207 protein-coding genes and 1 riboswitch (2 of these 208 running past the window's edge) are annotated in these 224393 nt (G+C 68.6%); of the genes, 131 read left to right on the forward strand and 76 right to left on the reverse strand.

Features of this window, described 5'->3' with window-relative positions; genetic code table 11:
- From LZ009_RS17540 to LZ009_RS17555, 4 genes are all read left to right on the forward strand, one after another.
- On the forward strand, window positions 1–1068 hold the 3' portion of the coding sequence (locus LZ009_RS17540; RefSeq protein WP_275699259.1) for a DNA cytosine methyltransferase. 129 nt of this gene lie to the left of the window's left edge; only the last 1068 of its 1197 coding nucleotides appear in the window; its start codon lies off the left edge, out of view; the stop codon is at window positions 1066–1068.
- On the forward strand, window positions 1055–2206 hold the full coding sequence (locus tag LZ009_RS17545; protein ID WP_275699260.1) for a DNA cytosine methyltransferase: 1152 nt from the start codon (window positions 1055–1057) through the stop codon (window positions 2204–2206). The genes LZ009_RS17540 and LZ009_RS17545 overlap by 14 nt, the downstream gene beginning before the upstream one ends.
- A 95-nt stretch (window positions 2207–2301) precedes the next feature.
- Window positions 2302–3381, forward strand: coding sequence for a hypothetical protein (locus LZ009_RS17550; protein WP_275699261.1), 1080 nt, complete (start codon window positions 2302–2304; stop codon window positions 3379–3381).
- A gap of 611 nt (window positions 3382–3992) precedes the next feature.
- Entirely contained in the window at window positions 3993–4448 is a 456-nt protein-coding gene (locus LZ009_RS17555) for a very short patch repair endonuclease (protein ID WP_275699262.1), read from the forward strand.
- Window positions 4449–4630: 182 nt separating this feature from the next.
- On the opposite strand, the gene LZ009_RS17560 is transcribed toward LZ009_RS17555, so the two are convergent.
- The 6 genes from LZ009_RS17560 to LZ009_RS17585 are packed head-to-tail and all read right to left on the reverse strand — an operon-like array spanning window position 4631 to window position 10322.
- On the reverse strand, window positions 4631–5905 hold the full coding sequence (locus tag LZ009_RS17560) for an SAM-dependent methyltransferase (RefSeq protein ID WP_275699263.1): 1275 nt from the start codon (window positions 5903–5905) through the stop codon (window positions 4631–4633).
- Entirely contained in the window at window positions 5902–6705 is an 804-nt protein-coding gene (locus tag LZ009_RS17565) for a DUF1365 domain-containing protein (protein ID WP_275699264.1), read from the reverse strand. Before LZ009_RS17565 ends, LZ009_RS17560 begins: the two co-directional genes overlap by 4 nt.
- Window positions 6702–8054, reverse strand: a complete 1353-nt coding sequence (locus tag LZ009_RS17570; RefSeq protein ID WP_275699265.1) for an NAD(P)/FAD-dependent oxidoreductase — start codon at window positions 8052–8054, stop codon at window positions 6702–6704. The genes LZ009_RS17565 and LZ009_RS17570 overlap by 4 nt, the downstream gene beginning before the upstream one ends.
- Window positions 8051–8470, reverse strand: coding sequence for a DUF2177 family protein (locus LZ009_RS17575; protein ID WP_275699266.1), 420 nt, complete (start codon window positions 8468–8470; stop codon window positions 8051–8053). Before LZ009_RS17575 ends, LZ009_RS17570 begins: the two co-directional genes overlap by 4 nt.
- The gene (locus tag LZ009_RS17580) at window positions 8467–9267 is read right to left on the reverse strand and encodes a DUF1295 domain-containing protein (RefSeq protein WP_275699267.1); all 801 of its coding nucleotides are present in this window, start codon (window positions 9265–9267) and stop codon (window positions 8467–8469) included. The genes LZ009_RS17575 and LZ009_RS17580 overlap by 4 nt, the downstream gene beginning before the upstream one ends.
- A complete protein-coding gene (locus LZ009_RS17585; protein ID WP_275699268.1) occupies window positions 9267–10322 on the reverse strand; it encodes an SAM-dependent methyltransferase in 1056 nt (351 codons plus the stop codon). The genes LZ009_RS17580 and LZ009_RS17585 overlap by 1 nt, the downstream gene beginning before the upstream one ends.
- Before the next feature lie 140 nt (window positions 10323–10462).
- Between LZ009_RS17585 and LZ009_RS17590 the strand changes: the two genes are divergently transcribed.
- The 14 genes from LZ009_RS17590 (at window position 10463) to LZ009_RS17655 (ending at window position 23429) form a co-directional block, all read left to right on the forward strand.
- Complete coding sequence (locus LZ009_RS17590; protein WP_275699269.1) at window positions 10463–11491, forward strand: MerR family transcriptional regulator; 1029 nt, start codon at window positions 10463–10465, stop codon at window positions 11489–11491.
- Complete coding sequence (locus LZ009_RS17595) at window positions 11481–12032, forward strand: sugar O-acetyltransferase (protein WP_275699270.1); 552 nt, start codon at window positions 11481–11483, stop codon at window positions 12030–12032. Before LZ009_RS17590 ends, LZ009_RS17595 begins: the two co-directional genes overlap by 11 nt.
- 214 nt (window positions 12033–12246) lie before the next feature.
- Window positions 12247–13314 (forward strand): ABC transporter substrate-binding protein, encoded by a 1068-nt coding sequence (locus tag LZ009_RS17600; protein WP_275699271.1) that lies wholly within the window; start codon window positions 12247–12249, stop codon window positions 13312–13314.
- 11 nt (window positions 13315–13325) lie between these two features.
- Entirely contained in the window at window positions 13326–14474 is a 1149-nt protein-coding gene (locus LZ009_RS17605) for an ABC transporter ATP-binding protein (protein WP_275699272.1), read from the forward strand.
- Window positions 14471–16222: an ABC transporter permease subunit gene (locus LZ009_RS24320; RefSeq protein ID WP_275699273.1), complete on the forward strand. Its 1752-nt coding sequence runs from the start codon at window positions 14471–14473 to the stop codon at window positions 16220–16222. Before LZ009_RS17605 ends, LZ009_RS24320 begins: the two co-directional genes overlap by 4 nt.
- Before the next feature lie 16 nt (window positions 16223–16238).
- Window positions 16239–17477 (forward strand): NAD(P)/FAD-dependent oxidoreductase, encoded by a 1239-nt coding sequence (locus LZ009_RS17615; protein ID WP_275699274.1) that lies wholly within the window; start codon window positions 16239–16241, stop codon window positions 17475–17477.
- A gap of 46 nt (window positions 17478–17523) precedes the next feature.
- On the forward strand, window positions 17524–18198 hold the full coding sequence (locus LZ009_RS17620) for a GntR family transcriptional regulator (protein WP_275699275.1): 675 nt from the start codon (window positions 17524–17526) through the stop codon (window positions 18196–18198).
- 73 nt (window positions 18199–18271) lie between these two features.
- Window positions 18272–18634 carry a RidA family protein gene (locus tag LZ009_RS17625; protein WP_275699276.1) on the forward strand — a complete coding sequence of 121 codons (363 nt, stop codon included), beginning with the start codon at window positions 18272–18274 and terminating at the stop codon, window positions 18632–18634.
- A 25-nt stretch (window positions 18635–18659) separates the two neighbouring features.
- Window positions 18660–19967, forward strand: a complete 1308-nt coding sequence (hisD, locus tag LZ009_RS17630; protein WP_275699277.1) for a histidinol dehydrogenase — start codon at window positions 18660–18662, stop codon at window positions 19965–19967.
- Between the two features lie 36 nt (window positions 19968–20003).
- On the forward strand, window positions 20004–21383 hold the full coding sequence (locus LZ009_RS17635; RefSeq protein WP_275699278.1) for an aspartate ammonia-lyase: 1380 nt from the start codon (window positions 20004–20006) through the stop codon (window positions 21381–21383).
- Window positions 21384–21569: 186 nt separating this feature from the next.
- Window positions 21570–21845, forward strand: coding sequence for a sigma-70 family RNA polymerase sigma factor (locus LZ009_RS17640; RefSeq protein ID WP_275699279.1), 276 nt, complete (start codon window positions 21570–21572; stop codon window positions 21843–21845).
- 33 nt (window positions 21846–21878) lie between these two features.
- Window positions 21879–22295 carry a cupin domain-containing protein gene (locus LZ009_RS17645; RefSeq protein ID WP_275699280.1) on the forward strand — a complete coding sequence of 139 codons (417 nt, stop codon included), beginning with the start codon at window positions 21879–21881 and terminating at the stop codon, window positions 22293–22295.
- Window positions 22296–22404: 109 nt separating this feature from the next.
- The gene (locus LZ009_RS17650) at window positions 22405–23028 is read left to right on the forward strand and encodes an RNA polymerase sigma factor (RefSeq protein WP_275699281.1); all 624 of its coding nucleotides are present in this window, start codon (window positions 22405–22407) and stop codon (window positions 23026–23028) included.
- Entirely contained in the window at window positions 23025–23429 is a 405-nt protein-coding gene (locus tag LZ009_RS17655) for a cupin domain-containing protein (RefSeq protein ID WP_275699282.1), read from the forward strand. Before LZ009_RS17650 ends, LZ009_RS17655 begins: the two co-directional genes overlap by 4 nt.
- A gap of 12 nt (window positions 23430–23441) precedes the next feature.
- On the opposite strand, the gene LZ009_RS17660 is transcribed toward LZ009_RS17655, so the two are convergent.
- Genes LZ009_RS17660 through LZ009_RS17670 form a run of 3 tightly spaced genes read right to left on the reverse strand, consistent with a single transcriptional unit; the run spans window position 23442 to window position 26090 of the window.
- The gene (locus LZ009_RS17660; protein WP_275699283.1) at window positions 23442–24251 is read right to left on the reverse strand and encodes a DUF4198 domain-containing protein; all 810 of its coding nucleotides are present in this window, start codon (window positions 24249–24251) and stop codon (window positions 23442–23444) included.
- An 8-nt stretch (window positions 24252–24259) separates the two neighbouring features.
- Window positions 24260–24544: a hypothetical protein gene (locus LZ009_RS17665; RefSeq protein WP_275699284.1), complete on the reverse strand. Its 285-nt coding sequence runs from the start codon at window positions 24542–24544 to the stop codon at window positions 24260–24262.
- A 13-nt stretch (window positions 24545–24557) separates the two neighbouring features.
- Window positions 24558–26090, reverse strand: a complete 1533-nt coding sequence (locus LZ009_RS17670; protein ID WP_430300388.1) for a DUF4331 domain-containing protein — start codon at window positions 26088–26090, stop codon at window positions 24558–24560.
- A 164-nt stretch (window positions 26091–26254) separates the two neighbouring features.
- On the opposite strand from LZ009_RS17670, the gene LZ009_RS17675 reads away from it, so the two are divergent.
- Window positions 26255–28486: a hybrid sensor histidine kinase/response regulator gene (locus tag LZ009_RS17675; protein WP_275699285.1), complete on the forward strand. Its 2232-nt coding sequence runs from the start codon at window positions 26255–26257 to the stop codon at window positions 28484–28486.
- Between the two features lie 33 nt (window positions 28487–28519).
- Here LZ009_RS17675 and gyrB read toward each other — a convergent pair whose 3' ends face one another.
- The 3 genes from gyrB to dnaA form a co-directional block, all read right to left on the reverse strand.
- Window positions 28520–31144: a DNA topoisomerase (ATP-hydrolyzing) subunit B gene (gyrB, locus tag LZ009_RS17680; RefSeq protein ID WP_275699286.1), complete on the reverse strand. Its 2625-nt coding sequence runs from the start codon at window positions 31142–31144 to the stop codon at window positions 28520–28522.
- Window positions 31145–31277: 133 nt separating this feature from the next.
- A complete protein-coding gene (gene dnaN / locus LZ009_RS17685) occupies window positions 31278–32384 on the reverse strand; it encodes a DNA polymerase III subunit beta (protein ID WP_275699287.1) in 1107 nt (368 codons plus the stop codon).
- A 75-nt stretch (window positions 32385–32459) separates the two neighbouring features.
- Complete coding sequence (gene dnaA, locus LZ009_RS17690) at window positions 32460–33872, reverse strand: chromosomal replication initiator protein DnaA (protein WP_275699288.1); 1413 nt, start codon at window positions 33870–33872, stop codon at window positions 32460–32462.
- A 193-nt stretch (window positions 33873–34065) separates the two neighbouring features.
- Here dnaA and rpmH point away from each other — a divergent pair, with 193 nt between their 5' ends.
- The 8 genes from rpmH to LZ009_RS17730 all read left to right on the forward strand — a co-directional run bounded on the left by rpmH (window position 34066) and on the right by LZ009_RS17730 (window position 41055).
- Entirely contained in the window at window positions 34066–34200 is a 135-nt protein-coding gene (gene rpmH / locus LZ009_RS17695; protein WP_145893359.1) for a 50S ribosomal protein L34, read from the forward strand.
- A gap of 44 nt (window positions 34201–34244) precedes the next feature.
- On the forward strand, window positions 34245–34703 hold the full coding sequence (locus tag LZ009_RS17700; RefSeq protein WP_275699289.1) for a ribonuclease P protein component: 459 nt from the start codon (window positions 34245–34247) through the stop codon (window positions 34701–34703).
- On the forward strand, window positions 34700–34972 hold the full coding sequence (yidD, locus tag LZ009_RS17705) for a membrane protein insertion efficiency factor YidD (RefSeq protein ID WP_275699290.1): 273 nt from the start codon (window positions 34700–34702) through the stop codon (window positions 34970–34972). The genes LZ009_RS17700 and yidD overlap by 4 nt, the downstream gene beginning before the upstream one ends.
- A complete protein-coding gene (gene yidC / locus LZ009_RS17710; RefSeq protein WP_275699291.1) occupies window positions 34969–36663 on the forward strand; it encodes a membrane protein insertase YidC in 1695 nt (564 codons plus the stop codon). The genes yidD and yidC overlap by 4 nt, the downstream gene beginning before the upstream one ends.
- Window positions 36664–36799: 136 nt before the next feature.
- Window positions 36800–38167: a tRNA uridine-5-carboxymethylaminomethyl(34) synthesis GTPase MnmE gene (mnmE, locus tag LZ009_RS17715; protein ID WP_275699292.1), complete on the forward strand. Its 1368-nt coding sequence runs from the start codon at window positions 36800–36802 to the stop codon at window positions 38165–38167.
- Window positions 38168–38225: 58 nt separating this feature from the next.
- Window positions 38226–39563 (forward strand): S8 family peptidase, encoded by a 1338-nt coding sequence (locus LZ009_RS17720; RefSeq protein WP_275699293.1) that lies wholly within the window; start codon window positions 38226–38228, stop codon window positions 39561–39563.
- Between the two features lie 139 nt (window positions 39564–39702).
- The gene (locus tag LZ009_RS17725) at window positions 39703–40194 is read left to right on the forward strand and encodes a Crp/Fnr family transcriptional regulator (RefSeq protein WP_275699294.1); all 492 of its coding nucleotides are present in this window, start codon (window positions 39703–39705) and stop codon (window positions 40192–40194) included.
- Window positions 40195–40323: 129 nt separating this feature from the next.
- On the forward strand, window positions 40324–41055 hold the full coding sequence (locus LZ009_RS17730; RefSeq protein ID WP_275699295.1) for a hypothetical protein: 732 nt from the start codon (window positions 40324–40326) through the stop codon (window positions 41053–41055).
- 6 nt (window positions 41056–41061) lie between these two features.
- Here the strand turns inward: LZ009_RS17730 and LZ009_RS17735 are convergent, their stop codons facing one another.
- Both LZ009_RS17735 and LZ009_RS17740 read right to left on the reverse strand, forming a co-directional pair.
- Window positions 41062–41625 (reverse strand): adenine phosphoribosyltransferase, encoded by a 564-nt coding sequence (locus tag LZ009_RS17735; protein WP_275699296.1) that lies wholly within the window; start codon window positions 41623–41625, stop codon window positions 41062–41064.
- An 8-nt stretch (window positions 41626–41633) separates the two neighbouring features.
- Window positions 41634–43619 (reverse strand): cation:proton antiporter, encoded by a 1986-nt coding sequence (locus LZ009_RS17740; protein WP_275699297.1) that lies wholly within the window; start codon window positions 43617–43619, stop codon window positions 41634–41636.
- A gap of 69 nt (window positions 43620–43688) precedes the next feature.
- Here LZ009_RS17740 and LZ009_RS17745 point away from each other — a divergent pair, with 69 nt between their 5' ends.
- From LZ009_RS17745 to LZ009_RS17760, 4 genes are read left to right on the forward strand one after another with little or no spacing between them, the layout of a single operon-like run.
- Window positions 43689–44693, forward strand: a complete 1005-nt coding sequence (locus LZ009_RS17745) for a KpsF/GutQ family sugar-phosphate isomerase (protein WP_430300395.1) — start codon at window positions 43689–43691, stop codon at window positions 44691–44693.
- Window positions 44693–45238, forward strand: a complete 546-nt coding sequence (locus LZ009_RS17750; protein WP_275699299.1) for a KdsC family phosphatase — start codon at window positions 44693–44695, stop codon at window positions 45236–45238. Before LZ009_RS17745 ends, LZ009_RS17750 begins: the two co-directional genes overlap by 1 nt.
- Window positions 45235–45855, forward strand: a complete 621-nt coding sequence (gene lptC / locus LZ009_RS17755) for an LPS export ABC transporter periplasmic protein LptC (protein ID WP_275699300.1) — start codon at window positions 45235–45237, stop codon at window positions 45853–45855. Before LZ009_RS17750 ends, lptC begins: the two co-directional genes overlap by 4 nt.
- Window positions 45856–45857: 2 nt before the next feature.
- Window positions 45858–46631 carry an SDR family oxidoreductase gene (locus LZ009_RS17760; RefSeq protein WP_275699301.1) on the forward strand — a complete coding sequence of 258 codons (774 nt, stop codon included), beginning with the start codon at window positions 45858–45860 and terminating at the stop codon, window positions 46629–46631.
- Window positions 46632–46681: 50 nt separating this feature from the next.
- On the opposite strand, the gene rbp (LZ009_RS17765) is transcribed toward LZ009_RS17760, so the two are convergent.
- From rbp (LZ009_RS17765) to LZ009_RS17775, 3 genes are all read right to left on the reverse strand, one after another.
- Window positions 46682–47209: an RNA-binding regulator gene (gene rbp / locus LZ009_RS17765; RefSeq protein WP_275699302.1), complete on the reverse strand. Its 528-nt coding sequence runs from the start codon at window positions 47207–47209 to the stop codon at window positions 46682–46684.
- A 187-nt stretch (window positions 47210–47396) separates the two neighbouring features.
- Window positions 47397–47807, reverse strand: coding sequence for an RNA-binding regulator (gene rbp, locus LZ009_RS17770; protein ID WP_275699303.1), 411 nt, complete (start codon window positions 47805–47807; stop codon window positions 47397–47399).
- A gap of 214 nt (window positions 47808–48021) precedes the next feature.
- Entirely contained in the window at window positions 48022–49224 is a 1203-nt protein-coding gene (locus tag LZ009_RS17775) for an ammonium transporter (RefSeq protein ID WP_275699304.1), read from the reverse strand.
- A gap of 117 nt (window positions 49225–49341) precedes the next feature.
- Window positions 49342–49522, forward strand: a riboswitch (yybP-ykoY riboswitch).
- Between LZ009_RS17775 and LZ009_RS17780 the strand changes: the two genes are divergently transcribed.
- The 5 genes from LZ009_RS17780 (at window position 49523) to chrA (ending at window position 53780) form a co-directional block, all read left to right on the forward strand.
- Complete coding sequence (locus LZ009_RS17780) at window positions 49523–50098, forward strand: TMEM165/GDT1 family protein (protein ID WP_275699305.1); 576 nt, start codon at window positions 49523–49525, stop codon at window positions 50096–50098.
- Window positions 50099–50214: 116 nt separating this feature from the next.
- Complete coding sequence (gene metX / locus LZ009_RS17785; RefSeq protein WP_275699306.1) at window positions 50215–51333, forward strand: homoserine O-succinyltransferase MetX; 1119 nt, start codon at window positions 50215–50217, stop codon at window positions 51331–51333.
- Entirely contained in the window at window positions 51330–51914 is a 585-nt protein-coding gene (gene metW, locus LZ009_RS17790; protein ID WP_275699307.1) for a methionine biosynthesis protein MetW, read from the forward strand. The genes metX and metW overlap by 4 nt, the downstream gene beginning before the upstream one ends.
- A gap of 97 nt (window positions 51915–52011) precedes the next feature.
- The gene (locus LZ009_RS17795) at window positions 52012–52404 is read left to right on the forward strand and encodes a rhodanese-like domain-containing protein (protein WP_275699308.1); all 393 of its coding nucleotides are present in this window, start codon (window positions 52012–52014) and stop codon (window positions 52402–52404) included.
- Window positions 52405–52418: 14 nt separating this feature from the next.
- Complete coding sequence (gene chrA / locus LZ009_RS17800; RefSeq protein ID WP_275699643.1) at window positions 52419–53780, forward strand: chromate efflux transporter; 1362 nt, start codon at window positions 52419–52421, stop codon at window positions 53778–53780.
- Between the two features lie 9 nt (window positions 53781–53789).
- Here chrA and LZ009_RS17805 read toward each other — a convergent pair whose 3' ends face one another.
- Window positions 53790–54965, reverse strand: coding sequence for a response regulator (locus LZ009_RS17805; protein WP_275699309.1), 1176 nt, complete (start codon window positions 54963–54965; stop codon window positions 53790–53792).
- A gap of 91 nt (window positions 54966–55056) precedes the next feature.
- Here LZ009_RS17805 and denD point away from each other — a divergent pair, with 91 nt between their 5' ends.
- Together denD and otnI are read left to right on the forward strand one after the other, a co-directional pair.
- Window positions 55057–56070 (forward strand): D-erythronate dehydrogenase, encoded by a 1014-nt coding sequence (gene denD, locus LZ009_RS17810; RefSeq protein WP_275699310.1) that lies wholly within the window; start codon window positions 55057–55059, stop codon window positions 56068–56070.
- A gap of 1 nt (window position 56071) precedes the next feature.
- Window positions 56072–56887 (forward strand): 2-oxo-tetronate isomerase, encoded by an 816-nt coding sequence (gene otnI, locus LZ009_RS17815; protein ID WP_275699311.1) that lies wholly within the window; start codon window positions 56072–56074, stop codon window positions 56885–56887.
- Here the strand turns inward: otnI and LZ009_RS17820 are convergent.
- On the reverse strand, window positions 56865–57335 hold the full coding sequence (locus LZ009_RS17820) for a DUF421 domain-containing protein (protein WP_275699312.1): 471 nt from the start codon (window positions 57333–57335) through the stop codon (window positions 56865–56867). The genes otnI and LZ009_RS17820 overlap by 23 nt on opposite strands.
- A 78-nt stretch (window positions 57336–57413) precedes the next feature.
- Between LZ009_RS17820 and LZ009_RS17825 the strand changes: the two genes are divergently transcribed.
- Complete coding sequence (locus LZ009_RS17825; protein ID WP_275699313.1) at window positions 57414–57995, forward strand: IMPACT family protein; 582 nt, start codon at window positions 57414–57416, stop codon at window positions 57993–57995.
- A gap of 3 nt (window positions 57996–57998) precedes the next feature.
- Here the strand turns inward: LZ009_RS17825 and LZ009_RS17830 are convergent, their stop codons facing one another.
- Entirely contained in the window at window positions 57999–58745 is a 747-nt protein-coding gene (locus LZ009_RS17830; protein ID WP_275699314.1) for a DUF72 domain-containing protein, read from the reverse strand.
- Window positions 58742–59452 (reverse strand): hypothetical protein, encoded by a 711-nt coding sequence (locus tag LZ009_RS17835; protein ID WP_275699315.1) that lies wholly within the window; start codon window positions 59450–59452, stop codon window positions 58742–58744. The genes LZ009_RS17830 and LZ009_RS17835 overlap by 4 nt, the downstream gene beginning before the upstream one ends.
- A 96-nt stretch (window positions 59453–59548) precedes the next feature.
- Between LZ009_RS17835 and LZ009_RS17840 the strand changes: the two genes are divergently transcribed.
- Window positions 59549–61015 carry a M20 family metallopeptidase gene (locus LZ009_RS17840; RefSeq protein ID WP_275699316.1) on the forward strand — a complete coding sequence of 489 codons (1467 nt, stop codon included), beginning with the start codon at window positions 59549–59551 and terminating at the stop codon, window positions 61013–61015.
- A gap of 103 nt (window positions 61016–61118) precedes the next feature.
- On the forward strand, window positions 61119–61970 hold the full coding sequence (locus LZ009_RS17845; protein WP_275699317.1) for an alpha/beta hydrolase: 852 nt from the start codon (window positions 61119–61121) through the stop codon (window positions 61968–61970).
- Here LZ009_RS17845 and LZ009_RS17850 read toward each other — a convergent pair.
- Genes LZ009_RS17850 through LZ009_RS17860 form a run of 3 tightly spaced genes read right to left on the reverse strand, consistent with a single transcriptional unit; the run spans window position 61942 to window position 64914 of the window.
- Window positions 61942–63111, reverse strand: coding sequence for an MFS transporter (locus LZ009_RS17850; protein ID WP_275699318.1), 1170 nt, complete (start codon window positions 63109–63111; stop codon window positions 61942–61944). The genes LZ009_RS17845 and LZ009_RS17850 overlap by 29 nt on opposite strands.
- Window positions 63108–63815: a 16S rRNA (uracil(1498)-N(3))-methyltransferase gene (locus tag LZ009_RS17855; protein ID WP_275699319.1), complete on the reverse strand. Its 708-nt coding sequence runs from the start codon at window positions 63813–63815 to the stop codon at window positions 63108–63110. The genes LZ009_RS17850 and LZ009_RS17855 overlap by 4 nt, the downstream gene beginning before the upstream one ends.
- 13 nt (window positions 63816–63828) lie before the next feature.
- Window positions 63829–64914: an aminoglycoside phosphotransferase family protein gene (locus LZ009_RS17860; RefSeq protein WP_275699320.1), complete on the reverse strand. Its 1086-nt coding sequence runs from the start codon at window positions 64912–64914 to the stop codon at window positions 63829–63831.
- A gap of 68 nt (window positions 64915–64982) precedes the next feature.
- Between LZ009_RS17860 and LZ009_RS17865 the strand changes: the two genes are divergently transcribed.
- The 3 genes from LZ009_RS17865 to rsmA are packed head-to-tail and all read left to right on the forward strand — an operon-like array spanning window position 64983 to window position 69525.
- Complete coding sequence (locus LZ009_RS17865) at window positions 64983–67346, forward strand: LPS-assembly protein LptD (RefSeq protein WP_275699321.1); 2364 nt, start codon at window positions 64983–64985, stop codon at window positions 67344–67346.
- A gap of 13 nt (window positions 67347–67359) precedes the next feature.
- Window positions 67360–68730, forward strand: a complete 1371-nt coding sequence (locus tag LZ009_RS17870) for a peptidylprolyl isomerase (RefSeq protein ID WP_275699322.1) — start codon at window positions 67360–67362, stop codon at window positions 68728–68730.
- Between the two features lie 33 nt (window positions 68731–68763).
- Window positions 68764–69525 carry a 16S rRNA (adenine(1518)-N(6)/adenine(1519)-N(6))-dimethyltransferase RsmA gene (gene rsmA / locus LZ009_RS17875; protein WP_275699323.1) on the forward strand — a complete coding sequence of 254 codons (762 nt, stop codon included), beginning with the start codon at window positions 68764–68766 and terminating at the stop codon, window positions 69523–69525.
- Between the two features lie 225 nt (window positions 69526–69750).
- On the opposite strand, the gene LZ009_RS17880 is transcribed toward rsmA, so the two are convergent.
- The 3 genes from LZ009_RS17880 to LZ009_RS17890 form a co-directional block, all read right to left on the reverse strand.
- Window positions 69751–70179 carry a barstar family protein gene (locus LZ009_RS17880; protein WP_275699324.1) on the reverse strand — a complete coding sequence of 143 codons (429 nt, stop codon included), beginning with the start codon at window positions 70177–70179 and terminating at the stop codon, window positions 69751–69753.
- Between the two features lie 48 nt (window positions 70180–70227).
- Window positions 70228–70560 carry a guanyl-specific ribonuclease gene (locus LZ009_RS17885; RefSeq protein ID WP_430300396.1) on the reverse strand — a complete coding sequence of 111 codons (333 nt, stop codon included), beginning with the start codon at window positions 70558–70560 and terminating at the stop codon, window positions 70228–70230.
- A 276-nt stretch (window positions 70561–70836) separates the two neighbouring features.
- Window positions 70837–73146 (reverse strand): NADP-dependent malic enzyme, encoded by a 2310-nt coding sequence (locus LZ009_RS17890; RefSeq protein WP_275699325.1) that lies wholly within the window; start codon window positions 73144–73146, stop codon window positions 70837–70839.
- A 281-nt stretch (window positions 73147–73427) separates the two neighbouring features.
- Between LZ009_RS17890 and LZ009_RS17895 the strand changes: the two genes are divergently transcribed.
- Genes LZ009_RS17895 through LZ009_RS17975 form a run of 17 tightly spaced genes read left to right on the forward strand, consistent with a single transcriptional unit; the run spans window position 73428 to window position 87571 of the window.
- Window positions 73428–74168 (forward strand): beta-ketoacyl synthase chain length factor, encoded by a 741-nt coding sequence (locus LZ009_RS17895; protein ID WP_275699326.1) that lies wholly within the window; start codon window positions 73428–73430, stop codon window positions 74166–74168.
- Window positions 74161–74940, forward strand: a complete 780-nt coding sequence (locus LZ009_RS17900) for a lysophospholipid acyltransferase family protein (protein ID WP_275699327.1) — start codon at window positions 74161–74163, stop codon at window positions 74938–74940. Before LZ009_RS17895 ends, LZ009_RS17900 begins: the two co-directional genes overlap by 8 nt.
- Complete coding sequence (locus LZ009_RS17905; RefSeq protein WP_275699328.1) at window positions 74927–75211, forward strand: phosphopantetheine-binding protein; 285 nt, start codon at window positions 74927–74929, stop codon at window positions 75209–75211. The genes LZ009_RS17900 and LZ009_RS17905 overlap by 14 nt, the downstream gene beginning before the upstream one ends.
- A 5-nt stretch (window positions 75212–75216) precedes the next feature.
- Window positions 75217–75474: an acyl carrier protein gene (locus LZ009_RS17910; protein ID WP_275699329.1), complete on the forward strand. Its 258-nt coding sequence runs from the start codon at window positions 75217–75219 to the stop codon at window positions 75472–75474.
- A gap of 14 nt (window positions 75475–75488) precedes the next feature.
- Window positions 75489–76052 carry a COG4648 family protein gene (locus tag LZ009_RS17915; RefSeq protein ID WP_275699330.1) on the forward strand — a complete coding sequence of 188 codons (564 nt, stop codon included), beginning with the start codon at window positions 75489–75491 and terminating at the stop codon, window positions 76050–76052.
- Window positions 76045–77736 carry an ApeI family dehydratase gene (locus tag LZ009_RS17920; RefSeq protein WP_275699331.1) on the forward strand — a complete coding sequence of 564 codons (1692 nt, stop codon included), beginning with the start codon at window positions 76045–76047 and terminating at the stop codon, window positions 77734–77736. The genes LZ009_RS17915 and LZ009_RS17920 overlap by 8 nt, the downstream gene beginning before the upstream one ends.
- Window positions 77729–78472, forward strand: a complete 744-nt coding sequence (locus LZ009_RS17925; RefSeq protein ID WP_275699332.1) for a glycosyltransferase family 2 protein — start codon at window positions 77729–77731, stop codon at window positions 78470–78472. Before LZ009_RS17920 ends, LZ009_RS17925 begins: the two co-directional genes overlap by 8 nt.
- Window positions 78469–79401, forward strand: a complete 933-nt coding sequence (locus tag LZ009_RS17930; protein ID WP_275699333.1) for a lysophospholipid acyltransferase family protein — start codon at window positions 78469–78471, stop codon at window positions 79399–79401. The genes LZ009_RS17925 and LZ009_RS17930 overlap by 4 nt, the downstream gene beginning before the upstream one ends.
- Entirely contained in the window at window positions 79398–79814 is a 417-nt protein-coding gene (locus LZ009_RS17935) for an acyl-CoA thioesterase (protein ID WP_275699334.1), read from the forward strand. The genes LZ009_RS17930 and LZ009_RS17935 overlap by 4 nt, the downstream gene beginning before the upstream one ends.
- Window positions 79811–80431, forward strand: coding sequence for a LolA family protein (locus LZ009_RS17940; protein ID WP_275699335.1), 621 nt, complete (start codon window positions 79811–79813; stop codon window positions 80429–80431). The genes LZ009_RS17935 and LZ009_RS17940 overlap by 4 nt, the downstream gene beginning before the upstream one ends.
- Entirely contained in the window at window positions 80424–82796 is a 2373-nt protein-coding gene (locus tag LZ009_RS17945) for an MMPL family transporter (protein ID WP_275699336.1), read from the forward strand. Before LZ009_RS17940 ends, LZ009_RS17945 begins: the two co-directional genes overlap by 8 nt.
- Window positions 82796–83323 carry a DUF3261 domain-containing protein gene (locus tag LZ009_RS17950; protein ID WP_275699645.1) on the forward strand — a complete coding sequence of 176 codons (528 nt, stop codon included), beginning with the start codon at window positions 82796–82798 and terminating at the stop codon, window positions 83321–83323. The genes LZ009_RS17945 and LZ009_RS17950 overlap by 1 nt, the downstream gene beginning before the upstream one ends.
- Window positions 83320–84498 (forward strand): beta-ketoacyl-ACP synthase, encoded by a 1179-nt coding sequence (locus LZ009_RS17955; RefSeq protein WP_430300389.1) that lies wholly within the window; start codon window positions 83320–83322, stop codon window positions 84496–84498. Before LZ009_RS17950 ends, LZ009_RS17955 begins: the two co-directional genes overlap by 4 nt.
- A 1-nt stretch (window position 84499) precedes the next feature.
- Window positions 84500–84964, forward strand: coding sequence for a hotdog family protein (locus LZ009_RS17960; protein ID WP_275699337.1), 465 nt, complete (start codon window positions 84500–84502; stop codon window positions 84962–84964).
- The gene (locus LZ009_RS17965) at window positions 84961–85686 is read left to right on the forward strand and encodes a 3-ketoacyl-ACP reductase FabG2 (RefSeq protein ID WP_275699338.1); all 726 of its coding nucleotides are present in this window, start codon (window positions 84961–84963) and stop codon (window positions 85684–85686) included. Before LZ009_RS17960 ends, LZ009_RS17965 begins: the two co-directional genes overlap by 4 nt.
- Window positions 85683–86909 carry a beta-ketoacyl-ACP synthase gene (locus LZ009_RS17970; RefSeq protein WP_275699339.1) on the forward strand — a complete coding sequence of 409 codons (1227 nt, stop codon included), beginning with the start codon at window positions 85683–85685 and terminating at the stop codon, window positions 86907–86909. Before LZ009_RS17965 ends, LZ009_RS17970 begins: the two co-directional genes overlap by 4 nt.
- Window positions 86906–87571, forward strand: coding sequence for a 4'-phosphopantetheinyl transferase family protein (locus LZ009_RS17975; RefSeq protein WP_275699340.1), 666 nt, complete (start codon window positions 86906–86908; stop codon window positions 87569–87571). The genes LZ009_RS17970 and LZ009_RS17975 overlap by 4 nt, the downstream gene beginning before the upstream one ends.
- 130 nt (window positions 87572–87701) lie before the next feature.
- On the opposite strand, the gene LZ009_RS17980 is transcribed toward LZ009_RS17975, so the two are convergent.
- Both LZ009_RS17980 and LZ009_RS17985 read right to left on the reverse strand, forming a co-directional pair.
- On the reverse strand, window positions 87702–88412 hold the full coding sequence (locus tag LZ009_RS17980) for a class I SAM-dependent methyltransferase (RefSeq protein ID WP_275699341.1): 711 nt from the start codon (window positions 88410–88412) through the stop codon (window positions 87702–87704).
- Between the two features lie 15 nt (window positions 88413–88427).
- On the reverse strand, window positions 88428–88829 hold the full coding sequence (locus LZ009_RS17985) for a hypothetical protein (protein ID WP_275699342.1): 402 nt from the start codon (window positions 88827–88829) through the stop codon (window positions 88428–88430).
- 183 nt (window positions 88830–89012) lie between these two features.
- Here LZ009_RS17985 and LZ009_RS17990 point away from each other — a divergent pair, with 183 nt between their 5' ends.
- The 7 genes from LZ009_RS17990 (at window position 89013) to LZ009_RS18020 (ending at window position 100752) form a co-directional block, all read left to right on the forward strand.
- Entirely contained in the window at window positions 89013–89789 is a 777-nt protein-coding gene (locus LZ009_RS17990) for a response regulator transcription factor (RefSeq protein WP_275699343.1), read from the forward strand.
- A gap of 119 nt (window positions 89790–89908) precedes the next feature.
- Window positions 89909–94720, forward strand: coding sequence for an NAD-glutamate dehydrogenase (locus LZ009_RS17995; RefSeq protein ID WP_275699344.1), 4812 nt, complete (start codon window positions 89909–89911; stop codon window positions 94718–94720).
- A gap of 91 nt (window positions 94721–94811) precedes the next feature.
- Complete coding sequence (locus tag LZ009_RS18000) at window positions 94812–95840, forward strand: SPFH domain-containing protein (protein ID WP_275699345.1); 1029 nt, start codon at window positions 94812–94814, stop codon at window positions 95838–95840.
- 103 nt (window positions 95841–95943) lie between these two features.
- Window positions 95944–97452, forward strand: a complete 1509-nt coding sequence (locus LZ009_RS18005) for a DUF4178 domain-containing protein (protein ID WP_275699346.1) — start codon at window positions 95944–95946, stop codon at window positions 97450–97452.
- A 24-nt stretch (window positions 97453–97476) separates the two neighbouring features.
- Window positions 97477–97698, forward strand: a complete 222-nt coding sequence (locus LZ009_RS18010) for a DUF350 domain-containing protein (protein ID WP_275699347.1) — start codon at window positions 97477–97479, stop codon at window positions 97696–97698.
- Window positions 97691–99223, forward strand: a complete 1533-nt coding sequence (locus tag LZ009_RS18015; RefSeq protein WP_275699348.1) for a polyamine aminopropyltransferase — start codon at window positions 97691–97693, stop codon at window positions 99221–99223. The genes LZ009_RS18010 and LZ009_RS18015 overlap by 8 nt, the downstream gene beginning before the upstream one ends.
- Window positions 99202–100752, forward strand: a complete 1551-nt coding sequence (locus tag LZ009_RS18020) for an FAD-dependent oxidoreductase (RefSeq protein WP_275699349.1) — start codon at window positions 99202–99204, stop codon at window positions 100750–100752. Before LZ009_RS18015 ends, LZ009_RS18020 begins: the two co-directional genes overlap by 22 nt.
- A 3-nt stretch (window positions 100753–100755) precedes the next feature.
- Here LZ009_RS18020 and LZ009_RS18025 read toward each other — a convergent pair whose 3' ends face one another.
- The 5 genes from LZ009_RS18025 to LZ009_RS18045 form a co-directional block, all read right to left on the reverse strand.
- Window positions 100756–101259 (reverse strand): pilin, encoded by a 504-nt coding sequence (locus LZ009_RS18025; protein ID WP_275699350.1) that lies wholly within the window; start codon window positions 101257–101259, stop codon window positions 100756–100758.
- Window positions 101260–101390: 131 nt separating this feature from the next.
- Window positions 101391–102788, reverse strand: a complete 1398-nt coding sequence (locus tag LZ009_RS18030) for an aminopeptidase P N-terminal domain-containing protein (RefSeq protein ID WP_275699351.1) — start codon at window positions 102786–102788, stop codon at window positions 101391–101393.
- 61 nt (window positions 102789–102849) lie between these two features.
- The gene (locus LZ009_RS18035; protein WP_275699352.1) at window positions 102850–104793 is read right to left on the reverse strand and encodes an ankyrin repeat domain-containing protein; all 1944 of its coding nucleotides are present in this window, start codon (window positions 104791–104793) and stop codon (window positions 102850–102852) included.
- Between the two features lie 60 nt (window positions 104794–104853).
- Entirely contained in the window at window positions 104854–105543 is a 690-nt protein-coding gene (locus LZ009_RS18040; protein WP_275699647.1) for a nucleotidyltransferase family protein, read from the reverse strand.
- Window positions 105544–105557: 14 nt separating this feature from the next.
- A complete protein-coding gene (locus LZ009_RS18045) occupies window positions 105558–105938 on the reverse strand; it encodes an S-adenosylmethionine decarboxylase family protein (RefSeq protein WP_275699353.1) in 381 nt (126 codons plus the stop codon).
- 106 nt (window positions 105939–106044) lie between these two features.
- Between LZ009_RS18045 and tkt the strand changes: the two genes are divergently transcribed.
- Genes tkt through LZ009_RS18070 form a run of 5 tightly spaced genes read left to right on the forward strand, consistent with a single transcriptional unit; the run spans window position 106045 to window position 112591 of the window.
- Entirely contained in the window at window positions 106045–108075 is a 2031-nt protein-coding gene (tkt, locus tag LZ009_RS18050) for a transketolase (RefSeq protein ID WP_275699354.1), read from the forward strand.
- A gap of 15 nt (window positions 108076–108090) precedes the next feature.
- A complete protein-coding gene (locus LZ009_RS18055) occupies window positions 108091–108810 on the forward strand; it encodes a hypothetical protein (RefSeq protein WP_275699355.1) in 720 nt (239 codons plus the stop codon).
- Window positions 108811–108833: 23 nt separating this feature from the next.
- Window positions 108834–109835, forward strand: a complete 1002-nt coding sequence (gene gap, locus LZ009_RS18060; RefSeq protein ID WP_275699356.1) for a type I glyceraldehyde-3-phosphate dehydrogenase — start codon at window positions 108834–108836, stop codon at window positions 109833–109835.
- Between the two features lie 51 nt (window positions 109836–109886).
- Complete coding sequence (locus LZ009_RS18065) at window positions 109887–110891, forward strand: MBL fold metallo-hydrolase (protein WP_275699357.1); 1005 nt, start codon at window positions 109887–109889, stop codon at window positions 110889–110891.
- Between the two features lie 35 nt (window positions 110892–110926).
- Window positions 110927–112591: a tetratricopeptide repeat protein gene (locus tag LZ009_RS18070; RefSeq protein WP_275699358.1), complete on the forward strand. Its 1665-nt coding sequence runs from the start codon at window positions 110927–110929 to the stop codon at window positions 112589–112591.
- A gap of 10 nt (window positions 112592–112601) precedes the next feature.
- Here the strand turns inward: LZ009_RS18070 and LZ009_RS18075 are convergent, their stop codons facing one another.
- From LZ009_RS18075 to hydA, 13 genes are all read right to left on the reverse strand, one after another.
- A complete protein-coding gene (locus tag LZ009_RS18075) occupies window positions 112602–113624 on the reverse strand; it encodes a pirin family protein (protein WP_275699359.1) in 1023 nt (340 codons plus the stop codon).
- Window positions 113625–113769: 145 nt separating this feature from the next.
- Window positions 113770–114246: an FKBP-type peptidyl-prolyl cis-trans isomerase gene (locus tag LZ009_RS18080; RefSeq protein ID WP_275699360.1), complete on the reverse strand. Its 477-nt coding sequence runs from the start codon at window positions 114244–114246 to the stop codon at window positions 113770–113772.
- Window positions 114243–115454: an MFS transporter gene (locus LZ009_RS18085; RefSeq protein WP_275699361.1), complete on the reverse strand. Its 1212-nt coding sequence runs from the start codon at window positions 115452–115454 to the stop codon at window positions 114243–114245. The genes LZ009_RS18080 and LZ009_RS18085 overlap by 4 nt, the downstream gene beginning before the upstream one ends.
- Window positions 115455–115477: 23 nt before the next feature.
- A complete protein-coding gene (locus tag LZ009_RS18090) occupies window positions 115478–116245 on the reverse strand; it encodes a fumarylacetoacetate hydrolase family protein (RefSeq protein ID WP_275699362.1) in 768 nt (255 codons plus the stop codon).
- Between the two features lie 30 nt (window positions 116246–116275).
- Window positions 116276–117343 (reverse strand): Rossmann-fold NAD(P)-binding domain-containing protein, encoded by a 1068-nt coding sequence (locus LZ009_RS18095; RefSeq protein ID WP_275699363.1) that lies wholly within the window; start codon window positions 117341–117343, stop codon window positions 116276–116278.
- A gap of 115 nt (window positions 117344–117458) precedes the next feature.
- A complete protein-coding gene (locus LZ009_RS18100) occupies window positions 117459–118859 on the reverse strand; it encodes an amidase (protein WP_275699364.1) in 1401 nt (466 codons plus the stop codon).
- The gene (locus tag LZ009_RS18105) at window positions 118856–119893 is read right to left on the reverse strand and encodes a TRAP transporter substrate-binding protein (protein WP_275699365.1); all 1038 of its coding nucleotides are present in this window, start codon (window positions 119891–119893) and stop codon (window positions 118856–118858) included. Before LZ009_RS18105 ends, LZ009_RS18100 begins: the two co-directional genes overlap by 4 nt.
- A gap of 24 nt (window positions 119894–119917) precedes the next feature.
- Entirely contained in the window at window positions 119918–120952 is a 1035-nt protein-coding gene (locus LZ009_RS18110) for a TRAP transporter substrate-binding protein (RefSeq protein WP_275699366.1), read from the reverse strand.
- Window positions 120953–120957: 5 nt separating this feature from the next.
- Entirely contained in the window at window positions 120958–122265 is a 1308-nt protein-coding gene (locus LZ009_RS18115) for a TRAP transporter large permease (protein ID WP_275699367.1), read from the reverse strand.
- Window positions 122262–122921 (reverse strand): TRAP transporter small permease subunit, encoded by a 660-nt coding sequence (locus tag LZ009_RS18120; protein ID WP_275699368.1) that lies wholly within the window; start codon window positions 122919–122921, stop codon window positions 122262–122264. The genes LZ009_RS18115 and LZ009_RS18120 overlap by 4 nt, the downstream gene beginning before the upstream one ends.
- A 20-nt stretch (window positions 122922–122941) precedes the next feature.
- On the reverse strand, window positions 122942–124273 hold the full coding sequence (locus tag LZ009_RS18125; RefSeq protein ID WP_430300390.1) for an MFS transporter: 1332 nt from the start codon (window positions 124271–124273) through the stop codon (window positions 122942–122944).
- A 25-nt stretch (window positions 124274–124298) separates the two neighbouring features.
- A complete protein-coding gene (locus LZ009_RS18130; RefSeq protein ID WP_275699369.1) occupies window positions 124299–125051 on the reverse strand; it encodes an aspartate/glutamate racemase family protein in 753 nt (250 codons plus the stop codon).
- Window positions 125051–126466: a dihydropyrimidinase gene (gene hydA, locus LZ009_RS18135; protein ID WP_275699370.1), complete on the reverse strand. Its 1416-nt coding sequence runs from the start codon at window positions 126464–126466 to the stop codon at window positions 125051–125053. Before hydA ends, LZ009_RS18130 begins: the two co-directional genes overlap by 1 nt.
- Window positions 126467–126762: 296 nt before the next feature.
- Between hydA and LZ009_RS18140 the strand changes: the two genes are divergently transcribed.
- The 4 genes from LZ009_RS18140 (at window position 126763) to LZ009_RS18155 (ending at window position 130721) form a co-directional block, all read left to right on the forward strand.
- Window positions 126763–127488: a maleate cis-trans isomerase family protein gene (locus LZ009_RS18140; protein WP_275699371.1), complete on the forward strand. Its 726-nt coding sequence runs from the start codon at window positions 126763–126765 to the stop codon at window positions 127486–127488.
- Window positions 127489–127547: 59 nt separating this feature from the next.
- Window positions 127548–128255, forward strand: coding sequence for a GntR family transcriptional regulator (locus tag LZ009_RS18145; RefSeq protein ID WP_275699372.1), 708 nt, complete (start codon window positions 127548–127550; stop codon window positions 128253–128255).
- A 136-nt stretch (window positions 128256–128391) separates the two neighbouring features.
- A complete protein-coding gene (locus LZ009_RS18150; protein ID WP_275699373.1) occupies window positions 128392–130260 on the forward strand; it encodes a DUF6600 domain-containing protein in 1869 nt (622 codons plus the stop codon).
- 137 nt (window positions 130261–130397) lie between these two features.
- Window positions 130398–130721 carry a GIY-YIG nuclease family protein gene (locus LZ009_RS18155; RefSeq protein WP_275699374.1) on the forward strand — a complete coding sequence of 108 codons (324 nt, stop codon included), beginning with the start codon at window positions 130398–130400 and terminating at the stop codon, window positions 130719–130721.
- A gap of 7 nt (window positions 130722–130728) precedes the next feature.
- Here the strand turns inward: LZ009_RS18155 and fusA are convergent, their stop codons facing one another.
- The 4 genes from fusA to LZ009_RS18175 all read right to left on the reverse strand — a co-directional run bounded on the left by fusA (window position 130729) and on the right by LZ009_RS18175 (window position 135223).
- Entirely contained in the window at window positions 130729–132783 is a 2055-nt protein-coding gene (gene fusA / locus LZ009_RS18160; RefSeq protein ID WP_275699375.1) for an elongation factor G, read from the reverse strand.
- A 78-nt stretch (window positions 132784–132861) separates the two neighbouring features.
- Window positions 132862–133512 (reverse strand): IspD/TarI family cytidylyltransferase, encoded by a 651-nt coding sequence (locus LZ009_RS18165; protein WP_275699376.1) that lies wholly within the window; start codon window positions 133510–133512, stop codon window positions 132862–132864.
- Complete coding sequence (locus tag LZ009_RS18170; RefSeq protein WP_275699377.1) at window positions 133509–134363, reverse strand: LicD family protein; 855 nt, start codon at window positions 134361–134363, stop codon at window positions 133509–133511. The genes LZ009_RS18165 and LZ009_RS18170 overlap by 4 nt, the downstream gene beginning before the upstream one ends.
- 14 nt (window positions 134364–134377) lie before the next feature.
- Complete coding sequence (locus tag LZ009_RS18175) at window positions 134378–135223, reverse strand: EamA family transporter (RefSeq protein WP_275699378.1); 846 nt, start codon at window positions 135221–135223, stop codon at window positions 134378–134380.
- Between the two features lie 105 nt (window positions 135224–135328).
- On the opposite strand from LZ009_RS18175, the gene LZ009_RS18180 reads away from it, so the two are divergent.
- Genes LZ009_RS18180 through LZ009_RS18200 form a run of 5 tightly spaced genes read left to right on the forward strand, consistent with a single transcriptional unit; the run spans window position 135329 to window position 140469 of the window.
- Entirely contained in the window at window positions 135329–136690 is a 1362-nt protein-coding gene (locus LZ009_RS18180) for a glutamine synthetase family protein (RefSeq protein WP_275699379.1), read from the forward strand.
- Window positions 136690–137202: a GNAT family N-acetyltransferase gene (locus LZ009_RS18185; protein ID WP_275699380.1), complete on the forward strand. Its 513-nt coding sequence runs from the start codon at window positions 136690–136692 to the stop codon at window positions 137200–137202. Before LZ009_RS18180 ends, LZ009_RS18185 begins: the two co-directional genes overlap by 1 nt.
- Window positions 137199–138332 carry an iron-containing alcohol dehydrogenase gene (locus LZ009_RS18190; RefSeq protein ID WP_275699381.1) on the forward strand — a complete coding sequence of 378 codons (1134 nt, stop codon included), beginning with the start codon at window positions 137199–137201 and terminating at the stop codon, window positions 138330–138332. Before LZ009_RS18185 ends, LZ009_RS18190 begins: the two co-directional genes overlap by 4 nt.
- Window positions 138332–139099, forward strand: a complete 768-nt coding sequence (locus LZ009_RS18195; RefSeq protein WP_275699382.1) for a gamma-glutamyl-gamma-aminobutyrate hydrolase family protein — start codon at window positions 138332–138334, stop codon at window positions 139097–139099. The genes LZ009_RS18190 and LZ009_RS18195 overlap by 1 nt, the downstream gene beginning before the upstream one ends.
- The gene (locus tag LZ009_RS18200) at window positions 139096–140469 is read left to right on the forward strand and encodes an aldehyde dehydrogenase family protein (RefSeq protein WP_275699383.1); all 1374 of its coding nucleotides are present in this window, start codon (window positions 139096–139098) and stop codon (window positions 140467–140469) included. The genes LZ009_RS18195 and LZ009_RS18200 overlap by 4 nt, the downstream gene beginning before the upstream one ends.
- A 4-nt stretch (window positions 140470–140473) precedes the next feature.
- Here the strand turns inward: LZ009_RS18200 and LZ009_RS18205 are convergent, their stop codons facing one another.
- The 5 genes from LZ009_RS18205 to LZ009_RS18225 form a co-directional block, all read right to left on the reverse strand.
- Window positions 140474–140806, reverse strand: coding sequence for a hypothetical protein (locus tag LZ009_RS18205; protein WP_275699384.1), 333 nt, complete (start codon window positions 140804–140806; stop codon window positions 140474–140476).
- The gene (locus tag LZ009_RS18210; RefSeq protein WP_275699385.1) at window positions 140803–141375 is read right to left on the reverse strand and encodes a hypothetical protein; all 573 of its coding nucleotides are present in this window, start codon (window positions 141373–141375) and stop codon (window positions 140803–140805) included. Before LZ009_RS18210 ends, LZ009_RS18205 begins: the two co-directional genes overlap by 4 nt.
- Before the next feature lie 78 nt (window positions 141376–141453).
- On the reverse strand, window positions 141454–142509 hold the full coding sequence (locus tag LZ009_RS18215) for an AI-2E family transporter (RefSeq protein ID WP_275699386.1): 1056 nt from the start codon (window positions 142507–142509) through the stop codon (window positions 141454–141456).
- A 39-nt stretch (window positions 142510–142548) separates the two neighbouring features.
- Window positions 142549–143103 (reverse strand): YbhB/YbcL family Raf kinase inhibitor-like protein, encoded by a 555-nt coding sequence (locus LZ009_RS18220; protein WP_275699387.1) that lies wholly within the window; start codon window positions 143101–143103, stop codon window positions 142549–142551.
- A 69-nt stretch (window positions 143104–143172) separates the two neighbouring features.
- Window positions 143173–146142, reverse strand: coding sequence for a DNA topoisomerase III (locus LZ009_RS18225; RefSeq protein WP_275699388.1), 2970 nt, complete (start codon window positions 146140–146142; stop codon window positions 143173–143175).
- 95 nt (window positions 146143–146237) lie between these two features.
- On the opposite strand from LZ009_RS18225, the gene LZ009_RS18230 reads away from it, so the two are divergent.
- From LZ009_RS18230 to LZ009_RS18245, 4 genes are read left to right on the forward strand one after another with little or no spacing between them, the layout of a single operon-like run.
- Window positions 146238–146714, forward strand: a complete 477-nt coding sequence (locus LZ009_RS18230) for an SET domain-containing protein (protein WP_275699389.1) — start codon at window positions 146238–146240, stop codon at window positions 146712–146714.
- Between the two features lie 5 nt (window positions 146715–146719).
- Window positions 146720–147481: a biotin--[acetyl-CoA-carboxylase] ligase gene (locus LZ009_RS18235; RefSeq protein WP_275699390.1), complete on the forward strand. Its 762-nt coding sequence runs from the start codon at window positions 146720–146722 to the stop codon at window positions 147479–147481.
- 6 nt (window positions 147482–147487) lie between these two features.
- The gene (locus LZ009_RS18240; RefSeq protein WP_275699391.1) at window positions 147488–148144 is read left to right on the forward strand and encodes an SPOR domain-containing protein; all 657 of its coding nucleotides are present in this window, start codon (window positions 147488–147490) and stop codon (window positions 148142–148144) included.
- A 17-nt stretch (window positions 148145–148161) separates the two neighbouring features.
- The gene (locus LZ009_RS18245; RefSeq protein ID WP_275699392.1) at window positions 148162–148815 is read left to right on the forward strand and encodes a glutathione S-transferase family protein; all 654 of its coding nucleotides are present in this window, start codon (window positions 148162–148164) and stop codon (window positions 148813–148815) included.
- On the opposite strand, the gene LZ009_RS18250 is transcribed toward LZ009_RS18245, so the two are convergent.
- The 3 genes from LZ009_RS18250 to LZ009_RS18260 form a co-directional block, all read right to left on the reverse strand.
- On the reverse strand, window positions 148808–150241 hold the full coding sequence (locus LZ009_RS18250) for a sensor histidine kinase (RefSeq protein WP_275699393.1): 1434 nt from the start codon (window positions 150239–150241) through the stop codon (window positions 148808–148810). The two genes, LZ009_RS18245 and LZ009_RS18250, sit on opposite strands and share 8 nt — an antisense overlap.
- On the reverse strand, window positions 150238–150909 hold the full coding sequence (locus LZ009_RS18255) for a response regulator (protein WP_275699394.1): 672 nt from the start codon (window positions 150907–150909) through the stop codon (window positions 150238–150240). The genes LZ009_RS18250 and LZ009_RS18255 overlap by 4 nt, the downstream gene beginning before the upstream one ends.
- 71 nt (window positions 150910–150980) lie before the next feature.
- Window positions 150981–151457 (reverse strand): MarR family winged helix-turn-helix transcriptional regulator, encoded by a 477-nt coding sequence (locus LZ009_RS18260; RefSeq protein WP_275699395.1) that lies wholly within the window; start codon window positions 151455–151457, stop codon window positions 150981–150983.
- A 145-nt stretch (window positions 151458–151602) separates the two neighbouring features.
- Here LZ009_RS18260 and recA point away from each other — a divergent pair, with 145 nt between their 5' ends.
- The 4 genes from recA to LZ009_RS18280 all read left to right on the forward strand — a co-directional run bounded on the left by recA (window position 151603) and on the right by LZ009_RS18280 (window position 155247).
- Window positions 151603–152661, forward strand: a complete 1059-nt coding sequence (gene recA / locus LZ009_RS18265) for a recombinase RecA (RefSeq protein WP_275699396.1) — start codon at window positions 151603–151605, stop codon at window positions 152659–152661.
- Window positions 152662–152667: 6 nt separating this feature from the next.
- Window positions 152668–153114, forward strand: coding sequence for a recombination regulator RecX (gene recX / locus LZ009_RS18270; protein WP_275699397.1), 447 nt, complete (start codon window positions 152668–152670; stop codon window positions 153112–153114).
- Window positions 153115–153182: 68 nt separating this feature from the next.
- Entirely contained in the window at window positions 153183–153476 is a 294-nt protein-coding gene (locus LZ009_RS18275) for a hypothetical protein (protein WP_275699398.1), read from the forward strand.
- Between the two features lie 7 nt (window positions 153477–153483).
- Window positions 153484–155247, forward strand: a complete 1764-nt coding sequence (locus LZ009_RS18280) for a tetratricopeptide repeat protein (protein ID WP_275699399.1) — start codon at window positions 153484–153486, stop codon at window positions 155245–155247.
- An 11-nt stretch (window positions 155248–155258) separates the two neighbouring features.
- Here the strand turns inward: LZ009_RS18280 and argC are convergent, their stop codons facing one another.
- Window positions 155259–156179, reverse strand: coding sequence for an N-acetyl-gamma-glutamyl-phosphate reductase (argC, locus tag LZ009_RS18285; protein WP_275699400.1), 921 nt, complete (start codon window positions 156177–156179; stop codon window positions 155259–155261).
- 163 nt (window positions 156180–156342) lie between these two features.
- On the opposite strand from argC, the gene sucC reads away from it, so the two are divergent.
- The 15 genes from sucC (at window position 156343) to LZ009_RS18360 (ending at window position 175314) form a co-directional block, all read left to right on the forward strand.
- Window positions 156343–157509, forward strand: a complete 1167-nt coding sequence (gene sucC / locus LZ009_RS18290) for an ADP-forming succinate--CoA ligase subunit beta (RefSeq protein ID WP_275699401.1) — start codon at window positions 156343–156345, stop codon at window positions 157507–157509.
- A 9-nt stretch (window positions 157510–157518) separates the two neighbouring features.
- On the forward strand, window positions 157519–158412 hold the full coding sequence (gene sucD, locus LZ009_RS18295) for a succinate--CoA ligase subunit alpha (protein WP_275699402.1): 894 nt from the start codon (window positions 157519–157521) through the stop codon (window positions 158410–158412).
- A gap of 242 nt (window positions 158413–158654) precedes the next feature.
- Window positions 158655–161540 (forward strand): CHASE2 domain-containing serine/threonine-protein kinase, encoded by a 2886-nt coding sequence (locus tag LZ009_RS18300; protein WP_275699403.1) that lies wholly within the window; start codon window positions 158655–158657, stop codon window positions 161538–161540.
- A 10-nt stretch (window positions 161541–161550) separates the two neighbouring features.
- Window positions 161551–162336, forward strand: a complete 786-nt coding sequence (locus tag LZ009_RS18305) for a Stp1/IreP family PP2C-type Ser/Thr phosphatase (RefSeq protein WP_275699404.1) — start codon at window positions 161551–161553, stop codon at window positions 162334–162336.
- Between the two features lie 38 nt (window positions 162337–162374).
- Window positions 162375–163067, forward strand: a complete 693-nt coding sequence (locus tag LZ009_RS18310; RefSeq protein WP_275699405.1) for an FHA domain-containing protein — start codon at window positions 162375–162377, stop codon at window positions 163065–163067.
- A 25-nt stretch (window positions 163068–163092) separates the two neighbouring features.
- The gene (locus LZ009_RS18315) at window positions 163093–165342 is read left to right on the forward strand and encodes a CHASE2 domain-containing protein (RefSeq protein ID WP_275699406.1); all 2250 of its coding nucleotides are present in this window, start codon (window positions 163093–163095) and stop codon (window positions 165340–165342) included.
- 11 nt (window positions 165343–165353) lie between these two features.
- Window positions 165354–166145: an MBL fold metallo-hydrolase gene (locus LZ009_RS18320; protein ID WP_275699407.1), complete on the forward strand. Its 792-nt coding sequence runs from the start codon at window positions 165354–165356 to the stop codon at window positions 166143–166145.
- The gene (locus LZ009_RS18325) at window positions 166142–168553 is read left to right on the forward strand and encodes a GspE/PulE family protein (RefSeq protein ID WP_275699408.1); all 2412 of its coding nucleotides are present in this window, start codon (window positions 166142–166144) and stop codon (window positions 168551–168553) included. The genes LZ009_RS18320 and LZ009_RS18325 overlap by 4 nt, the downstream gene beginning before the upstream one ends.
- 145 nt (window positions 168554–168698) lie before the next feature.
- Entirely contained in the window at window positions 168699–169157 is a 459-nt protein-coding gene (locus LZ009_RS18330; RefSeq protein WP_275699409.1) for a pilin, read from the forward strand.
- Window positions 169158–169373: 216 nt separating this feature from the next.
- Window positions 169374–169832 carry a pilin gene (locus tag LZ009_RS18335; protein WP_275699410.1) on the forward strand — a complete coding sequence of 153 codons (459 nt, stop codon included), beginning with the start codon at window positions 169374–169376 and terminating at the stop codon, window positions 169830–169832.
- Window positions 169833–170066: 234 nt separating this feature from the next.
- A complete protein-coding gene (locus tag LZ009_RS18340) occupies window positions 170067–170525 on the forward strand; it encodes a pilin (protein WP_275699411.1) in 459 nt (152 codons plus the stop codon).
- 103 nt (window positions 170526–170628) lie between these two features.
- Window positions 170629–171783 carry a glycosyltransferase family 2 protein gene (locus LZ009_RS18345; protein WP_275699412.1) on the forward strand — a complete coding sequence of 385 codons (1155 nt, stop codon included), beginning with the start codon at window positions 170629–170631 and terminating at the stop codon, window positions 171781–171783.
- The gene (locus LZ009_RS18350; protein ID WP_275699413.1) at window positions 171780–172601 is read left to right on the forward strand and encodes a hypothetical protein; all 822 of its coding nucleotides are present in this window, start codon (window positions 171780–171782) and stop codon (window positions 172599–172601) included. The genes LZ009_RS18345 and LZ009_RS18350 overlap by 4 nt, the downstream gene beginning before the upstream one ends.
- Window positions 172598–173785: a hypothetical protein gene (locus LZ009_RS18355; protein ID WP_275699414.1), complete on the forward strand. Its 1188-nt coding sequence runs from the start codon at window positions 172598–172600 to the stop codon at window positions 173783–173785. The genes LZ009_RS18350 and LZ009_RS18355 overlap by 4 nt, the downstream gene beginning before the upstream one ends.
- Window positions 173786–173805: 20 nt before the next feature.
- Window positions 173806–175314 (forward strand): oligosaccharide flippase family protein, encoded by a 1509-nt coding sequence (locus tag LZ009_RS18360; RefSeq protein ID WP_275699415.1) that lies wholly within the window; start codon window positions 173806–173808, stop codon window positions 175312–175314.
- 20 nt (window positions 175315–175334) lie between these two features.
- Here the strand turns inward: LZ009_RS18360 and LZ009_RS18365 are convergent, their stop codons facing one another.
- On the reverse strand, window positions 175335–176279 hold the full coding sequence (locus LZ009_RS18365) for a glycosyltransferase family 2 protein (RefSeq protein WP_275699416.1): 945 nt from the start codon (window positions 176277–176279) through the stop codon (window positions 175335–175337).
- A 311-nt stretch (window positions 176280–176590) separates the two neighbouring features.
- On the opposite strand from LZ009_RS18365, the gene LZ009_RS18370 reads away from it, so the two are divergent.
- Complete coding sequence (locus LZ009_RS18370) at window positions 176591–178018, forward strand: PglL family O-oligosaccharyltransferase (RefSeq protein WP_275699417.1); 1428 nt, start codon at window positions 176591–176593, stop codon at window positions 178016–178018.
- Window positions 178019–178024: 6 nt separating this feature from the next.
- Here the strand turns inward: LZ009_RS18370 and moaC are convergent, their stop codons facing one another.
- Window positions 178025–178504 (reverse strand): cyclic pyranopterin monophosphate synthase MoaC, encoded by a 480-nt coding sequence (moaC, locus tag LZ009_RS18375; protein ID WP_275699418.1) that lies wholly within the window; start codon window positions 178502–178504, stop codon window positions 178025–178027.
- A 19-nt stretch (window positions 178505–178523) separates the two neighbouring features.
- Here moaC and tfpZ point away from each other — a divergent pair, with 19 nt between their 5' ends.
- Window positions 178524–179303 (forward strand): TfpX/TfpZ family type IV pilin accessory protein, encoded by a 780-nt coding sequence (gene tfpZ, locus LZ009_RS18380; RefSeq protein WP_275699419.1) that lies wholly within the window; start codon window positions 178524–178526, stop codon window positions 179301–179303.
- Window positions 179300–180808: a M48 family metalloprotease gene (locus LZ009_RS18385; RefSeq protein ID WP_275699420.1), complete on the forward strand. Its 1509-nt coding sequence runs from the start codon at window positions 179300–179302 to the stop codon at window positions 180806–180808. The genes tfpZ and LZ009_RS18385 overlap by 4 nt, the downstream gene beginning before the upstream one ends.
- Here the strand turns inward: LZ009_RS18385 and LZ009_RS18390 are convergent.
- The 3 genes from LZ009_RS18390 to LZ009_RS18400 are packed head-to-tail and all read right to left on the reverse strand — an operon-like array spanning window position 180776 to window position 182306.
- Window positions 180776–181132 (reverse strand): phage holin family protein, encoded by a 357-nt coding sequence (locus LZ009_RS18390; RefSeq protein ID WP_275699421.1) that lies wholly within the window; start codon window positions 181130–181132, stop codon window positions 180776–180778. The genes LZ009_RS18385 and LZ009_RS18390 overlap by 33 nt on opposite strands.
- A gap of 42 nt (window positions 181133–181174) precedes the next feature.
- Window positions 181175–181579, reverse strand: a complete 405-nt coding sequence (locus LZ009_RS18395) for a hypothetical protein (protein ID WP_275699422.1) — start codon at window positions 181577–181579, stop codon at window positions 181175–181177.
- Window positions 181580–181598: 19 nt separating this feature from the next.
- Window positions 181599–182306 (reverse strand): TerC family protein, encoded by a 708-nt coding sequence (locus tag LZ009_RS18400; RefSeq protein WP_275699423.1) that lies wholly within the window; start codon window positions 182304–182306, stop codon window positions 181599–181601.
- A 604-nt stretch (window positions 182307–182910) separates the two neighbouring features.
- Between LZ009_RS18400 and LZ009_RS18405 the strand changes: the two genes are divergently transcribed.
- Both LZ009_RS18405 and LZ009_RS18410 read left to right on the forward strand, forming a co-directional pair.
- Window positions 182911–183351 carry a DUF3717 domain-containing protein gene (locus LZ009_RS18405; RefSeq protein WP_275699424.1) on the forward strand — a complete coding sequence of 147 codons (441 nt, stop codon included), beginning with the start codon at window positions 182911–182913 and terminating at the stop codon, window positions 183349–183351.
- Window positions 183351–183653, forward strand: a complete 303-nt coding sequence (locus LZ009_RS18410) for a putative signal transducing protein (RefSeq protein WP_275699425.1) — start codon at window positions 183351–183353, stop codon at window positions 183651–183653. Before LZ009_RS18405 ends, LZ009_RS18410 begins: the two co-directional genes overlap by 1 nt.
- A 97-nt stretch (window positions 183654–183750) precedes the next feature.
- Here LZ009_RS18410 and LZ009_RS18415 read toward each other — a convergent pair whose 3' ends face one another.
- Both LZ009_RS18415 and purB read right to left on the reverse strand, forming a co-directional pair.
- The gene (locus LZ009_RS18415; RefSeq protein WP_275699426.1) at window positions 183751–184311 is read right to left on the reverse strand and encodes a YaeQ family protein; all 561 of its coding nucleotides are present in this window, start codon (window positions 184309–184311) and stop codon (window positions 183751–183753) included.
- A 1-nt stretch (window position 184312) separates the two neighbouring features.
- Window positions 184313–185692, reverse strand: coding sequence for an adenylosuccinate lyase (purB, locus tag LZ009_RS18420; RefSeq protein ID WP_275699427.1), 1380 nt, complete (start codon window positions 185690–185692; stop codon window positions 184313–184315).
- A 147-nt stretch (window positions 185693–185839) separates the two neighbouring features.
- On the opposite strand from purB, the gene LZ009_RS18425 reads away from it, so the two are divergent.
- On the forward strand, window positions 185840–186454 hold the full coding sequence (locus LZ009_RS18425; RefSeq protein ID WP_275699428.1) for a glutathione S-transferase family protein: 615 nt from the start codon (window positions 185840–185842) through the stop codon (window positions 186452–186454).
- A 256-nt stretch (window positions 186455–186710) separates the two neighbouring features.
- Here the strand turns inward: LZ009_RS18425 and LZ009_RS18430 are convergent, their stop codons facing one another.
- Entirely contained in the window at window positions 186711–187268 is a 558-nt protein-coding gene (locus tag LZ009_RS18430; protein WP_275699649.1) for a glutathione peroxidase, read from the reverse strand.
- Between the two features lie 116 nt (window positions 187269–187384).
- Between LZ009_RS18430 and LZ009_RS18435 the strand changes: the two genes are divergently transcribed.
- From LZ009_RS18435 to LZ009_RS18450, 4 genes are read left to right on the forward strand one after another with little or no spacing between them, the layout of a single operon-like run.
- On the forward strand, window positions 187385–188248 hold the full coding sequence (locus tag LZ009_RS18435) for a ferritin family protein (protein ID WP_275699429.1): 864 nt from the start codon (window positions 187385–187387) through the stop codon (window positions 188246–188248).
- A gap of 53 nt (window positions 188249–188301) precedes the next feature.
- Window positions 188302–188727: an adenylyltransferase/cytidyltransferase family protein gene (locus LZ009_RS18440; RefSeq protein WP_275699650.1), complete on the forward strand. Its 426-nt coding sequence runs from the start codon at window positions 188302–188304 to the stop codon at window positions 188725–188727.
- Window positions 188728–188760: 33 nt separating this feature from the next.
- Complete coding sequence (locus LZ009_RS18445; RefSeq protein ID WP_275699430.1) at window positions 188761–189642, forward strand: RNA polymerase sigma-70 factor; 882 nt, start codon at window positions 188761–188763, stop codon at window positions 189640–189642.
- A 51-nt stretch (window positions 189643–189693) separates the two neighbouring features.
- Entirely contained in the window at window positions 189694–190158 is a 465-nt protein-coding gene (locus tag LZ009_RS18450; protein WP_275699431.1) for a carboxymuconolactone decarboxylase family protein, read from the forward strand.
- Here LZ009_RS18450 and LZ009_RS18455 read toward each other — a convergent pair.
- The 5 genes from LZ009_RS18455 to LZ009_RS18475 form a co-directional block, all read right to left on the reverse strand.
- Entirely contained in the window at window positions 190155–191615 is a 1461-nt protein-coding gene (locus LZ009_RS18455; protein WP_275699432.1) for a sulfatase-like hydrolase/transferase, read from the reverse strand. The genes LZ009_RS18450 and LZ009_RS18455 overlap by 4 nt on opposite strands.
- 80 nt (window positions 191616–191695) lie before the next feature.
- The gene (locus LZ009_RS18460; RefSeq protein WP_275699651.1) at window positions 191696–194770 is read right to left on the reverse strand and encodes an efflux RND transporter permease subunit; all 3075 of its coding nucleotides are present in this window, start codon (window positions 194768–194770) and stop codon (window positions 191696–191698) included.
- 13 nt (window positions 194771–194783) lie between these two features.
- Complete coding sequence (locus tag LZ009_RS18465) at window positions 194784–195953, reverse strand: efflux RND transporter periplasmic adaptor subunit (RefSeq protein ID WP_275699433.1); 1170 nt, start codon at window positions 195951–195953, stop codon at window positions 194784–194786.
- Window positions 195953–197374, reverse strand: a complete 1422-nt coding sequence (locus tag LZ009_RS18470; RefSeq protein WP_275699434.1) for an efflux transporter outer membrane subunit — start codon at window positions 197372–197374, stop codon at window positions 195953–195955. Before LZ009_RS18470 ends, LZ009_RS18465 begins: the two co-directional genes overlap by 1 nt.
- Before the next feature lie 97 nt (window positions 197375–197471).
- Window positions 197472–198440 (reverse strand): LysR family transcriptional regulator, encoded by a 969-nt coding sequence (locus LZ009_RS18475; RefSeq protein ID WP_275699435.1) that lies wholly within the window; start codon window positions 198438–198440, stop codon window positions 197472–197474.
- Between the two features lie 170 nt (window positions 198441–198610).
- Between LZ009_RS18475 and LZ009_RS18480 the strand changes: the two genes are divergently transcribed.
- The 6 genes from LZ009_RS18480 to LZ009_RS18505 are packed head-to-tail and all read left to right on the forward strand — an operon-like array spanning window position 198611 to window position 204147.
- On the forward strand, window positions 198611–199798 hold the full coding sequence (locus LZ009_RS18480; RefSeq protein WP_275699652.1) for a pyridoxal phosphate-dependent aminotransferase: 1188 nt from the start codon (window positions 198611–198613) through the stop codon (window positions 199796–199798).
- Window positions 199791–200612, forward strand: coding sequence for an ABC transporter substrate-binding protein (locus tag LZ009_RS18485; protein ID WP_275699436.1), 822 nt, complete (start codon window positions 199791–199793; stop codon window positions 200610–200612). The genes LZ009_RS18480 and LZ009_RS18485 overlap by 8 nt, the downstream gene beginning before the upstream one ends.
- 19 nt (window positions 200613–200631) lie before the next feature.
- The gene (locus LZ009_RS18490) at window positions 200632–201327 is read left to right on the forward strand and encodes an amino acid ABC transporter permease (protein WP_275699437.1); all 696 of its coding nucleotides are present in this window, start codon (window positions 200632–200634) and stop codon (window positions 201325–201327) included.
- A gap of 2 nt (window positions 201328–201329) precedes the next feature.
- Complete coding sequence (locus LZ009_RS18495; protein WP_275699438.1) at window positions 201330–202082, forward strand: amino acid ABC transporter permease; 753 nt, start codon at window positions 201330–201332, stop codon at window positions 202080–202082.
- An 8-nt stretch (window positions 202083–202090) separates the two neighbouring features.
- Window positions 202091–202819, forward strand: a complete 729-nt coding sequence (locus LZ009_RS18500; RefSeq protein ID WP_275699439.1) for an amino acid ABC transporter ATP-binding protein — start codon at window positions 202091–202093, stop codon at window positions 202817–202819.
- 11 nt (window positions 202820–202830) lie between these two features.
- Entirely contained in the window at window positions 202831–204147 is a 1317-nt protein-coding gene (locus tag LZ009_RS18505; protein ID WP_275699440.1) for an aminotransferase class V-fold PLP-dependent enzyme, read from the forward strand.
- Window positions 204148–204161: 14 nt separating this feature from the next.
- Here LZ009_RS18505 and glnE read toward each other — a convergent pair whose 3' ends face one another.
- Window positions 204162–206930: a bifunctional [glutamate--ammonia ligase]-adenylyl-L-tyrosine phosphorylase/[glutamate--ammonia-ligase] adenylyltransferase gene (gene glnE / locus LZ009_RS18510; protein ID WP_430300391.1), complete on the reverse strand. Its 2769-nt coding sequence runs from the start codon at window positions 206928–206930 to the stop codon at window positions 204162–204164.
- 24 nt (window positions 206931–206954) lie between these two features.
- Here glnE and LZ009_RS18515 point away from each other — a divergent pair, with 24 nt between their 5' ends.
- Genes LZ009_RS18515 through LZ009_RS18530 form a run of 4 tightly spaced genes read left to right on the forward strand, consistent with a single transcriptional unit; the run spans window position 206955 to window position 214528 of the window.
- On the forward strand, window positions 206955–211067 hold the full coding sequence (locus LZ009_RS18515; RefSeq protein WP_275699441.1) for a YhdP family protein: 4113 nt from the start codon (window positions 206955–206957) through the stop codon (window positions 211065–211067).
- A 10-nt stretch (window positions 211068–211077) separates the two neighbouring features.
- Window positions 211078–211887 (forward strand): carbon-nitrogen hydrolase family protein, encoded by an 810-nt coding sequence (locus LZ009_RS18520; protein WP_275699442.1) that lies wholly within the window; start codon window positions 211078–211080, stop codon window positions 211885–211887.
- The gene (locus LZ009_RS18525) at window positions 211884–213902 is read left to right on the forward strand and encodes a sensor histidine kinase (RefSeq protein WP_275699443.1); all 2019 of its coding nucleotides are present in this window, start codon (window positions 211884–211886) and stop codon (window positions 213900–213902) included. The genes LZ009_RS18520 and LZ009_RS18525 overlap by 4 nt, the downstream gene beginning before the upstream one ends.
- Window positions 213902–214528, forward strand: coding sequence for a response regulator transcription factor (locus LZ009_RS18530; RefSeq protein WP_275699444.1), 627 nt, complete (start codon window positions 213902–213904; stop codon window positions 214526–214528). Before LZ009_RS18525 ends, LZ009_RS18530 begins: the two co-directional genes overlap by 1 nt.
- A gap of 2 nt (window positions 214529–214530) precedes the next feature.
- Here LZ009_RS18530 and LZ009_RS18535 read toward each other — a convergent pair whose 3' ends face one another.
- Window positions 214531–214665: a hypothetical protein gene (locus LZ009_RS18535; protein ID WP_275699445.1), complete on the reverse strand. Its 135-nt coding sequence runs from the start codon at window positions 214663–214665 to the stop codon at window positions 214531–214533.
- Here LZ009_RS18535 and mltA point away from each other — a divergent pair.
- Complete coding sequence (gene mltA, locus LZ009_RS18540; RefSeq protein WP_430300392.1) at window positions 214631–215809, forward strand: murein transglycosylase A; 1179 nt, start codon at window positions 214631–214633, stop codon at window positions 215807–215809. The genes LZ009_RS18535 and mltA overlap by 35 nt on opposite strands.
- A 1-nt stretch (window position 215810) precedes the next feature.
- On the opposite strand, the gene LZ009_RS18545 is transcribed toward mltA, so the two are convergent.
- Window positions 215811–216287, reverse strand: a complete 477-nt coding sequence (locus LZ009_RS18545; protein WP_275699447.1) for an Lrp/AsnC family transcriptional regulator — start codon at window positions 216285–216287, stop codon at window positions 215811–215813.
- Between the two features lie 94 nt (window positions 216288–216381).
- On the opposite strand from LZ009_RS18545, the gene LZ009_RS18550 reads away from it, so the two are divergent.
- The 5 genes from LZ009_RS18550 to LZ009_RS18570 all read left to right on the forward strand — a co-directional run.
- Window positions 216382–219948 (forward strand): indolepyruvate ferredoxin oxidoreductase family protein, encoded by a 3567-nt coding sequence (locus LZ009_RS18550; protein ID WP_275699448.1) that lies wholly within the window; start codon window positions 216382–216384, stop codon window positions 219946–219948.
- Window positions 219949–220076: 128 nt separating this feature from the next.
- Window positions 220077–220406 (forward strand): preprotein translocase subunit YajC, encoded by a 330-nt coding sequence (yajC, locus tag LZ009_RS18555; RefSeq protein WP_275699449.1) that lies wholly within the window; start codon window positions 220077–220079, stop codon window positions 220404–220406.
- A gap of 41 nt (window positions 220407–220447) precedes the next feature.
- Window positions 220448–222331, forward strand: a complete 1884-nt coding sequence (gene secD / locus LZ009_RS18560) for a protein translocase subunit SecD (RefSeq protein ID WP_275699450.1) — start codon at window positions 220448–220450, stop codon at window positions 222329–222331.
- A 64-nt stretch (window positions 222332–222395) separates the two neighbouring features.
- Window positions 222396–223352, forward strand: coding sequence for a protein translocase subunit SecF (gene secF, locus LZ009_RS18565; RefSeq protein ID WP_275699451.1), 957 nt, complete (start codon window positions 222396–222398; stop codon window positions 223350–223352).
- 10 nt (window positions 223353–223362) lie between these two features.
- Window positions 223363–224393, forward strand: the beginning of a protein-coding gene (locus LZ009_RS18570) for a DUF1631 family protein (RefSeq protein WP_275699452.1). 1564 nt of this gene lie beyond the right edge of the window; only the first 1031 of its 2595 coding nucleotides appear in the window; its start codon is at window positions 223363–223365; its stop codon lies off the right edge, out of view.

Below are 224393 nucleotides of genomic sequence, written 5' to 3' on the forward strand. Positions count from 1 at the left end.
AAGGCGAACTTTGAATCCTGCACGTCCATCTCGCAGGACATTACGACCCTAACTCCGAAAGAGTTCGCAGTGAAGGCGGGCGTGCGGCGCGGTGAAGTCGACATGATCATAGGGGGTCCGCCTTGTCAACCATTCTCCAGCATCGGCGCACCTAAAATAAAATCGCTGGCCGGAAGTCGAGTGAAGAAAGATGAACGAAAGTATCTGGTTCACCCGTTCCTTGAGTACGTTGAGTATTTCTCACCGCGCGCTGTTCTTATCGAAAACGTCCCGCAACTTCGTACTAAGGACGGCGGTAAGCTCTTCGACGCTGTGTTGGCCAAATTGAGCATGCTTGGATATAGCGTGAGCTGGAGCCAGCTAAATGCCGTGCACTATGGTGTCCCGCAAGCGAGGCGCAGACTATTCATTGCTGCGTTGAAAGGAAGGCGGGCCTACCATTTCCCGGCGGCAACTCATGCGCTAGAAACGGATGAGGTAAAGCAGTTGTCCCTCTCGCTCGCGTCGCAGTTGCCACCGGTAACGGTCAAGGATGCGCTCGAAGATTTACCCAAAATTCAGGACGGGGCTCGGCTAGACCTGCTTCCGTATTCGAAAGATAGTGCCTTGTCGCCGTACCAAATAGCGATGCGAGGCAACCAAGCTATGGTGGGAAATAACGTATGCAGAGTATCAAATGACCGTGCAAAGCAGGTCTTTCGGCACATGTTGCCTGGTATGAAGTACATGGATCTTCCTCCCAAAGTCCGAAAAATATTGCCGTTCCGCGAGGACATCTTTCACGATCGACTGAAGCGCCTCCACCCCGATCGGCCTAGTTGGACGGTCCTGGCGCACATCGGCATGGACGGCTACATGTACATCCACCCGTGGGAGAATCGCACCCTATCTGTGAGGGAGGCGGCGCGCATTCAAAGTTTCCCTGACTCCTTCCGCTTTGTTGGAAACATGCGCGAACAGTATGTTCAGGTCGGAAACGCGGTGCCTCCTCTTTTAGCGCAGACGCTCGCGGAAGGGTTCTTCGCTCAATTGGGTGCCACAAAGGTACGGCAACGTGCGCAAATTTAAGTTCGCTGATCTTTTTTGCGGATGTGGAGGGTTTTCGCAGGGATTCGCGTCGACGACCAACTTCGAAGGGGTGCTTGCCGCCGACTCCTGGGCTGCTGCCATCGATGTTTACTCTCAGAATATTCCAAGCGTTGAGGCCGTGGTGATGGATCTTGCGGCAGCGGAGTGTCAAGCACACGTCGCCGAGCGCCTTCGCGGAAACGTCGACGTACTCCTTGGTGGGCCTCCGTGTCAAGGCTTCAGTACTCTGGGAGTTCGCCGTCCAGGAGATAAGCGCAGTTCCTTAGTGGACATATTTATGGAGCTCGCTCGACAGGTAAGGCCTAAGGTGCTTTTCATGGAGAACGTGAGAGGCATCGTCTCCATGCGGCACCGTTCTGGCGAGCTGTACCCTGCGGCAATTTACCGGATGCTAAACCCAACAACAAAAACAGAATGGCACTGCGCCGAAGTTTTTGTTGATATGTTGAACTTCGGAATACCGCAAACGAGGACTCGCTATCTTTTCATCGCGGTTCGCGCGGATCTAGCGGGTGCCGAGGATGTCCTTCGCCTCATAACTGAGGGGCTGCAGTCGGAGCGCCGTCAGCGTTCCACGCTCAGGCAGGCAATTGGAGATCTGCCTCCTATATCAGCCGGAGAAGGTTCTGACGAGATTATTGTGAATGGCGGTCGCGCGGTTTACAACCACAAGGCGATGGCCCACAAGAAGCCTTTGTTGAATCGGTTGAAGTATGTGCCGCCTGGAGGTGGACTGCCAGACGTGCCGCGGCGATTGCTCACGCCACATCTGCGGAAGATGGTGGATGGCGGTTATGGTAGCGGAGGACACGTGAAGAACATCTATGGGAGGATGGTTTGGGACCAGCCCAGCGGAACGGTTGTCGCGGGCATCGATAAGATCACTTGCGGCAGGTTTATCCATCCCGAGGCGGACAGGCTACTGACCCCACGGGAATGCGCGAGGATCCAGAGCTTTCCGGACAGTTTCCGCTTTAAAGGTAGCGCCGTGTCCCAGTACTACATGATCGGAAATGCAGTGCCCCCTCGGTTTTCGTCTGCCCTCGGTCAAATTACCGCTTCAGCGCTCGATTCCTTGGAGAATGAGGCTTCATCGAGAAGACGGAAGGCCGCCTAAGAATGGATCTAATTGCGTACTATGAGGGCGGGATCGGAGTAAAGCAGTGGCTTGAAGAGCTCTTAGGGCCGGAGCATTCAATAGAGTTTCGAAGGATGCCTTTCAGCAACTTGGGTACGGACTTTGCGAAACTTCCGGCGTATGTTGCAGACATTCTGTACCTCGACAAACCGGACATCATTCTTTCTGCAAGAACGGATGAATTCCACGAGAAGCCCATCATTTCCATCGAGCTGGCGTCCTGTACACCCCAGTACCAGCACGCCCTCCAGCGGTTTTCGAGAATGATGGCTTCCGTCGTAAACGGCTGTCCCTCAGTTCTGGTGATGGCACCGCGCAAAGCCGAGAACAGCGGTGGCACCAGGATGTACCAACGTAGCAAGGCAGTGGACTATGGCGCGGTGCGTCTGATGGATATTTACAGAATTCCGGCATTCGTGTTTGATTGGCCAGAGGAAGACGGGATCCTGTGTTGCGAGGGTGCTACCAGCTTCCCCCAACTTTCAACTGCCTCGATGCAAAGCCTCAAGGCCTTTGTATCTGACGCCATCGCGAGCTTTGGAAGCTTGGATTATGTCGAAGCGTTATGGCGACTACCTTCAGCAAGAAGACACCTGGAGGAGGCCCGAACCAGAGCATATGCGTCGGGTCCGCCAACGGTAGAGCGGCCCGGAGGTGGCGTCGTCGTCGATGGTCGCGGACCCGCAGCCAATCTGGTGCTACGCCCCACTGCTGACGTACTGGAAGAGGTGCGAACCAGGATCGCGCGCGGATCTCAGTTACTCGCAAAACTACCGCCCTTCATCTCAGACAGATCTCAGAGTCTCGTATTCTCCCCCACACGATTTATGGACCACGCTGGAGATCCGTATGTCGGCATGATTGGCTATTACGACATGGCGTTCTGTCGGATCGGAAAATCCAGTCGTGAGAGGCAATACAACTTGGTGGCCGACTGTCGAACTATTAGTGCGGCAGAAGTCGAAGACTCTATGAGAGCATTTAACGATTCTTCGTGCCCATTTCAAGTTGGAATCACTCCGGCCAACGTCCTGCAATACGCTTATCACCTCAAACACGGGTGCCGCGAGACCAAGCCCAAGCCCATTCGAATCTATTCAGAGCTAGCTGACCTGGTTATTTTCTCCGACCGTATACTGTTCAATGCAGGCTAAATTTAGCGCGGAGACGCGCTTAGCAAACGCGGCGTACCTGTACCTCCAGGCCCTAGGAGCAGAAGTTGTTCAATTGGTCTCGCCGGGTGGACAAGCGAGACTTAGCGTCACCTTCACTGAAGAAGGTCGACGACGAACCGTTTTTCCTGACCTTATGGCCGTAGTAGATCGCGCCATTTGGGTCGGCGAAATGAAACCTCACTTTTCGCAAGTCGACAAGAAAAAGTTGATAGCACTGCAGTCGTCCAATGATGGTGTTGACTCGATCAGAAGTGTCATCTCAAGAAATCTTCGGGTACCCTGCGACCGTTTCGATGTGAAGTTTCTGCTCCTTCATGGCGATGTTGAAGCTAAGGAGGATCCGCAAATTGCCCAACTCTGCTTCGGGTTGGATGGAAGGGTCACTAGTAAGTAGTGGCGTTCACTGAGCTACACCAATAAGACACCCGATTCGGTCGCGGCGAGGTTAGCATTCGCTCCTCCACCGGATCGCCCTCAGGCGCGCCTCGGGACCGGTCTATCAGGTCATTACAGTGCAGAAGGGCGACGTCTAATCCGGGTAGCCGGCGGGTGCGGCCAAGTCTTTGCTTTGTTCAAGTCTGGGAGACGCGATGAGCGACATCGTTGATCCAAAGGTTCGCAGCCGAATTATGGCGAGCATCCGAGGGCGCGATACCCAGCCGGAGCTTCAAGTGCGTCGAGCACTGCATGCTAGAGGATTTAGATTTTCGTCCAGTTCCGCGCAGCGGATGCCTGGACGCCCGGACGTCGTGTTGCAGCGTTGGAAAGTCGCCGTTTTTGTTCATGGGTGTTTTTGGCACTGGCACGGTTGCTCGGGGTCAAGATTGCCAAGAACCAACCGTGTGTTCTGGGAGGACAAGTTGTCTAGAAACGTGGAACGCGATGAGCTGGCCGCAATGACTCTAGTGACTGCCGGATGGCGAGTGGTAATAGTATGGGAGTGCGCCTTGAGGAGTTCCCGCGCTCGCTCGAGCTTTGAGGCGGCAATGGATCGATTGGCAATTTGGATTCGTGCCGACCCCAGCGAGGTCTTCTTCGAGCTTTGAGTAAGCCGCATGTCAACTTCTCGCGCCGTCGCATGACTCGATTGGTTCGAGAGTAGATCGAGCACAGAAGCATCCTTCGCGATGCGCCATTTCGGCCAGGGCCTTAAAGTCTGAAGTGTGCGACGTTGGTGCGTGATCATGCTGCACGTTGTGCAATTTTGAATTCGGCCGAGATGCGCGGCTTAGCGCTGTCCCGGACCCACCCGATAGAGTCCCACATCAATCCTCCCACTCCCAAACCCCGCCTCGCAATAGCAAAGGTAGTACTCCCACAACCTCTTGAACTTCGCGTCGAACCCCAGTGCCTCGATCGCCCGCCAATTCGCTAGAAACCGCTGCCGCCATTCCGCCAGCGTGCGCGCATAGCTATCTCCGAACTGCACGCATTCCTCCAGCACCAGCCCCGCCGCCTCGGCCTGCTCCCGCAACGCCCCCCTTGTCGGCAACATCCCCCCCGGAAAAATGAACCGCTGGATGAAGTCCGCTCCCTCGCGGTACGTCTCGAACCACTCCTCCCCGATCGTGATCACCTGCAGCACCGCATGCCCGCCCGGCGCCAGGCGCTCGCGCAGCACGCGGAAGTAGTCGGGCCAGTAGCCCTCGCCCACCGCCTCCAGCATCTCGATGGACACGATGCGGTCGTACTGCCCCTGCACGTCGCGGTAGTCCTGCAGGCGCAGGTCCACACGGTCGGCCACGCCCTCGGCGGCGGCGCGCTGCTGGGCGTGTGCCAGCTGCTCCTGCGATAGCGTGAGGCCGGTGACGTGGGCGCGGCAATGTGCAATCAGCGCGGCCAGGCCGCCCCAGCCGCAGCCGATTTCCAGCACCCGGTGGCCGATCTGCACATCCAGCAGGTCCAGCACCAGGTTCAGCTTGGCCGCCTGCGCCTCTTCCAGTGACTGGGCTGTATCCCGGCTCGAGGCCGGGATGACATGCCGGTCGGTCTCGTACAGGCCGCTCGAATACTGCATGCCCGCGTCCAGCCACTGCGCATAGAAGGCATTGCCCAGGTCGTAATGGAAGGCGATGTTCTGCCGGCTGCCACGCCGCGTGTTGGCGTGCGCGCGGTGCAGCAGGCGCGCGGCCGCACGCCACGGGGCCCAGCCTTGCAGCGTGCCCTGCCAGGCGGCGTCGTTGGCGGCGCCCACGCGCAGCAGCGCCACCAGGTCCGGGGTGGACCAGTCGCCGTCGCGGTACGAGGTGGCCAGGCCCAGGTCGCCCTGCGTGAGCAGGCGCCACAAGGGACGCCAGCGATGCAGGCGCAGCGTGGCGTCCGGGCCCGGCAGCGCGCCGCGCGACAGCAGCCGCTCGCCGTCGGGCAGCTCGATCTGCAGGCTGCCGCAACGCAGGCGCTGCAGCAGGCTGCGCACCACGGCGCGCAACGGGTTCAGCCGCAAGGGCGGGAAGGACCTGGCCGGGGCCAGGACTTCGACGGAAGGTTCGGTGCGCAGCGTCATGGGTGGGGCACGATGGTGAGTTGTTCGGATGCGGCGGGCGGGCGCGGTTGCAGCGGCACGCGCTTGGCAAAGAGCCGCAGCGCCTCCCAGTGGATGGCGGCGATGACCTTCAGCGTGAGCAGCGGATGCAGCAGCAGCGCCCGCAGCAAGGCGGCGTCGCCCAGCGCTTGCCGGCGGGCCACCAGCGCGGCGCGCAGCAGCGGGCCTTGCACATCGATCACGTCCACGCCGACGTGCAGCGGCGCGCCGTCCTCTTCGCCCATCGGCGCGCGCAGGTGGAAACCGTAGTCGGCGGCCATGCCGATGAAGGGCGACACGTGGATCTTCTTGGCGCAGCGCAAGGCCAGCATGCGGCCCTCGCGCGCGTCGCTCGCCTGCTGCGGCGACACCGCCAGCAGGTAGAAGTGCCGTTCGCCGAAGGTGCTGTTCACCTCGTGCACCACGGCCTGCAACCCGCCTCCGGGCGCGTCACAGTAATAGACGCTGAGGGGATTGAAGGCATAGCCCAGGATCCGCGGCATCGTGAGCAGGCGCACGCGTCCGCCGGTCGGCAAGCCCGCGCTGCGCAGCCAGCCGTCCACCTGCGCCTTCAGGCGCGGCGCGCTGCCGTCGCCGTGGTCGGCTTCGTGGAAGCTCAACACGTTGCGGCGGTTCACCGACAGCAGCCGCAGCCGCGCATCGAGGGCGTCGAGCTCGTCCAGGTCCAGCAGCAGCGAGAACACGCGATAGCGCAGGCGATGCCGCCGCGGCCGCAGCCGCACGTGCACCACCTCGCCGCTGTACAGGGCCGATGCCGTCATGCCGTCGCCATGGCCGGATGCGGCAAGGGATGCAGGTGGATGCGCGCCGATTCGTTCTCCACGCTCCACGGCCGCCGCACCTGCCCCAGCGCCTCGGCGACGGCCAGCCCGGCCTGCAGCCCGTCTTCGTGGAAGCCGGAGCCGAACCAGGCGCCGCAGAACCAGGTGCGCTGGCGGCCCTGCAGGCTCCACAACGAGCGCTGGGCGCGGATGGCGTCCGCATCGAACAGCGGATGCTCGTAGCTCTCGGTGCGGATCACGAGTTCCGGCCGCGGCGGCGTGATCGGGTTGAGGGTGACGAAGAGCGGCGCACCGGGCAGGCCCTGCAGCCGGTTCATCCAGTAGGTCACGCAAGGCGCGCGCTCGGGATCGTTGCGGTCGGCCAGGTAGTTCCAGCTGGCCCACACGCCGCGCCGCTTGGGCATGAGCGCCGGGTCGCCATGCAGCACGGCCTGGTTGCGGCTGAAGCGAAAGGCGCCCAGCAGCCGGCGCTCGTCGTCGCTGGCATCGGGCAGCAGGCGCAGCGCCTGGTCGGCGTGCGTGGCCACCACCACCTGGTCGAAGCGCTCCGGCCACCAGCCCACGGTGGTGCGGATCGCCACGCCTTCGTCATCGCGCCGCACTTCGAGCACGCCCTGGTCCAGGTTCATGCGCGACGCGAAAGGCTGCACCAGGCGCCGCACGTATTCGCGGCTGCCGCCGGTGACGGTGCGCCAGGCCGGCCGGCCGCTCACCTGCAGCAGGTGGTGGTTCTCGCAGAAGCGCAGGAAGGCCTCGGTCGGGTACGCCGCCACCTGGCCCGGCGCTGCGGACCAGATCGCGGCGGCCATGGGCAGCAGGTGTTCGTCGCGGAAGGCATCGCTGTAGCCGCGGCTTCGCAGGTACTCGCCCAGCGGCATCAGGCCGGCGTTCTTGCCGTCGCTTGCGGCCTCGCGGTAGAAGCGCAGCAGGTCGCGCAGCATGCGCCAGAAGCGTGGTCGCAGCAGGTTGGCCGGTTGCGCGAACAGGCCGCGCAGGTCGGTGCCCGCGTATTCCAGCGCGCCGCCGTCCAGGCTGGCGGCGAAGGACATGTCGGACTCGCGCGTGGGCACGTCCAGGTGGTGGAACAGCGCGGTGAGGTTGGGGTACGCCGGCTCGTTGTAGACGATGAAGCCGGTGTCCACCGCGATGCTGCCGTCCGGGCTGGGCACGCTGACGGTGTGGCTGTGGCCGCCCGCGCGCGCGTCGGCCTCGAACACGCGCACGCGATGCTTGCGTGACAGCAGCCAGGCGCAGGACAAGCCGGAGATGCCGGATCCGATCACGGCGACGTTGAGGCCGTCGGGCGGGGAGGTGGAGTAGAGGGTCATACGTAAGGCGTGCGACGACGCAGCAGCACGGCGGCGACCACACCGCTGGCGGCGCCGGTGGCGAAAGTGCCCCACGCCAGGTCGGCCAGCGTCAGCAGCCAGGGCCAGTCGCGCAGGGTGGCCTGGTTGGTGAGGTCGTAGGTGGCGTAGGCCAGGAGGCCCAGGGCCGCGCCGCGGGCGGCGGCCGTGCGCGCGCTGCGATCGGCGACGCCGGGTGCGATGGCGAAGAAGACGACGCCGGCGAAGTACATCGCGTAGAACACCAGCGCCGGCGCGATGGCGAACTGCGGCGCCATCAGGTGCCCGATCGTGGGGCGGTAGAGGCGGTCCGCCATCGTGGACAGCCAGGCGGCGTCGAGCGCCAGGAACACCAGGGCCGTGAGGCCGTAGGCGGCGAGTAGCTTGCTGGTCTTCATGCGGCGTCTCCTGTGCGTCGCGGCGGCATCGGTACGAAAGCGCTGGTGCGGCGGATGTAGTCGCGGTAGGCCGGCCGGCGCTCGGTGATGTCCTTCTCCAGCAGCGTGACGCCCGAGACGCGCAGCAACAGCACCGTCATCAACAGCGGCGAGGCCAGCGTCCACGCGGCGGTCAGGCCACCACCGGCGAGCGCCATCGCGCCCAGTCCCCACCAGATGCAGGCTTCGCCGAAGTAATTGGGATGGCGCGAGTAGCGCCACAGGCCGTGCTGCATCACTTGGCCGCGGTTCGACGGGTCGGCGCGAAAGCGAGCGAGCTGCGCGTCGCCCACGGCCTCGAAGACGATGCCGAAGGCGGCGACGGCCGCGCCCAGCCAGTCGAGGAGCCCGAGCTCACGCGTGGATGCGGCACCGGCCAGCAGCGGCCACGAGACGATCCACGCCAGCACCGCCTGCAGCAGGAAAACGGTGAATAGGCTGCGCAGCGCGAACGACGCACCGTGCTCGGCGCGCATCGCCGCATAGCGCCGGTCTTCCCCATGGCCGCGGTTGCGCCAGGTGACGTAGGCCGCGAGCCGAAGTGCCCACGCGCCGACCAGCACCAGCATCCACGTGATGCGATCCTGCGCGCCTGCATGCGGCGCGAGCAGCAGCGCGTAAGCCACGCCCGGCAGCGCGATCATCAGCGACCAGATGCGGTCGGCCAGGCTGGCGTCGCGCAGCGGCAGGCTCGCGACCCAAGTCGCGGTTGCGAGCAGCAGTGGCGGCAGCAGCCCCCAGGCCAGTGCGTGCAGCATCAGGCGGCGCCTCCGCGGGCTTCGAACAGGTAGTGGCTCACCCACCACTGCTGCCCCTTGTTCCACCCGAAGAGTTCTTCCACCGACAGGAAGAAGAGGCGCCAGCGCGTCCACCACACGGCGGCGTCGTCGCCGTAGGTGGCGGTGAAGAGCGGCATCAGCGACTCGCGCTGGGCGTCCATGTTGGCGAGCCAGGCCGCGGCCGTGCGCTGGTAGTGCGTGCCGTCCCAGCGCCAGCGCCGCAGCAGGCGCAGGTGGTCCTGGCAATGCAGCGCCAGGTCGTCGCTGGGCATGGTGCCGCCGGCGAAGAAGTGGCGCGTCATCCAGTCGCTCGCGTCGTGCTCGACGAAGGCATAAGGCGCCTCGCGGTGCGCGAACACGTGCAGGAAGAAGCGGCCGCCGGGGGCGAGCCAGCCGGCCACGCGCTCGAAGGCCAGCGGCCAGTTGCGCAGGTGCTCGAACATCTCCACCGAGACGATGCGGTCGAAGCGCGCCCCAGCGTCGAAGTGGTTGAAGTCGCAGGTGATGACTTCGAGGTTGGTCAGTTTTCGTTCCGCGGCCCGTGCCTCGATCCAGCGGCGCTGCGTGTGCGAGTTCGACACCGCGGTGATGCGGTTGGCCGGATAGCGGGCGGCCATCCACAAGGACAGCGAGCCCCAGCCGCAACCCAGCTCCAGCACGCGCTGGCCGTCGGCGAGACCGGCGCGTTCGCAGGTGGCTTGCAGCGCTGCGTCCTCCGCATGCCCCAAGGTCGTGACGCCTTCGGGCCACCAGCAGCTGCTGTACTTGCGATGCGGCCCGAGCACGGCGGCGAAGAATTCCGCGGGCAGCTCGTAGTGCTGTTCGTTGGCTTTCTCGGGCAGCAAGGCGATCGGCGCCTGGCGGATCTCCTCCAAGAAAGCCTGCGTGGCGTCGGCGGTTGCGGTCGCGTCGCCGCTGCGCAGCGCAGCCAGGCGCAAGCCCAGCAGGCGGCGGATGCCGTAGCGGACGGCGTTGTCGGGGACGAGGCCGCGTTCGACCCAGTGGATGGCGGTGGCGGTGCTGGTTTGGGGCATGGAACTCGCGGTGCTGGCGTACGACCGATACGCAGCAAATGCGGTTCTGGATGTCACGACGCCGGGGCGAATCTGACGGAGCCCCTGCCCTGTGTCAAAGTACCCCCAGCTAAGCACGGCTGGACGGACGGGAGATTCCTATGCAAAACCTGCGCAATGAGACGCCGGCAGCGGGCGCCGAGCCCGTCCTGCACCGCATCGGCAGCGTGTCCCGGCTGGCGCAGACGCCCGTGACGACGCTGCGCGTCTGGGAGCGCCGCTACGGTGCTTTCCGGCCCGCCAAGAGCGACGGCCAGCACCGCCTGTATACCGAGGCGGACGTCATTAAGGCCCGGCTGCTGCGGCAGCTGACGCAGGCCGGCCACGGCATCGGCACCATCGCCCACCTGGACGCGGACCGACTACAGGGCTTGCTGGCGCAGGCCCGCGCAGGGTCCGGCGCCCCGGCGCCCTCACCGCGCGTGTCGGTGGTGGTGGTCGGCGCGGCGCTGGCGGCACGCCTGAATGCCGCCGACTGGCGCGCCACCTATCTCGGCAATGCGCTCGACCTGCGCCAGGTCTTCACCGATCTCGACGGGGTGGAGGCGCAGCCACCGGCCGACGAGCAGCGCGCCGACCTGCTGCTGGTGCGGCTGCACACGCTGCACGCGGGCACCGGCACGCAGCTGGCGCGCGTGATCACGCAACTGGGTGTGCGGCAGGCAATCGTGCTGTACCAGTTCGGCGCGCCGGCGGCCGTCGACGCGCTGCGCGCCGCCGGCATGATCGTGCGGCGCGAACCGGTGCCCGACGAGGAGCTGGCGGAGCTGATCCGCTCCGAGGTGGTCGTGGATACGGCCGCTGCAATCGCGTCGCTGCGCCTGGGCGCGCTGATCCCGCCGCGGCGCTTCTCCGACGCGATGTTGGCGCAAGTGGCCGCCAGCCCGACCAGCCTGCTGTGCGAATGCCCGCGCCACATCGTCGACCTGGTGCGGCAACTCTCGAGCTTCGAGGACTACAGCCTGCAGTGCCTGAACCGCAGCACCGAGGATGCGCAGGTGCATGCGTACCTGCGATCGGTGGCGGGCTCGGCGCGGGCGTTGTTCGAGCGGGCTTTGGTGGTGGTGGCGCAGCAGGATGGGGTGGCGCTGGGGGAGGCGCCTGCGCCAGAATGGAGCGATGCCGACTGAACGCGAAAAGATGGTCGCCGGGGAGCTCTACGACGCCCAGGACCCGGAACTCGTGGCCGCCCGTGGACGTGCGCGGTTCGCCACGAAGCAGCTCGACGCCCTCGCCTACGATGACCCGCTGCGCCGAAAGCAACTGAACCAGCTGTTCGGCAAGGGCGGGGAGTCGGTCTCCGTAACGCCGCCATTCTTCTGCGACTACGGTTCGCAGATCGAGCTTGGCGACAACGTGTATTTCAATTTCAACTGCGTATTGCTCGACGTGTGCCCCATCCGCATCGGTGCGCACACCTTGATCGGCCCAGCCGTGCAGATCTACACGGCGCTGCATCCCTTGAACGCGGAGCTGCGAAGAAAGCAGGAATACGGCAGGCCGGTGACCATAGGCGCTGACGTCTGGATCGGCGGAGGCGCCGTGATTCTTCCCGGTGTGTCAATCGGCGACCGTGCGGTGATCGGGGCTGGCAGTGTCGTGACGCGGGACATTCCTGCGGATGTTCTCGCTGCCGGGAATCCCTGCCGGGTTCTGCGGTCGATCTCCTGATCCATTCCAGGGCGGCCGCACCCCGTTAAACGTGCCCGATCCTTTTCGAGCACCACACCGGTGCATTCATTTGTCGATCCAGGACGTAGCCCCGGGGGTTTTCCCTGAGGCGAAGACGGTACAGACCTTTCACAATTCAATCTGACATGTCAAAAAACAGTGTGGCATGTTAGTTGCAGTGGATCCGTCACCCCTCAATTCCCTGGAGATGTCAATGAGCAATCCCTCCCTGGGCCGCAGGCGCGCCCTTCAAACCGGCACGGCTGCACTGGCGGCCCTGGCGTTTCCGGCCATCTGGACGCCCGCGCGCGCGCAGGAAAAGCGCATCGTCGTTCGTGACCCGGGTGGTCCGTACGCCGAAGGATTCAGCGAAGCTTTCTACAAGCCGTTCAAGGCAGCGACCGGGGTCGAGGTCGTTTCCGTGGTGGCCCAGGCGGACCCAACTGCGCAGATCAAGACGATGGTCGAGTCGAAGAACTACGCCTGGGATATGGCGCTGTTGAACCGCCAATCGGCGGACGTGCTCACCGATCCCAAGACCGGCGTGTTCCTGGAGGAGGTCAAGGTCGCGGCGCCCGAGATTCCCGAGAAATTCCGGTCGCCGTACATGATCGCTACGCTGGTGCTGCAAACCGTGCTGGCGGTCAGGACCGATCGCTTCAAGGACCGGCCGATGCCGAACTCCTGGGCCGACTTTTTCAACGTGAAGGACTTCCCGGGCCGCCGCGCACTTAGGCGCAATCCTGCCGATACGCTCGAGGAGGCGCTGCTGGCGGCGGGGGTGAAGCCTGGCTCGCTCTACCCGCTCGACCTGGAAAAGGGTTTTGCCACGCTCAACCATGTGAAGAAGGACGTCCAGGTCTGGTGGACCGGCGGGGCCCAGACTTCGCAACTGCTCAAGAGCGGTGAAGTGGACATGTGCCCCACCTGGAACGCCCGGGCGCAGACGGTGATCGACGAGGGCGCGCCCGTGAAGATCGTCTGGAACCAGGGGCTCTGGAGCACGGAGGGGTTCACCATCCTGAAGGGAACGCCCAAGGCCGCCATTTGCCGCGAGTTCATCAAGTTCACGTGCGACGCGAAGCGGCAGGCCGTGTACACGAAGCACCTCGCGTATGGCCCATCGAATCCCGACGCGTACCAGCACATCGAACCGGCGCGGGCCAGGACGCTGCCTGCTTTCCCGGCCAACCTGGCAACTTCCGTCCAGATCGATGGCCGCTACTGGGCCACCAACAAGGACGCAGTCAACGAACGGTTCAACACATGGCTTCTCGCCTAGGGAGCCCCCCGATGTTCAGGGACAGCACGACCCGGTCCGCCGGTGAGGTGGCTGCCGACCAGGCTGCAGCGGCGCTGCCGCAGGGCCGGCCGGTCAAGCTCCGTATCAACGGTGTCTCCAGGAAGTATGGAGACGCCTTCGCGCTGCGGCCCAGCGACCTGGACATCGAGCAGGGCGAGTTCGTTACCTTGCTTGGCCCTTCCGGGTCCGGCAAGACGACGTTGCTGATGATGATCGCCGGCCTGGTGCATCCCACGTCGGGTGAAATCTGGATCGACGGGCGCAAGGCGACTCGCCAGCAACCGTACGAGCGCGACGTCGGCATGATGTTCCAGAGCTACGCCCTGTTTCCGCACATGACGGTGGGCGAGAACATCGCCTTTCCGCTCAAGATGCGACGCGCATCCGACGCTGCGATCCGCACGGCCGTAGAGGACGTGCTGGAGCAGATCAAATTGCCGCACATCCGGAACCGGTTTCCTTCGGAGCTCTCGGGCGGGCAGCAACAGCGCGTGGCCCTGGCGCGATCGATCGTGCATCGACCGTCGGTGGTGCTGATGGACGAGCCCTTGGCGGCCCTGGACAAATCGCTGCGCGCGCACATGCAACTCGAGATCCGCCAATTGCAGCAGCAGCTCGGAATCACCGTCCTCTATGTGACGCACGACCAGGAGGAGGCGATGACGATGTCGGATCGGATCTGCCTCATGAACGAGGCGCGCATCGAGCAGGTCGCCACGCCGGCAGAGCTCTACTTCTCGCCGCGCACGGTGTTCGCCGCGGGGTTCGTGGGCGAGTCGAACAGTTTCGACGGCGAGATCGTGTCGACCGATGGCGCCCAGGCGCTGGTGCGGACGCCATTCGGCCAGATCACCGGCCGCCTCATGGGCGCTGGAAGCAAGGGCGCGCGTTGCAAGGTCATGGTCCGACCCGAAGCCGTGAGTTGCTCGAGTGTCGATGCCTCCGGGCAGAACATGATCGCGGGCGAGGTGCTGTCGCACGTTATCGCGGGCGCCATCGCCAGGACCTACGTTCGCACGCGTGACGGGCAGGCATGCGTTGCAACAGACCTTACCAGGCGCACCGGTGACGCTCCTTCGGGCCAGGTGGTCATGTCGTTCCGAATCGAAGACACCCTCGTGTATGGAGATGGATCGTGAGCCAGCCGGAAAGCTCGGGCGGGCGCTGGACGGGTGCGGCCCTGATCTCGCCGACCATGCTGTTTTTGGCGGCCACCGTGTTCATCCCGGTCGCGCTACTGCTCACCGCGTCGCTGAACGGACCTTCAGGATTCTCGTATGGCTCCTTCGAGCGACTGGTCAAGGTGCCCGTGTATGCCCAGGTCCTGGGCCATACGGCGTATCTGGCCGCAGCGGCCGCTTCCATCAGCGTCCTCGCGGCGTTCCCGGTGGCCGTCGGCATCTCGCGCGCGAGCAATGGCTGGCGTCAACTCCTCTGGATTGGCGTCCTCCTGCCCTTCTGGACCAGCTTCCTCGTGCGAACCATCGCGTGGATCGTCGTTCTGGGCCGCAACGGCCTGGTCAACGGCACGCTGCAACAGGCGGGAATCATCGACCAGCCGCTCGAACTGCTCTACACGAACATGTCGGTGGTGGTCGGACTGGTACACGTCCTGCTCCCGCTGGCCATCCTGACCATGGTTCCGGTCATCGAGGCGATGGACCGCAGGCTCGTGCCGGCGGCCTGGACCCTGGGAGCGCGACCGGGCACGTCCTTCTTCGTCATCTACTTCCCGCTGTGCGCGGCCGGCTGCACCGCCGCCTGGCTCACGACCTTCGTTTCGGCGCTCGGCTTCTTCATCACGCCTGCGCTGCTGGGGTCCCCCAAGCAGACGATGGTGGCGCAGATCATCATCCAGCAGGTGCAGGAAATGATGGACTGGGGACTCGCTGCAGCATTGGCGCTCGTGACGCTGCTCGCTACCTTGGTCGTGTACTGGGCTTATGACCGGGTGGTCGGCCTCTCCAGCCTGGCCGGCGAGGGAAGCCGGGCCGCGGAAGGTCAATCGCTGGGAGCCATCCGCAAGATCAAGACGTCGGTCACCTGGACCCTTGGTCGATGGACGGATGCCGCGCTGCGAAAGCTGCCCCAACGCGACCACACGGAGGAAAGGCGCGTGCCCCTGGGAGCGCTCCTGATCCTCGCGGCAATGACGCTGCCCGTGTTGCTTCTCGTGCCGGAGTCGTTCACGACCAGTTCCTTTATCGACTGGCCGCCGAAGGGCTTCTCGACGCGCTGGTACGAGGATCTGTTCGCGTCTCCCGTGTGGGCATCTGCGCTCTGGCGATCCTTGGGCGTCGGCATCGGGGCCGCCGTGCTCGCCAGCGCCATCGGCATTCCGGCTGCATTCGCTTTCGCGCACTACCGGATTCCCGGACGATCGCTCCTGCTCGGGGCGGTGCTGGCCCCGATCATCCTGCCGCGAATCATCGTCGCACTGGGCCTGTTCTACGTCCTCTCCAAGCTTGGCCTGGTCGGGTCGTCCGTTGCCCTGGCCGTGGGGCACGCCGCGCTGGCGCTGCCTTTCGTGGTGATCACCGTCATGGCCACCCTCAAGTCCTATGACCGGAGGCTCGACGCGGCGGCAAGCGTACTGGGAGCGCGGACGGGGGCGCGCCTGACCCGGGTGACGCTGCCGATCATCATGCCCGGTATCGTGTCGGCGTTCATCTTCGCGTTCGGCACCTCCTTCGACGACCTGACGCTGTCCCTCTTCGTCAGCGGTGGCCTCTTCACCACCCTGCCGAAACAGATGTGGGATGACGCGCTGCTGAAGGTGAGCCCTTCGCTGGCCGCCGTATCGGTGCTCCTGTTCGTCGGTGTACTCGCCGTGATGGCACTGAGCTTCGGGGCCCGGGCCCTGCTCACCAAGCGGCGATTCGCCTGAGGACACTGGAAGCAACATGACAAGAAACATCGTCGTCATTGGCGCCGGTATCGTGGGCGCGGCGTGCGCCGCGCGGCTGGTGATGGCTGGAGAACGGGTCACCATCATCGATCGGGTGGGCCCCGGGGACTCCTGCTCCTTCGGCAACGCGGGCGGCCTGAGTCCAAGCATCAGCTTTCCCCTGGCCACGCCTGGCATGTACCGGCAGATCCCCGGATGGTTGCTGGACCCCGATGGTCCCCTCGTGCTGTCATGGAAGCACTTGCCGGCTGCGGCCCCGTGGCTCGCACGCTTCCTGCGCGAAGGCCTCCCTGCACGCTCGGAGGAGGCCGCGAAAGGCGTGCGGGCCATGATGAGGGAGACTTTCGAGGACTACGAACCGCTCTTCGAGTTCGCCAGGGCGAAGTCTCTGATCCACAGGGTCGGCCAGATCTACGTCTTCAGTACCGAAGAGGGGTTCGCCAAGGAAGAAGGGGCGATCCGCGTCAGGCGCGAGCTGGGCTTTGCCCAGGAGATTCTCGACGCGGACGCGTTGCGGCAGCATGAGCCCGACCTGGCGCCCATTTTCAAGCGAGGCGTCTTGCTGCCCACGCATGGCCATTGCTCCAATCCGCAGCGGCTGGTGCAACTGCTGGTGGAGGCATGCGTTGCGGCCGGTGCGCGCTTCGAGCGCGACAGCGTCGTGGGTATCGAGATCGACGGCCAGGGCGCAAAGGTGAGCGGGACGACGAGCAGCTACCGGGCGGACCACGTGGTTCTTGCGGGAGGCATCTGGTCCAACGACCTGATCCGCCCCTTCGGCGCCTCGGTGCCGCTGGAAAGCCACCGCGGCTACCACATCCAGGTACCCTACGGAGGCGTGCGGCCGACCCGAAACGTCGCCTGGTCCGAAATGAAAACGTTGGCCACGCCCATGGACGGCGGCATCCGGATCGCGGGCACGGCCGAAATGGCCGGGGTGGAGCCTCCCCCGACTGCCAGGCGCTTCGAGCTGCTGCGCCAGCTCGGTCGCCAGATCTACCCGGCGCTGGACACGACAGCCGCTTCGGAGTGGATGGGGCACCGCCCCTGTACGCCGGACTCGCTGCCGGTGCTTGGCGCAGTAAGGGGCGCGCCCCGGATCATCTGCGCATTCGGGCACGGGCACATCGGCCTTTCCGGAGCCGCGTACACCGGGCGCGTGATCCAGCAAGTGGTCGCGGGCACCGCAGACCAGGAAGAATTGAAGCGCTTTTCGCATGACAGATTTAACTAACGGTAGGCGGGACATGTTCGAATCGTCACTCTCCCCGGGAAATGCAGTGGACGAAAGCGGCACCCTGCAGGAGCGCCTCTTCGACGACCTGAAGCGCAAGATCATCACTTGCGAGTTGCGACCCGGCGCCGACGTGTCGGAAGCCATGGTGGCCGAAACCTACGGCCTGTCGAAGGCACCGGTGCGCAGCGCACTGGCGCGGCTGAAGGAAGCGGGCTGGCTCCAGAGCCTGCCGCGCCGGCGGCACGTTGTCGCGCCGCTCACGATCAAGGACGTGGACGAGATTTACAACGCCCGTGCCTTGATCGAGCCGGAGACAGCACGCCTGGCCGCTGGCCACGTGTCGAAATCCTATTTGCAAGCCCTGAACGGTGCGTGCGTTCGTGCCTACGACCTGGACGACGAAGAGGCCAAGCGCGAATTTCTCCTCGCCAACTCGGCCTTCCACGTCGGCATCGCCAAGGCTTGCGGCAACAGCCGGCTTGCCAACATGCTGGGACAACTGCACGAAGAGTCATTGCGGGTGCTGTACCTGAGCGTCAGCGCAGTTCAGCGTTCCGAGGCGTGGCGAACCGGGCACAACTCCATCATGGAGACGCTCCTCAACGGCGACGGTGAAGCGGCCGCTCGCGAAACGCTGGAAGGCATCGAGCGCAGTCGCGCATCCGTGTTGGCAGTCCTGCAGCACAACCGGGACCAGTTCGGAATCACGGCGAAGTAGCGCGCCGACCGCAAGAAAAAATCTTCCTGGCCCCGCGGCCAGGTCAGCTTCCTCACCTCCAAATCATCTAATCATGAATCACGACATCAAGCGCATCAACGTCGGCCCCCGTTTGTCGGACGTCAGCATCTTCAACAAGGTGGCCTATCTCGCCGGACAGGTGCCCAAGGAGACCGTCGACCTGGGAATCAAGGAGCAGACCGCCGAAGTCCTGGCCACGATCGACGGACTGCTGGCGCAAGCGGGCAGCCACAAGAGCCGCATCCTGACCTGCCAGATCTTCCTGAAGGACATCGCCCAGATCGCAGAGATGAATTCCGTCTGGCTGCAATGGATTCCGGAAGGGCACACCCCGTCTCGCGCCACGGTGCAGGCCACGATGGGCAATCCGAAGTGGTCGGTCGAGATCGTGCTCGCTGCCGCCCTGGAAGACTGATCAACACCCCCGCCGAAGGAACGTCATGGCCTACTCCCTGAAATCCCCCACGACCAAGCCGTCCGGCGAGGCCGACACCACCCATGTCCGCAAGACCGTCGAAGGCATGTTGAAGGACATCTCGACGCGCGGCATGGACGCCGTGCGCGACTATTCGAAGAAGTTCGACAAGTGGGATCCGGCCAGCTTCCGCCTGACCGACGCCCAGATCCAGGAATGCCTCGCTCAACTGACGCCGAGGGAGATCGAGGACATCAAGTTCGCGCAGACACAGGTGCGCAATTTCGCCCAACACCAGCGTGAAGCGATCCGCGACATCGAAGTGGAAACCCTGCCCGGCGTCGTCCTTGGCCACAAGAACATTCCCGTGCAATCCGTCGGCTGCTACATCCCGAGCGGCAAGTATCCGCTCGTGGCCTCGGCGCACATGGGCGTGGTCACCGCCAAGGTCGCCGGCGTACCGCGCGTGATTGCCGTCTCGCCCCCTTACGAAGGCCGCCCGAGTCCGGCGGTCATCGCCGCCATCCACCTGGCGGGCGCCGACGAGATCTACTGCATCGGCGGCGTCCAGGCTGTTGCCGCCATGGCCATGGGAGTCGGCGAATTCCCGCAGGTGGACATGATCGTGGGTCCCGGCAACGCTTATGTGGCCGAGGCCAAGCGTCAACTGTTCGGCCGGATCGGCATCGACCTGGTCGCCGGGCCGACGGAAACCCTGGTCATTGCCGATGACACGGTCGACGGTGAACTGGTGGCGACCGACCTGCTGGGCCAGGCCGAACACGGACCCACGTCACCTGCCGTGCTCGTGACCACCTCGGAGAAGCTGGCGAGGGACACAATGGCCCAGATCGAAGTGCTGCTCGGGAAGCTGGACACGGCGCCCATCGCCCGCACCGCCTGGGAAAACTACGGTGAAATCATCGTCTGCAATTCCGACGAAGAGATGGTGCGCGAAGGTGACCGCATTGCCTCGGAGCATGTGCAGGTCATGACCAAGAACCCCGACTTCTTCCTGCAGAACATGCGCAACTACGGGGCGCTGTTTCTCGGGGAGCGGACCAATGTGGCGTATGGCGACAAGGTCATCGGGACGAACCATACGCTGCCGACCTCGGGTGCGGCGCGGTATACCGGCGGGCTGTGGGTCGGCAAGTTCCTGAAGACGTGCACGTACCAACGTGTCCTCACCGACGCGGCGTCGTCGATGATCGGCGAATATTGTTCCCGCCTTTGCGCGCTCGAGCATTTCACCGGCCACGGCGAGCAGGCCAACATCCGTGTGCGGCGCTATGGCCACAAGCAAGTGCCATTCGGAGCGGCGGCCACCTGACCCGAATTCCCCCGCGAGAGTCCTATGACAAGCCACATGCGAATTGAACGTGACTTCCTCGGGGAGAGGCATATTCCGGGCGACGCCTATTGGGGGATTCATACAGCCCGCGCCGTCGAGAACTTTCCGATTTCGGGGACGGCGATCTCCGCGATGCCGGAACTCATTCGGGGATTTGCCTTCGTCAAGAAGGCTGCTGCTCAAGCCAACTTCGAGTTCGGAATCCTGGATCGCGAGCGGTGTGCGGCAATTTGTGCGGCCTGCGAGCTCCTGATCGCTGGGCGGTTCCAGGACCAGTTCATCGTGGACGTCATCCAGGGAGGCGCAGGCACCTCGACCAACATGAACGTCAACGAGGTGCTCGCCAATCTCGCGCTCGAGCACCTCTGGCAGGAAAAGGGACGGTATGACCTGCTGCATCCGAACGACCACGTCAATGCCTCCCAAAGCACGAACGACACCTACCCGACTGCAGTTCGCCTGGGGCTGTGGATGGGCATCGGTCGCTTGCTCGACGCGATGCGGGTGGCGCGGCAAGCCTTCGAGCGAAAGGCGGAGGAGTTCGACAGCATCTTGAAGATCGGTCGTACCCAACTTCAAGATGCGGTTCCGATGACCTTGGGCCAGGAGTTTTCTGCGTACGCGGTGATGCTGGAAGAGGACGAAGCCAGGCTGCGGGAGGCTCGTGCACTTATCCAGGAAATCAACATGGGCGCCACGGCTGTCGGCACTGGCATCAATGCACCACCAGGTTACGCGGACCTGGTCTGCGAGCTGATTGCCAAGGAGTCCGGTGTGCCGGTGAAGAAGGCCAGGAATCTCGTCGAGGCAACGCAGGACACGGGTGCCTTCGTGCAACTCTCCGGGGTGCTGAAGCGGGTTGCGACAAAGCTTTCCAAGACCTGCAACGACCTGCGGCTGCTTTCGAGCGGACCGCAGGCGGGCTTTGGCGATATCCGTTTGCCTGCTCGACAGGCAGGCTCGTCGATCATGCCTGGCAAGGTCAATCCCGTCATACCGGAAGTGGTGAATCAAGTGGCATTCGAGGTGATAGGCAACGACTTGACTGTGACGATGGCCTCGGAGGCAGGTCAGCTCCAACTGAACGCCTTTGAACCCATCATCGGCTGGAGTTTGTTCAAGAGCATCGATCATCTAGCGAACGCCTGCCTGACCTTGGCGAGCCACTGCGTCGATGGCATCGAGGCCAACGTGGAGCTGCTTGCGCGTCGCGTGCGCGAATCCGCGACTTTCGCTACAGCACTGAATCCCCTCATCGGTTACGAGCGAGCCGCGTTGATTGCCAAGACCGCTGTGGCGAACGGTGTATCCATCGATCAAGTTGCCCTGGAGCTCGGGATTCTGACCAAGGAACAGCTCGATGCCGTCCTAATCCCCAATCGACTCAGCAACTGAAGCGCAATTTGCCGTGTCTTGGGAACGGTCTATGGCTGTCGTACTTACGGTCGGCCGCCCCTCTCCCAGCCATCAAATATTCCTGGATCTGGGGCTTGCGTGGCCCCGGCCCAAGCCTCGCCGCATCCAGCGCGGGGAGCCCCTCCGTATCCGTTGCTCCCAGGAAACCGGCAAGACGGAGTGACAGTGAACCAGGAGATGGAAGGCGAACCCAGCGCGTGGGCGGCGTTGCTGGCCCGGGCCGCGCAAGGTGACGTGGATGCATTCGAGGACTTCTACCTGCGGTCGGCGCCTTGGTCGCTGGCGCTGGCGCGGCAACTGGTGGGCGAGGGCGAAGCAGAGGAGTTCATGGCTTCCCTCTACCTCCAGGCCTGGCAGCATGCGGCCAGCTTCGATCACGCGCGCATGGCGGCCTGCGACTGGCTGGACGCGCTCGCCCGCCGCCTGGCGGCCATGCGGTGATCGGCCCGGGTTTATCATGACCCGAGCCCGACCATGAGCAACGAACCTGGCAACCCCGTCGACGACAGCCTGATCCAGCGCGTGCGCCGCAGGGTGCTGGATCGCGTCGCCCATGACGTGGTGGCGCAGCACCTGACCGTGCGCGGCGGCGCCGAAGGCTGGCAGCCGTTCCTGCCCGGCATCCGCTGCAAGGTGCTATACGAGCAGGCCGGCACCCTCTCGTACCTGCTGGAGCTCGCCCCCGGCGCGGTGCTGCCGGGGCACCGCCATTCGCAGGACGAAGAGTGCCTGGTGCTGCGCGGCCGGCTGCGCATCGGCGACCAGCTCGTGGTCGAGGAAGGCGACTTCCACGTCGGCCTGGCCGGCGTGCTGCATGCGCCCATCACCACCGACGCCGGCGCGCTGATCTTCCTGCGCGGCGCGGCGCCGGATGGCCGCGAATGCATCTAGGCGAAACAACGCGCATTCGTCTTACAGGCTGGGGTGGTGGCGCGACCTAGAGTCGGCGTCTGGCGAGGGAAGCGACATGCAGGATTGCCCGGAGACAGGTGCCTCTCCCGTGCGCGCAGCGCAGTGGGAAGAGGAGAACCGTTGCCTGGCGACGCTGATCGCCTCCGCGCGGGCCGGCAGCACGAGCGCCTTCGAAGAGCTCTACGACAAGACGGCCCGGGTGCTGCTCGCGCATGTGCGGCGGCTCGTGGTCGACGGCCAGGCCGAGGACGTGCTCACCGAGGTCTTCCTGCAGGTCTGGCACAACCTCGCCGCGTTCGATGCGAACCGCGGTCCCGTGATGGTGTGGCTGCGCGTCATCGCCACCAGCCGCGCCCTGGACCACCTGCGGCAGGACAAGCGGAACGCCGCCCGCATCACGCCGGTCGACGACACCCTCGATGACATTCCCGATCCGGCCGACGGCCCCGAGCAACTCTTTGCACGCGCGCAGGATGCACGGCTGGTGCACCTGTCGCTGGCCGGCGCTTCGCTCAGCGCGCACGAGCGCACGGTGGTCGGGCTTGCCTACTTCCGCGAGCGCACGCAGCAGGAGATTGCCAGCACCATGGGCCTTCCGCTGGGCACCGTGAAATCCATCATGCAGCGTGCCCAGGAGAAGCTGCGCGCGCGTTTCATCGCGTGTTCCGCGCCCGCCGCCAAGGCCGCCGTGGAACCGAGGGCGGCCGCATGAGGCATCCCGGCTTCCAGTCCGCGCCGCGCGACGACGATGCGGCCCTGCTCGCGCGCGTGCGGGCCCGCGTGCTCGCGACGATCCGCACCCACGCAGCGCCGAAGGAGACGGTGCGGGCCGGCCAGGGCGGCTGGGAAGTGCTGTCGCCGGGCGTAGAGCGCAAGTTGCTGGCGCGCGATGGTGACTCCGAATGCGCGCTGGTACGACTCGCGCCCGGCGCCTCCGTCGCGGCCCACCTGCACGCCATGGGAGAGGAATGCCTGGTGCTGGAAGGCAGCTTCACGATCGCGCCGGACCTGGTGCTGTGTGCCGGCGACTTCCACGTGGCGCGCAAGGGCAGCGCGCACGGCGCCGTCCACAGCGAAGCGGGCGCCCTGCTCTACCTGCGCACCTGCGCCTGACGCGCCGGGGCTTCAGTCGCCCGCGGCCGAAAAGGTCAGGTTGCCCCAGTAACTGTCCCAATCGAAGTCGTTCGTGCCCTCGGCCGGGATCATGTGGACCACGCTCGCCATCCAGGTTCCCGCATGCGGCAGCGCGAAGGCGACCCGTCCCTGCGCATCGGTGACCTGCTGCTCTCGCGCCAGCGCCGCCGCTTCGTGGTGCCAGATCTTCACCAGCGCGCCCGCGAGCGGGGCGCCGTCGAACAGCACCTGGAAGCCCATGGGCGCGGCGCCTGCGGCCAGCGACTCATTCACCGGAACGATCTCCAGCCGCTGGCCGGTGCGCCGGGTGAAGGCGGCATCGGCGACGTCGCCGATGCGCACCAGCGCCTTGACGTTGCGGCGGTAGCGCTCGCGCCCGGGCTTCGCGCTCATGCCCGTGCGCTCGCGCGCCGCCAGCACGGACAGCAGGCCCTCGTCGCGCAGGTAGGCATTGAACTTGTCGGCCTCCAGCACGATCGCGCTGGGATGCGTGTCCAGCGCGAACACGTAGCCGCCGGGACGCGCGATGCGGATGCTGTGCGCCACGATGGCGCCATCGGCCGGCACGCGCGCCAGCAGGTCGATGTTCGCCCCGGACGTCAGCATGCGAAAACGCGCGACGAGCGCGCGCGAGAAGGGCTGCGGATCGCCCTGGAAATCCACGCCCACGGCCAGCGCGAGCCGCAAGGGCGCGCCCGGCGGCGGCCGGAAGTCGTCCGGCAGCATCCAGAACTCGTGCCCTTGCGCCACGACCGCCGCGCAGCAAAGCGCAGCGGCCAGCCAGGCGCGCAACTTGCGCACCGCCCCGCTCAAGGAATGGGCTCGCTCGTCTCGCTGGTGGGCAGCACCACGTTGCCCAGCGCCACGGGCTCGCCCGTCGAGTTGGTGCCGTTGGCGATGAGGTCCTTGACGTAGGCGACCAGGCCCTCGACGCTTTGCAGCGCCGAGGAAGGAAGGTCGCTGCCGTTGCCGGTGCCGCCGTTGCCGGGCGGCGCGATGCAGCATTCGAGTCCGCCGCCGCCGCCGCCGCAGGCGGCCAGCAGTGCGCTGGCCGCGAGCACCGCCAGCGCCGATCGAAGGGATGTCTTCTTCATGGGCGCCTCGCGATCAAGGATAGGTGGTCCCGGCGGCCGCGGGAGGATTGAGGTTGCCCGGCAGCGGCGCGGTCAGGTAGGGGAAGGCCGTGCCGTAGTTGGCGGCGCTCTTGCGCACGCCGTCGGTGAAGGCCAGGCCACCCGCAGGCGCGTCGGCCGGCTTGCAGCCGACCTTGAGGCTGTCGTTCGCACCGGTCAGCACGCACAGGGCGCCCATCGCAACGCGCACCTCGACGTCGACGATGTCGTCGGCGGGACGCCGGCCGTTCGGGAAGCCTGCGTTGTCGCCGCCGGCCACGCCCAGCGGGTTCTGCGCAGCGGCCGCGGTGGGCGGCGTCGCGGTGTTCAGCCGCAGCATCTCGGAGGCCACCACGTTCTTCGGCTGGTTCAAGCCTTCCAGGCCCTTGAGGAACACCGTCACCAGGTCCGTGCGGGGGAAGTTGGTCGGCGCCTTGGCGGAGGGGAACAGGGATTCGATCAGGGCCGGCAGCGAAGGATTGGTCACGTAGTCGAGGAACTGCGCGTCGTCCTTGGGCTTGGAGGCGTTGAACTTGTCCTTGTCGGCCAGGCCGACCACCACCTCGTTCACCAGCGGCATGCCCAGGCGCGAGACCTGCGCCCAGGGGCCGCCTTCCTTGCTGGCTTTGCCGAGGCCGGTGGAGGGCTTGGCGTCCATCAGCCGCGCCTGCCGCACGCTGGCGGTGGTGAAGGCACCGATCACCGGGTCGGCGGTCGTGGTCACGCAGGCGATCGGCAGTTCCACCGCGATGGTGCTGACGTTCTTGCCTTCCAGGTCGTTGTTGTTGCCGCCGACCTCCGGGCCCAGCGGGTTCATGTTGAACAGGTCGAAGATCTTGCCGACCGCGATGTAGAAGGGCTCCTTGCGCTGGCCCACGAACACGCGGCCCGGGGCCGAGCAGCCCGGCAAGGCGACCGTGTAGATGTGCTGGTTGGCGTAGGCTGCATAGCCGCCGGGGAAGCTCTTCTCGCCGATGTTGTCCACCGGCTTGTCGAAGGCCGTGCCGCCCGTGGGCGTGACCGCGGAACGCGTGCCGGCGCGGCGGCCGCCGCGCACCAGGTCGACGGTGTAGGTCTCTCGCACGTTCAGCGTGGACGCATTGACGCCGCTGATGGGGCCGCTGTTGATGAGCGGAATCTTGGTGGCCTTGCCGCCCACCGTCAGCGCCGCGTCCTTGGACGTGTTGGTGAAGCGGAATTGCAGGCTGAGGTCTTCCTGCGCATCGCCGTTGTTGTCGATGTGGATCTCGTACAGCGCGTTCGGGTCGAACATGTAGAAGTTCGGCCCGCCTTGCGGATCCTGGAAGGGAATGTAGTTGGCGATGATGGTGACGTAGTCCTGCCGTCCCGTTTCGTAGCTGCGGAACATGTACAGGTCCGTCGCGTCGACCTGACGCTGCCCGGCGACGAAGGGCGCTTCGCGGTGGCTGGAGGCCATGACCGCCGCGCTGGAAGCGAGCCCGAGGACGAGCGAAGCCGTCCGCAGTGCCTGGCCGGCACCGCGAAGGCGGATGGGGGTGGAAAACATGACCTCTCCTGTCGCCGGCCGACGGGCGGGCGTGGAAGGGATACGAGGCGAACGCCTCTTTGGTTTGTAGGACGGGGCCGCGTGCTGTTCAAGAGCCCCCTTGCGGTCGTGGCTCAGCAGGAAGGCATGACGCTGGAGCGCATGCTCGGCTAGACTGCGCCGCCATGCCCCTCGTTCGCCCGCCCGCCAGCATCCGCTCACGCCTCGTGCTGCTGTTGCTGGCGCTCTGGGTGCCGGCGGTGATCGCCCTGGGCCTGCAGGCGCGGGCTGCCTATGAACGCGAGGAAAGCGCGGCCCGCGACGAACTGCGGCAGCAGGCCAACGCCCTCAGCTACGCCATGCAGGCGGAGCTCGATCGGCGCGTCAGCCTCGGCAAGGCGCTTGCGGCGCTGCCCTCGCTCAAGGCGCGTGACTTCGAAGCGTTCCTGCGCGAGGCCCGTCTGGCCGTCGAGGGGTCGGACGACGCGGTGCTGCTGGTCGACCGCGAACGCCAGTACGCCTACACCGCGCAGCCTGCGCCCTTGACCGTTGCGCGCCGGCCCGGCTCGCTGTTCGTCGAGCGCGGCATGGGCGTGTCCTTCGTCCTGAAAGGGCCGGTGTCCGGCAATCCCGCGATCGCGGTGCTGGTGCCCGAGGCCGGAGTGGCGACGCCGCAGTTCAACGTGGGCGTCACCTTCCTGCCCGCGCGGGTGCAGGAAGTCATCGCGCAGCAACCGTACCGCGCGAACGGCCTGGCCACGGTGCTCGACGCCCAGCTGCGCGTCATGGGCCGCAGCCGCGATGCGGAGCGCTACATGGGTGTGCAGCCCAGCAACGCGGAGCTGCGGGCGCTGGCGGCACGGCGCGGCAGCGGTTTCATGCGCACGGTCACGCTCGACGGCGTCGCCAGCCTCACCTACCTGGCGCCGCCCGGCCGCTTTGGCTGGTCGGCGGTGGTGGCCCTGCCGGAAGCGCAGCTGCAGGAGGCGGCGCAACGGCTGGCCGTGCGCGCGTCGCTGGTCTCCGCGCTGCTGCTGGCGCTCGGCCTGGGCCTGGCGGCCATGGCCGCGCGCAGCATCAGCCGGCCGGTGCGGGCCTTGAACCATGCGGCGGGCGAGCTGCTCGCGCAGCGCGTGCCGGAGCGCTTGCACACCGGCGTGGCGGAGGTGGACCAGGTGGGCGCCGTCCTGCACGGCGCCGGCGTGCGCGCACGCCACGCGGAGCAGGAGCTCGCCTTGGAAGTCGCGCGCGCGGTCGACGAAGCGCGCCAGGCCGAAGCGAGCCTGCTGGAGGCGCGCAAGCACGAAGCGATCGGCCGCCTCACCGGCGGCATCGCGCACGACTTCAACAACCTGCTGCAGACCATCAGCATGGGCTTGCAGGTCGTGTACCGGTCGGTGCCGGCAGGGCGCTATTCGCGTTCGCTGGAAGCCGCGATGGCTGCTTGCGGCAAGGCAGCCGACCAGGTCCGCCAGATGCTGGCCTTCGGGCGGACGCAGCAGCTGCGTCCGCAGGCCGTGGACCTGGCCGACCTGCTGCTGCGCACGCGCGAGCTGACCGGCAAGGCGCTGGGCGAACGCGTCGCGCTGCGCATCGACATCGACCCCGCGCTGCCTCCCTTGCATGCCGATCCGGTGCAGCTGGAACTGGCGCTGCTGAATCTCGTCTTCAATGCGCGGGACGCGATGCCGCAGGGCGGCACCGTGACCTTGCGCGCAGCGCAGGAAGCGCGAGCGTCCGACGGCGGCGGCGGCGACGGCGCGCCGCTGGTGCGCATCGACGTGGAGGACACCGGCCACGGCATGGACGCCGAGACGCTGGCGCGGGTTTTCGAGCCTTACTTCACCACCAAGCCCGTCGGCGCCGGCAGCGGGCTCGGGCTGCCGCAGGTGCAGGCCTTCGCCAGGCAGTCGGGTGGCGACGTGCGCATCACCAGCACGCTGGGGAACGGAACATGCGTCACGCTGCTGTTGCCGATGTCGCTTGCACGGGCCACGGCCGGCGAGTCGCCGGCGGTCGCGCGCGAACGCAAGCCGCGGCGCCCCTTGCGCGTGCTGATGGTGGAAGACGACGTGCTGGTCGCCTCGGTGGTGCCCGGTGCGCTGGAGCACGAAGGCCACCAGGTCACCTTGTGCCGAACTGCGGACGAAGCACGGGCGCTGCTGGAACAGCAAGACTGCGGGGCGGACGTGCTCTTCACCGACATCGTCATGCCGGGCACGATGACCGGCCTGGACCTGGTCGAATGGTGCCGCGTGCACTGCCCCAAGCTGCCGGCGCTGGTCGCGACCGGCTACAGCTCGCAGCCGCTGGGGGCGGCCAAGGTGTTGAACAAGCCGTACGCGGTCGACGATCTGCTCGATGCGCTGGAAGCCTGCGCGGCAAGCGCCGACCGCGCGCTCGATCCCTCGACTTGAGGTGGAGCATGGGTGGCGTGACGCCACCCCATCTCAGACGTCGATGTTCGCCGCCCGCAGCGCGTTCGTCTCGATGAAGTCGCGCCGCGGCTCGACCTCGTCGCCCATCAGCATGGTGAAGACGCGGTCGGCCTCGATCGCATCGTCGATCTGCACGCGCAGCAGGCGCCGCACGGTCGGGTCCATCGTCGTCTCCCACAGCTGCTGCGGGTTCATCTCGCCCAGTCCCTTGTAGCGCTGGCGGGAGGTGGCGCGCTCCCCTTCGGAGATCAGCCACTGCATCGCCTGGCGGAAGTCGCCGACCTTTTCTTCCTTCGCGCGCTCGCCCTCGCCGCGCATCACGCGCGCGCCTTCGCCGAGCAGCCCGCGGAAGGTGTTGGCCGCCTCGGCCAGCGCGGCGTAATCGGCGCCATGCACGAAGTCCTGCGTGATCACGCTCGACTTGATGTTGCCGTGATGGCGGCGCGAAATGCGCAGGATCGGCTTGTCGCTGCGGGCATCGAATTCCCCGGCAACTTCAGCCGGCGCGGCGTTGGTCAGCTTGTCGAGCTCGTGCAGCTTGGCCTGCAGCGCCAGGGCGCTCGCTTCCGCATCGGCAACGGTGTCGAGGTTCAGCGAAACGCCGTCGGCCACCGCGCGCAGCGCCTCGGCGTCCATGAAGCCGCCCAGGCGGTTGATGACGTTCTCCGCCACCTGGTGCTTGCGCGCCAGTTCGGCCAGGGTTTCGCCGGCGATCACGGTGTTGGCCGTGCCGCCCGTTTCCACCTTGGCGCCGGTCAGCGCGATGCGCAGCAGGAAGGTGTCGAGCTCGGAGCCGTCCTTCAGGTACAGCTCCTCCTTGCCGGCCTTCACCTTGTACAGCGGCGGCTGCGCGATGTAGATGTGCCCGCGCTCCACCAGCTCGGGCATCTGGCGGTAGAAGAACGTCAGCAGCAGCGTGCGGATGTGCGCGCCGTCGACGTCGGCGTCGGTCATGATGATGATGCGGTGGTAGCGCAACTTGGCGACGTCGAAGTCGTCGACGCCGCTCTTGCCGCTCTCGACCGCGGCCTTGCCGATGCCGGTGCCCAGCGCGGTGATCAGCGTGACGATTTCATTCGACGTCAGCAGCTTCTCGTAGCGCGCCTTCTCCACGTTCAGGATCTTGCCGCGCAGCGGCAGGATGGCCTGGAACTTCCGGTCGCGGCCCTGCTTGGCGCTGCCGCCGGCGGAGTCGCCCTCGACGATGTAGATCTCGCACAGGGCGGGATCCTTCTCCTGGCAGTCGGCCAGCTTGCCGGGCAGGCCCATGCCGTCCAGCACGCCCTTGCGGCGCGTCATCTCGCGGGCCTTGCGCGCGGCTTCACGGGCGCGGGCGGCTTCGATGATCTTGCCGACGATGATCTTGGCGTCGTTGGGACGCTCCTGCAGGAAGTCGTTCAGCTTGTTGGCCACCACGTCTTCGACCGGGCCGCGCACTTCGCTGGAGACCAGCTTGTCCTTGGTCTGGCTGGAGAACTTGGGCTCGGGCACCTTCACGCTCAGCACGCAGGTGAGGCCTTCGCGCATGTCGTCGCCGCTGATCTCGACCTTGGCCTTCTTGGCCAGCTCGTTCTCTTCGATGTACTTGTTGATGACGCGCGTCATCGCGGCACGCAGGCCGGTCAGGTGGGTGCCGCCGTCCCGCTGCGGGATGTTGTTGGTGAAGCAGAGCACCTGCTCGTTGTAGCCGCTGTTCCACTGCATCGCGACTTCGACGCCGATCATGGTCTGCTGGTCGCTCAGCTTCTCGCCCACCGCGTTGAAGGCGTTGGGGTGCAGCACCTGCTTGCCCTTGTTGACGAAGTCGACGAAGCCCTTCACGCCGCCGGCGCCGGCGAAGTCGTCTTCCTTGCCGGTGCGCTCGTCGAGCAGGCGGATGCGCACGCCGTTGTTCAGGAAGCTCAGCTCGCGCAGGCGCTTGGCCAGGATCTCATAGTGGAAATCGTTGTTTTCCTTGAAGATCTCGGTGTTGTCCGGCAGGAAGTGCACCTCGGTGCCGCGCTTGTCGGTGTCGCCCACGATGTGCATGGGGCGGATCAGGGCCTTCTCGCCCGTCTGCGGGTTGGCTTCCTCGTGCACTTCGCCGCTCTTCACCACGAAGCCGCGGCTGAATTCCAGCTCGTGCACCTTGCCGTCGCGGCGAACCACCACGCGCAGCATCTTGGAGAGTGCGTTGACGCAGCTCACGCCCACGCCGTGCAGGCCGCCCGAGACCTTGTAGCTGTTCTGGTTGAACTTGCCGCCGGCGTGCAGCTCGGTCAGCGCGATCTCGGTCGCCGAGCGCTTGGGCTCGTGCTTGTCGTCCCACTTGATGCCGGTGGGGATGCCGCGGCCGTTGTCGGTGACGCTGATCGAGTTGTCGGTGTGGATGGTGACGACGATGTCGTCGCAGTGGCCGGCCAGCGCCTCGTCGATCGAGTTGTCGACCACCTCGAACACCAGGTGGTGCAGGCCGGTGCCGTCGCTGGTGTCGCCGATGTACATGCCCGGGCGCTTGCGCACCGCTTCCAGGCCTTCGAGGATCTGGATGGAGCTCGCCCCGTACGCATCCCCGCTCGGCACCGGCGCGCCGGTGGCCGTGAACTTGGGGGCTTCGCCGTCGCCGAGCGGCGCGGGGGGAGTGATGTCTTGAGCCATAACCTGCTTTGTTTCAACTTGACCTTGTCATCCCGGGCTTGACCCGGGATCCATCTCCCGCGGCCGTTCCAGCAGCTGGGGATGGATTGCGGGCCAAGCCCGCAATGACATGCTGGGGGCGGGGTGCCCCCCCTCAGATGCGCATCGGCATCACGACGTACTTGAAGCTCGCGTTCTCGGGAATCGTGATCAGGGCGGAGCTGTTGGCGTCCGCCAGTTCCATCTTCACCATGTCCTGGTCCATGTTGGCCAGGGCGTCGATCAGGTACGTGACGTTGAAGCCGATCTCGATGGCGTCGCCGCCGTAGTCGATGTCGAGCTCGTCGACGGCCTCTTCCTGCTCGGCGTTGTTGCTCGCGACGCGCAAGGTGCCCGGCTCCACGTTGAGGCGCACGCCCTTGAACTTCTCGCTGGTCAGGATCGCGGTGCGCTGCAGGCTGGCCAGCAGCGGCGCGCGGCCCAGCGTGATGCTGTTCTTGTGGTTCTTGGGGATCACGCGGTTGTAGTCGGGGAACTTGCCCTCGACCAGCTTGGTGACGAACTCCATGCCGCCGAACGCGAACTTGGCCTGGTTGTTGGCGAACTGCATCTCGATGGCACCTTCGGCATCGGACAGCAGGCGCTGCAGTTCCAGCACGGTCTTGCGCGGCAGGATCACTTCCTGGCGCGGCACTTCCACGTCGAGCATGGCGCTGGCAAAGGCCAGGCGGTGGCCGTCGGTGGCCACCAGCGAGAGCTGCTTGCCTTCGGCGACGAACAGGATGCCGTTCAGGTAATAGCGGATGTCGTGCACGGCCATCGCGAAGCTCACCTGGTTCAGCAGGTCCTTCAGCGCCTTCTGCGGCACGTTGAACTTGGGGCCGAAGCTCGGGGCTTCCTGCACCAACGGGAAGTCTTCGGCCGGCAGCGTCTGCAGCGTGAACTTGCTCTTGCCGCCCTTGAGGATCAACTTGCTCTGGCTGGATTCCAGGCTCACCGTCTGGTCGCTGGGCATCGTGCGCAGGATGTCGATCAGCTTGCGAGCGCCCACGGTGGTGGTGAAGTTGCCGGCGTCCCCGTCCATGTCGGCGGTGGTGCGGATCTGGATCTCGAGGTCGCTGGTGGTGAACTGGATGTTGCCGGCCGTCTTGCGCAGCAGCACATTGGCCAGGATCGGCAGCGTGTGCCGCTTCTCGACGATGCCTGCCACCGACTGCAGGACCGAGAGCAGTTTTTCTTGCGTTGCCTTCAGGACGATCATGTCTTCCTCTTCTCTTGATTCAGGCGGTCAATCCGCCATTTTCGCTTATTTTTCAAGCACTTACCCTGGCCGGGCTCAACCCTTCAGGGTCTGTTCGAGCACGTGCAGCTGCTGGTTCAATTCGGTCACGTTCTGCCGCTCCGCCGAGATCTTGCGCACCGCGTGCAGCACCGTCGTGTGGTCGCGGCCGCCGAACAGTTCGCCGATCTCGGGCAGGCTCTTTTGCGTGAGTTCCTTGGCCAGGTACATCGCGATCTGGCGCGGGCGGGCGATCGAGGCCGGGCGCTTCTTGCTGTACATGTCGGCGACCTTGATCTTGTAGTAGTCGGCCACCGTCTTCTGGATGTTCTCCACGCTGATCTGCCGGTTCTGGATCGACAGCAGGTCGCGCAGCGCTTCGCGTGCCAGCTGGATCGAGATCTCTTTCTGGTTGAAACGCGAATACGCCAGGATCTTGCGCAGCGCGCCTTCGAGCTCGCGCACGTTGGAACGCACGTTCTTCGCCACGAAGAAGGCCACTTCCTCCGGCATCTCGGTGCCTTCGGAGCGCGCCTTGTTGATCAGGATGGCCACCCGCATTTCCAGCTCGGGCGGCTCGATGGCGACCGTGAGGCCGGAATCGAAGCGCGAGACCAGGCGCTCGTGGATGTCCGCCAGGCCCTTCGGATAGGTGTCCGAGGTCATGACGATGTGGCTCTTCTTGGCCAGCAGCGCCTCGAAGGCGTTGAAGAACTCCTCCTGCGTGCGGTCCTTGTTGGCGAAGAACTGGACGTCGTCGATCAGCAGCAGGTCGAGCGAGTGGTAGCGCTCCTTGAACTCGTCGAAGGTCTTGCGCTGGTAGGCCTTGACCACGTCCGACACGAACTGTTCGGCATGGATGTACAGGACCTTGGAGCCCGGTTTATCGGCCAGCAGCTTGTTTCCGACGGCATGCACAAGGTGGGTTTTCCCCAGGCCGACGCCACCGTAGATGAACAAGGGGTTGTACAGGTGGCCGGGCGTGCCCGACACATGCATGGCCGCGGCCCGCGCCATGCGGTTGGCGGTGCCCTCGACCAGGGTGTCGAAGGTCAGTGCCGTGTTCAACCGGGTCTTGAAGGCGGCCGGGCCGGCATCTTCTTCCACCTCGGCCGGTTCGGACAGCGGCACGTTGGCCGCGGCGGCCGGCGCCGGGTAGACGCGTGCCGTGTTGTCCCGTGGAGTGATCGCTAACTCGAGCTGCACGGGTTGCCCATAGAGCTTTTCCAGGACGGCGGCGATCTTGCCGGCGTACTGCGCGCGCACCCAATCGAGCTTGAATCGGTTGGCGACGAACAGCGTAACCCGTGAAAAATCCTCGCTCACCTGGGCCACCAGGGGCTTGATCCAGGTGCTGAATTGCTGGTCGGGCAGCTCCTGCGCTAGCTGGTCGACGCACGCCTGCCAGAGGCTGTCGCCCGCGCCCAGGCTCGCCGTGGCGGCCAGCCTGTTGTGTTGCCCCTCGCTCATGTGCCCCGTCGCTCCTGTGGATTAGTTTTGTCGCGCGAAACGGCGCATTCTAGTTGACGCACAGCATATCCACAAAGACGGTTGCGGCATGAGAACATGCTTCCTCAGGTGCCGTGCAATAGGTCCGCGAATAGACCCGTGTTTGCCCGGGAGCGGCTTTTGGCCGATAATGCCGGGTTTTCCGAGAAGCAACATGAAACGCACCTACCAACCCTCCAAAGTGCGCCGCGCGCGTACCCACGGCTTCCTGGTCCGCATGAAGACCCGTGGCGGCCGTGCCGTCATCAACGCCCGCCGCGCCAAGGGCCGCAAGCGCCTGGCTGCCTGATCGCCACGCGCCCGCCAGCGCAGCCTGCGCTTGCCTCGCGTTCCGTGCAGCGGCTCAAGACCCGGGCACAGTTCGAGGCGGCCATGGCCGGTGGCACCATCTCCAGGACGCCGCACTTCGTGCTGCATCGTTGCAGCCTCGATGCGCTCTCGGCGTCCCCCCGGCCGCCATCGGAGCAGCCCGGACCCGCAGGGTCCCTTCCTGTATCGGCCAAGGGCCGCGGGTCCGCAGGACCCACGGCCCTGTTTGTCGTTGCCGATCAACCGTGGATCGGCGCGGTGGTGCCCAAGCGCTGGGCCAAGCGGGCCGTCACCCGCAATGGCATCAAGCGGCAGATCTACAGCGTGAGCTCGGCTTTCGAAGCCCGCCTCCCCGTCGCCGCCCTCGTGGTGCGGCTGCGGACGGACTTCGCGCGCAAGGAATTCCCCAGCGCCTGGAGCGATGCGTTGAAGTCCGTCGTGCGCGCCGAGTTGCAGCAGCTGTTCGAGCGCGTGAAGGCATGAAGCAGCTGCTGATCGCCATCGTCAAGGGCTACCGCCTGGTGCTCTCGCCCTGGCTCGGCTCGGCCTGCCGCTTCACGCCCACCTGCTCGGTGTATTCGCTGGAGGCGCTGCAGCGCCATGGCGCCGCCGCCGGCGCCTATCTCACGGTGGCGCGCATCGCGCGCTGCCATCCCTGGTGCGCCGGCGGGCTCGACCCCGTGCCCGCCGTTCCGCCGCGGCTGTTCAGCCGCTGGGCCGACGTGCCCGTTCAAGAAAAGAAGCTTCCATGACCGACATCCGCCGCACCATCCTCTGGGTGATCTTCGGCTTTTCCATGGTGATGCTGTGGGACCAATGGCAGGTCTACAACGGCAAGCCGGCGACCTTCTTCCCGAGCGCCAAGCCGGCCGCCACCGCCACGGCGACCACGCCCAGCGGCGCCGCCAGCGTGCCCGCGCCGATCGCCGGCGCGCCGGGCGCCGTGCCTGCCGCCAACACCGTGCCGGGCGCCGTGCCCGCCACGGGCGCCGCGCCGGCCGTGCCGCGCGAGCGCTTCAGCGTCACCACCGACCTGATGCGCGTCACCTTCGACAGCGAAGGCGGCCAGGTCGTGAAGACCGAATTCCTCAAGATCCGCGGCGACAAGGACACCCCCACCTTCACGCTGATGGACCAGAGCGGTGGACGCATCTACGTGGCGCAAAGCGGCCTGATCGGCGGCGACTTCCCGAACCACAAGACGGTGATGACCGTGCTGCCGGGCGACCGCAACCTGAAGGACGGCGCCAACGACCTGGTGGTCAAGTTCGAGTCGCCGGTGCAAGGCGGCGTGAAGCTGGTCAAGACCTACACCCTGCATCGCGGCGTCTACGACATCGGCGTGAAGCATGAAGTGGTGAACACGGGCACGACGCCGGTGTCGCCGCAGGTCTACCTGCAACTGGTGCGCGACGGCACCGATGCCACCGGCTCCTCGTCCTTCTATTCCACCTTCACCGGCCCGGCGGTCTACACCGAGGCCAAGAAGTTCCACAAGGTGGAGTTCAAGGACATCGAGAAGGGCAAGGCCGAAGTCGACAAGAGCTCGGACAACGGCTACGTCGCGATGGTGCAGCACTACTTCGTCAGCGCCTGGATCCTGGGCCAGGGCGTGAAGCGCGACAACTTCGTGCGCAAGGTCGACGAGAACCAGTACGCCGTGGGCATGATCGCGCCGGTGACGGTGCCGCCCGGCGCCACCGTGGCCGTCGATGCCAAGCTGTACTCCGGCCCGGAAGAAGAGAAGAAGCTCGAAGCGCTGGCGCCCGGCCTGGACCTGGTGAAGGACTACGGCTGGCTGACCATCCTGGCCAAGCCCCTGTACTGGCTGCTGAACCAGCTGCACTCCTTCATCGGCAACTGGGGCTGGTCGATCATGGCGCTGGTGCTGCTGATCAAGATCGCCTTCTACTGGCTGCAGGCCAAGGGCTACGAGAGCATGGCCAAGATGAAGGCCGTGAACCCGAAGGTCATGGCCATGCGCGAGCGCTACAAGGACAACCCGCAGCAGATGCAGCAGGAGATGATGCGCATCTACAAGGAGGAGAAGGTCAACCCGCTGGGCGGCTGCCTGCCGATCTTCATCCAGATCCCGGTGTTCATCGCGCTGTACTGGGTGCTGCTGTCCTCGATCGAGATGCGCAATGCGCCCTGGATCGGCTGGATCCACGACCTGTCGACGCCCGACCCCTACTTCATCCTGCCGGCCGTGATGACGCTGTCGTCGCTGCTGCAGACCGCGCTGAACCCGGTGCCGCCGGACCCGATGCAGGCCAAGATGATGTGGATCATGCCGCTGGCGTTCTCGGTGATGTTCTTCTTCTTCCCGGCCGGCCTGGTGCTGTACTGGATCACCAACAACGTGCTGTCGATCGCGCAGCAGTGGCTGATCAACGTGCGCATGGGCGTGCCGCCGGAGTTCAACCTGCCGAAGTTCAAATGACCCTCCCACGGGCGCGCAGCGCTCATCGGAGGGTCATCCCAGCGCAGGCTGGGATCCAGAGAGGCCGCGCAAGCGGCCTTTTCTCTTTGGCGAACGCCCTGGATTCCCGCCTCCGCGGGAATGACATACTCGTTCCATGCTCGCCCGCCTCGACCAGCCCATCGCCGCCATAGCCACTGCCCCCGGCCGCGGCGCGGTGGGGATCGTGCGCGTCTCGGCGCGCGATGTGCGGCCCATCATCGCTGCGGTCTGCGGCCGTGAACTGAAGCCACGCGAGGCGACCTACCTGCCTTTTCGCGCGGCCGACGGCGGCATCCTCGACCAGGGCCTGGCCATCCACTTCCCCGCGCCGCATTCGTACACCGGCGAGGACGTGCTGGAGCTGCAGGCGCACGGCGGCACGGTGGTGCTGCAGCTGCTGCTGGCGCGCTGCCTCGAAGCCGGCGCTGCGATTTCGACCCGCGTGGCCGAACCCGGCGAGTTCACGCAACGGGCCTTCCTCAACGGCAAGCTGGACCTGGCGCAAGCCGAGGCGATCGCCGACCTGATCGATGCCAGCACCGAAGCGGCCGCGCGCAGCGCGACGCGTTCGCTCGCCGGCGAGTTCTCGCGCGAGGTGCACACGCTGCGCGATGCGCTGGTCAACCTGCGCATGCTGGTGGAGGCCACGCTCGATTTCCCCGAAGAAGAGATCGACTTCCTGCAGAAGGCCGACGCGGTCGGGCAGCTGGAACGTTTGCAACTCAGGCTGGGCGAAGTGATGCAGCGCGCGCGCCAGGGCGCCTTGCTGCGCGAGGGCCTGCACGTGGTGATCGCCGGCCAGCCCAACGCGGGCAAGAGCTCGCTGCTGAACGCCCTGGCCGGCGCCGAACTCGCGATCGTCACGCCGATCCCCGGCACCACGCGCGACGTCGTGCGGCAGACCATCCAGATCGAAGGCGTGCCGCTGCACGTGGTGGACACGGCCGGCCTGCGCGAGGGCGCGGACCAGGTGGAGCAGATCGGCATAGCGCGCGCCTGGGGGCAGATCGAGAAGGCGGATGCGGTGGTGTTCCTGCACGACCTGACGCGCGCCGAATCGCGCGAGTACCGCGAAGCGGATGATGCGATCCGCGCGAAGCTGCCGGAAGACGTGCCTGTGATCGACGTCTGGAACAAATCCGACGTGATCCCCGCGCAGGCGGGAACCCAGGGCTTCCTGAAGCTCTCCGCCAAGACCGGCGCCGGCCTCGACGAGCTGCGCAAGCAGCTGCTCGACATCGCCGGTTACCAGGCCGCGCCCGAAGGCGTCTTCATCGCCCGCGAGCGCCACCTGCATGCACTGCGCCGCGTCGGCGCGCACCTGATGGAAGCCGCGGGCCTGCTGGCGCGCCAGGCCCAGGCGCTGGACCTGCTCGCGGAAGAGCTGCGCCTCGCGCAGAACGCGCTCAGCGAAATCACCGGCGAGTTCAGCGCCGATGACCTGCTGGGCGTGATCTTCAGCCGCTTCTGCATCGGCAAATAGAGGGGTTTCCGGCCGCCGGCCGCCGTCCTATGCTGTGACCCCAGCTTCGGAGGTCGCCATGGACGCATTCAAGGTCATCCTGCCCGACAACAGAACCTTTGCCGAGTACCGCGGCAAGCTCAAGGCACTCGCGGGCGAAAGCCTCGACGTGGGCGTGGAGCAGGTGGGCGTGCGCGAAGGCATCGTCCGCGGCCACGTGGTGGATTACCTGCTGCAGCAGAACCCGGGCAAGAGCGTCGACGACCTGCTGGTGCGCAAGGCCGGCGCCAATCGCTGCGAATCCATCACCGACCTCGAGGCCGATGTCCTCTACCGCCAGCGGATCGCCGAAGACCTGGAGCCGCGCGAAGTGGTCGCCGTGCCCGCCGCCGCCGGTGGCCGCGCGTGGCACCTCGAAGCGGTCAACGTGCGCGCGGCCTGGCAGCAGGTGGGCGGCCCCGACGCCATCGACTGGGGCGGCATCCGGGTCGGCCAGATCGACACCGGCTACACGCGCCACGCCGCCTACGGCTTTCCCAACGCGAGCTGGATCGCGCAGGCCGACTGCCGCACCTTCGAACCCTTCCCCATCACCACGCCCGGCGTCGACCCCATGCCTTTCGGCGCGGTCTCCAAGGGCCACGGCACGCGCATAGGCGCCACCATCTCGGGCTGCTTCGACTTGCCCGACGGCTTCCGGTACCGCGGCATCGCGCCCAAGGTGCCGCACGTGGTGGTGCGCATCACCGACTCGGTGGCCATCAACACGCGGCAGGCGGAATTCATCCAGGCGCTCGATTACCTCGTCGCGGAAGCGAAGGTGAGCGTCATCAACATCAGCCTCGGCATGTTCCCGCCGCAAGCGTCGCCCGATGTGCGCAATGCGATGGCGCGTGCGCGCAGTGCGGGCGTGATCGTGGTCTGCGCGGCGGGCAACGGCGTCAACGAGGTCGTCGTGCCGGCCGCGCTCGACACCGCGATCGCCGTCGCGGGCACCACTTTCCAGAGCCTGCCCTGGAACGGCAGTTCCTTCGGACCGCAAGTCGCCTTCAGCGCGCCCGCGGCGGGCATCTTCCGCGCCAATCCGCAGCGCAACGGCGTCGGCAAGGATTTCGCCGATGGCGGGGACGGCACGTCGTACGCCACCGCCATCACCACCGGCGCCGCCGCCTTGTGGCTGCTGCGCTGGGGTCCGCAGATCGCCGCGATGTACGGGCCGGGCTCGGCGCGCGTCGAAGCGTTCCGGCAAGCGGCGATGGACACCGCGCGCCGGCCGCCCGGCTGGCAGCCCACGCCCTTCGGCGCCGGCATCCTCGACATCGGCGTGCTGTGCACCGATGCCGCACGCGCCTTGCCGACGATGTCGCTGGTGCCCGTGCCATGGGCCATCGCAGCCACGCCGGGCGCGATCGCATAGCAAGGCTGGCGACCGCTGATCCGCGCGGCGCGACCGCTTGTCCGCGCCGCGGGTTACACCGGCGTCGCGCCGGTATCTCGTGTAATCGGTCGCTAACAAAGCTTGTGCCCCTGCGGGCGGGCACGTACTGTTCGCTCGCATGAACGCCCCGCTTCGCACCCCCATCCACTTCGACGTCCAGGGCCTCGTGCACGCCAGCGCGCACAACCAGTCGATGGACGCGTTCCACCCGCAGCTCACCCCCAAGCAGTGGGAGCTGTTCGGCACCTACTTGCAGCCCTTCGCGCTGCAGCAGGGCCAGGTGCTGATCCAGCAGAACGCCACCGACCGCACGGTGTACTTCGTCGAGTCGGGACAGCTGACCGTGCACTACGAAGACGACAAGGGCCGCCTGCGGCTCGCGACGGTGGACGCGGGCTCCGCCGTCGGTGAAGGCGCTTTCTTCAGCCGCAACCCGCGCAGTGCGACGGTGCAGGCGGCCAGCGTGTGCAAGATCTGGACGCTGACGCCGATCCGCTTCACCGAGCTCACCAACCGGCAGCCCGCGCTGGCGGTGGAGATCGCGATGGCCCTCGGCGCGCTGGTGTCGCGCCGCCTGAGCAACAAGCCCAAGCGCATCGCGGTCACCTGAGCGCAAACGCAACACGCAGGCTCGCAGGACCCTCGTTCGTGACAAAAGCCCGCCACGCAGTACAACGCGTTTCCTACACTGGAATCGCGGCCCTCCAACTCCCAGAACCACGCCGCCGGAAAGACCAAGATGTCCCTGTTTGACTGGTTCGCTCCCAGGAAGAAGCACGAGCCCGCCGCCTCCGTGATGCCCAGCTCCGGACTTTCGCGCCTGGACTCCACGCGTCCCTTCAACGCACCGCGCCAGGCCGGCACGGCCCAGCCCGCCAACAAGAAGCAGGAACGCATGGCGCGCCGCGAGCTGCTCTATGCGGTGGTGCGCGAGGCGATGGTGCGCGCGGGTGTGCTGTCGTCGACGTACAAGTTCAAGGTGCTGTCGCTCGACACGCGCGGCCGCCAGTTCATGGTGATGGTCGACCTGGCGCAGGGCGCCAACAGCGACACCGCGCGGCTGGCCGAGATCGAGGCGATGGTCGCGCAGGGCGCCAAGCAGCGCTACGACATCCTGGTGACCGCGGTCTACTGGCGCTCGAACGAACACGTGGCGGTGGGCGACCCGGCGCCGCGCGTGCAGCAGCCGGCAGCGCCGGCGCCGCAGGCACCCCAGGCCCAGCCACGCGCGCAGCGGCCCGCTGTCTCACGGCCGGCGGAGTTGCACGCGGCAACGGGACCGGCGCCGGAAGAAGTGATTGCCTTCAAGCGCGCCCTGGCCGCCAGCACGCGCGGCGAGGCGGCGTTGGCCACCGCGAATCCGACCGGCAAGCAAAGCTACACGCTGCTGACGGGGTTCGAGGACACCGAGATGGCCAGCGGCGGCCAGGACAGCCAGTTGAGCGGCACGCAGTACGGCGAGTTGCGCTGAGCGGGCTCAGTGCCCGCCGAAGTGGACGAACGTGAAGACGTCGAGTCCACCTTCGCGCAAGCGCTGCGATCCCCCCAGCTCCGGCAGGTCGACGATCGCCACGCCTTCCATCACCGTCGCGCCCAGCTTCTCCAGCAGCTTCTTGCCGGCCATCATGGTGCCGCCGGTGGCGATCAGGTCGTCCACCAGCAGCACGCGCTGGCCCGCCTGCACCGCGTCGGTGTGCAGTTCCACCGTCGCACTGCCGTACTCCAGCTCATAGGTCTCTTCCACCGTCGTGAAGGGCAGCTTGCCCTTCTTGCGGATCGGCACGAAGCCCACCCCCAGTTCGTACGCGACCACGGAGCCGAGGATGAAGCCGCGCGCGTCGAGGCCCGCGACCACGTCGGGCCGGCGCTCCATGTAGCGATGAACGAAGGCGTCGATGAGCACGCGGAAGGTGCGCGGGTCCTGCAGCAGCGGCGTGATGTCGCGGAACTGCACGCCGGGCGAGGGCCAGTCCGGCACGGTGCGGATGCGGCTGCGCAGGAATTCGCCCACGCGGGCGTTGAAGTCGTCGTCGTTCTTCATGGGGTTCGTCATCCTTGCAGCAGCAGTTCCTCGGCCATCGCCAGCGTTTCCGGCCGGCCGGAGAGCACGAGCGTATCGCCATCCTGCAGCGCCGGGTCGCTGGCCGTGTCGACCAGGTGGCCGTTGGCGCGGCGCAGGCTGACCACGCGCACGCCCTGCTGTGGCAGCGCGAAGGTGCTCAGCACGCGGCCCACGCCCCCGGCATCGCCGGTGAGGGTGAGCGTCGATAGCCGTTCCTGCTCCACTTCCTGCGCCGTGCTGTCGTCGGCGCCGTGGAAGTAGCCGCGCAGCAGGTTGTAGCGCGCGTCGCGCTGGTCCTGCACCACGCGGATCACGCGCCGCATCGGCACGCCCACCAGCGCCAGTGCATGGCTGGCCAGCATCAAGGAGCTTTCCAATGTCTCCGGCACCACCTCGGTGGCGCCGGCGGCCATCAGCTTCTCGAGGTCGAAGTCGTCCTGCGTGCGCACGATCACCGGCACCTGCGGCGCATGCGCGCGGGCCTTGTCCAAAACCTTCATCGCTCCTGGCACGTCGAGGTAGGTGATGACGACGGCGGACGCGCGGGCCAGGCCCGCGGCCATCAGCGCCTGCAGCCGCGCGGCGTCGCCGAACACCACCGAGTCGCCGGCGGCCGCGGCCTGGCGCACGCGGTCGGGGTCCAGGTCCAGCGCCATGTAAGGAATGTTTTCCTGCTCCAGCATGCGCGCCAGGTTCTGGCCGCAGCGGCCGTAGCCGCAGATGATCACGTGCTTGCTGGTGTTGATCGACTTGCGCGCGATGTTGGTCATCTGCAGCGACTGCAGCATCCATTCGCTCGCCACCAGCTTCATCACCAGCCGGTTGCTCCACTGGATGATGAAGGGCGTAGCCAGCATCGACAGCACCATGCTGGCCAGGATCGGGTTCAGCAGGCGCGGCGGGATCAGCTGCTGCTCCTGCGCCAGCGTGAGCAGCACGAAGCCGAACTCGCCGGCCTGCGCGAGATAGAGGCCCGTGCGCAGCGACACGCCGGCGGAGGCGCCGAAGCCGCGCGCCAGCAGCGTCACCAGCACCAGCTTGAACAGCACCGGCGCCGACACCAGCAGCAGCACCAGCTGCCAGCGCTCGAACACCGGGCGCCAATCGAGCAGCATGCCCAGCGTGATGAAGAACAGGCCGAGCAGCACGTCGTGGAAAGGCCGGATGTCGGCTTCCACCTGATGCTTGTATTCGGTCTCGGAAATCAGGATGCCGGCGATGAAGGCGCCCAGCGCCAGCGAAAGTCCCGCCGCTTCGGTCATCCAGGCCAGGCCCAGCGTCACCAGCAGCAGGTTCAGCACGAACAGCTCTTCGCTCTTGCGCCGGGCCACCAGCGTCAGCCACCAGCGCATCAGGCGCTGCCCGCCCGCCAGCAGCAGCGTGATCAGCGCGGCGGCCTTCAGCAGCGCGAAGCCGATCTCCCGGAACAGCACTTCGGGCGGACTGCCCAGGGCCGGGATCAGCACCAGCAAGGGCACCACGGCCAGGTCCTGGAACAGCAGCACGCCGATCACGCGCTTGCCGTGCTCGGACTCCAGCTCCAGCCGCTCGGACATCATCTTCACCACGATGGCCGTGCTGCTCATGGCCAGCGCACCCGACAAGGCCAGCGCCGTCTGCCAGCTCAGGCGCCAGGACGGCGGCAGCCAGGGCGCCAGCAGCAGCGGGCCGAAGGTGCCGACCGCGATGGTCAGCAGCACCTGCGACATGCCCAGGCCGAACACATGGGTGCGCATGGCGCGCAGCTTGGAGAGGTTGAACTCCAGGCCGATCACGAACATCAGGAACACCACGCCGAACTCGCCCAGGTGGCGCACGCTGGCCGTGTCCTCGGCCAGGGCCAGCGCATTCGGCCCGATCAGCACCCCCACCGTCAGGTAGCCGAGCATCGGCGGCAGCTTGAGCGAGCGGAACAGCACCACCGCGGCCACGGCGGCCACCAGGTAGACGAGTGCGAGCTCCAGGGAGGACATCGACATATCCTATCCGCCCCGATCAGCAGGGCCGCCTAAAATCGCCGGATGCCCTCCGCCAGCCTGCCGATGCCCCTCGAGGCGTCCCTCCCCCCTTCCGGTTTCGACCGGGTCCGCGCGCTGCAACTGGCGCGCGAGACCTTCGACATCGAGGCCGAGGCCGTCCTGGGCCTGAAGCAGCGCGTGGGCGACAGCTTCGCCAGCGCCGTGCAGGTCATGCTGGACGTGCGCGGGCGCGTGGTCGTGATGGGCATGGGCAAGAGCGGCCACGTGGGCCGCAAGGTGGCCGCCACCCTGGCCTCCACCGGCACGCCGGCCATGTTCGTCCATCCGGCCGAGGCCAGCCACGGCGACCTGGGCATGATCAAGCCGGTCGACCTGGTGCTGCTCATCTCGAACGGTGGCGAAAGCGACGAGATCACCGCCATCCTGCCGGTGCTCAAGCGCCTGGGCACGCCCATCGTCGCCATGACCGGCAACCTCAAGTCCAGCCTCGCGCAGCACGCCGACTTCGTGCTGGACTGCGGCGTGGCCAAGGAAGCCTGTCCGCTCAACCTGGCGCCGACGGCCAGCACCACGGCGCAACTGGCCATGGGCGATGCACTGGCGGTCGCACTGCTCGACGCGCGCGGCTTCAAGGCCGAGGACTTCGCCCGTTCGCACCCGGGCGGCGCCCTGGGCCGCAAGCTGCTGACGCACCTGAGCGACCTCATGCGCAGCGGCGACGCCGTGCCGCGCGTGTTGCCCGATGCCAGCTTCCCGACGCTGATGCGCGAGATGAGCGCCAAGGGCCTGGGCGCCTCGGCGGTGGTCGACGACGCCGGCCGCGTGCTGGGCATCTTCACCGACGGCGACCTGCGCCGCCTGATCGAAAAGGGCATCGACCTGCGCGCCATGAAGGCGCGCGACGTGATGCACCCGGGGCCGCGCACCATCCGCAAGGACGCCCTGGCGGCGGAAGCGGCGCAGATGATGGAGCAGTACCGCATCACCAGCGTGCTGGTCGTCGACGCCGACGGCATCCTCTGCGGCGCCATCAACAGCAACGACCTGATGCGGGCCAAGGTCATCTGATGCCGGGACCGGTTCTCAGCTTCGCGCCCGAGCTGCTGCTCGCCGCGCAAGGGATCAAGATCGCCTTCTTCGATGTCGACGGCGTCATGACCGATGGCAGCCTGCTGTTCACCGAGCACGGCGAAACCATCAAGCGCTTCAACATCCTCGATGGCCTGGGGCTCAAGCTGCTGCAGCGCGCCGGCATCACGCCGGCCGTGATCACCGGCCGCGACTCCGCGCCGCTGCGCAAGCGGCTGGAGGCACTGGGCGTGAGCCAGGTCCACTACGGCACCGAAGACAAGCGCCCCGCCGCCGAGAAAGTGCTGGCCTCGCTGGGCCTGGACTGGTCGCAGGCGGCCGCCATGGGCGACGACTGGCCCGACCTGCCCGTGCTGCGCCGCTGCGCGCTGCCGGTGGCGCCGCCGAACGCGCATGCCGAAGTGCGCGGCATCGCGCGCTACGTCACGCAGGCGGCTGCCGGCCAAGGCGCCGCGCGCGAGTTCTGCGACCTGCTGCTGGTGGCGAGCGGGCAATACGCGAAGCTGCTGGAGGAATACCGGTGACGCCCCGCCCTTATGCGCGCGCCTTCGACCGCCTCAGCATCTACCTGCCGGTCATCCTGATGGGCGTGCTGGCGCTGGGCACCTACTGGCTGGCGCGCAGCACGCCGGCGGCGCCCAAGGCGACGGCCAAGGCGGCGCCGACGCACGAGCCCGACTATTTCCTGCGCGGCTTCTCGGTGAAGACCTTCGACCCGGCCGGCCGCATGAAGAGCGAGCTGAACGGCGCCGAAGCGCATCACTTCCCGGACACCGACACCACCGAGATCACCAAGCCGCGCATGCGCAGCTACAACGAGCATGGCGCCTTGACGCTGGCCACGGCGGACCGCGCGCTCAGCAACGCCGACGGCTCGGAAGTGCAGCTGTTCGGCCATGCGGTGGTCACGCGCGAGGGCAACGACGCGCAGGGCAAGCCGCAGCCGAAGCTGGAGATCCGCAGCGATTTCCTGCACGTCTTCGCCAACAGCGAGAAGTTGAAGACCAACAAGCCGGTCACGCTCAAGCGCGGCGACGACGTGTTCGAGGGCGACAGCCTGGACTACGACAACCTGAACCGCGTGATGCAGCTCAATGGCCGGGTGAAGGGCGTGATCACGCCCAGGCCCGGCGTGCAGTGAGCATGGACCGCCTGGCCTTCATCACCGGCGCGTCCAGCGGCATCGGCCAGGCCCTGGCCTGGCGCTACCACCAGGCCGGCTGGCGGCTCGCGCTGGTGGCGCGGCGCAGCGACGAGATCGCGGCGTGGGCCAAGGCGCAAGGCATTCCGCCCGAACGCTGGCGGGTCTACGGCGCCGATGTTGCCGACACCGACAGCATCGTCGCCGCGGGCCAGGCCTGCATCGCGCAGCAGGGCCTGCCCGACGTGGTGATCGCCAACGCCGGCATCAGCCTGGGCGTGGACACGGCGGAACGCGAGGACATCGACGTCATCGCGCGTACCTTCGCCACCAACAACGTGGGCCTGGCCGCCACGTTCCATCCTTTCGTGAAGGCGATGCGCGCGCGCGGCAGCGGCCGGCTGGTGGGCATCGCCAGCGTCGCCGCGATCCGCGGCCTGCCCGGACACGGCGCTTATTGCGCCAGCAAGGCCGCGGTGGTGAGCTATTGCGAGAGCCTGCGCGGCGAGCTGCGCGGCACCGGCGTGCAGGTGGTGACGATCGCCCCGGGCTACGTGGATACGCCGCTGACGCAGCAGAACCGCTACGGCATGCCTTTCCTGATGCAGGCGCCCGACTTCGCCGATGCGGCCTTCCGCGCCATCGAGGGCGGGGTGAGCTACCGCGTGATCCCTTGGCAGATGGGCGTGGTGGCCAAGCTGCTGCGCCTGTTGCCGAACGCGGTGTTCGACCGGGCCTTGAGCGGGCGGGCGCGCAAGCATCGCGCCAAGGGCTGACGCCAAAGCAAAAGCGGCCCGCAGGCCGCTTTCTTCTGGGGCAGGGGCGCTCAGTAGTTGTTGCCGCCGCCGCCGCCATAACCGCCGCCGCCGCCGCCACCCCCACGGCCGCCACCGCCACGTGGGCCGGCGCCATACGGGCTGCGAAAGCCGCCGTCCTGGCCGCCACCACCGCCGCCGCGGCGATCGCCGCCGCCACCGCCGCCGCCATAGCCGCCACCGCCGGAACGGCCACCGCCGCCCCCACCGCCGTAGCCGCCACCACCACCGCCGCCGCCGTAGCCGCCGCCGCCTCCACCGCCGCCGAAGCCGCCGCTGCGCGGGCGGCTTTCCATCGGGCGGGCTTCATTCACCACCACGCTGCGGCCGCCCATGGACTGGCCGTTCATGCCGCTGATCGCGGCCTGGGCTTCCGCGTCGCTGCCCATTTCGACGAAACCGAAGCCCTTGGAGCGGCCGGTTTCGCGCTCCATCATCACCTTGGCGCTGGTGACCTGGCCGAACTGGCTGAACGCTTGTTCGAGATCGCTGTCGCGCACCTGGTACGGCAGATTGCCCACGTACAGTTTGTTGCCCATCGAAGGGGACTCCTGAAGAAAAACAAGGACGACTGAGTAGCGATGGAGCCCCGGAAACGAAGACCACGCTTTTCCATTATGGAGCAGAACATTAGAAAGCTGGCAAGGGGGCGGACGCCGGGAAAGCGCCAAAAAACAAAGGGCCCGTAGGCCCTTTGTTTGAAATTGCGGAACGATTCCGCGGTGCTTAGTAGCGGTCGCGGCCACCGCCGCCGTAGCCACCACCGCCGCCGCCTTCGCGACGGCCACCGCCGCCGCCGCCGCCGTAGCCGCCGCCACCGCCGCCGAAGCCGCCGCCGCCACCGCCGCCGAAGCCACCACCGCCGCCACCGCTACGGGGGCCACGGGGTTCCATCGGGCGGGCTTCGTTGACCACGAGGCCACGGCCACCGATCTGCTGGCCGTTCATGCCGGCGATGGCAGCTTGCGCTTCCGCCGGGCTGCCCATTTCCACGAAGCCGAAGCCCTTGGAACGGCCGGTGTCGCGCTCCATCATGACCTTGGCGGACGTGACGGTACCGAACTGGGCGAAAGCCTGTTCCATGTCGCTGTCACGGAAGGAGTAGGGAAGGTTCCCCACGTAAAGTTTATTGCCCATCAAGGGACTCCTGTCAAAAACGCAAAACGCGATGGAGTCCGCAAGACGCAATCAACAACCACGCTAGACCGACTAAACACCGCAAACCTGTGGTACGTGAATACGTCCACTGTGCGCATTATGGGGCTTTTACGGAAATGGGGGGATTAGGGTGGCCCCTGAGTCATCAATCGGGGCTGGATGTGGCGTCTTCACGCCACTTGCAGCCCCTGGCTCACCAATTCGCCTCGCGTTCCGGGGTCGAGCCGATCTTGTGGATGGCCAGGTCGGCGCCGGCATATTCCTCTTCCGGCGACAGCCGCAGGCCGGTGGCGAGCTTCAGGATGCCATAGGTGGCGAAACCCGCGGCCAGCGCCCACGCCACGCCGAGCAGGCTGCCGATCGCCTGGGCGCCGAAGCTCACGCCCCCCAGGCCGCCCAGCGCCTTGCTGCCGAAGATGCCGGCGGCCAGCCCGCCCCACAGGCCGCACAGGCCGTGCAGCGGCCAGACGCCCAGCACGTCGTCGATCTTCCAGCGGTTCTGCGTCAGCGTGAACATCACCACGAAGATGGCGCCGGCACAGCCGCCCACCACCAGCGCGCCCAGCGGGTGCATCAGGTCGCTGCCGGCGCAGACAGCCACCAGCCCCGCCAGCGGCCCGTTGTGGACGAAGCCGGGGTCGTTGCGGCCGAGGGCCAGCGCCGCCAGCGTGCCGCCCACCATGGCCATCAGCGAATTCACCGCCACCAGGCCAGAGACCTTGTCGATGGTCTGCGCGCTCATCACGTTGAAGCCGAACCAGCCCACCGTGAGGATCCAGGCGCCCAGCGCCAGGAACGGGATGTTGGACGGCGGGTGGGCCGAGATCGCGCCGTCCTTGCGGTAGCGGTTGCTGCGCGCGCCCAGCAGGATCACGGCGGGCAGCGCCAGCCAGCCGCCGACCGCGTGGACCACGATGGAGCCGGCGAAGTCGTGGAACTCGGCGCCGGTCAGTCCCTGGATCCAGCCCTGGATGCCAAAGCGCTGGTTCCAGGCCACGCCTTCGAAGAGGGGATAGACGATGCCGACGATGACCGCCGTGGCCACCATCTGCGGGCCGAAGCGGGCGCGCTCGGCGATGCCGCCGGAGATGATCGCCGGGATCGCCGCGGCAAAAGTGAGCAGGAAGAAGAACTTCACCAGCTCGTAGCCGCTCTTGGCCACCAGCTGGTCGGCCCCGACCAGGAAGCTGGTGCCGTAGGCCACGGCGTAGCCGAGGAGGAAATAGACGACCGTCGAGATCGAGAAGTCGACCAGGATCTTCACCAGCGCATTGACCTGGTTCTTCTTGCGCACCGTGCCCAGCTCCAGGAAGGCGAAGCCGGAGTGCATGGCCAGGACCAGGATGGCTCCTAGCAAGATGAAGAGGACGTCCGAGCCCTGTTTTAGTGCTTCCATGGGTAGTCTTTGGATGAAATGCTTTTGTTTGGTGCGTTTTCGGCCGTCTCCTGCCGAAGGCACCAACATGAAGCAATAACCGCGCCAGAACCGTGCGAACGGTCGCGCAGGTACAATCCGGGCAGTCATTGGGGAGTAGCCTCCCTCGCGCAAGGCGAGGGGTTTGCGTCAACAGACTTGGACCTCGCGGTCCATGGCGCAAGCGGAAGTGGCGAGACCTTTGGCTGCATTGCCTCCGTTCCAGGCCGGGGAAGCAGTGCAGTCAAGGCGTGCTCGAACCACCCCGGCCGGAGATCCCATGCAAGCCTTCCTCGTTTCCACCGGTATCGTTGCGCTCGCCGAAATGGGCGACAAGACGCAGCTGCTCTCGCTCGTCCTCGCCGCCCGCTTCCGCCGGCCCTGGCCCATCGTGGCCGGAATCTTCGTCGCCACCATCGTCAACCACGCGCTGGCCGGCGCGCTTGGCGCCTGGGTCACCACCGCGCTCGGCCCGGACGTGCTGCGCTGGGTGCTGGGGCTGTCCTTCATCGCCATGGCGCTGTGGATGCTGGTGCCCGACAAGCTCGACGAAGGCGACGCCGACGCCAAGCCGCGCTTCGGCGTGTTCGGCGCGACGGTGATCGCCTTCTTCCTGGCCGAGATGGGCGACAAGACCCAGGTCGCGACCGTGATGCTGGCCGCGCGCTTCGACAGCTGGGCGCCGGTGGTGATGGGCACGACGCTGGGCATGATGCTGGCCAACGCGCCGGTGGTCTGGTTCGGCGACCGGATCGTGCGCAAGGTGCCGATCCGCGTCGTGCATGCGATCGGCGCCGCGGTGTTCCTGGTGCTGGGCGTGCTGGCACTCCTGCCCGCCTTGTCGAGCCCGCAATGACACCCGGATATACTTCTCCCAGCGCCGATTTGCCTCGCTTGCGGGCGCTCAATAAATGCCGCTAAAGATGCCCGACCCGGGCCGCTTTCGCGGCGCCGGGTTTTTCGTTTCCGCCCATGACACTGATCGCGACTCCACGGTCCATGCAGTTCGACGCGCCGCTTGCGCTGCAAAGCGGCGCCTCCATCCGCGGCTACTCGCTGGCCTATGAAACCTACGGCACGCTCAATGCCGATGCCAGCAACGCCGTCCTGATCTGCCATGCACTGAACGCCTCGCACCACGTGGCGGGCATCTATGCGGGGCAGGAGAATTCCGAAGGCTGGTGGGACACCATGATCGGCCCCGGCAAGCCGGTGGACACCGACCGCTTCTTCGTGATCGGCGTCAACAACCTGGGCTCCTGCTTCGGCTCCACCGGCCCGATGCACGTGAACCCCGACACCGGCCGGGTCTACGGCGCGGACTTCCCGGTGGTGACCGTGGAAGACTGGGTCAACGCGCAGGCGCGATTGCTCGACGGCCTCGGCGTGCAGAAGCTGGCCGCGGTGATGGGCGGCAGCCTCGGCGGCATGCAGGCGCTGTCGTGGACCTTGCAGTATCCGCAGCGGGTGCGCAACGCGGTGGTGGTGGCCAGCGCGCCCAACCTCAACGCCGAGAACATCGCCTTCAACGAAGTCGCGCGCCGGGCCATCGTCACCGACCCCGACTTCCACGGCGGCCACTTCTACCAGCATGGCGTGGTGCCCAAGCGCGGCCTGCGCATCGCCCGCATGATCGGCCACATCACGTACCTCTCGGACGACGTGATGAACGAGAAGTTCGGCCGCCAGCTGCGCGAAGGCCTGGACCTGAAGTACAGCACCCAGGACATCGAGTTCCAGATCGAGAGCTACCTGCGCTACCAGGGCGACAAGTTCAGCGAGTACTTCGACGCCAACACCTACCTGCTGATCACGCGTGCGCTCGACTACTTCGATCCGGCCAAGCGCTTCAACGGCAACCTGGCCAAGGCGCTGGCGGCGGCCGCGGCGAAGTTCCTGCTCGTGAGCTTCAGCACCGACTGGCGCTTCTCGCCCGCGCGCAGCCGCGAGATCGTCAAGGCGCTTCTCGACAACAACCGCGACGTGAGCTACGCCGAGATCGACGCGCCGCACGGCCACGACGCCTTCCTGCTGGAAGACCCGCGCTACCTCTCGGTGGTGCGTTCCTTTTTCGAGAGGATGGTGCTGTGAGCGACCGGGCCACCCTGAAGACCATCGCCGCGCTGGTGCCCGAAGGCTCGCGCGTGCTGGACCTCGGCTGCGGCGACGGCGCGCTGCTGGACTACCTGCAGCGCGAGCGCGGCTGCAGCGGCTACGGCGTGGAGATCGCCGACGACAACGTGCTCGCCTGCGTCAAGCGCGGCGTCAACGTGATCCAGCTGAACCTGGACGAAGGCCTGTCGATGTTCGACGACGCCTCCTTCGACGTGGTGCTGCAGATCGACACGCTGCAGCACCTGCGCAATGCCGAGACCATGCTGCGCGAGACGGCGCGCGTGGGCAAGCTGGGCGTGGTCGCCTTCCCCAACTTCGCGCACTGGCCCAACCGGCTGTCGATCCTGCGCGGCCGCATGCCGGTGACCAAGCGCCTGCCCTACCAGTGGTACGACACGCCCAACATCCGCGTCGGCACCTTCAAGGACTTCGAGGTGCTCGCCACCCGCAACGGCCTGGCCATCCTCGATGCCTTCGGCCTGCAGGACGGAGAGGTGAAGCGCATGCTGCCCAATCTCACCGCCAGCACCGCGGTCTTCAAGTTCGAGCGGGGCTGAGGTAGGATTTGCGCAGCCGGGAACACAGCCTCCCGGCTCCTTCCGGAAAGACGGTGTCCCGTCCAAGCGCTGGCAACCCCTGACGGGAGTCATCACCGTGGACACCGCTGCCCCTTCCCTTTCCCCCACCGAACTGGCCGCCCTGCTGCGCGGCGCCGCACCGCCCTTGCTGCTGGACGTGCGGCGGCCGCAGCGCTTCGCCGAAAGCGAATGGCTGCTGCCCGGCGCGGTCTACTGCGCGCCCGCCGATGTCGCCGCGTTCGCGCGCAGCCGGCCGCCAGCCGAGGTCGTCGTCTATTGCGTGCATGGCCACGAGGTCAGCCAGGAAGCGGCGCGCACGCTGCGCGAGGCCGGCTGGAAGGCGCGCTGGCTGCAAGGCGGCATCGACGGTCCGGAACCCGGCGTCGATGAGGCCGCGAGCGTGGCGGCCTGGCAAGCCGCGCCGCCGCCGCGCGTGCGCAAGGCCGCGCAGAGCGGGACGGCGTCGTGAGCGCGGTCGCACCCATGCCGGCAGCCGAAGAAGTGCGCGCCACCGTGCCTTTCGGCGAGGCGCTGCGCTTCTGGCTGCGCCTGGGCTTCATCAGCTTCGGCGGGCCGGCGGGGCAGATCGCGATCATGCACCGCGAGCTGGTGGAGCAGAAGCGCTGGATCTCCGAGCGCCGCTTCCTGCACGCGCTGAACTACTGCATGCTGCTGCCCGGCCCTGAGGCCCAGCAGCTCGCCACCTACATCGGCTGGCTCCTGCACCGCACCTGGGGCGGGATTGCCGCGGGCGGGCTGTTCGTGCTGCCCTCGCTGCTGATCCTGATCGGCCTGAGCTGGGTCTACGTGGTGTTCGGCAACGTGGGCTGGGTCAACGGCCTGTTCTACGGGATCAAGCCGGCCGTCGCGGCCATCGTGCTGCATGCGGTGTGGCGCATCGGCAGCCGCACGCTCAAGCATCCGGCCCGCACGCCGCTGCTGTGGGCGGTGGCGGTGGCGAGCTTCGTGGCGATCGCGGTGTTGAAGCTGCCCTTTCCCCTCGTCGTGCTGGGCGCCGCCTTGATCGGCGTCGCCGGCGGCCGCTACGTGCCGGAGCAGTTCGCGCTGGCGGGTGCGCATGCCGCGGCGGGCGGCGCGCAGGTCAAGCTGCGCGCCGTCATCGACGACGACACGCCGACGCCCGAGCACGCGCGCTTCACGCCGGGACGGCTGGGTCGCGTGCTGGCCGTGGCTGCGGTGCTGTGGCTGCTGCCCATGGTGCTGCTGGTGGCGGCGCACCGGTGGGGCACGCTGGCGCAGATGGGCTGGTTCTTCACCAAGGCGGCGCTGCTCACCTTCGGCGGCGCCTACGCGGTGCTGCCCTATGTTTACCAGGGCGCGGTCGAGCAGTTCCACTGGCTCACCGGCCTGCAGATGATCGACGGGCTGGCGCTGGGCGAAACCACGCCGGGGCCGCTGATCATGGTGGTGGCCTTCGTCGGCTTCGTCGGCGGCTGGACCCACCAGGTGCTGGGCCCCGACGCCTTGTTCGCGGGCGCTGCCTTGGCGGCGGCGGTGGTGACCTGGTTTACCTTCCTGCCATCCTTCCTCTTCATCCTGGCCGGCGGGCCGCTGGTGGAGGCCACGCATGGTCAGATGCGCTTCACCGCGCCGCTGACGGCGATCACGGCGGCGGTGGTCGGCGTGATCGCGACGCTGGCGCTGTTCTTCCTGCAGCACATCGCGCTGGCCGCGCCGAAGTGGGGGACGCCTGTCGACGTCGTCGCGCTCGCCATCGCGGCCGCCGCGGCGGTGGCATTGTTCCGCTTCAAGGTCGGCGTGATCCCGGTGATCGCTGCCTGCGCTCTGGCGGGGATGCTGCTGCGGCTGGCGGGCGTCGCCTGATGCGAAGGGTTAACGCGCGCCCTGCGCCTTGCTCCGCAGCATGGCCAGCAGCGCGGTGCCGGAGTCGGTGACCAGGTCGGCGCCGAGCCGGCGCGCGTCCTCGCCGTGGCGCTGCATGGCGAAGCGGCTGCAGAACACCAGTGCCGCCAGCTGCGGCTGCCGCTCCTTGGCCGTGCGCAGCAACTCGAGCCCGGCGACGGGATTCTCCTTGCCGCCTTCGATGCGGTGCATGTCGGTGATCAGCACGTCGTAGTGCGTGGCCTGCAGCGCGGCCAGCGCCTGCGCGGTGTCCAGCACCGTGTCGACGCGGTGGCCGTCCTTCTCCAGCATGTTCACCTGCAGCGTGTTGTTCTGCGGCCGGTCGTCCGCCCACAGGATGCGCAGCGCGGGGCGTGCCTCCGACGGCGCGGCAGCCGCCGCCGGCTGGCCTTCGATGGCGTGCCGCTCGAACAGCGCCGCCACTTGCTGCTGCAGGTCCTCGATGACCGGCTGCTGCAGGCGCGTGAGCTCGTCGACGTCCATCACGCGGCCGCTTTCCAGCTGCACCTGGCCGCGCGTCTGCTCGTCGGCCCAGCGGAACCACTGGCTGATGTAGATGCGCGTGAGGAGATAGCCGCCCAGGAAACCCAGCACGCTGAAGTACAGCATGATCGCGCCGGCCAGCGGCACGCCCAGCGTGTCGTGCAGGCTGGGCGCCATGAAGCGGGCCAGGCTCTCGGCATGCGTGGGCAGCTCCTTCAATTCGACCAGGCCGACGCCGACGATGATCTTGGTGAGCCAGTCGGAGATCTCCATCAGGTTGGTGTTGATCTCCAGGCCTGCGTTCACGGCCGCCGCTGCGCTGGACGAAGCCGCCGCGGTCGGCCCCCGCGCGGACGCCGTCGCGGGCTGGTTGGCCATTGGCCCTTCGTTGCCGTTGGCGACCGCGGCGGGCACGGGTGGCGCCGGCATCATCACGGGCACGCGCGAGGGCCGCGGCACCGCGAACAGGAATCCGAGCAGCACGCCGGCGGCCGAGAAGCCCAGGCTCCAGAGCAACGCCCCGACGGTGCGGTAGGTGCTGCCGTGGAACACCACCACCAGGCAGCCGAACAGCAGGGCCGCGAAGAGGGTGAGCGTGAGGGCGTTGCCGCGCGCGAATTCCCAGGCGCTGTTGCGGCGGCCGGTGGTGGAAGAGCGGGCCATGGTGCCTCCCTGGAGTGCCGCGCCATGCTAGGCCTCGCTTGCACGCAGGGCAACCGTCATCGGGTGGACGCCGACGCGCTATCCTGCAGCCATGAACATCCTGATCACCGGCGGCGCCGGCTTCCTGGGCGCCCGCCTGGCGCGCGCCCTGCTGGCCAAGGGCCAGCTCTCGCTGCGCGGCGCGCCCGCGCGCAAGATCGAATCGATCGTCTTGGCCGACCTCGGCCCGGCACCCGCCGACCTGGCGGCCGACCCGCGCGTGCATTCCGTGCAAGGCGACCTGCTGGAGCTCGTGCAGAAGCGCGCGATTCCCGCCGCCGGCACCGATGCCGTGTTCCACCTGGCGGCCGCGGTCAGCGCCGAGTGCGAGGCCAACTTCGACCTCGGCATGCGCAGCAACCTCGATACCACGCGCTCGCTGCTGGACGCCTGCCGCGCGCTCGGCACGCGGCCGGTGTTCGTCTATGCGAGCTCGCTGGCGGTGTTCGGCCAGCAGCCCGGCCAGCCGCCCATGGGCCGCGTGCGCGACGACAGCCTGCCCACGCCGCAAGGCAGCTACGGCATCCAGAAATTCATCGGCGAGCAGCTGGTGGCCGACTACGCGCGCAAGGGCTTCGTCACCGGACGCAGCGTGCGGCCCATGACCGTGAGCGTGCGGCCGGGCCGCCCCAACGGCGCCGCCTCCGGCTTCTTCAGCGGCATGATCCGCGAGCCGCTCGCCGGCGAGCGCGCCCGCGTGCCGGTGCCGCCCGAGACCGTGGTGGCGCTGGCCTCGCCGAGCAGCACCATCGCCGGCTTCGTGCGGGCCGCCGAAGCGAGCGACGCCGACTGGGGACCGCTGACCGCGATCAACCTGCCTTCGCTGCAGACCACGGTGGGCGCGATGGCCGCGGCGCTGGAACGGGCCGGCGGCGCCGGCGCCACCGGGCTGCTCGACTGGAATCCGGACCCGGCCGTGGAACGGCTGGTGCGCAGCTGGCCCGGCGACATCGCCTGGGACCGCGCCCGCGCACTCGGCCTGCAGGCCGATGCCGACTTCGACGCGGTGGTGCGCCAGTACATCGCCGAGAACCCGCAGGCCGTGCGCCTGAAGAAGGGACAGTGACATGCCGCGCTTCGCCGCCAATCTCTCGATGCTCTATCCGGAGCTGCCTTTCCTGGACCGTTTCGAGGCCGCCGCGAAAGACGGCTTCGAGGCCGTGGAGTACCTGTTCCCCTACGAGCACGAGCCGCGCGAGCTGGCGGCACGGCTGAAGGCCAACGGCCTGCAGCAGGTGCTGTTCAACGCGCCGCCGGGCAACTGGGAAGGCGGCGAGCGCGGCATGGCCTGCCTGCCGGGGCGCGAGGACGAGTTCCGCGCCGGCATCGTGAATGCCTTGCGCTACGCCGAGGCGCTGGCCTGCCCGCGCGTGCACGTGATGGCGGGGCTGGTGCCGGATGGCCAGGAGCGCGCCGAGCTGCGCCCGAACTACGTCGCCAACCTGCGCTGGGCGGCGGTGGAGGCGGCGAAGCAGGGCGTGAACCTGCTGCTGGAGCCGATCAACACGCGCGACATCCCGCGCTTCTTCCTGAACCGGCAGGACCATGCGCACGAACTGGTGGGCGAGATCGGCGCCGTGAACGTGCAGGTGCAGATGGATCTGTACCACTGCCAGATCGTCGAGGGCGACGTTGCGATGAAGATCCGCCAGTACCTGCCGACGGGGCGCGTCGGCCACTTCCAGATTGCCGGCGTGCCGCTGCGGCACGAGCCCGACCTGGGCGAGCTGAACTACGACTACCTGTTCGGCGTGATCGACGAAGTCTCCGCGGCCTGTGGCTGGCAGGGCTGGGTCGGCTGCGAGTACCGGCCCGCGCGCGGCGCGCAGCCGGGCGGCACCTCGCAGGGCCTAGGCTGGTTCAAGCGGCTGTCGGCTGCTTGATGATGTTGATGTTGCCGTCCGCCTCGAGGATGGCCATGCGCATGTCCTCGATCTCGCAGTCGGCTTCGCGCAGCGCCTTGTGCAGGTCGCTTTCGGGGACGCGCTCGCGCCGCAGCACTTCCTGGTAGATCTGGCCGTCGCGGCCGATCAGCACCGGGCAGCCCTGCACGATCGCGTCGACCTTGCGGCTGCGCGAGCTGACCAGGGCGATCAGCACGTCGAGCGTGAGCAGCGTCGCCGCCGCGATCAGGCCGCCGGGCAGCGATTCGTCCTGGCCGTTGATGGAGCCGCTCACCGCTTCCGACAGCAGCATCACCACGACCAGGTCGAAAGGCGTGAACTGGCCCACCGTGCGCTTTCCGCTCAGTCGGACCATCGCCAGCAGCAGCAGGTAGACCACGCTGGCGCGCAGGATGAATTCCCACCAGGGAAGTTGCATGGTGAACATGGACGGCAGTGGAGCACTGCTGAGCCCGGCGCCCTGTCGGACGCCTTCCCGAACCGCCGTGCATGGCATGCTTGTCCGATGGCCTCGACCGTTGCGCATCCCGTCCACAGCGAACTGCTGGTGAAGAAAAGCCGCTTCCTCGGCTGCGTGCAGGCCGTGGCCGGCCGCGCCGAAGCGCTGGACGTGGTGGCCGGCCTGCGGGCGCAGCATCCGGGCGCCGCGCACGTGTGCTGGGCCTTGCTGGCCGGCGGACAGTCGGCCGCCAACGACGACGGCGAGCCCGGCGGGACGGCCGGGCGGCCGATGCTGGAGGTGCTGCGGCACCAGGACCTGGAGGGCGTGCTGGCGACGGTGGTGCGCTACTTTGGCGGCGTGAAGCTGGGCGCGGGTGGGCTGGTGCGGGCCTACACCGATGCGGTCGCGCAGGCGCTGCTGGGCGCGCAGAAGGTGCCGCTGCGCCGGATGGTGCGGCTGGCGTGCAGCGTGCCCTATGCGTTGGAGGGCGCGCTGCGGCGGGAGCTAGCCGCGGCCGGGGCGGGCTTGGAGGAGGCGCGGCATGGCGCGGTGGTCGACGTGGTGTTCACGGTGGCGGACGATGCCGTGCCGGCGCTGCGCGCGCGTTTGAACGAGCTGGGGCAAGGTGCGCTGCTCTGGGCGTGACGCTCAAACCATCTTCAGGAAAGCCTGCGCCGCCGCCGGAGCGCGCTCCTTCGCACCGCTGATGAAGAACACGAAGGCCTCGTTCTTCGCATCCTGCGCCACCCATTCCCGCGCGCCCTGCGCCCAGCGCTCCAGCGCTTCGGACTGGTAGCCGGTCGCCTCCTCGCTCACGGTGCGCATCAGGCGCAGGTAGGCGAGCGGACTGCGCGCATGCGGGATCGCCGGGTACTTCTCCGAATCGGCATACACAGTGGTGCAGTCGTACTTCGCGAGCAGGTCGAGGTATTCCTCGGTGGCGAAGCTCGGGTGCCGCGCATCGAGCACGTGCCGCAGCGGCCGACCCTTCAGCTCGCGTGGCAGCAGCTTCAGGAAGGCCTCGACGTCGCCGGCATCGAACTGCTTGGTCGGCATGAACTGCCAGACGATGGGGCCCAGCTTGTCGCCCAGTTCGACCAGGCCGCTTTGCGTGAAGCGCTCGATGCTCTCGCCCGCGGTCGCGAGCTCGCGCCTGTGGGTCGCGAAGCGGTGCGCCTTCAGCGAGAACATGAAGCCATCCGGCGTCTCGTCGCGCCACTTGGCGAAGGTCGGCGGCTTGAAGGTGCTGTAGAACGTGCCGTTCACTTCGATCGCCGTCAGGTGCCGGCTCGCGTAGTGCAGCTCCTGCGCCTGCGGCAGTCCCTTGGGATAGAAGTTGTCGCGCCAGGGCTCGTAGGTCCAGCCGCCGACGCCGACGTAGATGCGTTCGCTCATGATCCTCCCCAGAGTTGCCAGGCCTCGCCATGCGGCGCTTCCGTCACGCCGCGCCGTTGCGCGGCCGACTCGCGCAGCTGCGCGTCGGCATTGATCGCCAGCCCGGCGCGGAACTGTTCCGGCGCCAGGCCCTGCTGCTGCAGCAGCGCGCCCAGCGTCAGGTCGCCGCCGCCATGCAGCATGCCGGGCGGCGGATAGTCGAAGCGCCGCATCAACGCCAGCGGCACCACCTTCCAGCCGCCGGTGTTGAATTCGATTTCCTCCGGCAGCGGGCGGGCGCCGGCCCACGGCTGGCGCAGCAGCCATTGGCGCTGCGCCGGCGTCACGCGCTGCCTGTAGATCGAGCCCAGGCTGCCCTTCACCTGCGCCGTGCGCTGCGTGACCGCGGCAAGCCACGCGCGGGCGTCCACGCCGGGCAGCAGGCACGAATCGTCGTCGAACCACATCATGTGCGTGGCGTCGCCGGCGTAGGTGGCGATGAGCTTGCGCATCATCGGGTACTTGTAGATCTGCGGGTCGGCGGCAATCGCATCGACGCCAGGCAGCAGGCGATCGAGCACGGCCCGCGTGCGCGGCGAAACTTCGTTCAAGCCGATGCGCAGGTCCACACGGCCCGTGTTCCACAGCGCGCGCAGCGTCGCGCCGCAGCGCTGCGCCAGCTCGGGGTGATCGCCGTAAAAAAGTGCGAGAACCAGAAACTTGACCACGAGTCGCGACCGGGCAAAGGGAGGCCATCCTAGCCCAGCTTCCCGCGGGCGCGTAAAGTTCAGGGTTCCGCCGTTTCCAAGCCCACAAGGCCCACCATGAACGCTCCCCGCGAAATCCCCACCGCCCTCCTCGACAGCGCCGCCGTCCTCGACCAGGTCAGCCGCCAGTGGGACGGCGACATCGTCCGCCAGATCACCGACTACATCGCGATTCCCGCCAAGTCGCCGGGCTTCGACGAGGACTGGGCCCAGCACGGCTACATCGACACGGTGCTGCGCAACGCGGCGGCCTGGGTCGAAGCGCAGAAGGTCGAGGGCCTCAAGCTGGAAGTGGTGCGCCTGCCGGGACGCACGCCGGTGATCTTCTTCGAGGTCGCGGCCACCAAGCCGGGCGCGCAGCAGACGATCCTGATGTACGGCCACCTGGACAAGCAGCCGGAGTTCACCGGCTGGCGCGCCGACCTCGGCCCGTGGACGCCCAAGTACGAGGACGGCAAGCTCTATGGCCGCGGCGGCGCCGACGACGGCTACGCGGTGTACGCGAGCGTCGCCGCCGTGCAGGCGCTGAAGGCGCAGAAGACGCCGCATCCGCGCATCGTCGGCCTGATCGAGACCTGCGAGGAATCGGGCTCCTACGACCTGCTGCCTTACGTCGATGCGCTGCGCACGCGCCTGGGCGACGTCGGCCTGGTGATCTGCCTCGACTCGGGCGCCGGCAACTACGACCAGCTGTGGCTCACCACCTCGCTGCGCGGCATGGCCTCGGGCACGCTGAAGGTCCAGATCCTGACCGAGGGCGTGCACTCGGGCGACGCCTCCGGCCTCGTGCCTTCCAGCTTCCGCATCATGCGGCAGGTGCTCGATCGGCTCGAAGACAGCAAGACCGGCCGCCTGCTGCCCGCCAACTTCCACTGCGAAGTGCCGGCCGAGCGCCTGGCGCAGGCGCAGGCCACCGCCGCCATCCTGGGCGAAGAGGTCTACAAGCGCTTCCCCTGGGCGCATGCCGATTGCGGCGGCTCCACCGCCTTTGCGCTGCCCACCACCACCGACCCGGTGCAGGCGCTGATCAACCGCACCTGGACGCCGACGCTGTCGGTCACCGGCGCCGAGGGCTTCCCGGCGCTGCAGGACGCGGGCAACGTGCTGCGGCCCTATACAGCCTTCAAGCTGTCGCTGCGTCTGCCTCCCCTGGTGGACGCGGCGCAGGCGGTGCAGGACCTGAAGGCGCTGCTGGAAGACAACGCGCCTTACCAGGCCGTCGTCACCTTCGAGCCGAACGGCGGCGCGTCCGGCTGGAACGCCCCGACCACCGCGCCCTGGTTCGAGCGCGCGCTGAACGCGGCGTCGCTGGCCCACTTTGGTGCGCCGGTCGGCTACATCGGGCAAGGCGGGACGATCCCGCTGATGAACATGCTGAGCCAGGGCTTCCCCAAGGCGCAGATGATGGTCTGCGGCGTGCTGGGCCCGCGCAGCAACGCGCACGGCCCGAACGAGTTCCTGCACGTTCCGTATGCGAAGCGCCTGACCGCGGCCGTCGCCGAGGTGATGGCGGAGATGCCCTGAGCGGGCACTGATTGACGCCTCGGCGTCAATCACGGCGAAAAAACCGCCAAATCCTCCCAAGGGTGCATTGACAGCGGCTCATCGGCAGCGATGATCGCTGCCGATGAGCCAGCAGTCGTCCGATTCGACCCTCTCGACCTTCACGGCCAGTGACGGCGAGAACATCGCGGTCCAGGATTGGCCGTGGCCGCTGGACGGCCAGCCGCGCGGCATGGTGCTCATCGTCCATGGCCTGGGCGAACATGCCGGCCGCTACGACCCTCTCGCCAAGCGCCTCAACCAGTGGGGCTTTGCCGTGCGCAGCTACGACCAGTACGGGCACGGCGAGTCCGACGGCGTGCGCGGCGGCCTGCCCACCACCAACCGCCTGCTCGACGACCTGACCGACCTGGTCGAGAGCTCCTACCGCCGCGCCGGCCCCGGCGTGCCGCTGATCCTGTTCGGCCACAGCATGGGCGGCCTGGTCGCTGCCAGCTTCGTGTCGCGCGGCCGCCAGCCCGTGGATGCGCTGGTGCTGTCCTCGCCGCTGCTGGCCATGCACCTGAACCCGGTGCAGAAGCTGATGATGAAGGTGGTGCCCAAGCTCGCACCCAACCTCACCGTGGGCAACGGCATCGAGCCCGCCCACCTGACGCACGACCACGCGGTGGTGGCGGAATACCGCATCGATCCGCGCGTGCACGACCGCATCTCCGGCCGCATGGCGCGCTTCCTCGCCGACGAGGGCGCCGCGGTGATCTCACGCGCGCCGCAATGGCAGGTGCCCACGCTGCTGATGTACGCCGGGCAGGACAAGCTGGCGGATCCGCAGGGCAGCCGCCGCTTCGCCGCCGCGGCGCCGGCCCAGGCCGTGAGCGCGCAGTGCTTCGACAACCTGTACCACGAGATCTTCAACGAGGTCGACCGCGAGACGGTCTACGGCCGCCTCAAGCAGTGGCTGGACGTGCGCTTCTGAGCGCGAGCCAGGCCAGTCCCATCGCCACCAGCGCCACCGGCAGCAGCGAGCCGAGGTTCAGCCAGGTCCAGCCGCGCGTGGTGACCAGCACGCCGGAAGCCAGCGAGGTCAGGGCCAGCGTGGCGAACACGAACAGGTTCAGCACCGCCTGCGCGCGGTCCTTCTCCTCCGGCGCATAGGCCGTGAGCGACAAGGTGGTGGCGCCGGTGAAGACGAAGTTCCAGCCCACGCCCAGCACCAGCAGCGCCGCCAGGAACTGCGGCAGCTCCACGCCGCTGAGCGCGATCGCGATGCAGGTTGCCAGCAGCGCGACGCCCACGCCCATCACCGGCAGCGTGCCGAAGCGCTTGATCAGGTGGCCGGTGAAGAAGCCGGGCGCGAACATGCCGATCACGTGCCACTCGAGCACCAGGGCCGCGTCGGAGAACGGCAGGCCGCATTGCTGCATGGCCAGCGGCGTTGCCGCCATCAGCAGGTTCATCACGCCGAAGCCGAGGCCGCCGGCCAGCGCGGCCACCAGGAACACGGGCTGGCGCAGCAGCTCGCGCACCGAGCGGCCACTGCGCACGGCGCTGCGCGGCGGCGCCGGCGGGAAGTCGATGGCCCACAGCAGCAGCAGCGCGATCGCGGCCACGACGGCCAGCGCGAGATAGGCGCCGACGAAGGGCGCCTGCGCCATGTCGCGCGTGCGCGCGGCCAGGTTGGGTCCGATCACCGCGCCGATCAGGCCGCCGGCCATCACCAGCGACACGGCCTTTTCCTTCATGCCGGCGGGCGCCAGTTCCGCCGACGTGAAGCGATAGAGGTTGGCGTTCGCCGCGTAGAAGCCGGCCAGCACGGTGCCGGCGCAGATGCCCCAGAAGTGCCGCTGCGCGGCCGCATAGGCGCACAGCAGCACCGAAGCGATCGCCACCAGCAGGCCGAGCTGGAAGGAGCGGCGCCGGCCCAGGCGCGCCTGCGCCATCGCCACCGGCCCCGTGAAGAGCGCGCCGCCGACCACGTAGCCCATCACCGGCACCGTCGCCATCCAGCCATAAGGCGCCAGCGAGAGGCCCACGAGTCCGTTGATCGCGATGAAGGTGACGTTGTTGGTGAGGAAGAGGCCCTGCAGGACCGCGAGCAGCCACAGGTTGCGGTTCACGGCGACCCCAGCGTCAACACGGCCAGCGCCGCCAGCGGCGCCGTCTCCGCCCGCAGCACCCGCTTGCCGAGGTGCACCGGCTGCCAGCCCCGCGCCACGGCGGCATCTTCCTCGGCGGCGGTGAGCCCGCCCTCCGGCCCGCTCAGCAAAGTGAGTTCGCCCTGGGCGCGCGCGGCCAGCGGCTGCGTGCCGGCACGCAAGGAGAGGATCAGGCCGGCGCGCTGCTGCGCCGCCAGCCATGCCTGCAAAGGCTGCACCGCCCGCACTTCCGGCACCCGGTTGCGCCCGCATTGCTCGCAGGCGGCGATCGCCACGCCCTGCCAATGCACCTGCTTCTTCTGCGCCCGCTCGCCCGCCAGCCGCAGCACGCTGCGCTCGGCCAGCAGCGGCTGGATCGAAGCGACGCCGAGTTCGGCCGCCTTCTCCACCAGCCAGTCCATGCGTTCGTTGGCCGGCATGCCGACCGCCAGGTGGACCTGCAGGCTCGCTTCGCGTTCGACCGGGTCGTGCGCTTCCACCGCGACGCGCACCTCGCTGCGGCCCATGTGCGTCACGCGCGCCGCGTATTCGCCGCCGCGGCCGTCGAACAGGGTCAGTGCGTCGCCCGGCTGCAGCCGCAGCACCTGCACGTGGCGCGCGGGGCCGGGCGGCAGCGCGAGCTCCAGCCCGGTGGCCAGCGGATCGGGGCAGTGGAAGCGCGGCACCGTTGGCGCCGCGTCAGAGCCGGCCGAAGGCGTAGCCGCTGACGGCCTGCGAGCCTTCGATCTCGTCGATCAGGCGCGCCAGCGGCGCGAGCTCGCGGTAACGCTGGGTCGTCGCGCGGATGTAAGCGATGAAACGCGGCGCATCCGCCAGGTACTTCGGCTTGCCGTCGCGCAAGGTGAGGCGCGCGAAGATGCCGGCCACCTTCAGGTGGCGCTGCAGCCCCATCCACTCCACCGCGCGGTAGAACTCGCCGAAGTCGGTGTCGACCGGCAGGCCGGCCTTTTGCGCCTGCTGCCAGTAGCGCACGGTCACGTCCAGCACGAACTCCTCGTCCCAGCTCAGGAAGGCATCGCGCATCAGGCAGGCGATGTCGTAGGTGATGGGGCCGTAGACCGCGTCCTGGAAGTCCAGCACGCCCAGCCGCGGCTCGGCGGGGTCGCGCGGGATCATCAGGTTGCGCGGCATGAAGTCGCGGTGCACGTAGACGGCGGGCGCGGCGAGGTTGCGCTCGACGATCAGGCGGAACTGGCTGTCCAGGGTGGCCTGCTGCGCGGGGGTGAGCGTCGCGCCCCTGTGCTGTTTCAGGTACCAGTCGGGGAAGAGCGCGAGTTCGCGCTGCAGCAGGGCCTCGTCATAAGCGGGCAGCACGCCCGGCCGGGAAGCCTTCTGCCAGTCGACCAGGGCGTCGATCGCCCGTGTGTAAAGCGGCAGGTTGGCGCGCGGCTGTTGCGCGTCCACCACTTCGATCATGGTCTGGGTGCCCAGGTCGTCCAGCAGCATGAAGCCCTGGGCTTCATCCCATTCCAGCACCCGAGGCACCAGCAGGCCGGCCTCCTGCATGAGGGCGGCCACCTGCACGAAGGGCCGGCAGTTCTCCTTGTCCGGCGGGGCGTCCATGACGATCTTCGAGCCATCCGCGGCGTCCACCCTGAGGTAGCGCCGGAAGCTGGCGTCGGCCGACGCGGGGCGCAGGCTGGCCGGCTGAAGGCCGTGGCGCGGGGCGATCGCGGCCAGCCAGGCGTGGAATGCGGCCTCGCGGCCGGGATCGGCCCAGCTGACGGCGGGGGGCTGGGCGGGGAAAGACACGGAATCGCTCATGGATAATCGATTCTACAAATCCACCCTGGCGAGCCGGCCTGCCGGCCGCCCGGGGAATCCCACCCTCGATGCACAACAAGACAACCCAGGCGTCGCGCGCCCGATTTGCCCTGAGCCCGGTGGCCCTGGTCGTCGCCTCGCTGCTGCAGCCGGTGGCCGGCCAGGCGCAGACCGGCGAGCCCTCGCCGCAGCTGCGGGCCAGCCCGAAGCTGCGCGAAGACATTCCGCAGGCCGTGCGGGACCAGCTGCCCACCTTCGTGGAAGGCGACCGCATCAGCGGCCAGACCGACGTCAACACCACGATCGAAGGCAAGGCGGCGCTGCGCAAGGGCGACACCATCATCCGCGCCGACAAGCTGGAATACAACCAGCCGCGCGACCTGGCGACCGCCACCGGCAACGTGCGCATCAACAAGGCCGGCAACGTCTACGAAGGGCCCTTGCTCGAGCTCGAGGTCGACGCCTTCCACGGCTTCTTCAACGAGCCGCGCTACCGCTTCCTGCGCAACGACGCCTACGGCGAGGCCGAGCGCGTGGACTTCATCGACGACAAGCACTCGATCGTCAAGAACGGCACGTACACGACCTGCAGGCGCAAGCCCGGACCGAGCTGGATGCCCGAGTGGATCCTGAAGGCGGCTTCGCTCAGCATCGACGAGGAGGAAGAAACCGGCTACGCCGAAGGCGCGGTCCTGAGCTTCTACTCGGTGCCCATCCTGCCGGTGCCGGCCATGAGCTTCCCGCTGTCGGACAAGCGCAAGTCGGGCGTGCTGCCGCCCACCATCGGCCTGGACAACAAGAGCGGCCTCGAGCTGATGCTGCCCTACTACTGGAACATCGCGCCCAACCGCGACGCGACGTTCTATCCGACGCTGATGACCAAGCGGGGCATCGACCTCGGCGGCGAATTCCGCTACCTCGAGTCCTCCTACAACGGCACCGTCCGCGGCGACTACCTGCCCAACGACCGCCTGCGCGACCGCGACCGCTGGGGCCTGAGCTACCAGCATGCGCAGGCCCTGAGCTCCGGCGGCCGCTTCGGCGCGGGCTCGTTCAACCTCGACATCAACCGCGTCAGCGACGACAACTACTGGAGCGACTTCTCGCGCAGCGGCACCTCGCTCACGCAGCGCCTGCTCAATGGCGAAGGCGTGCTGAACTGGGGCTGGCGCGACTTCACTTTCATGGCGCGCGAGCAGAAGTGGCAGACGCTGCAGGACGTCACCTCGCCCATCACGCCGCCCTACGACCGCGCGCCGCAGCTGCAGGCCCGCTACGTCAAGGGCCAGCCCGGCGAGCTGGAGGCGGTGGTGGAGACGGACTTCACCCGCTTCGTTTCCGACCCCGTGGTCACGGGCCAGCCGAACGGCAAGCGCACCTACGCGCTGGCCCAGTTGAGCCGCCAGTGGGGCGCGCCCGGCTGGTTCTTCACGCCCAAGGCGCAGGTCCACGCCACCCATTACGAGCTGGACCCGTTCGCCACGACGAATCGCCGCACGGCCGACCGCGTCGTGCCCACCGGCAGCCTGGACGGCGGCCTGATCTTCGAGCGCGACACCAGCTATTTCGGCCGCGCCTTCCTGCAGACGCTGGAGCCGCGCGCCTTCTACGTCTACACGCCGTTCCGCGACCAGAGCACGCTGCCGGTCTACGACTCGGCGCCGCAGGATTTCAACTTCGCGTCGATCTGGACCGAGAACGCCTTTGCCGGCAACGACCGCATCTCCGACAACAACCTGCTGACGCTGGGCCTCACCACGCGGCTGCTGGACCCCGCCACCGGCGCCGAGGCCGCCAAGTTCGGCGTGGCGCAGCGCATCCGCTTCGAGGACCAGAAGGTCACGATGCCCGGCGCCGCGCCGGTCAGCGAGCGCTGGTCGGACATCCTGTTCGGCGCCTCGGTCAGCCTGGTGCCGCAGTGGAATTTCGACACCACGGTGCAATACAACCCGAAGGACAACCGCTCGATCCGGTCGACCGTCGGCTTCCGCTACGCGCCCAGCAACTACCACGTGGTGAGCGCCGCCTACCGCCTGCAGCGCGGCTACAGCGAGTCGGTCGACATCGGCTGGCAGTGGCCGCTGAACGACCTGTGGGGCGACAAGGGGCGCGACCTCGGCCCGGGCCTGGGCCAGGGCGACGGCCGCTGGTACAGCGTGGGCCGCCTGAACTACAGCATCAAGGACCAGCGCCTGGTGGATGCGGTGGTGGGCTTGGAATACGATGGCGGCTGCTGGCTGGGCCGGGTGGTGTTCGAGCGCCTGCAGGCAGGCACCGACCACGCCAACAAGCGCGTGCTGTTCCAGCTGGAATTCGTCGGCTTGAGCCGGCTGGGCTCCAACGCGCTGCAGACGCTCAAGGAAAATGTCCCCCGCTACCAGTTCCTGCGTGAACAGGTCCTGCCGCCCAGCCGGTTCACCAATTACGACTGACTCCATGCCTTCGATGACGAACTTCCGACCCCTGGCCCTCGCGCTGGCCTGCGCTGCGCTGCTCGCCACCCTGGTCGCGCCGGCCCAAGCCCAGGGCCTGCGGCCCAGCCAGCAGCTGCGTCCCGGCGCGGCGCCCCAGTCCGGCCCGCGGGCCGCCGACTACATCGTGGCGGTGGTCAACTCGGAGCCGATCACCAACAACGAAGTGCGCGTGCGCATGCTGCGCTACGAGCAGCAGCTGGCGCAGCAGGGCTCGCCCATGCCGCCGCGGCCGCAGCTCGCGCGCGAAGTGCTGGAGCGCCTGATCACGGAGAAGGCGCAGCTGCAGATGGCCAAGGAAAACGGCGTGCGCGCCGACGACTCGATGGTCGACCTGGCCGAGCAGAACGTCGCGCGCAGCAACAACGTCGAAGTGGCCGAACTGCGCCGCCGGCTGGTGGCCGACGGCCTGAACGTCGCCCAGTTCCGCGAGGATCTGCGCAACCAGATCCTGCTGCAGCGCCTGCGCGAGCGCGAACTGGCCCCGATGGCCCGGGTGACCGAGCTGGACATCGACAACTTCCTGCGCGAGCAGGAACAGTCGGTCGGCAGCGCCGCCAACACCGAGATCAACCTCGCGCACATCCTGGTGGCGGTGCCCGAGAACGCCCCGGCCGGCCAGGTCGCCATCCTGCAGGCCAAGGCGCAGCAGCTGCTGCAGCGGGCCAAGGCCGGCGAGGACTTCGGCAAGCTCGCCCGCGAGTTCTCCGACGCCTCGGGTGCGGCCTCCAACGCCGGCCAGATCGGCCTGCGAACCGCCGACCGGCTGCCGCCCTTGTTCGTCGAGGTGACGCGCGACCTCAAGGAAGGCCAGGTCAGCGACGTGGTGCGTTCCTCGGCCGGCTTCCACATCGTCAAGGTGCTGGAGAAGCGCCAGTCCAGCCGCGCCGGCATCAGCGTCACCCAGAGCCATGCCCGCCACATCCTGCTGCGCGCCACGCCGCAGATGACGGAAGCGCAGGCCGTGCAGAAGCTGCAGGACTTCAAGCGCCGCGTGCAGGCCGGCCAGGCCGACTTCGCCCAGCTGGCCCGCGAGAATTCGCAGGACGCAAGCGGCAAGAACGGCGGCGACCTCGGCTGGGCCAGCCCCGGCATGTTCGTGCCCGAATTCGAGGACGTGCTGAACGCCCTGGCGCCCGGCCAGATCTCGGAGCCGGTGATCAGCCGCTTCGGCGTCCACCTGATCCAGCTGCTGGAGCGCCGCCAGAGCACCCTGGGCCAGCGCGAGCAGCGCGAAGTCGCCCGCAACCTGCTGCGCGAGAAGAAGCTCGACGACGCCTACCTCAGCTGGTCGCAGGAAGTGCGCGGCCGGGCGTATGTCGACTACCGCGAGCCGCCCCAGTAATTGGGGTCAGAACCCAATTAACCGGCGGCAGCGATGAAGCACCAGGCGCGCAAGCGCTTCGGCCAGCATTTCCTGGCCGACCACGGGATCATCGACGCCATCGTGCGCGAGATCGACCCGCGCGCGGGCCAGGCGATGGTGGAGATCGGCCCGGGCCTCGCCGCGCTCACGCAGCCGCTGGTGGAGCGGGTCGGCCGCCTCGCCGTGATCGAGCTCGATCGCGACCTGGCCGCGCGCCTGCGCAAGCATCCGCAGCTCGACGTGGTCGAGGCCGACGTGCTGAACGTCGACTTCACCGCGCTGGCGCGGGAGCGCGGCGTGGAAAAGCTGCGCGTGGTCGGCAACCTGCCGTACAACATCTCCAGCCCCATCCTGTTCCACCTGCTGCAGCACGTGGCGGTGGTGGAGGACCAGCACTTCATGCTGCAGAAGGAAGTCATCGACCGCATGGTGGCCGCGCCCGCGACCTCGGACTACGGACGGCTTTCGGTGATGCTGCAGTGGCGCTATGCGATGGAGAACGTGCTGTTCGTCCCGCCCGAGTCCTTCGACCCGCCGCCCCGCGTGGACAGCGCGGTGGTGCGCATGGTGCCCTACGCCGAGCCGGCGGCGGTGGACGAGAAGCTGCTGTCCGAGCTGGTGCAGGTCGCCTTCAGCCAGCGCCGCAAGATCCTGCGCAATACGCTGGGGAAGTGGCTGGAGGGGAAGGGATTCAGTGGCGAATTCGACGTGCAGCGGCGGGCGGAGGAAGTGCCGGTGGCGGAGTACGTCGCCACCGCGGCGGCGCTGCAATGAAAAAAGCCCCGCGATGCGGGGCTTTTTCGTGGATGGACGGTGCTTAAGCCGCCGCGAGCCAGTAACCCGCATTGAACGGGCTGCTCATGCGCAGCGCCAGGGGCGACACGTCGAGCAGCTTGTCCGTGGGCATCTTCTCGCCTTCCGGGGTCGCAACCGGTTGCTGCACCGGTTCGCCCTGAGCCTCGTTCGCCCGTTCCGCTTGGCTGTTTTGCGCGGAACGGGCTACCGAAAAGAATAGAAACAGCGGAAGGGGACCTTCCTGTCCGCCCAGAAATCGGCGGTGTCGCGGAAGATGTCCAGCAGCTGCTCGCGCGCTTCCTTGTCGAACTTCCCGTTGGCCGGAATGTGTTCCAGCACCACGATGAAGCCCGGCTGCGGGCCCGATTTGTGCAGCGGGTCCGTCATGCAGTCGTACAGCGCGTCGAAATTCTTTCCGAAATGCTGGGGGAAGGTGAACTGCGCGGCGATCATGTCCAGCACGTCCTGCTTGCTCTGGGCCGTGGCCAGGTTGGCATACAGGAAGTGGTGGCCCAGGGCCGTGGCGGTCTCCTGCAGGTCGGACACCCGGAAAGCCCGGATCGACTGCACGATGTTGCTGCGCACGCCTTTCAACGGCGTGTCGGAAATCTCAGGACGAAGTGGTTTTTCCATCTCCGTTTCTTTCTCGGTAGTCAAAAACTCATCCCGCTTCATTTCGGGTCACTCCACGATCTTGCGAAAGCTGGCGTAGTGGTCAGCGGTGTAATAACAGGCATGCGGAGCCCGGGCTGGACCCCCGCACACGATGCGCCGGGCGCCCCGGTCGCGCGAACGCGGCGTCGCCACGGTGTACTCGCGGTAGTAGCCGCGACTCTCGGCCGGCAGCTGGCGCTCCCGGTTGCCGAACACCGTGCCGTCCTTGTCGTACGGGAACGGACCGCCCTGGCGGATGCGTTCATAGGTCTCCTGGCCCTGCTTCGGCAGTTCCGCCACCTTCACGGTGGCCGGCCCGTCCTGCGGCCCCCGGGCCTGCGCCGCGGGAGTTCCAGCCAGCGCCAGGGCCAGCAGTACGCTGGTTAGCGCACACTTGACGACGGCACGACGGGAAAGGATGGGACCTTCTGGGGAGATCTTCAAGGAATCGCCACTCGGGCTCCCGAGGGAGCCATAACTCTTCAATACCCGGGTAAACCCGGAAACTTTCAAGCGCGCTAGTGTGACCGATGTGCCTTCAAAAGGCAAGCCGGTGCCCAATTTTTGGGCACCGGGAAGGGTCAAAGCATTGCCACCAATGCTTTGTAAAGTTAGTGCTGGCTGTCTAAACAGGCCTTATCGCGTCGCGTTGGCGTCCGCGACAGTGAGGGCCGTCATGTTGACGATGCGGCGCACCGTGGCGCTGGCCGTCAGGATGTGCACCGGTTTGGCCGCACCCAGCAGCACCGGGCCGATGGCGATGTTGCCGCCGGCCGCCGTCTTGAGCAGGTTGTAGGAAATATTGGCAGCGTCGATGTTCGGCAGCACCAGCAGGTTGGCGTCGCCGGACAAGGTGCTGTGCGGCATGATCAGGTCGCGCGCATGGCCGTCGAGCGCGACGTCGCCGTGCATCTCGCCATCCACTTCCAGCCAGGGGGCGCTGGAGCGCAGCAGTTCCAGCGTCTCGCGCATCTTCAGCGCGCTCGGCTGGTTGCTGCTGCCGAAGTTGGAATGGCTCAGCAGCGCCGCCTTCGGCTTGATGCCGAAGCGCATCATTTCCTCGGCCGCCATCACCGTGATCTCCGCCAGCTGCGCGGCCGTCGGGTCGTAGTTGACGTGCGTGTCGACCAGGAAGACCTGGCGGTTCGGCAGCATCAGGCCGTTCATGCAGGCATAGGTGCAGACGCCGGGGCGCTTGCCGATCACCTGGTCCAGGTACTGCAGGTGCAGCGAGGTGATGCCCCAGGTGCCGCAGATCAGGCCGTCGACGTAATCCTTTTGCAGCAGCATGCCGCCGATCAGCGTCAGGCGCCGGCGCATCTCGATCTTGGCCATCTGCACCGTCACGCCCTTGCGCTCGGTCATGCGGTGGTAGGTCTGCCAGAAGTCGCGGTAGCGGTCGTCGTGTTCGACGTTGACGATGTCGTAGTCGCGCCCTTCGGCCAGGCGCAGGCCGAACTTCTCGATGCGCTCGGCGATGATCTTCGGCCGCCCGATCAGCGTCGGCCGCGCCACGCCCTCGTCGGAGACGATCTGCGCCGCGCGCAGCACGCGCTCTTCCTCGCCCTCGCTGTAGGCCACGCGCTTCTTCGCCGCCGTCTTGGCCGCGGTGAAGATCGGCTTCATCGTCGTGCCGGAGGCGTAGACGAAGCTTTGCAGCTTCTCGCGGTAGGCGTCCATGTCGGCGATGGGCCGCAGCGCCACGCCGCTGTCCTGCGCCGCCTTGGCCACGGCCGGCGCGATCTTCATCATCAGGCGCGGGTCGAAGGGCTTCGGGATCAGGTACTCGGGACCGAACGAAAGCTGCTGGCCGGCATAGGCCGCCGCCACCACTTCGCTTTGCTCCGCCTGCGCCAGTTCGGCGATGGCGTACACCGCGGCGATCTCCATTTCCATGGTGATCGTGGTCGCGCCGCTATCGAGCGCGCCGCGGAAGATGTAGGGGAAGCACAGGACGTTGTTGACCTGGTTCGGGTAGTCGGTGCGGCCGGTGGCGATGATGCAATCGGGGCGCGCCGCCTTGGCGTCTTCCGGATTGATCTCGGGATTCGGGTTGGCCAGCGCCAGGATGATGGGGCTCTTGCCCATCTTCTTGACCATGTCGGCCTTGAGCACGCCGCCGGCGGACAGGCCCAGGAACACGTCGGCATCGGCGATGACCTCGGTCAGGGTGCGCGCCTTGGTGTCCTGCGCGAACTCCTCCTTGTCCGGGTCCATCAGCTCCTTGCGGCCCTTGTAGACCACGCCGGCCAGGTCGGTCACGAAGATGTTCTCGCGCGGCATGCCCAGCTTGAGCAGCAGGCCCAGGCAGGCCAGGGCGGCGGCGCCGGCGCCCGAGGTCACGAGCTTGACCTTGGTGATGTCCTTGCCGACCACCTTCAGGCCGTTCAGGATGGCCGCGGCCACGGTGATGGCGGTGCCGTGCTGGTCGTCGTGGAAGACCGGGATCTTCATCCGCTCGCGCAGCTTGCGCTCGACGTAGAAGCAGTCCGGCGCCTTGATGTCCTCGAGGTTGATGCCGCCGAAGGTGGGCTCCAGCGCCGCGATCACGTCGACCAGCTTGTCGAGGTTCTCCTTCTCCGCGATCTCGATGTCGAACACGTCGATGCCGGCGAACTTCTTGAACAGCACGCCCTTGCCTTCCATCACCGGCTTGGCGGCCAGCGGGCCGATGTCGCCCAGGCCCAGCACCGCGGTGCCGTTGGTGATGACGGCCACCAGGTTGCCGCGCGCGGTGTAGCGGAAGGCGGCGTTGGGGTCCTTGACGATCTCCTCGCAGGGCGCGGCGACCCCGGGCGAATAGGCCAGCGCGAGGTCGTGCTGGTTCAGCAGCTGCTTGGTGGCGGCGATGGCCACCTTGCCGGGCGTCGGGAACTCGTGGTACTCGAGGGCGGCCTGGCGCAGCTGGGCGCGCTTGTCGGGGGTCGACGGGGAATCAGAGGGCATGGAATCCGGTCTCCTGGGCTCCGCGCGGCGCGGCGCCTTGTTCTTGGCCTGAAAGGGCCTGCGATTGTAGACCTGCTGCGGGCAAACCCTAGTACGGAACTATGCGTAGCCAAGTCACAGCAGCCTTGCCTGCCGACGGTGTATCCGATTCCCGACGCGGCGGGCGGGAAAACCGGAATTCTTGCGCTGCGCCCAGTAGGCGCTTACAACTCCCCGGAGGGGCTGTGGGATACATCATTTAACATCCGACCGTATAAGGATGAGCAGCCTCGGGAGGGGCCATGAAGGGTGTGCGCTTCGCGATCACGGACTGGGCCGCTTCGGCGCCTGGCCTGCCCGCGCCCTCGGACTGGCAGGCCTGGGCGGACGCGCCGGCACGCCCGCAAGGCGCCCTGGAAGCGAAGCTGGAAGCGATGCCGGCCATGCAGCGGCGCCGCTTGAACGCGCTGGGCCGCGCCGCGGCGCAGGTGGCCTGGGACTGCCACGCGCCGGACGTGGAAGTGCCCGTGGTGTTCGCTTCGGGCCATGGCGACTCCCAGCGCTGCCTGCAGCTGCTCAAGGAATTCGCGGCCACCGCCGCAGCGTCCCCGACCGACTTCACTTTTTCCGTGCACAACGCCATCGGCGCCATGTATTCGATCAGCCGCAGCGACACGGCCAGCTACACCAGCGTGGCCGCGGGCGTCGCCAGCGCCGCCGCCGGCGTGGTGGAAGCCTGCGCGCTGCTGGCCGATGGCGCGCCCTCGGTGCTGCTGGTCTGCTACGACGCGCCGCTGCCGGCTGAATATGCGCAGTTCGAGCAGGAGCCGGCGGCGCCTTATGCGTTTGCCTGGCGCGTGAGCGCGGCGCGGGAGGACCAGCCGCATATCGCGTTGACGTGGACGACGGCGGAGCCGGGGTCGCCACCCCGGCCTACGGAACTGCCCTTCGGGCTGGAAGTGCTGCGGTTCGCAATCTCGCAGCAGCAGGAAGCCGAACTGCACGCCGGCGGCAAGCGCTGGACCTGGAGCCGCCATGCTTGACCGCATCGAGCGCGGCTGGCGCGTGCTGGCCACCGGCGCCTGCTTCGCCACCTTCGGCGCCGGCAGCGTGCTGCTGGGCGTGGTGGTGTTTCCGCTGCTGAATGTCTTCGTGCGCGATGCCGGCCGGCGCGCGCTGCTGGCGCGCCGTGTGATCCGCGCCACATTCCGCTACTTCGTCTGGATGATGCGCGCCACCCGCGTCCTGAGCGTGGAAGTCGAAGGGCTGGAGCGCCTGCAAGGCGGCGGCCGCCTGATCCTCGCCAACCATCCGACCCTGATCGACGTGGTGCTGCTGATGGCGCTGGTGGACCAGGGGGACTGCGTGGTCAAGGGCGCCCTGAGCCGCAACCCGGTGACGCGCGGCCCGGTGCGCGCGGCCGGCTTCGTCTTCAACGACGACGGCGGCGAGGAACTGCTGGCCGATTGCCTGCGCTCGGTGCGCACCGGCAACAACCTGATCATCTTCCCGGAAGGCACGCGCAGTTCGCGCACCGAGCCGATGAAGCTGCAGCGCGGCGCCGCCCGCGTCGCGGTGCATGGCGCGCTGGACATCACGCCGGTGCGCATCCGCTGCACGCCGGCCACGCTGGCCAAGGGCGAGAAGTGGTGGCAGGTGCCGGCGCGGCGCGCGCACATCCGCATCGCGATCGGCGAGGCCATCGCGGTGTCGCCCTTCATCGCCGACGCCCCCAACGAGGCGCTGGCCGCCCGGCGGCTGAACAGCCACCTGACCGACTATTTTTCGAAAGAGCACGACCTTGCAAGCGCTTGAACAAGAGATCAAGGAATTGATCATCTCCGCCCTGTCGCTGGAAGACGTGCGGCCGCAGGACATCGCCACGGAAGCGCCCTTGTTCGTCGAGGGCCTGGGCCTCGATTCCATCGACGCGCTCGAACTCGGCGTGGCGCTGCAGAAGCGCTACGGCGTGACAATGTCGGCCGACGCGGCCGAGACCCGCAAGCATTTCGGCAGCGTTGCCGCGCTGGCCCGCTTCGTCGCGGCCGCCCGCACCGACGCCGCCGCTCCCGCCACCACCAGGTGAACGCCATGACCAAGGACGACATCCTCCAGCGCATCGCCACCATCATGGAAGACACCTTCGAGATCGCCCCGGAGCGGGTGACGCTCGAGGCGAAGCTGTACGACGACCTCGAGATCGACAGCATCGACGCGGTCGACCTGATCGTGCAGCTCAAGCCGCTGGCGGGCCGCCGCCTCGATCCCGAGGCCTTCAAGGCGGTGCGCACCGTGGCCGACGTGGTCGACGCCCTGTACGACCTGCTGAACAACCCGACGCCGGCCTGAGCGCCGCGCTTTCCGTGCAAGCTCCCGTCAAACTGCTGGTGACGCTGGCCACCGTGGCCTACCCGCTGGTGGTGTACCTCGGCTTCGGCCGCTGGAATCCGCTGTGGGTCGCGCTGCTGCTGGCCGCGCTGCTGTTCCTGCGCGCCTGGAGCAGCCGCGACCTCGTGTGGCTGGCGGCGGGCTGCGGTGCCTTGCTGCTCGGAGCGGCGACCACGCTGGGCGGCGGCTGGCTGCCGCTGAAGCTCTATCCGGTGCTGCTCAGCGCGGTGCTGCTCGCCGTGTTCGCCTTCAGCCTGTGGAAGCCGCCGACGATCGTCGAGCGCATCGCGCGCATCACGGAACCCGACCTGCCGCCGCAAGGCGTGGCCTACACGCGCAAGGTCACCGTCGCCTGGTGCGGCTTCTTCATCGTCAACGGCGCGATCTCGCTGGCCACCACCATGTGGGGCAGCGAGCAGGCCTGGCTGCTGTACAACGGCCTGCTCTCGTACGCTCTGATGGGCGCCTTCTTCGCCGGCGAATGGCTGCTGCGCCAGCGCATGCGCGCGCGCGTGGCCGCGGCGGGGCAGCATGGCTGACTGGATCGCGCTGACGCGGGTCGCGCTGCCCGGCCCGCAGGGCCGCGCCGTTGCGCGCCGGCGCGGCGAACTGCTCTCGCACGAGCGCTTCGTGGCCGACGTGGCGCGCTGGCAGGCAAGCTTCGCCGGCGTGCGCGGTCCGCGCATCGCGCTCTATTTCGACGACGCCTACGACTTCGCCTGTGCCTTGTTCGGCGCGTGGCACGCCGGCAAGGTGGCGGTGCTGCCGGGCGATGCCCAGCCGGCCACGCTGGCGCGCCTGCTGCCCGAAGTCGATGCCTACGCGGGCGACCTGCCGCAGGCCTTGCAGCCGGCGGCGCAAGGTGTCGCGCCCGCGCAGCCGCTGGACCTGCGCGAGACCCGCGCGGTGATCTACACCTCCGGCTCGAGCGGCCAGCCGATCGCCATCCACAAGCGGCTGGCGCAGCTGGATTCCGAGATCCAGCACCTGGAGCAGGTGTTCGGCGCGCGCCTGGACGCGCAGGGCGCGCCGGTGATCCACGCCACCGTCTCGCACCAGCACATCTACGGCCTGCTGTTCGTCACCACCTGGCCGCTGGCCGCGGGACGCGTGGTGGAGGTCGAGAAGATCGCCTATCCCGAGCAGATGGCCGAGCGTCTCGGCCGCGAGCCTTCGGTGCTGGTGTCCAGCCCCGCGCACCTGCGCCGGCTGCCGGAAACGCTGGACTGGAGTGCCGCGCGTTCGCAGGTCCGTGCCATTTTTTCTTCCGGCGGCCCGCTGCCGCCCGAGTCCTCGCAGCAGGCGCATGCGCTGCTCGGGGAGTCGCCCACCGAGGTGTACGGCAGCTCCGAAACCGGCGGCGTGGCCTGGCGCCAGCGCGCGCGCGACGGCGATGCCTGGACCGCGCTGCCCGGCGTGCAATGGCGCCTGAAGGACGACACGCTGTGGGTGCAGTCCTCGCACCTCGATGGCGACGAGTGGTGGGAAACCTCCGACCGTGCCCGGGTGCTGGAGGACGGCCGCTTCGTGCTGCAAGGCCGGGCCGACCGCATTGCCAAGATCGAGGAGAAGCGCGTCTCGCTGGTGGCGATCGAAGATGCGCTGCTCGCCAGCGGCGCCATCGCCGAAGCGAAGGCGCTGATGGTGGCCGGCGAGCATGGCCCGCGCCTGGCGGTCGTCTGCGTTCCCAACGAGGAAGGCTGGCGGCGGCTGCAGGCGCACGGCAAGCTGGCGCTCAACGGCCAGCTGCGGGCGCATTTGCTGCAAAGCTTCGAGCGCGTGGTGCTGCCGCGGCGCTTCCGCTACGTGCGCGAGTTGCCGGTCAACACGCAGGGCAAGGCCACCGAGGCGCTGCTGTCCGAGCTGTTCCAGCCCGAGCTGCCGCCGGCGCAATGGCGCGAGCGGCGCCCCCCGCAGGCGGCGGTCAGCCTCGACATCGTGCCGCAGCTGCGCGTCTTCGACGGCCACTTCCCCGGCGCGCCGGTGCTGCCCGGCGTGGTGCAGCTCGATTGGGCCCTGCAGTTCGGCCGCCAGGCCTTCCCGCTGCCGCGGCGCTTCCTGCGCGCGGAGCAGCTGAAATTCAGCCAGCCCGTGCTGCCGCCGCTGCAGCTGGAACTGGCGCTGGAATGGAACGACGCGACCCGCCAGCTGAATTTCAGGTTCAGCTCGCAGCGCGGCCAGCATTCCAGCGGCCGCCTGGTCTTCGGTGCCGACCATGCTTGATGCGGTCGTCGTCGTCCCGGTCTACAACCATCCGGCCACGATAGGCGCGGTGGCGGCGCAGGTGCGCGCGCACGGCCTGCCCTGCATCCTGGTGGACGACGGCAGCGATGCCGGCTGCGCCGCGGTGCTGGACGCGCTGGCGGCGCAGCATCCGCAGGACATCGCGCTGGTCCGGCTGCCGGTCAACCAGGGCAAGGGCGCCGCCATGGTCGCGGGCTTTCGCGAAGCCGCGCGCCGCGGCCACACGCACGTGCTGCAGGTGGATGCCGACGGCCAGCACGACTGCGCCGACATCCCGAAATTCCTCGCCCAAGCCCGCGCCCATCCACAAGCAGTGGTGGCGGGCTGCCCGATCTGGGACGACAGCGTGCCCAAGGGCCGGCTCTACGGCCGCTACGCGACGCACGTCTGGGTCTGGATCAACACGCTGAGCTTCGACATCCGCGACTCCATGTGCGGCTTCCGCCTCTATCCGCTGGCCAGCCTGCTGCCGCTGCTGGATGCGGTGCGCATCGGCCGCCGCATGGACTTCGACAGCGACGTGATCGTGCGCCTGCACTGGCGCGGCGTGCCGGTGCGCAACCAGCCCACGCGCGTGACCTATCCGCAGGACGGCATCTCGCACTTCCGCATGTTGGGCGACAACGTGCGCATCTCCGCGATGCATGCCAAGCTCTTCCTGGGAATGCTCGTGCGCGCGCCGCTGCTCCTGTGGCGTAAAGTAGCCGCCCCATGAGCGCCAATCACGCCGTCCACTGGGCGCGCATCGGCGAGTCCACCTTTGCCGCCGGCATCTGGTTCCTGTACGGCGTGCACGCCGTCGCCGGCCGCCGGCTGCTGCGCGCGCTGTTGTGGCCGGTGGTGTTCGTCTATGCGCTCACGCAGCCGCGCGCGCGCCGCGCCTCGCTGGACTACCTGCGCCGCATGCAGGCTGCGCACGGCGTGATCGGCGCAGCGCCCGGCTTTCGCCACTGGCTGCGCCACCTGATGTCCTTTGCCGAGACGCTGCTGGACAAGCTGCTGGCCACCTCCGGCCGCTACCGTTTCGCCAACGTCCGCATCGAAGGGCAGGAGCACGTCGACGCGCTGCTGGCGCAAGGCCGCGGCGCACTGCTGGTGACGGCGCACGTCGGGTGCCTGGAGCTGTGCCAGGCCCTGGCCGCGCGCCTGCCCGGGCTGCGCCTGACGGTGCTGGTGCACACGCGCCATGCCGAGCGCTTCAACGCGATCCTGAAGAAGCTCGATCCGGCCAGCCGCGTCGAACTCCTGCAGGTCACCGAGGTGGGCGCCGCCACCGCGGTGGAACTGGAGCGGCGCGTGCGCGCCGGCGAGTTCGTCGCCATTGCCGGCGACCGCGTTCCGGTCGGCGCCGGCCGCACCGCCACCGTGCCTTTCCTGGATGCGCCGGCGGCTTTCCCCGTCGGCGCCTACGTGCTCGCTTCGCTGCTGGCCTGCCCGCTGCTGCTGCTCGGTTGCGTGCGTGCCGGCCCCGGCCACGTCGTGCGCTTCGAGATGCTGGCGCAGTCCTTGACGCTGCCGCGCGCCAATCGCGAGCAGGCCTTGCAGCAATGGACGGCGCTGTTCGCGCAGCGGCTCGAAGCGCTGCTGGTGCGCGCGCCGTACGACTGGTTCAATTTCTTCCTGTTCTGGACTCCGCCCAAGTGACCACGGACCTCAGCCATGAAGTCGAGGTGGTTCCCGCCTTCTACGACATCGACCCGATGGAGATCGTGTGGCATGGCCACTACGTGAAATACCTCGAGGTCGCGCGCACCGCCTTGCTTGCCAAGTTCGGCTACGACTATCCGCGCATGCGCGCCTCCGGCTACGGCTGGCCCATCGTCGACATGCGCCTGAAGTACGTGCGTCCCGCGGAGCTCGGGCAGCGGCTGACCGTGCGCGCCGAGATCGTGGAGTGGGAGAACCGCCTGCGCATCGAATACCTGATCCGCGACACCGCCAGCGGCAGCAAGCTCACGCAGGCCTCCACCATCCAGGTCGCGGTGGACATGCGCACGCGCGAGATGCAGTTCGTCTGTCCGCCAGTGCTGTGGGAACGGCTGGGGGTGAAGCCGTGAGCACGCGCCGGCTGTTCCTCCTGTCTGCCGCGTTCGCGGTGCCCGCCTTGCGGGCCGAGGATGCGCCCGCGCTGCTGAAGGAAGTGCGCCAGCGCCTGAACGCCGAGCCGGTGGTGCGCGGCGCCTTCGAGCAGCGCAAGACCGTCAAGGGCTTCCGCAACCCGCTGCTGTCCAGCGGCGAATTCGTGGTCGCGCAGCAGCGCGGCGTGCTGTGGCGCACGCTGCAGCCGTTTGCGTCGACGCTGGTCGTCACGCGCGACCGCGTGCTGGCGCGCGGCGCCGACGGCAGCGTGGCGCGCCGGCTGAGCGCGAACGAGGAACCGGCCGTGCGCGCGATCAGCGAGACGCTGTTCGGCGTGATGGCGGCCGACCTGGGCGCGCTGGCGCAGCGCTTCCAGATCGAGGGCGAACTGGTGGCGCGCGAGGGCTGGCGCCTGCAGCTGCTGCCGCGCGATGCCGCGCTGGCCCGCTGGGTACAGCGCGTGGAGCTGGACGGCGACCGCTTCCTGCGCGCCGTGCGCCTGCAGGAAGGCAGCGGCGACCAGACCCAGATCAAGCTGGCGAACCACAGCACTGCGGCCAGGCTGTCGGCCGACGAGGAGGCGCAGCTTGCGTGATCCCGGCCTGCTCGGCTCCCCGGAAGAACTGACCCAGCTGCCGGCCCTGTCGGCCACGCCGTGGCGGCTGGCCGCGCTGGCCTGGCTGGTCTGCGTGCTGGTGGTGGCAGTCCACCAGTTCCAGTTCTGGCGCGCCGGCCGCGTCGACACCGACGTGCTCGCCCTGCTGCCCGCGTCGGAACAGGCGCCGGAGGCCGCGCGCGCCAGCAAGCTGCTGGCCGAAGGCGTGTCGCGCCAGGTGGTGGTGATGCTGGGCGCACCGGCGTGGGCCGATGCGAAGCGCGCCGCGGAGCAATGGCGCAGTTCGCTGACGCAGGCCAACGCACCGTTGCGGGCGCAGGACCGCGCGAGCGGCCAGGCCGTCGATGCCGTGCTGCAGTTCTACGCGCCCTGGCGCGATCGCCTGCTGACGCCGGCGCAGCGCGCGCAACTGAGCGACCTGCGGCCCGAGGAACAGGTGCAGCGCGCGCTGGCCCTCTTGATGCAACCAGGTGCCAGCGGCCGCCTGGCCGACTTCGCCAGCGACCCGCTGGGCCTGGGACCCGAGTGGCTGCAGGCGCGCGCCGCGCAAAGCCGGGCGCGGCCGCGCGACGGCGAGCTGTGGGTGCACGGCGAGAACATGGACTGGGTGGTCCTCGGCTACGAGATCACCGGCGCGCCCTTCGCCATGAACGGCAACGCGATCTACCAGCCGGTACTGGAGGGCGCGCTGCGCGCCGCGCAGCAGGGCGTGCCGGGCGTGCGCATGCTGGCCGCCGGCCTGCCCTTGCACGCGGAGGCCGCGGCCGTGCGCGCCAGCGGCGAGATCAACACCATCGGCTGGGGTTCGCTGGCCGCGGTGCTGCTGCTGGCCTGGCTCGCCTTCCGGCGCTGGACGCCGATCCTGCTGACGGCGCTGTCGCTCGTGATCGGGGTAGCGGCGGCGATCTCGGTCACGGCCTGGATCTACGGCAACGTGCACCTGCTGACGCTGGTGTTCGGCGCCAGCCTGGTCGGCGTGGCCGAGGACTACGGCATCCACTACTTCGCCTCGCGCCAGGGCCAGCCCTGGGCGCGTCCGCGCAGCCTGATGCGCAGCCTGCTGCCCGGCCTGCTGCTGGCGCTGGCCACCAGCGTGCTGGCCTACCTGGCGCTGGGCCTGGCCCCCTTCCCCGGCCTGCGGCAGATGGCGGTGTTTTCCGCCGCCGGCCTCGCGGCTGCCTTCCTCACCGCGGTCTGCTGGTTCCCGCTGCTGGACAAGCACGCGCCGCGCGAATCGCGCTTCGCCACCGCGATCCGCGCCAGCCTCGCGCGCTGGCCGCGCTGGCGGGCGACGCGCACGGCTGCCTTCGTGCTGGGATTCGCCGGCGTGCTGGCCATCCTCGGTCTCGCGCGGCTGCATGCGAGCGACGACCTGCGCCACTGGCAAGGGTCGCCCGCGGCGCTGCAGCAGGCGCAGGTGCTCACCGGCAAGTTGCTCGGCACGCCCAGCGTCGCGCAGTTCTATCTGGTGCGCGGGGCCACGCCGCAGGAAGTGCTGGAGCGCGAAGAGGCGCTGAAGGAACGGCTCGATCCCCTGGTGGCGCGCAAGACCCTCAGCGGCTATGCGGCGGTCTCCGACTGGGTGCCGTCCTTGCGCCGGCAGGAAGCCGATGCGCGCCTGAGTGCCCGCGCCGAGACGGCGGTGCTGGCCGGCTTGAACAGTGCCTTGGGCGAGCGCCTGGTGCGGCCGCCGGCCGCGAACGGCGCGCCGCTCACGCCCGAACTCTGGCTCGCCCATCCGGCCTCGGCGGCGGCCAAGCCGCTCTGGCTGGGCGCCGCCGACGGCCAGTACATGACCGTGGTGATGCTGCACGGCCTGAACGGCGCCGCGCTGCTGCCGCAGTTGCAGGGCGCGGCGGACGGCCTCGAAGGCGTGCGCTGGGTCGATCGCGCCGGCGAGGTCTCTTCTTTGCTCGGGCGCTATCGCTGGTCGATGAGCGCGCTGCTGGTCGCCGGCCACCTGCTGGTGCTGGCCGCCTTGTGGGCGCGCTTCCGCCGCGCGGCCTGGCGCGCCTGGCTGCCGACGGTGGTGGCCAGCGTGGCGGCGGTGGCGGTGCAAGGCTGGCTGGGCGAGCCCTTCCAGCTGTCGAACATCCTCGCGCTCTTGCTGCTGCTCGGCATCGGCGTCGACTACGGCATCTTCCTGCTGGAACACGACGGCGACGGCGCCGCCTGGCTGGCGGTGGTGCTGGGCGCGGCGAGCACCTGGTTGTCCTTCGGCCTGCTGGCGCTTTCGTCCACGCCGGCGCTGCATGCCTTCGGCCTCACGCTGATGGTCGGCGTGGCCGTGGTCTGGCTCGGTTCCCCGTGCCTGCGCCGTCCCGCACCGGAGGCCGCAGCGTGATGCGCTGGCTGTTCGCATCGTTGTTGCTGCTGCTGTCCGCTTGCGCCACGCCCGTGCCGCAGCAGGAGCTGGTCTTGCGCCTCAGCCCCGCATCGCTGGGCCGCGAGCTCGCCCTGCAGCAGCGCATGACGGTCAGCGCGCACGGCCGCTCGCAGCAGATGGATGTCGCGCTCGAAGTGGATGCCGCGGCCGTGCGCATGGCGGTGATGGACTTCGGCCAGACCGTCGCGCGGCTCGATTGGGATGGCCGCGAGCTCACCGAAACCCGCGCCCCGGGTTGGCCGCCGACGGTCACCGGCGCGCGCGTGCTGAGCGACCTGCAGCTGGTGCACTGGCCGCTGCCGGCCATCCGCGGCGCGCTGCCCGCGGGCTACAGCATTGACGGCGACGCCGCCGCGCGCACCGTGCGCTTCCACGACGCGACGCTGGTGCGCGTGCGCTATCCCGCGCCCGGCACCGCCGAACTCGACAACCTGGCCGGCGGCTACCAGCTGCGGCTGGACGCCTGGCCGGGAAGCGCGCGGTGACGGCCATCTACCTGCAGGACATGGCCTGGATCAGCGCCCTGGGCCGCGGCCGGCCGGCGCGCGAAGCGCTGTTCGCAAGCGCGCCGCAAGGGGTCGCGCCGACCGAGCAGTACACCCCGGGTCGCGTGCTGCATCTCGGGCGGGTTGCCGACGCGCTGCCCACCCTGGAAGACCAGCCCCTCATGTACCGCAGCCGCAGCAATGCGCTGCTGGCCGCCTTGCTGCCCGACTTGCGGGAAGCCGTCGAAGCGGCGCGTGCGCGCTTCGGCCCCGAACGCATCGCGGTCGTTCTCGGCGTCAGTGCGGCGGGCTTGCAGGAAGGCACGGCCGCGGCGCGCCAGTTCGCCGAGCAGGGCAACTGGCCCGCGGGCTACGACTACGCGCAGCAGGAGATGGGCAACGCGTCCGCCTACCTGGCGCACGCGCTCGGCGTCTCCGGCCCGGCCTATTCGATCTCCACCGCCTGCTCCTCCGGCGCCAAGGCGCTGGCGGCCGGCGCGCGCCTGCTGAAGGCCGGCATCGCCGATGCGGTGGTGGCCGGCGGCGTCGACGCGCTGAGCGGCTTCACCATCGCCGGCTTCAGCGCGCTGGAGTCGGTGAGCGCCGCGCGCTGCAATCCGCTGTCGGCCAACCGGCAGGGCATCAACATCGGCGAAGGCGCGGGCCTGTTCCTCCTGGGCTGCGAGGCCGGCCCGGTGCGCCTGGCCGGCTGGGGCGAAAGCAGCGACGCGCACCACATGTCGGCGCCCGAACCCGGCGGCCGCGGCGCGCTGGCCGCGATGCGGCAGGCCCTGGCGCGGGCCGGGCTGCGGCCGCGGGACATCGAGTACGTCAATCTCCACGGCACCGCGACGCCGCAGAACGACGCGATGGAATGCCGCGCCGTGGCCGAACTGCTGGGCACCGAAGTGCCGGTCAGTTCCACCAAGCCGCTCACCGGCCATACACTCGCGGCCGCGGGGGCCGTCGAAGCGGCGGCCTGCTGGCATGCGCTGGTCGACAATCCCACGGGCCGCCTGCCGCCGCACTGGTGGGACGGCGCGCGCGACCCGGCGCTGCCGCCGGTGCGCACCGCGGCGCCAGGGGAGACGCTGGGGCGCGCGCCGCGCCACGTATTGAGCAATTCCTTTGCATTCGGCGGCAGCAATGCCTGCCTGGTGCTGGCAGCAGAGTGACATGGAGCCATTGACAGTCAGCAGCCGGATCGAAAGCTACATCCCGCACCGCGGTGCGATGCGGCTGGTCGACCGCATCGTGGAGATCGACGACGAGCACGTCGTGGCCGAGGTCGACGTGCCGTTCGACGGCCTGTTCGTGCGCGACGGCCAGGTGCCGCCGTGGATCGGCATCGAATACATGGCGCAGGCGGTGTCGGCCTGGGCCGGCAATCGCAAGCGCGCCAGCGGCGGCGCGCCGCAGGCGGGCCTGCTGCTGGGAACCCGTCGCTACGAAGCGAACTGCGAAGGCTTTCCTTGCGGTGCCGTGCTGCGCGTCGAAGCGCGCTGCGAGTTCAGTGCTTCCAACGGCTTGGGCCAGTTCGACTGCCGCATCCTGCGGGACGGCCAGGAACTGGCCAGCGCACGCATCTCGGTGCTGGATCCGCCGGCCGGCTCGGACGTGCTGCAAGGCGGTGCCGCGTGAGCGCCACCGTCCTCGTCACGGGCTCAAGCAGCGGCATCGGCGAAGCGGTCGCGCTGCGCCTGGCCGAAGCGGGCTACGACATCGTCGTGCACTGCCGCGCGAGCCGCGCCAAGGCCGATGCCGTCGCCGCGCGCATCCGTGAAGGCGGGCGCGCTGCACGCGTGCTGCAGTTCGACGTGGCCGACCGCGCCGCCTGCCGCAGCGCGCTGGAGGCGGACATCGAAGCCCACGGCGCCTATTACGGCGTGGTGTGCAACGCCGGCATCGCGCGCGACAACGCCTTCCCCGCCATGACGGCCGAGGAATGGGACGGCGTGGTGCACACCAACCTCGACGCCTTCTACAACGTGCTGCATCCGGTGACCATGCCGATGATCCAGCGCCGCAAGCCGGGCCGCATCGTCACCATCGCCTCGGTGTCGGGCCTGGTCGGCAACCGCGGGCAGGCGAACTACAGCGCGGCCAAGGCGGGCATCATGGGCGCCACCAAGGCGCTGGCGATCGAACTGGCCAAGCGCAACATCACGGTGAACTGCGTGGCGCCCGGCCTGATCGACACCGAGATGCTGCCCGCGGAAGTGCGCGAGGAAGCGCTGAAGATGATTCCCATGAAGCGGCTGGGCCGCGCGCAGGAGGTGGCCGGCCTGGTCGCCTTCCTCATGGGCGAGGAGGCGGCGTACATCACGCGCCAGGTGATTTCGGTGAACGGGGGGGTGGTGTGAAGCGTGTCGTCGTGACGGGCGTGGGCGCCATCAGCCCGCTGGGCCACGATTGGGCGACGGTGCATGCGGCGCTGCGCGGACTGCGCAACGCGGTGCAGTACATGGCGGCGTGGGACGAGATCGAGGGCCTCAACACGCGCCTGGGCGTGCCGGCCCTGCCCTTTACCCTGCCCGAGCACTACAACCGCAAGGCCACCCGCAGCATGGGGCGCGTCGCCCTGATGGGAACCCGCGCCAGCGAAATCGCGCTGGAGGACGCCGGCCTGCTGGGCGACCCGCTGGTGCGCAGCGGCAGGATGGGCATCTCCTACGGCTCCTCGGTCGGTTCGCCGCCGGCGATCGCCGACTTCGGCCGCATGATCACCTCGAAGAACACCGAGGGCATCAACGCCAACACCTACATCAAGATGATGTCGCACACGGCGGCGGTCAACATCGGCGTGTTCCTGGGCCTGACGGGCCGCATCGTCACGACGTCGAGCGCCTGTGCGGCGGGCAGCCAGGGCATAGGCTACGCCTTCGAGGCGATCCAGAGCGGCCGCCAGGTCGCGATGCTGGCCGGCGGCGCGGAGGAGCTCGACCCGATCGACGCGGCGGTGTTCGACACCCTGTTCGCCACCAGCGTGCGCAACGGCGAGCCCGCGCTGACGCCGCGCCCCTTCGACGCCAACCGCGACGGCCTGGTGCTCGGCGAAGGCGCCTGCACGCTGGTGCTGGAGGAGCTGGAACATGCCAAGGCGCGCGGCGCCCACATCCTGGCCGAAGTGGCGGGCTACGGCACCAACAGCGACGGCACGCACGTCACGCAGCCGCAGTCGCCGACCATGGCGCAGGCCATGCGGCTGGCGCTCGAGAGCGCGGGCGTGCCGGCGTCCGAGATCGGCTACGTCAATGCGCACGGCACGGCCACCGACCATGGCGACGTCGCCGAGAGCAAGGCGACGCTGGAGGTGCTGGGCGACCACGTGGCTATCAGCTCGCTCAAGAGCTACATGGGCCACACGCTGGGCGCCTGCGGCGCGCTGGAAGCGTGGATGACGATCGAGATGATGCGCGAGGGCTGGTTCTCGCCCAACCTCAATCTCGAAACGGTGGACCCGGATTGCGCGCCGCTCGACTACGTGCGTGGCAGCGGGCGCGAACTCCAGACCGAATGGGCGATGAGCAACAACTTCGCCTTCGGCGGCATCAACACCTCGCTCGTCCTGCGCCGCTGGCGATGACGGTGCATATCGCCTGCGGTGCGGTGGATGCGCTGCTGGCGGGCTCGGCGGAAGGCTGGTTGTCGGCCAGCGAGCAGGCGCGGCTGGTGACCTTCACATCGGCGAAACGGCGTGACCAGTTCACGGCGGCACGCTGGCAGGCGAGGCGGCTGCTGGCGCAGGTGCTCGGTGGTGAGCCGGCTGACTGGCCGCTGGAAGCGCCGCACGATGCGCCGCCTCGCGTGGCCACGCGAGCCGACCTGTTCCTGTCGATCAGCCACAGCGGCGGCTGGACCGCCTGTGCCTTGTCGTCTTCGCCGGTCGGCCTCGACCTCGAGGCACCGCAGCGACAGCGCGACATCGCGGGCCTGATGGACCTGTGCTGCACGCCGGCGGAGCGGGCCTTCCCCGAAGCGATGTTCTACGAACTGTGGACCGTGAAGGAAGCCTGGTTGAAGCGGCGGGGCGAGTGGATCGCGCCGAGGCGGCTGCAGCAGCTGGAAGCGACGCCCGATGTGGATGGCGAGCTGCGGACCTGGCGCAGCGAGGCGTGGTGGCTGGCTCTGTGCGCGCAGCGAGATGCCGTTCAGTGGTGGACGCCGGCGCCGGTGGAGACGCGCAACTGGAGGCTTGTGGACCGTGCCGGGGTTGCCACCCCGGCCTATAAGAAGCCGACACCGTAGGCCGTGGTGAGCCGCGCGAACCGCGGCTGCCCGCGCCGCATCGCCGCGGTTCGGCTTCGCGCTTACCACGGCCTACGGGATCGTCGTGGGTATCCCGTAGGCCGGGGTGGCAACCCCGGCAAGGCGTCGATCAACCCAGCGGCTTCACCGCCACCAGGTTCAACAGCGTCTCTTCCCGGTCCTTCTTCGGCGCGATGCCGAACCAGCGCTCCAGGATCCCCAGGTCGCCGCGGCTCCACCAGAGATAGGGATAGGACACGGAGCCTTCCGGCACCACGAAGCCCGCGGCGCGGATCATCGCGAGGTATTCCTCCGCCGTCCGCTGCACGTCCATCGGATGCCGGAACAGCGCGCGGATGATCCACGAATGGATGTAACGCCGCGTCGATTCGGCAAACAGCAGCACGCCGCCCGGTTTCAGCACGCGCATGAATTCCGCCAGCGCGGCCTCCTGCTCCACCAGGTGGTGGAAGGTCTGGTGGCAGAACAGCAGGTCGGCATGGTTGTCCGGCAGCGGCAGGCGGGAGCTCGAGGCTTCCACCAGCCGCACGGCGGTTCCGGAGCGCTGCGCCTCCTCGCCGGCGGCCTGCAGCATCTGTGGGTCGATGTCGACGCCCACCAGCTCGCGCGGCGAGAAGCGCTGCGCCAGCTTGGGCAGCGAATAGCCGGAGCCGCAGCCCACGTCGACCACCACGCCGTAGCTCGCCTTGCGCGCCGGGATCAGCCGCACCAGGTCGGCCACGGCCCGCTCCAGCACGTGCACGCGCCAGGTCTCGGTCTTCAGGAACCACTTGCCGAAAGCGGTTTCGGGAACGTGGAGGGCGGCGGTGGAAGGGCTCATGGACCGGGGCTGCGCTTACGGCTTGGCCAGTTCCTTGCGGGCGTCGTCCGCCAGGATCTTGAGCCACTTGTTGTAGTGGGGGTTGATCATGGCGCCGTCGTAGTTCATGTTGGCGCTGTCCTTGTACTTGATCGAGAACATGCCGGGCGTGACGGCGATGTCGACCATCACCTGATGCTTGTTGCGCACGTTGAGCGAGCCCACCAGCTGGCCGGGGCCGACTTCCTTGAAGGTCCAGCCGCGCGGGCCGCCGCCGTTGGACAGGGCGGCCTTGATCTGCTGCACCGTGGCGGGCTGGCCGGACGCGTTGGTCGCGGACTGGTTCTCGAAATTGCCGATGGGGTCGACGTTCTTCGCCTGGGCGTTCAGGGCGATCAGGGCGGCGGCCAGGGCGAACAGGCGCAGGATGCGGATCATGGTTGATTTCCTCCAGCTGCGTCGCGCCCTGTTGCCGGTCCCGGGCGGGCGCCACGCCATCGTTGGAATTGGACGGGACCAGCTCGGCAGTTTACCAATCCGACCTCTCCCGGACACCTCCGCAACGCCCGGTGGGCGGGAAGGTTTCACACATCTGTGACCCGGGCGTTGTCCATCTGAGGCATGCTTGGGGCCGTGCTATACGACCAGGCAATCTTCGGACTGACCGCCCAGGGCCAGGACGAGCTGAAGAGCGGGGCCACCACCCTGTCGCCGACCGAGCTCGAACTGCTGGTGCGCATCGACGGCACGCTCGCGGTCGCCCAGATCCGCGCCGGCATGGGCAACGTGCCGCCGGCCGCTTTCGACCGCGCGCTCGACGTGCTGCAGGCGAACTGGCTGATCGCCCCGGTGGTGGTCGACACCTTCTCCTTCCAGCTGCAGACCGAACTGGACACCTTCAGCAATGCGCAAAGCGGCGAGGACGCCGACGCCGGCGTGCGCTCGCTCAAGCGCAGCGGCTACTTCGTGCGCATCGCCCGCAAGCCGCCGCACCTGGTGCCGCCGGCGCCCGGCGCCGCGCGCACCGCCGTGGTGGTGGAGGACGACGCGCACCTGGCCGGCTTCGTCAGCAGCTGGCTGGGCTTCGAAGGCTTCACCACCCGGGTCGCCGGCAACCGCCAGCAGGTGCTGGAGGAGTTCCGCAAGCCGCCGGTGCCCGACCTGGTGCTGATGGACGTGGTGTTGCCGGACATCAACGGTTTCGACGTGCTGGCCAGCTTGCGCCGGCACCCCGCCTTCCGGCAGGTGCCGGTGATCATGCTGACCGGCAAGGCCACCCGCGAGTCGGTGCTCAAGGGCCTGGCCGGCGGGGCCGACGGCTACGTCACCAAGCCCTTCGAGCCGGAGGCGTTGATGAAGGCCGTCCACACCGTCCTCGGCAAGGACGACGCCAAATAACAGGCGGCCGGCACGGCCATGCCGGCCGTGCATGAATTTGGCCGCAACCGGCATTTGCCCCAACCGCGACCCCGGTCCTACAGTTGCGGCGCATCCCGGAGACACAGGAGAACGACAACATGCCCGCATCCACGGAAATCCAGCGCGAAGAACGCGTCGCCGCCGTCCTGGCACTTGCCGCCAACCGCCAGGCCCCCGCCGACCGCCAGCCCATCGCCGGCTTTGCCCATGAATACTTCCGCCAGGTCGACATCGACGACCTGAGCGAGCGCACCGCCGAAGACCTGCTCGGCGCCCTGCTGTCGCACTGGCAGTTCGGCGCGCAGCGCAAGCCCGGCGCCCCCAAGGTGCGCGTCTTCAGCCCCTCGCCTGGCGAAGACGGCTGGGGCTCGCGCCACTCGGTGGTGCAGGTCGTCAACGACGACATGCCCTTCCTGGTCGACTCGGTCTCGATGGAGATCGCGCGCCAGGGCCTGGGCACGCACCTGATCATCCATCCGGTCTATGCGGTGGAGCGCGATGCCCAAGGCGTGCTGAAGGCGATCCGGCCGCGGCGCGAGGCGCCCGAGCTGCCGCGCGAATCGTGGATGTACATCGAGGTCGACCGCATGGTCGACGCCGAGCAGCGCGCGAAGCTGGCCGAAGGCATCACCCGCGTGCTGGCCGACGTGCGCGCCGCCGTCGCCGACTGGAAGCCGATGCTGGCGCGCATGCAGGAAGCGATCGCCTCGCTGGAGAAGTCGCCGGCCGGCCTGCCCGCCGAACAGGTCGCCGAAACCCGCGCCTTCCTGCAGTGGCTGGCCGACGACCACATCACGCTGCTGGGATACCGCCAGCACGACCTGGTGGAGGAAGGCGGCCAGATGGCGCTGCGCCTCGTGCCTGGCACCGGCCTCGGCCTGCTGCGGGAACGGCCGGACGAGCCGGTGTCGGCGAGCTTCGCCGCCCTGCAGCCTGCCGCCCGTGCGCTGGCGCGGGCACCGCTGCCGATTGCGATCGTCACCAAGGCCAACACGCGTTCCACCGTGCACCGCGACGCCTACACCGACTATGTCGGCGTCAAGCGCTACGACGCGCAGGGCAAGGTGATCGGCGAGCACCGTTTCATCGGCCTGTTCACGTCCACGGCCTATGCCGCCCGCGTGGAGGAAATCCCGCTGCTGCGGCAGAAGGTGACGGCCATCGCCCAGCGCGCCGGCCTCACGCCCGGCGGCCACCTGGCCAAGGCGCTGCAGCACACGCTGGAGACCTATCCGCGCGACGACCTGTTCCAGATCCCGGAAGACCAGCTGTACGACCAGGCGCTGGGCATCCTGGCGCTGGGTGACCGGCACCGCCTGCGCCTGTACTTGTGGGCCGACCCGTTCGACCGCTTCGTGTCATGCCTGGTCTTCGTGCCGCGCGAAAGCTTCTCCACCGAGCTGCGCATGAAGTTCGCGCGCATCCTGATGCAGGAACTGAACGGCACGCAGCTCGATTTCGAAGTGCTGCTTTCCGGCAAGCTGGCGCGCATCCACTTCAACGTGCGGGTGGCGCCGAACCCGATGCCGGCGGTCGACCGGCGCGAGCTGGAACGCAAGCTGGCCGCGGCCTCCCGCCGCTGGGAAGACGACCTGCGCGACGCGCTGGTCGACGCCGACGGCGAGGCTGCCGGCCTGGCCGCCGACAAGCGCTGGAGCCAGGCGTTCCCGAGCTCCTACCGCGAGCGCGTGCCGGTGCGCGCGGCGGTGCACGACATCCGCAAGATGGCGGCGCTGTCCCCGCAGAACCCGCTGGAGCTGGCGCTCTACTGGCCCTTGGGCGCGGGGGAGGGCCGGCTCGGCCTGAAGGTCTACCGCCTCGGCGCGCCGGTGGTGCTGTCGGACAGCCTGCCGATGCTGGAACACATGGGCGTGCGCGTGCTCGGTGAGTACAACCACCGCATCGCGGGGGCGGACGAGGCGCAGTCCGTCTACCTGCACGACTTCGAGCTCGAGGCGCATCCCGCCGCCGAGATCGAGCAGCAGGCGCTGGCGCGCCTGTTCGAAGACGCCTTCGCGCGCGTGTTCCGCGGCGAGGTGGAGAACGACGACTTCAACCGCCTGGTGCTGTCGGCCGGACTGTCGGCCGAAGAGATCGTGGTGCTGCGCGCCTACGCGAAGTACCTCAAGCAGATCGGCTTCGCGCAGTCGCAGGCCACCATCTCCGCGACGCTGGGCAACCACCCGCGCCTGGCGCGCATGCTGGTCGGCCTGTTCCGCCTGCGCTTCGATCCCGAGAAGCGCGACGAGGCCGGCGCCACGGCGCAGGTCAACGGGCTCAACCAGGCTTTCGACAAGGTGAGCAACCTGTCGGAAGACCGCGTGCTGCGCCAGTTGCTGGCGTTGCTGCAGGCCACCTTGCGCACGAACTTCTGGCGCACCGGCGTCGGCGCCAGCGGCGCGGCCGGCGCGCGCCGCAGCTTCCTGAGCTTCAAGCTCGATTCGCACCAGGTGCCGGGCCTGCCCGCGCCGGTGCCGCTGTACGAGATCTTCGTCTACTCGCCGCGCTTCGAAGGCATCCACCTGCGCGGCGGCAAGGTCGCGCGCGGCGGCCTGCGCTGGTCGGACCGGCCCGACGATTTCCGCACCGAGGTGCTGGGCCTGGTGAAGGCGCAGATGGTGAAGAACACGGTGATCGTGCCGGTGGGTTCCAAGGGCGGCTTCGTGCTGAAGAAGGCCCCGCCCGCGAGCGACCGCGAGGCTTTCATGAAGGAAGGCGTGGCCTGCTACCAGGACTACCTGCGCGGCCTGTTGGACCTGACGGACAACCTGGTGGGCGGCAAGACCGTGCCGCCGCCGATGGTGGTGCGCATCGACGGCGACGATCCTTACCTGGTGGTCGCGGCCGACAAGGGCACGGCCACCTTCTCGGACTACGCCAACCAGATCAGCGAGGAGTACGGCCACTGGCTGGGGGACGCCTTCGCCTCCGGCGGCAGCCAGGGCTACGACCACAAGGTCATGGGCATCACGGCGCGCGGCGCCTGGGAAAGCGTCAAGCGCCACTTCCGCGAGATGGGCGTGGACACGCAGACGACCGACTTCACCGTGGTCGGCGTCGGTGACATGTCGGGCGACGTGTTCGGCAACGGCATGCTGCTGTCGCGCCACATCAAGCTGCTGGCGGCCTTCGACCACCGCCACATCTTCATCGACCCCACCCCGGATCCCGAGGCCTCCTTCGTCGAGCGCGAGCGCCTGTTCAAGCTGCCGCGCTCGTCCTGGGCCGACTACGAGGCCAAGCTGATTTCGGCCGGCGGCGGCATCTGGGCGCGCTCGGAGAAGTCGGTGCCGCTGTCGCCGCAGGCGCGCGAGGCGCTGGGCATCACCGCCGAACAACTGACGCCGGCCGAACTGGTGACCGCCATCCTGAAGGCGCCGGTGGACCTTCTCTACAACGGCGGCATCGGCACCTACGTGAAGGCGGCCAGCGAATCGCATGCCGAGGTCGGCGACCGCGCCAACGACGGCGTGCGCATCAACGGCAGCGAGCTGCGCGCCAAGGTCGTGGCCGAGGGCGGCAACCTGGGCTTCACGCAACGCGGGCGGATCGAGGCGGCGCTTAACGGCGTCAAGCTGAACACGGACGCCATCGACAACTCCGCCGGCGTCGACACCTCCGACCACGAGGTGAACATCAAGATCCTGCTGGGCATCGCGGTGGGCGACGGCGAACTCACGTTGAAGCAGCGCAACGCGCTGCTGCCGCAGATGACGGACGACGTCGCGGCGCTCGTGCTGCGCGACAACTACTTCCAGACGCAGGCGCTGTCGATCGGGGGGCGCATCGCGACCAGGCAGCTCGACGAGCAGGCGCGCTTCATCCGCTTCCTGGAGAAGAAGGGTGAGCTCAATCGCGCGATCGAGTTCCTCCCCTCCGACGAGGCCATCGCCGAACGCAAGGCCAAGGGCCTGGGCCTCACGAGCCCGGAGCGCGCGGTGCTGCTGGCGTACAGCAAGATGTGGCTGAACGACGAACTGATCGCGTCGGACCTGCCGGAAGATCCCTGGGTCGCCACCGCGCTGGAACGCTACTTCCCCGCGCTGCTGAAGGAGAAGTTCGCGGCCTACATCCCGCGCCATCCGCTCAAGCGCGAGATCATCGCCACCCATGTGCTGAACAGCATGATCAACCGGGTGGGGCCAACCTTCGTGCACCGCCTGGGAGAAATCACCGGCACCACGCCGCCGCAGATCGTGCGCGCCTACCTGGCGACGCGCGAGGTGTTCGGGCTGGTGCCGCTGTGGCAGCGGATCGAGGCGCTGGACAACAAGGTGCCCGATGAAGTGCAGGCCGAGATGGTGCTGGCGCTGCGCGGCCTGATCACGCGCGCCACCACCTGGTTCCTGCGTTCGCGCCGCTTGTTCGAGCCGACCGAGCAGCAGGTGACGCGCTTCGCCCCGGCGGTGCAAGGGCTGCGCACGCGGCTCGAGGCGGCCGGCGCCGCCAGCCCGCGCGCCGCGCACTGGATCGAGTCGGGCGTTCCGAAGGAACTCGCGGTGCAGGTCGACTCGGCCGAGAACTGGTTCAACGCGCTGGACATCGCCGAGATCGCCGACGCGGCCAAGCAGCCGCTGGACCTGGTCTCCGAGGTGCACGGCGGCGTGGCCGATCGACTGGGGCTGGATGCGATGCGCCAGCAGATCGACCTGCTGCCGGCCGAAAGCTACTGGCAGAACCTGGCCAAGCTGGCCCTGGCGGACGACCTCACCGACCTGCGCCGCTCGATCGCGCAGGAAGCGCTGGCGCGCCACCAGGGCGGCGCCAAGCAGGTGCTGGATGCCTGGGAGCAGGGGAACCGGCAGGCACTGGAACGGGCGCAGCGGCTGCTGATGGAACTGCGCGAAACGCCGGCCGGGGACCTGGCGATGCTGTCGGTGGCCTTGCGGGAGCTGCGGAACCTGGTTTGAGGCCCGAGGGTTGCCGGCGCCCAAAAGTTCATGGAAGGCGCCGTCCGGCGCCGCTATCATCGTCCCGCAAAGATCGCAGGAGGGACTCCCCATGGGCCTGATGGACTTCATCAAGAAGCAGTTCATAGACGTCATCCAGTGGACGGAGGACGGCGACGGCGTGCTGAGCTGGCGCTTCCCGATGGCCGGCATGGAGATCCAGTACGGCGCCTCGCTCACGGTGCGCGAGTCGCAGATGGCGGTGTTCGTCAACGAAGGCAAGATCGCCGACGTGTTCGGGCCCGGCATGTACAAGCTGACCACCCAGACCATCCCGGTCCTGACCTACCTGAAGAACTGGGACAAGCTGTTCGAGTCCCCGTTCAAGAGCGACGTGTATTTCTTCAGCACGCGCCAGCAGGTCGACCAGCGCTGGGGCACGCCGCAGCCCATCACCATCCGCGACAAGGACTTCGGCGCGGTGCGCCTGCGGGCCTTCGGCAACTACAACTACAGCATCGCCGATCCGCGCGCCTTCCACACCAAGATCTCCGGCACGCGCGACACCTACACGGTGGGCGAGCTCGACGGCCAGCTGCGCGGCGTGATCCTGCAGCACATCTCCGACGCCATCGCGCAAAGCGGCGTGCCTTTCCTCGACCTCGCCGCCAACCAGGTCGAGTTCGCCAACGCGCTGCAGAAGGAACTGGCTCCGGCCTTCGAGGCGATCGGCCTCAAGCTGGAGGGCATGACGGTGCAGAACCTGTCGCTGCCCGAGGAGCTGCAGAAGATCCTGGACCAGCGCATCGGCATGGGCATGGTCGGCAACGACATGGGCAAGTTCATGCAGTACCAGACCGGCCAGGCGATCCCGGAGATGGCGAAGGCCGCCGGCAGCGGCGGCGGCGGCGTTGCCGGCGACGCGATGGGCCTGGGCGCCGGCATCGCGATGGGCCAGGTGCTGGCGCAGAACCTGCAGCAGGGGCTGCAAGGCGCGCATCCCGCGGCCGCGGCGGCAACCGTCAAGCCCGAGGACGTGATGGCCACGCTGGAGAAGCTGGGCGACCTCAAGGCCAAGGGCATCCTCACGCAGGAAGAGTTCGACGCCAAGAAGGCGGAGCTGCTGAAGAAGCTCGTCTGAAAACACATGTCATCCCGGGCTCGACCCGGGATCCATCGCCAGGGGGCCGTCAGCCACCGGAGATGGATTGCGGGTCGAGCCCGCAATGACAACCCTGTAAATCTTGGCTACCACCCCCCAACGGACCTACGTCGCGCCCTGCCCGGGTTGCGGGGCCCCCGTCGAATTCCGCAGCGCGCAATCGGCGTTCGCGGTGTGCAGCTATTGCCGCAGCACCGTGGTGCGCGACGGCGAGACGCTCTCGCGCATCGGCAAGATGGCGGAGGTCTTCGAGGATTTTTCGCCGCTGCAGCTCATGGCGCGCGGCCGCTGGCAAGGCCGCGACTTCACGCTGGTGGGCCGGCTGCAGTACCGCGGCGCCAGCGGCGCCTGGACCGAATGGCACGCGCTCTTCGCCGATGGCAGCAGCGCCTGGCTGGCCGAGGACAACGGCGCCTACGTCATGGCGGTGCCCGCAAGCGCCGGGCGCCCGCTGCCGCAGCCGCAGCAGCTGCGCCTCGATGCGACGACGGCGATCGACGGCCACCCTTACAAGGTCAGCTCCAACGAACAGGTGGCGCTGGTCTCGGCGCAGGGCGAGCTGCCCAAGCTGCCGCCGCTGGACCAGCCCTTCGCGATGGTGGAACTGCGCAGCGCCGACAACGAGGTGCTGGCCATCGACTACGGCAGCACGCCGCCGGCGCTCTCGCGCGGGCGGCCCGTGGCGCTGGAGGAACTGCTGCTCACGGGCCTGCGCGAAGATGGCGGCAAGGCCTTGCAGGGCCGCAGCTTCGCCTGCCCGAACTGCGGCGCGACGGTCGAAGTGCAGTTCGGCAACAGCAAGAGCATCACCTGCCGCGCCTGCAACACGCTGATCGACCTGCAGCAAGGCGTGGGCGGCGAACTCGCGCACGCACTGCAGGACGAGCCGGTGCAGCCGCTGATTCCGCTGGGCAGCGTCGGCCAGCTGCAGGGCGTGCAGTGGCAGGTCGTGGGCTACCAGCACCGCCTGGGCACGGAGCCCGACGACCCCGACGAGCACTTCGGCTGGGACGAGTACCTGCTGTACAACGCCAAGCGCGGTTTCACCTTCCTGGTCGATTCGACCGAAGGCTGGAGCCTGGTCAAGCCGGCCACCGGCGCACCGACGGTTTCGTCCGGCCGCAAGCAGGCCACCTATCTCGGCACGACCTACGACCTGAAGTACAGCTACAAGGCGCAGACGACTTACGTGGCCGGGGAGTTCTACTGGCCGGTGGTGCGCGGGCAAACGAGCCTCAACCGCGACTACGCCAAGGGCCAGGGCCTGCTGGCCATGGAGGAGACGCCGACCGAAGTCACCTGGTCGGTCGGCAGCCAGGTCGCGGCCGATGCCGTCGCCAAGGCCTTCGGCCTGGAGGCGAAGAAGGACCTGCTGCAGCGTGGCGACTCCGGGCCCACCACGCCGAAGTCGAGCGGCACGGGCTGCGGCTGCGCGACCATCGTCCTCGTGATCCTCGTCATCCTCATCCTGCTGGCCCTGCTCAAGGCCTGCGAGGATGACGACCGCAACAGCGGCTCCGGGTACAGCACGTCGTCGCCGCGCTCCAGCACCGGAACCTGGGGCGGCGGCGGTGGAGGCTCGCACAAGTGAACATCGATTTTTCAGGAGGTCTTCATGGACTTTGAATGGCTGAGGCCGGCCGCGTTCGTCGGCTCGATCGTCTACGCAATCATCGGCATCGTGGTTTTCTGGGGCAGCTTCATCCTGATCGACAAGCTCACGCCGTACAAGCTGTGGGAGGAGATCGTGGAGAAGCAGAACCTGGCCCTCGCGATCGTGGTGGGCTCGATGGCGATCGGCGTGTCGATGATCGTGGCGGCAGCCGTGCATGGCTGATGCGCGCGCGGCCGCACCGCGGCCGCTGGAGGTGGCGCTGCTCGCCTCGGTCTTCGTCGTCGCCGCCTGCGGCCTGGTCTACGAGCTGGCCGCCGGCGCGCTGGCCTCGTACGTCCTGGGCGACTCGGTGCTGCAGTTCTCCACCATCATCGGCACCTACCTGTTCGCGATGGGGGTGGGCTCCTGGCTGTCACGCTTCTTCGAGCGCCAGCTGCCAGCGCACTTCCTGCGCATCGAGCTGCTGGTGGCCCTGGTGGGCGGCGGCTTGCCGGCGCTGCTGTTCCTGGTGCATGCCTGGCAGCCCGGCGCCTTCCGGGTGCTGCTGTACGGACTGGTGCTCGTGGTGGGCACGCTGGTCGGGCTCGAGATCCCGCTGGTGATGCGCATCCTCAAGCGCAACGTCGGCCTGCGCGAGCTGGTGTCGCAGGTCCTCACCTTCGACTACCTCGGCGCGCTCGCGGTGTCCATCGCCTTCCCGCTGTTGCTCGTCCCGCAGCTCGGGCTGATCCGGACCGGCCTGCTGTTCGGACTGATGAACGCACTGGTGGCGCTGTGGGCGGTGTGGCTGTTCCGGCACGAGCTGCGGCTGCTGGCGGCGCACGTGCTGGCCTGCCTGCTCACGCTGGGCGCGCTGGGTGCCGCCTTTGCCGGCTCGCAGCAGATCACCTCGCTGGCCGAAGACCATTTCTACCAGGACAAGATCGTGGTGGCCGAGAGCTCGCCCTGGCAGCGCATCGTGGTCACGCAGGGCCGCAGCGGCCTGCGTCTCTTTCTCAACGGCAACCTGCAGTTCGCGCAGTCCGACGAGTACCGCTACCACGAGGCCCTGGTGCATCCGGCCATGGCGGCGCACGGCGGTGCGCGCAAGGTCGCGGTGCTGGGCGGCGGCGACGGGCTGGCGGTGCGCGAGCTGCTGCGTTATCCGCAGGTGGAGAGCATCACGCTGGTGGAGCTCGATCCCAACATGACGCGCCTGTTTTCCACCGACGACAGGCTGGTGCGGATCAACGGCGGGTCGCTGCGTTCGCCCAAGCTGAAGATCGTGCACACCGACGCCTTCCAGTGGCTGCAGCAGGTGCAGGAGACCTTCGACGTCATCGTGGTCGACTTTCCCGACCCGACCAACTTCTCCATCGGCAAGCTGTACACCAATGCCTTCTACGCGCTGCTCGAACAGCGGCTCGCGGCCAGCGGCTATGCGGTGATCCAGACCACCTCGCCGCTGGTGGCGCGCCAGAGTTTCTGGACCGTCGTGACGACGCTGGAGTCGGTGGGCCTGCAGACCGCGCCCTACCACGCCAACGTGCCCAGCTTCGGCGAATGGGGCTTCGTGCTGGCGAGCCGCCGCCCCTGGCATGCGCCCGCCGCCCTGCCCCAAGGCCTGCGCTTCCTGAGCGTCAACGGCGTGCCGCCGCTGTTCGACTTTCCGCGCGACATGGCGCGGGTGCCGGCCGAAGTCAACCGCCTGTCCAACCAGGTGCTGGTCACCACCTACGAGCGCGAATGGGGCAAGGTCACCAACTGACGCGCCGCGGTGCGCTGCTCGCCGGCGCTGCGGCGCTGGCCGGCTGCACGCCGGCAGTGCCCGAAGCGCCCGGCGCTTTCGCCGGCGCCAGCGCGGCCCGCGGCCACCTGCTGCGCGACCTGCAGTCGGCGCCCGCGCCGGCGGTCTCGCGCCGCGCGGACGTCGTGATCGCGGGCGCCGGCATCGCGGGCCTGGCGGCGGCGCGGGCGCTGCGCCGGCGGGACGTCGAGGATTTCGTGCTGCTGGAGCTCGAGGACACGGCCGGCGGCAACAGCCGCGGCAGCGAGCTGCAAGGCATTGCCTGCCCGCTGGGGGCGCACTACCTGCCGGTGCCCGGCGACAACGCGCGCGAGGTGCAGGAACTGCTGGAAGAACTGGGCCTGCGGCGCCGCGTCGCCGGGCGCTGGGAATACGACGAGCGCCACCTGTGCCACGCGCCGCAGGAGCGGCTGTTCTTCGAGGGCGCGTGGCAGGAAGGCCTGTTGCCGCTCTCCGGCGTGGGCGCCTCGACGCTGGCGCAGTACCTCAAGTTCGCGGGCGAGGTGGAGCAGGCGCGCAAGGGCGGCGGCTTCCAGATCCCCGAGCAGGCGCGCGCCAAGCTGCTTGGCTGGGACGGCGAAACCTTCGCCGCCTGGCTGGACCGGCGCGGCCTCACCGATCCGCAACTGCGCTGGTACCTCGACTACTGCTGCCGCGACGACTTCGGCGCCGGCGCGGCCACCGTCGCCGCCTGGGCCGGCCTGCACTACTTCGCCGCGCGCCACGGCTTCCATCCGCCCGGCGCCGAGGGCGGCGACCGCGAGGCGCTGCTGACCTGGCCGCAGGGCAACGGCTGGCTGGCGCAGGCGCTGGCGGCGCCGCTGGGCGACCGCATGCGCGGCGGCCAGGTGGTGCTGCGCATCGCCGAACAGGCGCACGGCATCGAAGTCGATGCGCTGGACGTGAAGGCGCAGCGCGTCGAGCGTTGGCTGGCGCAGAAGTGCATCGTGGCGCTTCCCGTTCTTGTCGCCGCGCGGGTCGTCGAGAACGCGCCGGGGCCGCTGCGCGCGCTGGCCGCGCGCACGCGCTACGCGCCGTGGATCGTGGCCAACCTGCACCTCCGCGCGCCGCTGGCCGACCGGCGGGGGATGCCGAAGGCGTGGGACAACGTGGTGTACGGCAGCGAGGGCCTGGGCTACGTGGTGGCCACCCACCAGGACCTGAACCCGGCCCCGGGCCCCACGGTCCTGAGCTGGTACTGCGCGCCGGGTGAAGCGGCCCGGGCGGACCTGCTGCAGAAACCCTGGACCCATTGGCGCGACCGGGCGCTGGCCGAACTCTCCGTGCCGCATCCCGACCTGCCGCACAAGCTGACGCAGGTGCAGGTGGCCCGCTACGGGCATGCGATGAGCGTCCCGGTGCCGGGCGCGCTGTCCGCGCTGCCGGCGCCGCCCGACACGCAGCGCATGCGCTACGCGCACGCCGACTGGGCGGGCTATTCGATCTTCGAGGAAGCGTTCACGCTCGGCCAGCGGGCCGGCGCGCGCTGATGGCTAGGAGAAGTCGCCCGACGCGTAGGTCGTGGTGTCCGCGCGGCAGTTGACCGGCAGTGCGTTGCGCACGGGCGACCAGTCGGAGCCGCAGATCCAGGAGCCGACGGCCTTGCCCAGGTCGGCGGGCGTGACCATCCCGGCGCCGCTGGCATGGGCCGGCACGAGGTAGATGTACTGGCCGTTCACCAGCCCGTCGAGGCCGGCGATGGGCACGCGGATCACGCCGTCCGACGAGGTCTGGATGGACCCGGCGTACTGGCTGCCGCCGCCGCCTTCACAGCCCCAGCTGCCGGCGGCCGGCGCGCTGTCCAGCGTGAGGTAGTTCTCCGTCACGGTGTTCTTGCAGCGGCTCAGCGCCAGCATCACTTCCGAGATCTTGGCCCGGCGTGTGTAGTCCCGCATCTGCGCAATGGCGATCGAGCCAAGGATGGCCACCACCGCCACGGTGACGATCATCTCGACCAGCGTGAAACCTCTTTGCCGTTTTCTTGCCCTGCTTCTCATGGACTGCACCTCACAGGTAACTCGAGGCAACTCCCGTGCCACTGCGTTCCCGTGCACTAGTTCACAGGAACCGCTGCACGGAGTGACAATTTGCGGCAGCCGGACGGCCGGCTGCCGCCCATTTTGCAAACCTAGGCACGCATCAGCGCTTCGATCTCGTCGGCCTTCACCGGCACGCCGCGGGTCATGAGTTCGCAGCCCTGGGGCGTCACCACCGCGTCGTCCTCGATGCGGATGCCGATGTTGTGGAACTGTTCGGGCACGCCCTCACCCGGGCGCACGTAGATGCCCGGCTCGATGGTGAGCACCATGCCCGGACGCAGGATGCGGCTGGGGCGGTTCTTGATCAACTCGCCGGACAGCGGGTCCTTGCGTTCGCTCACGGCGCCCACTTCGCCCGGCTCCACGTAGCTGCCGCAGTCGTGGACGTCCATGCCCAGCCAGTGGCCGGTGCGATGCATGTAGTAGGCGAAATAGGCGCGCTTCTCGATCACGTCGTCGAGGGTGCCCACCTTCTTCGCATCGAGCAGGCCCACGTCCAGCATGCCTTGCGACAGCACTTTCACCGCCGCGTCGTGCGGGTCGGTGAAGCGCGCGCCCGGCTTGGTGGCGGCGACGGCGGCCTCCTGCGACGCCAGCACGATGTCGTACAGCGCACGCTGCGGGCCGGTGAACTTGCCGTTGGCCGGGAAGGTGCGGGTGATGTCGCTGGCATAGCCATCGAGCTCGCAGCCGGCGTCGATCAGCACCAGCTCGCCGCTCTTCACCGGCGCCACGTCGGCGCGGTAGTGCAGCACGCAGGCGTTGGCACCGGCGGCAACGATGGAGGTGTAGGCCGGGTATTGCGAGCCGCCCAGGCGGAAGTCGTGCAGCAGCTCGGCGTCGAGGTGGTACTCGCGCACGTCCTTGCCTTCGCGCAGCATGCGGGCGCAGGCCTTCATGGTCCGCACGTGGGCCTGGGCGCTGATGGCCGCGGCGCGGCGCATGGTGTCCAGCTCGTGGTCGTCCTTGAACAGCCGCATCTCGTCCAGCACCGAGCACAGGTCGCGCTGCTGCTCGGGGCACAGCGCGCCGTAGCGCACGCGTCCGCGCACCTGGCCGAGCCAGCCGGCGATGCGCTCCTCCAGCCCCGCATGGGTGGCGAAGGGGAACCAGACGGTGTCGCGGTTCTCCAGCAGCCTGGGCATGCGGGCGTCGAGCTCGCCGATGGGGAAGGCGGCTTGCACCGCCAGCGCGCCGACGGCGGCGTCGGGGCCGAGGCGGTAGCCGTCCCAGATCTCGCGTTCGAGGTCCTTGGGCTGGCAGAACAGGGTGCTGGTGCCGTCGCCGCTGACCACCAGCCAGGCATTCGGTTCGGTGAAGCCGGTCAGGTAGTAGAAGTAGCTGTCGTGCCGGAACAGGAAGTCCGCATCGCGGTTGCGCTGGCGCTCCGGCGCCGTCGGGATCAGGGCGATGCCATTGGCGCCCAGCTGGGCCGCCATGCGCGCGCGGCGCTGGGCGTAGAGCGACGTGGGAACGCTGGTATTCATGCGCCGATTGTCCGCGTTTTCGCAGGGTGGGACGCTAGCGGGAACCCACCCTGCAGGAGCCTCAGCGCTGTGCGCTGAGGTCCAGTCCCGGCCCGAGAACTTCCAGCGCGGCCGGCTGGTGGACCGCCACCGTGGCGGCCGTCCAGCCGGCGGGGAAGGCCTCGCCGGATCCGCTTTCCATCGGCTTCCTGAGCGCCACGTTCACGTCGGCGCCCGGCGGCAGCAGCAGGCGCAGCAGCTCGGTCGCTTCCTCCGACAGCGGCTGCCCCGACAGCTCGGCGCGGCGCAGCACGTACATCCAGGGCAGCGCGCCCTGGGCGTCGGCATGGGCCAAAGTCTGGTCGGCCGGCGCGCTGCCGCTTCTTTGCAGCAGCGCCTGGGCCAGCCGCAGGTCGTGCCGCATGCCGGCCCAGTGGAACAGGTTGCGGCCCTGGCGGTCGACCACCAGCGGCGGCACGCCGGCGGCGAGCAATTGATCCAGCACTTCGGCCGGCCGCTTGGGGTCGCGGGCAAAGGCGCCATCCATGGCGGCAAAGGCGGCGATCGGCGCGGCGGAGCGGTCGCGCTGCAGCAGCAGCCGCACCATGTCCCAGTGCTGGCGGCTCGCCGCGACGGCGATGGAAGACGCGGCACCTTCGAGGTCGCGCGGCTTGCCGCCGCGCAGCAGCAGCGCGCGCGCCAGGCCCAGGTCGTTGGAGCGTGCCGCGCAGGACAAGGCGGTGCGCGGGCGGCGGGCGTCGCCGTCGGTGGCGATCACCACCTGGTCGGCCCGCAGTTCGGGCTGCGCGGCCAGCAGCCAGTCGACGGTGGCCCGCTCGCCGCTGCACGCGGCACAGGCCAGCAGCCGCGCGTGGTCGAGCGGCTGCGGCACTTCCATCTGCGCCAGCAGCCGCGCCTGCTCGAGGTCGCCGTTGCAGGCGGCCGCGATGTAGCCGGCGCGCAGCCGGTCGGACACCACCGCGGCGTCGAGGCTGGGGCCCAGGCGATTGGCGCCGTGGCCCTGAAGGCGGTCGAGGAAGACGGAGGCGGCGCGGTAGCTCGCGTCGCCATCCAGGTAGGTATCGATCAGCGGCAGGCGCGCCAGGTAGATGACGCCGGCCAGCACGACCAGCCCGCCGCAGGCGCGCAGCACCGGCGCCCATCGGCTGCGCTCGGGTTCATCCGGCGCCGCCAGGGTGCGGATCATCGGCCGGGTCGCCATCACGCTGCGCGTGCCCATGCGCTCGTCGATCGCCGTGGCCATGGCAGTGTCCTGGCTGCTGGTGAAACTGTCCGAGGGGATGCGGGCGCAGGCGCCGAGGATGGCGCCGGTGAAGGCGATGCCCGCCAGCGTCACCACGGCCACCAGGGCAATCGCCGCCAGCGCCGCCCAGGCCTGCCACGGGAGCGCGGCCCAGGCCTGCTGCGCCAGCGGCTGCGCGCCCAGCCGGGGCGCGCCGAAGACGACCAGGGCCACCAGGCCCAGGACCAGCGGCCAGGCCACCAGCGGCCGCGACCAGCGCGTGGCCGCCATGAAGGCGCGGCTGGCTTCGTTGTCGTAATAGGCACTCAGCGTGCCGCGCGTGGCCATCTTCAAGGCCGCGGGCGCCGCCAGCAGCGCCGTCGCCCAGCCCAGGGTGGCGCGGGGCCAGCCCGACTCCAGGCCGGGCAGCAGCGAAACCACCGCGACCAGCACCGCCAGCACGAACAGGGGCATGTTCCACAGCAGGTAGCGCACGAAGGGCGGCTCGGCGTCGACTTCGGGCGGCGGCAGGGCCAGGTATTCGGGCAGCACCATGGCCACCGGCGCGGTGATCGCCCAGACCAGGTAAGGCAGCAGCAGCGTGGTCGCGGCCAGGGCCAGCAGGGGCTGGCCGGCCAGCACCAGCAACAGGCCGATCAGCGCATAGGCCAGGAATACGGGCGAGAAAAACAGCCGGCGCAACACCTGCGCCCACAAGTCGCCACGCAGCGCAAGCCGCGGGCTCGCCACCAGGCTTGCGCCCAGGTCGCTCCATCGCAACATCGTCGGTCCCCTCTTTTCGGCGGAAAGCTCCGCCGCCCGGCTCCCCGTCCGGTAACAAGACTATAGGGTGGGGTCGCGGTTGAGGCTATCCAGGCGTTGCGGCGTCCCCACGTCCGTCCAGGCTCCGGTGTAGCACTCGGCACTGACCAGGCCCTGACCAACGGCGGCGAACAGCAAGGGAGCGAGCGCCACCTTCTGGCCCTGGGGATTGCCGGTGGGGACGCCTTGCAGGAGTTCGCGCCGCAGCAGGGCCACGGTGGAATAGGTGTAGGGGCGCTCGCCCTCGCGCGTGGCGAGGCCGTTGCCGTCCAGGCCGAAGTCGCCCTTGGGGTTGTGTTCGGGGTTGGGCACGAGGAACAGGTGCGCCAGCTTGCCGCCGGCGGCGAAGCGGTCGAAGGCGGCGCGGGTGAAGCGGAACTCCGGCATGTAGACGTCGCCGGCCACGATCCAGAAGACTTCGCCGAGCAGGGGCAGGGCGCGCGCAATGCCGCCGGCCGTCTCCAGCGCGCCGCCGAAGTCGCGGCCTTCGTGCGAGTAGCGGATGCGCACGCCCTGGTGAACGTCGCCGTAGTGCTGCGCGATCTGTTCGCCCAGCCAGGCGGTGTTGACGACGACCTCGTCGAAGCCGCCCGCGCCCAGCGCCTCCAGGTGGTAGCCCATGAGCGGCTTGCCGCGCACTTCCAGCAGGGGCTTGGGCCGGCTGTCGGTCAGCGGCCGCATGCGTTCACCCCGGCCCGCCGCCAGGATCATGGCCTGGGCGGTGCTCAAGACTCTTCTTCTCCCCGGTCCAGCGAGCGCTGCTCGGTCCATTCCGGCTGGAAGCGGTTGACCAGGGCGAACATCAGGCCGCGCGCCTTGGCCGAATGGTCGCCGCTGAAGTTGCAGACGAAGACGTCGCAGGTCACGGCCTTTTCCTCCGGCCAGGTGTGCAGGCACACGTGCGATTCGGCCAGCAGCACCGTCGCCGTGACGCCACCCGGGCCCTTGGGCGTGGCAGGAAAGGCGTGGAACAACTGGTTCACGGGCACCAGGCCCACGGCCTGCACGGCGGCCACGCACCACTCGCCCAGCTTCTGCGGATCGGTCAGCCAGGCGGCGTCGCAACGGCAGCGGTACAGGTCGGCGGTGAGGTGCAGGCCCTTCATGCCCCGAATGTAGGGCATGGACGCGCGCCTGCCTGTGCGGAAGGCACGAAGCGCCGGTCATTTAAAATCCCGGGTTTCCCCGACCCACCCCCCGGAGCTGCCCCTGATGGCCAACGATTCCCTGATGGCGAACGCGATCCGCGCGCTTGCCATGGACGCCGTGCAACAAGCGAACTCGGGGCACCCCGGCGCTCCCATGGGCATGGCGGACATCGCTGTCGCCCTCTGGCACCGCAACCTCAAGCACAACCCCGGCAACCCGCAGTGGGCCGATCGCGACCGCTTCGTGCTGTCCAACGGCCATGCCTCGATGCTGCTGTATTCGCTGCTGCACCTGACCGGCTACGCGCTGCCCGTCGGCGAGCTCAAGGGCTTCCGCCAGCTGCACAGCAAGACGCCCGGCCACCCCGAGGTGGACGTGACCCCCGGCGTCGAGACCACCACCGGCCCGCTCGGCCAGGGCCTGGCCAACGCGGTCGGCATGGCGCTGGCGGAAAAGCTGCTGGCCAAGGAATTCAACCGCGACGGCCACGCGATCGTCGACCACAACACCTACGTCTTCATGGGCGACGGCTGCCTGATGGAAGGCATCAGCCACGAGGCCTGCGCGCTCGCCGGCGCCTGGAAGCTGAACAAGCTGGTCGCCATCTACGACGACAATGGCATCTCCATCGACGGCCAGGTCACGCCCTGGTACATCGACGACGTGGCCGGCCGCTTCAAGGCCTACGGCTGGAACGTGGTCGGCCCGGTCGACGGCCACGACGTCGAGGCGGTCGACAAGGCCATTGCCGAAGCGCGCCGCAGCGCCGAGAAGCCGACGATCGTCATCGCCAAGACGCACATCGGCAAGGGCTCGCCCAACCGCGCCAACACCGCCAAGGCGCACGGCGAGCCGCTGGGCAACGACGAGATCGCGCTGACCCGCAACGCCATCGCCTGGAAGCACCAGCCCTTCGAGCTGCCGAAGGCGGTGTATGAGGAGTGGGATGCGCGTGCCAAGGGCGACACCCAGGAAGCCGAGTGGAACCGGCGCTTCGACGCCTACGCCAAGGCGCATCCCGACTTGGCCGCCGAATTCGCGCGCCGCATGAAGGGCGAGCTGCCGAAGAATTTCGCCCAGGTGGCCGTGGATGCCGCCATCGCCGCGCATGCCAAGGCCGAGACGGTGGCTTCGCGCAAGGCCTCGCAGATCGCGCTGGAAGCCTTCACCGCCGCAATGCCCGAGATGCTGGGCGGCTCGGCCGACCTGACCGGCTCCAACCTCACCAACACCAAGAGCACGCCGGCGCTGCGCTTCGACCAGGCCGGCGACGTCGTGACCACCGACGGCAAGATCGGCCGCCACATCAACTACGGCGTGCGCGAATTCGGCATGGCCGCGGTCATGAACGGCGCTGCCCTGCACGGCGGCTACATCCCGTACGGCGGCACCTTCCTCACCTTCAGCGACTACAGCCGCAACGCGATCCGCATGGCGGCGCTGATGAAGCGGCGCGTGATCCACGTCTTCACGCACGACTCCATCGGCCTGGGCGAAGACGGCCCGACGCACCAGTCGATCGAGCATGCCGCCAGCCTGCGCCTGATCCCCGGCCTCGATGTCTGGCGTCCGGCCGACACCGCGGAGACCACGGTGGCGTGGGCCGTGGCCCTGGAGAACAGCAAGCGCCCGACCGCGCTGCTGCTGTCGCGCCAGAACCTGCCGTACGCGCCCAAGTCCGACCTGGGCGAGATCTCGCGCGGCGGCTACGTGCTGGCCGAGCCGGCCGAAGTCGGCGCGCGCCGCAAGACGCAGGCCGTGATCATCGGCACCGGCTCCGAGGTGCAGCTGGCGCTGAAGGCGCAGGAGCTGCTGGCCGCCGAAGGCATTGCGGTGCGCGTGGTCTCCATGCCCAGCACCACCACCTTCGACCGCCAGGACCGCGACTACAAGCAGACCGTGCTGCCCGACGGCCTGCCCCGCATCGCCGTCGAAGCCGGCGTCACCGATTTCTGGTGGAAGTACGGCTGCGCGGCGGTGGTGGGCATCGACCACTACGGCGAATCGGCGCCGGCCAACGTGCTGTTCAAGAGCTTCGGGTTCACGCCGGAGAACGTGGCGGAAACGGTGCGGGCCGTGCTGCAGAGAAGCTGAACTGGCAAGACCCCGATGTTCCAGAAGTCCGCGATCATCCTGCTGATGGGCCTGAGCCTGGCCCTGGCTGCCTCGGGCCAGGAGAAGCCACCGTCGGACGGATCGCTGCTGCCCTTCACGGACGACACGGAGGGGCCATTGGATCCGTCCTGTCTGACGCAGATCCAGGGACTGCCGGCACCAGGACTCGATGCGCGAAGGGGCTTGGCCGGAGGTGTCGAACGGAATCTCCCTACCGGCCGGGTGCTCGTTCGCCTGACCTTTGCCGCCGCCGACAAGGCACCAGAGGCGCAGATCGTCTTCGACGGGGGGAACGCCGTATTGCGTGACTTCGTGAAGAAGGAAGTCGACGATTACCGGATGCCTTGCCTGAAACCTGGGGATCAACCGATCAAGGCGGTTCGTCTTTTCGTCTACCCTGGATCCGAGCCGATGCGACGATTGACGCAGGAGCTGAGCCTGGTCGACGTCCTGAAGATCACGCGCGACCTCAAGGCGCAGTCCGTGCGCTTTGACCTGAACGAAATGGGTTGCCCTTTCAAGATCAAGTTCGCGCCCTGGCAGCCCTATGCACCCAACGCAGTCCGGGAGATCGGCGCGAGTGATCCGCGCCGCGCCTCATTTCTCAAGTGGTTGCGCGAGCTGCCTCTGAACCTTCCCGAGCAACTCATGAGAACTGCGGCCGGTGAGGTGTCCACCGTCTCCGTGCCTTGCGCGGTTCTCGACCTGACCTGATTCATTACGTCCAAGGAGTTTCCATGACCATCAAGGTAGGCATCAACGGCTTCGGCCGCATCGGCCGCAACGTGCTGCGTTCCGCCGTGCAGAACTTTTCCGACATCGAGATCGTCGGCATCAACGACCTGCTGGAGCCGGACTACCTGGCGTACATGCTGCAGTACGACTCGGTGCACGGCCGCTTCGAGGGCAAGATCGCCGTCGACGGCAGCACGCTGGTCGTCAACGGCAAGAAGATCCGCCTGACCCAGGAGAAGGATCCCGCCAACCTGAAGTGGGGCGAGATCGGCGCGGAAGTCGTGATCGAGTCCACCGGCATCTTCCTGACCAAGGAAGGCGGCCAGAAGCACATCGACGCCGGCGCCAAGAAGGTCATCCTGTCGGCGCCGTCGAAGGACGACACGCCCATGTTCGTGTTCGGCGTGAACGACAAGAAGTACCAGGGCGAGGCGATCATCTCCAACGCGTCCTGCACCACCAACTGCCTGGCCCCGCTGGCCAAGGTGCTGAACGACAAGTGGGGCATCAAGCGCGGCCTGATGACCACGGTGCACGCCGCCACCGCGACGCAGAAGACCGTCGACGGCCCGTCCAACAAGGACTGGCGCGGCGGCCGCGGCATCCTGGAAAACATCATCCCCTCCTCCACCGGCGCGGCCAAGGCGGTGGGCGTGGTGATCCCCGAGCTGAACAAGAAGCTGACCGGCATGTCCTTCCGCGTGCCGACCTCCGACGTGTCGGTGGTCGACCTGACCTGCGAACTGGTGAAGCCGGCGACCTACGCCGAGATCTGCGCGGAGATGAAGTCGCAGAGCGAAGGCGCGCTGAAGGGCATCCTGGGCTACACGGAAGACAAGGTCGTGGCGACCGACTTCCGCGGCGACACCCGCACCTCGATCTTCGACGCCGACGCCGGCATCGCGCTGGACGGCACCTTCGTCAAGCTGGTGAGCTGGTACGACAACGAGTGGGGCTACTCGAACAAGTGCCTGGAGATGGTCCGGGTCGTGGCCAAGAAGTGACGAAGGGATCCTTCGTCATCCCCGCGTAGGCGGGGACCCAGGACAGGCGCGATGCGCTTGCTCGTGACGTTCGCGGCGGCCCTGGTGGCCGCCGTTTCCGTTCTGGCGGCCGACCCGCCTCCGCCCCGGCCGCAGCTGCTCGCCCCGGGCACCTGGCTGCTGCCGGGCACCTTCCCCGAAGGCCGACTGCCGGATGGCAACACCGTCCTCTTCGAAGGCGCGACCGGCCTCGTCGTGATGGACACCGGCCGCCACGCCTGGCACGCGCAAGCGATCCTGGACTTCGCGCGTTCGCACGATCGCCGCATCACCGACATCGTCAACAGCCACTGGCACCTGGACCACGTGAGCGGCAACGCGCCGATCCGCGCGGCCTATCCGCAGGCGCAGGTGCACACCGGGCTGGCGATGGAACGCATGATCCGCGAGGTCTGGCCGGATGCACGCGAGCGCTCGGAGGCCAGCATCGCGGCCGGCCGGATTCCGGCAGCGATGGTTCCCGACGTGCGTGGCGACATCGTGACGCGCGAGCAGCCGGAAGCGCTGCGGCCGGACTTTCCGGTGACGCGAACGGAGACGCGGCGCCTGGACGGCGTGGAGCTCGCGTCGCACTTCGCGCCGCATGCGGCCACCGAAACGGATGTGTGGCTCTACGCGCCGGCAAGCCGCATCGTCGCGGCCGGCGACCTCGTGACCTTGCCGGTGCCTTTCCTGGACACGGCCTGCGTGCAAGGCTGGCACGACGCGCTGGCGCAAGTCGAGGCCACGCCCTTCGTCACCCTGGTCCCGGGCCACGGTGCGCCCATGGACCGCGCGCAGTTCGGCATCTACCGCAAGGCGTTTGCCGCGTACACCGCGTGCGCCGCGTCCAGCGCGCCGAATGCGCGGTGCGCAGCCCGGTGGCTGGAGGCCACGGCGGAACTGCGCGCGCCCGAGCCGGCGGACGACGGCCGCGCGCGGGAAATGGCGGAGGAATACGTGGACCTGTTGCGCGCGAATGACGGCAATGGCGCGCGCTGCCTGGAGCCTGCGAGCCGCGGCGGCACCCGCAGGTAAAGTCGGCGGGCCCACAAGAAGAGGAGAGGGAGCCCATGTCGTCCAAACGGCCCGTCGTGCTGATGGCCATCCTGTTGTTGTTGCTCGGCGCATATGCCGTCCGGCCTTATGCGGAGGCGCTCTACTACCCGGCCCCGAACACGACGCCCGTCGTCGTGTCCACCGGCCCGCTGCCGGCGGCCAACGGCATCTCCAAGGTTTCCGTGGTGCAGGCGCCCGATGGCCGCTGGATGGCCACGGTGGATTACGCCTACACGGGCGAGCCGAAGAACGCGATGGTGCGCATCTTCCAGGTGGTCGCCGGCGCGAGCCCGGGCGGAGCGCCGATCGACTGGCAAGTCGGCGGCCGCAGCGCCCAGCCGGGCATCCACAGCTTCACGCGGGAGGTCTTCAATCCCAACGTGCACGAGATGTACATCACCCAGAAGGTGTTCGGGCAGCTCGACGTGGCACCGGCGCCGCCGATTGCCAAGGTGGCCGTGGACCATCGAATCCAGTGGCCCGACCCGCTGCAGGTGGAAGTCGACCAGGCCCTGGCCGCCGGCAAGGAGGATGCGATCGTGCAGAAGGCCGTCGACCTGATCGACACCAACAACGGCGGCCAGCTGCAAAGGGCGCGCAGCCTGCTGCAGACCCTGGTGGATCGCCGGCCGCAGGCCGATGCCGCCTACGTCGAACTGGCGCGCGTCGCCATGAAGACCCAGTGGAACCCCACCGGCCTGCGGCAGTCCGAGGCGCTGCTGCAGTCGGCGCTGCAGATCCGGCCGGACAGCCGGAACGCCAAGATCCTGCTGGGTTACGTCTATGCGCACCAGGGCCGCCACAAGGAGTCCGAAGCGGTATTCAAGGAATCGGCCGCGGTCGACGGCCCCAACCTCTGGCTCTGGGCCAACTGGGGGGAGGTGCTGGCGATGCAGGGCAAGACCGATGCCTCGATCCAGAAATACCGCGAGGCGGTGACGCGTCCCCCGACGCGCGACACCTACGACAACGCCAGGCGCCATGCGTACTGGAACCTGCTGCGCCTGCTGGAGCAGAAGGGCGACTTCGACGGCATCGAAGCGCTCCTCAAGCAGCGGTCGCAGGACTACGCCGGCGAAGGCTGCTTCGCCGTCGACCACGCCAGCTTCCTCGCGCTGCAACGCGCGGATGCGGCCGGCGCCTTGCAGGTCATGCGCGAGACCCCCTCCCCGCGGTGCAACGAAGCACGGCGGCGTCTCGTCCAGGCGTTGGCGCAGTACGTGACCTGGAGCCAGGGGAAGGAGCCCGGGCGCGCCGATGCCTTGCGGCAGGCGCGGGCCTTCGAGCCGGTGAGCCCCACGCTGTTCTATTCGCTGGCTTCGAGCGACAAGGCGCTGCCGGTCGCCCGCCAGCTGCTGCAGGCCGGCGAAAAGCTGGACATGCAGGACGAGCAGCAGTTCGACGCGCTGGCCTACGCGCTGCGCAACGGCGAGATCGCCACCGCGCGCCGGCTGCTGCGCCTGGGCGCCAGCCCGCAGGCGCTGGTCGGCCCCGAGAAGATGCCCGCGGCGCTGATCCCGGTGCTTGCGCGCAACCTGGATGGCATCCGGTTGATGCAGGGCGCGGGGATCGACTACGCCAAGCTGCGCTACCAGGGCACCACGGCGCTCGATTACGCGCGCAACGAGGGCGACGCCAAGCTGTTGCAGCTGCTCGACCCGAAGGCCGGACGGATCTGAGCGCCGCCGGCTAGGCCGGCACTTCCTCGCGCCCGTCCGGATACTTCGCGAACCGCTTCGGCTCGGTGCCGTGCACCGGTGCCGCGTCGCCGAACTTCCAGCCGCCGAACTGCGTGCGGCGGTAGTCCTGCATGGCCTGCGCGATTTCCTGCTGCGTGTTCATCACGAAGGGGCCGTACTGCGCCACCGGCTCGCCGATCGGGCGGCCCTGCAGCAGCAGGAACTCGCACACCGTGTCGCCCGCGACGATGGGCACGATCACGTCGGCTTCGAGCGTGATCGCCACCGGGCCTTGCACCGGCTGGCCGCCGACGTTGGCCGCGGCGCCCTTGAAGAAGTAGAGCGTGCGCTGCGTGCCGGCCAGCGGCGCGGCAGGGAGCTGCATGGCGGCGCCCGCTTCCATGCGCAGCGTCCAGATGGCGACGCCGCTTTCGTCCTGCGCGGCCCAGGAATCGGGCGGCGGCGCCAGCGGCGCGACGTCGCCGAACTGCCCGGCGATCACGGCGACTTCGGTCTTGCGGCCTTCGGCATCGGCGAGCACGCGGCGCGGCACCTGCTCGTTCCAGAGCATCGTGAAGTGCGGCTCGGCCATCTTGCTGCGCTTCGGCAGGTTCAGCCAGATCTGGAACAGCTCCAGCGGGTTGTCCTGGTCTTCCTTCAGCAGCGGGAACATCTCCGAGTGCACGATGCCCTTGCCGGCGGTGACCCACTGCACGTCGCCGCCGCCGAAGCGCGCGGTGGCGCCCAGCGAGTCGCTGTGGTCGATCAAGCCCTTGCGGACGATGGTGACGGTCTCGAAGCCGCGGTGCGGGTGCGCGGGAAAGCCCGGCACCGAATCGCCGTGGTACATGCTCCAGCCGTCCTTGCGGCTGAAGTCCTGCCCGATGTCGCGCCCGGCCAGCGGCACCGCAGGCCCCATCTTGCCGTTGCCCTTGGGATAGGCGTCGTCATGGTAGGCGCAGAAGAGGAAAGGGTCGGCGGTTTCCCAGGGGAAGCCGAGCGGCCGGACGGCGAGGACGGGCGAAGTGGACATGTCTTCCCAGATGCGGCCGTGGCCGCGCGCTTTCAACCCGCCGGCTTGTCGTCCCGGGCTTGACCCGGGATCCATCGCCGGTGGGCGGGCCAGCCGCTGGAGATGGATTGCGGGTCAAGCCCGCAATGACAAGCGCATGGAGGCATCAATGATGGTGGCCGTGCTCGCCGTGGACGTGGCGGTGCTGGATTTCTTCGCCGCTGGCCATGCGCACGCCGGTGACCTTGATCGTGAAGCGCAGGGCTTTGCCGGCGAGCGGGTGGTTGCCATCGAGGTGCACTTCCGGACCCTTGATCTTCATGACGTGGAACACATGCGGCGTGCCGTCGTCGGTGCGGCCTTCGAGCTGGCCGCCGACCTTCACGCCCGGCGGGAATTCCGACTTGGGGATGACGCGCACCAGCGCCTCGTCGCGCTCGCCGAAGGCGTCCGCGGGCTGCAGCGCCAGCGTGGTTTCGAAGCCGGCCTCCTGGCCTTCCAGCGCTTCCTCGATCTTGGGCAGGGTGTTGTCGTAGCCGCCGTGCAGGTAGACCATGGGGTCCTTGCTCTGCTCGATCAGCTTGCCGTTGGCATCGGCGACCTTGTACTGCAGGGTGACGACGGTGTCTTTGGTGATCTTCATGCCGCCGATTGTGCCGGGTCGTCCGCGGCCTTGCCGGCGGAGGGCGGTTGCGGCAGGCGCTGGAAGGCGACCGCGGCGATGACCAGGAAACCGAAGATCGCCGCCAGCACCGCGCCGTACGGCTCGACCTTCAGCGTGACCGCGGCCGACGCGGCCAGCCCCGTGAGCCACTGCATCAGCGCGACGCCGAGGAACATCGCCATGGTGAACACGGCCATGGCGCGTCCGGTCATCCGCGCCGGATAGGCCGCGCGCACGTCGGCGTACTGCCAGACGATGAAGCCGGACAGCAGGCCGATCGCCAGCGCGCCCGCGATGTCGACGAAGGCGCCGAGATCGAGCGCCATCGCGGCGAACACCAGGGCGCACAGCAGCGTGAACCCGGTGATCCAGCCGCGCCGCTCGCGGTCGCCCGGGTCCAGCCGGCCGAACAGCGGCGGCCCGGCCATGCCCACCAGGGACACGGCCAGCGCGACGTTGCCCGTGCCCACCAGCGAGAAGCCGTGCCGCTCGATCAGCAGCGGGCCCAGCCACAGGCCGCGCAGCGAGAGGAAGGACGCGTAGGTGAAGACGGCCAGCGCGATGATGCCGCGCGTGTGCGGCAGCCGGAACAACTCGCCGTAGCCGCGCAAGGCCTGCAGGACGTTGGCCTGCCGGTGCTCGTCCGCCGCCGGCCGTTCGCGCACCAGCAGCAGGATGCACAGCCACGCCACCGCGGCGCAGGCCGCGAGCGTGACGAAGCCGGCGCGCCAGGAGGAGTGCTCGATGATCCAGGCGAGCGGCGTGCCGGTCATCAGCAGCCCGACCGAGCCGATGCCGAGCGCCGCGCCGTTGACGGTCGAGAAGCGCTCGGCCGGAAAACTGCGCGCGATGAAGACGGTGCAGACCAGGAAGGCCGGCGCGCAGCCGATGCCGGTGAGCACCTGGCCGGCGATCAGTCCGGCGTAGCTCTGCGCGCTCGCCGTGACGAGCGCGCCCGCGATGGCCAGCGGGAACACCGCCAGCACGGTGCGGCGCGGGCCGTAGACGTCAATGCCCATGCCCATGAAGAGCTGCAGCGCGCCGAAGCTGAAATGGAAGGCGCCGGCGAACAGGCCCAGCTGTTGCGGCGTGAGCGCGAAAGCCTGCTGCAGCGGCGGCGCCATGATCGCCGCCACGGTGCGGAAAGCCTGGCTGAGCGCGAAGCCGGTGATCAGCACCAGCAGCATCAGCCAGGGGGAGCGCGGCGCGGTCAGAGCTGCACTTCCGCCTCGCCGATGCCCTCGAACACGGCTTTCACCTTGTCGCCGACCTCGGCGACCAGCATGCCGCACCAGGTGCCGGTGGTCACGATGGTGCCGGCGGGAACGGTGGCGCCGAAGCGCGTGACGTGGCGCAGCCAGGTGGGCAGCAGCCAGGTCGGGTCGGCGAGCGAATGGGTGCCGCGGAAGGTCTGCGGCAGGCCCTTGCCGATGGTCACCACGCACTGCTGCTGCGACCAGTCGCGCTGCTGGAAGGGCACCCAGCCGCCCAGCACCAGCGCGCCGTGCGATTGCAGGTCGGCCAGCTTGAGCAGCGCGGGCGCCGCCCGGGCGCCTTCCGCCCAGCGCGAATCCACCACTTCGATCGACACGCACATCGACTCGACCCAGGCCGGGGCCTGCTCCGGCGCCATGGATTCCGCGGCGTCCGGCGTCACCTCGCGCGCCAGACGCAAGGCCACCTCGGCCTCGATCAGGCGCGCATTGAAGTGGAAACCGCGCGCATCGGCGGGGCTCATCCAGATGCCGCCCGCGGGCAGCGGCGCGTGGGTCAGCGCGCCCTCGCGCGAAGGCCCGCCCGACTTCCAGTGGCGCGGCACGCCGTCCTCGGACCAGCCGCCTTCGCGTGCCGCCAGCTCCTGCGCCCAGTAGGCGTCTTCGGGCGTGGCCAGGGCTTGCGCCAGCGGCGCCCCTGCCACGGGCCTTTGCTGCGCGCGCGCCTGCACGATCGCGCGGGCGACCGATTCGGGACCTTCCATGCTCTTGCTCCTGTGTGTGCAGGTGCAATGCTACTTGGTCGCGGCTTTCTGCCGGTTGGCGTACAGGCGGGTGTCGACCAGGTCGACGATGCCGTCGATCACCGGATGCCGCAGGCCCAGCTGGCGCGCGACCAGCTGCACCAGCTTGTCGGCGCGCTCGATGTGGGTCATGCCGTTCTGCAGCGCGCGCGCCGCCGACGCCGGTCGCGTCAGGCTTTGCGCCGCCGCCGCGTATTTCTCGAACGGCACCAGGTCCTCGTCGCGCGCGCCCAGGCGCAGGCAGATGTCGTAGACGAAGTCGTAGACCGAGCGCGATTCGGCGATGTTCGTGTGCACGGCTTCCTGCGCCGTGCGCATGCCGTCGGCCGTGATGCAGCGGTAGTTGCCCGCCAGCAGCATCGACCACTTCGCCAGCGGCACGAAGATGGAGTCCGACACACGGAGCTTCACGGGCAACTCGAGCGGGCCCTCGGGCGCGGGAAAGCGCACGGCGTCTACGTCGCGTTCGAGCTGGCGCAACAGCTCGGTATGCCGCGCGTTGTCGAAGCGCGCCACCTTGAAGTTGGTGGGCAGCGTGACCTGCAGCACGTTGACCTTCTCGTCGGGCGGGCGCACGGCTTGCGGGTCGGGGCTGCACAGCGTGACCAGCCGGTGGTCGAAGGCGTCCCACACGGAGGCGTCGGTGAAGGCGGGCTTGAGCGCATCGGTGTCCAGGCCGGGAATGCGCTTCAGGTAAGGCAGCGGCGGCATGTTCATGATCGACATGCACGGCACCTTCGACCTGGCCACCGCGGCGAGCAGTTCGCGCACGCCGGGCGAGCGGTACTGCGGCTCCTGCATCGCCAGGCCGACCAGGTCGTAGTCGGCCGGGTTCACGTCGCTCGTGCCGGCGGCCGACACCTTGCCGGGCAGTTGCCGCGAATCGATCACCACCTGCTCGGCGCGCCCGCGCACCGGCATGCGCACGCGAAAGCCCTCGCTGTTGATCAAATCGGCCTCGGCCGGCAGGCACACGAGCTTGACCTCGTGGCCGGCGAAGAGCAGCTTGGAAGCCAGGAGGGAGCCGTAGGAGGCCCCCAGGATCAGGATCTTGCTCACGTTCGTCTCCTTGCTTGTTCTGGATACAACCGCCGCCAGCCTACGCCGCGATCGTTAGCATGCCAAGTCGAAACCGTTTTGCCTGAAAGGGATGGACTCGCTGCAGCGCAGCACGTCAGGGCGCCGGCCAGCGCTGGGCCCAGGGCTGCGCCTGCTCGAAGGCTTCCCCCAGGTCCAGCAGCACGTCGTCGGCGCCGTAGCGGCCCACCAGCTGCATGCCGATCGGCAGCCCTTCGCGCGAGGGCGCGCAGGGCAGCGCCAGTCCCGGCAGGCCCGCGGCGTTGACCCAGCCGGTGTAGACGGCGTGGCCGCGCGGCCCGACTTCATGGCCGTCGATGCGCGCGGGGAAGGCGTCCTCCGCTTTCCACGGCAGGGCCGCGGCGGAAGGCAGCACGATCACGTCGATGCGTTCGAACAGCGCGGTGGCGTCGCGGCGCAGCTGCTTCACGCGCTCGAGGATGTCCCAGAGGCGGCTGGCGGGAACGCGCTTGCCCTGGTCCGCCATCTCGCGGTACTTGGGCGAAGCGGATGCCTCCCACAGCGGCGCGTGGTCGAACAGGCGCGCCAGGCCGACCTGGCCGATCTGCGGCCAGGCGGCGCTGAAGAAGTCGAGGTCCAGCGGCAGCGGGCCGCGCGTGACCTGGTGGCCGAGGGCGGCCAGCGCATCGACGGCGGCGCCGACGCTGGCCGCGATCTGCGGATCGAGCGGGGCGTCGCCGAAGCGCTCGACGTAGAGGATGCGCAAGGGCCGCCGTGCGGGCGTTGCGCGCGCGTGCGCTGCGGCCAGGGATGACCGGTCCACGTCCGCCGGCCCGCGCATGATCTCGAACAGCAGCCGCACGTCGGCCACCGTGCGCGCCAGCGGGCCGATCACTTCGAAGTCCAGCAGCAGCGAAGGCAGCACGTGCTCGCGCGGCACCGCCGACAGCGACGGCTTCAGCCCGACCAGCCCGGTGTGCGAGGCCGGCCGGCGGATCGAGCCGCCGCCGTCCTGCCCGATCGCGAGCGGCCCGATGCCGGCGGCCACTGCCGCCACGCCGCCGCCGGTGGAACCGCCCGGCGTGAGCGCGAGGTTCCAGGGATTGCGCGTCACGCCGAAGATCGGGTTGGCCGTGTAGCCCTCCAGCGCGAACTCCGGCACGTTGGTCTTGCCGACGATCAAGGCGCCGGCCGCGCGGGCCCGCGCCACCGCCAGTTCGTCCTGGCCGGTGCGGTGCTCACGCAGCGCCGGGCAGCCCCAGGTGGTCGGCAGGTCCACCGTGTAGAGGCTGTCCTTCACCGTCAGCGGGATCCCGTCCAGGGGCGACAGCGGCGCGCCGCGCGCATGGCGCTCGCTGGAGGCTTGCGCCTCCGCGAGGAAAGCGGGGTCGCGCCGCGCGATCACCGCGTTCAGCCGCGGATTCACCGCCTCCAGCCGCGCAAGGCAGTCATGGGCGACCGCCAGCGGCGTGAGGCTGCCGTCGCGGTAGCGACGCGCCAGCTCGGTGGCCGGCAGCTGCCAGGACCGGGAACTCACTTCAGGCCGATGACGGGGCCCACCACCGCCTTCCAGGTGGCCGAGCACTTGTCATAGGACTTGTCGCACTGCTCGCTCCAGGTGGGCAGCGAGACGTTGACCAGCGCGTCCTGGATCAGCTTGGTGTCGCCGGGCTTCACGGCCACGTCCTTCATCGCGAACTTCTTGACCGTCTTGCACGGGTCCTTGCCCACGTTGCAGCGCACCGCGTCGTCGAACAGGTCCTTCGAGTAGGCCCAGACCTCGGCTTCGTACTTCTTGAAAGCCTCGGTGATCTTCGCCTTCTGGTCGGCCGGCAGCTTGTTCCACTTGTCGAGGTTGATCGCGTAGGCGTTCAGCGCGCTCTGGAAGCCGATCGGCATGAAGTGCGTGGTGACCTCGGGCCAGCCGGCGGAGTTGGCGGAGCTGGGGCCGGTGATGGCGCAGTCGGTCACGCCGCGCTCCAGGGCCTGCTGGGTCTCGCCGAAGGAGATGGTCACGGGGATGCCACCCATCTTCTCGATGAACTTGGCGAGCGAGGCGTCGTACACGCGCACCTTCTTGCCCTTCAGGTCGGCCAGGCCGCCGATCGCCGTCTTGCAGAACAGCACCTGCGGGCCGAACGGGTAGATGCCCAGGAGCTTGCCGTTGTAGCGCTCCTGCAGGCGCTTGTCGAAGACGTCGCGGTAGGCGTCGACGACCTTGCGCGCGGTGTCGTAGTCGGTCGACAGGCCGACGATGTCGGGTCCCAGGAAGAAGGGCTCGTCGCGCGACACCTGCGCCAGGCGCAGCGTGACGATGTCGAACAGCCCGGACTTCAGCACCCGCAGGCCGTCGGCGTCCTTCACGCCCAGCACGTCCATCGGCTTGTAGTCGACGTCGATGGGCGTGCCGGTGTTCTTGGCGAAGTTCTCGAAGAAGGGCTGCTCCTTGGTCTGCTGGATCAGGCCGGTGGCCACCAGGTTGCCGGCGGCGCGCAGCTTCAGGTTGTCGGCCTGGGCCGCCGCGCCGCCGAAGGCGAGTGCGGCAGCCAGTGCGAGGTTGACGAGTTTCATGGCGGGAGTCCTTTCGTGGGGGGATTACTTGAGGCCGACCATCGGGCCGATGGCCTGCTTCCAGGCGGCGGAACACTTGTCGTAGACCTTGTCGCAGGACGCGGCCCAGAGCGGATAGGAAACGGTGCGCACGGCGTCGGCGACGAGCTGGCGGTCGGCGGCGGTGGGCGCGACTTCCTTCATCGCGAACTTCTTGCCGATGCGGCATTCGCGGCCGACGTTGCAGCGCGCGGCGTCCTCCCACAGCTCGCGCGAGTAGGCCCAGGCCTCGGCCTCGAACTTCTGGAAGGCGGCGGCCACCTTCGCCTGCTGGTCGGCCGACAGCGTCTGCCACTTGGCGAGGTTGATCGCGAAGGCGACCTGGTGCACCTGGAAGCCCAGCGGCATCACGTGCGTGGTCACCTCGGGCCAGCCCGCGCTGTTGGCGGAGCTGGGGCCGGTGATGGCGCAGTCGGTCACGCCGCGCTCCAGCGCCTGCTGCGTCTCGCCGAAGGCCAGCGTCACCGGGATGGCGCCGATCTTCTCCATGAACTTGGCCAGCACCTGGTCGCTCACGCGCACCTTCTTGCCCTTCATGTCGGCCAGGCTGGTGAAGGCGCCCTTGCAGAACAGGATCTGCGGCCCGAAGGGATACACAGCCAGCAACCTGGCGCCGTGGCGTTCCTGCAGGCGCTGGTCGAGCGGGCCGCGCCAGGCGTCCCACACCTTGCGCGCGGTGTCGTAGTCGGTCGAGAGGCCGACGATGTCGGGCCCCAGCAGCGTGGGGTCGTCGCGCGAGGCCTGGGCCAGGCGCAGCGCGACGATGTCGAACAGGCCGGACTTGATCACGCGCAGCGCATCGACGTCCTTCACGCCGACCACGTCCATCGGCTTGTAGTCGATCTCCACCGGCAGGCCCGCCACCTTGGCGAAGTTGTCGAAGAAGGGCTGTTCCTTCTGCTGCTGCAGCAGGCCGGCGGCGACGAAGTTGCCGGCGACGCGGAGCTTGACCGGCTGCGCCTGCACGGCGCAGGCGCCGAGCGCGAGCGCCGCGATGGAGAGGAGGTGCGGGAGTTTCATGGCGGTCAGTGTCCGAACATCAGGTTGGGCAGGTAGGTGGCGATGGCGGGGAAGTGGATGAGGATCGCGGTCATGGCGATCATGGCGACGAGGAAGGGCAGCGTTCCCTGGAACACCTCGTTGATCGAGCCTTCGCCGCGTACGCCCTGGATCACGTAGAGCGTCATGCCGATCGGCGGGCTGAGCAGCGACAGCTCGCACATCAGCACCATGAAGACGCCGAAGAACACCGGGTCGATGCCGGCGGCCTGGATGATGGGGAACACCACCGGCAGCGTGCCGACCATCATCGGCATGGTCTCGAGCGCGACGCCGAGGACCACGTACATGACCGCCAGCACCCACAGCAGCAGCAGCGGAGAAACATCGAGCGACTTGATCAAGGTGGCCAGCGACTGCGGCACGCCCAGCATCGACAGCACGAAGTTCAGGTAGAGCGCGGCGACCAGGATCAGCGCCGTCATCGCCGTCAGGCGCAGCGTCGAGCGGAAGCACTCGTGCAGCATCTTCACGTTCAGCTTGCCGTAGGCCCACGCGATCGGCAGGCAGACGATCACGCCCAGCGCGGCGCTCTCGGTCACGGTGGCCCAGCCCGTGTAGATGCCGCCCATCACGACGCCGAACACCAGCAGCGGGCCGCCCAGGTGCACCGAGTGCTTCAGGCGCTGGCTCCAGCTCACGCTGCTTTCGGCCTTGCCCGCCATGTCGGGACGCCACACGCAGACGGCGAGGATCGTCAGCAGGAACAGCACCGTCATGATCGCGCCCGGCAGGATGCCCGCCATGTACAGGCGCGAAGCCGAGGTGTTGGTCATCGAGCCGTAGACGATGAAGGCCACGCCCGGCGGGATCAGGTTGCCCAGGCTGGCGCCGGCGGCGATGGAGCCCAGCACCATGCGCTGGTCGTAGCCGCGGTTCTTGAAGGCGGGCAGCGCCACCGTGGAAATGGTCGCCGCGGTCGCCACCGACGAACCCGACACCGCGGAGAACAGCGCGGAGGCGCCGATGTTGGTGTGCAGCAGGCCGCCCGGCAGGCGCTTGAGCCAGTCGGCCAGCGACTGGTACATCTTGTCGGTGGCGCCGCCGCGCATCAGGATCTCGCCCAGCAGGATGTAGAGCGGGATCGAGAGCAGCAGGTAGTCCTCGCCCGCGGCCCACAGCTGCTCGCCCAGCGCGTTGAACGCGGGCAGGCCGAAGTGGATGACGGCGCCCAGCAGGCCGACGACCAGCATCGTGGTGGCCACGTGGATGCCGAAGAACATCAGCCCCAGCATCAGGAAGAGGCCGATGAGGATTTCGAACGGGCTGATCATGCTTGCACTCCCAGGCGGGGTTCTTCGATGGCGACGGCCGCCGGCGGGGCCGCCGGGGTTTCTTCGGTGTGCAGGTGCAGTTCGGTCTCGGCCTCGATCTCCTCGTCCAGCGTCTGCGGGCCGAAGATGTCGTTGACCTTGGCGTGGTCGCCACGCACGAACAGGCGCAGCGCGTAGAAAGCGGCCCACAGCGAAACCGCCGCGAACAGCGCGTAGCCCGCCAGCCAGATCGCCTGCGGCATCCACATCGGCGTGGCCAGCGGCGTCGAGGCGGTGGCGCGCAGGTCGATGCTCTCCAGCATCACGTGCAGCGCGCGCCAGCCGCACAGGGCGGCCAGCGCCGTGAGCGACAGGATGGCCGACAGGTTCAGCACCGAGCGCATCCGCGTCGGGAACCGCGACAGCAGGAAGTCCACCCGGGTGTGGCTGCGGCTCACCAGCGTGTGGGCGAAGCCGATGCTGCCGACGATGGCGTAGGTATAGGAGCCGATCTCGTCGACGCCCTGCAGGCTGAAGCCGAACACCTTGCGCCCCAGCATCTCGATGCAGGTGAAGACGCTGAGGGCGATCAGCCACCAGCCGCAGGCGAGCGCGGCGGTGTCGGTGGCGGCGGCCAGGGCGCGGCTGGTGCGTCCGGGGGGCAGCAGGGTTTTCATGGCGCGGCTCCTTGTCGGGTTCAGACCGGCAGCTTCTTGCTGTAGTCGATCAGCAGGGTGGAACAGACGAACAGGCCGGCGCCGGCGGCGGCGAACAGCGTCAGGGCCAGGTCGTAGGAACCGGTGGCCTGGACGATCACGCCGACCAGGATCGGCACGCCGATGCCGGCGCAGTTGCCGCCCAGGTTCATCGTCCCGCCCAGGAAGCCGACGCGGTTGCGCGTGCCCAGGATGGACGGGATGCACCAGAACAGGCCGCACCAGCGCAGGAAGAACAGGGTGACCGACAGCAGCACGACCACCGTCACCGGGTCCTTGAAGCGCGCCACGTTGTAGATGGCGACGGTGGCGATCACCGAAGCGACGCCGAACAGGGTGCGCAGCACCTTGGCCTGCGAGGCGCCGGCCGCCTTCCACTTGTCCGCGATCCAGCCGCCGACCATCTCGCCGACGAAGCCGGAGAAGAACATGATGAAGACGGCGCCGCCCATCTGCTTGATGTCCAGGCCGTGCACCTTGGACAGGTAGGTGGGCATCCAGGTCAGCAGGCCGTAGAACAACGCGTTGAAGCACATCCAGCCGAAGAACATGCCCCAGGTGGAGCGGTACTTGAAGAAGTCCAGCACCTTGCCGCTGGCATTGGCCGGCTCGGCCGCCAGGTCGGCGGCGTGCGCGGCCTCGATGTAGCTCGCCTCGGCCTCGTTCACCGAAGGATGCTGGCGCGGGTGGTTGCGGATGTACCACCAGGCGAAGAAGCCCGCGACCATGGTGCCGACGCCGGCGACCACGAAGGACATGCGCCAGGATTCGAAGTGGCTGATGAGGCCGGCGATGATCAGCGCGCCCAGCGCCGCGCCGAGCGGTGCGCCGCCATCGAGCAGCGTCGCGCCGCGGCCGCGCTCGTTCTGCGTCATCCAGATCGCATTGAGCTTGCCGCCGGCCGGATAGATCGGCGCCTCGGTGGCGCCCAGGCCCAGGCGCGTGAACAGCAGGCTCACCCAGCCGGTGCACGCCGCGGCGATCGCCTGGAAGAAGCCCCAGCCCAGGGTGGCGCCGGCGATGACGGAGCGCGGGCCGTACTTGTCGGCCAGCATGCCGCCGGGGATCTGCATGAAGGCGTAGGTCCAGAAGAAGGACGAGAGCAGCAGGCCCTGCACCGCGGGGCTCATGTCGAACTCCTTGGCGATCAGCGGCATGGCGACCGACAGCGAGGCGCGGTCGATGTAGTTGATCGAGATGAGCATCAGCATCATCAGGAAGATCTTCCAGCGCACCTTGCTCGGGGCGCTGGCCGCGGTGCCTGTGGCGGCGGGGGCGTCGGTGCTGGCCGCGCCGTGGACGATGGCTTTCATGGGAACGGGTCTCCTGGTGTGGGTCTTATCGAAGGGCATTGCGATCCAGCAACGCCTGGAGGGCGGGCGAAAGTCCGCGATTGGGTTTGACGGGCGGCGGCGAGAAGCTGCCTTGCAAGGCCTGGCCGGGCTGCAGCGCGGCCAGCGTCTCGGCGTGGCGCACGGCGCTGGAGACGCCGTCGACCACCGGCACCGGCAGCCGGCCCTTGAGCGTGCGGGCCAGGCCGGCCAGCGGCGCGCCCGCGAGCACGATCACCTCGGCGCCGTCTTCGGCAACGGCGCGTTCGGCCAGCGCCTGCAGCGCCGCCGCATGTTCTTCCTGCACGCCGCCGATGGCCGAGAGCGGGCGGTCGAGCGCGCGGATGCTGGCCAGCCGGCCGGCGAAGCCGTAGCTCGTGATGACCTCGCGGTACCAGGCCTGGATGCGCTGCGAGATCGCGATGACGGAGATGCGGTTGCCCAGCAGGTGCGCGCTGGCCAGCGCCGCTTCGGTCAGGCCGGTGACCGGAACCGGCAGCGCCTCGCGCAGGCCGGTGAGGCCGGGGTCGCCGAAGGCGGCCACCACCACGGCGTCGAAGCGCGCATGGTGTTCGGCGGCGAGCTGCGCGGCGGCATAGGCGCCGAGCAGCGCCTCGAAGCGGGTCTCGATGTAGGCGACGCCGAAGGGCGCGGTCAGCACCTCGATCTCGGTGCCCGGCGACGCACTGCGCTGCGCCTCCGCGCGGATCAGGTCGCTGACGCTGTCGGAGATGTTGGGGTTGATCAGCAGCAGGCGCATCAGCTTCTCCGCGGCAGCAGGGTCGGCGTGCCGCAAGGCAGGAACTTGCCGCGGCCGGCCTTGCCGGTGAAGGACTGGCCATCCCAGACCGTTTCGCCGCGCAGCAGCGTGAGTGCCGGCCAGGCCTTCAGCCGCATGCCTTCGTAAGGCGTGTAGTCCACCGCGTGGTGCAGCTGGCCGTTGCGCAGGGTGAAGTCGCGCTCGTCCCAGACCACCAGGTCGGCGTCGCCCCCGACGGCGATGGTGCCCTTGCGCGGGTGCAGGCCATAGGCCTTGGCCGGATTGGTGGACGTGAGTTCGACGAACTTCTGCAGCGTGATGCGGCCGCCCAGCACCCCTTCGGAATAGAGCAGCGACAGGCGCGTCTCCAGGCCGGGAATGCCGTTGGGGATGTGGCGGAAGGCGACTTCCTCGCCGCCCGGCTTCTTGCCGTCGCTGCCCTCGTAGGTGAAAGGCGCGTGGTCGGACGAGAAGACGGTGAACAGGCCGTCGGCGAGGCCGTCCCAGATCACCTGCTGGTTGGCCTTGTCCCTGGGCGGCGGGCTGCAGATGCAGCGGGCGCCGTGGTAGCTGTCGTCGATGCCGAGGTCTTCGGCGGTCAGGAACAGGTATTGCGGGCAGGTCTCGGCGAACACCGACAGGCCGTGGCTGCGGGCCCAGCGGATCTGCTCGATGGCTTCGCGGCCCGACACGTGGACGATCAGGATCGGTACGTCGACCAGTTGCGACAGCGAGATCGCGCGGTGCGTCGCTTCGCGCTCCACCAGCATCGGGCGCGCATGCGCGTGCCAGCGGGGCGCGGTGCGGCCGGCTGCTTCCAGCCGCTTGGTCAGCCACTCGATGCAGTCGGCGTTCTCGGCATGGATCATCGCCAGCGCGCCGTGCTGGCGGGCGACGTCGAGCACGTCCAGCATCTGGCCGTCATCGAGCTTGAGGTCGTCGTAGGTCATGTAGACCTTGAACGAGGTGTAGCCCTGGGCGATGAGCGCCGGCAACTCCTGCGTCAGCACCGCCGGCGTGGGGTCGCTCACGATCAGGTGGAAGGCGTAGTCGACGCTGGCCTTGCCTTCGGCGCGGCCGTGGTAGTCCTGCACCGCGGCCGCCAGCGACTCGCCCTTGGCCTGCGCGGCGAACGGGATGACCGTGGTGGTGCCGCCGCAGGCCGCACTGCGGGTGCCGCTGAGGAAGTCGTCGGCCATCTTCGCCGGGCCTTCCATCGGCTGGTCGAGGTGGCAGTGGGCGTCGACGCCGCCGGGCGTCACGGTGCGGCCGGCAGCGTCGATTTCACGCAAGCCGGCCGGCAGGCCCTCGCCCAGCAAGGCAATGCGGCCGGCGCGGATGCCGATGTCGCAGTGGAAGGTGTCGCTGGCGGTCGCGACCCGGGCGTTGCGGATGATCAGGTCCAGATCAGGCATGGTGCACCAGCGGAGTGCGGCCAGGAATCCAATTGAGTGCAGACAATGGTGTCGACAATCTCTGGGGATGCAGTTTCGGGAGCGGGCGGGGCTGGAGCATGGTGACAGGGGACAGCGTCAGCAACTTCCGGGCCACGATCGGCCCGCTGGAAGGCGGCTGTCAGTGCTGGGAACTATGGTTGACGGAAAGCTGACGCGGGCTTGGTGTTTACACTGATGTCGACAATTTCAACCAAAACGCGTGGAATGAAAACCCGCCCATCGCCCATACTGCGTTCCATGCCAGGAGCCCAGCCATGACCCGTCCCTTGCGCCTGGGGGTGCTGACCCCCTCTTCCAACACCGCCCTCGAGCCGCTCACCAGCGCCCTGGCCGCCGCCCTGCCCGGCACCAGCGCGCACTTCTCGCGCTTCACGGTGACCGAGATCGCACTGAGCGACGCCGCGCTCGGCCAGTTCGACGACAGCAAGATCCTGGCCGCCGCCGAACTGCTGGCCGACGCCAAGGTGGACGTGATCGGCTGGAGCGGCACCTCGTCCGGCTGGCTCGGCTTCGAGCGCGATCGCGCGCTGTGCGAACGCATCCGCGAGCGCACCGGCATCGTCGCCACCACCGCGGTGCTGGCGCTCAACGAATTGCTGGCGATCAAGGCCGTGAAGCGGCTGGCGCTGGTCACTCCCTACACCCAGGACGTGCAGGACCGCATCGTCGCCAACTACGCGAAGCTCGGGATCGAGGTGGTGGCCGAACGCCACCTGGGCATCCGCGTGAACCACGACTTTGCCGCCGTGTCGCCCGCGACCTTGCGCGAGCTGATGGGGGAGGTGGCGAAAGCCAGCCCGCAGGCCATCACCACCTTCTGCACCAACCTGCGCGCCGCGCCGCTCGCGCAGGAAGTCGAAAGCACGCTCGGCATCCCGCTGCTGGACACGGTCAGCACCACGGTGTGGGGCATGGTGCGCGCATCAGGTGCATCGCCGGCCGCCATCACCGGCTGGGGGGAGCTGTTCCAATGGAGCTGAGGCCGCAGCGCGGCGGGGCCGCCGATAGAATGGCCGCCGACCACGACCATACGGATTCCATGCCCGCCACCGCGCGCAAGACGTCTCCTGCCCGCGCCGAGCGCGAGAAGAGCGTCGACGAGATCTACGAGAAGATCTACATCGCCATCCTGGAGCACCGCCTGCATCCCGGCACCAAGCTGGGCGAGGAGCGCATGGCCGACATCTTCGGCGTCAGCCGGGCGCGCGTGCGCGAGGTGCTGGCGCGGCTCGCGCACGAGCAGATCGTGGAGCTCTATCCGCAGCGCGGCGCCTACGTCGCCAAGCCGACCACCGAGCAGGCCCGCGACGTGTTCGAGGCGCGCCGCCTGATCGAGCCGGCGGTGCTGAAGCGGCTGATCGACACGCTGACCACCGAGAAGATCAACCGGCTGCGCCAGCACGCGGAGCTGGAGGAAGACGCGCGCCGCCGCAACGACAAGCGCGCGGTGATCCGGCTTTCGGGCGAGTTCCACACGCTGGCGGCCGAACTGGCGGGCAACTCGGCGCTCTCGCGCAGCATGCGCGAGCTGTGCATGCTGACCTGCCTGACCATCTTCCTGTACGACGCGCCCACGGCCCAGAGCTGCCGGCACGACGAGCACGGGCTGATCATCGACGCCGTGGCCAAGAAGGACCGCGCCCGCGCCGAGAAGCTGATGCTCGCCCACCTGGACCACATCGAAGGCAGCCTGCAGCTGGAAAACAGCAACGGCGAAGTGGACCTGGAAGCGATCTTCAAGTCCTGAGCGCCGGCCAACCGGCGTTAAAAAGTCACGCACGAGCTTGCCCGAAGGGGCAGTCGTTGCCCAATTTACGCTGGCTTTACGGCGGAGGTTCAGGCTCTCGCGTTGAGGGGCAATGAAGTCCCGCCACATGCGAGCCATGCAATCAGCCACTTCCCGCCGTCTTTGGCGCAGCCTCCCCTGGCTGGCTGCGCTCCTGCTGCTCTGGACGGCCAGCAGCGTGTTTGCCCAGGCGCAGGCCGACGCCGACCCGCCGGGCCGCGTCGCCGCGCTCAGCTGGCGCGAGGGCAGCCTCGTGTTCGCGCCTGCCGGTGACGAAGAGTGGACCGAACTGCCGGCGAACCGGCCGCTCACCACCGGCGACCGCCTGTGGACCGACAGCGCCTCGCGCGCCGAAGTGCAACTGGGCGCGGCGACGCTGCACCTCGGCGAGGAAAGCCACTTCGGCATCAGCGCGCTCGACGACCGCGGCGCGCAGTTCATCCTGCTGCAAGGCACGCTGAATGCCCGCGTGCGCGAGCTGGCCCAGGGCGAGAACTTCGAGATCGACACGCCCAACCTGGCGCTGCGCGCTTCGCAGCCGGGGGACTACCGCGTCGACGTCAGCGACGACGGCCGCCGCACCCGCGTGGTGGTGCAAAGCGGCGTGGTGACGGTGTTCGGCGAGGGCGGCGATGCCATCCACCTGGGCGCGGGCCAGCAGGCGACGTTCGCCGGCCGCTACCTGGCGCAGGTGCAGGATCCGGCCTTCCAGGGTGACGCCTTCAGCCAGTGGGCGGGCGAGCGCAACCGGGCCGAGGACCTGTCGGCGGCGGCGCGCCACGTGCCACGCGGCGTGGTCGGGTATTCGCAGCTCGATGCCCATGGCACCTGGGGCCAGGACCCGACCTATGGCGAAGTCTGGTATCCGCAGACGACGGTGGCCGACTGGGCGCCCTATCGCTATGGCCAGTGGACCTGGGTGCAGCCCTGGGGCTGGACCTGGGTGGACGACGCGCCCTGGGGCTTCGCGCCCTTCCACTACGGACGCTGGGCGCAGATCGGCTCGCGCTGGGCCTGGGTGCCGGGCCGCATGGTCGCGCGTCCGGTCTATTCGCCCGCGCTGGTGGTGTTCCTCGGCGGTGGTGGCTCCACGCGCTTCACCGGCTGGTATCCGCTGGGCCCGGGCGAAGCCTGGTGGCCGGCCTACCGCACCAGCACGCGCTACGTGAACCACGCCAACTTCAACATCAACCTGAGCGCCTATCCGCGCAACTACGAGAACCACGTCTACCGCCATCGCGCCAATGCGGTGACGGCGGTGCGGGTCGAGGACTTCCGCCCGGGCCGCCCGGTGCGCGATCGCTGGCAGCCGCTGCCACAGGGCGTGATCGGCCAGGCCCAGGTCGGCGTGGCCCCGCCGCGGCCGGAGCGCCGCGTGCGCGAGCTGCCGGCTCCGCTGCAGCGCCTGCGCGCGCAGCCGCCGGCCGGCGCGCAGCTGCCCTTGCCCAGCCGCTTCTGGGGCAGCCGCCAGCAGCGCGAGGTGCAGCGCACCGAACAGGTGGCGCCGGTGCAGCAGGCCCCGCAAGTGCGCCAGGTGCAGCCGGTGCAGCAAGTGCAGCCGCGCCTGATCCAGCAGCAGCCGCAGCAGGCCGAGCCGCGTTTCATCCGCCAGCAGGAGCAGCCGCGGCCGCCGCAGTGGGAGCAGGAGCGCGCTGTGCGCGAGCAGGCCTTGCAGCGTTACCAGCAGGAGCGCTTGCAGCGTGAGGCGGACCACCAGGCGCGCCAGCAGCAGTGGGAGGCGTCGCGCCAGCGCCAGCAGCAGGACCCGGTGCGGCAGGCGCAGGAAGCGGTGCAGCGCCAGCAGCCGCAGCCCCTGGTCGGCCGCCAGCCGAACGCCGAACCGCCGCGGCAGCACCAGAAGGTCGCGCCGCCGGAGGCGCAGCAGCGTGAGGGGCGCGGACAGCCGCAGCAACGCGACGACAACGACGAGCGTCCGGGACGGGCGCGCGGCTGGGGGCGGGGCTAGCCTTGCTGCAAAGCCCTGGGTCCCCGCCTGCGCGGGGGTGACGATGGGCTGTCATTCCCGCGCAGGCGGGAATCCAGCGCTCCCGCATTCGTGCGGACCGCACAAGTTTTCAACGGCGCGCGTCCTAGAGTCCACCCATGGACGCGAAGCAGCCCGCCGTCTACATCCTTGCCAGCGCCCGCAACGGCACGCTCTACATCGGGGTCACCAGCCAGCTCGTCCAACGGGCCTGGCAGCATCGCGAGCACGTCGTCGATGGCTTCACTCGCCAATACGGCGTGCATCGCCTCGTCTACTACGAGCTGCATGGCGACATGGAGCACGCCATCGTTCGCGAGAAGCGGCTGAAGAAATGGAACCGGCTCTGGAAGCTGCGGCTGATCGAGGAGCGCAATCCGGAATGGCGCGACCTGTGGGATGAAGTCGTCGGAAGCCCTGGGTCCCCGCCTCCGCGGGGATGACGGGAGATCAGCCCTCGTCCTTGACCTTGTACTGAGACGCCAGCTGCGTCTGCACCGCCGGTGGTACCGCCTCGTAGTGGCTGAAGGCCAGCGTGTAGCGGCCCTGGCCGCCGGTCAATGAGTTCAGGCGCGACTGGTAGCTCGCGAGTTCGGATAACGGCGCCTGTGCCAGCACAGTCAGCGCCCCCGCGGAGCTCGCCTGCGTGCCGCTCACCTGCCCGCGCCGTGAAGCGAGGTCGCCCGTGATGTCGCCCATGTTGTTCTCGGGCGCGGAAATCTCGACGTTCACGATGGGCTCCAGCACGCAGGGGCGTGCCGCCTGCACCGCCGCCATCAGCGCCTTCTTGCCGGCCTGGATGAAGGCGATTTCCTTGCTGTCGACGGTGTGGTGCTTGCCGTCGTACACGACCACCTTCAGGTCCACCACCGGATAGCCGGCGATCACGCCCTGCTCCATCGCGAGGTGCACGCCCTTTTCCACGGCGGGCATGAAGTTGTGCGGAATGGCGCCGCCCTTCACCTCGTCGACGAACTGGAAGCCGCTGCCGCGCGGCAAGGGCTCGATGCGCAGGAACACTTCGCCGAACTGGCCGGCGCCGCCGGTCTGCTTCTTGTGGCGATGGTGGCCTTCCGCCGGCGCGGTGATGGTCTCGCGGTAGGCGATGCGCGGCGGCCGCGTTTCGACCTGGCAGTTGTGCACCTCGGTCAGGCGATCGAGCAAGGTGCGCAGGTGCAACTCGCCCAGGCCGTAGACCACGGTCTCGTTGGTGCTGGCCGCGTGCTCCACCCGCAGGCACGGGTCTTCGCTCACCAGCTTCAGCAGGATGTCGTGCAGCCGCTGCTCGTCGCCACGCCGCTTGGGCTGGATCGCCAGGCCGTGCACGGGCACGGGAAACTCAAGTGGCTTCAGGTGGATGGACGCGTCTTCCGCCGCGTCATGCAGCACGGCGTCGAAGTGCAGGTCTTCCACCTTGGCCACGGCGCACAGGTCCCCGGGCACCGCCCTCGCCACCTCCGTCAGCTCCTTGCCCTGCAGCATGAAGAGGTGGCCGACCTTGAAAGGGCGCCGGCCGTCGCCCACGTAGAGCTGGCTGTCGCGCGTGATCGTGCCCTGGTGCACGCGCAGCACGCCCATCTTGCCGACATACGGGTCCTGCGTCACCTTGAACACATGCGCGAGCACGTGCTTGTCCGGATCGGACACGGCCTGGATCGGCTTCGCGTCCGGGCCCGTGCCCTCCAGGAACGCGGGCGGATTGCTTTCGGTCGGATCGGGCAGCAGGCGCTCGATCACGTCCAGCAGCTCCTCCACGCCCGCGCCGGTGCGCGCGGAAACGAAGCAGATCGGCACCAGGTGCCCTTCGCGCAGCGCCTGCTCGAGCGGCGCGTGCAGCTCGGACGGGTCGACGTCGCCGTCGTTGAGGTAGCGCTCGACGAAGGCGGCGTCGACCTCGACCACCTGCTCCACCAGCGCGCGATGCGCGGCCTCCACCGAGGAGAAGTCCGGCGGCGGGCCCTCGTCCTTCATCTTCCAGAAGCAGTCGAGCACGCGCTCGCCCTTCTGCGACGGCAGGTTGACCGGCAGGCATTCCTTGCCGAAGGCTTCCTGGATGGCGGTGACCAGCCCCTGCAGGTTGGCGCCCTGGGCGTCGATCTTGTTGACGACGATGATGCGGTCGCGTTCACGCTGCTTCGCCCACTCCATCATGCGCACGGCCATGGGCTCGATGCCCGCGGCGGCGTTGATGACGATGGCGGCGGTCTCGACCGCTTCCAGCGCGGGCAGCGATTGCCCCAGGAAGTCCGGCGCGCCGGGGGTGTCGATGAGGTGGGTGGTGACGCCGCGGTGCTCGAAGTGCAGCAAGCTGGTGTTCAAGGACCGCAGCGTGCGTTTCTCCAGCGGGTCGTAGTCCGAAACGGTGGAACCCTTTTCCACGCTGCCGGGCGCGCCCACCGCCCCGGCCTTCCACAGCAAGGCTTCGGCCAGGCTGGTCTTGCCCGCCGTGCTGGGGCCGACGAGGGCCACAGTCCGCCGGGCGGCGATGTCGCGATGAGTAGCCACGTGACCCTCCAGCAACTCCAGGGGGAATCCATCCTACGCCTGCCGCGCGCCGCGCGCCAAGCGCCGCACCCCGGGGTTTCACCGGTGCAGGCGGTCGAGCAGGGCCTGGGCCAGGATCCAGTCGTCGGGCGTGGTGAGCTTGATGTTGAGCCGCTCGCCGGGCACGGCGGCCAGCGGCAGGCCGGCACGCAGCACCAGCTCGGCGGTCGACTGCGTGCGCCAGCCTTCGGCCTGGGCTTGCGTGGTGAGCTTGCGCAGGAGCTCGCTCGCATAGGCTTGGGGGGTCTGCGTGCTGCCGCTGCCGTCGGCTGCACGTGCAGCGATCACGCGGCCATCGCGCACGTCCAGGCCCGTCACCAGCGCCGGCAGGTAGGCGACGGCCGCGCCCGTCGGCACGGCCGCGGCCAGCACGCTGCGGCACAAGTCCAGCGAAGCAAAGGGACTGGCCGCGTCCCACAGCAGGCTCCAGGGGCGGGTCGCGCGGGCGGCCAGCCGCAGCACGCTGTCCTGCCGCGTGGCCCCGCCTTCGACGGCGATCGTGCCGGTGGGCGCGGGCATGCCGGGGGCGCAGGCCACGAGCACTTCGACGCCCAGCTGCCGGCCTTTGGCGGCGACCCATTCCACCAGCGGCCGGCCGGCCAGCGGCAGCCAGGCCTTGGGCCCTTGGCCGAGGCGCTCGCCCGCGCCGGCGGCGGGAATCAGCACGGAGACGTCGGCGGGATTCGTCACGGCGCGCCCAGGCCCGCATCGAGCGCATCGCGCCAGGCGACGTAAGGCGCAACGTCGCCGGTGCGGACCAGCACCTGGTCGAGCAGGCGCCGGGTCTTGCCCAAGTCCCCGCCCAGCCACGACGTGCACAGGCTGCGCAGCGCCCAGCAGTGCCAGTTCAGGTTGAGGTCCTGCACCGACTGGTTGGAGATCAGCGAATCCCACTCGGACCGCGGCGTGCGCCAGTCGCCGTAGAGGGCTTGCAGCAGCAAGGCAGGCGTCTCCGGCCACCACACGCCCTGGCGCGGCGCGAGTTCGAACCAGGGCAGGTGCAGCACCCGCTGGTACGAAGCGGGCTTGCCGTAGAGCCACACGCCGCCTTCGGTGCGATGGTGGTACGGGTCGCGCCGCAGGCCGAACAGGTCGACGGAATAGCCGGTGGCCGCATCGACGAAGGTGGCCATGTTGGCGAAGGGCGGCGTGTCGGTCGCGCGGCGCAAGCCCCATTGCTGCAACAGCCTGCCGACCAGCGAAAAGTCCTCCAGCCAGACGCCGAAGTCCGCGTCCTTGTCGTTGGGCAGCAGGCGGCCGTCGCGCTCCAGGCCCAGCAGGGTGCCGGCGAAAGGAAAGACGTGGCAGTCGGCGGCCTTCAGGCGGGACAACAGGTCCCACACCAGTTGCGTGGCGCGGGCTTCGTCCCAGGGGACGGCCGGGCGGTCCTGCTGCGGGACGAAGCCGGCGCGCGTGACCTCCGCCAGCGCGTCGAGCGTGCGCGCCAGGTGCGCGTGCATGGCTTCCAGCTCGCCTTGCAGCAGGGCGGCCTGCGCGCCGGCCAGGCCGGACTGGATCTGTTGAAGCGCCGCCTGCGTCATGGCGACCATTGTGCCTAGCCCAGCCTTAAAGCGAACACGCCGGCCAGGATGGTCGCCGTGCCCACGGCCCGGCGCACGCTGAAGCGCTCCTTCAGCAACCAGGTGCCCAGCAGCGCGGCGAACAGCACCGAGGTTTCGCGCAGCGCCGCCACCGTCGCCACCGGCGCCTTGGTCATCGCCCACAAGGCGATTCCATACGAGCCGAGCGAAGCGGTCGCGCCCACCAGCGCCACCGGCGCGCGCTTGCGCGCGTAAGGCCAGGCCACGGCGGTGCCGCGCCGCATCAGCACGATCAGGCCGAAGGGCCAGCCATCCAGCACGAACAGCATCACCACGTATTGCAGCGGATTGCCCGAAGCGCGCGCTCCCAGCGCGTCGACCACCGTGTAGATCGCGATGATCACGGCGTTGGCCAGCGCGTAGGCCACGGCCCGCTTCGAATCGAGCGCATGCCGCGACAGGCCCAGCGTGAGCACGCCGCAGCACACCCCCAGCACGCCGGCCCAGGCCAGCGGCGAGAGCGACTCGCCCACCGTCACCGTGGAGGCCAGCGCCACCAGCAGCGGCGCCGTGCCCCGCATCAGCGGATAGGTCAATCCGAGCTCGCCGTGCTTGTAGGCCCCGGCCAGCGCGAAGTAGTAGCCGATGTGGATCGTGACCGAGAACGCGATGTACGGCCAGCACGCCGCCGGCGGCAGTCCGACCACGAAAGCGAGCGGCAGCGCGACCACCGAGCCGATGAGGTGGATCACCGCGGTGTCCAGCGCCTTGTCGTGGCTGGACTTGACCATCGCGTTCCAGCTTGCGTGCAGCAGGGCCCCGACGAGGACGGCGGCCACCACCGGCCAGGTGAGCGTCATGCGGGGAGGGTGGTAAAGGTTTGCGCCATGGGCCGCCATCATGGCCCAAACGGCCCCGCGCTTCGCCCATCCGCGCTAGGATTTCCTCGAACCCTCGGGAGACCCATGCCTGACCGCAAGACCCATCCGGCGCTCGCCGAATTGAAGAAGAACGGCGCCACCAAGGTGAAGGTGGCCGTGAGCGACATCGACGGCGTGCTGCGCGGCAAGTACCTGCACATCGACAAGTTCGAGGGCGCGGCCAGCGGCGGCTTCGGCTTCTGCGACGTGGTGTTCGGCTGGGACATGACCGACTCCACCTACGACAACACCTCGGTCACCGGCTGGCAGCACGGCTATCCGGACGCGCTGGCGCAGGTCGACCTCGACACGGCGCGCAAGGTGCCCTGGGACGACAACGTGCCTTTTTTCCTGGGCGAATTCGTCAACGCCGACGGCTCGCCGCATCCCGTGTGCCCGCGGCAGACGCTCAAGAAGGTGCTGGCGCGCGCCGAGAAGCTGGGCTTCCAGCCGATGTGCGGCATGGAATTCGAGTGGTTCAACTTCCGCGAGACGCCGCACACCTGGGCCGCCAAGAACGGCGTGCCGCCCGAGCCGATCACGCCCGGCATGTTCGGCTATTCGCTGCTGCGCATGGCCGACAACCCCGGGTTCTTCAACGCGCTGATGGACGAGATGCTGGCCTTCAACGTGCCGATCGAAGGCCTGCACACCGAGACCGGCCCCGGCGTCTACGAAGTGGCGATCGGCTTTTCGACGGCGCTGGAGCAGGCCGACCGCGCCATCCTGTTCAAGACCGGCGCGCGCGAGATCGGCAAGCGCTTCGGCATCATGCCCAGCTTCATGGCCAAGTGGAGCCAGAAGTACCCGGGCTGCAGCGGCCACATCCACCAGAGCCTGTCGGACGGCAAGTCCAACCTGTTCTACGACGGCGCCAGCCCCCGCAAGATGAGCGCGCTGTTCGAGAGCTACCTGGCCGGCCAGGTTGCCTGCATGATGGATTTCGGGCCGATGCTGTGGCCCACGATCAACAGCTACAAGCGCCTGGTCGACGGTTTCTGGGCGCCGGTGAAGCCGACCTGGGGCATCGACAACCGCACGGCGAGCTTCCGCGTGATCGCCGGTTCGGCCAAGGCGACGCGCCTCGAAACGCGCTGCCCCGGTGCCGACGTGAACCCCTATCTCGCGATGGCGGCCGTCATCGCGGCGGGTTTGCACGGCGTGGAGAAGGGCCTGAAGCTCACCGCGCCGCCCATCACCGGCAGCAACCAGGGCGGCGAGAACGTGCCGCGGGCGCCGCGCACGCTGATCGAGACGGCGCGCAAGTTCCGCGAGTCGGAAGTGGCCCGCGACTGGCTGGGCGACACCTTCGTCGATCACTTCGCCGCCACCCGCGAGTGGGAATGGCGGCAGTGGCAGGATGCGGTGACCGACTGGGAATTGAAGCGCTACTTCGAGATCATCTGATGGCCGACGTGCTGATCCGCCCCCTCGTGGCCGCCGACGCGGCGAGCTATCGCGCGTTCCGCCTGCGCGGCCTGCGCGAACATCCCGAGGCCTTCACCTCCAGCTACGAGGAAGATTCGCAGAAGCCGCCCGAGGCGATGGAAACGCGGCTGTCTTCGCAGAAGAACCGGTTCTGGGGCGCTTTCCGCGGCAACGAGCTGTGCGGCGCCATCGGCCTGGAGCGCGAGGGCCGGGCCAAGGTGCAGCACCGGGCCAAGGTGGTCGGCATGTACGTCGCACCCGAAGCGACGGGCCACGGCATCGGCGCGCAGTTGCTGCAGGCCCTGGTGGCGCACAGCCGGACGCAGGGCCTGGAATCGCTGGTGCTGACCGTCACCGACAACAACGAAGCGGCGCGCCGCCTCTACGAACGCTGCGGCTTCCGCTCCTTCGGCATCGAGCCGCGCGCCATCAAGGTCGGCACGCAGTACTACGGCAAGAACCACATGGTCCTCGACCTCACCCAAGCATGACGCTCTCCAGCTTTTCCTTTCCCACCGCCATCCAGTTCGGCCCCGGCGCCCGCAAGGAGGTTGCCAAGCACCTGCTGGCGCATGGCTTGAAGCGGCCCTTGATCGTCACCGACAAGGCGCTGGCGGCCTTGCCCGTGCTGGCCGAATTCCAGTCGCACCTGGGCGGTCTCGACGTCGCGGTGTTCAGCGGCGTCTTCGGCAACCCGACCGCGAGCCAGGTGATGGCCGGCGCCGAGGCCTACAAGGCGCACCGCGCCGACAGCGTGATCGGCTTCGGCGGCGGCGCTGCGCTGGATGTCGCCAAGGTCGTGGGCATCGCGGCCACGCATCCTGGCGACATCATCGAATACGCCTGGGACCATCCGCAGGTGCGCGCCATCGAGAAGGACCTGCCGTACTTCGTCGCGCTGCCGACCACCGCCGGCACCGGCTCGGAGGTGGGCCGCTCCTCGGTGGTGAGCGAGGACGACACGCACCTCAAGCGCGTGGTGTTCAGCGCGAAGATCCTGGCGAAGAAGGTGTTCGCCGATCCCGAGCTGACGCTGGCGCTGCCCCCGCACGTGACCGCCGCGACCGGCATGGACGCGCTCACGCACAACATCGAGAGCTACCTGTCGCCCGCCTACCATCCGCTGTGCGACGGCATCGCGCTGGAGGGCGCGCGCATCGCGGCGCGTTCGCTGCGCACGGCGGTCAAGGAGCCCGGCAACCTCGCGGCGCGCAGCGACATGATGATGAGTTCCATGATGGGCGCGATCGCCTTCCAGAAGGACCTGGGCGCGGTGCACTCGGCGGCGCACGCGCTCGGCGCGGTCTGCGACCTGCACCACGGCCTGGCCAACGCGCTCATGATCGACACGGTGCTGGCCTGGAACCAGGAGACGGTGCCGGAGAAGTTCGAGGAGCTGGCGCACGCGTGCAAGGTGCCGGGCGGCGGCGCCGCCTTCGTGCCTTGGCTCAAGCAGCTGAAGCAGGACATCGGCATCACCGGCAGCCTGTCTTCGCACGGCGTGAAGCAGGACCAGATCCCGCGGCTGGTGGACATCGCCGTCAAGGACATCTGCCACCAGACCAACCCGCGGCCGGTGACGGCCGCCGACTTCGAGCGCCTGTTCGCGGCGGCGATGTGATGGAGCGGCTGCGCATCGGCATCTCGGCCTGCTTCTTCCATCCGGACGGGGAGCGCAAGGCCGCGCCTTCCAAGACGCTGCTGTGGATCGAGCAGTCCACCGCGCACTGGGTGATGTCCGAAGGCGCGCTGCCGGTGATGGTGCCGTCGCTGAGCGGCAAGACCTTTCGCGGCGAGATCACGGTGGACGACTTCGCGCAGTGGCTGGACGGGCTGGTGATGCACGGCGGCGCCGACGTCTGGCCGGGCAGCTACGGAGAACAGCCGCTGCGGCCCGAGTGGCACGGCGACCGCGTGCGCGACGAGTACGAGATCGCGCTGGTCAAGGCCTTCGTCGCCGCCGGCAAGCCCGTGTTCGGCATCTGCCGCGGCCTGCAGTTGATCAACGTGGCGCACGGCGGCACGCTGTACCAGGACATCAGCACGCAGAAACCGGGGGCGCTCGTGCACCGCGATGCCGCGGCCTACGACCTCAACTTCCACCAGGTCGACATCCTTCCCGACAGCCGCCTGGCCGGCCTGATCGGCACCGGCCGCCACAAGATCAACAGCGTGCACCACCAGGGCATCAAGGACGTCGCGCCCGGCTTCCGCGTGGAAGCCGTGTCGCCGGTCGACGGCGTGATCGAAGCCATCCGCCACCAGGAAGACTGGATCGCCGCCGTGCAGTGGCATCCCGAGTTCCACCGGCCCGAGCTGGGCGTGGTGGACGACACGCCGCTGCTGCGCGACTTCCTGGAGGCGGCGCGCCGCGCCCGCAAAGAATGAGCACCCTTTCCATCCACAACCCGGCGACGGGCGAACTGGTCATCTCGCTGCCTGCCGACGATGCCGAGGCCGTGGCCGCCAAGGCGGCCGCCGCACGCGCGGCGCAACCGGCCTGGGCCGCGCTGCCGCTGAAGCAGCGCGCCGCCTGCATCCGGAAGTTCCGCGAGGGCGTGCTGCGCGACCTCGAGCAGCTGGCCTCCACCATGACGCGCGAGACCGGCAAGCCGATCAAGATGTCGCGCAACGAGCTCAACGGCCTGCTGCCGCGCATCGATTTCTTCCTGGCGGAAACCGAAGCCGCCACGGCGGCGGAGACCGTGCACGAGGAAGGCGGCATGCGCGAGCAGATCGAGCATGCGCCGCTGGGCGTCGTCGCCAACATCTCGGCCTGGAACTATCCCTGGTTCGTGGGCTGCAACGTCATCCTGCCGGCGCTGCTGACCGGCAATGCGGTGCTCTACAAGCCGTCGGAGTTCAGCACCCTGACCGGATTGGAGATCGCGCGCCTGCTGCACGAGGCCGGCGTGCCGCGCGACGTGATGGTCTGCCTGGTGGGCGGCGGCGAGGTCGGCGCCGCGCTGCTGGAACAGAAGGTGGACGGCGTGTTCTTCACCGGCTCGCACGCGACCGGGCAGCGGATCGCGCAGGCCGTGGGTCAGCGCTTCGTACGCCTGCAGCTGGAGCTGGGCGGCAAGGATCCGACCTACGTCTGCGAGGACGCCGATCCGCAGGCAGCGGCGGAATCGCTGGCCGACGGCGCGATGTACAACACCGGCCAGAGCTGCTGCTCGGTGGAGCGCATCTACGTGCACGAGAAGATCCACGACGCCTTCGTGGAGGCCTTCGTGAAGACCGTGCAAGGCATGAAGCGCGGCGACCCGATGAACGAAGAGACCTACATCGGCGCCATCACGCGCGCGCCGCAGCTCGACGTGCTGGAGTCGCAGGTGGAGGACGCCATCGCCAAGGGCGCGGTGCTGCGCACGGGCGGCGAGCGCCGCATCGACGAAGGCAACTGGTTCGACGCCACGGTGCTGACCAACGTCGACCACACGATGGAAGTGATGCGCGAGGAAAGCTTCGGCCCCGTCATCGGCATCCAGAAGGTGGGCGGCGACGAGGAGGCGGTGAAGCTGATGAACGACACGCGCTACGGCCTCACCGCGGGCGTCTACACGCGCGACGAGCAAAGGGCGAAGCGCATCCTGTCGCAGGTGCGGGCGGGCAGCGTCTACTGGAACTGCTGCGACCGTGTCAGCCCCCGGCTGCCCTGGAGCGGCGTCGGCGATTCGGGCGTGGGCCTCACGCTGTCGAAGTACGGGATCCAGGCGTTCACGCGGCCGAAGGCCTGGCACCTGCGCGCGGCTTGATCCGCTACAGCACGATAGGCTGCAGCACCAGCGGCCCTTGCACCAGCACCTGGCTGCGGTAGATCAGCTTGCTGCCCCAGTACAGCTCCAGGAAGTACGGCTCCCTGCGCACCGGGATGGCCGTCCAGCCGAAGCGGCCGTAGTTGTCGGTGCGCGAAGGCGTGCTGCGCCCGAGCCGCTCGTGCACCAGGTACGAAGTGCAGCCCGGCACCGGGCCGCTGCTGCGCGAGAGCAGCTGGCCGTGCACCGGCACCGTCGCGTCGCGCGGGGCTTGCGCGCGCGCCGCCGGCCACGCAGCGGCGGCCAGCGCCGCCAGCAGGGTGCGCCGACCGATCATTGCGCGACCCCGAAACTTTCCACCGGCGGCACCGGGAAGGGCAAGGTGGCGATGCGCTTTTCGAGCTCGCTTTCCTTCACCTTGCGCCGCAGTTCCAGCGTGCCGAGCCTGGCGATGCGGCGGCCGTCGGCGCCGATGCGGATCGACTTGGTGAAAGGCTCGTAGCCGGGCGCGTTGATCACCAGCACCACCACCGACAGGTCGGGATAGACACGGCCGTTGATGTGGCCGCCGGTGCTGGCCGGCAGTTCCCAGTTGGCCGGCCGCACCACGATGTTGGGGGCTTCGTCGATGCCCTTGATCTCGCCCTCGAACTCGATCGGCACCAGCTCGGGCGGCTTGAGGAAGCCGAGCGACAGCGTGATGAACAGCAGCCCGACCAGGAAGAAGGCGATGCCCGGCACCTGGGTGTTGATGCGGAACTGCTTCTTCCACTCGATGGTGATCGCGTCGGCCTTGGGCGTGGCGGCCATGGTGAGCGCGCCCTTGGCCACCAGCCAGATGCCGCCGAGCACCATCGAAATGCCGGCAAAGGCGCCGAGGAGCGCGACGATCTCGAAGGCGGTCATGGCACACCTCCCCTCCAGGAAGACGGTAGCGCCAGCTTAAGGACGGGCGTGGCGCCCGTCCAGCCTCCTAATGAGGAGTTACACCCAGTCCTCGCCGCGCATCTCGCGCACCAGCCAGGCGCAGTAGATCGGCGCGGCCACCAGTCCGGGAACGCCGAACGCCGCTTCCAGCACCAGCATCGATGCCAGCATGGCGTAGGTCGGCACGTTGGTGCGGCCGCCGACGATGCGCGCGTTGAGGAAGTACTCCAGCTTGTGGACCACGATCAGGAAGCCCAGCGACGCGATCCCCAGCCAGACCGACACCGTCAGCGCGGCCAGCGTGATGGCGGTGTTCGACACCAGGTTGCCGATGATGGGCACCAGGCTGCCGAAGAAGGTGAGCGCCACCAGCGTGGGCGCCAGCGGCACCCGGTAGCCGAGCGCCGGCAGCAGCACCAGCAGGTACAGCGCGGTCAGCGCGGCATTGATGGCCGAGATGCGCAGCTGGGCCGCGAACACGTCGGCGAAGGCCGTGGCCAGTTGCCGCAGCCGCGACTGCGCCAGCTGCACCAGCGGCCGGCTCGGCTCCTGCGAGTTGCGGCGGCCGGCCGGCGCGGTGGCCGCCATCAGGCCGATCGCCAGGCCGATGATGATGTGCACCAGCACCTTGAGCGCCTCGCCGCTCCAGCGCGGCACCTCGTGGGCGTGGGCGCGCAGCCAGTCGCTCACGGCATGCTGCACGGCGTCGGCCGACTCGGGCAGGCGCGCGACGATCCAGCCGGGCGCCGTGGCCCGGATCTGGTCCAGCGTGTCGGCCAGCAGCTGCAGCAGGCGCGGCAGGCCGCCGGACGAGACGTTGAACAGCAGCTCGAAGCCGGCCAGCACCGCCAGCGCGAAGGCCGTGACGCCGGTGGCCAGCAAGGCCCAGCGCAGGGCGCGCGTCTTCCAGGAGCCCCCGGCCGGGTCGGTGTACTTGCGCACGGCCCGGTAGAGGACGAAGCCGGCCAGCCCGGCGAACAGGGCCGACAGCAGGTGCAGCCACAGGATCGCCAGCAGGGCGAGGCCGCAGACGAGGATGCTGCGCACGCGCAGCCGCTCGGTCAGCAGCGCGGCCGTGGTGGAGGAAAGCTCGGTGGGAAAGGGGGACTTCACCGGGCGGATTGTGCCCGGCAGCCCCGCAGTCGGGGGCCGCTACTTCGCCTTGGGCCGCCCGTACTTCGCGATCAGGCTCGCCTTGCCGATGGCGTTGGCATTGATCATGAATCCGGCCAGCGCGGCCGTGGCATCGGCCGGGATGTCGAGCTTGTCCGTCTTGAGCGCATGCACGGTGAAGACGTAGCGGTGCGGCTTGTCGCCCGGCGGCGGACACATGCCGCCCCAGGCCGCCGTGCCGTAGTCGATCCGGACCTGCCTGGCGCCGGCGGGCAGGTTGGCGTTGCTGGCGTTGCCCGCGTCGGGCTTCAGCTCCATCACCGTCGCCGGGATGTTGATCACCGACCAGTGCCACCAGCCGGAGCCGGTGGGCGCATCGGGGTCGTAGACCGTGACGGCGAAGCTCTTCGTGTCCTTGGGCGCGCCGCTCCACTTGAGCGCGGGCGACTTGTTCTCGCCGCCGCAGCCGAACACGTTCGCCTCGAATTTCTTGTCGATCACGCCGCCCGCCTTGATGTCGGGGCTTTCGAGCTTGAAGGCGGCGGCGGGGAGTGCGGCTGCCAGCAGTGCGGCGCCGAACACGATGCGGAACATGGGGGCCTCCTGGCGTTGTGGGAGGCGATGATGCACCCGGGCTCGGCGCGACGCAACGCGCCGGTGCGGCTACTCCGAGCTCAGGTGCTTCCCAACGATGCCCGCCAGCTCGAACATCGTCACCTGCGGCTTGCCGAACACCGGCGCCAGCTTGGCATCGGCGTTGATCGAGCGCTTGTCCTTGGCATCCTGCAGGCCGTTGGCCTTGATGTAGTCCCAGATGCGCTTGATGACCTCGGTGCGCGCGATCGGCTCGCTGCCCACCACGGCGGCCAGTGCCGCGCTCGGCTTGAGGCCGGCGCCCGTCTTGCGCGGCGTGGCCGGCTTCTTCGCCGCGGCTTTCTTGGCCGGCGCGGCCTTCTTCACGGCCGGCGCCTTCTTGGCGGCCGTCTTCACCGCCGCCTTGGCTGCCTTGGCGGTGGCCTTGTAGGGCGTGGACGGCTCCTTCGCCGTCTTGCCGGCGGCGCCCGGCCGCGGCGGGAACTTGGACTTGCGCGGCTCGAACTCGAAGTTCACCTTGCCCGCTTCGGCATCCCAGGCCAGGAAGGCCTTGAAGGCACGGCGCGTGCGCATGGACACGAACTTGTCCAGCAGGTCCGTCTTGCCCGTGGCCAGCAATTTGGCCATCTGCTCGCGCTCCACCGGCTGCTGCAGGATGATCTTGCCGCTTCGGAAGTCGCAGGTGGGCGTGGGATGGTCGTGGGTGGGCACGGCGCGCTCGCAGACGTAGTTGCTGCCCCACTCGAACACCTTGTGGCCGCACTTCGGACAGGGGCCCAGCGGCTCCTGCGCCGAGAAGTCGACGATCTCGCCGGTCTCGGCGTTCTTGTCCTCGCCGAAGTCGAACTCCAGTTTCCAGTTCTTCTCTTCCTCGTCGTAGGCGAGCGCCAGTTCGGCGGTGAAGGGCCAGCCGGCCTTGGAGCGGAAGCCCTGCAGCGGGCCGATGCGCTTGTTGGTCAGGAATTCCTCGACCTCGGCCAGCTCGAAGGCACGGCCGGCGGGGATCTTGGTGAAGGAGAAGCCGCAGGGCTGCTGGCCCGGCTTGCCCACGCAGTTGTAGCGGCGGTAGGTCTCCTGCACCACGCCGCCGCAGTTGGGGCACGGCGCCTTCAGCGTCGCATAGTCGCCCGGCACCGTGTCGCGGTCGTACTCCTTGGCCTTCATGACGATGCGCTTCGTCATGTCGGCGATCTCGTGCATGAACTGCTCGCGCGAGAGCTTGCCGTGCTCCATCTGCGCCAGCTTGTATTCCCATTCGCCGGTCAGTTCGGGCTTGCTCAGTTCCTCCACGCCCAGGCCGCGCAGCAGCGTCATCAGCTGGAACGCCTTGGCGGTGGGGATCAGCTCGCGGCCTTCGCGCAGCATGTACTTCTCGTTGATCAGGCCTTCGATGGTGGCCGCCCGCGTGGCTGGCGTGCCCAGGCCCTTCTCCTGCATGGCCTCGCGCAGTTCGTCGTCTTCCACGAACTTGCCGGCGCCTTCCATCGCGCCCAGCAGCGTCGCTTCGCTGTAGCGCGCCGGCGGCCGCGTTTTGAGGCCCTTGGCCTCCGCGGTCTCGGTGCGCACCATCTCGCCCGGCTTCACGGGCACCAGGTTCTGGCCCTTGTCGCCTTCCTTCGCGTCCTCCACCTGGTCGGCCGCTTCCTTGCCGTAGATGGCCAGCCAGCCCGGCTTGACCAGCACCTTGCCCTCGGTCTTGAAGTGGTGGCCGACGGCCTGGCTGATGCGGGTGGTGACCAGGTACTCGGCGCTCGGGAAGAACACCGCCAGGAAGCGCCGCACCACCAGGTCGTACAGCTTCTGTTCGGCATCCGACAGGCCGCTCGGCGCCTGCAGGGTGGGGATGATGGCGAAGTGGTCCGAGACCTTGGTGTCGTCGAAGACCCGCTTGGTCGGCTTGACGTACTGCTCCTTGATCGCCTGTTCGGCAAACGGCGCCAGGTGCTTCATGCCGCTGTCGGCCAGCATGCCCATGGTGTCGTGCACGACCTTCAGGTAGTCCTGCGGCAGGTGGCGCGAGTCGGTTCGCGGGTAGGTCAGGGCCTTGTGCCGCTCGTACAGCGACTGCGCCAGCGCCAGCGTGGTCTTGGCCGAATAGCCGAAGCGGCCGTTGGCCTCGCGCTGCAAGGAGGTCAGGTCGAACAGGCCGGGCGCAGCCTGAGTGGTCGGCTTGGATTCCTCGGTGACGGTCGCCGCCTTGCCACGAACGGCATCGGCGATGGCGCGCGCTTCCTTCTCGCTCCAGACCCGGTCGGCCTTTTTCTCGGCGTCCTCGGGGTCCTTCTTCCACTTGGGGTCGAACCACTTGCCGGGGTATTCGCCGGCCTCGGCCAGGAAGCTGCCGTGGATTTCCCAGTAGTCGCGGCTGATGAACTTGCGGATCTGCTCCTCGCGCTCGACCACGATCGCGAGCGTGGGCGTCTGCACCCGGCCGACGGTGGTGAGGAAGAAGCCGCCGTCGCGCGAATTGAAGGCGGTCATGGCGCGGGTGCCGTTGATACCCACCAGCCAGTCGGCCTCGGACCGCGAGCGGGCGGCGTGGGCCAGGCCCTGCATCTGCTTGTCGCTGCGCAGCTTGTCGAAGCCGTCGCGGATGGCCTGCGGCGTCATCGACTGCAGCCACAGGCGGCGCACGGGCTTGCCGAGGCCTCCCTTGGCGCCGCCCGCGAACTGCTCGATCAGGCGGAAGATCAGCTCGCCCTCGCGGCCCGCGTCGCAGGCGTTCACCAGCTCAGTGATGTCCTTGCGCTTGGCCAGCTTGACCACCGCGTTCAGGCGCGACTTGGTCTTGTCGACCGGCTTCAGGTCGAAGAAGGGCGGGATCACCGGCAGGTGGGCGAAGCTCCACTTGCCGCGCTTGACGTCGAATTCCTCCGGCGCGTGGATCTCCACCAGGTGGCCGACGGCGCTGGTGACGACGTACTTTTCACTCTCGAAGTACTCGTCGTGCTTGTCGAACTTGCCGGCCACGGGGGTCAGCGCCCGGACGATGTCCTGGGCGACGGAAGGCTTCTCGGCGATGACTAATGTTTTGCTCACGGGGCACGAACCTCAAGTGTTCTTACAATCGACGCTTCTCGCGTGCGCGCACGCGCGCGTACGTGTACGAAACCAAGTTAACAGAAATTTCGCCGATGCCCGCTCCAGCAGTTCCCAAGACCAACCGCAGAATTCAAGTCCGCAAGTCCGGCGTCCACGGCAAGGGGGTCTTCGCCCTGCAGGACATCCCCGAGGGCGAGACCCTGATCGAGTACATCGGCGAAATCATCACCTGGAAGGAAGCCCAGCGGCGGCATCCCTGGAACCCGGAAGACCCGAACCATACCTTCTACTTCCACGTGGACGACGGCCGGGTGATCGACGCCGCCGTGGGCGGCAACGCGGCGCGCTGGATCAACCACAGCTGCAACCCGAACTGCGAGGCCGACGAGGAAGAGGGCCGGGTCTTCATCAAGAGCCTGCGCAACATCAAGGCCGGCGAGGAACTCAACTACGACTACGGCCTGATCATCGACGAGCCTTATACGAAGAAGCTCAAGGCCGAGTACCCCTGCTGGTGCGGCAGCAAGAACTGCCGCGGCACCCTGCTGGCGCCCAAGCGCCGCCGCTGAAGGCCATGATCCGGTGGCCGGCGGAGGCGGTGTGGGAGGCGGTGGCGCCCCTGCTGCCAGGCTTTACGGTCGAAGTCCTGCCCGAGATCGACTCCAGCAACACCGAGCTGATGCGCCGCGCCCGCGCCGGCCGCAACGAGCCGGTGCTGCTGGTGGCCGAACGCCAGACCGCCGGCCGCGGCCGCCTGGGCCGGGCCTGGCATGGCGAGCCCGGCGATTCCCTGACCTTCTCGCTGGGCTTGCCGCTGGCGCCGCCGGACTGGGCCGGCCTGTCGCTGGCGGTGGGGGTGAGCGTGGCCGAGAGCCTGCATCCGCGCACCCGCCTCAAGTGGCCCAACGACCTGTGGGTCGACGACCGCAAGCTGGCCGGCATCCTCATCGAAACCGCCAGTTTCGGCGGCGGCGGGCCGGCGCGCCAGGCGGTGATCGGCATCGGCGTGAACATCGCGCCGCCGCTGGGAAGCCTGTCGACGCCGGCGATCTCGCTGCAGGAGCTGGAGGCCGGCCTCGACGCCGGCGCCGCCCTGCTGCGCATCGCCGAGCCGCTGGTGCGGAACCTGCAGCTCTTCGAGCAGCACGGCTTCGCGCCCTTCCAGGCCCGCTTCCAGGCGCGCGATGCCTTGCGCGACCGGGCGGTGACCTTGAGCGACGGCACCGCGGGCACGGCCCACGGGGTGACGGAGGACGGCAGCCTGCTGGTGCATACTGCGGCCGGCATGCAGGCCATCAGCAGCTCCGAGGTGAGCGTGCGGCCCGCCTCCTCCTGAACCCCGATGCTGCGCCTGATCGTCCTGCTCCTGCTGCTGGCCAATGGTGGCTACTACGCCTGGTCCCAGGGCTACCTGCTGGCCTGGGGCGCCGGGCCGGTGCAGCAATCCGAGCCCCAGCGCCTGTCGCAGCAGATCAAGCCCGAAGCGATCCGCGTGCTCAAGGCCGACGACCTCAAGCGCGCGGAGACCGCGGCCGCCCAGGCGCCGCGGCCGCCCGAATGCCTGGCGAGCACGGCCCTGGACGATGCGACCGTGACGGCGCTGCGCCAGGTGCTGGATAGCTGGCCGGCCGGCAGCTGGAATTTCGAGCCGCTGGTGGAGCCGGCGCGCTGGATCGTCTACATGGGCAAATATGCCGGCGTCGAGCAGGTGGCGCGCAAGCGGGCCGAGCTGCGGCAGCTGGGGGTGTCCTTCGAGGCGCCCGCCAATCCGGAGCTGGAACCGGGCCTGTCGCTGGGCGGCTTCACCAGCGAGGCCGCCGCCAACCAGGGCCTGGCGGCGCTGGGCGACCGCGGCGTGCACACGGCGCGCGTCGTGCAGGAGCGGCCCGAGCAGCGTGGCCAGCGCCTGGTGCTCTCCGCCGTCGACGACAGCCTGCGGCCCCGCCTCGACGAACTGAAGGCGCCGCTCAATTCCCGCGCGTTGCGGGCCTGCCGCTGAAATCCGAGGAGACCCCCATGAAGCTGTATTTCGCGCCCGGCGCCTGCTCCTTCGTTCCGCACACGCTGCTGGAAACGATAGGCGCGCCCTTCGAGCCGGTGATGGTCAAGCTGCACAAGGGCGAGCAGCAGCAGGAGCCCTTCAAGTCCATCAACCCGCGCGGCCAGGTGCCGGTGCTGGTCGACGGCGACCAGGTGATCACGCAGATCCTCGCGATCGTGACCTACCTGGACGCGAAGCATCCGGAGCAAGGGTTCCTGCCGAAGGACCCGGCGGCCCGGGCGAAGACGCTGGAAACCCTGGCGTGGATGAACAACAGCGTGCATCCGACCTTCACGCACTTCTTCATGCCCTTCAAGTTCACCGATTCGCCCGAGGGGCAGGCGGCGATCAAGGCCCATGCGGCCAAGGTGTATCCCGGCCTGCTGGCGGAGATCGAGGCGATGGCGCAGGCCGCCGCCGACAAGGGCCAGGCCTTCCTGGGCGGCGAGCGCTTCGGCCCGCTCGATGCCTATGCGCTGGTGCTGCTGCGCTGGGGCGGCTTCGCGCACGTCGATCCGACGCAGTTCAAGGCGCTGTGGGCGCACGTGCAGAAGGTGGCGCAGCTGCCGGCCGTGCAGCGCGCGATCGAGCGCGAACGCCTCGAGCTGAACCTGTACAAGCCTAGCTGAGCGCCGAGGCGAAGCGGACGCTGACGCGCGTGCCGGGCGGGTTGTGGCCCGGGCGCGCATCCTCGATCGTGATCTCCGCCTGGTGCTGGTGCGCGATCTCGCGCACGATGGGCAGGCCGAGCCCCGAACCGTCCACGTTGGTGTCGATGCTGCGGTAAAAGGGCTGGAACACCAGTTCGCGCTCCGATTCCGGAATGCCCGGCCCGGTGTCCTCCACCTGCAGCACCAGGACCTTGCCGAAGGGATCGGCCAGCACGCGCGCCGTGATCACGCCGGGCTGCTGCGCGCTCGAAGGCGTGTAGGCCACCGCGTTATCGAGCAGGTTGCGGATCATTTCCTTCAGCAGCGTCGGGTTGCCTTCCAGCTGCACGCCGCGGCTGCCGGGCTGGGCGCCGTCGTAGCCCAGGTCGACGTGTTTTTCCATCGCGCGCGGCACGGTGTCGCGCACTGCCTCCACCGCCAGCGCTGCCAGGTCGCAGCGCTGGCGAACCATCGCCTTGCCGCTGGTTTCGGCGCGCGCAAGCGCCAGCAGCTGGTTCACCGTGTGCGTCGCGCGGACGCTGGAGCGGCCGATCTGCTTGAGCGAGCGCTTCAACTCCTCGGCGTTGAACTGCTCGCGCTGCGCCAGGTCGGCCTGCATGCGCAGGCCCGCGAGCGGCGTTTTCAGCTGGTGCGCCGCGTCGGCGAGGAAGCGCTTCTGCGTCGCGATGGACCCCTTCAGGCGCGTCAGCAGGTCGTTCACCGAGGACACCAGCGGCGCCACCTCCAGCGGCACGACCTTTTCGTCGAGCGGGCTCAGGTCGTCGGGCTTGCGGGCGCGGATGCGCTCCTCCAGCTCCGACAGCGGCTTGATGCCGCGCACCAGCGCCAGCCACACCAGCAGCACCGCCAGCGGCAGGATCACCAGCTGCGGCAGCATCACGCCCTTGATGATCTCGGTGGCCAGCACGGAGCGCTTCTCGCGCGTCTCGGCCACCTGCACCAGCACGGGCGCCGCGTTGGGCACCTGCACCCAGGTGTAGGCCACGCGCACGTCGAGGCCGCGCATCTCGGCGTCGCGCAGGCGCGTCTCGCCCGGCGCCGGACGCTCGTCCTCGGGCGGCTGCGGGAAGTCGCGTTCGCCGGAGAGCAGTTCGCTGCGCGGGCCCAGCACCTGGTAGTAGACCTGGTCGGAATCGTCGGCGCGCAGGATCTCGCGCGCCGGCTGCGGCAGGTTGAAGCTCGCGCGCTGCGCCTGCACCGAGACCAGCTGCGCAAGCGCCTGCACGTTGTATTCGAGCGCGCGGTCGAAGGGCTTGCCGGCGATGCTCTGCGCCACCAGCCAGGTGAGCGCCAGGCTCACCGGCCACAGCAGCAGCAGGGGCGTGAGCATCCAGTCGAGGATTTCCCCGAACAGCGAGCGTTGCTCACGCTGGAAGATCTTCAAGGAATCTTTTCCAGGCAGTAGCCCAGGCCGCGCACGGTGGCGATGCGGATCGGGCCCTTCTCGATCTTCTTGCGCAGGCGGTGGATGTAGACCTCGATGGCGTTGTTGCTCACCTCCTCGCCCCACTCGCACAGGCGCTCGACGAGCTGGTCCTTGCTCACCAGGCGGCCGGCACGCTGCAGCAGCACCTCGAGCAGGCCCAGCTCGCGCGCCGACAGTTCGACCATCTTGCCGTCGATGGTGGCGACGCGGCCGGCCTGGTCGTAGACCAGCGGGCCGTGCTTGATCGTGTTGCTGGTGACACCCATGCCGCGCCGCGTCAGCGCCCGCACGCGCGCTTCGAGCTCCGACAGCGCGAAGGGCTTGGCCATGTAGTCGTCGGCGCCCAGGTCGAGGCCCTTCACGCGCTCCTCGATCGCGTCGGCGGCGGTGAGGATCAGCACCGGCATGGTGGAGCCGCGGCCGCGCAGCTTGCGCAGCACCTCCAGGCCGTGCATCTTCGGCAGGCCGAGGTCGAGGATCAGCAGGTCGAACTCGTTGTTCGTCATCAGCGCCGCGTCGGCTTCGCTGCCGCTGGCGACGTGGTCCGCAGCGGCGCCCGAGGCGCGCAGGCTGCGCAGCAGCCCGTCGGCCAGCACCTGGTCGTCTTCCGCGATGAGGATGCGCATGCTTGTCTCCTTGGCCCCTGCTGCGAACTTTCCCCGAGTGTAGGGTGGGTTCGCGACAGCGACTCCACCATTCACGCGTTGCCGCCGGCGTAGGCCTCGAGGCCGATCGCGACGACCGTTGCCACGTCCTGCCCCACTTCCGCCCGGAACTCGCTTTCCGCCTGCGCCACCGCGTCCTTGAAGGCCTGCAGCCAGGCGAGGCCGGTGGGCGTGAACTGCACCAGCCGCGCCCGGGCGTCGCGCGGATCCGGCGTGCGCGTCACCAGGCCCCAGGCCTCGCACTGGTCGACCAGGTCGCCCATGGCCTGCTTGCTCATGCCGGCACGCTCGGCGAGGTCGGTCAATCGCGTGCCCTGCAGCTCCAGGTGGCGCGTGATGTGGACGTGGGCCGCGCTCACCTGCGCGCGGGCGGCCAGGTTCGACAGCGCCAGCGGCACGTCGATGTTGTGCGCCATGAGGTCCAGCACGCGGGCGTCGAAGCGGCGCATGGCGTGGCCCAGGAGCCGGCCGAAATGCGTGAGGCGCCAGCCGTCGTCGTGAAGTGCCATAGGTCACAGATCGTAAGGCAAACTGACCAAAAAACCTGTTGTCCTCGCGGCACCTCGTTCGTTACATTACTGGGCATGCATCCAGCCTGTTGATCGAAACAGTGGATGCCCCGAACACAACCCATTGATTCACAAGGAGAAACTGATGGACGCTCAAGTCAAGGGCAGCAAGGTCGCCCCCGCCGACACCGAGAAGGCCAAGGCCCTGCAGGCCGCGCTGGCCCAGATCGAGAAGCAGTTCGGCAAGGGCACCATCATGCGGCTGGGCGAAGGCGAGGTGATCGAGGACATCCAGGTGGTCTCCACCGGCTCCCTCGGCCTCGACATCGCGCTGGGCGTCGGCGGCCTGCCGCGCGGCCGCGTCATCGAAATCTACGGCCCGGAATCGTCGGGCAAGACCACCCTCACCCTGCAGGTCATCGCCGAGATGCAGCGCCTGAACGGCACCTGCGCCTTCGTAGACGCCGAACACGCGCTGGACATCCAGTACGCGCAGAAGCTGGGCGTCACGGTGTCCGACCTGCTGATCTCGCAGCCGGACACCGGCGAGCAGGCGCTGGAAATCGTCGACAGCCTGGTGCGCTCCGGCGCGGTCGACCTGATCGTCATCGACTCGGTCGCGGCCCTGGTGCCCAAGGCCGAAATCGAAGGCGAGATGGGCGACTCGCTGCCCGGCCTGCAGGCCCGCCTGATGTCGCAGGCGCTGCGCAAGCTGACCGCCACGATCAAGAAGACCAACTGCACGGTCATCTTCATCAACCAGATCCGCATGAAGATCGGCGTGATGTTCGGCAGCCCCGAAACCACCACCGGCGGCAACGCGCTCAAGTTCTACGCCTCGGTCCGCCTGGACATCCGCCGTACCGGCACCATCAAGAAGGGCGAAGAGGCGATCGGCAACGAGACCAAGGTCAAGGTCGTGAAGAACAAGGTGGCGCCCCCGTTCAAGACGGCGGAATTCGACATCCTGTTCGGCGAGGGCATCAGCCGCGAAGGCGAGATCATCGACATGGGCGTCACCGCCCAGGTGCTGGAGAAGTCGGGCGCCTGGTACGCCTACAACGGCGAGAAGATCGGCCAGGGCCGCGACAACTGCCGCGAGTTCCTGCGCGAGAACCCCGACCTGGCGCGCGAGATCGAGAACAAGGTGCGCGACTCGCTCGGCATCCCGCTGCTGCCCACGGACGCCGCCGCCGGGGAATAAGGCACCTTGGCATTCGGCCAGCTCTCCCTCAAGGGCCGGGCCTTGCGCCTGCTGGCCGGCCGCGAGTATTCGCGGCAGGAGCTCGAACGCAAGCTGGCGCAGCACGAACCGGAGCCGGGCCAGCTGAAGCAGGCGCTGGACGAGCTGCAGGCCAAGGGCTTCATCGACGAACAGCGGGTGGTGGATTCCGTGGTCCATCGCCGCGCCCCGCGCCTGGGCGCCGGCCGCATCCGGCAGGAACTGCAGGCCAAGGGGCTGGATGCCGAAGCCGTGGCGGCCGCGGTCGCCGGCCTGCAGGCCACCGAAGCGGAGCGGGCGCGCGAAGTCTGGCTGCGCAAGTTCGGCACGCCGCCGGCCGACGCCGCGCAGCGAGCCAAACAGATGCGCTTCCTGCTGGCGCGAGGCTTCGGCGCCGAGGTGGTGAGCCGGCTGCTGCGCGGGATCGACGCCTAGGAGCCCAGGCTCCTGGCCTCCTCGGCCGGTCAGGTAGAGTTGGCGCTTTCAGCCATCGCCGCCCCTCCATGCTCCAATGGTTCGCCACCGCCAAGTCCGTCGCCTTCGGGAAGGACCTCGCAGCCTTCGTGCTGCGCGAGCTGGCAGCTTCCACGGTCAAGAACGAGACCAAGTTTTCGGCGAAGGCCGAGAAGGTCCTCATTCGCGCCGACCAGCGCGTGCGCGACTTCGCGGCCACTGAGCGCATGAACGTCTACAAGCGCTCCAAGCTGGCCAATGCCTTCCTCTGGGCCCTGAAGGATGCCGGCTGCCCGCCGGACTACGCGCAGCAACTCACCGAGTGGCTGAGCTACCGGCTGTAGGGCCAGCATGCTCCGCGGCCTGTTCGACCGGCTCTCCGGCGCCCGCGGAAAGTCCGCTGCCGGTGCCAGCGTGGCGCCGGCTGCGGCGCCGCTGCCGTCCGCGACGAACCCCCCGACCGATTGGAAAGCCCTGGGGAACGCGGCGCTGGGCGCCGGCCAGCTCGAAGAGGCCGGCCGCTGCTACTCGCAAGGCGTGCTGGCGCAGCCGGACGACGCCGCGCTGCGCCTGAACCTGGGCTTCGTGCTCTTGCAGCAAGGCAAGTTCGCCGATGCGGCCGAAAGCCTGCGCCAATCCCTTTCACTCCAGCGGCCGGGCGATGGCCTGGCGCACGATGCCTGGTACGTCCTGGGTTGCGCGCAGGAGGGCCTGGGCCGCACCGGCGAGGCGCTGGCCAGCTTCGAAGCGGCCCTCCAGGACCGTCCCGGATCGGTGCAAGCGCTGGAAGGCGCCATCCGCGCCGCGAATCAGCTGGGGCGCCCGGCCGAGGCTGCGACCCATGCGGAGCGACTGGCCGCCCTGCTGCCTGCCAACCCCGGTGCGGTTTTCCTGCATTACGAGGCGCTCACCCGCCTCGGGCGCTGGCCCGAGGCGCTGACGCAGGCCGAGCGGGTGCTGGCGCTCACCGGGCCGGATGCGCGGGCGCTGGCCAACGTTGCCTTCGTGCTGGAGAAGCTGGACCGCCTCGACGAGGCCTTGTCGGTGGTGGACCAGGCCCTGCAGCTGGATCCGGACAATCGCGGCGCACTCGTCAACCGGGTGGCCGTGCTGATGGAGCTGGCGCGCATCCCGGAGGCGCGCGCCGCGGCGCAGGATGCGCTGCGCCTGCATCCCGAAGACGCCAACCTGCACTGGAACGTGAGCCTGTCGCACCTGATGCTCGGCGAATTCCGCGAGGGCTGGGCGGAGCACGAGTGGCGCTTTCGCAGCGATGCGGTCCAGGCCTCGGTCGAGGAGTTCGACGAGCCGCGCTGGCGCGGCGAGCGCCTGGCCGGCCGCACCATCCTCGTCTACGGCGAGCAGGGCTTCGGCGACAACATCCAGTTCGTCCGCTACGTGCCCGAGCTGGCCAAGCTCGCCCACAGCGTGCTGCTGCAGGTGCCGGAGCCGCTCGAGCCGCTGGTGGGGGCGCTGGCGCCCAATTGCAGGCTGCTGCGCGCGGGCGAGCTGATGCCGGCCTTCGATGTGCACTGCTCCCTCATGAGCCTGCCGGCCCTGATGGCGACCACGCTCGAGACGATCCCGGCGGCGGTGCCTTACCTGCACGCCGATCCCGCTGCGGTGCAGGCCTGGCGCGACCGCCTGGGCAGCGGCCAGCTCAATGTGGGCATCGCCTGGTCGGGCAATCCGACCCAGGCCAACGACCGCAGGCGCTCGATGGCCCTGGCGACGTTCCGCGCCCTTGCCGTGGATGGCTGCCGTTTCGTGACGCTAAAGCCGGACCTGCGCGCGGAGGACCGGGCGGCTCTGGCCGATTGGCCGGGCCTGGTCGACCACGGCCGCGAGCTCCGCGATTTCGCCGACACCGCCGCCCTGGTCGCGGCGCTCGACCTGGTGATCAGCGTGGATACCAGCGCGGCGCACCTGGCCGGCGCGCTGGGGCGGCCGGTGTGGATCCTGCTCGTGCACGTGCCCGACTGGCGCTGGCTGCGCGACCGCGAGGATTCGCCCTGGTATCCGACGGCGCGCCTGTTCCGGCAGGACGCCACCCGGCAATGGGGCCCCGTGCTGGAGCGCGTGCGCAGCGAACTCGCCGGGCTGGCGGCGCGCTAGCGCGGCCGGCCCTACACCCCCAGCATCAGCTTCAGGTTCTGGACGGCAGCGCCGCTGGCGCCCTTGCCCAGGTTGTCCAGGCGCGCGACCAGTACCGCATGCGCGTAGTCCATGTTGTGGAAGACGCGCAGCTCCATCTTGTTGGTGTCGTTCAGCGCCAGCGGATCCAGCTTGCCATCGGCGGTCGGCGCTTCCACCGTCACCCATTCGCTGCCCGCGTAATGGCGGCGCAGCGCTTCTTCCAGGTCCTGCGGCGTCGGCTTGCCGGGCAGGGTGTTCAGGTGCAGCGGCAATTGCACCAGCATGCCCTGCTTGAAGTTGCCCACCGAGGGCACGAAGATCGGCCGGCGCACCATGCCGGTGTACTTCATGATCTCGGGCAGGTGCTTGTGCTTCAGGCCCAGGGCATAGAGTTCGTACGCGGGCGCGGAGCCGCTTTCGTACGCTTCGATCATGCTGCGGCCGCCGCCCGAGTAGCCGCTCACCGAGGGCAGCACGACGGGATAGTCGGTGGGCAGCACGCCGGCGTCGACCAGGGGACGCAGCAGCGCGATCGCGCCGGTGGCATAGCAGCCCGGGTTGCTCACGCGGTCGGCGCCCGCGATGGCCTCGCGCTGGCCGGCCGACAGCTCCGGGAAGCCGAACACCCAGCCCTCGGCCGTGCGGTGCGCGGTGGAGGCGTCGATGATGCGCGGCTTCCTGCCGCCGCCCTTGCCGATCTCCTCGATCATCGCGGCCGACTCGCGCGCGGCGTCGTCGTGCAGGCAGAAGATCACCAGGTCCACGCCCGCCATCAGCTCGCGCTTGGCCGCCGGGTCCTTGCGCTTCTCGGGCGCGATGCTCACGAGTTCGATCTGCGGCATCTTCGCCAGCCGCTCGCGGATCTGCAGGCCGGTGGTACCGGCCTCGCCATCGATGAAGACCTTGGGCATGTGGGTTGTTTCCTGTGGCAACTGCTTATGGTTACTCTAAGCCAGTGCCATGAATTGGTGCATTGCACCATGATACAGTTCAATGCTGCCTCGCGTAGCCCGGCCGCACCGTCGCGGCGCCTCGCCGCCCAGGCTTCCCCCCAGACATCCCGAGAGAAACCTCATGAAGATCCACGAGTACCAAGGCAAGGAGATCTTGCGCAACTTCGGCGTGCCCGTGCCGCGCGGCATCCCGGCCTTCACCGTGCAGGAGGCCGTGGAAGCGGCCCAGAAGCTGGGCGGCCCGGTCTGGGTGGTCAAGGCGCAGATCCACGCGGGCGGCCGCGGCAAGGGCGGCGGCGTCAAGGTGGCCAAGTCGGTCGACGACGTCAAGAAGCTGGCCGGCGACATCCTCGGCATGCAGCTGAAGACGCACCAGACCGGCCCCGAGGGCCAGAAGGTCCGCCGCCTCTACATCGAGGACGGCGCCGACATCCAGAAGGAGTACTACCTGTCCGTGGTCACCGACCGCGCGACCCAGAAGGTGGCCTTCATCGCCTCCAGCGAAGGCGGCATGGACATCGAGGAAGTGGCGCACGCCACGCCCGAGAAGATCATCACCGTCTTCGTCGATCCGCTCACCGGACTGACGCAGGCGCAGGGCGAGGAGATCGCGCGCGGCATCGGCATGCCGGCGGACTCGCAGAAGCAGTTCATCGACATCTGCCAGAAGCTCTACAAGTGCTACATGGACACGGACGCCTCGCTGGTCGAGATCAACCCGCTGAACCGTGACAGCAAGGGCAACGTCGTCGCCCTCGACTCGAAGTTCAACTTCGACAGCAACGCGCTGTTCCGCCACCCCGAGATCGTCGCCCTGCGCGACCTCGACGAGGAAGATCCCGCGGAAATCGAAGCCAGCAAGTTCGACCTGGCCTACATCAGCCTGGACGGCAACATCGGCTGCCTGGTCAACGGCGCTGGCCTGGCCATGGCCACCATGGACACCATCAAGCTGTTCGGCGCCGAGCCGGCCAACTTCCTCGACGTGGGCGGCGGCGCCACCCCCGAGAAGGTGACCGAGGCCTTCAAGATCATGCTGAAGAACAAGAAGGTCAAGGCCATCCTGGTCAACATCTTCGGCGGCATCATGAAGTGCGACACCATCGCCACCGGGGTCATCACCGCCTGCAAGGCCGTGAACCTGAGCGTGCCGCTGGTGGTGCGCATGAAGGGCACCAACGAGGAACTGGGCAAGAAGATGCTGGCCGACAGCGGCCTGCCGATCATCAGTGCGGACACGATGGCCGAAGCAGCTCAGAAGGTTGTCGCGGCGGTCAAGGCTGCTTAAGGAACGAACATGTCGATCTACATCAACAAGGACACGCGCGTCATCACGCAGGGCATCACGGGCAAGACCGGCCAGTTCCACACCGAGAAGTGCCAGGAATACGCGAACGGCAAGAACTGCTTCGTCGCCGGCGTGAACCCCAAGAAGGCGGGCGAGTCGATCTTCAACATCCCGATCTACGCGTCGGTGAAGGAAGCCGCCAAGGAAACCGGCGCGACCGTCTCCGTGATCTACGTGCCGCCCGCGGGCGCCGCGGCCGCGATCTGGGAAGCGGTGGAAGCCGACCTGGACCTGGCGATCTGCATCACCGAAGGCATCCCGGTCAAGGACATGCTGGAAGTGCGCAACCGCATGAAGCAGAAGGAAGCCAAGGGCGGCAAGAAGACGCTGCTGCTGGGCCCCAACTGCCCCGGCCTGATCACGCCCGACGAGATCAAGATCGGCATCATGCCCGGCCACATCCACCGCAAGGGCCGCATCGGCGTGGTCTCGCGCTCCGGCACGCTGACCTATGAAGCCGTGGCCCAGCTCACCGAGATCGGCCTGGGCCAGTCCAGCGCGGTCGGCATCGGCGGCGACCCGATCAACGGGCTGAAGCACATCGACGTGATGAAGGCCTTCAACGACGATCCGGACACCGACGCCGTGATCATGATCGGCGAGATCGGCGGCCCCGACGAAGCCGACGCCGCCCGCTGGTGCAAGGACAACATGAAGAAGCCGATCGTGGGCTTCATCGCCGGCGTCACGGCGCCTCCCGGCAAGCGCATGGGCCACGCCGGCGCGCTGATCTCCGGCGGCGCCGACACCGCCGACGCCAAGCTCGCCATCATGGAAGAGTGCGGCTTCAAGGTGACGCGCAACCCGTCCGAAATGGCCAAGCTGCTGAAGGCGATGCTCTAAGCCTCGTCCCTTCCGCGAAAAGCCGGCTGCCTGCGAGGGTCGCCGGCTTTTTTCATGGCCTTCCGCTCCCTTGCGGAATTTGCAACAAAACGTAGGCCATTCATGCGAAAGTATCTTGTCGCTCCGGAAAGCCTCTGCTACCGTCAAACATAGGAGTCCTGCCCCCTTCAATGCGGTGGATCGGGAATTGGCGACGGCAGTAAGGGCTTCCCGGGTTGTTACCACCGGGCAAGGGGCGGCAAGTGAGCACATCCTCTTCTTCAAGGCGCGCGAAGTTCTGGCGCACGGACTGGTTCGTGGGTGTCCTGGTGGTGCTCGCGGTCCTGGTCCTGAACAAGGCGACCGATTTCGTGGGCACGCTGGAGCGGCGCTATTACGACTTCGCCAGCACCAGCACCTCGCGCCTGCCGTCCGACAAGATCGCGATCATCGCCATCGACGACCAGAGCGTGTCCAACATCGGCCGCTGGCCGTGGCCGCGCGACGTGCACGCGCAGCTGATCGACAAGCTCTCGGCCGCGAAAGCCAAGACCATCGTCCATACCGCTTTCTTCCTGGAGCCGCAGACGGACCCGGGCCTCGTCTACATCCGCAAGATCAAGGAAGCGCTCGGCCCGGACGCCGCCGGCAACCAGGCGGTCGCGGCGCTCATCACGCAGGCCGAGGGCGCGCTGGACACCGACGGCAAGCTGGCCGCCAGCATGGCCAAGGCCGGCAACGTCCTCACGCCTTCGGTGTTCGTCTTCGGCGAACCGCAAGGCAAGGCCGACAAGCCGCTGCCCGCGGCCGCCCTCAAGAGCGCGGTCGATGACCAGCAGGGTTTCTCGCTGGCCAGCAGCAGCACGCAGCAGCCGATCGAGGCCATCGCCAACGCCGCCGCCGGCATCGGCCACCTGAACCAGGACATCGACGTCGATGGCGCCGTGCGCTACGAGCCGATGCTGGTCAACTACTACGGCAAGGACGTGCCTTCGATGGCGCTGCTGGCGGCCGCCAAGAGCCTGAATCTTTCGCCGGCCGACATCAAGCTGAACGTGGGCGACTCGGTGCAGATCGGCAAGCTGAAGGTCAGGACCGACGACTACGCGCGCATGCTGCCCCAGTTCTACCGCGGCCGCGACGGCAAGCCCGCGTTCCAGGTCGATTCCTTCTACGACGTGCTCTCCGGCAAGATCCCGGCCGCCAAGTACGCCGACAAGATCGTGCTGGTCGGGGCCACGGCCGCCGGCGTCGGCACCCAGTTTCCGGCGCCCGGCGGCCAGAGCCTGGCGCCGGTGGAATACATCGCCCACGTGACGTCCAGCATCCTGGGCGAGCACTTCCTGGTGGCGCCGGCCTGGGGCCGCCTCGCTTCGGTCGGCGTCTACCTGCTGATGGCCGCTTTCCTGATCGCCGTGCTGCCGCGCCTGTCGGCCGGCAAGGCGGGCGCAGCCACCGGCGCGCTGTTCATCGCGCTGCTGGCCACCGAGTTCGGCCTGCTGGCCGGCGGCTCGCTGTGGATCGAGCTGGTGATGCCGGCCACGCTGCTGCTGATCGGCTACATCGCCCTCACGACCAAGCGTTTCCTCGTCACCGAAGCCGGCAAGCAGAAGTCCGACGAGGAGTCGGCCGAGACCAACCGCATGATGGGCCTGGCGCTGCAGGGGCAGGGCCAGCTCGATGCCGCCTTCGACCGCTTCCAGCGCGTGCCGATGGGCGACGAGGTGATGGCCAACATGTACAACCTGGCGCTCGACTTCGAGCGCAAGCGCCAGTTCAACAAGGCGCAGGCCGTGTACGAACACATGGCCGGCTACAACCGCAAGTACAAGGACCTCGAGTCCAAGCTCAATCGGGCCAGGAACCTGTCGGAGACCGTCATCCTCGGCGGCGGCGGCAGCCACCCGGGCGGCACCATGCTGCTCGATGGCGGCGCAGTCGAGAAGCCGATGCTGGGGCGCTACCAGGTCGAGAAGGAACTGGGCAAGGGTGCGATGGGCGTCGTCTACCTGGGCAAGGACCCGAAGATCGGCCGCGTGGTGGCGATCAAGACGATGGCGCTGTCGCAGGAGTTCGAGGGCGAGGAGCTGGCCGACGCGCGCGAGCGCTTCTTCCGCGAGGCCGAGACCGCCGGCCGCCTGCAGCACCAGAACATCGTCACCATCTTCGATGCGGGCGAGGAACACGACCTGGCCTACATCGCCATGGAGTTCCTCAAGGGCCGCGACCTCGTCGACTACTGCAAGGACGGCGCGCTGCTGCCCGTGCCGAAGGTGCTGTCCATCGTGGCGCGGGTGGCCGAGGCGCTGGCCTATGCGCACCGGCAGAACGTGGTCCACCGCGACATCAAGCCGGCCAACATCATGTACGAGCTGGAATCGGACACCGTCAAGGTCACCGACTTCGGCATCGCGCGCATCACCGACTCCAGCAAGACCAAGACCGGCCTGGTGCTGGGCACGCCGAGCTTCATGTCGCCCGAGCAGATCGCCGGCAAGAAGATCGACGGCCGCTCTGACCTCTATTCGCTGGGCGTCATGCTGTTCCAGATGCTGACCGGCGTGCTGCCCTTCCGCGGCGACTCGATGGCGGAGCTGATGTACAAGATCGCCAACGAGGAAGCGCCCGACCTGCGTGTGATCCGACCCGGCCTGCCCGAGCAGCTGGTGCAGATCGTGGCGCGGGCGCTGGCGAAGAAGCCGGAAGTTCGCTACCAGGACGGCGACCAGCTGGCGCTCGAACTGAAGGCGGTTGCCGCGTCCCTGGCCGGCGGCCCGGCGCCGGTGCGGGCGGCCACGCCCATGCCGCCGGTGCAGCCAATCGTGACCACTGCGGCCGCGGAGCGGACCCTGGCGTTCCGCCAGCCCGCGCCCGAGGACGACGCGGACAAGACCGTGGTCATGGCTTTCAACAATGCGCCCGGCGGGCAGCCGCCCATCCCGGCCACGGCTCCTTCGGGCGGCTTCCAGCCCGGAACATTCGCGGAAACGCAACCCGCATTTGCGGCGACAGTGCCCGCTTCGGCCTTGCCCGGCTATGATGCGGGCCAGAAAGAGACAGCGGCGCCGCAGTTCGACAAGACTTCCGTGGTCACCCGACCGGGGGGGAACACCCCGGACGGCGGCGGCAAGACTGGCCAGGAGCCTTGACCCGCGAACTATGAACTACGAGTTTTGCCTCCGCACCGACCCCGGTCTTGCGCGCGAAAACAACGAGGATTCCGTCACCTTCGACGAGCCGACCCGCCTGGGCATCCTGGCGGACGGCATGGGCGGGTACAACGCCGGCGAGATCGCCAGCGGGATGGCGACCACGTTCATCAAGTCGGAACTCGGGCGCTGGCTGGCCCAGGCGGGCCGCCATGCCAACGGGCGCGAGGTGCGCCGGGCCATGGAGATCTGCGTCGACAACGCGAACCGCTCGATCTTCAACGCAGCCAATTCCAACCCGCAGTACAGCGGCATGGGCACCACCCTCGTGGTCGGCGTGTTCCAGGACGGCCGCCTGATGCTGGGGCACATCGGTGACTCCCGCTGCTACCGCCTGCGCGGCGCGGCGCTGGAGCAGATCACCAAGGACCACTCGCTGCTGCAGGAGCAGATGGACGCCGGCCTGATCACCCCCGAGCAGGCAGCGACCTCGACCAACAAGAACCTGGTCACGCGCGCGCTGGGCGTGGAGGACGCCGTGCTGCTCGAAGTGAACGAACACCGCGTGGAGCCCGGCGACCTTTATCTGATGTGCTCGGACGGGCTGTCGGATATGCTGGACGACGAGGCCATCGCGCGCATCGTCGCGAGCGACGCGCCGCTGGACCAGAAGGCGGGGCAGTTGATCGACGCTGCGAACGCAAACGGGGGAAGGGACAATATTTCGGTGCTGCTGGCGCAAGCCAACAGCGGCTCCAAAAAGCGTGGCCTGATCTCCCGGTGGCTGGGACAATAGTCGCGGGACGGGTTTGAATACATAAACAGGAGTCGACCATGCCGAAAATGATCGTTTCGATCGACGGTGTCGTCATCAAGGAAGTGCAGTTGACCAAGGACCGGACGACACTGGGACGCCGGCCCTACAACGACATCGTGATCGACAACCTTGCGGTGAGCGGCGAGCACGCCGTGCTGCAGCTTTCGGGCAACGAGGTCTATCTCGAGGATCTGAATTCCACCAACGGCACCTACGTGAACGGGAAGGCCGTGAAGAAACAGTTGTTGCAGAACAACGACACGGTGGAGATCGGCAAGTACAAGATCAAGTTCATCAACGAGGCGCCCGGCGCCACGTTCGACAAGACGGTGATCATGAAGGCCGGCATGGTGCCCCCGCAGGTGGCCAAGCCGCCTGCCGCCCCCGTCGGAGCCGCCGCCAGTGCCGGCGCGGCCCCCGCCGCCGCTCCCGCGCATCCGGAGCCGGTGGCCGCCAGCATCAAGGTGCTGTCCGGCGCCGCCGCCGGGCGCGAGGTGCCCCTGGTCAAGGTGGTCACCACCATCGGCAAGCCGGGCGTCGCGGTCGCCGCGATCACCAAGCGCTCGCATGGCTTCGTGGTGGCGCATGTCGAGGGCTCCAACAAGCCGACGCTCAACGGCAATGCCATCGGCCCCGAGCCGGTGACGCTGAAGAACGGCGACATGCTGGAACTCGCAGGCACCCAGATGCAGTTCCTGCAGGCGACCTGAGCCCGCGCCAGCGCTCGCCCGCCGCATGGGGACGCTCGCCAGGCACTGGCCGCGGATAGCGATCACGCTGGCGCCGCTGCTGTTCGCGCTGCTGCACGCCACGGGCGACCTGCGCATCGGCTTCCTGAGCCGGCTCGATGCGATCCTGTACGACGCGCGCCTGCGCACAGCCATGCCGCGGACGCTGGACCCGCGCGTCGTAATCGTCGATATCGACGAAAAGAGCCTGGCCGAACAGGGTCAGTGGCCCTGGAGCCGCAACAAGCTTGCCGCGATGGTCGACGAGCTGTTCGATCGCCAGAAGGCAGCGATCGTTGGCTTCGACATCGTGTTCGCCGAGCCCGACGACAGTTCGGGCCTGTCGCGGCTGCGCGAGCTAGCCGAAGGCGAGCTGAAAGATGCGCCGGGCTTCCAACAGCGCCTTGCGCAAATCCAGACTACCTTGGACTACGACGCCGCGTTCGCTCGCGCGATCGAGAAGCGGCCGGTGGTGCTGGGTTACTACCTGACCAGCGACCGCAATGGGCGCAAGAGCGGCGTGCTGCCGAAGCCGGTGATGACCCGCGACAACCTGCGTGGCAGGCCGATCACGTTCTACAGCTTCGACGGCTACGGCTCCAACATCGCACCGCTCGCCCGGGCCGCGCCGGTCGCCGGCTTCTTCAACTCCGTGACCGACGGCGACGGGGTAGTGCGCTCGGTGCCGCTCGTCGCGGAGCACGGCGGCGCCTACTACGAGGCCCTGTCCCTGGCCATGTTCCGGCTGATGGCTGGCGAACCGACGGTCGACCCGGGATTCCCGCGTGATCGCTTCGCCAACCGCAACTACGGCGGCCTGGAAAGCATCCTGCTCAAACAGGGTGCACGCCAGCTCGCGATCCCGGTCGATGACAAAGTCGGAACGCTGGTGCCCTTCCGGGGCGACGGCGGGCCGCAGGGCAAGTCGTTCCGCTACATCCCGGCCTCGGACCTGATCAAGAAACGCCTGGGCGAGGGCGAGCTGAAGGACAAGATCGTGCTGGTCGGCACGTCGGCCCCGGGCTTGCTGGATATGCGGGTGACGCCGGTCGGCGAGACATATCCCGGCGTGGAAATGCACGCCAACCTGATCTCCGGCCTGCTTGAGGGGCGTCTCTACGTCAAACCCGACTACGCCGCCGGCTACGAGGTGGCGCTGCTGCTGATTGCCGGCCTGCTGCTGGCCCTTCTGCTGCCGGTTCTGTCGGCGACGGTGGCGGTGCTGATCAGTGTCGGCGTCGCCGGCTCGCTGGTGGCCCTGAATTACTACCTCTTCATGGCGTACGGTCTGGTCATGCCGCTCGCCTCGGCCTTGGTGATGGTAGGCCTCGCCTTCGCCTTGAACATGAGCTACGGCTACTTCGTCGAAAGCCGCAGTAAGCGCGAACTGGCCAACCTGTTCGGCACCTACGTGCCGCCGGAGCTGGTCGACGAGATGGTGAAGGACCCGGACAGCTACAGCATGAAGGCCGCCAGCAAGGAGCTGACGGTGATGTTCTGCGACATGCGCGGCTTCACCAAGATGTCGGAGAAGATGGACCCGACCCAGCTGCAGCAACTGCTGAACGACGTCTTCAGCCGGCTCACGGACATCATCCGCTCCAACCGCGGCACCATCGACAAGTACATGGGCGACTGCGTCATGGCCTTCTGGGGCGCGCCGGTGGAAACGCCCAACCACGCCGCGCTGGCCGTGCAGTCCGCCATTGCGATGTCGCGCGCCGTGCACGAGATCAACGCCGAACACCGCGCCAAGGGGATCCCGGAGATCGGCGTCGGGGTCGGCCTCAACACCGGCACCATGTGCGTCGGCGACATGGGCTCGGACATCCGCCGCAGCTACACGGTGATCGGCGACTCGGTGAACCTGGGCTCCCGGCTGGAAGGCCTGTCCAAGGTCTACGGGGTCGACATCGTGGTGAGCGAGACCACCCGCAAGCAGGCGCCCGACTTCGCCTGGCAGGAGCTGGACCGGGTCCGGGTCAAGGGCAAGGAGCAGGCGGTGGGCATCTTCTACCCGCTCGGGCCGGTGGCCGAACTGCCGAAGGCGACGGCCGACGAGTTGAAGACCTGGAACGCTTTCCTCAAGTCCTACCGGGCCCAGGACTGGGACCAGTGCGACCTCCATATGCTGAATTTGCAGCGTATGAACGCGCAAAAATACCTTTACGAGCTGTACTCCGAGCGTGTAGCCTCGATGAGGTTGCTGCCTTTCGACCCGGGCTGGGACGGCGCGACCACGTTCGAGACCAAGTAGAGGGACGCTGAATGAAGGTGCGGGTGCTGGGCTGCTCCGGCGCAATCGCCAAGGATTGCCGGACCACGTCCTTCCTGATCGACGGCGACGTCCTGGTCGACGCGGGCACCGGCGTGGGCGACCTCACCTTGCAGGAAATGCGCGGCATCCGCGACGTCCTGCTCACGCACTCCCACCTGGACCACGTCGCGGCGCTGCCGCTGATGGTGGACGCCATCGCCTCGCAGCTGGACCAGCCGATCCGCATCTCGGCGCTGCCCGGCACGATCGCGGCGCTCAAGGCCCACATCTTCAACAACGTGATCTGGCCCGATTTCAGCCGCATCCCGTCGGCGCAATCGCCCTTCATCACCTTCCACGAGATCCAGGTCGGCCAGGTGCTGGAGCTGCGGGGCAAGTACATCGAGGTGCTGCCGGCCGTGCACACCGTGCCCGCCTGCGGCTACGCGGTGAGCGGCGGCCAGGGCTGCTGGATCTTCACCGGCGACACCGAGCGCAACCCCGCCTTCTGGCGGCGCATCAACCAGCTGGAGGTTGCGGCGCTGGTGATCGAGACGGCATTCTCCAACCGCGAACAGGAGCTGGCCCGCCGGAGCCTGCACCTGTCGCCCCACGCGCTGGCCGAGGAACTCGACTGCATCGACAAGGGCAAGCGCTTTCCCATCTTCATCACCCATACCAAGCCGGCGGAGACCGAGCTGATCATGACCGAGATCCAACGCTTCGACCAGACGCAGCCCTTCGGGCCGAACGTCGCGCATGACATCCGCTGGCTGCGCGCGGGGCAGGAGTTCGAGCTGTGAGCGCGGTTCTCAAGTCGAAGGACAGCGAGCAGGAGTTCCTGAATTCGCAGCAGCTGCCGCCGGACAAGCGCGGCATCTCGTTCGAGGCGCTGTTCTTCCGCCAGCTGCAGCAGGTCACCACGCGCATCCACGCCACCGAGAACATCGACGAGATCATGCTCGAGGCGAGCCAGGACATCTGCAAGCTCCTGAACGCCGACCGCCTGACGCTCTACGCGGTGAACGAGGACCACAGCGCCATCGTGTCGAAGGTCAAGACCGGCCTGAACGCCAGCCGCGACCTCAAGCTGCCGATCAGCCCGCAGAGCGTGGCCGGCTACGTGGCCATGTCGAAGCAGATGGTCAACATCGCCGACGTCTACGACGACGACGCGTTGAAGCGCATCCATCCCAGCCTGACCTTCCTGAAGGAAGTCGACAAGCGCTCGGGCTACCGCACCAAGCAGATGCTGGTGGTGCCCATCCTCGACGGCGACAACCTGCACGGCGTGCTGCAGGTGATCAACAACAAGAGCGACCAGCCTTTCGGCGAGCTCGAGACGGAAGGTGCGACGCAGCTGTGCGCGACCCTTGCTACGGCGATCCGCCAGCGCGTGCAGAAGGCGCAGGACAGCGCCCGGCGCAAGGCCACCAAGTACGACGGCCTGATCGCCGACGGCGTGATCACCTATGAGGAGCTGCAGGGCGCCGTGCTCAAGGCGCGCGAGGCGTCGGAGCCGGTCGAACAGGTGCTGATGCGGGACTTCTCGATCCGCCCGGCACAGATCGGCCCGTCCCTGTCCAAGTTCTTCGGCGTGCCCTACGAGCCGCTCAATACCGGCCGGGTCCGGATCGAGGCGCTGCAGGGCGCGCTCAAGCGCGAGTTCGTCCTGGAGCAGGGCTGGGTGCCGCTGGAGGAATCTCCCGAGGGCCTGGTGATCATGTGCACCGACCCCGAGGCAGTGCGCAATTCGCGCATCGTCCCGCAGATCTTTCCGCGCGCCAGCAAGCTCGCGTTCCGCGTCACCACCCAGACCGAATTCGAGGAGACGGTGGCGCAGCTGTGGGGCGCGCCGGACGCCGGCGTGTCGGTCGAGGACATGCTGGCCGACCTCAACGCCCCGCTGGGCGACGACGAGGGCGGCGAGGACAACGCGCTGGAGTCCGCGGCCGCGGACAACGAGCTGGTCAAGTTCGTCAACCGGATCATCATCGACGCCTACAACCAGAAGGCCTCGGACATCCACGTCGAGCCGCTGCCCGGCAAGGCCAAGACCGGCATCCGCTTCCGCATCGACGGCACGCTGATCCCGTACATCGAGGTGCCTTCGCACTACCGCCAGGCGATGGTGACGCGCCTGAAGATCATGTGCGACCTCGACATCTCCGAGCGCCGCAAGCCGCAGGACGGCAAGATCAAGTTCAAGAAGTACGGCCCGCTCGACATCGAGCTGCGCGTGGCGACCATTCCGTCCGCCGGCGGCGTCGAGGACGTCGTGATGCGGATCCTGGCGGCGGGCGAGCCGATCCCGCTGGACAAGCTGGGCCTCACCACGCACAACCGCGAACGCCTGGAAGCCACGGTCACGAAGCCCTACGGCCTGTTCTACGTCTGCGGGCCGACCGGCTCCGGCAAGACGACCACGCTGCACTCGGTGCTGAAGTTCCTGAACAACTCCGAGACCAAGATCTGGACCGCCGAGGACCCGGTCGAAATCACGCAGAAGGGCCTGCGCCAGGTACAGGTGAACAAGAAGGCCGGCATCGACTTCGCGCTGGTGATGCGCGCCTTCCTGCGCGCCGACCCGGACATCATCATGGTGGGCGAGTCGCGCGACAAGGAAACGGTGTCGATGGGCGTAGAGGCCTCGCTCACCGGCCACCTGGTGTTCTCCACGCTGCACACCAACTCCGCGCCGGAGTCCATCACCCGCCTGCTGGACATGGGCATGGACCCGTTCAACTTCGCCGACGCCCTGCTGGGCATCCTGGCGCAGCGCCTGGCCAAGCGCCTGTGCGTGTGCAAGGAGGCCTACGAGCCGCAGCCCGAGGAAATCCGTGCCTTCATCAAGGAATATGCGCTGGACCTGCAGCACACCGGGCCGTGGGCGGTGGACGCCGGCGGCGAGGCGCAGAAGCTGTACGAAAGCTGGGTCGAGGCCTACGGCACCGACGGGCACCTGCAGTTCTACCGAGCGGTGGGCTGCGAGAAGTGCAACAAGACCGGCTACAAGGGCCGCGTCGGCCTGCACGAGCTGCTGATCGCCGACGACGACATCAAGAAACTGATCCAGGAACGCGCCCGCGTGGCCGATCTTTTCGTCGCTTCCGTCGCCGCGGGCATGCGCACGCTGAAGATGGACGGCATGGAAAAGATCATGATGGGCCTGACCGATTTGAAGCAAGTTCGGTCGGTTTGTATCAAGTAGTTCTACAAATTGGTCATGCCAGGGGGCGCGGAAGGTCATAAACGGCCGCGCTGCCCGTCCTGATGCCAACTAATGCACGCTTTCTGCGCGGGCACGGGGCTTGCGCTCCAACTCTCGGTATCTCAACACACACCCGGAGTTTTCAATGAAGCGTCAACTGCAACAGGGTTTCACCCTGATCGAACTGATGATCGTGGTCGCGATCATCGGCATCCTGGCCGCCGTGGCCCTGCCCGCCTACCAGGACTACACCAAGCGTGCCAAGATGTCCGAAGTGATCCTGGCCGCTTCGGCCTGCCGCACCTCCGTCACGGAAGTCGTGCAATCGAACAACGCCGGCTCGCTGCCGTCCGCCGGTTCCTGGGGCTGCGAATCCTCGGCCAGCACGTCCAAGTACGTTGCTTCGATCAAGACCAACAACAGCGGCGCCATCCAGGTCACCTCGCAAGCGATCGGCACCGGCGCCAACGGCACCGTGATCCTGGCCCCGACCATCTCCGGCCAGTCCATCTCGCAGTGGCTGTGCGGTCCCGGCACCGTCGAAGCCAAGTTCCTGCCCGGTTCCTGCCGTGACACCAGCGTTGCTTCGCTGACCGGCTTCTGATCCGCATGAGGCGCGCCGCAAGGCGCTGCTTCCCAAGACGCCCTTCGGGGCGTTTTTTCATGAGCGAACCGAAGTGTCGAACAAATTCGTCAATGCGGGCGGATGAGCTGACGGCCTGCGGCTTCCGGATCTCTCCGCCGCCGCCAATTAGTTCACATTACTGGCTGGCACACGCTTTGCGACATGGCCGACGCTTCTTTCATACCGGAGGTCTTCATGAAGCGTCAACTGCAACAGGGTTTCACCCTCATCGAACTGATGATCGTCGTCGCGATCATCGGTATCCTGGCCGCCGTCGCCCTGCCTGCTTATCAGGACTACACCAAGCGCGCCAAGATGTCCGAAGTCATCCTGGCCGCCTCGGCCTGCCGCACCTCCGTCACGGAAGTCGTGCAGTCCAACAACGCCGGCTCGCTGCCGGCCGCCGGCGCCTGGGGCTGCGAAGCTTCGTCAAGCACGTCCAAGTACGTTGCTTCCATCAAGACCAACGCCAGCGGCGCCATCCAGGTGACCTCGCAGAACATCGGCACCGGCGCCAACGGCACCGTGATCCTGGCCCCGACCATCTCCGGCCAGACCATCTCGGCCTGGCTGTGCGGTCCCGGCACCGTGGAAGCCAAGTTCCTGCCCGGCTCCTGCCGCGACACCAGCGTTTCTTCGCTGTCCGGCTTCTGACGCTGGACGAGGCGTGCCCCGCCGGGGCGCCGCTTCCTCGGAACGCCCCTCGGGGGCGTTTTTTCATGGACTCAGCCCGGAAATGTCGACAAATTCGTCAAGGCGGAAGACAGCGGTTGTCGAAAAGCAGCCAGGTGGCGTGCCGCTAACTGCCAAATAAATCACATTTTTAGCTGGCACGTGCTTTGCGTCTTTCCCTTCGCTTCTTCTTCACACACACACCCGGAGGTTTTCATGAAGCGTCAACTGCAGCAGGGTTTCACCCTGATCGAACTGATGATCGTGGTTGCGATCATCGGTATCCTGGCCGCCGTCGCCCTGCCGGCCTACCAGGACTACACCAAGCGTGCCAAGATGTCCGAAGTGATCCTGGCCGCGTCGGCCTGCCGCACCTCCGTCACGGAAGTCGTGCAGTCGAACAACGCCGGCTCGCTGCCGTCCGCCGGCGCCTGGGGCTGCGAGGCTTCCGCCAGCACCTCCAAGTACGTTGCTTCGATCAAGACGAACGCCAGCGGCGCCATCCAGGTGACCTCGCAAGCGATCGGCACCGGCGCCGACGGCACCGTGATCCTGGCCCCGACCATCAACGGCCAGACCATCTCGGCCTGGCTATGCGGCCCCGGCACCGTGGAAGCCAAGTTCCTGCCCGGCTCCTGCCGCGACACCAGCGTTGCTTCGCTGTCCGGCTTCTGATGGCTGGAGGACGGGCGCGCCCGCAACGCGCCTCTGCAAGAAAACGCCCTTCGGGGCGTTTTTTTAATGAACCCGCCGATCGGCCCCCTAAGATGGTCCTGCAATGGAATTGACGATCCTCATGCCGTGCCTCAACGAGGCGCGGACCTTGCCGGAATGCATCGCGAAGGCGCGCAGTTTCCTGGAGCGCACCGGCATCCAGGGCGAAGTGCTGATCGCCGACAACGGTTCCACCGACGGGTCCCAGGAGGTGGCGCGCGCCGCCGGCGCGCGTGTCGTGCCGGTGTCCGTGCGCGGATACGGCGCGGCGCTGAACACCGGCATCGCGGCCGCCCACGGCCGCTACGTCATCATGGGCGACAGCGACGGCAGCTATGACTTCGAGCACCTCGAAGGCTATGTCGAGCGCCTGCGCGGCGGCGCCGACCTGGTCATGGGCAACCGCTTCGCCGGCGGCATCGCGCCCGGCGCCATGCCCTTCCTGCACCGCTACCTCGGCAACCCGGTCCTCAGTTTCGTGGGCCGCCTGTTCTTCCGCATCCCCATCCGCGACTTCCACTGCGGGCTGCGCGGTGTCGCGCGCGACGCGATGCTGAAGCTCGGACTCGTCACGCCGGGCATGGAGTTCGCGAGCGAGATGATCGCCAAGGCGGCGCTCGCGCACCTGCGCATCGAGGAAGTGCCCACCACTCTGTCGCCTGACGGCCGCGACCGGCCGCCGCACCTGCGCACCTGGCGCGACGGCTGGCGACACCTGCGCTTCCTGCTCCTGTTCTGCCCGCGCTGGCTGTTCCTCTACCCGGGACTCGTCCTGATGGCCTTCGGCCTCGGCGGCTTCGCCGTGGCGGCAACGAGTCCCACCTTCATCGAGCGCATCCACTCGCTGCTGTACATGTCGGCGGCCACGATCCTCGGCGCCCAGATGATCCAACTCGCCGTGCTCACCAAGTGGATAGGCATCCTGTCTGGTGTCGTGCCCCCGCAGCCCTGGCTGCAGCGCTGGGACGCATTCTTCAGGGTGGAGAACGGCTTGGTCGCCGGCTTCGTCGGCGCCGGTATCGGCCTGTTCTGGTCCGCCCGCCTGGTGTTCGACTGGGGCGCGTCTGGCTTCGGCGCACTGGACCCCACGCAGACGATGCGGCAGGTCATTCCGGCTGTCACGCTCATGATCCTGGGCGTGCAGGCCGCCGCCGGCGCGCTGTTCGCGGGGGCCGTGCATTTCTGCTGGCTGCCCCGCCAACGCGGCCCGACGCCATGACGGCGCTGGACCAACCGCTGCCGTCCTCCCTGCTGCGCCATGAGTGGCTGCTGGTGTGCATCGCCGCCTGGCTGGCGTTCGCATCCATTCCGGTGACGCGCGGCGAGATCGGCATCAGCTGGGACATGTTGAATCACCATGTCTACCTCGGCTGGACGGCGGAGCACGCGCGCTTCGGCCACGACCTGTCGGGCGCCGGCTCGCAGTCCTACCAGTTCCCCTATCTGTACTGGCCCGTGTACAAGCTGGCCACCAGCGGCTGGTCGGGGCAGTGGGCCGGTGCGACGCTGGCGACGCTGTGCGTTCCGGCCGTCCCCGCCGTCTGGCTGCTGGCACGCCTGTGCATGCCCGGCCCGACGGCTTTCGACGCGGTGATGCGGCTGCTGGCGGTGGTGCTGGCCTTTCTTTCGGTCGTGGTCCTGGCCGCTTTCGACACGACCTCGAACGACCTGATGGCCAGCATCCCGTTGCTGTGGGCGCTCGCGCTGGCGCTGCAGCCGGCCAGCGCAGCCGCCCCGCCGGCGAATGCGCGGACCCTGGTGATGCTGTCCGGGCTCTGCGCCGGCCTGTCGGTGGCCTGCAAGTTGAGCAACGGGCCGCTGGCCATCCTGCTGCCTGCCTTGTGGGTGTTCTCCGCGCGCGGAGCGCGTGGCCGGCTGGTCAACGTCGCGGTCGGCTGCGGGGCGACGGCCGTGGGCTTCATGGCCGCCTACGGATATTGGGGTGCGCTCCTCTGGCACCACTTCGGCAACCCCGTGTACCCTTTCTACGACGAACTCTTCGCTCCTCTGCGGATGCGGCTGGGCTGGACACCGTGATTCGCTTCCTCCCCGACGATTGGCGCGAGACACTCCTGCGCCCGATCGCGATGGCCGCGCCCGATGCCGGCGTCTACATCGAGGTGATGGCGCCGGACCTGCGATTCGTCTTCATCCTCGCGCTGCTGGTGCTGCTCGGAGCCTTTGCGCCGCTGCGGCGCGGCTGGGGGCAGCCGCAAAGGCGGCCCGCATTCGTCCTGCTCGCCGCCTTGGCCGCGTTGTTCGTCCCCTGGATGGCGACCTCCGCCAACGGGCGCTACTTCATCACCGGCTTGCTGGTGGCGGGCCCGGTTTGCATCGCGCTCGTGTGGCTGCTGCCGATCACGCGCGCGGCGCGGCTGGCCGCGGCAATCCTGCTGGTGGCCCTGCAGGGATTCGCGGTGCAGCAGGCCAGCCCGTGGGGCACCTGGGGCCTGGCGCAATGGACAGAGCCGCCTTACTTCCAGGTGGAACTGCCGCCGGACCTGCGGCAGCAGCCCGCCACGTACGTGACGATGGCGAACATTTCCTATTCGCTGATCGCCCCGCAATTCCCGGCGCAATCCCGCTGGATGAGCATTGCCAACACACCGGTCGAACGTGGCGTCGACGAATTCTTGGCGCGGGCGCAGGCCGACCGCCTCTTCCTGATCGTTCCTGTGGTGCCTTCGTCGATGGCCGCGGACGGCCTGCCGAACGAGGATGTCGCCCGCATCATGAACGACAGGCTCAAGGCCTACGGGCTGTCCTTCGGCGGGCCTGCGGCCTGCCGCTTCCTGCGTTCGGAAGGCATCGCCAGGATGGCCTTGCGGCGCGAGTCGCAAGCGGACCCCGCGCTTGCGCGTCGGCTCGGCTTCTGGGCCTGCCACCTGGCGTACTCCAAACCCACGCCTGTTCCCGATGCAGCCGATGCTGTGGCGAGTCGCCACGATGCAGTGTTCAGCCGGGTGGAATCTTCCTGCCCCCGCTTCTTCCCGCCCGGCCAACACAATTCGCTGGTGCTGCCTGACGGCGAAGTCCGGACCTACCTGGATGGCGAGATGAAGCTCTACGTGTTCGACGCTGGCGACGTCATGTACAAGTACTACCGGGCGTTCAACCCGGTGAAGATCGGCAGCGTGGCGGACGTGGCCGCGGGCAAGGCGGTGATCGACTGCGCGCACATCCGGGGACGGTCCGGCCTGCCATGGGAACGGGCGATCTGAGTCCTGCCGGAAACCAGGACGTGAATCCCGCCCCCCCGCCTCCGGCAGGCGAAACGCGGTCGCGCCTGCGGCTCAATCGCAACCTGGTGCTGAATGCCGCGGGAATGGCCTTGCCCGTGGTCGCGTCCGTGCTGGCGCTGCCCTTCCTGGTGGCACTGGTCGGCACTGCGCGCTTCGGTGCCTTCGCGCTGGTGCTGGCCGTCCTCGCCTACGTCAGCCTGCTCGACCTGGGTCTGGGATCCGCGGTCACCTGGAAGATTGCCACGCTGCTGGCACGCCCCGCCACGCAGGAAGAGATCGCCCTCACCGTTCGCACAGCGGCGGTTGCCGCGCTCGCCATCGGGATCGCCGTGGGCGGGGTCTGGTTCCTGTACTCGCCCGCCCTGGCCGCGGCGGCGCTGGCACAGGAAGGCCAGCTCGTTCCCGAAGCCGCGGCTTGCCTGGCGGCGCTGGCGCTGGCGACACCGGCGATCTATTTCGGAGCCGTGACCTCGGGCCTGCTCGCGGCTTACGGCGAATTCGGGCGCCTGAACGTCACCCGGGTGCCGGCAGGTGTCCTCAATTACGTGCTGCCGGTGCTCGCCGTGCGCTTGTGGGGCGACCTGGCCACCGCGTGCTACCTGCTAGTGGTCGTGCGGTACGCCGCCACCTTCGTCCAGGTCGCCCAATGCGCGCGTCTGTGTCCGGAGCTGGTAGAGAGGGAGCGCCCGGTTTTCTCCCGCATGGCCCTTGGCTCTTTGCTTGGTTTCGGCGGATGGCTCACGGTGTCCAACACCGTGGGCCCCCTGATGGTCTACATGGACCGGTTCTACCTGGCCACGACCCGGTCGGCCGAACAGGTGACCCAATATGTCACCGCTCATGAACTGGCGAGCAAGCTCCTGCTGCTTCCGGCGCTCGTGCTGCCGGTCTACTTTCCGCTGCTGGCCGCGAGCATCTCCCGGCCGCGTGAAGACGCGCAATCCATGCAGCCCATCCAGCTCGCGGCGGGAATGGCCCTGGCGAGCTGCATTCCATCCGCGGTTGCGGCTGCATTCGCGCCCGAACTGATCGGCGTCTGGATGCGGGGCCTTGTCCCTTCGATCACGACCTCGGCCTTCCAGGTGCTTGCGGGCGCGGTGTTTGTCAACTGCGTCGCCCAGGTCTTCTACACCATGGTCCAGGCCGCGGGGCGCACCGCCCTGATCGCCCGCATCCATCTCCTCGAGCTGCCCGTGTACGGGGCGGTACTCTGGTATCTCACCGCCCGCCATGGAGTTCTCGGCGTGGCGGGCGCCTGGGCGCTGCGGGTGGCGGTGGATTCGGTGGTGTTCTGCGGTTTCGCGGCGGCGGACTTGCCGCGGCCGATGGCGCGCCGGCTCTGGCACCTCCTGGGGACGTCGATGCTGGTCGGAATCGTGATCGCCGGCTTCAGCCAAGTGCCGCAGGCGCACTTGCGGGCCTGGGTGGCTTTGCTCCCCCTGATTTTCCTGGCCGGTTGGTGGCGGGACCTGAAATCACTGTTCCGCGCAGGTGCGCCGCGGGCATGACGCGCGGAGCGCGTGCCTGATCAAGCGGCCGGCGACTGTTCCGGCGGAATCAGGCCCCGGCCCGAGAGCAGTTCCAGCGCCACGATCCCGCGAAACAGGACGTCGCTCAGGAGGGTCTGGCGCAGCCGGCGCGGCACGAGAAGAAGCCGCCCCACGGCGCGCCAGTCGTGCGGGTCGAAGGTCGAGTCCAGCAGCTGGCGATGGGCCGCCGGGAGGCGGTTGCCATGGACCTGCCGGAAATTGGCTAGCTGGTTGAACATGATGTGCACCCAGTTGCGCTTCCGCAGGAAGCGCAGGATCGTCCAGTAGCGCGACCAGCCCGCACCCATTCCGATCGCATTCCCTTGGTGCTGGCGGTAAAGGATGGTGGGCTTCGCATCGAAGTGCACCTGGCCGAAAGCGGAGACCACCAAGTACAGCCACCAGTCGTGGAAGTAGATCCTGCGCAGGTCGCCGTGCTCGCGCAGCAAAGCGACCGCTGCCGGGTTCAAGGCCGCCGTGCAGCCGGTGACCACGTTCTCCGTCACCGCATTCGCAAACGAGGGCTTGCGGGGCCAGAGCGGCGACAGGCCGATCGGTCGAAGCGTCTTGTCCACGAGCTGCAGCCGCGAGCAGTACAGCGTTGGCGCGGCGCCGCTGCGGGACATGCAGTCCCATGCGCGCTGTACCTTGTCCGGAAGCCAGACGTCGTCCTGGTCGGAAAGCATGACCATTTCCGCATCCGTGGGTGCAAGTGCAATCAGGGCCAGGAAGCTGGCGACGAAACCCAGGTTTTTGCCCGGGATCACTTCGATCCGTGCGTCGCCCTGGCTCAGGCCCTGGATGATGGCCAGAGTTCCATCGGGTGATCCGTCGTCACGGATAATCAGGCGGCCCTCGGGGGGCAGTTGATCCAGAATGGAAACAATCTGCTCGCGCACATAGCGCTCTCCGCGATAGGTGGACATCAAGACCACGACACGCATGCGTACCTCCTGTCCGACAATTATGAAGGCTGCCATGCCGTCCCTCCGATCCGCCCATGCTTCATGAAGGCGAGCCGCTCCTCCACGTGAAAAAGTCGTTGCAGGCGCGGTTTTCGGGCGCCTCCTGGACGCGCGCCGCCGCCGCCGGCTTGCTGTGCGTTCCGTGGATATTGCCGTTCGCGCCGGGGCCGTCGTCCAATGTCGTGCCCTGGCTCGTGAGCTGCGCCTGCGTCCTGCTCGCGTGGTGCCTTTCCGCGCCCGTCGGCCCCGGGTTCAAGCTGTTGTCCGCAGTCTTCCTTGCGTGCTTGGTGGTGGCGCTGCGATCCCACACCGGCACCCTGGACCGCGCGGCGTTCGTGGGCGCCTGTGCATTGGTGCTGCTGGCTTTTGGCATTGCCTCCCGTGCCGCCCGCGGAGGCGACCCTGCGGTTGAATGGGTCGCCTTGCCGTGGCTGGCGGCAGCGTTGCTGTCCGCGCTGATGGCCTTGCTGCAGTACTTCGACTTCGCCGGCTCCCTGCAGCCATGGATCTACGCCGGCAAGGCCGGCGATGCGTTGGCCAACCTGCGCCAGCGCAACCAGATGGCTTCGCTCACCTCGATCGGTCTTGCCGCGGTGCTATGGCAGGCCGGAAGGCGGCGCGGCCCCCTGGGACCGTGGCTGGCAGCGGCAGCGGCAGCGTTGCTGGCGATTGCCAATGCGGCGACGACTTCACGCACGGGGCTTTTGCAGTGGGTCGTGGTGCTCGGACTGTGTGCGTCGTGGCGCGGCACGGCGCGCGCGCCCCGGCTGCAGGTCGGAGTGGCAGCCCTTGCCGCCTATGCGATCGCCACCGCGCTGCTGCCGCTGCTGCTGCAACACTTCACGGGTGCGAGCGCGGACACCCTGCTCGGGCGCCTCGAGTCGGACCTGGGCTGCAGCAGCCGCCGCGTGCTGTGGGGCAACGTGCTGCAGCTGATCGCGCAGCGGCCGATCGCCGGCTGGGGCTGGGGCGAGCTCGATTACGCGCACTACCTGCACCTGTACGGCGACGCGCCGCGCTTCTGCGACATCCTGGACAACGCCCACAACCTGCCGCTGCACGTCGCGGTGGAACTGGGCGTGCCGGCCGCGCTGCTGCTGTGCGCGGCCATCGCCTGGGGCGTGCTGCGTGCGCAGCCCTGGCGCGAGACCGAGCCGCACCGGCAGCTCGCTTGGTGCGTGCTCGCGGTGCTGGGCATCCACAGCCTGCTGGAATACCCGCTCTGGTACGGTCCCTTCCAGATCGCGCTGGGGCTGGCGCTGGGCCTGCTGGCGCGGCCCGGCGTGGCGGCGCGGGCGATCGCGGCGCGCACCCGGGCCGTGGTGGCCGCCGCCGGCGTCGCGTTGCTGGCGTATGCCGCATGGGATTACGAACGCGTGAGCCAGATCTACCTGGAGCCGGAGCAGCGCCTGTCCTTCTGGCGCGAGGACACCGCCAGCGTTGTGGGCCGCTCGTGGCTGTTCTCGGGGCAGGCGCGGTTCGCGCAGCTGACGCTGTCCACGCTCTCGCGCGACAACCTCGCCTGGATGGACAAGACCGCGCAGGCCATGCTGCACTACTCGCCCGAGCCGCGCGTCATCGAGAAGGTGATCGAAGCCGCGACCATGGCGGGCCGCTACGACGACGCGGTGCTGCACCTCGCGCGCTATCGGGCGGCGTTCCCGCAGGACTATGCGAAATGGCGCGAAGGGCAGAAAGCGCCCTTGCCGGCGCTCTAGGGGCGCTCAGGGCGCGACGTAGCTGCCCGACTTGCCGCCGTGCTTCTCCACCAGATGCACGCCGGTCATGGTCATGCCGCGATCGACGGCCTTGCACATGTCATAAATCGTGAGCAGGGCGACGTTGACGGCTGTCAGCGCTTCCATCTCCACGCCGGTCGGGCCCACCGTTTCCACCGTCGCCGTGCATTCCACCGCGGGCACGGCCCCCGGCTGCAGCTCGAAGTCGACGGCCACGCGGGTCAGCGCCAGCGGGTGGCACAGCGGGATGAGGTCGCTGGTTTTCTTGGCGGCCTGGATGCCGGCGATGCGCGCAATCCCCAGCACATCGCCTTTCTTTACGGTTCCGCTCTGGATGATCGCCAGCGTAGCGGCTAGCATTTCGATCCGGCCCTGCGCGATCGCGACGCGGTGCGTGGCCGGCTTGGCAGCCACGTCCACCATGTGCGCCTGGCCTTGTTCATCGAAATGGGTCAAACCGCTCATGCAACCACCGTCCTCATTGTTGTCCCATCATACGGCCACCTTCGACTGGCGCGACCGCCTGCGCGCCGCCAGCATCCACCTCGGCCTGAGCGCCCTGGTGGCGGCGCTGGCCGCGCTGCTGGTGTTCGGCCTCTGGTATCCCTATCCCTACCGCGTCGTCTCCGGCGGGCGCGACCTGTTCGTACTGGTCGTGGCGGTCGACGTGGTGCTGGGCCCGCTGATCACCTTCGCCGTGTTCGACCGCGCCAAGCCGCGCCGCGAGCTCAAGCGCGACCTCACGGTGGTGGGCGTGCTGCAGCTGGCCGGCCTGCTTTACGGACTGTGGACGGTCGACATGGCCCGGCCCGTGCACATGGTGTTCGAGATCGACCGCTTCCGCGTCGTCCACCTGATCGACATCCCGTCCGAGCTGGAATCCAAGGCGCCGGCCGGCATCGAGGTGTCGCCCTGGACCGGGCCGACGCTGATCGCGGCGCGCCCCTTCCGCGACGAGCGCGAGAAGTTCGAGGCCACCATGGCGGCGCTGCAAGGGGTGCAGATCGGCGCCCGGCCCGACTTCTGGCAGCCGTACGAGCAGGCGCGCGACGCCGTGCTGAAGGCGGCCAAGCCGGTGGCGAAGCTGCAGGCCCGCTTCCCGCAGCGCGCCGCCGAGATCGACGCTGCCATGAAGCAGGCGGGGCACACCGCGGCCGACACGGCATACTTGCCTCTGATCGCGCGCAAGGCCGAAGCCTGGACCGTGCTGCTGGACGCCAGGACGGCGGCGATCGTGGGCTACCTGCCCCTGGACTCGTTTTGAGATTTCACTCGCGCTTCTCCCGCCGTGTCGGCGCCGCCGCCGCGCTCTGCCTCGTGCTGCTGGGACTGCCCGCGGGCGCCCAGCTGCCGCAGCTGGGCGACACCGGCGACCTCACCACCAACAGCGAGCGCAAGCTCGGCAACCGGGTGGCGCGCGAGCTGTACCGCGACCCCGACTACATCGACGACCCGGTGCTGGTCGAGTACGTGCAGAGCATCTGGCAGCCGCTGCTGGCCGCGGCCCGTGCCCGCGGCGAGCTGACCGGCGAGCTCGACGAGAAGTTCGCCTGGCAGGTGCTGCTGGGCAAGGACCGCACGATCAACGCCTTTGCTGTGCCGGGCGGCTGGCTGGGACTGCACCTGGGCTTGATCAGCGTGACGGCCAACCGGGACGAACTGGCCTCGGTGCTGGCCCACGAACTGAGCCACGTCACCCAGCGCCACATCTCGCGCATGATGGAACGCGACGCGCGCAACTTCCCGATCATGGTCGCGGCCATGATCCTGGGCGCGATCGCCGCCGGCAAGGCGGGCAGCGCCGACGGCGCCGGCGCGGTGATCGCCGGCAGCCAGGCGATGGCGATGCAGCAGCAGCTGAATTTCTCGCGCGACATGGAACGCGAGGCCGATCGCATCGGCTTCGGCGTGGCCACCCAGGCCGGCTTCGCGCCGCAGGGCTTCGTCACCATGTTCGAGAAGCTGCAGCAGGCCTCGCGCCTGAACGACAACGGCGCCTTCCCCTACCTGCGCACCCACCCGATGAACACCGAGCGCGCCGCGGAAATGCAGTCGCGCCAGCAGCTGGCGGATGTGAAGCCGGCGCTACCGACGGTGGAGCACTCCATTGCCTCGGCGCGCGCGCGCGTGCTCACCAATCCCGGCGTCGACGGCCTGCGGGGCATGGTGGCGGAAGCCGATGCAGGGGCCCTCGCTGCGCAGCCGAAGTACCGGCAGGCCGCCGCGCTCTATGCCGCCGCCTTTGCGGCCTCGCGCCTGCGCGATACGCAGCAGGCCTCTCGCCTCGTCACGCGGCTGCAGTCCGCGGTGGCCGGCGACGCGGCCGGCGAGCGGCAGGCCAAATTGCTGGAAGCGGAAGTGGCGCTGGCGGCCGGTGACCCGGCGCGCGCGCTGGGCCTGGTCGATGCGAAGTCGGATCGCCGGCCCGACGTGCTGCTGGCCGCGCAGGCGCAGGTGCAGACGGGGCAGGCCCGGCAGGCCACCGACCGCCTGCAGACCTGGGTCTCCACGCGGCCGCGCGATGCGGGTGCATGGCAGATGCTGTCGCAGGCTTATGCGGCCCAGGGCCAGCAGGTGCGCGCGGTGCGCGCCGATGCCGAGGCGCGCGCGGCGCAGCTCGATTACACGGCGGCGCTGGACCGCTTCAAAGCGGCGCAGGACCTGGTGCGCAAGGGCGGCAGCGGCGCCGACCACATCGAGGCGTCGATCATCGACTCGCGCACGCGCGCGGTGGAACTACTTCTTCGCGAACAGGCGCTCGAGCGCTGACTCGATCACCATGCCGACCAAGGTGTAGAGCAGGGAGCCGATCAGGGCGCCGACGAAGCCGTTCACCTGGAAGCCATCGAGCACCGCGGCGGCGCCCCAGAAGACGATGGCGTTGATGACGAACAGGAAGAGGCCGAGGGTCAGCACCGTCACCGGCAGCGTCAGCACCACCAGCACCGGCCGCACCACGGCGTTGAGGAGGCCGATGACCACCACGGCGATCAGCGCGCTCGTGTAGTTGGTGACTTCGACTCCGCTGTACACGTAGGCGACGAACAGCAGCGCCGAGGCGCTGAGCAGCCATTTGGCAAGCAGCTTCAGCATGGGGCCGGAGGATAACAGGACGCGGGCCCGCGTCCGTGGCCGTCAGTCCAGCCCGAGAATCAGCAGCGCGCCCAGCCCCATCAGTGCGCCGGGGGCCCAGTTGCCCGGTTGCGGCCCGTCCGGTGCCTTGGGCCGGCGCACGTCGAGCACCTGCTCGGTGCCGTGTTCGGCCATCAGCAGGCGCGTCAGTTCCGGCAACGGGCCCTTGGCCAGCACCGGCGTGACGGCGTCCCCGCGTTCCTGCAGGGGCGGGATCACCGCCCCGAAGAGCTTGTCGGCCCACTTGGCGCGCCAGTTCTCGCGCGCCGAGTGGCTCACCCATTTGCTGATGCGATGGGTCATGCGCGGCGCGCAGGCCACCAGCACCCAGTGCGTTGGCCCGGCTGCGGCGGGCATTTGCTGCCGCGCGTAGGCGGGATCGTCCAGGTACACGATGACCTTGTGCATGCGCTCTCCTGTCATGAGTTCAGCCGGCCTTGCCGCCGCTGTTGCCGTTGCGGGCGCCCCGGGCGGCCCACCAGCCGGCGCCCAGCACGCCGGCCACGCAGACAGCATACGTGGTCCAGCGGGCGATTGCATTGCCCATGTGGGGCGGATCGAAGACTTCGTCCAGCAGCTGCTCGCCGACGATCATCTTCGCCGCCGTGTAGGCAAGCACTGCCGCGCCGATCTGGATGATGATGGGGAAGCGCTCCACCAGGCGCAGCACGATCTTGCTGCCGAAGACCACGATGGGCACGCTCACCAGCAGGCCGATGATCACCAGGTCGAAGGCGCCGTGCGCCGCGCCGGCCACGCCCAGCACGTTGTCGATGCCCATGAGCGCGTCGGCCACCACGATGGTCTTCATCGCGCCCCAGAAGGTGCTGGCCACCGGCCCGTGTTCCTCGCCGCCGCCGTCGTCGGCCAGCAGCTTGTAGGCGATCCACAGCAGGCCGGCGCCGCCGACCAGCATCAGGCCGGGGATCTTCAGCAGCCAGACGACGCCGATGGTCATGACGGAGCGAACGGCGATGGCGCCGACGGTGCCCCAGACGATGGCTTTCTGCCGCAGGTTGGGCGGCAGGTTGCGGGCGGCCAGCGCGATGACGATGGCGTTGTCGCCGGCCAGCACGAGGTCGATGAGGATGATGGCCAGGAGGGCCGAGAACCAGTCCGCCGAGAGGAATTCCATGCGCGAAGCTCCGATGGGATGCAGATGCAAGCCAGCGCGCGAACGGAGGGGGACGGGGACGAAAGGGTTTCGAACGACGCCTCGATCCGAACCCGCACCGGGTCCGATCGAAGGTCTTGCTCGGCCTGCGCCTCATGGACGCTGGCCCGGTGCGCCGGAAGCTTGCGCTTCGTATTGACGGCTGGCCGATGCGGGTGGCGGCCTGGGTTGCTTCCTGGACCGCGCCGCGGGAGCTACTCCCCTTCGCAGCCTGCGATTATTCCACAGCGCAGCGGCGGCTGCACGACCGTCGAGCGCTTATCATGCCCCTCCCCCCGGGCACTTCACTCAGAAATCCGCCCAGGCGGATTTCTGAGTGGCCTGAACAGTGTGGAGAAGCCCGGCAAAGCCGGATCTCCTCCACAAGGGAGACCGGCCTGCGCGATGCTCCGTCCGGTCTACGTGCCGCTGCGCGGAGAAAGCACGCGAACATTCGAGGATCGCGCGGAATATCATGCAGCGCGATCCCCCTTGTGAAGAGGATCCGGCTTTGCCGGTCCTCTTCACACTGATTGAACAACTTTGAAAAATTGCCTTCAGGCAATTTTTCAAAGTTAGCGACGGAATGGCTGGAATCCACATCACCGACATCGAAGCCGCCATCAATTACTGGCGGGAACGCAAGCCCTCCCCGGACGGGGTGGCGCTGCCGCCTGAGCTGCGCGCGCTGGCCGAGGTGTATGCGCTGATGGTCTTCCATCACGAGGACCAGGCCGAGGAGCGCGGCTTTCCGCCCAAGGCCTACGCGGCGTGGAAGGAGTGGTACGAGACGCAGCCGGACACGCCCTGCATCGCGATCTGCTCCACCAGCCAGGGCGACCCGGACTGCAAGGGCTGCGGCCGCACCTTCGAGGAGGTGCAGCGCTGGACCGAGATGTCGCCGGCCGAAAAGCGCCAGGTGTGGCGCCGCATCACGCTCGATGCGGGCGCCTGGCGCTTCAACAAGTACGCCGAGCGCGCCGGGGAAGCGGTGGTCGCGCCGCCCGTGTCCACGCCCAAACCCTGATGCGCCGGCTCACGCAAGCGCCCAACATCGCGATTGCCGCGCTCTGGGCCGATACCTTGCGGGAAGCCGGAATCGAGGCCACGGTGCAGCGGCAGTTCCTCTCGAGCGTCGCCGGCGAGATCCCGCCCGACCAGTGCCTGCCGGAGATCTGGGTGATGCACGACGAACAGCTCGAACCGGCGCGCGCCTTGCTGCGCGAGCTCACGCACCTGCCGCAAAGGCGCTGGCAGTGCGTGTGCGGGGAGCTGGTGGAGGGCGGCTTCGAGTCCTGCTGGAATTGCGGGCGGGCGATGCCCACGTAGGCATGTCATCCCGGGCTTGACCCGGGATCCATCTCGCGCGGCCAATCGATCAGCAGGAGATGGATTGCGGGTCGAGCCCGCAATGACAAGCGTCGACTCATTTCCAGCGGATCGGCTCGATGTCGACGTGCCGGCTCGCATTTCCGAGCATCAGCACGCCTTCCTGGATCGTCGCCTGCAGCTGCATGCTGCGCTCGGCCAGTTGCGCCAGCGCCTGCGAGGCGTCGGCCGGAATCCGCCACACCGCCAGGTTCGACAGGCGATGCAGCTTGTTCTCGATGCCCTTCCACCAGACCTCGGCGGCGCTCTGGAAGACGTAGACCGCGACCTGGTCGGACTTGCGGCAGGCCTTGGTGATGGCGGTCTCGTCGGGCTGGCCCACTTCGATCCACAGGCGCGTCTGGCCGGTGAAGTCGCGCAGCGACACGTCCGGGTCCTCGGGGTCGCTCAGGCCGGCGCCGAAGGCCAGCGTGCCGTCGCCGTTGCACACGGTCTGCAGTTCGTGCGCGTGGAAGGCCAGCGCCGCCAGCCGCACCATCATGCGTTCGTCGGTCTCGCTGGGATGGCGCGCCAGCGTGAGCTGGTGGTCGGCGTAGTAGGCGTGGTCGATGTCGGCGACGGCGACCTGCGCCTTGAAGATCGTGGACTTGAGCGCCACGTCAGACGCGCTTCGCGAGTTCGGCGGCCTTGCCGATGTACGAGGCGGGCGTCATGGCCAGCAGCCGGTCCTTCTCCGCCTGCGGAATCTCCAGCGAGCGGATCAGGCCGTGCAGGTCGGCCGCCGCGACCGTCTTGCCGCGCGTCACTTCCTTCAGCTTCTCGTAGGCGCCGGACACGTGGTAGCGGCGCATGACCGTCTGGATCGGCTCGGCGAGCACTTCCCAGGCCGCTTCCAGGTCGGCCTGCAGCGCTTCCTCGTTCAGCTCCAGCTTGCCCAGGCCCACGCCCAGCGCGTTGTAGCCGAGCGCGGCGTAGCCCAGGGCAACGCCCATGTTGCGCAGCACCGTGGAGTCGGTCAGGTCGCGCTGCCAGCGCGAGATCGGCAGCTTCTCCGACAGGTGCTTCAGCAGCGCATTGGCCAGGCCGAAGTTGCCTTCCGCGTTCTCGAAGTCGATCGGGTTGACCTTGTGCGGCATCGTCGACGAACCGATCTCGCCGTCCCGCAGGCGCTGCTTGAAGTAGCCCAGGCTGATGTAGCCCCAGGCATCGCGCGACCAGTCGATCAGGATGGTGTTCGCGCGCGCCACGGCGTCGAACAGTTCGGCCATGTAGTCGTGCGGCTCGATCTGGATGCTGTAAGGCTGGAAGGTGAGGCCCAGGCCCAGGGGTTCGGGCGACTCGATCACCTTGCGGCTGAAAGCCTCCCAGTCGAAATCGGGCCAGGCCGCCAGATGGGCGTTGTAGTTGCCGACCGCGCCGTTCATCTTCCCGAGCAGCTTGACGCTCGCGATCCGCTCGCGCGCCGCGGCGAGGCGCACCACCACGTTGGCGATCTCCTTGCCCACGGTGGTGGGGCTGGCCGTCTGGCCGTGCGTGCGGCTCAGCATGGGAACGGCCGCATACGCGTGCGCCATCTCGCGCAGCTTGCCGATCACGCCGTCCAGCGCCGGCAGCAGCACGTGTTCGCGCGCGCCCTTGAGCTGCAGCGCGTGGCTGGTGTTGTTGATGTCCTCGCTGGTGCAGGCGAAGTGCACGAACTCGCTGGCCGCGCGCAGTTCGGGCCGGGCCTCGAACTTCGACTTGATCCAGTACTCCACCGCCTTCACGTCGTGATTGGTGGTCTTCTCGATTTCCTTGATGGCGACGGCGTCGGCTTCGGAGAAGGACTTGACCAGGCCCAGGAGGTAAGTGCGCGCTCCGGGCGACAGGGGCTTGAACTCGACGAAGCCGGCGTCGGACAGCGCGATGAACCAGCAGACTTCGACCTGCACGCGGCGGTGCATGTAGCCCTGCTCGCTCATCAGGGGACGCAGCGCGGCGAGGCGGCCGGCGTAGCGGCCGTCCAGCGGCGACAGCGCCGAAATTGGGGAAAGTGCCATGGCGGAATTGTAGGCGCGGGCCCCTCGAGCGGTCGCCCGGCGCGCCTGTCGCGACCTCACGACATGAACGCGGAAGGCTTCCCCTAGAATGAATCAACCCCCCGCCCATCCCAAGAACTCGAAGAACGGTTGAGAGAGAGAACGCCCATGAAGTTGATCGGAGCCACGAGCAGCCCGTACGTGCGCAAGGTGCGCGTCGTCATGGCCGAGAAGAAGCTCGATTACCAGTTCGTCATGGAGGACGTCTGGGCCGCCGACACGACCATCATGCACAGCAACCCGCTGGGCAAGGTGCCTTGCCTGGTGATGGAAGGCGGCGAGGCGCTGTTCGACTCGCGCGTGATCGTCGAATACCTCGACACCTTGTCGCCGGTCGGCAAGCTGATCCCGGCCGTGGGCCGCGAGCGCGCCGAGGTCAAGACCTGGGAAGCGCTGGCCGACGGCGTGCTGGATGCGCTGGTGCTGGCGCGGCTGGAGGCCAACTGGTCCGGCCGCAAGAAGGGCGAGCGCAGCGAGGCCTGGATCGAACGCCAGCTCGACAAGACGCATGCCAGCCTGAAGGCCATGAGCCAGGGCCTGGGAGAGAAGCCGTTCTGCGCCGGCATCTACCTCAGCCTGGCCGACATCGCGGTGGGCTGCGCGCTTGGCTACCTGGACTTCCGCTTCGGCCACATCGACTGGCGCGGCAGCTATCCCAACCTCGCCAAGCTCTACGAGAAGCTGTCGGCCCGCCCCAGCTTCACCGAAACCGCCCCCCAATGAGAAACGGCGGCCTGCTGGCCGCCGTTCTGGCAGAGAAAAGTGCTGCGAAGCGCCCCTTGACGAAGGAGGGAGGGAGGGAGGAGGAGAAGAGTCGCCTCGGGATTGCATCCGTCACGCGGATGGCTTCGCAGCAGCAAAAACTGGGTGGCTGGTGAGTCCTGCCTCTCTTGCTTGATGGACCCACATGCAGGGCGCGGGGTTCCCTTTCAAGCCACGGCCGAGTGGTAAATTTTTGTGACCCCTCTTCAGGGTCCCGTCAGCGTCGGGCCAGTTCCCGCTCCAGCGCGCGCACCAGCGCCGGATCGTCCGGGCGCGTCAGGCTGCTGTAGTTGTCCACGACCTTGCCGTCGCGCGCCACCAGGTACTTGTGGAAGTTCCACAAGGGCGCCCGACCGGTTTCGGCGGCGAGCCGGCGGAACAGAGGGTTGGCATCGCTGCCGCGCACGGCGGACTTGGCGAACATCGGGAACTTGACCCCGAAGGTGTTCTCGCAGAAATCCGCGATTTCCTTGTTGCTGCCGCTTTCCTGGGCAAAGTCGTTGGACGGGAAGCCCAGCACCACCAGCCCGGCGTCCCGGTACTTCGCATGCAGCTTCTCCAGCGCCTCATATTGGGGCGTGAAGCCGCAGAAGCTGGCCGTGTTCACCACCAGCAGCACCTTGCCCGCGTACTGGCACAGGGGCTGCGGCTTCTCGTCCTGCAGCCGGGGAAAGGTCTGCTGCAGCAGCGCCGGGCAGGCGGCCGGGGCGGCGGCGGCGGCGGGCGCCGGACCGCCCAGCAGGCCGGCCAGCAGGATGGAGGCAAAAGCGAGCATGGACTTCATGATTGGACGGACAATGGCCCGGAACCTGCATTTTGTCCAGGGCAACCCTGCGTCATCCCTTGGTCTTCAGGCCCACCGTAAAATCGCAGGCTGTCGAAAGGTAGCGCATGCTGTATCCGGAACTGTTCAAGCAACTCGAATCCGTCCGCTGGGACATGGACAAGGACATCCCCTGGGACAAGTTCGACCCGGCCTTGCTGTCCGAGGAACAGGCCCAGACCATCAAGATGAACGCCATCACCGAGTGGTCGGCGCTGCCGGCCACCGAGATGTTCCTGCGTGACAACCGCAACGACAGCGACTTCTCCGCCTTCATGTCGATCTGGTTCTTCGAGGAGCAGAAGCACTCCCTGGTCCTGATCGAATACCTCAAGCGCTTCCGGCCCGATCTGGTGCCCACCGAGCAGGAGCTGCATGAAGTGCGCTTCGAGTTCGAGCCGGCGCCCGCGCTGGAGACGCTGATGCTGCACTTCTGCGGCGAGATCCGCCTGAACCACTGGTACCGGCGCGCCGCGGAGTGGCACACCGAGCCGGTCATCAAGCACATCTACACGACCCTCAGCCAGGACGAGGCGCGCCACGGCGGCGCCTACCTGCGCTACATGAAGCGCGCCATCAACAATTTCGGCAACGAAGCGCGCGCCGCGTTCGCCAAGGTGGGCGTGCTGATGGCCAGCGCGCGCCGCACGGCGCAGGCGCTGCACCCGACCAACCTGCACGTGAACAAGGCCCTGTTCCCGCGCGACACCATCCAGTCGCGCCTGCCCAATCCCGAGTGGCTGGAGCACTGGCTCGACACGCAGATCAAGTTCGACGCGGTCTGGGAGACCAAGGTCGTCGAGCGCATCCTGCACAACATGAGCCTGCTGATGGACCGCAGCTTCAAGACCGTGCAGGAGCTCAATCGCTTCCGCAAGGAAGTGCAGGCCACGCTGGGCGGCGGCACCACGCCGGCTCCCGGCGCGGCGTGAGCGAAGCGGCCTTCCTCGCCAAGATCGTCGCGCGCGTCGAGGCGCAGCGCGCCATGGCGGCCCTGCCCGGCCCGGTGGTCTTCACCAACGGCGTGTTCGACGTGCTGCACCGCGGCCACGTCACCTACCTGGCGCAGGCCCGCGCCCTCGGCGGCAGCCTGGTCGTCGCCCTCAACACCGATGCCTCGGCCCGGCGCCTGGGCAAGGGGCCGGACCGGCCGCTGAACGGCGAGATCGACCGCGCCGTGGTGATCGCGGCGCTGGAATCGGTGAGCCTGGTCACCTGGTTCGACGAGGACACCCCCGTGGGCTTGCTGGCCGAACTGAAGCCGCAGGTCTACGTGAAGGGCGGCGACTACGACATGCGCAAGCTGGCCGAGACCGCGCTGGTCGAGAGCTATGGCGGCCGTGCGCTGGCCATTCCTTTCGTGGACGGCTATTCCACCAGCCGGCTGGTCGAAAAAATCCGCGCAAGCTAGTCACAAACCGGCCGGCGCCAGCGTCTAGCGCCCATGGACCACCGCACCGAACTCTTCCAGCAGCACCGCCGCCGCCTGCTGGGCGTCGCCTACCGCATGCTGGGCTCCAGGGCCGAGGCCGAGGACGTGCTGCAGGATGCCTGGCTGCGCTGGAACGAGTCCGACACCGACAGCCTGCGCAGCGCCGAGGCCTGGCTGGTGACCGTCGTCACGCGGCTGGCGATCGACCGGCTGCGCGTGCTGCGCGGCGAGCGCGAGCGCTACCCCGGCTTCTGGCTGCCAGAGCCGGTCGTGGAAGCCGCCGACACCGACACCCCGCAGACCCTGCTGGAGCGCGCCGACGAGGTCTCGATGGCTCTCCTCAAGGTGCTGGAGCAGCTGGCGCCCGAGGAGCGCGCGGCCTTCGTGCTGCGGCAGGCCTTCGACATGGACTATGCGGACCTGGCGCGGGCGCTGGGCAAGAGCGAAGCCGCCTGCCGCCAGCTGGTGCACCGTGCCGGCGAACGCGTGAAGTCCGCGCAGCCGCGCTTCGCCGTCAGCCGCGAGACGCACTGGCGCGTGCTGGAGGCGTTTGCCGGCGCCGCCACGCGCGGCGACCTGGCCGGCATGCAGGCGCTGCTGGCCGAGGACGCGGAACTGGTGAGCGACGGCGGCGGCAAGGTGCGCTCCTTCGACCGCATCCTGCGCGGCGCGCAGCGCCTGGCCCTGCTCTATTACGCGTTGTTCCGCCGCGCCGGCGCCTCGGTGCGCTACCAGCTGGTGCGGGTGAACGGCGAGCCCGGGCTCGTGCGCTTCGTCGAGGGCCAACTGGAATCGGTGCAGTCCTTCGAATTCGAGGGCGAGCGCATCCGCGCGATCCACTCGCAACGCAATCCGGACAAGCTGGCCGGCGCCGCGGCTGTCACAAAACCGTGAGCGGCTGCGTCTGGTGAGGGAATCCTTCCTTCACTTCAACGGAGCAACGTCATGGAAACCGCACGCCTGAACCAACCGCAACGCCTCGCCGCCGAGGCCTACCAGGGCCTGGCCGCCGTCAGCGGCATCCTCAAGTCCTCGAACCTGGGCGCCGCGCTGATCGCGCTGGTGGACATCCGCGTCTCGCAGATCAACGGCTGCGCCTTCTGCCTGGACATGCATGCGCGCGAACTGCTGGCGGCGGAGACGCCGGACCTGCAGCGGCTGAACAGCCTTGCCACCTGGCGCGAATGCAGCTTCTACACCGAGCGCGAGCGCGCGGCGCTGCAATGGGCAGAGAGCCTGACCCTGGTGTCCGAGACCGGCGCGCCCAAGGAGGACTTCGAGGCCCTGCGCGCGCACTTCAGCGACCGCGAGATCGCGGAGCTGACCCTCGCGGTCGGCGTGATCAATGCGTGGAACCGGTTTGCGGTGGGCTTGCGGCTGCCAGTAGCGCGGAAGGCGCTGGTCCGCTAGTCCGCCACGTTCAGGTCCCGCACGGAGGCGGGCCAGGATTCCCACAGCGCGTCGTACGTGCTCGACCCGCGCAGCGCTGCCAGCGAGTTCTCGTCGGTGAGCTCCTCCAGCGGCGGCATCGTCGTCTCGGCGACCGCGGAGTAGCCCAGGCCCAGGCGGTGGCCTTCGACCTGGATGCCCAGCATCTCGACCAGGGTCGGGTACAGGTCGAAGGGCTGCACCTCCGCGCGCGCCGGGCGCGGCAGCGGGTCGGCCAGCACCAGGTTGAAGATGCGCCTTTCGCTGCCGGCCTGCAGCAGCTGCAGGTTGACGGGGTTGGGCATCGCCAGGTGGTCGCCCAGCACCACCAGGGTGGTGTCCTTCAGGTAGCCCTGGTCCCGCATGAAGCCGGCGAAGTCGGCCAGCTGCCGGCCGGCGCAGGCCACGATGCCGCTGAAGTCGCGTGCCCCGCGGGCACGGCAGTAGGGCGAGTAGAAGCCCTGCGGGTTGTGGGTGTCGAGCGTAAGCAGCGTGAGGTTGAAGGGGCGGCCGGCGGCGTGCAGCTGCTCCAGCCGCGCCTTGGCGCGGGCGAACAGGCTGTGGTCGTACAGCCCCCACTCGTTGAACTCCTGGGCGGGGACGCCTGCGGCTTCCCACTGCTCGCGGCCCCAGCGCTCCGGGTAGCCGTGGTCGCGCAGGAACGAGCCCTTGCCGGCGAAGGACAGCGGGACGCCGCCCATGAACACGTTGTCGTAGCCGCGCGCCTGCAGCAGGTCGCCCAGGCAGGTCGCGCGCGGCAGGAAGGCCCGGGACTTGCCGTCGCGGCGCACGTCGGTCTCGGCATAGGTGCGCAGCGGCACGCCGCACTGGGTGGCGACCATGGCCGCGATCGTCCAGTTGGCGCCGTCGGCGCCGCGGTAGGACGCAAAGCTGAAGCCGCCCAGGCCGCGCAGGTCGGCCAGCAGGTCGCGCCCGAAGATCGCTGGGTTGCCGTAGCTCTGTTCCAGGCTCTCGACGTAGATCAGGACCAGGTTGCGCGGCTTGCCGTCGGTCAGGCGAACCTTGCGGGGCTCCACGTAGTTCTCGGCGAAGTGGTCCGGCTGGAACTGCGCCGCCGCATAGGAGAACACCGAGAACTGCACCAGCAGCGCGAACAGGGCGCCCAGCACCGCCAGCCACGGCACGGCGCGTAGCACGCCGCGCTGCCAGGGACGCGGCGGCTGGCGCAGCATGCCGTGCAGCATGGCGGCCAGCAAAGCGAAGGCCAGCGGGAACAGCAGGACCTCGACGACGAAGTCGGGCACGAACATGCTGCCCAGCTGGGTGGCCGCCGGTTCCAGGTACTGCAGGTGCCAGAGGATCTGGTCCAGGTCGGTGTCGCCGAACGAGCGCTCGATCCACACGGCCAGGGCCAGGCCCACGCCGGCCGCAGCGTAGAGCGGCAGGTGGACGAAGGCCGGGAGGCGCAGGCTGGGCATGGCGGGTGTATACCCGCTGGCTCAGCCATTCCCGCAGGCATTCCGTGCAGACGGTGCCTGGAGGCCTCCGGCCGGTCGTTCTAGGCCACGTGCGGCTTGCGGCGCAGGCGCCCGCCCTGTTTGCGCAACCAGTGCTCCAGGTCGTCGACCACCTCGAACACCACCGGCACCACCAGGAGGCTCAGCACCGTCGACGTGAACAGTCCGCCGATGACGGCGATCGCCATCGGCGAGCGGAAGCTCGGGTCCGCCGCGCCCAGCCCCACGGCGATCGGCAGCATGCCCGCGCCCATGGCGATGGTGGTCATGATGATGGGACGCGCGCGCTTGTGGCAGGCGTCGAGCAGGGCCTCGAAGCGGCTCATGCCCATGTCGCGCCGCGCCACGATCGCGTACTCCACCAGCAGGATCGAGTTCTTGGTCGCGATCCCCATCAGCATGATCAGGCCGATCAGCGAGGGCATCGAGAAGGACTTCTGCGCGATCAGCAGGCCGACGAAGGCGCCGCCCAGCGACAGCGGCAGCGCGCTGAGGATGGTCAGCGGATGCAGGAAGTCCTTGAACAGCAGCACCAGCACGATGTAGATGCACAGCACGCCGGTCAGCATCGCCAGCGCGAAGCCCATGAACAGCTCGCCCATCACTTCGGCGTCGCCCACCGTCACCACCTTCACGCCCGGCGGCAGCCCGCGGATCGCCGGCAGTTCCTCCACCTTGCCGGCCACCTCGCCGAGCGGCTGCCCGGAGAGCTCCACCTCGAAGGTGATGTTGCGCGAGCGGTCGTAGCGGTCGATCACGGCCGGCCCGCCGGTGAGCTCCAGCGTCGCGACCTGCCCGAGCAGCACCGGTCCGCGCGTGCCCGGCACCAACAGGCGCTCCAGCACCGACAGGTCGCGCCGCGCGTCCTCGCGCAGCTTGACGACGATGGGCACCTGGCGCTGCGAGAGGTTCAGCTTGGGCAGCGACACGTCGTAGTCGCCGGCGGTTGCGATGCGCAGGGTCTCGCCGATCGCGGCGCTGGTCACGCCCAGATCGGCGGCCTTGGCGAAGTCCGGCCGCACCACGATCTCGGGGCGGATCAGGCTGGCGGTCGACGCGATCTGGCCCAGGCCGGGAATCGTGCGCAGGTCCTTCTCCACCGCGAAGGCCGCGGTCTGCAGCGCCTGCGGGTCTTCGCCGGTCAGCACCAGGATGTACTTCTCGCCCGAGCCGCCCAGGCCGACCTTGGTGCGCACGCCGGGCAGCGGCTCCAGCGCCTTGCGGATGTCGTTCTCGATGCCCTGCTTGCGCGGCCGCTCGCCGCGGTCGGCCAGCAGGATGGTGAGCGTCGCCTTGCGCGCTTCCGCCGCGCCCATGTTGGCGAACGGGTCGCTGCCGGCGCTGCCGCCGCCGATGGTGGTGTAGACGCTCTTCACGTGCTTCACCTTCATCACCGCGCCGCGCGCCTGTTCCGCCGTGGCCAGGGTCTGGGCCAGCGTGGAGCCGGGCGGCAGCTCCAGGTAGACCTGGGTCTGCGAGTTGTCGTCGGGCGGAATGAAGGCCGTGGGCAGCAGCGGGATCAGCGCCACCGAGGCGATGAAGAAGAGCGTCGCGAACAGCATGGTCTTCCAGCGGTTGCGCATGCTCCAGTTCACCCAGCGCATGTAGATGCGCAGCCAGCCCGGCTCCTTCTGCTCGTGCGTGACCGGCTTGAGCATGTACGCCGCCATCATCGGGGTCAGCACCCGCGCCACCACCAGCGAGGCGAACACCGCCAGCGCCGCCGTCCAGCCGAACTGCTTGAAGAACTTGCCCGCGATGCCGCTCATGAAGGCGGTGGGCAGGAACACCGCGATCAGCGTGAAGGTGGTGGCGATCACCGCCAGGCCGATCTCGTCGGCCGCTTCCATCGCCGCTTCGTAAGGCGTCTTGCCCATGCGCAGGTGGCGCACGATGTTCTCGACTTCCACGATGGCGTCGTCCACCAGGATGCCGATCACCAGCGACAGCGCAAGCAGGGTCACCACGTTGATCGAGAACCCGAGCAGGAACATCCCGATGAAGGCCGGGATCACCGACATCGGCAGCGCGACCGCCGAGACGAAGGTGGCGCGCCAGTCGCGCAGGAACAGCCACACCACCAGCACCGCCAGCGCCGCGCCTTCGTACAGCAGGTGCAGCGAGCCGTCGTATTCCTCTTCCACCGGCGTGACGAAGTCGAAGGCCTGGGTCAGTTCGATGTCCGGATGCTGCGCCTTCAGTTCGTCCAGTGCCACGCGAACCGCCTTGCCGACGGCCACTTCGCTTTCGCCGCGGCTGCGGGCCACTTCGAAGCCGACCACCGGCTTGCCGTTCAGCAAGGCTGCCGCGTGCTGTTCGGCGATGGTGTCGCTGATCTCGGCGACGTCGGACAGCTTGATGCGCCGGTTGCCGGCAATGGCGATGTCGACCTGGCCCACTTCGGCCGCCGACTTGACGGTGGCCAGCGTGCGCACCGGCTGCTCGCCGCCGCCGATGTCGGCGCGGCCGCCCGCGCTTTCGGTCTGCACCTGGCGCAGCTGGCGCGAGATGTCGGCCGCGGTGGCGCCCAGCGCCTGCAGCTTGAGCGGATCGACGGCGACGCGGATCTCGCGGTTGACGCCGCCGACGCGGTTGACCGCGCCCACGCCGCGCACGGCCAGCAGCTTGCGCGAGACCTCGTTGTCGACGAACCAGGACAGGGCCTCGTCGTCCATGCGCTTCGAGGCAATGGTGAAGGCCAGCACCGGCTGGCCCGCCAGTTCCAGCTTGGTGACGATGGGATCGCGCAGGTCGGCCGGCAGGTCGGCGCGCACCCGCGACACCGCGGAGCGCACGTCGTCCACCGCTTCCTGCACCGGCTTCTCGAGCCGGAATTCGGCGGTCAGCGTGACCACGCCGTCCTGCACCTTGGTGGTGACGTGCTTCAGGCCCTGCACGGTGGCTATCGAGTTCTCGATCTTGCGGGCGACGTCGGTTTCCAGCTGCGAAGGCGCGGCGCCCGGCAGCGAGGCCGTGACCATCACCGTGGGCAGGTCGATGTCCGGGAAGTTCTGTACCTTCATCATGTTGAAGGACAGGATGCCGCCGAAGGTCAGCAGCACGAACAGCATCACCGCCGGAATCGGGTTCCGGATCGACCAGGACGAGACGTTCATCATGGCGGCGGTCCTAGCGCTTGGCCGAGGCCGGCGCGGCAGCGGGCGCGGGCGCGGCCACCGGCGCGGCGGCGGGGCCGGCCGCGATGCGCACGAGGTCGCCGTCGTTCAGGAAGCCGCCGCCGCTGGCGACGATGCGGGTGTCGGCGGCGAGGCCGGACACGATCTGCAGGCGATCGCCGGCAATGCGGCCCACCTGCACCTTCACCTGCGTCACCCGGTTGTCCGGATTGACGCGGTACACGTAGCTGAAGCCTTCGCGCACCACCACCGCCGCCTGCGGCACGGTGAGCGTGGGCACGGCGCCCAGCTCGAACTCGCCGCGCGCGAACATGCCCGCGCGGGCGCTGCCGGAAGCGGGGCCGGGCAGCGAGGTGACGTCGACGTAGACCAGCGCGATGCGGTTCTGCGGATCCACCGTCGGCGCGATGGTGCGCACGCGGCCTTCCAGCCGCGCGCCGCTGGCCGCCGTCACCAGCGCATGGGTCCCGACCGTGATGCGACCCAGCTCGGTAGAGGTCACCTCGGCGCGCCATTCGAGCCGGCCCTTGCGGATCAGGCGGAACAGTTCGGTGCCCGCGCCGACCACGGCGCCCACCGTTGCCATGCGCGCGGAGATCACGCCGTCGTCGGGCGCGTGCACCGCGCTCTGGTCCAGCCGCACGCGCTGCGTCTGCAGCACGGCCTTGGCCGCTTCGACGCGCGCCTGGGCCGTCTTTTCGGCGGTGAGGTACTGGTTGATCTGCGACGCGCTCATGGCGCCGGTCTGCTGCAGCGTGCGCGCCCGCGCGGCGTTGTTGGCGGCATCGGCCGCCGTCGCCTCGGCTTCGGCCACCGATGCCTGGGCCTGGGCCGCCTCGGCGCGCAAGGTGTCGGACGCGAAGCGGGCCAGCACCTGGCCGCTGCGCACGCGGTCGCCGACGTTGACCAGCACTTCGGCGATGCGCAGGCCGTTGGCCTCGGCACCGATGCTGGCCTCCTGCCACGCGGCGAGGTTGCCGTTGGCCGAGAGCGTCACCGGCAGCATGGACTGGGTGGCCGTGGTGGTGGTGACGGTCAGCGAGGGCTTGGCCGTCGCGGCGGCCTTCTTCGCATCGGCTTCCTTGTCGCCGCAGGCCGCGAGCAGCAGGGCCAGCAGGGCGGCGGCGCCTACGCGCGGCACGGCAGAGGTCGTCGCAATCATCACGTGGTCGTTCCTTTTCCGGGTTCTTCTTGTGGGGCCCGCTGCCAGCCGCCGCCGAGCGCGCGGTACAGCGCGATCCAGGCAGCCAGCCTTTCCTGCTGCAGGCCGATCAATGCCAGTTCGGCGGCCAGCGCGATGCGGCGCTGGTCCTCCATCTCGATCAGGCTGCCGAGGCCGGCGCGGAAGGTGGCTTCGGTGGCGGCAAACGAGGTGCGGTAGCCTTCCACCGCGATGCGCGCGTTCTCGGCGCGGTCGCGCGCGCTCTCCAGCCGCACCAGCGCCTCCTCGACTTCGCGCACGGCCTGCCGCACGCGCGCCGTGTACAGCGCCACCGCTTCCTCGTAGCGCGCCCGGGCAGCGTCGGCGCTGGCGGCGCGGCGTCCCGCATCGAAGATCGGCAGCGTCACGGCCAGCGGGCCGATCGACCAGGTCTGCACGCTGCTGGTGCGGCCGCCGACGTGGATCACGCCGGCATTGAGCTGGCCGTTGAGCGTGAGCTGCGGGAAGCGCTCGGCGTCGGCGCTGCCGACATCGGCGCTGGCGGCGGCGACGGCACGTTCGGCCTGGAACACGTCGGGGCGCTGCGCCAGCAGTTGCGCCGGGATCGCGGGCAGCACGTTGAGCGCGAAGCTGGCCGGATCGGTCCACGGGCCTTGCAGGCGCTGGCGCAGCGCGGGCTCGGGCATGCCGGTGAGGGCGACGAGCGCCTTCACGTCCAGGTCGCACTGGGCTTGCTGCGCCGTCATGCGCACCGCCCCTTCGGCGGCGCTGGCGCGGGCTTGCGCCGCCACCGCCGGCGCCGTGAAGCCGGCCTTGGCGCTCAGGTCCGTCAGGCGCGCGGTCTCCGCGCGCGAGCGGGCGTCGTTGGTGGTCACCGCCAGCTGCTTTTCGCAGGTGCGGTAGCCGACGTAAGCAAGCCCGGTCTCGGCCGCGACGGCGACGCGCGCGGCATGCCAGCCGGCCTGGCTGGCATCGAGGCGCGCGGTGGCGGCGTCGGCCGCGGCGCGGTTGCCGCCGAACAGGTCGATCTCCCAGCCGGCCTGCAGTCCGCCCTGGACGACCGTCGCCGGCGCGGTGACGCCCGACTGCGTGTTGCCGCGGCTGGCGGCGAGATTGGCATCCAGCGTCGGCAGCAGCGCCGCATTGGCGCCGATGCGGGTGGCACGCGCTTCGGCGATGCGCGCGCCGGCACTGGCCACATCGGGACTCGCGGCCTGGGCGGCGGCGATCAGGTCGATCAGCAGCGGGTCGTTGAACTGCTGCCACCACTGCTGCAGGTCGGCCAGCCGCCCGCCATGGGGCAGCGAGGCATACCACTGCGGCGGCGTGGGGGCGGAGACATCGGCCGGCGGACGGGGCAGGGCGCAGCCGGCCAGCCACAGGGCGCCGGCCAGCGCCGCCGCGAGGCGCACGCGAATCATGGATTCCTTCCGGACAGCGAAACCCGCAAGACTAGCATTGCTTGGCCCGGTTACGCGCTGGCTGCAACGGCGTGTTGCGCGTTGCCGCGGGACCGGCCTAGGGCCGGGAACCTTCCCGGGACGGACGACGCCCCTGCTTCGCCGGTGCGGTCGACCCGGCCTGGCCCTCGTCGGTCTGGAACATCCGCGTGAAATCGCAGCTCTCCTGGGCAAGCATGGTGACCGACGCGATCAATGAACTCCGCTGGTCGGATCGGTAGAGGGCTACGTAGCGCGTCATCGGCAGCGCCGGCGTCACCTTGATCGTGGCCAGCATGCCGCTGTCGATCATCGGCTGGAGACAGCGCCAGGGCAGGTAGGTCACGCCGATGCCGGAAACGGTCATCGAGATCAGCGCCAGCATGTTGTTGCTGACCAGGGCGATGGGCAGCTTCATGCCCTGGGCGCCGAGCCAGCGGTCGACCACGATGCCGACGCCCGACTTGCCGCTTTGCGTGAGCAGGCGGTACCGGGCGAGTTCGTGCATCCGCAGCGAACGGGAGGTGTCCACCATGCCGGGCTTGCACATCCAGATCATCTCCAGCTCGCCGACGCGCCGGGCCTCGCAGCGCGGGTCCTCGAAGGCATCGGGCACGATGACGATGTCCAGCTCGTCGGCCAGCAGCTTGTCGCGCAGCGCCACGCTGGTGTCCACGTCGGGTTCGATCACGACCTTCGGGTAGAAGGACTGGATCCGCTGCACCAGGCGGGGCAGCCAGGTCATGGCGGTCAGCTCGGTCACGCCCAGCCGGAGGCGGCGCTCGATGACCTCCGGCCGCTGGAACTGTTCGACCGCCGCGTCCCGCTGCCCGAGCAGCCGCTGCGCGACGGCGAACATTTCCTCGCCCTTGTCGGTCAGGCGCGCGGTGCGCAGCGTGCGGTCGAACAGCGGCGTGTCGAACAGGGACTCCAGTTCCTGCACGCGCTTGGAGATCGCCGACTGGGTCGTGTGCAGCTTCGCCGCGGCCTGGGCGAAGCCGCCCATCCGCGCCACCCAGTAGATGGCTTCCAGCTGCTTGAACGTCATCACGGTGCGGCTCCTAGGGGTCTACCCGGAATCTATCTCTTTTTTTCGCGTTGAACCAATCCGAAATATCGCTTTTTTTCAGATGAAGCGCGGCGAACAATCCGCATCCAGAGACCCGACCCGTGCAATTCCCCGCCGTCCGCCTCGCTTCCGTGAAGCCTTCGCCCAGCATGGCGGCCAAGGCGCTGGTCGAGCGCCTGCGCGCTGCCGGCCGCACCATCGTCGACTTCACCATCGGCGAGCCCGACTTCGCCACGCCGCCCCACATCGTCGCCGCGGGCGTGCAGGCCCTGGCCGGCGGCCAGACGCGCTACACGGCTTCGGCCGGCATCGCGCCGCTGCGCGGGGCCATCGCCGCCAAGCTGGCGCGCGAGAACGGCCTGGCGTACACGCCCGAGCAGGTGGTGGTGGGCATCGGCGCCAAGCACGTGATCTACAACGCGCTGGCCGCGACGCTGAACGAGGGGGACGAGGTGATCGTCCCGGCGCCTTACTGGGTGTCCTACCCCGACATGGTCGCCCTGCACGGCGGACAGGCGGTGATCGTGGCGAGCGACGAGCGCACCGGCTTCAAGCTGGTGCCGGAGGTGCTGGAGCGCGCGATCACGCCGCGCACGCGCTGGCTGATCCTGAATTCGCCGAACAATCCGACTGGCGCCGTGTACTCCGCCGACGAGCTGAAGGCCCTGGGCGCGGTGCTGCTGCGGCATCCGCACGTGTGGCTCATGACCGACGAGATCTACGAGCATTTCGTCTACGGCGGCGCGCGCCACGCATCGCTGGTGGCCCTGGTGCCGGAGCTGGCCGGCCGCTCGCTGGTCGTCAACGGCATGTCCAAGGCCTACGCGATGACCGGCTGGCGCGTCGGCTACGGCGCGGGCCCGCAGCCCCTGATCCAGGCCATGACGCTGCTGCTGACGCAAAGCGTTTCCTGCGCGCCGGCGATGACCCAGGCCGCCGCCATCGCTGCGCTGGAAGGCCCGCAGGACGGTGTGGCCGAAGCCCGGCGGCTGTTCGAGCAGCGCCGCGACCTCATGGTCCGATTGCTGCGACGCATTCCCGGCATCCAATGCGCGCCGCCCGATGGGGCCTTCTACGTGTTCGCGTCGGTGGCCGGCCTGCTGGGCGCGACCACGCCGGCCGGCAAGAGGCTCGCCAGCGACGTCGATGTGCTGATTTACTTCACCGAGACCGCGGGCGTCGCCGCCATCGACGGCAGCTCCTACGGACTGCCGGCGCACCTGCGTCTTTCGTTCGCCACCGCCACCGAGCAGATCGAGGCCGGCTGCGCCGCCCTCGCGTCCGCCGTCGGGGCGCTGACCCTTTCCCATCCCACCGAGGAACCTTCCCATGCGTAAGCTCCCCCTGATTTCCCTGGCCCTCGCCGCGCTGGCCGTGTTCGGCACGCCGGCGCGCGCCGACCAGCTGGCCGACATCAAGCAGAAAGGCACCCTGGTCTGCGGCACCCTGGGCAACGCCGAGCCCTTCAGCTTCCCCAACCCGCAGACGCGAGAGACGCAGGGCTACGACGTGGACTTCTGCGGCGCCGTGGCCAAGGCCCTGGGCGTCAAGCTGGAACTGAAGCTGATTGCCGTGGCGGCGCGCATCCCGGAGCTGATGCAGGGCCGCGTCGACGTGCTCGCCGCCAACCTGGGCTGGACGCCGGAGCGGGCCCAGCAGATCGCCTACAGCGACAGCTACTTCGTGAGCAACCAGATGGTCACCGCCCGCCGCGCGGACAAGTACAAGACGCCGGCGGACCTCTCCGGCAAGCGCGTCGCCGCACCCAAGGGATCGACCTCGGAAGCCGGCGCGCGCAAGCTGATCCCGAACGTCACCACCGTCACGTTCCAGGACGCGCCAGCGCTCTTCGTCGCGCTGCAGCAGGGCAAGGTCGACGCCGTGGTCCTGTCGGAACTGACGCTGGTGAAGTGGAAGAGCGACGCCGAAGCGAGCCCGGTTCCGCTGGACATCCTGCAGCCCGCGCTGTTCGTCGAGCCCTGGGGCATCGGCATGCGCAAGGAAGAGACGGCGCTGATCAGGAAGGTCGACGAAGTGCTGTCCGGCATGGAGAAGTCCGGCGAAGCCGCGAAGATCTTCGACAAGTACCTGGGCGCCGGCACGCCGTACAACCTGCGGCGCACCTTCAAGATCGAGCCGATCAAGGGCTGACGCTCCACAGGCCCGCGCCGTGCCCCAACTCGACTTCACTGTATTGCTGCGGGAGGACGCCCCGCAGATGCTGGTGCACGGCATCGTCCTGATGCTGGAACTGACCGTGCTGGCGTGGATCCTGGCGATGGTGCTGGGGACGCTGCTGGCGCTGGTGCGCATGGGCCGCAGCCGGCTCGCTCAGTCGGCGGTGGCGGCCTGGGTCGAATACCACCAGAACGTGCCGATGCTGGTGCAGATCTTCCTCTGGTACTTCGGCATCTCCACGCTGCTGCCGGCGGACCTCCAGCTCTGGATCAACCGCAACGGCGGCGAATTCGCCTTCGCGACGATCTCCGTCGGCCTGGCGACTTCCGCCTACATGTCGGAAAGCCTGCGCGGCGGAATCCGGGCCATCCCCGCGTCGCAGATCGAGGCGGCGCGCGCGCTGGGACTGACCTACCTGCAGTCCTTCCGCCACATCATTTTCCCGCAGGCATTCCGGATTTCCCTTCCGACCCTGATCAACCACACGGTGCTGCTGTTCAAGAACACCTCGCTGGCGATGACGATCGGCGTGGCGGAGCTGACGTACGCCACGCGCGAGATCGAGAGCCGCAGCTTCAAGACGGTGGAGACCTACCTGTTCGCCACCGTCGTGTACCTGGGCATCTCGCTGCTGATCATGGCGGCCGGCAGCGCAGCGGAACGCAAGCTGCGTTTCGCCGGGAGGTAGGCATGGGAGACATCGCCACCATCCTGCGCGAATACGGCCTGCTGTTGCTGGTGGGCCAGTATCCCAACGGGCCGCTCGGCGGCCTGGCCCTGACCGTCATCCTGGCCGTGCTGGGCGTGCTGCTGGCCTTCCCCCTGGGCGTGGTCCTGGCGCTCGCGCGCATCAGCCGCTTTCCCTGGTTGTATTGGCCCGCCACCGCGCTGGTCTACGTGATGCGCGGTGTGCCGCTGCTGATGCTGATCTTCTGGGTGTACTTCTTCCTGCCCGTGCTCGTGGGGCGGCCGGTCAGCGGCTTCAGCACCATGCTGGCGACGCTGGTGATCTACGAAGCGGCCTACCTGGCCGAGATCGTGCGCGCGGGCATCGAGTCGCTGCCGCGCGGGCAGATGGAGGCGGCGCGCGCCGTCGGCCTCACCTACTGGCAGGCGATGCGCAGGGTCGTGCTGCCGCAGGCGATCTACAACATGGTTCCGGCCATGCTCAGCCAGTTCGTTTCCACCATCAAGGAAACGTCCCTGGGTTACGTGATCAGCGTGAACGAGCTGACTTTCTCGGCCAGCCAGGTGAACAGCTCGCTGCTCACCAAGCCCTTCCCGGTCTACGCGGTGCTGGCCGTCATCTATTTCCTGCTCTGTTTCTCCCTCACCCAGGTCGCGCGCCACCTCGAGCGGCGGGTGGCCCGCCGGCGCGCGGGCGTGGCGGGAACGGGCAATGCACCGGCGGCGCCGCCCCCTGTCGCGGCGATTGCCGAATGAGGACAACCATGATCCAGTTCGAAGGCGTGAACAAGTGGTACGGCGATTACCACGCCCTGCAGGGCATCGATGCCACGGTCGCCAAGGGCGAGGTGGTGGTCGTCTCCGGTCCTTCGGGATCGGGCAAGTCGACCCTCATCCGCACCGTGAACCGGCTGGAGGAGATCCAGCAGGGCCGCATCCTGTTCGACGGCCAGGACGTGCATGCGCCATCGCTGGACGTCAACAAGTTCCGCAGCCGCGTCGGTTTCGTCTTCCAGAGCTTCAACCTGTTCCCTCACCTTTCGGTGGCCGACAACATCATGCTGGCCCCCACTCTGGTGCTGGGGCGCGGCAAGGGCCAGGCGCGCGAGCGCGCCCAGCAGCTGCTGGCGCGCGTCGGCCTGGCCGCCAAGGTGGACGCCTATCCCGGGCAGCTGTCCGGGGGCCAGCAGCAGCGCGTGGCGATCGCCCGCGCCCTGGCCATGGACCCGCCCGCCATGCTGTTCGACGAGCCGACCAGCGCCCTCGACCCCGAGATGGTCGGCGAGGTGCTGCAGGTGATGAAGTCGCTGGCGCGCGATGGCATGACCATGATCTGCGTGACGCACGAAATGGGCTTCGCCCGTGAAGTGGCGGACCGCGTGCTGTTCATGGACCACGGGCGCATTGTCGAGACGGGCACGCCTTCCGGCTTCTTCGAAAACCCCCAGAGCGAGCGGGCCCAGCGCTTTCTTGCCGACCTCACTTCGCACTGACCGAAACTTCCATGCAGAACCCATCGCCCCGGACTCCCGCCGCCGCCGCTCCCGCTCCCGGCGAGGCCTTCCCTCCCGACCTGTCGCGCCAGATCAAGGAACGCTTCCTGCACGTGGACCATGACTTCATGGGCCGCCAGCGACTGTTCTTCGAAAACGCCGGCGGTTCCCTGCGCCTCAAAGCCGCCCTCGAAGCCGTCGCCAGGGTCGATGCCATTCCGGACAGCGCCGAACGCATCCACGAAGTGGCGGCGTGGCTCAAGCAGGTGCAGGTGCGCGGCACCGACGACGTGCGGCTGCTGCTCAATGCAAGGGCCGGCACCGTGCACGCCTCCCTCACCGCATCAGGCGCCATGTTCGACATGGTGCGCGCCGTGGCCGAGAACGTGCCGGGCGACAACATCGTCACCACCGTGCTGGAGCACCCTTCCTCGTACGATGCCGCCGCGCACTACGCGCAGAAGCTCGGCAAGGAGCTGCGGGTGGCGCCCAGCAACCGCGAAACCGGCGGCGTCGACGTGGAGGAGATCGTCAGCCGGATCGACGCGCGCACCTGCGTGCTGGTCGTGATCTATGCCTCCAACATCTCCGGCGCCAAGCTGGACCTGGAGCAGATCGTCCGGCGGGCGCGCGAGGTGAAGCCCGACCTGTACGTGATCGTGGACGCGGTGCAGCACGCCCCGCACGGGCTCATCGACCTGCAGAAGACACCGGTCGACGGCATCAACATCGCGCCCTACAAGTTCTTCGGCTGCCGGGGCTCGGGCTTCTCCTGGCTGTCGGACCGGGCAGCGCGGCTGCCGCACCACCGGCTGGCCGCCAAGAGTGCGGAGTTCTGGGACCTGGGCAGCGCGGCGCCGTGGCAGTTCGCCGTCATGACCGAGATCGTCGAATACGTCTGCTGGATCGGCGGGCAGTTCGGCGGCCGCGGGGACCGGCGCGCTCTTTTCGCGCGCGGCATGGAGCGCATCGGCCTGCACGAGCGTGCGCTGCTCGCGCGCCTGCTGGACGGATCGACGGCGACGCCGGGCTTGCGCCACATCCCGGGTGTCACGGTCCTGCTGGACCACCACGACCTGGCCCGCCGCGACCTGATCCTCGCGATCGCGCTGAAAGGACTGGAGCACACGCAGGCGGTGCGTGAATACGAGAAGCGCGGGGTCATCGTCTACGAACGCGTCGCCTCCAGCATCTATTCCGGCCGCATGCTCGATTCGCTGGGCCTCGATGGCGCCGTGCGCGTGGCGCCCCTGCATTGCCACACGTACGAGGACGTCGACCGTTTCCTGCAGGTCACCAGCGAGATCTGCGCGACCGCCGCCTCCTAGCGGCCGGGAGGCGCTCAGCCGAACACGTGCGCCACCAGGGCCTGGATCGCTTCCCGTTCGGCGCGCAGCAGCTCCTGCGCCACCTGCGTCGGCTCCTCGTTCAGGCGCGCGTGGTGCTGGCAGCGGCGCAGTTCGCGATAGGCCGATGCTGCCGCCTGCCCGACGCCCGGCGGCAGCAGGCCCGCGCTTTCGGCGCGCTGCAGGAGGGCGATGTTGCCGACGTTCGGCCGCAGTTCCGCATGCTCGCCGGACTGCGACAGCACGAGGAACTGCACCGCGAACTCCGCATCGACCATGCCGCCCGGGCTGTGCTTCAGGTCGAAGCGCTCGGGCCGCACCGGGTGCGCCGCGCGCACCTTGTCGCGCATGGCGACGATCTCGCGCTTGAGCGCGGCGATGTCGCGCGGTGCGCAGATGACCGATTCGCGCACCGCCTCGAAGCGCGGCCGCAGGCTGTCGAGTCCCAGCACGAAGCGCGCGCGCGTCATGGCCTGGTGTTCCCAGGTCCACGCGGTGTTGCTGCCGCGGCCCAGCTGGTAGTTGCCGTAGGCCTGGAAGGTGGTGATCAACAGGCCCGAGCTGCCGTTGGGGCGCAGCGCGGTGTCGATCTCGAACAGGTCGCCCTCGGCGGTCTTGGTGGACAGCCAGTTGATCAGCTTGCGCACGAAGGCGGCATAGGCGTCCGGCGCGCGCTCGTCCTCGTCCTCGTAGACGAACACGATGTCGAGGTCGCTGCCGTATCCGAGCTCCTTGCCACCGAGCTTGCCGTAGCCGAGGATGGCGAAGAGCGGCTCGGCGCGATGGCGCTGTTTCAGGCGCTGCCAGCACCAGGAGGCCGTGACGCGCAGCGTGGCGTCGGCCAGCGCGCTCAGTTCGTCGGCGACCTGTTCCACCGTCAGCACGCCTTCGACGTCGCGCGCCAGCGTGCGGAACAGCTCCGCGTGGTGCGCGCGGCGCAGCAGGTTCAGCAGGGTTTCGTCGTCGTCCTCGCCGGTGATCTGCACCGACTGGCGGCGGTGTTCCAGCTCGCGCTCGAAATCGGCGGCGCTGAAGCGGTCGGACAGCAGGTTGTCGCTCGCCAGTTCGTCGATCACGCCCGGATGCTGCATCAGGTAGCGCGCCGGCCAGCGCGCCGCGCCCAGCACCCGCAGCAGCCTTTCGTGCACGCCGGGGCGCTCGGCCAGCAGCGCCAGGTAGCTTTCGCGGCGCAGCAGCGGCTCGATCCAGTCGGCCATGCGCAGCGCGGCTTCTTCCGTCACGCGGCCTTGCTCCAGCCACTGCGCGGTGCGCGCCACCAGGCGGGTGAGGCGGCTGCGGGCGTCGTCGCGCAGGGCGATCACGCGCGGGTGCTTGCGCCAGGCGTCGACGCGGTAGCGCAGCTGCGCCGGCAGCTGGTCCAGCACGGTGTCCAGGTCGGGCGGCGGCGTCTTGCCGTTGCCGTTCTTCGGGCCGCTGCAGGACTTGCACTCGCTCGCGCCGCCCAGCAGCTTGTCGAATTCCTCGGCCACCAGTTCGCGGTGGCCATCGAGTTCGTGCAGGAACGGGCAGCAGTCGGCGTAGCCCATGGTGCGCGCGATCCAGCCCAGGTCGTTGTCGCACGACATCAGCACGTGGGTCTGCTGGTCGTCCAGGTACTGGATGCGGTGCTCGACCCGGCGCAGGAAGGTGTAGGCCTCGGCCAGGGCCTGCGCCGTGGCCTCGGTCATCAGGCCGGCGCGCGCGAGCCGCTGCAGCGCCTGCAGCGTCGGCCGCGTGCGCAGTTCCGGGAACTGGCCGCCGCGCACCACCTGCAGCAGCTGCACGATGAATTCGATCTCGCGGATGCCGCCGCGCGACAGCTTGACGTCGTTGGCGCGCTCGGGGCGGCCGGCCGCGCGCCGGGCCGCATGCTCGCGGATCTGCCGGTGCAGCACGCGCAGCGCGTCGAACACCGCGTAGTCGAGGTAGCGCCGGAACACGAAGGGCAGCACCGTGCCGCGCAGGGCCTGCGCGCTGCCGTCGTCGATGCAGCTGCGCGGCGCCACCACCCGGCTTTTCATCCAGGCAAAGCGCTCCCATTCGCGGCCCTGCACGAGGAAATATTCCTCCAGCGCGCCCACCGACACCGCCTGCGGGCCCGAGTTGCCGTTGGGCCGCAGCGCCAGGTCGACCCGGAACACGAAGCCGTGTTCGGTCACGTCGCCGATCAGCGCGTAGATGGACTTGACCGCCTTGGCGAAGTACTCGTGGTTGGTGATGCGGCCGCGGCCGTCGGCGGCGCCATCGGTGTCGCCGTCGCAGTCGTAGACGTAGACCAGGTCGATGTCGCTGGAGACGTTCAATTCGCGGGCGCCGAGCTTGCCCATGCCCACCACCCACAGCTGCGCGCGCTCGCCCTCGGGCGTGCGCGGCGCGCCGTGCATCAGGTCGAGGTCATGAAAGGCCTGCGTGCAGGCGATGTCGAGCGCGAATTCCGCCAGTTCGGTGACCGCGCAGGTGACGGTGGCCAGCGGCGCCTGTTCGTCGCAATCCAGGACGATCAGGCGTTCCAGCACCAGCTGGCGCAGCACCCGCAGCGCCGAGGGAACGTCAAACCCGCGTGAAGCACGTAACGCTTCGTAGGCGGCGGCCATGCTCTCGCGCGTGGGCGCGCCGGGGGCCAGCAGCGCCAGTTCGCCGGCATAGCGGCGGCGCAGCCGCTGGGCGAAGCGCGAATGCGAGGAGAGCATAGGAGCGGTGGCGAAGGCCGCGGCGCTGGAGCCGCTGCCCGAAGTCGCAGAACCGAGCGCTGCGCCGACGGTCATAATTCCTGCAAGTCCCAAGTTGACATGAACGCCACGCTGACCAGCCCCTCACGGTCGCTGAAGTTTTTTGCCGCTGCCGTGAAGTGGTCCCTCTGGCTGCTGCTGGCGGCGTTGCTGCTGCTGGCGCTGGCCTGGGGGGCGTTGCATGGCTGGATTGTGCCGCGAATCGGTGAATTCCGCCCCGCGCTGGAAATGCAGGCCGCGCGCGCCCTGGGGGTACCCGTTCGCATCGGCGCCATCACCGCGCGCAGCGAAGGGCTGATCCCCTCCTTCGAGCTGCAGGACGTGGTGCTGCTGGACCCGCAGGGGCGCGAGGCCCTGCGGCTGCCGCTGGTGGTGGTGTCCTTGTCCCCGCACTCGGTGTGGAACCTGGGTTTCGAGCAGCTCTATATCCACGCGCCCCGCTTGGACATTCGGCGCACGGCGGACGGCCGCTTCTTCGTCGGCGGCCTGGATTTCTCCCGCAGCAGCGACAACGAAGGCCGCGCGGCCGACTGGTTCTTCAGCCAGGGCGAGTTCGTGATTGAGGACGGCACGCTGGCCTGGACCGACGATCTGCGCGGTGCGCCGACGCTGGCGCTGCGGCAGGTGAGCTTCGTGGTGCGCAACGGCGCGCGCCAGCATGCGATCCGCATCGATGCGACGCCGCCGCCGGAGTGGGGCTCGCGCTTCATGCTGGCCGCCGAATTCCGCCAGCCGCTGCTGTCCACGCATGCCGGCAAGTGGCAGCAATGGAGCGGCGAGATGCATGCGGATTTTTCCGCGGTCGACCTCTCGCAGCTGCGCCGCCATGCCAACCTCGGCTTCGACATCCGCCAGGGCCGCGGCCGGCTGCGGGCCTGGGCCGACGTGGCCCTGGGGCAGGTGGTGGGCGGCACCGCCGACGTGGTGCTCACCGATGTCAGCGCCACGCTCGGTCCGCAGCTCGCGCCGCTGGCGCTGCAGTCGATGTCGGGGCGGCTGGGCGGCAAGCGGCTCGACGGCGGCTTCGAGCTGCAGACGCGCGACCTGCAGTTCGTCACGCAGGAAGGCCAGCGCTGGCCGGGCGGCAATTTCTCGCTGACCTGGACCGGCGCCGACGGCGCCCGCCTCGCGCAGGGTGAACTGAAAGCCGACAAGTTGGACCTGGGCGCCCTGAGCCAGATCGCCACGCGGCTGCCGCTGGGCACCGCCACGCATGCGGCCTTGCAGGCCTATGCGCCGCAGGGCCTGGTCGAACGCCTGCAGGCGAGCTGGCAAGGGCCGCTGGGCGCGCTGGCGAAGTACGAAGCGCACGGCCGCGCCAGCCGGCTCGAAGTGGCCGCGCAGCCGCGGCCGGACGGCAAGGCCGGCATTCCCGGCGTGCGCGGCGCGGCCGTCGATTTCGATTTCACGCAAACCGGCGGCCGGGCGAAGCTGGCGCTCAACGCGGGCGCGCTGGACTTTCCCGGCGTCTTCGAGCAGCCCCTCCTGCCTTTCGACAACCTCAGTGGCGACCTGCAGTGGCAGGTGAACGGCCAGGACCTGAGCGCCAGCGTTTCCAACCTGAAGTTCGCCAATGCCGACGCGCAGGGCGAGGGCCAGGTGAGCTGGAAGACGACGCCCGCCGCCGCCGGCGCGGCGCGCTTTCCCGGCGCGCTCGACCTGCAGGCCAGCATCAGCAAGGCGGACGGTGCGCGCGTCTGGCGCTACCTGCCGCTGGGCGTGCCGCAGACGGCGCGCGACTACGTGCGCGACTCGGTCCTGAGCGGCACCGCCACCGGCGCGAAGTTCAAGGTGAAAGGCGAGCTGCGCAAGTTTCCCTTCATCGATCCGAGGGACGGCCTGTTCCAGGTGACGGCGCAGGTGCGCGACGTGCACTTCGCCTACGTGCCGCACGTGCCGCAGGGCGGCGTCGCCTGGCCGGCGCTCACGCAGCTGGCCGGCGAGCTGCTGTTCGAAGGCAACGGCATGCAGGTGAAAGGCGCCACCGGCCGGCTCGCGGGCGCGCCGCGGCTGGCGGTGAAGGCCAGTGCCGAGATCGCGGACTACAAGCAGAACGTGGTCGACGTGCACGGGCAGTTCAAGGGACCGCTGCCGGAGGCGCTGGGCATCGTCAACAACTCGCCGGTCGGCGGCGTCATCAACCACGCCCTGGCGCGCAGCACGGGCAGTGGCGACGCCGGCGTCGACCTGCGGCTGCTGCTGCCGGTGCGCGAGCTGGCGCGCTCGCAGGTGGCAGGCACGGTGACGCTCGCCGGCAACGACGTGCAGATCACGCCGGACACGCCCGCGCTGAGCCGCGCGCGCGGCGCGGTGCTGTTCTCCGAAAAGGGTTTCCAGGTGGCTGGCGTGCAGGCGCGCGCGCTGGGCGGCGACGTGAAGCTGGAAGGCGGCACGCGGCCGGTGGCGGCCGGTGAACCTCCGTTGGTGCAGCTGCGCGCAGCGGGCACCGTCACCGCGGAAGGCCTGCGGCAGGCGCGCGAACTGGGCTTCGTGGCGCGGCTGGCGCGTGACTTCAGCGGCAGCGCCGCCTACCAGCTGGCGCTGGGTTTCCGGCGCGGCCAGCCCGAGGTGCTGGTGACCAGCAACCTGCAGGGCATGGCCCTCAACCTGCCGGCGCCGCTGGCCAAGGCCGGGGACACCGTGCTACCCCTGCGCTACGAGCAGGCCCTGACGCGCGAGTCGCAAGCCGGCAACGCGCGCCTGCAGGACCTGCTGTCGGTGGAGCTCGGGCGCCTGGGCAGCGTCAGCTACCTGCGCGACGTCGGCAACGGCGAGCCGCGGGTCTTGCGCGGCGCGATCGCCGTCGGCCTCGGTCCGGGCGAAGGCACCAGGCTGCCGGACGAAGGCGTGAGCGCCAACGTGGCGCTGGCGGCCTTCGACGTCGATGCCTGGCAGCAGGCGCTGGCGCGCGTGTCGGCCAGCGAAACGCCGATGCCCGCGGCGGCCGCGGACGGCACCGCGCCGGTGGCCGGCGGCTACCTGCCCACCTTGATCGCCTTGCGGGCTCGCCAGCTCTCGGGGCAAGGCCGCACGTTGCACAACGTGGTGGTCGGCGGCTCGCGCGACGAGCGCACCTGGCGCATCAACGCCACCGCCGACGAACTGAACGGCTACGTGGAATACACGTCGCCGCAAGGCAGCGGCGCGGGCCGCGTGCGCGCGCGGCTGGCCCGCCTGGAGATTCCCGCAGCCGCCACCACGCAGGTCGAGGCCCTGCTCGAACAGCAATTGAGCAACATCCCGGCGCTGGACATCGTGGTGGACGACTTCGAGCTCAAAGGCCGCAAGCTGGGCCGGCTGGAGATCGACGCCAGCAACCGCGGCGCGGCGGCGGTGGCGCGCGAAAGCGGCGTGCGCGAATGGCGTTTGAACAAGCTGTCCCTCACCACGCCCGATGCGACCTTCACGGCTTCGGGCAACTGGGCGGCGCTCAGTGCGCAACTGCCGCAGCCGCCCGCCAACCCGCGGATGGTGCTGAAGGCCGCGGAGAAGCGGCGCACCGCGATGAAATTCCGGCTCGACATCGTCGATGCCGGCGAACTGCTCTCGCGCTTCGGCATGAAGGGCATCGTGCGGCGCGGGCGCGGCAGCATGGAAGGCAACGTGGCCTGGATCGGCTCGCCGCTCGCCTTCGACTACCCCACCCTCAGCGGCGGCTTCAACGTCAACGTGGAAGCCGGCCAGTTCATGAAAGCCGATCCCGGCCTGGCCAAGCTGCTCGGCGTGCTGAGCCTGCAGTCGCTGCCGCGGCGGCTCGCGCTCGATTTCCGCGACGTCTTCAGCGAAGGCTTCGCCTTCGACTTCGTGCGCGGCGACCTCACCATCGAGTCCGGCATCGCCAGCACCAACAACCTGCAGATGAAGGGCGTGAACGCCGCCGCGCTGATGGAAGGCAAGGCCGACATCGCGCGCGAAACGCAGGACCTGAAGGTGGTGGTCGTGCCCGAGATCAACGCAGGCACCGCCTCGCTGCTGGCCACCGCGATCAATCCCGCGCTCGGCCTCGGCACCTTCCTGGCCCAGATCTTCCTGCGCGAGCCGCTCATGAAGGCGGCGACGCAGGAGTTCCACATCGACGGCACCTGGGCCGACCCGCGCGTCACGCGCGTGGGCAAGCCGGCCAGCGTGCCGGCGCAGGCCGCCGAAGCCGGGGCCGTCCCGGGAGCCCGCTGAAGGAGCCGCCATGAAGATCGCCGCCTTGCAGACCGTGTCCGCCACCCGCGTCGCCGCCAACCTGGACGGCGCCGCGGCGCTGCTGGCCCAGGCCGCCGCAGCCGGCGCCGAGCTGGCGGTGCTGCCCGAGTACTTCTGCCTGATGGGCCAGCAGGACACCGACAAGCTCGCGGTGCGCGAAGGCTTCGGCAGCGGCGAAGTGCAGGACTTCCTCGCGCGGCAGGCCAAGGCGCTGGGCCTGTGGATCGTCGGCGGCACCCTGCCCCTGGCGGCCGGCGACGATGCGCACGTGCGCAACACCAGCCTCGCCTTCTCGCCGAAAGGTGAATGCGTCGCGCGCTACGACAAGATCCACCTCTTCAAGTTCGACAACGGGCGCGAGCAGTACGACGAGTCGCGCGTCATCGAAGCGGGCCGCGCGCCGCAGTCCTTCGTGCTCGATTCGCGCGACGGCCATGCCTGGAAGGTCGGCCTCACCGTCTGCTACGACCTGCGCTTTCCCGAGTTGTACCGCGCCCTCGCGGCCGACCTGCTGCTGGCGCCGAGTGCCTTCACGTACACCACCGGCCAGGCGCATTGGGAGCTGCTGCTGCGCGCCCGCGCGGTGGAGAACCTGGCTTACGTCTGCGCGCCGGCGCAAGGCGGCCGGCACGAGAACGGCCGCCGGACCTGGGGCCATTCGATGGTGGTCGATCCCTGGGGCCTGGTGCTGGCGCAGCGCGAGGAGGATGGCGCGGGCCTGGTCGTCGCCGACATCAGCGCGGAGCGGCTGGCCCAGGTGCGCAAGCAGCTGCCGGCGCTGGGACACCGGGTGCTGTGACCTCTGCGTTCGTTCCCGGCCCCTTTCGCCGCACCCGCCGCGTCGCCTGGCGGCGCTGGTCGCTCTGGGTCGCGCTCGGCGTGCTGGTGGTCGGCCTCCTCATCACGCTGGTCTACCTGGCCGCGCGCTACGAGGCCAGCCAGGCGCAGAGCAACGTCGAGCGTGACGCGGCCGACGCACTGAGCGACATCCGCTCGGCGCTCACGCGCAACGTGCAGACGCTGCAGGCCTTGCAGACCGGCCAGTCCGACCACGAGAAGTGGACGCTGGAAGCCGCCAAGCTGCTGCGGGAGAACCGCGAGTGGGTCCGCATCGAGTGGCGCAGCCCGCAGCTGCAGCTGCTCGCCGAGGCCGACACGCCGTTCCGGCCCGCGGTGTTCGCCCGCTACGGCCGCGACCAGTCGCTGCCCGAGGTCCAGCAGGCCTGCAGCACCGCGCGCCACATCTCCAGCCATGCCTATGCGCGCAGCCACTTCGTGCCGCAGGCCGACGGCACCGGGCTCGAGCTGATGGAGCTGTGCCTGCCGCAGGTGAGCTCCGGCCGCCTCACCGGCTATCTCGTCGCCACCTATTCGCTGAGCGAGCTGCTCGCGAGCCGCATCGGCCCGCAGCTCGGACGCAGCCAGGAGGTGTCGTTCACCGAAGCCGACGGCACGCGGCTGGCGATGCATGGCCTGGCGCGGCGCGGCACGCGCGTGTTCACCGCGCAGCAGCTGCTGGACCTGCCGGGCAGCACCATGGTGCTGCGCCTGGACAGCTGGCGCTCGCAGCCGGACGTGTTCCCCAACGTGCTGACCGCGCTGGTCACGCTGATGTCGATCGCGCTCGTCACCGTGCTGTTCCTGCTCGGGCACGACACGCGCAGGCGCCTGCGCGTGGAGCAGGACCTGGCCGACGCGCTGGCCTTCCGCAAGGCGATGGAGGACTCGCTGGTCACCGGCCTGCGCGCGCGCGACCTGCAGGGCTACACCACCTACGTCAATCCCGCTTTCTGCCAGATGGTGGGCTTCGCGCCCGAGGAACTGCTCGGGCACGAGGCGCCGGCGCCCTACTGGCCGCCGGAGTTCGCCGAGGAATACCGCAAGCGCCAGCAGGTGCGCTTGGTGGCGGGCAACCAGCCGCCGCGCGAAGGCTTCGAATCGGTCTTCATGCGCAAGGACGGCACGCGCTTTCCCGTGCTGATCATCGAGGCGCCGCTGATCAACGCGCACGGGCTGCAGACCGGCTGGATGAGCGCGGTGCTGGACATCAGCGAGCAGCGGCGCGTGGAGGAGCTGTCGCGCGCCAGCCAGGAACGCCTGCAGGCCACCGCGCGCCTGGCGACGGTGGGCGAGATGGCCTCCTTGCTGAGCCACGAGCTGAACCAGCCGCTGGCGGCGATCGCGAGCTATGCGACCGGCTCGCTCAACCTGCTGCGCGAAGCCCCGGAGCACGCAGCCAGCGACCTTCAATTGGCCATGGGCCGGATCGCGGAGCAGGCGGAGCGCGCCGGCCGCGTGATCAAGAGCGTGCACGACTTCGTGCGCCGCCGCGACCAGGCGCGCGAAGCGGTCGCGCCGCGCGACCTGGTCGATGCCGTGCTGCCGCTGGTCAACCTGCAGGCGCGCAAGCTGGGCGTGCGCGTGGACATCCGCATCGCCGAGCCGCTGCCGCTGGTGCTGTGCGACCGAACGATGGTCGAACAGGTGCTGCTGAACCTGGCGCGCAACGCGATGCAGGCGATGGATGCGGCGCGGGTTGCCCAGCCTTCGCTGCTGCTGCAAGTGAAGCTGGCCGGTGCCTCCGAGATCGGCAAGCGCTGGCTGGAGTTCTCGGTGGCCGATGTCGGCCCCGGCATTCCGGAAGAAGTGAAGCAGCAGCTGTTCACGCCTTTCTTCACCACCAAGGCCGAAGGCATGGGCCTCGGCCTGAGCCTGTGCCGCACCGTGGTGGAGCAGCATGGGGGATACCTCGTGTTCGAACCCAACCAGCCGCAAGGTACGATCTTCCGGTTCACCCTGCCTGCCCGAGCCTGATGCAACCCGCCACCGACGCCACCGTTTTCATCGTCGACGACGACGCCGGCGTGCGCGAGGCGCTGGCCTGGCTGCTGCGCTCGCGCCGCCTGCTGTCCGCGGCCTACGGCAGCGCGGAGGAATTCGAAGCCATGCTGGGGGCGGATTTCCGCCCGGCGCAGGCCTGCTGCCTGTTGCTCGACGTGCGCATGCCGGGCATGAGCGGACTGGCGCTGTTCGACAAGCTGGTGGCGCGCGGCCTCGAGAAGTGCATGCCGGTGATCTTCCTCACCGGCCATGCCGACGTGCCGACGGCCGTCGACATGGTCAAGCGCGGCGCATTCGACTTCTGCGAGAAGCCCTTTTCCGACAACCTGCTGGTCGACCGCATCGAGGAAGCCCTGCGCAAGTCGGGTGAAGTGCTGGCTGCGCAGCGTGCCACCGGGCAGCTGCAGGCGCGGCTGGCCGACCTGACCGAGCGCGAACGCGACGTGATGGAACTGGTGGCCAAGGGCATGCCGAACAAGCTGATCGCCGACCAGCTCGCGATCAGCGTGCGCACAGTGGAAGTGCACCGGGCGCGGGTGTTCGACAAGATGGAAGTGAAGTCGGCGGTGGAGCTGGCGAACCTGCTGCGCTCGATCTGAGGCTAGGGCTTCTTCTTTTCTTCTTCCTTGTCCTCGGGCGGGGGCTCGCCGCCCTTGCGGCCGGAGAACATCGTCCACCAGACGATGCCCACCAGCAGCAACATGGCTAGCAGGGCTTCAAGCAGAATCAGCAACATGTCCCGAGTCCTTTGGCTGGCCACCATTGTAGGAATGCTGGCCGCTTGCGGCAGCGTGCCCCTGCCGCCGGAACCGGCGCGTACGCCCCCGGTCGATGCGCCGGTGGCGCGCCCGCCCTCCGCGCCCGAGGACGGGGCGACCTTGCCGCCGGCGCGCGTGCAGGGCAAGGCGCGCTGGCAGCCGGTGCGCTGGTCCGACCTGCCGGGCTTCGCCGACGATTCGCTGTTCGAAGCATGGAACGCCTGGATCCGCAGCTGCGAGCGGCCCCCGGCGGCGCTGGCCGCGCTGTGTCCCGAGGTGCGGCGCCTGTCGATCGCTTCGCCCGAGGAACAGCGGGCGTGGATGGTGCAGCGGCTGCAGCCTTACCGCGTCGAGCCGCTGGCCGCGGCGGATTCCTTGCTCACCGGCTACTACGAGCCCATGCTCGATGCGGTGCGGCAGCCGACCGGTTCGCAGCAAGTTCCCTTGTTCCGGCCGCCGGCCGACCTCGCCACCCGCCGGCCCTGGTACACCCGCCAGGAGATGGACACCCTGGCGCAGCCGCGCGCCGCGCTGCGGGGCCGCGAGATCGCCTACGTGGCCGATCCGCTCGATGCGCTGGCGCTGCAGATCCAGGGCTCGGGCCGGCTGCGCGTGCTCGAGCCTGATGGCCGGACCAGCCTGGTGCGCCTCGCCTTTGCCGGCAGCAACGAGCAGCCGTATCGCAGCGTCGGCAGCTGGCTGCTGCAGCAGGGGGCGCTGCGCGATGCGTCCTGGCCCGGCATCAAGGCCTGGGCGCGCGCCAATCCGCAGCGCGTGCAGGAGATGCTGTGGACCAATCCGCGGGTGACCTTCTTCCGCGAGGAGCCGCTGTCCGAATTCGATGCCGGCTTCGGCCCGCGCGGCGCGCAAGGCGTGCCGCTCACGCCCGGGCGTTCGATCGCGGTCGACAAGGACGGCGGCATTCCGTACGGCACGCCGGTCTGGCTGGCGTCGCCGGGACCGCTGCTGAACCTGAACCGCCTGGTGTTCGCGCAGGACACCGGCAGCGCGATCGTCGGCGCCGTGCGGGCCGACTACTTCGTCGGCTGGGGCGATGCGGCGGGAGAGATCGCCGGAAGGCTCAAGCAGCCGCTGGCGCTCTGGGTGCTCTGGCCGCGTTGAGTCACGCCTTCAGCTGCGACAGCGGCCAGCTCGTGCTCGCCTTCACTTCGCCCAGCGAGAAGCTGGTGTGCATGTCCTTCACGTTCGGCAGGTTGATCAGCACGTTGCGGGCGAACTGCGAGAACGAATCCAGGTCGCGCGACACCACCTGCAGCTCGAAGGTCCCGGCGCCGCTGATGTAGTGGCAGGACACCACTTCGGGAATCTTGCGGATCGCTTCCTCCATCGCCCGCGTGCCCTCGCCCGTGTTGCGGTCGGCGTCCAGCCGCACGAAGGCCAGTACGCCCAGGCCGATGCGGTGGCGGTCGATCTCCGCGTGATAGCCCTTGATGAAGCCCGCCTCCTCCAGCGCCCGCACGCGCCGCCAGCACGGCGCCGCCGAGAGCCCCACGCGCTGCGCGAGTTCGGCGTTGGTCAGCCGCGCGTTGGCCTGCAGCTCGCCCAGGATCTGCACGTCATAACGGTCGAGTGTTTCCATTTTTCCTAGTTTAGCGAAAGATCCTTTCTCGGCATTGGCGATATCGGGCACAAAACGCAAAGACATATCCGCCATGGGCCCATACACTTTCGGCATGAACGCACCCCTCCCGGAACACATTCGCAAGGCGCTCGAGACCGTCACCCTGGACGACAAGTACTCGCTGGACTACGGCCGCGCCTTCATGAGCGGGGTGCAGGCTCTGGTCAAGCTGCCGATGCTGCAGCGCCAGCGCGATGCGCTGCAGGGCAAGAACACCGCCGGCTTCATCAGCGGCTACCGTGGCTCGCCGCTGGGGGGTTACGACCAGGCGCTGTGGAAGGCCAAGAAGTACCTGCAGGCGCAGAACATCGTGTTCCAGCCGGGCGTGAACGAGGAACTGGCCGCCACCGCGCTGTGGGGCACGCAGCAACTGGGCTTCGCGCCCGCCGGCAGCAACAAGTACGACGGCGTGTTCGGCATCTGGTACGGCAAGGGCCCGGGCGTCGACCGCTGCTCCGACGTGTTCAAGCACGCCAACATGGCCGGCACCACGCCCTGGGGCGGCGTGCTGGCGGTGGCCGGCGACGACCACGTGGCCAAGAGTTCCACCGCGGCGCACCAGAGCGACCACATCTTCAAGGCCTGCGGCCTGCCGGTGTTCTTCCCGGCCAACGTGCAGGAAATCCTCGATCTGGGCCTGCATGCGCTGGCCCTCAGCCGCTACTCCGGCGTCTGGGCCGGCATGAAGACGATCCAGGAGATCGTGGAGTCGAGCGCCACCGCCACCATCGACCCCGACCGCGTGCAGATCAAGCTGCCGACCGACTTCCACATGCCGCCCGGCGGCGTGCACATCCGCTGGCCGGATCACGCGCTGGACCAGGAAGCGCGCCTGTTCGACTACAAGTGGTACGCCGCGCTGGCGTACATCCGCGCCAACCGCCTGAACCACAATGTGGTCGAAGGCCCGAACGACCGCTTCGGCATCATCGCCAGCGGCAAGGCTTACAACGACACCCGCCAGGCCCTGCTGGACCTGGGCCTGGACGACGACACCTGCCGGCGCCTGGGCATCCGCGTGCACAAGGTCGCGGTGGTCTGGCCGCTCGAAGCGCAGACGACGCGCGAGTTCGCGCAAGGCCTGCGCGAAATCCTGGTGGTGGAGGAGAAGCGCCAGGTCATCGAGTACCAAATCAAGGAAGAGCTCTACAACTGGCGCAGCGACGTGCGGCCCACGGTGCTGGGCAAGTTCGACCAGGGCGAGGGCGACATCTCCGGCGGCGAGTGGTCGATGCCGAACCCCACGGCCAACACGCTGCTGCGCGCCAACGCCGACCTGTCGCCGGCGCTGATCGCCCGCGCGATCGCGCATCGCCTGAAGAAGCAGGGCCTGGACGCCGACGTGCTCGCCCGCATCGATGCGCAGCTCGCCATCCTGGAGGCCAAGGAACGCGCCATGCAGGTGGTGGAGGTCAAGGGCGACCGCCAGCCCTGGTTCTGCTCCGGCTGCCCGCACAACACGTCCACCGTGGTGCCGGAAGGCTCGCGCGCGATGGCCGGCATCGGCTGCCACTTCATGGCCACCTGGATGGACCGCGCCACCATCGGCTTCACGCAGATGGGCGGCGAGGGCGTGCCCTGGGTGGGCCAGCAGCCCTTCAGCAACGACCAGCACATGTTCGCCAACCTCGGCGACGGCACCTACTTCCACAGCGGCCTGCTGGCCATCCGCCAGGCCATCGCGTCGGGCGTCAACATCACCTACAAGGTCTTGTACAACGACGCCGTGGCCATGACCGGCGGCCAGCCGGTGGGCGAGCGGCCCGAGGGCCACACGCCGCTGCAGATCCTGCACAGCCTCAAGGCCGAGGGCGTGCAGAAGCTGGTGGTGGTGAGCGACCAGCCGGAGAAGTACGACGGCGCCGACCTGCCGGCCGGCGTCACCGTGCACCACCGCGACGAGCTCGATCGCATCCAGCGCGAGCTGCGCGAGATCCCGGGCACGACGGCCCTGCTCTACGACCAGACCTGCGCCACCGAGAAGCGGCGCCGCCGCAAGCGCGGCGCGATGGTCGATCCGGCCGTTCGCGTGGTGATCAACGACCTGGTCTGCGAAGGCTGCGGCGACTGCAGCGTCAAGTCCAACTGCCTGTCGGTGGAACCGCTGGAAACCGAGTTCGGCCGCAAGCGCACCATCAACCAGAGCACCTGCAACAAGGACACGAGCTGCCTCAAGGGCTTCTGCCCCAGTTTCGTCACCGTCGAAGGCGGCAAGCTCAAGGGCAAGGCCAAGGACAAGGCCGCCCCCTCGCCCTTCACGCTGGGTGAACTGCCCGAGCCGCAGCTGCCGCGCACCGCCGAGGTCTACGGCATCGTCGTGGCCGGCGTCGGCGGCACCGGCGTGATCACCATCGGCCAGCTGCTCGGCATGGCGGCCCACATCGAAGGCAAGGGCATCGTCACGCAGGACGCGGCGGGCCTGGCGCAAAAGGGCGGCGCCACCTGGAGCCACGTGCTGGTCGCCGACACGCAGGATGCGATCCGCACCACGCGCGTCAGCGCCGCGGCGGCCGACCTCATCATCGGCTGCGATCCGATCGTCACCGGCGGCAAGGAAACGGTGCTGCGCATGCGCGAAGGCCGGACGAAGGTCGCCCTGAACGGCCACGGCACGCCGACCGCCGCCTTCGTGCGCAACGCCGGCTGGTCCAACCCCTCGGACGCCTGCGCCGCCGAAATCGGCAAGGCCGTGGGCGCCGCCAACCTCTGCGCCTTCAATGCCGACGCCCTGGCCGCGAAGCTGATGGGCGACAGCATCTACACCAACCCCATGATGCTGGGCTACGCCTGGCAGAAGGGCTGGGTGCCGCTGGGGCTCGAGTCGCTGATGCGCGCCATCGAGCTCAATGGCGTGGCGGTGGAGAACAACAAGGCCGCCTTCGCCTGGGGCCGCCAGGCCGCGCACGACCTGGCGCGCGTGGAAGGCCTGCTGGCGCCGGCGCAGGTGGTGGAGTTCAAGAAGCGCGAGACGGTCTACAGCCTGGTCGCCCGCCGCGTCGAATTCCTCACCGACTACCAGAACGCCGCGTACGCCCAGCGCTACCGCGACCTGGTCGAGCGCGTCCGCGCCGCCGAAGCGCCGCTCGGCAAAACGGCGCTGACCGAAGCGGTCGCCCGCGGCCTGTTCAAGCTGATGGCGTACAAGGACGAATACGAGGTGGCGCGCCTGCATGCCGAAACCGGCTTCCGCGAGAAGGTGGCGGCGCAGTTCGAGGGCGACTTCAAGATCCACTACCACCTGGCCCCGCCCCTGACTTCGAAGCACAACGACAAGGGCGAGCTGGTCAAGCGCAAGTTCGGCCCGGGGACGATCCACCTGTTCCGCCTGCTGGCGAAGTTCAAGGGCCTGCGCGGCACCGCGCTGGACGTCTTCGGCCGCACCGAGGAGCGCCGCACCGAGCGCGCCCTGATCGGCGAGTACGGCCAGACCGTCCAGGAGCTGGTGGCCGGCCTGAACGCCGCCAACCACGCCCAGGCCGTGGAACTGGCCCGCCTGCCCGAGCAGATCAAGGGCTATGGCCACGTGAAGGAGCGCAACCTGGCGGCCGTGCGGCCGCAGTGGGAGGCGCTGCTGCAGCAGTGGCGCGGCGGCGCCGCGCAGGAACGGCGCGCCGCCTAGCCGCGGCCCCGCGGCCGGCCCCCTGCGCCCGATACAATCCGGCTTCTCCCCGTGCCCCCGCCCGCCCAAGGCGGCTGGGGCGCGGGCGTCTTTCCCTCGTTGGTGGCCGTAGCGGCCCTGGAGACACCGTGTTCATTTCTTCCGCCTTCGCCCAAGCGGCGCCGGCCGCCGCCGGCGGCGACATGCAGTCCTCGTTCATGAGCCTGCTGCCGCTGGTGCTGATGTTCGTGGTCCTGTATTTCGTGATGATCCGGCCCCAGATGAAGCGGCAGAAGGAGCATCGCGCCATGGTTGAGGCCCTGGCCAAGGGCGACGAGGTCGCCACCGCCGGCGGCCTGATCGGCCGCGTCACCAAGCTGGGCGACCACTACCTGGGCATCGAACTGGCCCCGGGCGTCGAGGTGCAGGTGCAGCGCACCGCCGTGACGCAGGTCCTGCCCAAAGGCTCCCTCAAATAAGGTCAAACGCGGGTGCTCGCGCGCCACGCGTCCTTCGTCCGATGAACAGATATCCTCTCTGGAAGTACGTGATCCTCGGGGTCGCGTTGCTGATCGGGGTGCTCTACACCCTGCCCAACTTCTTCGGTGAAGACCCCGCCGTGCAGGTCTCGGCCGGCAAGGCCAGCGTCAAGGTCGACGCCGGCACGCAGCAGCGCATCGAGCAGGCGCTGCAGCAGGCCGGCATCAAGCCGCGCGCCATCACCCGCGACCCGAACTCGGTGAAGGTCCGCCTCGACAGCAGCGACCTGCAGCTGAAGGCCAAGGACGCGCTGCAGCGCGCCCTGGTGCCGGACCCGGCCGATCCGCCTTACGTGGTCGCCCTGAACCTGCTTTCCAGCACGCCGTCGTGGATGGCCTCGCTGCGCGCCCAGCCCATGTACCTGGGCCTGGACCTGCGCGGCGGCGTCCACTTCATGCTGCAGGTGGACATGCAGGCGGCGCTCACCAAGAAGGCCGAGTCCTATTCGGGCGACCTGCGCACCGTGCTGCGCGAGAAGAACATCCGCCACGCCGGCATTTCCCGCAACGGCCAGGCCATCGAAGTGCTGTTCCGCGACCCGGCGGCGCTGACGGCCGCCAAGGGCGTGCTGGCCGACCAGTTCCCCGACCTGCAGCTGGCCGAGGCGGTGGACGGCGACACGACCAAGGTCACCGCCACCATCAAGCCCGAGGCCGCCCGCAAGGTGCAGGAGCAGGCCCTGAAGCAGAACATGGTGACGCTGCACAACCGGATCAACGAGCTGGGCGTGGCCGAGCCGGTGATCCAGCAGCAGGGCCTGGACCGCATCGTGGTGCAGCTGCCCGGCGTGCAGGACACCGCCAAGGCCAAGGACATCCTGGGCCGCACCGCGACGCTGGAAGTGCGCATGGTCGACGAGAGCACCGAAGGCCGCGCCGCCGAAGTCGGCAGCGGCCCGGTTCCCTTCGGCGACGAGCGCTACCCGGACCGCGAAGGCCGCTCGGTCGTGGTGAAGAAGCAGGTCATCCTGACCGGCGAGAACCTCACCGACGCCCAGGCCGGCTTCGACAACCAGACCCAGGAAGCCGCCGTGCACCTGACGCTGGACGCCAAGGGCGCGCGGATCTTCCGCGACGTGACCCGCGACAACGTCGGCAAGCGCATGGCCATCGTGATCTTCGAGAAGGGCAAGGGCGAGGTTGCGACCGCGCCGGTGATCCGCGGCGAGATCGGCGGCGGCCGCGTGCAGATTTCCGGCCGGATGACGACCGTGGAAGCCAACGACACCGCGCTGCTGCTGCGCGCCGGTTCGCTGGCCGCGCCGATGGAAATCATCGAGGAAATGACCATCGGCCCCAGCCTGGGCGCCGAGAACATCGCCAAGGGCTTCCACAGCGTGGCCTGGGGCTTCGCCGCGATCGTCGCCTTCATGGTCGTCTACTACGGCCTGTTCGGCGTCTTCTCCGGCCTGGCGCTGGCGGTGAACCTGCTGCTGCTGATCGCGATCCTGTCCATGCTGCAGGCGACGCTGACGCTGCCCGGCATGGCCGCCATGGCGCTGGCGCTGGGCATGGCCATCGACTCCAACGTGCTGATCAACGAACGGGTGCGTGAGGAATTGCGCAACGGGGCCTCGCCGCAGGCGGCGATCCATGCCGGCTACGACCGCGCCTGGGCCACCATCCTGGACTCGAACGTCACCACCCTGATCGCCGGCGTGGCGCTGCTCGCCTTCGGCTCCGGACCCGTACGCGGGTTCGCGGTGGTGCACTGCATCGGCATCCTGACTTCGATGTTCTCCGCCGTGTTCTTCTCGCGTGGCCTGGTCAATTTCTGGTACGGCCGCCAGAAGAAGCTGAAGGCGGTATCCATCGGGACAGTATGGCGGCCCGGCGCGGATAACGCTATAACCAAGGCAGAGTAGGAAAACGCCAGAAATGGGGCGGGTCGGCGCACGCCGGCCACGCTCCGAGCAAAGGAATCAGGCAGTGGAGTTCTTCAAGATCCGGCGGGACATTCCCTTCATGGAGAACGCGTTGATTTTCAACGTGGTCTCGCTGGTTACCTTCCTGGCCGCAGTGTTCTTCCTCTTCACCCGGGGACTGCACCTGTCGGTCGAATTCACCGGCGGTACCGTGATGGAGGTGGCCTATTCGCAGCCCGCCGACATCGAGGCCGTCCGCAAGACCGTCTCCGGCCTGGGCTACACCGACGTCCAGGTCCAGAATTTCGGCACCGCGCGCGACGTGCTGATCCGCCTGCCGGCGCAAAAGGGCGTGAGTTCCGCGCAACAGAGCGACCGCACATTGGCGGCTTTGCAAGCGGCCACGCCTGGTGTAGTCAAGAAGCGCGTGGAATTCGTCGGCCCGCAGGTCGGCGAGGAACTGGTCACCAACGGCCTGAAGGCGCTGGCCATGGTGGTGGCCGGCATCATGGTCTACCTGGCGCTGCGCTTCGAGTGGAAGTTCGCGGTGGCGGCCATCATCGCCAACCTGCACGACGTCGTCATCATCCTGGGCTTCTTCGCCTTCTTCCAGTGGGAATTCTCGCTGGCGGTGCTGGCGGCGGTGCTGGCGGTGCTGGGCTACTCGGTCAACGAATCGGTCGTGATCTTCGACCGGATCCGCGAGAACTTCCGGAAGTACCGCAAGATGACGACGGTGCAGACCATCGACAACGCGATCACTTCGACCATCAGCCGCACCATCATCACGCACGGCTGCACCCAGGTGATGGTGCTGTCGATGCTGCTGTTCGGCGGCGCCACGCTGCACTACTTCGCCATGGCGCTGACCATCGGCATCTGCTTCGGCATCTACTCCTCGGTGTTCGTCGCCGCCGCCATCGCCATGTGGCTGGGCATCAAGCGCGAAGACCTGGTCAAGGCGGCCGGCAAGCGCGACGAAGGCGACCCGAACGACCCCAACGCGGGCGCGACCGTTTGAGGACTACCTGATGTCGTCCACCCTCACCCCCGCCGCGACGCCCCTGGCGCGGCAGGCGCGTGAGCGGTTCGTCGCGCACATGGAAGGTGTGCTGCCCGAGCTGTGCGAGGCCATCCGCAACGCGCTGAGCGAGCAGATGTCCAACGCGCCGAGCAGCCGCGACATGCAGCAGCGGCGCGACGCCCTGGTGGATTTCGAGCGGGAAGCGGCCAAGTGGGCCGAGTCGGCGGCGCGCGCCTGGCGCCGCGCGGTCATCCCGGCCACGGCCACCGGCCGCGTGCGCATGCAGCTCGCCTCGCTGGAGCTGATCGGCAACGACGTCGTCGAGAACAAGATCCTGTCCTCGCGCCTGGCCATGGCCGTGACCGAGAAGGCGGTGTGGGACCTGAACGACCTGAAGCTGCGCGTCACCCACCTCGAAGGCGGCGAGGAGCTGGCGACCGAGGACGTGCTGCGTCCGGAGGCCTTGTCGCAGCTGCTCGTGGAGCAGTGGATGGGCTGCAAGCTGGGGCGCGAGACCTGGACGGCCGTGAAGGACGTGATCCAGGCGAGCATCGTGCCGCGGGCCGTGCAGGCCTACCAGCTGGCCAATGAATTCCTGGTCGATCGCGGCGTCATGCCGGAAATCGACCTGAGCTCCCACGTGAAGCGGCCGCCGCAGTCTCCCGCGCGCCCGCAGGCCAGCGCCGGCGGCGCGGCCTCGACCGGCTTCGGCGGCGGCTACGGCGGCGGGAACACCAACTTCGGCGCGCCCGGCGGCCCCAGCGGCCACACCGACGTCGGCGGCGGCTACGGCCCAGGCTCCCATGGTGGTGGCGGCGGCGGCTGGCAAGGCGAGTCGGGTGCCGGCCAGGGCGGCGCCGGCGGGGGCGGCGGGTACGGCGGCGGCGGTGGTGGTGGCAACGGCTACGGCGCCAGCACCGGCAACGGCCAAGCGCCAGGCACCCCGGGCACAGCCGGCGGTGGCGGTGGTGCCCGCGGCATGAACGGCGCCAGCACCTCCGGCGGTCCGGCCTCGGCGGTCGGCACGCCCACCGGACG

Origin of the sequence: Ramlibacter paludis (assembly GCF_022012305.1) — a bacterium.
GTDB lineage: Bacteria > Pseudomonadota > Gammaproteobacteria > Burkholderiales > Burkholderiaceae_C > Ramlibacter > Ramlibacter paludis.

What these genes read in the sequence shown, in the direction of transcription:
- LZ009_RS17550 (WP_275699261.1), top strand. Translation starts at nt 2,302, where the DNA reads ATGCCTTTCAGCAACTTGGGTACGGACTTTGCGAAACTTCCGGCGTAT.
- LZ009_RS17555 (WP_275699262.1), top strand. Translation starts at nt 3,993, where the DNA reads ATGAGCGACATCGTTGATCCAAAGGTTCGCAGCCGAATTATGGCGAGC.
- LZ009_RS17560 (WP_275699263.1), bottom strand. Translation starts at nt 5,905, where the DNA reads ATGACGCTGCGCACCGAACCTTCCGTCGAAGTCCTGGCCCCGGCCAGG.
- LZ009_RS17565 (WP_275699264.1), bottom strand. Translation starts at nt 6,705, where the DNA reads ATGACGGCATCGGCCCTGTACAGCGGCGAGGTGGTGCACGTGCGGCTG.
- LZ009_RS17570 (WP_275699265.1), bottom strand. Translation starts at nt 8,054, where the DNA reads ATGACCCTCTACTCCACCTCCCCGCCCGACGGCCTCAACGTCGCCGTG.
- LZ009_RS17575 (WP_275699266.1), bottom strand. Translation starts at nt 8,470, where the DNA reads ATGAAGACCAGCAAGCTACTCGCCGCCTACGGCCTCACGGCCCTGGTG.
- LZ009_RS17580 (WP_275699267.1), bottom strand. Translation starts at nt 9,267, where the DNA reads ATGCTGCACGCACTGGCCTGGGGGCTGCTGCCGCCACTGCTGCTCGCA.
- LZ009_RS17585 (WP_275699268.1), bottom strand. Translation starts at nt 10,322, where the DNA reads ATGCCCCAAACCAGCACCGCCACCGCCATCCACTGGGTCGAACGCGGC.
- LZ009_RS17590 (WP_275699269.1), top strand. Translation starts at nt 10,463, where the DNA reads ATGCAAAACCTGCGCAATGAGACGCCGGCAGCGGGCGCCGAGCCCGTC.
- LZ009_RS17595 (WP_275699270.1), top strand. Translation starts at nt 11,481, where the DNA reads ATGCCGACTGAACGCGAAAAGATGGTCGCCGGGGAGCTCTACGACGCC.
- LZ009_RS17600 (WP_275699271.1), top strand. Translation starts at nt 12,247, where the DNA reads ATGAGCAATCCCTCCCTGGGCCGCAGGCGCGCCCTTCAAACCGGCACG.
- LZ009_RS17605 (WP_275699272.1), top strand. Translation starts at nt 13,326, where the DNA reads ATGTTCAGGGACAGCACGACCCGGTCCGCCGGTGAGGTGGCTGCCGAC.
- LZ009_RS17615 (WP_275699274.1), top strand. Translation starts at nt 16,239, where the DNA reads ATGACAAGAAACATCGTCGTCATTGGCGCCGGTATCGTGGGCGCGGCG.
- LZ009_RS17625 (WP_275699276.1), top strand. Translation starts at nt 18,272, where the DNA reads ATGAATCACGACATCAAGCGCATCAACGTCGGCCCCCGTTTGTCGGAC.
- hisD (WP_275699277.1), top strand. Translation starts at nt 18,660, where the DNA reads ATGGCCTACTCCCTGAAATCCCCCACGACCAAGCCGTCCGGCGAGGCC.
- LZ009_RS17635 (WP_275699278.1), top strand. Translation starts at nt 20,004, where the DNA reads ATGCGAATTGAACGTGACTTCCTCGGGGAGAGGCATATTCCGGGCGAC.
- LZ009_RS17645 (WP_275699280.1), top strand. Translation starts at nt 21,879, where the DNA reads ATGAGCAACGAACCTGGCAACCCCGTCGACGACAGCCTGATCCAGCGC.
- LZ009_RS17655 (WP_275699282.1), top strand. Translation starts at nt 23,025, where the DNA reads ATGAGGCATCCCGGCTTCCAGTCCGCGCCGCGCGACGACGATGCGGCC.
- LZ009_RS17665 (WP_275699284.1), bottom strand. Translation starts at nt 24,544, where the DNA reads ATGAAGAAGACATCCCTTCGATCGGCGCTGGCGGTGCTCGCGGCCAGC.
- LZ009_RS17670 (WP_430300388.1), bottom strand. Translation starts at nt 26,090, where the DNA reads ATGTTTTCCACCCCCATCCGCCTTCGCGGTGCCGGCCAGGCACTGCGG.
- LZ009_RS17675 (WP_275699285.1), top strand. Translation starts at nt 26,255, where the DNA reads ATGCCCCTCGTTCGCCCGCCCGCCAGCATCCGCTCACGCCTCGTGCTG.
- gyrB (WP_275699286.1), bottom strand. Translation starts at nt 31,144, where the DNA reads ATGGCTCAAGACATCACTCCCCCCGCGCCGCTCGGCGACGGCGAAGCC.
- dnaN (WP_275699287.1), bottom strand. Translation starts at nt 32,384, where the DNA reads ATGATCGTCCTGAAGGCAACGCAAGAAAAACTGCTCTCGGTCCTGCAG.
- dnaA (WP_275699288.1), bottom strand. Translation starts at nt 33,872, where the DNA reads ATGAGCGAGGGGCAACACAACAGGCTGGCCGCCACGGCGAGCCTGGGC.
- rpmH (WP_145893359.1), top strand. Translation starts at nt 34,066, where the DNA reads ATGAAACGCACCTACCAACCCTCCAAAGTGCGCCGCGCGCGTACCCAC.
- yidD (WP_275699290.1), top strand. Translation starts at nt 34,700, where the DNA reads ATGAAGCAGCTGCTGATCGCCATCGTCAAGGGCTACCGCCTGGTGCTC.
- yidC (WP_275699291.1), top strand. Translation starts at nt 34,969, where the DNA reads ATGACCGACATCCGCCGCACCATCCTCTGGGTGATCTTCGGCTTTTCC.
- mnmE (WP_275699292.1), top strand. Translation starts at nt 36,800, where the DNA reads ATGCTCGCCCGCCTCGACCAGCCCATCGCCGCCATAGCCACTGCCCCC.
- LZ009_RS17720 (WP_275699293.1), top strand. Translation starts at nt 38,226, where the DNA reads ATGGACGCATTCAAGGTCATCCTGCCCGACAACAGAACCTTTGCCGAG.
- LZ009_RS17725 (WP_275699294.1), top strand. Translation starts at nt 39,703, where the DNA reads ATGAACGCCCCGCTTCGCACCCCCATCCACTTCGACGTCCAGGGCCTC.
- LZ009_RS17730 (WP_275699295.1), top strand. Translation starts at nt 40,324, where the DNA reads ATGTCCCTGTTTGACTGGTTCGCTCCCAGGAAGAAGCACGAGCCCGCC.
- LZ009_RS17735 (WP_275699296.1), bottom strand. Translation starts at nt 41,625, where the DNA reads ATGAAGAACGACGACGACTTCAACGCCCGCGTGGGCGAATTCCTGCGC.
- LZ009_RS17740 (WP_275699297.1), bottom strand. Translation starts at nt 43,619, where the DNA reads ATGTCCTCCCTGGAGCTCGCACTCGTCTACCTGGTGGCCGCCGTGGCC.
- LZ009_RS17745 (WP_430300395.1), top strand. Translation starts at nt 43,689, where the DNA reads ATGCCCCTCGAGGCGTCCCTCCCCCCTTCCGGTTTCGACCGGGTCCGC.
- LZ009_RS17750 (WP_275699299.1), top strand. Translation starts at nt 44,693, where the DNA reads ATGCCGGGACCGGTTCTCAGCTTCGCGCCCGAGCTGCTGCTCGCCGCG.
- LZ009_RS17760 (WP_275699301.1), top strand. Translation starts at nt 45,858, where the DNA reads ATGGACCGCCTGGCCTTCATCACCGGCGCGTCCAGCGGCATCGGCCAG.
- rbp (WP_275699302.1), bottom strand. Translation starts at nt 47,209, where the DNA reads ATGGGCAACAAACTGTACGTGGGCAATCTGCCGTACCAGGTGCGCGAC.
- rbp (WP_275699303.1), bottom strand. Translation starts at nt 47,807, where the DNA reads ATGGGCAATAAACTTTACGTGGGGAACCTTCCCTACTCCTTCCGTGAC.
- LZ009_RS17775 (WP_275699304.1), bottom strand. Translation starts at nt 49,224, where the DNA reads ATGGAAGCACTAAAACAGGGCTCGGACGTCCTCTTCATCTTGCTAGGA.
- LZ009_RS17780 (WP_275699305.1), top strand. Translation starts at nt 49,523, where the DNA reads ATGCAAGCCTTCCTCGTTTCCACCGGTATCGTTGCGCTCGCCGAAATG.
- metX (WP_275699306.1), top strand. Translation starts at nt 50,215, where the DNA reads ATGACACTGATCGCGACTCCACGGTCCATGCAGTTCGACGCGCCGCTT.
- chrA (WP_275699643.1), top strand. Translation starts at nt 52,419, where the DNA reads ATGCCGGCAGCCGAAGAAGTGCGCGCCACCGTGCCTTTCGGCGAGGCG.
- LZ009_RS17805 (WP_275699309.1), bottom strand. Translation starts at nt 54,965, where the DNA reads ATGGCCCGCTCTTCCACCACCGGCCGCCGCAACAGCGCCTGGGAATTC.
- denD (WP_275699310.1), top strand. Translation starts at nt 55,057, where the DNA reads ATGAACATCCTGATCACCGGCGGCGCCGGCTTCCTGGGCGCCCGCCTG.
- otnI (WP_275699311.1), top strand. Translation starts at nt 56,072, where the DNA reads ATGCCGCGCTTCGCCGCCAATCTCTCGATGCTCTATCCGGAGCTGCCT.
- LZ009_RS17820 (WP_275699312.1), bottom strand. Translation starts at nt 57,335, where the DNA reads ATGTTCACCATGCAACTTCCCTGGTGGGAATTCATCCTGCGCGCCAGC.
- LZ009_RS17825 (WP_275699313.1), top strand. Translation starts at nt 57,414, where the DNA reads ATGGCCTCGACCGTTGCGCATCCCGTCCACAGCGAACTGCTGGTGAAG.
- LZ009_RS17830 (WP_275699314.1), bottom strand. Translation starts at nt 58,745, where the DNA reads ATGAGCGAACGCATCTACGTCGGCGTCGGCGGCTGGACCTACGAGCCC.
- LZ009_RS17840 (WP_275699316.1), top strand. Translation starts at nt 59,549, where the DNA reads ATGAACGCTCCCCGCGAAATCCCCACCGCCCTCCTCGACAGCGCCGCC.
- LZ009_RS17845 (WP_275699317.1), top strand. Translation starts at nt 61,119, where the DNA reads ATGAGCCAGCAGTCGTCCGATTCGACCCTCTCGACCTTCACGGCCAGT.
- LZ009_RS17860 (WP_275699320.1), bottom strand. Translation starts at nt 64,914, where the DNA reads ATGAGCGATTCCGTGTCTTTCCCCGCCCAGCCCCCCGCCGTCAGCTGG.
- LZ009_RS17865 (WP_275699321.1), top strand. Translation starts at nt 64,983, where the DNA reads ATGCACAACAAGACAACCCAGGCGTCGCGCGCCCGATTTGCCCTGAGC.
- LZ009_RS17870 (WP_275699322.1), top strand. Translation starts at nt 67,360, where the DNA reads ATGACGAACTTCCGACCCCTGGCCCTCGCGCTGGCCTGCGCTGCGCTG.
- rsmA (WP_275699323.1), top strand. Translation starts at nt 68,764, where the DNA reads ATGAAGCACCAGGCGCGCAAGCGCTTCGGCCAGCATTTCCTGGCCGAC.
- LZ009_RS17880 (WP_275699324.1), bottom strand. Translation starts at nt 70,179, where the DNA reads ATGGAAAAACCACTTCGTCCTGAGATTTCCGACACGCCGTTGAAAGGC.
- LZ009_RS17890 (WP_275699325.1), bottom strand. Translation starts at nt 73,146, where the DNA reads ATGCCCTCTGATTCCCCGTCGACCCCCGACAAGCGCGCCCAGCTGCGC.
- LZ009_RS17895 (WP_275699326.1), top strand. Translation starts at nt 73,428, where the DNA reads ATGAAGGGTGTGCGCTTCGCGATCACGGACTGGGCCGCTTCGGCGCCT.
- LZ009_RS17900 (WP_275699327.1), top strand. Translation starts at nt 74,161, where the DNA reads ATGCTTGACCGCATCGAGCGCGGCTGGCGCGTGCTGGCCACCGGCGCC.
- LZ009_RS17910 (WP_275699329.1), top strand. Translation starts at nt 75,217, where the DNA reads ATGACCAAGGACGACATCCTCCAGCGCATCGCCACCATCATGGAAGAC.
- LZ009_RS17920 (WP_275699331.1), top strand. Translation starts at nt 76,045, where the DNA reads ATGGCTGACTGGATCGCGCTGACGCGGGTCGCGCTGCCCGGCCCGCAG.
- LZ009_RS17925 (WP_275699332.1), top strand. Translation starts at nt 77,729, where the DNA reads ATGCTTGATGCGGTCGTCGTCGTCCCGGTCTACAACCATCCGGCCACG.
- LZ009_RS17930 (WP_275699333.1), top strand. Translation starts at nt 78,469, where the DNA reads ATGAGCGCCAATCACGCCGTCCACTGGGCGCGCATCGGCGAGTCCACC.
- LZ009_RS17950 (WP_275699645.1), top strand. Translation starts at nt 82,796, where the DNA reads ATGCGCTGGCTGTTCGCATCGTTGTTGCTGCTGCTGTCCGCTTGCGCC.
- LZ009_RS17960 (WP_275699337.1), top strand. Translation starts at nt 84,500, where the DNA reads ATGGAGCCATTGACAGTCAGCAGCCGGATCGAAAGCTACATCCCGCAC.
- LZ009_RS17975 (WP_275699340.1), top strand. Translation starts at nt 86,906, where the DNA reads ATGACGGTGCATATCGCCTGCGGTGCGGTGGATGCGCTGCTGGCGGGC.
- LZ009_RS17980 (WP_275699341.1), bottom strand. Translation starts at nt 88,412, where the DNA reads ATGAGCCCTTCCACCGCCGCCCTCCACGTTCCCGAAACCGCTTTCGGC.
- LZ009_RS17985 (WP_275699342.1), bottom strand. Translation starts at nt 88,829, where the DNA reads ATGATCCGCATCCTGCGCCTGTTCGCCCTGGCCGCCGCCCTGATCGCC.
- LZ009_RS17990 (WP_275699343.1), top strand. Translation starts at nt 89,013, where the DNA reads ATGCTTGGGGCCGTGCTATACGACCAGGCAATCTTCGGACTGACCGCC.
- LZ009_RS17995 (WP_275699344.1), top strand. Translation starts at nt 89,909, where the DNA reads ATGCCCGCATCCACGGAAATCCAGCGCGAAGAACGCGTCGCCGCCGTC.
- LZ009_RS18000 (WP_275699345.1), top strand. Translation starts at nt 94,812, where the DNA reads ATGGGCCTGATGGACTTCATCAAGAAGCAGTTCATAGACGTCATCCAG.
- LZ009_RS18010 (WP_275699347.1), top strand. Translation starts at nt 97,477, where the DNA reads ATGGACTTTGAATGGCTGAGGCCGGCCGCGTTCGTCGGCTCGATCGTC.
- LZ009_RS18015 (WP_275699348.1), top strand. Translation starts at nt 97,691, where the DNA reads ATGGCTGATGCGCGCGCGGCCGCACCGCGGCCGCTGGAGGTGGCGCTG.
- LZ009_RS18020 (WP_275699349.1), top strand. Translation starts at nt 99,202, where the DNA reads ATGGGGCAAGGTCACCAACTGACGCGCCGCGGTGCGCTGCTCGCCGGC.
- LZ009_RS18025 (WP_275699350.1), bottom strand. Translation starts at nt 101,259, where the DNA reads ATGAGAAGCAGGGCAAGAAAACGGCAAAGAGGTTTCACGCTGGTCGAG.
- LZ009_RS18030 (WP_275699351.1), bottom strand. Translation starts at nt 102,788, where the DNA reads ATGAATACCAGCGTTCCCACGTCGCTCTACGCCCAGCGCCGCGCGCGC.
- LZ009_RS18035 (WP_275699352.1), bottom strand. Translation starts at nt 104,793, where the DNA reads ATGTTGCGATGGAGCGACCTGGGCGCAAGCCTGGTGGCGAGCCCGCGG.
- LZ009_RS18040 (WP_275699647.1), bottom strand. Translation starts at nt 105,543, where the DNA reads ATGATCCTGGCGGCGGGCCGGGGTGAACGCATGCGGCCGCTGACCGAC.
- LZ009_RS18045 (WP_275699353.1), bottom strand. Translation starts at nt 105,938, where the DNA reads ATGAAGGGCCTGCACCTCACCGCCGACCTGTACCGCTGCCGTTGCGAC.
- tkt (WP_275699354.1), top strand. Translation starts at nt 106,045, where the DNA reads ATGGCCAACGATTCCCTGATGGCGAACGCGATCCGCGCGCTTGCCATG.
- LZ009_RS18055 (WP_275699355.1), top strand. Translation starts at nt 108,091, where the DNA reads ATGTTCCAGAAGTCCGCGATCATCCTGCTGATGGGCCTGAGCCTGGCC.
- gap (WP_275699356.1), top strand. Translation starts at nt 108,834, where the DNA reads ATGACCATCAAGGTAGGCATCAACGGCTTCGGCCGCATCGGCCGCAAC.
- LZ009_RS18065 (WP_275699357.1), top strand. Translation starts at nt 109,887, where the DNA reads ATGCGCTTGCTCGTGACGTTCGCGGCGGCCCTGGTGGCCGCCGTTTCC.
- LZ009_RS18070 (WP_275699358.1), top strand. Translation starts at nt 110,927, where the DNA reads ATGTCGTCCAAACGGCCCGTCGTGCTGATGGCCATCCTGTTGTTGTTG.
- LZ009_RS18075 (WP_275699359.1), bottom strand. Translation starts at nt 113,624, where the DNA reads ATGTCCACTTCGCCCGTCCTCGCCGTCCGGCCGCTCGGCTTCCCCTGG.
- LZ009_RS18080 (WP_275699360.1), bottom strand. Translation starts at nt 114,246, where the DNA reads ATGAAGATCACCAAAGACACCGTCGTCACCCTGCAGTACAAGGTCGCC.
- LZ009_RS18085 (WP_275699361.1), bottom strand. Translation starts at nt 115,454, where the DNA reads ATGCTGCTGGTGCTGATCACCGGCTTCGCGCTCAGCCAGGCTTTCCGC.
- LZ009_RS18090 (WP_275699362.1), bottom strand. Translation starts at nt 116,245, where the DNA reads ATGGAAGGTCCCGAATCGGTCGCCCGCGCGATCGTGCAGGCGCGCGCG.
- LZ009_RS18105 (WP_275699365.1), bottom strand. Translation starts at nt 119,893, where the DNA reads ATGAAACTCGTCAACCTCGCACTGGCTGCCGCACTCGCCTTCGGCGGC.
- LZ009_RS18110 (WP_275699366.1), bottom strand. Translation starts at nt 120,952, where the DNA reads ATGAAACTCCCGCACCTCCTCTCCATCGCGGCGCTCGCGCTCGGCGCC.
- LZ009_RS18115 (WP_275699367.1), bottom strand. Translation starts at nt 122,265, where the DNA reads ATGATCAGCCCGTTCGAAATCCTCATCGGCCTCTTCCTGATGCTGGGG.
- LZ009_RS18120 (WP_275699368.1), bottom strand. Translation starts at nt 122,921, where the DNA reads ATGAAAACCCTGCTGCCCCCCGGACGCACCAGCCGCGCCCTGGCCGCC.
- LZ009_RS18125 (WP_430300390.1), bottom strand. Translation starts at nt 124,273, where the DNA reads ATGAAAGCCATCGTCCACGGCGCGGCCAGCACCGACGCCCCCGCCGCC.
- LZ009_RS18130 (WP_275699369.1), bottom strand. Translation starts at nt 125,051, where the DNA reads ATGCGCCTGCTGCTGATCAACCCCAACATCTCCGACAGCGTCAGCGAC.
- hydA (WP_275699370.1), bottom strand. Translation starts at nt 126,466, where the DNA reads ATGCCTGATCTGGACCTGATCATCCGCAACGCCCGGGTCGCGACCGCC.
- LZ009_RS18140 (WP_275699371.1), top strand. Translation starts at nt 126,763, where the DNA reads ATGACCCGTCCCTTGCGCCTGGGGGTGCTGACCCCCTCTTCCAACACC.
- LZ009_RS18145 (WP_275699372.1), top strand. Translation starts at nt 127,548, where the DNA reads ATGCCCGCCACCGCGCGCAAGACGTCTCCTGCCCGCGCCGAGCGCGAG.
- LZ009_RS18150 (WP_275699373.1), top strand. Translation starts at nt 128,392, where the DNA reads ATGCAATCAGCCACTTCCCGCCGTCTTTGGCGCAGCCTCCCCTGGCTG.
- LZ009_RS18155 (WP_275699374.1), top strand. Translation starts at nt 130,398, where the DNA reads ATGGACGCGAAGCAGCCCGCCGTCTACATCCTTGCCAGCGCCCGCAAC.
- LZ009_RS18170 (WP_275699377.1), bottom strand. Translation starts at nt 134,363, where the DNA reads ATGACGCAGGCGGCGCTTCAACAGATCCAGTCCGGCCTGGCCGGCGCG.
- LZ009_RS18175 (WP_275699378.1), bottom strand. Translation starts at nt 135,223, where the DNA reads ATGACGCTCACCTGGCCGGTGGTGGCCGCCGTCCTCGTCGGGGCCCTG.
- LZ009_RS18180 (WP_275699379.1), top strand. Translation starts at nt 135,329, where the DNA reads ATGCCTGACCGCAAGACCCATCCGGCGCTCGCCGAATTGAAGAAGAAC.
- LZ009_RS18185 (WP_275699380.1), top strand. Translation starts at nt 136,690, where the DNA reads ATGGCCGACGTGCTGATCCGCCCCCTCGTGGCCGCCGACGCGGCGAGC.
- LZ009_RS18190 (WP_275699381.1), top strand. Translation starts at nt 137,199, where the DNA reads ATGACGCTCTCCAGCTTTTCCTTTCCCACCGCCATCCAGTTCGGCCCC.
- LZ009_RS18195 (WP_275699382.1), top strand. Translation starts at nt 138,332, where the DNA reads ATGGAGCGGCTGCGCATCGGCATCTCGGCCTGCTTCTTCCATCCGGAC.
- LZ009_RS18200 (WP_275699383.1), top strand. Translation starts at nt 139,096, where the DNA reads ATGAGCACCCTTTCCATCCACAACCCGGCGACGGGCGAACTGGTCATC.
- LZ009_RS18205 (WP_275699384.1), bottom strand. Translation starts at nt 140,806, where the DNA reads ATGATCGGTCGGCGCACCCTGCTGGCGGCGCTGGCCGCCGCTGCGTGG.
- LZ009_RS18210 (WP_275699385.1), bottom strand. Translation starts at nt 141,375, where the DNA reads ATGACCGCCTTCGAGATCGTCGCGCTCCTCGGCGCCTTTGCCGGCATT.
- LZ009_RS18220 (WP_275699387.1), bottom strand. Translation starts at nt 143,103, where the DNA reads ATGTTCCGCATCGTGTTCGGCGCCGCACTGCTGGCAGCCGCACTCCCC.
- LZ009_RS18230 (WP_275699389.1), top strand. Translation starts at nt 146,238, where the DNA reads ATGCCCGCTCCAGCAGTTCCCAAGACCAACCGCAGAATTCAAGTCCGC.
- LZ009_RS18235 (WP_275699390.1), top strand. Translation starts at nt 146,720, where the DNA reads ATGATCCGGTGGCCGGCGGAGGCGGTGTGGGAGGCGGTGGCGCCCCTG.
- LZ009_RS18240 (WP_275699391.1), top strand. Translation starts at nt 147,488, where the DNA reads ATGCTGCGCCTGATCGTCCTGCTCCTGCTGCTGGCCAATGGTGGCTAC.
- LZ009_RS18245 (WP_275699392.1), top strand. Translation starts at nt 148,162, where the DNA reads ATGAAGCTGTATTTCGCGCCCGGCGCCTGCTCCTTCGTTCCGCACACG.
- LZ009_RS18255 (WP_275699394.1), bottom strand. Translation starts at nt 150,909, where the DNA reads ATGCGCATCCTCATCGCGGAAGACGACCAGGTGCTGGCCGACGGGCTG.
- LZ009_RS18260 (WP_275699395.1), bottom strand. Translation starts at nt 151,457, where the DNA reads ATGGCACTTCACGACGACGGCTGGCGCCTCACGCATTTCGGCCGGCTC.
- recA (WP_275699396.1), top strand. Translation starts at nt 151,603, where the DNA reads ATGGACGCTCAAGTCAAGGGCAGCAAGGTCGCCCCCGCCGACACCGAG.
- LZ009_RS18275 (WP_275699398.1), top strand. Translation starts at nt 153,183, where the DNA reads ATGCTCCAATGGTTCGCCACCGCCAAGTCCGTCGCCTTCGGGAAGGAC.
- LZ009_RS18280 (WP_275699399.1), top strand. Translation starts at nt 153,484, where the DNA reads ATGCTCCGCGGCCTGTTCGACCGGCTCTCCGGCGCCCGCGGAAAGTCC.
- argC (WP_275699400.1), bottom strand. Translation starts at nt 156,179, where the DNA reads ATGCCCAAGGTCTTCATCGATGGCGAGGCCGGTACCACCGGCCTGCAG.
- sucC (WP_275699401.1), top strand. Translation starts at nt 156,343, where the DNA reads ATGAAGATCCACGAGTACCAAGGCAAGGAGATCTTGCGCAACTTCGGC.
- sucD (WP_275699402.1), top strand. Translation starts at nt 157,519, where the DNA reads ATGTCGATCTACATCAACAAGGACACGCGCGTCATCACGCAGGGCATC.
- LZ009_RS18305 (WP_275699404.1), top strand. Translation starts at nt 161,551, where the DNA reads ATGAACTACGAGTTTTGCCTCCGCACCGACCCCGGTCTTGCGCGCGAA.
- LZ009_RS18310 (WP_275699405.1), top strand. Translation starts at nt 162,375, where the DNA reads ATGCCGAAAATGATCGTTTCGATCGACGGTGTCGTCATCAAGGAAGTG.
- LZ009_RS18315 (WP_275699406.1), top strand. Translation starts at nt 163,093, where the DNA reads ATGGGGACGCTCGCCAGGCACTGGCCGCGGATAGCGATCACGCTGGCG.
- LZ009_RS18320 (WP_275699407.1), top strand. Translation starts at nt 165,354, where the DNA reads ATGAAGGTGCGGGTGCTGGGCTGCTCCGGCGCAATCGCCAAGGATTGC.
- LZ009_RS18330 (WP_275699409.1), top strand. Translation starts at nt 168,699, where the DNA reads ATGAAGCGTCAACTGCAACAGGGTTTCACCCTGATCGAACTGATGATC.
- LZ009_RS18335 (WP_275699410.1), top strand. Translation starts at nt 169,374, where the DNA reads ATGAAGCGTCAACTGCAACAGGGTTTCACCCTCATCGAACTGATGATC.
- LZ009_RS18340 (WP_275699411.1), top strand. Translation starts at nt 170,067, where the DNA reads ATGAAGCGTCAACTGCAGCAGGGTTTCACCCTGATCGAACTGATGATC.
- LZ009_RS18345 (WP_275699412.1), top strand. Translation starts at nt 170,629, where the DNA reads ATGGAATTGACGATCCTCATGCCGTGCCTCAACGAGGCGCGGACCTTG.
- LZ009_RS18350 (WP_275699413.1), top strand. Translation starts at nt 171,780, where the DNA reads ATGACGGCGCTGGACCAACCGCTGCCGTCCTCCCTGCTGCGCCATGAG.
- LZ009_RS18365 (WP_275699416.1), bottom strand. Translation starts at nt 176,279, where the DNA reads ATGCGTGTCGTGGTCTTGATGTCCACCTATCGCGGAGAGCGCTATGTG.
- moaC (WP_275699418.1), bottom strand. Translation starts at nt 178,504, where the DNA reads ATGAGCGGTTTGACCCATTTCGATGAACAAGGCCAGGCGCACATGGTG.
- LZ009_RS18390 (WP_275699421.1), bottom strand. Translation starts at nt 181,132, where the DNA reads ATGCTGAAGCTGCTTGCCAAATGGCTGCTCAGCGCCTCGGCGCTGCTG.
- LZ009_RS18395 (WP_275699422.1), bottom strand. Translation starts at nt 181,579, where the DNA reads ATGCACAAGGTCATCGTGTACCTGGACGATCCCGCCTACGCGCGGCAG.
- LZ009_RS18400 (WP_275699423.1), bottom strand. Translation starts at nt 182,306, where the DNA reads ATGGAATTCCTCTCGGCGGACTGGTTCTCGGCCCTCCTGGCCATCATC.
- LZ009_RS18405 (WP_275699424.1), top strand. Translation starts at nt 182,911, where the DNA reads ATGGCTGGAATCCACATCACCGACATCGAAGCCGCCATCAATTACTGG.
- LZ009_RS18410 (WP_275699425.1), top strand. Translation starts at nt 183,351, where the DNA reads ATGCGCCGGCTCACGCAAGCGCCCAACATCGCGATTGCCGCGCTCTGG.
- purB (WP_275699427.1), bottom strand. Translation starts at nt 185,692, where the DNA reads ATGGCACTTTCCCCAATTTCGGCGCTGTCGCCGCTGGACGGCCGCTAC.
- LZ009_RS18425 (WP_275699428.1), top strand. Translation starts at nt 185,840, where the DNA reads ATGAAGTTGATCGGAGCCACGAGCAGCCCGTACGTGCGCAAGGTGCGC.
- LZ009_RS18430 (WP_275699649.1), bottom strand. Translation starts at nt 187,268, where the DNA reads ATGCTCGCTTTTGCCTCCATCCTGCTGGCCGGCCTGCTGGGCGGTCCG.
- LZ009_RS18435 (WP_275699429.1), top strand. Translation starts at nt 187,385, where the DNA reads ATGCTGTATCCGGAACTGTTCAAGCAACTCGAATCCGTCCGCTGGGAC.
- LZ009_RS18440 (WP_275699650.1), top strand. Translation starts at nt 188,302, where the DNA reads ATGGCGGCCCTGCCCGGCCCGGTGGTCTTCACCAACGGCGTGTTCGAC.
- LZ009_RS18445 (WP_275699430.1), top strand. Translation starts at nt 188,761, where the DNA reads ATGGACCACCGCACCGAACTCTTCCAGCAGCACCGCCGCCGCCTGCTG.
- LZ009_RS18450 (WP_275699431.1), top strand. Translation starts at nt 189,694, where the DNA reads ATGGAAACCGCACGCCTGAACCAACCGCAACGCCTCGCCGCCGAGGCC.
- LZ009_RS18455 (WP_275699432.1), bottom strand. Translation starts at nt 191,615, where the DNA reads ATGCCCAGCCTGCGCCTCCCGGCCTTCGTCCACCTGCCGCTCTACGCT.
- LZ009_RS18460 (WP_275699651.1), bottom strand. Translation starts at nt 194,770, where the DNA reads ATGAACGTCTCGTCCTGGTCGATCCGGAACCCGATTCCGGCGGTGATG.
- LZ009_RS18465 (WP_275699433.1), bottom strand. Translation starts at nt 195,953, where the DNA reads ATGATTGCGACGACCTCTGCCGTGCCGCGCGTAGGCGCCGCCGCCCTG.
- LZ009_RS18470 (WP_275699434.1), bottom strand. Translation starts at nt 197,374, where the DNA reads ATGATTCGCGTGCGCCTCGCGGCGGCGCTGGCCGGCGCCCTGTGGCTG.
- LZ009_RS18475 (WP_275699435.1), bottom strand. Translation starts at nt 198,440, where the DNA reads ATGACGTTCAAGCAGCTGGAAGCCATCTACTGGGTGGCGCGGATGGGC.
- LZ009_RS18480 (WP_275699652.1), top strand. Translation starts at nt 198,611, where the DNA reads ATGGCGGCCAAGGCGCTGGTCGAGCGCCTGCGCGCTGCCGGCCGCACC.
- LZ009_RS18485 (WP_275699436.1), top strand. Translation starts at nt 199,791, where the DNA reads ATGCGTAAGCTCCCCCTGATTTCCCTGGCCCTCGCCGCGCTGGCCGTG.
- LZ009_RS18495 (WP_275699438.1), top strand. Translation starts at nt 201,330, where the DNA reads ATGGGAGACATCGCCACCATCCTGCGCGAATACGGCCTGCTGTTGCTG.
- LZ009_RS18500 (WP_275699439.1), top strand. Translation starts at nt 202,091, where the DNA reads ATGATCCAGTTCGAAGGCGTGAACAAGTGGTACGGCGATTACCACGCC.
- LZ009_RS18505 (WP_275699440.1), top strand. Translation starts at nt 202,831, where the DNA reads ATGCAGAACCCATCGCCCCGGACTCCCGCCGCCGCCGCTCCCGCTCCC.
- glnE (WP_430300391.1), bottom strand. Translation starts at nt 206,930, where the DNA reads ATGACCGTCGGCGCAGCGCTCGGTTCTGCGACTTCGGGCAGCGGCTCC.
- LZ009_RS18515 (WP_275699441.1), top strand. Translation starts at nt 206,955, where the DNA reads ATGAACGCCACGCTGACCAGCCCCTCACGGTCGCTGAAGTTTTTTGCC.
- LZ009_RS18520 (WP_275699442.1), top strand. Translation starts at nt 211,078, where the DNA reads ATGAAGATCGCCGCCTTGCAGACCGTGTCCGCCACCCGCGTCGCCGCC.
- LZ009_RS18530 (WP_275699444.1), top strand. Translation starts at nt 213,902, where the DNA reads ATGCAACCCGCCACCGACGCCACCGTTTTCATCGTCGACGACGACGCC.
- mltA (WP_430300392.1), top strand. Translation starts at nt 214,631, where the DNA reads ATGGCTAGCAGGGCTTCAAGCAGAATCAGCAACATGTCCCGAGTCCTT.
- LZ009_RS18535 (WP_275699445.1), bottom strand. Translation starts at nt 214,665, where the DNA reads ATGTTGCTGATTCTGCTTGAAGCCCTGCTAGCCATGTTGCTGCTGGTG.
- LZ009_RS18545 (WP_275699447.1), bottom strand. Translation starts at nt 216,287, where the DNA reads ATGGAAACACTCGACCGTTATGACGTGCAGATCCTGGGCGAGCTGCAG.
- LZ009_RS18550 (WP_275699448.1), top strand. Translation starts at nt 216,382, where the DNA reads ATGAACGCACCCCTCCCGGAACACATTCGCAAGGCGCTCGAGACCGTC.
- secD (WP_275699450.1), top strand. Translation starts at nt 220,448, where the DNA reads ATGAACAGATATCCTCTCTGGAAGTACGTGATCCTCGGGGTCGCGTTG.